At 58.3% G+C, this 227,058-nt stretch carries 207 protein-coding genes, 8 tRNA genes, 9 pseudogenes and 1 riboswitch (2 of these 225 running past the window's edge); of the genes and pseudogenes, 136 read left to right on the top strand and 88 right to left on the bottom strand.

Annotation, left to right across the window (positions count from 1 at the left end; translation table 11 throughout):
* Positions 1-26: the 3' end of a peptide deformylase gene (def, locus tag CXF97_RS02530; RefSeq protein WP_039758091.1), read on the top strand. Its footprint begins 514 nt before the window's first position; 26 of the gene's 540 nt are visible here — the last part of the coding sequence; its start codon lies off the left edge, out of view; the stop codon is at positions 24-26.
* An 81-nt stretch (positions 27-107) separates the two neighbouring features.
* On the opposite strand, the gene CXF97_RS02535 is transcribed toward def, so the two are convergent.
* The gene (locus CXF97_RS02535) at positions 108-515 is read right to left on the bottom strand and encodes a GNAT family N-acetyltransferase (RefSeq protein WP_101155839.1); all 408 of its coding nucleotides are present in this window, start codon (positions 513-515) and stop codon (positions 108-110) included.
* 829 nt (positions 516-1,344) lie between these two features.
* Between CXF97_RS02535 and CXF97_RS28685 the strand changes: the two are divergent.
* Both CXF97_RS28685 and CXF97_RS28690 read left to right on the top strand, forming a co-directional pair.
* Positions 1,345-2,010 (top strand): annotated as a pseudogene (locus CXF97_RS28685) (PAS domain-containing protein); the annotation flags it as partial.
* Positions 2,011-2,130: 120 nt separating this feature from the next.
* Positions 2,131-2,559: pseudogene (locus CXF97_RS28690) on the top strand (methyl-accepting chemotaxis protein); the annotation flags it as partial.
* 132 nt (positions 2,560-2,691) lie between these two features.
* Here the strand turns inward: CXF97_RS28690 and CXF97_RS02550 are convergent.
* Together CXF97_RS02550 and CXF97_RS02555 are read right to left on the bottom strand one after the other, a co-directional pair.
* Positions 2,692-4,116: an MFS transporter gene (locus CXF97_RS02550; RefSeq protein ID WP_101155843.1), complete on the bottom strand. Its 1,425-nt coding sequence runs from the start codon at positions 4,114-4,116 to the stop codon at positions 2,692-2,694.
* A gap of 125 nt (positions 4,117-4,241) precedes the next feature.
* The gene (locus CXF97_RS02555; RefSeq protein ID WP_076563910.1) at positions 4,242-4,682 is read right to left on the bottom strand and encodes a PACE efflux transporter; all 441 of its coding nucleotides are present in this window, start codon (positions 4,680-4,682) and stop codon (positions 4,242-4,244) included.
* Between the two features lie 121 nt (positions 4,683-4,803).
* On the opposite strand from CXF97_RS02555, the gene CXF97_RS02560 reads away from it, so the two are divergent.
* Positions 4,804-5,676 (top strand): LysR family transcriptional regulator, encoded by an 873-nt coding sequence (locus tag CXF97_RS02560; protein ID WP_101155845.1) that lies wholly within the window; start codon positions 4,804-4,806, stop codon positions 5,674-5,676.
* Positions 5,677-5,793: 117 nt separating this feature from the next.
* Here CXF97_RS02560 and CXF97_RS02570 read toward each other — a convergent pair whose 3' ends face one another.
* Positions 5,794-6,825: a LacI family DNA-binding transcriptional regulator gene (locus CXF97_RS02570; protein ID WP_101155847.1), complete on the bottom strand. Its 1,032-nt coding sequence runs from the start codon at positions 6,823-6,825 to the stop codon at positions 5,794-5,796.
* Positions 6,826-7,041: 216 nt separating this feature from the next.
* On the opposite strand from CXF97_RS02570, the gene CXF97_RS02575 reads away from it, so the two are divergent.
* Together CXF97_RS02575 and CXF97_RS02580 are read left to right on the top strand one after the other, a co-directional pair.
* A complete protein-coding gene (locus CXF97_RS02575) occupies positions 7,042-7,575 on the top strand; it encodes a gluconokinase (protein ID WP_101155849.1) in 534 nt (177 codons plus the stop codon).
* An 82-nt stretch (positions 7,576-7,657) separates the two neighbouring features.
* Positions 7,658-9,010 carry a GntP family permease gene (locus tag CXF97_RS02580; protein ID WP_101155851.1) on the top strand — a complete coding sequence of 451 codons (1,353 nt, stop codon included), beginning with the start codon at positions 7,658-7,660 and terminating at the stop codon, positions 9,008-9,010.
* Between the two features lie 186 nt (positions 9,011-9,196).
* On the opposite strand, the gene alaC is transcribed toward CXF97_RS02580, so the two are convergent.
* The gene (gene alaC, locus CXF97_RS02585) at positions 9,197-10,405 is read right to left on the bottom strand and encodes an alanine transaminase (RefSeq protein ID WP_053122962.1); all 1,209 of its coding nucleotides are present in this window, start codon (positions 10,403-10,405) and stop codon (positions 9,197-9,199) included.
* A 138-nt stretch (positions 10,406-10,543) separates the two neighbouring features.
* Here alaC and CXF97_RS02590 point away from each other — a divergent pair, with 138 nt between their 5' ends.
* The 3 genes from CXF97_RS02590 (at position 10,544) to CXF97_RS02600 (ending at position 12,338) form a co-directional block, all read left to right on the top strand.
* Positions 10,544-11,206 (top strand): LysE family translocator, encoded by a 663-nt coding sequence (locus CXF97_RS02590; protein WP_101155852.1) that lies wholly within the window; start codon positions 10,544-10,546, stop codon positions 11,204-11,206.
* Between the two features lie 69 nt (positions 11,207-11,275).
* Positions 11,276-11,761 (top strand): GyrI-like domain-containing protein, encoded by a 486-nt coding sequence (locus CXF97_RS02595; protein WP_101155853.1) that lies wholly within the window; start codon positions 11,276-11,278, stop codon positions 11,759-11,761.
* An 88-nt stretch (positions 11,762-11,849) separates the two neighbouring features.
* Complete coding sequence (locus CXF97_RS02600) at positions 11,850-12,338, top strand: GNAT family N-acetyltransferase (RefSeq protein WP_101155855.1); 489 nt, start codon at positions 11,850-11,852, stop codon at positions 12,336-12,338.
* Between the two features lie 143 nt (positions 12,339-12,481).
* Here the strand turns inward: CXF97_RS02600 and CXF97_RS02610 are convergent, their stop codons facing one another.
* The gene (locus CXF97_RS02610; protein WP_101155857.1) at positions 12,482-12,967 is read right to left on the bottom strand and encodes a GNAT family N-acetyltransferase; all 486 of its coding nucleotides are present in this window, start codon (positions 12,965-12,967) and stop codon (positions 12,482-12,484) included.
* A gap of 142 nt (positions 12,968-13,109) precedes the next feature.
* Here CXF97_RS02610 and CXF97_RS02615 point away from each other — a divergent pair, with 142 nt between their 5' ends.
* From CXF97_RS02615 to CXF97_RS02625, 3 genes are read left to right on the top strand one after another with little or no spacing between them, the layout of a single operon-like run.
* Positions 13,110-13,535, top strand: a complete 426-nt coding sequence (locus CXF97_RS02615) for a nuclear transport factor 2 family protein (protein ID WP_101155859.1) — start codon at positions 13,110-13,112, stop codon at positions 13,533-13,535.
* Positions 13,536-13,575: 40 nt separating this feature from the next.
* Positions 13,576-13,920, top strand: coding sequence for a YciI family protein (locus tag CXF97_RS02620; protein WP_101155861.1), 345 nt, complete (start codon positions 13,576-13,578; stop codon positions 13,918-13,920).
* Positions 13,913-15,142, top strand: coding sequence for an RNA polymerase sigma factor (locus CXF97_RS02625; protein ID WP_101155863.1), 1,230 nt, complete (start codon positions 13,913-13,915; stop codon positions 15,140-15,142). Before CXF97_RS02620 ends, CXF97_RS02625 begins: the two co-directional genes overlap by 8 nt.
* 85 nt (positions 15,143-15,227) lie before the next feature.
* Here CXF97_RS02625 and CXF97_RS02630 read toward each other — a convergent pair whose 3' ends face one another.
* The gene (locus CXF97_RS02630; RefSeq protein ID WP_101155865.1) at positions 15,228-16,082 is read right to left on the bottom strand and encodes a LysR family transcriptional regulator; all 855 of its coding nucleotides are present in this window, start codon (positions 16,080-16,082) and stop codon (positions 15,228-15,230) included.
* An 88-nt stretch (positions 16,083-16,170) separates the two neighbouring features.
* Here CXF97_RS02630 and CXF97_RS02635 point away from each other — a divergent pair, with 88 nt between their 5' ends.
* A complete protein-coding gene (locus tag CXF97_RS02635) occupies positions 16,171-16,608 on the top strand; it encodes a multidrug/biocide efflux PACE transporter (protein ID WP_101155867.1) in 438 nt (145 codons plus the stop codon).
* A 112-nt stretch (positions 16,609-16,720) separates the two neighbouring features.
* Here CXF97_RS02635 and CXF97_RS02640 read toward each other — a convergent pair whose 3' ends face one another.
* Positions 16,721-17,479 (bottom strand): SDR family NAD(P)-dependent oxidoreductase, encoded by a 759-nt coding sequence (locus CXF97_RS02640; protein ID WP_101155869.1) that lies wholly within the window; start codon positions 17,477-17,479, stop codon positions 16,721-16,723.
* 121 nt (positions 17,480-17,600) lie between these two features.
* Between CXF97_RS02640 and CXF97_RS02645 the strand changes: the two genes are divergently transcribed.
* Positions 17,601-18,497, top strand: coding sequence for a LysR family transcriptional regulator (locus CXF97_RS02645; RefSeq protein ID WP_101155871.1), 897 nt, complete (start codon positions 17,601-17,603; stop codon positions 18,495-18,497).
* Positions 18,498-18,624: 127 nt separating this feature from the next.
* Here CXF97_RS02645 and CXF97_RS27895 read toward each other — a convergent pair.
* Both CXF97_RS27895 and CXF97_RS02650 read right to left on the bottom strand, forming a co-directional pair.
* Positions 18,625-18,768: pseudogene (locus tag CXF97_RS27895) on the bottom strand (hypothetical protein); the annotation flags it as partial.
* A gap of 166 nt (positions 18,769-18,934) precedes the next feature.
* Entirely contained in the window at positions 18,935-19,957 is a 1,023-nt protein-coding gene (locus CXF97_RS02650) for a transporter (protein WP_101155873.1), read from the bottom strand.
* A gap of 856 nt (positions 19,958-20,813) precedes the next feature.
* Between CXF97_RS02650 and CXF97_RS28695 the strand changes: the two are divergent.
* A pseudogene (locus CXF97_RS28695) lies at positions 20,814-20,972 on the top strand (HAMP domain-containing protein); the annotation flags it as partial.
* Positions 20,973-21,089: 117 nt separating this feature from the next.
* The gene (locus CXF97_RS28700; protein WP_371918364.1) at positions 21,090-21,857 is read left to right on the top strand and encodes a methyl-accepting chemotaxis protein; all 768 of its coding nucleotides are present in this window, start codon (positions 21,090-21,092) and stop codon (positions 21,855-21,857) included.
* A gap of 105 nt (positions 21,858-21,962) precedes the next feature.
* Here CXF97_RS28700 and CXF97_RS02660 read toward each other — a convergent pair whose 3' ends face one another.
* The gene (locus CXF97_RS02660; RefSeq protein WP_039758030.1) at positions 21,963-22,268 is read right to left on the bottom strand and encodes a PepSY domain-containing protein; all 306 of its coding nucleotides are present in this window, start codon (positions 22,266-22,268) and stop codon (positions 21,963-21,965) included.
* Between the two features lie 156 nt (positions 22,269-22,424).
* Positions 22,425-23,552, bottom strand: a complete 1,128-nt coding sequence (locus CXF97_RS02665) for a glycerophosphodiester phosphodiesterase (RefSeq protein WP_101155877.1) — start codon at positions 23,550-23,552, stop codon at positions 22,425-22,427.
* A 220-nt stretch (positions 23,553-23,772) separates the two neighbouring features.
* On the opposite strand from CXF97_RS02665, the gene CXF97_RS02670 reads away from it, so the two are divergent.
* Positions 23,773-24,099, top strand: a complete 327-nt coding sequence (locus tag CXF97_RS02670) for a DUF2025 family protein (protein ID WP_101155878.1) — start codon at positions 23,773-23,775, stop codon at positions 24,097-24,099.
* A 126-nt stretch (positions 24,100-24,225) separates the two neighbouring features.
* Here the strand turns inward: CXF97_RS02670 and CXF97_RS02680 are convergent, their stop codons facing one another.
* Both CXF97_RS02680 and CXF97_RS02685 read right to left on the bottom strand, forming a co-directional pair.
* The gene (locus tag CXF97_RS02680; protein WP_101155881.1) at positions 24,226-24,531 is read right to left on the bottom strand and encodes an antibiotic biosynthesis monooxygenase; all 306 of its coding nucleotides are present in this window, start codon (positions 24,529-24,531) and stop codon (positions 24,226-24,228) included.
* A complete protein-coding gene (locus CXF97_RS02685) occupies positions 24,531-25,235 on the bottom strand; it encodes a CTP synthase (protein WP_101155883.1) in 705 nt (234 codons plus the stop codon). Before CXF97_RS02685 ends, CXF97_RS02680 begins: the two co-directional genes overlap by 1 nt.
* 15 nt (positions 25,236-25,250) lie before the next feature.
* Here CXF97_RS02685 and CXF97_RS02690 point away from each other — a divergent pair, with 15 nt between their 5' ends.
* A complete protein-coding gene (locus CXF97_RS02690) occupies positions 25,251-26,198 on the top strand; it encodes a LysR family transcriptional regulator (protein ID WP_101155885.1) in 948 nt (315 codons plus the stop codon).
* 55 nt (positions 26,199-26,253) lie between these two features.
* Here the strand turns inward: CXF97_RS02690 and CXF97_RS28635 are convergent, their stop codons facing one another.
* Both CXF97_RS28635 and CXF97_RS02700 read right to left on the bottom strand, forming a co-directional pair.
* Positions 26,254-27,573: a PAS domain-containing methyl-accepting chemotaxis protein gene (locus CXF97_RS28635; protein WP_101155887.1), complete on the bottom strand. Its 1,320-nt coding sequence runs from the start codon at positions 27,571-27,573 to the stop codon at positions 26,254-26,256.
* 243 nt (positions 27,574-27,816) lie between these two features.
* Positions 27,817-28,425, bottom strand: a complete 609-nt coding sequence (locus CXF97_RS02700; protein ID WP_101155889.1) for a TetR/AcrR family transcriptional regulator — start codon at positions 28,423-28,425, stop codon at positions 27,817-27,819.
* A 209-nt stretch (positions 28,426-28,634) separates the two neighbouring features.
* On the opposite strand from CXF97_RS02700, the gene CXF97_RS02705 reads away from it, so the two are divergent.
* The gene (locus CXF97_RS02705) at positions 28,635-29,690 is read left to right on the top strand and encodes an MBL fold metallo-hydrolase (protein WP_101155891.1); all 1,056 of its coding nucleotides are present in this window, start codon (positions 28,635-28,637) and stop codon (positions 29,688-29,690) included.
* Positions 29,691-29,728: 38 nt separating this feature from the next.
* Here CXF97_RS02705 and CXF97_RS02710 read toward each other — a convergent pair whose 3' ends face one another.
* The 3 genes from CXF97_RS02710 to CXF97_RS02720 form a co-directional block, all read right to left on the bottom strand.
* Positions 29,729-29,986 (bottom strand): helix-turn-helix domain-containing protein, encoded by a 258-nt coding sequence (locus CXF97_RS02710; protein WP_101155893.1) that lies wholly within the window; start codon positions 29,984-29,986, stop codon positions 29,729-29,731.
* Between the two features lie 12 nt (positions 29,987-29,998).
* Entirely contained in the window at positions 29,999-30,316 is a 318-nt protein-coding gene (locus CXF97_RS02715; protein ID WP_039758012.1) for a hypothetical protein, read from the bottom strand.
* A 93-nt stretch (positions 30,317-30,409) separates the two neighbouring features.
* On the bottom strand, positions 30,410-31,177 hold the full coding sequence (locus CXF97_RS02720; protein WP_101155895.1) for a helix-turn-helix domain-containing protein: 768 nt from the start codon (positions 31,175-31,177) through the stop codon (positions 30,410-30,412).
* 112 nt (positions 31,178-31,289) lie between these two features.
* Here CXF97_RS02720 and CXF97_RS02725 point away from each other — a divergent pair, with 112 nt between their 5' ends.
* From CXF97_RS02725 to CXF97_RS02735, 3 genes are all read left to right on the top strand, one after another.
* On the top strand, positions 31,290-32,105 hold the full coding sequence (locus CXF97_RS02725; protein WP_101155896.1) for a sulfite exporter TauE/SafE family protein: 816 nt from the start codon (positions 31,290-31,292) through the stop codon (positions 32,103-32,105).
* Entirely contained in the window at positions 32,093-33,343 is a 1,251-nt protein-coding gene (locus tag CXF97_RS02730) for a hypothetical protein (protein ID WP_256589670.1), read from the top strand. Before CXF97_RS02725 ends, CXF97_RS02730 begins: the two co-directional genes overlap by 13 nt.
* Before the next feature lie 125 nt (positions 33,344-33,468).
* The gene (locus CXF97_RS02735) at positions 33,469-34,659 is read left to right on the top strand and encodes a hypothetical protein (protein WP_101155898.1); all 1,191 of its coding nucleotides are present in this window, start codon (positions 33,469-33,471) and stop codon (positions 34,657-34,659) included.
* A gap of 3 nt (positions 34,660-34,662) precedes the next feature.
* Here the strand turns inward: CXF97_RS02735 and CXF97_RS02740 are convergent, their stop codons facing one another.
* The 7 genes from CXF97_RS02740 to CXF97_RS02770 form a co-directional block, all read right to left on the bottom strand.
* Positions 34,663-35,649, bottom strand: coding sequence for a hypothetical protein (locus CXF97_RS02740; protein ID WP_101155900.1), 987 nt, complete (start codon positions 35,647-35,649; stop codon positions 34,663-34,665).
* 250 nt (positions 35,650-35,899) lie between these two features.
* Positions 35,900-36,613, bottom strand: a complete 714-nt coding sequence (locus CXF97_RS02745; protein WP_101155902.1) for an HNH endonuclease — start codon at positions 36,611-36,613, stop codon at positions 35,900-35,902.
* 116 nt (positions 36,614-36,729) lie between these two features.
* A complete protein-coding gene (locus CXF97_RS02750; protein WP_101155904.1) occupies positions 36,730-37,311 on the bottom strand; it encodes a Bro-N domain-containing protein in 582 nt (193 codons plus the stop codon).
* 287 nt (positions 37,312-37,598) lie between these two features.
* On the bottom strand, positions 37,599-38,480 hold the full coding sequence (locus CXF97_RS02755; RefSeq protein WP_101155906.1) for a hypothetical protein: 882 nt from the start codon (positions 38,478-38,480) through the stop codon (positions 37,599-37,601).
* A 2-nt stretch (positions 38,481-38,482) separates the two neighbouring features.
* The gene (locus tag CXF97_RS02760; RefSeq protein WP_101155908.1) at positions 38,483-39,256 is read right to left on the bottom strand and encodes a BRO family protein; all 774 of its coding nucleotides are present in this window, start codon (positions 39,254-39,256) and stop codon (positions 38,483-38,485) included.
* 100 nt (positions 39,257-39,356) lie between these two features.
* Positions 39,357-40,607 carry a ribonucleotide-diphosphate reductase subunit beta gene (locus CXF97_RS02765; RefSeq protein WP_039757978.1) on the bottom strand — a complete coding sequence of 417 codons (1,251 nt, stop codon included), beginning with the start codon at positions 40,605-40,607 and terminating at the stop codon, positions 39,357-39,359.
* Positions 40,608-41,154: 547 nt separating this feature from the next.
* Positions 41,155-41,415 carry a DUF2790 domain-containing protein gene (locus CXF97_RS02770; protein WP_101155910.1) on the bottom strand — a complete coding sequence of 87 codons (261 nt, stop codon included), beginning with the start codon at positions 41,413-41,415 and terminating at the stop codon, positions 41,155-41,157.
* A 443-nt stretch (positions 41,416-41,858) separates the two neighbouring features.
* Between CXF97_RS02770 and acs the strand changes: the two genes are divergently transcribed.
* From acs to argR, 7 genes are all read left to right on the top strand, one after another.
* Positions 41,859-43,814, top strand: coding sequence for an acetate--CoA ligase (acs, locus tag CXF97_RS02775; protein WP_101155912.1), 1,956 nt, complete (start codon positions 41,859-41,861; stop codon positions 43,812-43,814).
* 731 nt (positions 43,815-44,545) lie between these two features.
* Positions 44,546-45,319 (top strand): ABC transporter substrate-binding protein, encoded by a 774-nt coding sequence (locus CXF97_RS02780; protein WP_101155914.1) that lies wholly within the window; start codon positions 44,546-44,548, stop codon positions 45,317-45,319.
* Between the two features lie 91 nt (positions 45,320-45,410).
* A complete protein-coding gene (locus CXF97_RS02785; protein WP_016773583.1) occupies positions 45,411-46,100 on the top strand; it encodes an ABC transporter permease in 690 nt (229 codons plus the stop codon).
* Positions 46,097-46,795: an ABC transporter permease gene (locus CXF97_RS02790; protein WP_101155916.1), complete on the top strand. Its 699-nt coding sequence runs from the start codon at positions 46,097-46,099 to the stop codon at positions 46,793-46,795. The genes CXF97_RS02785 and CXF97_RS02790 overlap by 4 nt, the downstream gene beginning before the upstream one ends.
* Position 46,796: 1 nt before the next feature.
* Complete coding sequence (locus CXF97_RS02795; protein WP_101155918.1) at positions 46,797-47,909, top strand: succinylglutamate desuccinylase/aspartoacylase family protein; 1,113 nt, start codon at positions 46,797-46,799, stop codon at positions 47,907-47,909.
* A gap of 27 nt (positions 47,910-47,936) precedes the next feature.
* Entirely contained in the window at positions 47,937-48,701 is a 765-nt protein-coding gene (locus tag CXF97_RS02800) for an ABC transporter ATP-binding protein (protein ID WP_047599668.1), read from the top strand.
* A 236-nt stretch (positions 48,702-48,937) separates the two neighbouring features.
* Positions 48,938-49,918, top strand: coding sequence for a transcriptional regulator ArgR (argR, locus tag CXF97_RS02810; RefSeq protein ID WP_101155920.1), 981 nt, complete (start codon positions 48,938-48,940; stop codon positions 49,916-49,918).
* 7 nt (positions 49,919-49,925) lie between these two features.
* Here argR and CXF97_RS02815 read toward each other — a convergent pair whose 3' ends face one another.
* Positions 49,926-57,710: a dermonecrotic toxin domain-containing protein gene (locus tag CXF97_RS02815; protein ID WP_101155922.1), complete on the bottom strand. Its 7,785-nt coding sequence runs from the start codon at positions 57,708-57,710 to the stop codon at positions 49,926-49,928.
* A gap of 304 nt (positions 57,711-58,014) precedes the next feature.
* Here CXF97_RS02815 and CXF97_RS02820 point away from each other — a divergent pair, with 304 nt between their 5' ends.
* The 7 genes from CXF97_RS02820 to astE all read left to right on the top strand — a co-directional run bounded on the left by CXF97_RS02820 (position 58,015) and on the right by astE (position 65,828).
* Positions 58,015-59,235, top strand: a complete 1,221-nt coding sequence (locus CXF97_RS02820) for an aspartate aminotransferase family protein (RefSeq protein ID WP_101155924.1) — start codon at positions 58,015-58,017, stop codon at positions 59,233-59,235.
* 223 nt (positions 59,236-59,458) lie between these two features.
* On the top strand, positions 59,459-60,478 hold the full coding sequence (aruF, locus tag CXF97_RS02825; RefSeq protein WP_059404897.1) for an arginine/ornithine succinyltransferase subunit alpha: 1,020 nt from the start codon (positions 59,459-59,461) through the stop codon (positions 60,476-60,478).
* A gap of 51 nt (positions 60,479-60,529) precedes the next feature.
* On the top strand, positions 60,530-61,555 hold the full coding sequence (astA, locus tag CXF97_RS02830) for an arginine N-succinyltransferase (protein ID WP_101155926.1): 1,026 nt from the start codon (positions 60,530-60,532) through the stop codon (positions 61,553-61,555).
* On the top strand, positions 61,552-63,021 hold the full coding sequence (gene astD / locus CXF97_RS02835; protein WP_178081142.1) for a succinylglutamate-semialdehyde dehydrogenase: 1,470 nt from the start codon (positions 61,552-61,554) through the stop codon (positions 63,019-63,021). Before astA ends, astD begins: the two co-directional genes overlap by 4 nt.
* A 92-nt stretch (positions 63,022-63,113) precedes the next feature.
* Entirely contained in the window at positions 63,114-64,460 is a 1,347-nt protein-coding gene (gene astB, locus CXF97_RS02840) for an N-succinylarginine dihydrolase (protein ID WP_101155930.1), read from the top strand.
* A gap of 57 nt (positions 64,461-64,517) precedes the next feature.
* A complete protein-coding gene (locus tag CXF97_RS02845; RefSeq protein ID WP_101155932.1) occupies positions 64,518-64,808 on the top strand; it encodes a topoisomerase II in 291 nt (96 codons plus the stop codon).
* Between the two features lie 12 nt (positions 64,809-64,820).
* A complete protein-coding gene (gene astE, locus CXF97_RS02850; protein ID WP_101155934.1) occupies positions 64,821-65,828 on the top strand; it encodes a succinylglutamate desuccinylase in 1,008 nt (335 codons plus the stop codon).
* A 134-nt stretch (positions 65,829-65,962) separates the two neighbouring features.
* Here astE and CXF97_RS02855 read toward each other — a convergent pair whose 3' ends face one another.
* Entirely contained in the window at positions 65,963-66,472 is a 510-nt protein-coding gene (locus CXF97_RS02855) for a 6,7-dimethyl-8-ribityllumazine synthase (protein ID WP_101155936.1), read from the bottom strand.
* A 103-nt stretch (positions 66,473-66,575) separates the two neighbouring features.
* Positions 66,576-66,747: riboswitch (FMN riboswitch) on the bottom strand.
* A gap of 302 nt (positions 66,748-67,049) precedes the next feature.
* Here CXF97_RS02855 and ltaE point away from each other — a divergent pair.
* The 7 genes from ltaE (at position 67,050) to CXF97_RS02890 (ending at position 73,010) form a co-directional block, all read left to right on the top strand.
* Entirely contained in the window at positions 67,050-68,054 is a 1,005-nt protein-coding gene (gene ltaE, locus CXF97_RS02860; RefSeq protein WP_101155938.1) for a low-specificity L-threonine aldolase, read from the top strand.
* Between the two features lie 146 nt (positions 68,055-68,200).
* Complete coding sequence (alaS, locus tag CXF97_RS02865; protein WP_101155940.1) at positions 68,201-70,816, top strand: alanine--tRNA ligase; 2,616 nt, start codon at positions 68,201-68,203, stop codon at positions 70,814-70,816.
* 90 nt (positions 70,817-70,906) lie between these two features.
* The gene (locus tag CXF97_RS02870; RefSeq protein ID WP_016773595.1) at positions 70,907-72,148 is read left to right on the top strand and encodes an aspartate kinase; all 1,242 of its coding nucleotides are present in this window, start codon (positions 70,907-70,909) and stop codon (positions 72,146-72,148) included.
* 187 nt (positions 72,149-72,335) lie between these two features.
* A complete protein-coding gene (gene csrA / locus CXF97_RS02875) occupies positions 72,336-72,524 on the top strand; it encodes a carbon storage regulator CsrA (protein WP_002554426.1) in 189 nt (62 codons plus the stop codon).
* 62 nt (positions 72,525-72,586) lie between these two features.
* Positions 72,587-72,677, top strand: a tRNA-Ser gene (locus tag CXF97_RS02880).
* 107 nt (positions 72,678-72,784) lie between these two features.
* Positions 72,785-72,861 (top strand) — tRNA-Arg (locus CXF97_RS02885).
* A 72-nt stretch (positions 72,862-72,933) separates the two neighbouring features.
* A tRNA-Arg gene (locus CXF97_RS02890) sits at positions 72,934-73,010 on the top strand.
* Between the two features lie 19 nt (positions 73,011-73,029).
* Here CXF97_RS02890 and CXF97_RS02895 read toward each other — a convergent pair.
* A complete protein-coding gene (locus tag CXF97_RS02895) occupies positions 73,030-73,542 on the bottom strand; it encodes a cell envelope protein SmpA (protein WP_101155942.1) in 513 nt (170 codons plus the stop codon).
* Positions 73,543-73,863: 321 nt separating this feature from the next.
* Between CXF97_RS02895 and mgtE the strand changes: the two genes are divergently transcribed.
* Positions 73,864-75,306, top strand: coding sequence for a magnesium transporter (mgtE, locus tag CXF97_RS02900; protein WP_016773597.1), 1,443 nt, complete (start codon positions 73,864-73,866; stop codon positions 75,304-75,306).
* Positions 75,307-75,421: 115 nt separating this feature from the next.
* On the opposite strand, the gene CXF97_RS02905 is transcribed toward mgtE, so the two are convergent.
* Positions 75,422-75,748, bottom strand: a complete 327-nt coding sequence (locus tag CXF97_RS02905) for an Arc family DNA-binding protein (protein ID WP_003178899.1) — start codon at positions 75,746-75,748, stop codon at positions 75,422-75,424.
* Between the two features lie 385 nt (positions 75,749-76,133).
* Between CXF97_RS02905 and phnN the strand changes: the two genes are divergently transcribed.
* Positions 76,134-76,703 (top strand): phosphonate metabolism protein/1,5-bisphosphokinase (PRPP-forming) PhnN, encoded by a 570-nt coding sequence (phnN, locus tag CXF97_RS02910; RefSeq protein ID WP_101155943.1) that lies wholly within the window; start codon positions 76,134-76,136, stop codon positions 76,701-76,703.
* Here the strand turns inward: phnN and CXF97_RS02915 are convergent.
* A complete protein-coding gene (locus CXF97_RS02915; RefSeq protein ID WP_101155945.1) occupies positions 76,678-76,857 on the bottom strand; it encodes a PA3371 family protein in 180 nt (59 codons plus the stop codon). The genes phnN and CXF97_RS02915 overlap by 26 nt on opposite strands.
* A gap of 20 nt (positions 76,858-76,877) precedes the next feature.
* Positions 76,878-77,111, bottom strand: coding sequence for a hypothetical protein (locus CXF97_RS02920; RefSeq protein ID WP_101155947.1), 234 nt, complete (start codon positions 77,109-77,111; stop codon positions 76,878-76,880).
* Positions 77,112-77,409: 298 nt separating this feature from the next.
* Between CXF97_RS02920 and CXF97_RS02925 the strand changes: the two genes are divergently transcribed.
* From CXF97_RS02925 to CXF97_RS02970, 11 genes and pseudogenes are all read left to right on the top strand, one after another.
* Positions 77,410-77,486: transfer RNA gene (locus CXF97_RS02925), tRNA-Arg, on the top strand.
* Positions 77,487-78,091: 605 nt separating this feature from the next.
* Positions 78,092-79,297 (top strand): nucleotidyltransferase, encoded by a 1,206-nt coding sequence (locus tag CXF97_RS02930; RefSeq protein WP_101155949.1) that lies wholly within the window; start codon positions 78,092-78,094, stop codon positions 79,295-79,297.
* Between the two features lie 80 nt (positions 79,298-79,377).
* Positions 79,378-81,012, top strand: coding sequence for a ThiF family adenylyltransferase (locus CXF97_RS02935; RefSeq protein ID WP_256589672.1), 1,635 nt, complete (start codon positions 79,378-79,380; stop codon positions 81,010-81,012).
* Positions 81,002-81,364, top strand: a complete 363-nt coding sequence (locus tag CXF97_RS02940; protein ID WP_256589673.1) for a Mov34/MPN/PAD-1 family protein — start codon at positions 81,002-81,004, stop codon at positions 81,362-81,364. Before CXF97_RS02935 ends, CXF97_RS02940 begins: the two co-directional genes overlap by 11 nt.
* 100 nt (positions 81,365-81,464) lie before the next feature.
* The gene (locus CXF97_RS02945) at positions 81,465-82,532 is read left to right on the top strand and encodes an SAVED domain-containing protein (RefSeq protein WP_101155953.1); all 1,068 of its coding nucleotides are present in this window, start codon (positions 81,465-81,467) and stop codon (positions 82,530-82,532) included.
* A gap of 121 nt (positions 82,533-82,653) precedes the next feature.
* Positions 82,654-83,085, top strand: a complete 432-nt coding sequence (locus CXF97_RS02950) for a hypothetical protein (RefSeq protein ID WP_060408902.1) — start codon at positions 82,654-82,656, stop codon at positions 83,083-83,085.
* Between the two features lie 117 nt (positions 83,086-83,202).
* Positions 83,203-83,679 (top strand): hypothetical protein, encoded by a 477-nt coding sequence (locus CXF97_RS02955; protein ID WP_371918365.1) that lies wholly within the window; start codon positions 83,203-83,205, stop codon positions 83,677-83,679.
* A gap of 216 nt (positions 83,680-83,895) precedes the next feature.
* On the top strand, positions 83,896-84,228 hold the full coding sequence (locus CXF97_RS02960) for a hypothetical protein (RefSeq protein ID WP_101155969.1): 333 nt from the start codon (positions 83,896-83,898) through the stop codon (positions 84,226-84,228).
* 344 nt (positions 84,229-84,572) lie between these two features.
* Complete coding sequence (locus CXF97_RS27900) at positions 84,573-85,070, top strand: hypothetical protein (RefSeq protein ID WP_157830852.1); 498 nt, start codon at positions 84,573-84,575, stop codon at positions 85,068-85,070.
* Positions 85,071-85,621: 551 nt separating this feature from the next.
* Entirely contained in the window at positions 85,622-85,774 is a 153-nt protein-coding gene (locus CXF97_RS28705; RefSeq protein ID WP_371918366.1) for a helix-turn-helix transcriptional regulator, read from the top strand.
* Positions 85,775-85,972: 198 nt separating this feature from the next.
* Positions 85,973-87,035: pseudogene (locus CXF97_RS02970) on the top strand (replication initiation protein); the annotation flags it as partial.
* Positions 87,036-88,246: 1,211 nt separating this feature from the next.
* On the opposite strand, the gene CXF97_RS02975 reads toward CXF97_RS02970, so the two are convergent.
* The 4 genes and pseudogenes from CXF97_RS02975 to CXF97_RS02990 form a co-directional block, all read right to left on the bottom strand.
* Positions 88,247-88,906, bottom strand: coding sequence for a TraX family protein (locus tag CXF97_RS02975; protein ID WP_371918360.1), 660 nt, complete (start codon positions 88,904-88,906; stop codon positions 88,247-88,249).
* 15 nt (positions 88,907-88,921) lie between these two features.
* Positions 88,922-89,689 (bottom strand): annotated as a pseudogene (locus tag CXF97_RS02980) (recombinase family protein); the annotation flags it as partial.
* Between the two features lie 31 nt (positions 89,690-89,720).
* Positions 89,721-92,750, bottom strand: coding sequence for a Tn3 family transposase (locus CXF97_RS02985; RefSeq protein WP_010465834.1), 3,030 nt, complete (start codon positions 92,748-92,750; stop codon positions 89,721-89,723).
* Positions 92,734-93,336, bottom strand: coding sequence for a recombinase family protein (locus tag CXF97_RS02990; RefSeq protein WP_010465829.1), 603 nt, complete (start codon positions 93,334-93,336; stop codon positions 92,734-92,736). Before CXF97_RS02990 ends, CXF97_RS02985 begins: the two co-directional genes overlap by 17 nt.
* Before the next feature lie 191 nt (positions 93,337-93,527).
* On the opposite strand from CXF97_RS02990, the gene CXF97_RS02995 reads away from it, so the two are divergent.
* Genes CXF97_RS02995 through CXF97_RS03035 form a run of 9 tightly spaced genes read left to right on the top strand, consistent with a single transcriptional unit; the run spans position 93,528 to position 97,880 of the window.
* Entirely contained in the window at positions 93,528-93,905 is a 378-nt protein-coding gene (locus CXF97_RS02995; protein WP_003151133.1) for a type II toxin-antitoxin system RelE/ParE family toxin, read from the top strand.
* Positions 93,886-94,221 (top strand): helix-turn-helix domain-containing protein, encoded by a 336-nt coding sequence (locus CXF97_RS03000; protein ID WP_001172026.1) that lies wholly within the window; start codon positions 93,886-93,888, stop codon positions 94,219-94,221. The genes CXF97_RS02995 and CXF97_RS03000 overlap by 20 nt, the downstream gene beginning before the upstream one ends.
* A 14-nt stretch (positions 94,222-94,235) precedes the next feature.
* On the top strand, positions 94,236-94,571 hold the full coding sequence (locus CXF97_RS03005) for a hypothetical protein (protein WP_000741275.1): 336 nt from the start codon (positions 94,236-94,238) through the stop codon (positions 94,569-94,571).
* A 23-nt stretch (positions 94,572-94,594) separates the two neighbouring features.
* The gene (locus tag CXF97_RS03010) at positions 94,595-94,921 is read left to right on the top strand and encodes a hypothetical protein (protein WP_000091614.1); all 327 of its coding nucleotides are present in this window, start codon (positions 94,595-94,597) and stop codon (positions 94,919-94,921) included.
* Entirely contained in the window at positions 94,918-95,289 is a 372-nt protein-coding gene (locus tag CXF97_RS03015) for a hypothetical protein (protein ID WP_023294894.1), read from the top strand. The genes CXF97_RS03010 and CXF97_RS03015 overlap by 4 nt, the downstream gene beginning before the upstream one ends.
* Positions 95,290-95,329: 40 nt before the next feature.
* Complete coding sequence (locus tag CXF97_RS03020) at positions 95,330-95,620, top strand: hypothetical protein (RefSeq protein ID WP_004423344.1); 291 nt, start codon at positions 95,330-95,332, stop codon at positions 95,618-95,620.
* Positions 95,617-95,961 carry an IS66 family insertion sequence element accessory protein TnpB gene (tnpB, locus tag CXF97_RS03025; protein WP_004423345.1) on the top strand — a complete coding sequence of 115 codons (345 nt, stop codon included), beginning with the start codon at positions 95,617-95,619 and terminating at the stop codon, positions 95,959-95,961. The genes CXF97_RS03020 and tnpB overlap by 4 nt, the downstream gene beginning before the upstream one ends.
* Positions 95,962-95,989: 28 nt before the next feature.
* The gene (locus CXF97_RS03030) at positions 95,990-97,621 is read left to right on the top strand and encodes an IS66 family transposase (protein ID WP_004423346.1); all 1,632 of its coding nucleotides are present in this window, start codon (positions 95,990-95,992) and stop codon (positions 97,619-97,621) included.
* Positions 97,611-97,880, top strand: a complete 270-nt coding sequence (locus tag CXF97_RS03035) for a hypothetical protein (protein WP_003458515.1) — start codon at positions 97,611-97,613, stop codon at positions 97,878-97,880. The genes CXF97_RS03030 and CXF97_RS03035 overlap by 11 nt, the downstream gene beginning before the upstream one ends.
* 185 nt (positions 97,881-98,065) lie before the next feature.
* Here CXF97_RS03035 and CXF97_RS03040 read toward each other — a convergent pair whose 3' ends face one another.
* Entirely contained in the window at positions 98,066-98,395 is a 330-nt protein-coding gene (locus CXF97_RS03040; RefSeq protein ID WP_032489165.1) for a four-helix bundle copper-binding protein, read from the bottom strand.
* Positions 98,396-98,587: 192 nt separating this feature from the next.
* Between CXF97_RS03040 and CXF97_RS03045 the strand changes: the two are divergent.
* Positions 98,588-98,674 (top strand): annotated as a pseudogene (locus tag CXF97_RS03045) (AAA family ATPase); the annotation flags it as partial.
* Positions 98,675-98,973: 299 nt separating this feature from the next.
* On the opposite strand, the pseudogene CXF97_RS03050 reads toward CXF97_RS03045, so the two are convergent.
* A pseudogene (locus CXF97_RS03050) lies at positions 98,974-99,129 on the bottom strand (recombinase family protein); the annotation flags it as partial.
* Between the two features lie 201 nt (positions 99,130-99,330).
* On the opposite strand from CXF97_RS03050, the gene CXF97_RS03055 reads away from it, so the two are divergent.
* From CXF97_RS03055 to CXF97_RS03065, 3 genes are read left to right on the top strand one after another with little or no spacing between them, the layout of a single operon-like run.
* Positions 99,331-99,570 carry a ribbon-helix-helix domain-containing protein gene (locus CXF97_RS03055; RefSeq protein ID WP_017335987.1) on the top strand — a complete coding sequence of 80 codons (240 nt, stop codon included), beginning with the start codon at positions 99,331-99,333 and terminating at the stop codon, positions 99,568-99,570.
* Positions 99,570-99,980, top strand: a complete 411-nt coding sequence (locus CXF97_RS03060) for a putative toxin-antitoxin system toxin component, PIN family (protein ID WP_017335986.1) — start codon at positions 99,570-99,572, stop codon at positions 99,978-99,980. Before CXF97_RS03055 ends, CXF97_RS03060 begins: the two co-directional genes overlap by 1 nt.
* A 3-nt stretch (positions 99,981-99,983) precedes the next feature.
* Positions 99,984-102,977 (top strand): Tn3 family transposase, encoded by a 2,994-nt coding sequence (locus tag CXF97_RS03065; protein WP_017335985.1) that lies wholly within the window; start codon positions 99,984-99,986, stop codon positions 102,975-102,977.
* Between the two features lie 102 nt (positions 102,978-103,079).
* On the opposite strand, the gene CXF97_RS03070 is transcribed toward CXF97_RS03065, so the two are convergent.
* The 4 genes from CXF97_RS03070 to chrA form a co-directional block, all read right to left on the bottom strand.
* Positions 103,080-103,931 (bottom strand): universal stress protein, encoded by an 852-nt coding sequence (locus CXF97_RS03070; protein WP_017735064.1) that lies wholly within the window; start codon positions 103,929-103,931, stop codon positions 103,080-103,082.
* Between the two features lie 11 nt (positions 103,932-103,942).
* A complete protein-coding gene (locus tag CXF97_RS03075) occupies positions 103,943-105,430 on the bottom strand; it encodes a SulP family inorganic anion transporter (RefSeq protein WP_017735063.1) in 1,488 nt (495 codons plus the stop codon).
* Positions 105,431-106,012: 582 nt separating this feature from the next.
* Positions 106,013-106,318 (bottom strand): PadR family transcriptional regulator, encoded by a 306-nt coding sequence (locus CXF97_RS03085; protein ID WP_017335982.1) that lies wholly within the window; start codon positions 106,316-106,318, stop codon positions 106,013-106,015.
* A 10-nt stretch (positions 106,319-106,328) separates the two neighbouring features.
* Positions 106,329-107,534, bottom strand: coding sequence for a chromate efflux transporter (gene chrA, locus CXF97_RS03090; RefSeq protein ID WP_017735062.1), 1,206 nt, complete (start codon positions 107,532-107,534; stop codon positions 106,329-106,331).
* An 824-nt stretch (positions 107,535-108,358) separates the two neighbouring features.
* Here chrA and CXF97_RS03100 point away from each other — a divergent pair.
* The 7 genes from CXF97_RS03100 (at position 108,359) to CXF97_RS03125 (ending at position 113,464) form a co-directional block, all read left to right on the top strand.
* The gene (locus CXF97_RS03100) at positions 108,359-109,045 is read left to right on the top strand and encodes an OmpA family protein (protein WP_101155977.1); all 687 of its coding nucleotides are present in this window, start codon (positions 108,359-108,361) and stop codon (positions 109,043-109,045) included.
* Entirely contained in the window at positions 109,045-109,344 is a 300-nt protein-coding gene (locus CXF97_RS03105; RefSeq protein WP_101155979.1) for a hypothetical protein, read from the top strand. Before CXF97_RS03100 ends, CXF97_RS03105 begins: the two co-directional genes overlap by 1 nt.
* Positions 109,331-109,522: a hypothetical protein gene (locus CXF97_RS27905; RefSeq protein WP_157830853.1), complete on the top strand. Its 192-nt coding sequence runs from the start codon at positions 109,331-109,333 to the stop codon at positions 109,520-109,522. The genes CXF97_RS03105 and CXF97_RS27905 overlap by 14 nt, the downstream gene beginning before the upstream one ends.
* Positions 109,523-109,763: 241 nt before the next feature.
* Entirely contained in the window at positions 109,764-110,189 is a 426-nt protein-coding gene (locus CXF97_RS03115) for a hypothetical protein (protein WP_090202137.1), read from the top strand.
* A gap of 235 nt (positions 110,190-110,424) precedes the next feature.
* The gene (locus tag CXF97_RS27910) at positions 110,425-110,592 is read left to right on the top strand and encodes a hypothetical protein (protein WP_157696365.1); all 168 of its coding nucleotides are present in this window, start codon (positions 110,425-110,427) and stop codon (positions 110,590-110,592) included.
* A 167-nt stretch (positions 110,593-110,759) separates the two neighbouring features.
* Positions 110,760-111,290 (top strand): hypothetical protein, encoded by a 531-nt coding sequence (locus CXF97_RS03120; RefSeq protein WP_090210894.1) that lies wholly within the window; start codon positions 110,760-110,762, stop codon positions 111,288-111,290.
* Positions 111,290-113,464 carry a hypothetical protein gene (locus CXF97_RS03125; protein WP_101155983.1) on the top strand — a complete coding sequence of 725 codons (2,175 nt, stop codon included), beginning with the start codon at positions 111,290-111,292 and terminating at the stop codon, positions 113,462-113,464. Before CXF97_RS03120 ends, CXF97_RS03125 begins: the two co-directional genes overlap by 1 nt.
* 255 nt (positions 113,465-113,719) lie before the next feature.
* Here CXF97_RS03125 and CXF97_RS03130 read toward each other — a convergent pair whose 3' ends face one another.
* On the bottom strand, positions 113,720-114,274 hold the full coding sequence (locus CXF97_RS03130) for a GNAT family N-acetyltransferase (RefSeq protein WP_101155985.1): 555 nt from the start codon (positions 114,272-114,274) through the stop codon (positions 113,720-113,722).
* Between the two features lie 96 nt (positions 114,275-114,370).
* Between CXF97_RS03130 and CXF97_RS03135 the strand changes: the two genes are divergently transcribed.
* Complete coding sequence (locus CXF97_RS03135) at positions 114,371-114,856, top strand: hypothetical protein (RefSeq protein ID WP_101155987.1); 486 nt, start codon at positions 114,371-114,373, stop codon at positions 114,854-114,856.
* 293 nt (positions 114,857-115,149) lie between these two features.
* Here CXF97_RS03135 and CXF97_RS03140 read toward each other — a convergent pair whose 3' ends face one another.
* From CXF97_RS03140 to CXF97_RS03170, 7 genes are all read right to left on the bottom strand, one after another.
* Positions 115,150-115,899 (bottom strand): hypothetical protein, encoded by a 750-nt coding sequence (locus CXF97_RS03140; protein WP_101155989.1) that lies wholly within the window; start codon positions 115,897-115,899, stop codon positions 115,150-115,152.
* On the bottom strand, positions 115,896-118,451 hold the full coding sequence (locus CXF97_RS28155; RefSeq protein WP_178081137.1) for a type IV secretory system conjugative DNA transfer family protein: 2,556 nt from the start codon (positions 118,449-118,451) through the stop codon (positions 115,896-115,898). Before CXF97_RS28155 ends, CXF97_RS03140 begins: the two co-directional genes overlap by 4 nt.
* Before the next feature lie 74 nt (positions 118,452-118,525).
* Positions 118,526-118,996, bottom strand: coding sequence for a hypothetical protein (locus CXF97_RS03150; RefSeq protein ID WP_101155991.1), 471 nt, complete (start codon positions 118,994-118,996; stop codon positions 118,526-118,528).
* Entirely contained in the window at positions 118,996-119,367 is a 372-nt protein-coding gene (locus CXF97_RS03155; RefSeq protein WP_101155993.1) for a hypothetical protein, read from the bottom strand. The genes CXF97_RS03150 and CXF97_RS03155 overlap by 1 nt, the downstream gene beginning before the upstream one ends.
* 28 nt (positions 119,368-119,395) lie before the next feature.
* Complete coding sequence (locus CXF97_RS03160) at positions 119,396-120,064, bottom strand: hypothetical protein (RefSeq protein ID WP_101155995.1); 669 nt, start codon at positions 120,062-120,064, stop codon at positions 119,396-119,398.
* Positions 120,057-120,893 (bottom strand): hypothetical protein, encoded by an 837-nt coding sequence (locus CXF97_RS03165; RefSeq protein ID WP_101155997.1) that lies wholly within the window; start codon positions 120,891-120,893, stop codon positions 120,057-120,059. Before CXF97_RS03165 ends, CXF97_RS03160 begins: the two co-directional genes overlap by 8 nt.
* Positions 120,894-120,911: 18 nt before the next feature.
* The gene (locus CXF97_RS03170; RefSeq protein WP_101155999.1) at positions 120,912-121,445 is read right to left on the bottom strand and encodes a hypothetical protein; all 534 of its coding nucleotides are present in this window, start codon (positions 121,443-121,445) and stop codon (positions 120,912-120,914) included.
* Positions 121,446-121,788: 343 nt separating this feature from the next.
* Between CXF97_RS03170 and CXF97_RS03175 the strand changes: the two genes are divergently transcribed.
* From CXF97_RS03175 to CXF97_RS03190, 4 genes are read left to right on the top strand one after another with little or no spacing between them, the layout of a single operon-like run.
* Complete coding sequence (locus CXF97_RS03175) at positions 121,789-122,223, top strand: hypothetical protein (protein ID WP_101156001.1); 435 nt, start codon at positions 121,789-121,791, stop codon at positions 122,221-122,223.
* On the top strand, positions 122,220-127,112 hold the full coding sequence (mobF, locus tag CXF97_RS03180) for a MobF family relaxase (protein ID WP_101156004.1): 4,893 nt from the start codon (positions 122,220-122,222) through the stop codon (positions 127,110-127,112). The genes CXF97_RS03175 and mobF overlap by 4 nt, the downstream gene beginning before the upstream one ends.
* Positions 127,112-127,549 (top strand): hypothetical protein, encoded by a 438-nt coding sequence (locus tag CXF97_RS03185; RefSeq protein ID WP_101156006.1) that lies wholly within the window; start codon positions 127,112-127,114, stop codon positions 127,547-127,549. The genes mobF and CXF97_RS03185 overlap by 1 nt, the downstream gene beginning before the upstream one ends.
* Positions 127,542-127,751 (top strand): hypothetical protein, encoded by a 210-nt coding sequence (locus CXF97_RS03190; RefSeq protein WP_101156008.1) that lies wholly within the window; start codon positions 127,542-127,544, stop codon positions 127,749-127,751. The genes CXF97_RS03185 and CXF97_RS03190 overlap by 8 nt, the downstream gene beginning before the upstream one ends.
* 228 nt (positions 127,752-127,979) lie before the next feature.
* Here the strand turns inward: CXF97_RS03190 and CXF97_RS27915 are convergent, their stop codons facing one another.
* From CXF97_RS27915 to CXF97_RS03205, 3 genes are all read right to left on the bottom strand, one after another.
* Positions 127,980-129,335 carry a hypothetical protein gene (locus CXF97_RS27915; protein WP_157830854.1) on the bottom strand — a complete coding sequence of 452 codons (1,356 nt, stop codon included), beginning with the start codon at positions 129,333-129,335 and terminating at the stop codon, positions 127,980-127,982.
* Positions 129,336-129,479: 144 nt separating this feature from the next.
* On the bottom strand, positions 129,480-129,734 hold the full coding sequence (locus tag CXF97_RS03200) for a bacteriocin immunity protein (protein WP_101156012.1): 255 nt from the start codon (positions 129,732-129,734) through the stop codon (positions 129,480-129,482).
* A gap of 10 nt (positions 129,735-129,744) precedes the next feature.
* A complete protein-coding gene (locus CXF97_RS03205) occupies positions 129,745-131,070 on the bottom strand; it encodes an S-type pyocin domain-containing protein (protein ID WP_101156014.1) in 1,326 nt (441 codons plus the stop codon).
* A gap of 414 nt (positions 131,071-131,484) precedes the next feature.
* Here CXF97_RS03205 and CXF97_RS03210 point away from each other — a divergent pair, with 414 nt between their 5' ends.
* From CXF97_RS03210 to CXF97_RS03230, 5 genes are all read left to right on the top strand, one after another.
* Positions 131,485-132,075, top strand: coding sequence for a hypothetical protein (locus tag CXF97_RS03210; protein WP_101156016.1), 591 nt, complete (start codon positions 131,485-131,487; stop codon positions 132,073-132,075).
* A gap of 197 nt (positions 132,076-132,272) precedes the next feature.
* On the top strand, positions 132,273-133,757 hold the full coding sequence (locus CXF97_RS03215; RefSeq protein WP_101156018.1) for a hypothetical protein: 1,485 nt from the start codon (positions 132,273-132,275) through the stop codon (positions 133,755-133,757).
* A gap of 52 nt (positions 133,758-133,809) precedes the next feature.
* Entirely contained in the window at positions 133,810-134,223 is a 414-nt protein-coding gene (locus tag CXF97_RS03220) for a hypothetical protein (RefSeq protein WP_101156020.1), read from the top strand.
* A gap of 15 nt (positions 134,224-134,238) precedes the next feature.
* On the top strand, positions 134,239-134,577 hold the full coding sequence (locus CXF97_RS27920) for a hypothetical protein (RefSeq protein ID WP_157830855.1): 339 nt from the start codon (positions 134,239-134,241) through the stop codon (positions 134,575-134,577).
* Positions 134,578-134,994: 417 nt separating this feature from the next.
* Positions 134,995-135,249 carry a DUF1652 domain-containing protein gene (locus CXF97_RS03230; RefSeq protein WP_101156024.1) on the top strand — a complete coding sequence of 85 codons (255 nt, stop codon included), beginning with the start codon at positions 134,995-134,997 and terminating at the stop codon, positions 135,247-135,249.
* Positions 135,250-135,339: 90 nt separating this feature from the next.
* Here the strand turns inward: CXF97_RS03230 and CXF97_RS03235 are convergent, their stop codons facing one another.
* The gene (locus CXF97_RS03235) at positions 135,340-135,756 is read right to left on the bottom strand and encodes a response regulator (RefSeq protein ID WP_101156412.1); all 417 of its coding nucleotides are present in this window, start codon (positions 135,754-135,756) and stop codon (positions 135,340-135,342) included.
* A gap of 462 nt (positions 135,757-136,218) precedes the next feature.
* Complete coding sequence (locus tag CXF97_RS03240) at positions 136,219-137,643, bottom strand: integrase family protein (protein ID WP_101156026.1); 1,425 nt, start codon at positions 137,641-137,643, stop codon at positions 136,219-136,221.
* Between the two features lie 334 nt (positions 137,644-137,977).
* Here CXF97_RS03240 and CXF97_RS03245 point away from each other — a divergent pair, with 334 nt between their 5' ends.
* Positions 137,978-138,517 (top strand): hypothetical protein, encoded by a 540-nt coding sequence (locus CXF97_RS03245; protein WP_101156414.1) that lies wholly within the window; start codon positions 137,978-137,980, stop codon positions 138,515-138,517.
* Between the two features lie 6 nt (positions 138,518-138,523).
* Here the strand turns inward: CXF97_RS03245 and CXF97_RS03250 are convergent, their stop codons facing one another.
* Positions 138,524-142,660 carry a CheR family methyltransferase gene (locus tag CXF97_RS03250; RefSeq protein ID WP_101156028.1) on the bottom strand — a complete coding sequence of 1,379 codons (4,137 nt, stop codon included), beginning with the start codon at positions 142,658-142,660 and terminating at the stop codon, positions 138,524-138,526.
* Between the two features lie 185 nt (positions 142,661-142,845).
* Positions 142,846-144,201 (bottom strand): lysozyme inhibitor LprI family protein, encoded by a 1,356-nt coding sequence (locus tag CXF97_RS03255; RefSeq protein ID WP_101156030.1) that lies wholly within the window; start codon positions 144,199-144,201, stop codon positions 142,846-142,848.
* Positions 144,202-144,418: 217 nt separating this feature from the next.
* Here CXF97_RS03255 and CXF97_RS03260 point away from each other — a divergent pair, with 217 nt between their 5' ends.
* The 4 genes from CXF97_RS03260 to CXF97_RS03275 all read left to right on the top strand — a co-directional run bounded on the left by CXF97_RS03260 (position 144,419) and on the right by CXF97_RS03275 (position 149,736).
* Positions 144,419-146,023, top strand: a complete 1,605-nt coding sequence (locus CXF97_RS03260) for a tetratricopeptide repeat-containing response regulator (protein ID WP_101156032.1) — start codon at positions 144,419-144,421, stop codon at positions 146,021-146,023.
* Positions 146,020-146,712 carry a sensor histidine kinase KdpD gene (locus tag CXF97_RS03265; protein WP_101156034.1) on the top strand — a complete coding sequence of 231 codons (693 nt, stop codon included), beginning with the start codon at positions 146,020-146,022 and terminating at the stop codon, positions 146,710-146,712. Before CXF97_RS03260 ends, CXF97_RS03265 begins: the two co-directional genes overlap by 4 nt.
* A gap of 327 nt (positions 146,713-147,039) precedes the next feature.
* Positions 147,040-148,281 carry a glutamine synthetase family protein gene (locus tag CXF97_RS03270; protein ID WP_178081143.1) on the top strand — a complete coding sequence of 414 codons (1,242 nt, stop codon included), beginning with the start codon at positions 147,040-147,042 and terminating at the stop codon, positions 148,279-148,281.
* A 69-nt stretch (positions 148,282-148,350) separates the two neighbouring features.
* The gene (locus tag CXF97_RS03275; protein ID WP_101156038.1) at positions 148,351-149,736 is read left to right on the top strand and encodes an MFS transporter; all 1,386 of its coding nucleotides are present in this window, start codon (positions 148,351-148,353) and stop codon (positions 149,734-149,736) included.
* A gap of 74 nt (positions 149,737-149,810) precedes the next feature.
* Here CXF97_RS03275 and CXF97_RS03280 read toward each other — a convergent pair whose 3' ends face one another.
* The 4 genes from CXF97_RS03280 to flgA form a co-directional block, all read right to left on the bottom strand.
* Positions 149,811-150,557 (bottom strand): flagellar brake protein, encoded by a 747-nt coding sequence (locus CXF97_RS03280; protein ID WP_101156040.1) that lies wholly within the window; start codon positions 150,555-150,557, stop codon positions 149,811-149,813.
* A 92-nt stretch (positions 150,558-150,649) separates the two neighbouring features.
* Entirely contained in the window at positions 150,650-151,117 is a 468-nt protein-coding gene (locus CXF97_RS03285; RefSeq protein WP_101156042.1) for a flagella synthesis protein FlgN, read from the bottom strand.
* 48 nt (positions 151,118-151,165) lie between these two features.
* A complete protein-coding gene (flgM, locus tag CXF97_RS03290) occupies positions 151,166-151,492 on the bottom strand; it encodes a flagellar biosynthesis anti-sigma factor FlgM (protein WP_101156044.1) in 327 nt (108 codons plus the stop codon).
* Positions 151,493-151,654: 162 nt separating this feature from the next.
* Positions 151,655-152,416, bottom strand: coding sequence for a flagellar basal body P-ring formation chaperone FlgA (gene flgA / locus CXF97_RS03295; protein WP_101156046.1), 762 nt, complete (start codon positions 152,414-152,416; stop codon positions 151,655-151,657).
* 82 nt (positions 152,417-152,498) lie between these two features.
* Between flgA and CXF97_RS03300 the strand changes: the two genes are divergently transcribed.
* The 6 genes from CXF97_RS03300 (at position 152,499) to flgE (ending at position 157,548) form a co-directional block, all read left to right on the top strand.
* Positions 152,499-153,431: a chemotaxis protein CheV gene (locus CXF97_RS03300; RefSeq protein WP_101156048.1), complete on the top strand. Its 933-nt coding sequence runs from the start codon at positions 152,499-152,501 to the stop codon at positions 153,429-153,431.
* A gap of 46 nt (positions 153,432-153,477) precedes the next feature.
* Positions 153,478-154,305, top strand: coding sequence for a protein-glutamate O-methyltransferase CheR (cheR, locus tag CXF97_RS03305; RefSeq protein WP_016773612.1), 828 nt, complete (start codon positions 153,478-153,480; stop codon positions 154,303-154,305).
* 275 nt (positions 154,306-154,580) lie between these two features.
* Positions 154,581-154,991 carry a flagellar basal body rod protein FlgB gene (gene flgB / locus CXF97_RS03310; RefSeq protein ID WP_101156050.1) on the top strand — a complete coding sequence of 137 codons (411 nt, stop codon included), beginning with the start codon at positions 154,581-154,583 and terminating at the stop codon, positions 154,989-154,991.
* A gap of 3 nt (positions 154,992-154,994) precedes the next feature.
* Positions 154,995-155,438 carry a flagellar basal body rod protein FlgC gene (gene flgC / locus CXF97_RS03315; protein WP_101156052.1) on the top strand — a complete coding sequence of 148 codons (444 nt, stop codon included), beginning with the start codon at positions 154,995-154,997 and terminating at the stop codon, positions 155,436-155,438.
* Between the two features lie 15 nt (positions 155,439-155,453).
* Positions 155,454-156,182, top strand: coding sequence for a flagellar hook assembly protein FlgD (gene flgD, locus CXF97_RS03320; RefSeq protein WP_101156054.1), 729 nt, complete (start codon positions 155,454-155,456; stop codon positions 156,180-156,182).
* Positions 156,183-156,213: 31 nt separating this feature from the next.
* A complete protein-coding gene (gene flgE, locus CXF97_RS03325; RefSeq protein ID WP_101156055.1) occupies positions 156,214-157,548 on the top strand; it encodes a flagellar hook protein FlgE in 1,335 nt (444 codons plus the stop codon).
* Positions 157,549-158,429: 881 nt separating this feature from the next.
* Here the strand turns inward: flgE and CXF97_RS03330 are convergent.
* Complete coding sequence (locus tag CXF97_RS03330; protein WP_101156057.1) at positions 158,430-161,324, bottom strand: ribonucleoside-diphosphate reductase subunit alpha; 2,895 nt, start codon at positions 161,322-161,324, stop codon at positions 158,430-158,432.
* An 850-nt stretch (positions 161,325-162,174) separates the two neighbouring features.
* On the opposite strand from CXF97_RS03330, the gene CXF97_RS03335 reads away from it, so the two are divergent.
* Both CXF97_RS03335 and CXF97_RS03340 read left to right on the top strand, forming a co-directional pair.
* The gene (locus CXF97_RS03335) at positions 162,175-162,897 is read left to right on the top strand and encodes a response regulator (RefSeq protein WP_101156059.1); all 723 of its coding nucleotides are present in this window, start codon (positions 162,175-162,177) and stop codon (positions 162,895-162,897) included.
* Positions 162,894-164,504 carry an ATP-binding protein gene (locus CXF97_RS03340; RefSeq protein WP_101156061.1) on the top strand — a complete coding sequence of 537 codons (1,611 nt, stop codon included), beginning with the start codon at positions 162,894-162,896 and terminating at the stop codon, positions 164,502-164,504. The genes CXF97_RS03335 and CXF97_RS03340 overlap by 4 nt, the downstream gene beginning before the upstream one ends.
* A 73-nt stretch (positions 164,505-164,577) precedes the next feature.
* Here the strand turns inward: CXF97_RS03340 and CXF97_RS03345 are convergent, their stop codons facing one another.
* Both CXF97_RS03345 and CXF97_RS03350 read right to left on the bottom strand, forming a co-directional pair.
* On the bottom strand, positions 164,578-165,303 hold the full coding sequence (locus CXF97_RS03345) for a 4'-phosphopantetheinyl transferase (protein WP_101156416.1): 726 nt from the start codon (positions 165,301-165,303) through the stop codon (positions 164,578-164,580).
* 83 nt (positions 165,304-165,386) lie between these two features.
* Positions 165,387-166,178: a dienelactone hydrolase family protein gene (locus CXF97_RS03350; RefSeq protein WP_101156063.1), complete on the bottom strand. Its 792-nt coding sequence runs from the start codon at positions 166,176-166,178 to the stop codon at positions 165,387-165,389.
* A 143-nt stretch (positions 166,179-166,321) separates the two neighbouring features.
* Here CXF97_RS03350 and CXF97_RS03355 point away from each other — a divergent pair, with 143 nt between their 5' ends.
* The 3 genes from CXF97_RS03355 (at position 166,322) to CXF97_RS03365 (ending at position 169,098) form a co-directional block, all read left to right on the top strand.
* Entirely contained in the window at positions 166,322-166,927 is a 606-nt protein-coding gene (locus CXF97_RS03355) for a hypothetical protein (RefSeq protein ID WP_101156065.1), read from the top strand.
* A 150-nt stretch (positions 166,928-167,077) separates the two neighbouring features.
* On the top strand, positions 167,078-167,755 hold the full coding sequence (locus tag CXF97_RS03360) for a response regulator (RefSeq protein WP_101156067.1): 678 nt from the start codon (positions 167,078-167,080) through the stop codon (positions 167,753-167,755).
* Entirely contained in the window at positions 167,752-169,098 is a 1,347-nt protein-coding gene (locus CXF97_RS03365; RefSeq protein ID WP_101156069.1) for an ATP-binding protein, read from the top strand. Before CXF97_RS03360 ends, CXF97_RS03365 begins: the two co-directional genes overlap by 4 nt.
* Positions 169,099-169,195: 97 nt before the next feature.
* Here CXF97_RS03365 and CXF97_RS03370 read toward each other — a convergent pair whose 3' ends face one another.
* Positions 169,196-170,194, bottom strand: coding sequence for an AraC family transcriptional regulator (locus CXF97_RS03370; RefSeq protein WP_101156071.1), 999 nt, complete (start codon positions 170,192-170,194; stop codon positions 169,196-169,198).
* Positions 170,195-170,540: 346 nt separating this feature from the next.
* On the opposite strand from CXF97_RS03370, the gene CXF97_RS03375 reads away from it, so the two are divergent.
* Together CXF97_RS03375 and CXF97_RS03380 are read left to right on the top strand one after the other, a co-directional pair.
* A complete protein-coding gene (locus CXF97_RS03375) occupies positions 170,541-171,875 on the top strand; it encodes a dicarboxylate/amino acid:cation symporter (RefSeq protein ID WP_101156073.1) in 1,335 nt (444 codons plus the stop codon).
* A gap of 144 nt (positions 171,876-172,019) precedes the next feature.
* Entirely contained in the window at positions 172,020-173,201 is a 1,182-nt protein-coding gene (locus CXF97_RS03380) for a CaiB/BaiF CoA-transferase family protein (protein ID WP_101156075.1), read from the top strand.
* A 107-nt stretch (positions 173,202-173,308) separates the two neighbouring features.
* On the opposite strand, the gene CXF97_RS03385 is transcribed toward CXF97_RS03380, so the two are convergent.
* Positions 173,309-173,803 carry a SprT family zinc-dependent metalloprotease gene (locus CXF97_RS03385; RefSeq protein ID WP_024013976.1) on the bottom strand — a complete coding sequence of 165 codons (495 nt, stop codon included), beginning with the start codon at positions 173,801-173,803 and terminating at the stop codon, positions 173,309-173,311.
* A 147-nt stretch (positions 173,804-173,950) separates the two neighbouring features.
* Positions 173,951-174,553 carry a Yip1 family protein gene (locus tag CXF97_RS03390; RefSeq protein WP_016773629.1) on the bottom strand — a complete coding sequence of 201 codons (603 nt, stop codon included), beginning with the start codon at positions 174,551-174,553 and terminating at the stop codon, positions 173,951-173,953.
* 279 nt (positions 174,554-174,832) lie between these two features.
* Here CXF97_RS03390 and ttcA point away from each other — a divergent pair, with 279 nt between their 5' ends.
* A complete protein-coding gene (gene ttcA, locus CXF97_RS03395) occupies positions 174,833-175,657 on the top strand; it encodes a tRNA 2-thiocytidine(32) synthetase TtcA (RefSeq protein WP_101156077.1) in 825 nt (274 codons plus the stop codon).
* Positions 175,658-175,790: 133 nt separating this feature from the next.
* Positions 175,791-176,465 carry a DNA-3-methyladenine glycosylase I gene (locus CXF97_RS03400; RefSeq protein WP_016773632.1) on the top strand — a complete coding sequence of 225 codons (675 nt, stop codon included), beginning with the start codon at positions 175,791-175,793 and terminating at the stop codon, positions 176,463-176,465.
* Between the two features lie 90 nt (positions 176,466-176,555).
* On the opposite strand, the gene CXF97_RS03405 is transcribed toward CXF97_RS03400, so the two are convergent.
* Genes CXF97_RS03405 through arsC form a run of 3 tightly spaced genes read right to left on the bottom strand, consistent with a single transcriptional unit; the run spans position 176,556 to position 177,927 of the window.
* Positions 176,556-176,981 (bottom strand): DUF2069 domain-containing protein, encoded by a 426-nt coding sequence (locus CXF97_RS03405; RefSeq protein ID WP_101156079.1) that lies wholly within the window; start codon positions 176,979-176,981, stop codon positions 176,556-176,558.
* Positions 176,981-177,577: an NAD(P)H:quinone oxidoreductase gene (gene wrbA, locus CXF97_RS03410; protein WP_101156081.1), complete on the bottom strand. Its 597-nt coding sequence runs from the start codon at positions 177,575-177,577 to the stop codon at positions 176,981-176,983. The genes CXF97_RS03405 and wrbA overlap by 1 nt, the downstream gene beginning before the upstream one ends.
* Positions 177,574-177,927, bottom strand: a complete 354-nt coding sequence (arsC, locus tag CXF97_RS03415; protein ID WP_101156083.1) for an arsenate reductase (glutaredoxin) — start codon at positions 177,925-177,927, stop codon at positions 177,574-177,576. The genes wrbA and arsC overlap by 4 nt, the downstream gene beginning before the upstream one ends.
* A gap of 113 nt (positions 177,928-178,040) precedes the next feature.
* On the opposite strand from arsC, the gene CXF97_RS03420 reads away from it, so the two are divergent.
* The gene (locus CXF97_RS03420; protein WP_101156085.1) at positions 178,041-178,508 is read left to right on the top strand and encodes a TlpA disulfide reductase family protein; all 468 of its coding nucleotides are present in this window, start codon (positions 178,041-178,043) and stop codon (positions 178,506-178,508) included.
* Between the two features lie 149 nt (positions 178,509-178,657).
* Here CXF97_RS03420 and CXF97_RS03425 read toward each other — a convergent pair whose 3' ends face one another.
* Together CXF97_RS03425 and CXF97_RS03430 are read right to left on the bottom strand one after the other, a co-directional pair.
* Positions 178,658-179,062, bottom strand: a complete 405-nt coding sequence (locus tag CXF97_RS03425) for an META domain-containing protein (protein ID WP_101156086.1) — start codon at positions 179,060-179,062, stop codon at positions 178,658-178,660.
* On the bottom strand, positions 179,062-179,496 hold the full coding sequence (locus tag CXF97_RS03430; RefSeq protein WP_101156088.1) for a hypothetical protein: 435 nt from the start codon (positions 179,494-179,496) through the stop codon (positions 179,062-179,064). The genes CXF97_RS03425 and CXF97_RS03430 overlap by 1 nt, the downstream gene beginning before the upstream one ends.
* Positions 179,497-179,630: 134 nt before the next feature.
* On the opposite strand from CXF97_RS03430, the gene CXF97_RS03435 reads away from it, so the two are divergent.
* Positions 179,631-180,089, top strand: a complete 459-nt coding sequence (locus CXF97_RS03435) for a hypothetical protein (RefSeq protein WP_101156090.1) — start codon at positions 179,631-179,633, stop codon at positions 180,087-180,089.
* A gap of 7 nt (positions 180,090-180,096) precedes the next feature.
* Here the strand turns inward: CXF97_RS03435 and CXF97_RS03440 are convergent, their stop codons facing one another.
* Both CXF97_RS03440 and CXF97_RS03445 read right to left on the bottom strand, forming a co-directional pair.
* The gene (locus tag CXF97_RS03440) at positions 180,097-181,086 is read right to left on the bottom strand and encodes a 2-hydroxyacid dehydrogenase (RefSeq protein ID WP_101156092.1); all 990 of its coding nucleotides are present in this window, start codon (positions 181,084-181,086) and stop codon (positions 180,097-180,099) included.
* Positions 181,087-181,167: 81 nt separating this feature from the next.
* Positions 181,168-183,921 (bottom strand): response regulator, encoded by a 2,754-nt coding sequence (locus CXF97_RS03445; protein WP_101156419.1) that lies wholly within the window; start codon positions 183,919-183,921, stop codon positions 181,168-181,170.
* Between the two features lie 206 nt (positions 183,922-184,127).
* Here CXF97_RS03445 and CXF97_RS03450 point away from each other — a divergent pair, with 206 nt between their 5' ends.
* From CXF97_RS03450 to CXF97_RS03480, 7 genes are all read left to right on the top strand, one after another.
* Entirely contained in the window at positions 184,128-184,850 is a 723-nt protein-coding gene (locus tag CXF97_RS03450) for a response regulator transcription factor (protein ID WP_101156094.1), read from the top strand.
* Positions 184,837-186,261: a sensor histidine kinase gene (locus tag CXF97_RS03455; RefSeq protein ID WP_101156096.1), complete on the top strand. Its 1,425-nt coding sequence runs from the start codon at positions 184,837-184,839 to the stop codon at positions 186,259-186,261. The genes CXF97_RS03450 and CXF97_RS03455 overlap by 14 nt, the downstream gene beginning before the upstream one ends.
* A 234-nt stretch (positions 186,262-186,495) precedes the next feature.
* A complete protein-coding gene (cysM, locus tag CXF97_RS03460; protein WP_041479583.1) occupies positions 186,496-187,398 on the top strand; it encodes a cysteine synthase CysM in 903 nt (300 codons plus the stop codon).
* Positions 187,398-188,774, top strand: a complete 1,377-nt coding sequence (gene rlmD, locus CXF97_RS03465) for a 23S rRNA (uracil(1939)-C(5))-methyltransferase RlmD (RefSeq protein WP_101156098.1) — start codon at positions 187,398-187,400, stop codon at positions 188,772-188,774. Before cysM ends, rlmD begins: the two co-directional genes overlap by 1 nt.
* Positions 188,775-188,875: 101 nt before the next feature.
* Entirely contained in the window at positions 188,876-191,119 is a 2,244-nt protein-coding gene (gene relA, locus CXF97_RS03470; protein ID WP_101156100.1) for a GTP diphosphokinase, read from the top strand.
* 109 nt (positions 191,120-191,228) lie between these two features.
* Positions 191,229-192,062, top strand: a complete 834-nt coding sequence (gene mazG, locus CXF97_RS03475) for a nucleoside triphosphate pyrophosphohydrolase (protein ID WP_101156102.1) — start codon at positions 191,229-191,231, stop codon at positions 192,060-192,062.
* A gap of 26 nt (positions 192,063-192,088) precedes the next feature.
* Positions 192,089-192,631, top strand: a complete 543-nt coding sequence (locus tag CXF97_RS03480; RefSeq protein ID WP_101156104.1) for a DUF2058 domain-containing protein — start codon at positions 192,089-192,091, stop codon at positions 192,629-192,631.
* A 68-nt stretch (positions 192,632-192,699) separates the two neighbouring features.
* Here CXF97_RS03480 and CXF97_RS03485 read toward each other — a convergent pair whose 3' ends face one another.
* The 6 genes from CXF97_RS03485 to CXF97_RS03510 form a co-directional block, all read right to left on the bottom strand.
* Positions 192,700-192,888: a hypothetical protein gene (locus CXF97_RS03485; protein ID WP_101156106.1), complete on the bottom strand. Its 189-nt coding sequence runs from the start codon at positions 192,886-192,888 to the stop codon at positions 192,700-192,702.
* A 404-nt stretch (positions 192,889-193,292) separates the two neighbouring features.
* Positions 193,293-194,513: a beta-ketoacyl-ACP synthase I gene (gene fabB / locus CXF97_RS03490; RefSeq protein WP_016773647.1), complete on the bottom strand. Its 1,221-nt coding sequence runs from the start codon at positions 194,511-194,513 to the stop codon at positions 193,293-193,295.
* An 11-nt stretch (positions 194,514-194,524) separates the two neighbouring features.
* Positions 194,525-195,040 (bottom strand): 3-hydroxyacyl-[acyl-carrier-protein] dehydratase FabA, encoded by a 516-nt coding sequence (fabA, locus tag CXF97_RS03495; RefSeq protein ID WP_024013962.1) that lies wholly within the window; start codon positions 195,038-195,040, stop codon positions 194,525-194,527.
* A gap of 247 nt (positions 195,041-195,287) precedes the next feature.
* Positions 195,288-197,192: an ATP-binding protein gene (locus CXF97_RS03500; RefSeq protein WP_101156108.1), complete on the bottom strand. Its 1,905-nt coding sequence runs from the start codon at positions 197,190-197,192 to the stop codon at positions 195,288-195,290.
* Positions 197,189-198,121, bottom strand: coding sequence for an ABC transporter substrate-binding protein (locus CXF97_RS03505; protein ID WP_101156110.1), 933 nt, complete (start codon positions 198,119-198,121; stop codon positions 197,189-197,191). The genes CXF97_RS03500 and CXF97_RS03505 overlap by 4 nt, the downstream gene beginning before the upstream one ends.
* 1 nt (position 198,122) lies before the next feature.
* On the bottom strand, positions 198,123-200,246 hold the full coding sequence (locus tag CXF97_RS03510; RefSeq protein ID WP_101156112.1) for a TonB-dependent siderophore receptor: 2,124 nt from the start codon (positions 200,244-200,246) through the stop codon (positions 198,123-198,125).
* Between the two features lie 197 nt (positions 200,247-200,443).
* Here CXF97_RS03510 and CXF97_RS03515 point away from each other — a divergent pair, with 197 nt between their 5' ends.
* The 10 genes from CXF97_RS03515 (at position 200,444) to pyrF (ending at position 209,336) form a co-directional block, all read left to right on the top strand.
* A complete protein-coding gene (locus tag CXF97_RS03515; protein WP_101156114.1) occupies positions 200,444-201,469 on the top strand; it encodes an NAD(P)H-dependent glycerol-3-phosphate dehydrogenase in 1,026 nt (341 codons plus the stop codon).
* A 30-nt stretch (positions 201,470-201,499) separates the two neighbouring features.
* Positions 201,500-201,847 (top strand): DUF4389 domain-containing protein, encoded by a 348-nt coding sequence (locus CXF97_RS03520; RefSeq protein ID WP_016773653.1) that lies wholly within the window; start codon positions 201,500-201,502, stop codon positions 201,845-201,847.
* The gene (gene sixA / locus CXF97_RS03525; protein ID WP_101156116.1) at positions 201,844-202,296 is read left to right on the top strand and encodes a phosphohistidine phosphatase SixA; all 453 of its coding nucleotides are present in this window, start codon (positions 201,844-201,846) and stop codon (positions 202,294-202,296) included. The genes CXF97_RS03520 and sixA overlap by 4 nt, the downstream gene beginning before the upstream one ends.
* A gap of 205 nt (positions 202,297-202,501) precedes the next feature.
* Entirely contained in the window at positions 202,502-204,157 is a 1,656-nt protein-coding gene (locus CXF97_RS03530) for an AMP-binding protein (protein ID WP_101156117.1), read from the top strand.
* A gap of 31 nt (positions 204,158-204,188) precedes the next feature.
* Positions 204,189-204,632: a hotdog fold thioesterase gene (locus tag CXF97_RS03535; protein ID WP_101156119.1), complete on the top strand. Its 444-nt coding sequence runs from the start codon at positions 204,189-204,191 to the stop codon at positions 204,630-204,632.
* 195 nt (positions 204,633-204,827) lie between these two features.
* Entirely contained in the window at positions 204,828-205,634 is an 807-nt protein-coding gene (locus tag CXF97_RS03540) for an alpha/beta fold hydrolase (RefSeq protein WP_101156121.1), read from the top strand.
* Positions 205,631-206,485 (top strand): alpha/beta hydrolase, encoded by an 855-nt coding sequence (locus tag CXF97_RS03545; protein WP_101156123.1) that lies wholly within the window; start codon positions 205,631-205,633, stop codon positions 206,483-206,485. Before CXF97_RS03540 ends, CXF97_RS03545 begins: the two co-directional genes overlap by 4 nt.
* 115 nt (positions 206,486-206,600) lie before the next feature.
* Positions 206,601-207,407, top strand: a complete 807-nt coding sequence (locus CXF97_RS03550) for a DUF4892 domain-containing protein (protein WP_101156125.1) — start codon at positions 206,601-206,603, stop codon at positions 207,405-207,407.
* Positions 207,408-207,476: 69 nt separating this feature from the next.
* Positions 207,477-208,517 carry an AI-2E family transporter gene (locus tag CXF97_RS03555; RefSeq protein WP_101156127.1) on the top strand — a complete coding sequence of 347 codons (1,041 nt, stop codon included), beginning with the start codon at positions 207,477-207,479 and terminating at the stop codon, positions 208,515-208,517.
* A gap of 120 nt (positions 208,518-208,637) precedes the next feature.
* Positions 208,638-209,336: an orotidine-5'-phosphate decarboxylase gene (gene pyrF, locus CXF97_RS03560; RefSeq protein ID WP_178081139.1), complete on the top strand. Its 699-nt coding sequence runs from the start codon at positions 208,638-208,640 to the stop codon at positions 209,334-209,336.
* A 75-nt stretch (positions 209,337-209,411) separates the two neighbouring features.
* On the opposite strand, the gene CXF97_RS03565 is transcribed toward pyrF, so the two are convergent.
* Positions 209,412-210,416, bottom strand: coding sequence for an NADP-dependent oxidoreductase (locus CXF97_RS03565; protein ID WP_101156131.1), 1,005 nt, complete (start codon positions 210,414-210,416; stop codon positions 209,412-209,414).
* A 238-nt stretch (positions 210,417-210,654) separates the two neighbouring features.
* On the opposite strand from CXF97_RS03565, the gene CXF97_RS03570 reads away from it, so the two are divergent.
* The 4 genes and pseudogenes from CXF97_RS03570 to CXF97_RS28715 all read left to right on the top strand — a co-directional run bounded on the left by CXF97_RS03570 (position 210,655) and on the right by CXF97_RS28715 (position 215,083).
* The gene (locus CXF97_RS03570; protein WP_101156133.1) at positions 210,655-211,416 is read left to right on the top strand and encodes an SDR family oxidoreductase; all 762 of its coding nucleotides are present in this window, start codon (positions 210,655-210,657) and stop codon (positions 211,414-211,416) included.
* A 190-nt stretch (positions 211,417-211,606) separates the two neighbouring features.
* Complete coding sequence (locus CXF97_RS03575) at positions 211,607-213,007, top strand: PLP-dependent aminotransferase family protein (protein WP_101156135.1); 1,401 nt, start codon at positions 211,607-211,609, stop codon at positions 213,005-213,007.
* A 990-nt stretch (positions 213,008-213,997) separates the two neighbouring features.
* Positions 213,998-214,219: pseudogene (locus CXF97_RS28710) on the top strand (HAMP domain-containing protein); the annotation flags it as partial.
* The gene (locus tag CXF97_RS28715; protein WP_371918367.1) at positions 214,220-215,083 is read left to right on the top strand and encodes a methyl-accepting chemotaxis protein; all 864 of its coding nucleotides are present in this window, start codon (positions 214,220-214,222) and stop codon (positions 215,081-215,083) included. It begins immediately after the preceding pseudogene.
* A 426-nt stretch (positions 215,084-215,509) separates the two neighbouring features.
* On the opposite strand, the gene CXF97_RS03590 is transcribed toward CXF97_RS28715, so the two are convergent.
* The gene (locus tag CXF97_RS03590) at positions 215,510-216,268 is read right to left on the bottom strand and encodes a hypothetical protein (protein WP_178081140.1); all 759 of its coding nucleotides are present in this window, start codon (positions 216,266-216,268) and stop codon (positions 215,510-215,512) included.
* Between the two features lie 383 nt (positions 216,269-216,651).
* Between CXF97_RS03590 and CXF97_RS03595 the strand changes: the two genes are divergently transcribed.
* The 4 genes from CXF97_RS03595 to CXF97_RS03610 all read left to right on the top strand — a co-directional run bounded on the left by CXF97_RS03595 (position 216,652) and on the right by CXF97_RS03610 (position 217,064).
* Positions 216,652-216,727: transfer RNA gene (locus CXF97_RS03595), tRNA-Glu, on the top strand.
* Between the two features lie 2 nt (positions 216,728-216,729).
* Positions 216,730-216,805 (top strand) — tRNA-Gly (locus tag CXF97_RS03600).
* A 104-nt stretch (positions 216,806-216,909) separates the two neighbouring features.
* Positions 216,910-216,985 (top strand) — tRNA-Glu (locus tag CXF97_RS03605).
* 3 nt (positions 216,986-216,988) lie between these two features.
* Positions 216,989-217,064: transfer RNA gene (locus tag CXF97_RS03610), tRNA-Gly, on the top strand.
* 136 nt (positions 217,065-217,200) lie between these two features.
* Here CXF97_RS03610 and CXF97_RS03615 read toward each other — a convergent pair.
* From CXF97_RS03615 to CXF97_RS03630, 4 genes are all read right to left on the bottom strand, one after another.
* Positions 217,201-218,940 carry a dipeptidase gene (locus CXF97_RS03615; protein ID WP_101156142.1) on the bottom strand — a complete coding sequence of 580 codons (1,740 nt, stop codon included), beginning with the start codon at positions 218,938-218,940 and terminating at the stop codon, positions 217,201-217,203.
* Between the two features lie 186 nt (positions 218,941-219,126).
* On the bottom strand, positions 219,127-219,765 hold the full coding sequence (locus CXF97_RS03620; protein WP_101156144.1) for a LysE family translocator: 639 nt from the start codon (positions 219,763-219,765) through the stop codon (positions 219,127-219,129).
* Position 219,766: 1 nt separating this feature from the next.
* A complete protein-coding gene (locus CXF97_RS03625; protein ID WP_101156146.1) occupies positions 219,767-220,537 on the bottom strand; it encodes a 2OG-Fe(II) oxygenase in 771 nt (256 codons plus the stop codon).
* Between the two features lie 87 nt (positions 220,538-220,624).
* On the bottom strand, positions 220,625-221,251 hold the full coding sequence (locus CXF97_RS03630) for a hypothetical protein (protein ID WP_101156149.1): 627 nt from the start codon (positions 221,249-221,251) through the stop codon (positions 220,625-220,627).
* An 88-nt stretch (positions 221,252-221,339) separates the two neighbouring features.
* On the opposite strand from CXF97_RS03630, the gene CXF97_RS03635 reads away from it, so the two are divergent.
* Positions 221,340-222,338, top strand: coding sequence for a LysR family transcriptional regulator (locus CXF97_RS03635; RefSeq protein WP_101156151.1), 999 nt, complete (start codon positions 221,340-221,342; stop codon positions 222,336-222,338).
* 470 nt (positions 222,339-222,808) lie between these two features.
* Here CXF97_RS03635 and CXF97_RS03640 read toward each other — a convergent pair whose 3' ends face one another.
* Together CXF97_RS03640 and CXF97_RS03645 are read right to left on the bottom strand one after the other, a co-directional pair.
* Complete coding sequence (locus CXF97_RS03640; RefSeq protein ID WP_101156153.1) at positions 222,809-223,216, bottom strand: PA2817 family protein; 408 nt, start codon at positions 223,214-223,216, stop codon at positions 222,809-222,811.
* 73 nt (positions 223,217-223,289) lie between these two features.
* Positions 223,290-225,737: an acyl-CoA dehydrogenase gene (locus tag CXF97_RS03645; RefSeq protein WP_101156155.1), complete on the bottom strand. Its 2,448-nt coding sequence runs from the start codon at positions 225,735-225,737 to the stop codon at positions 223,290-223,292.
* Between the two features lie 247 nt (positions 225,738-225,984).
* Here CXF97_RS03645 and CXF97_RS03650 point away from each other — a divergent pair, with 247 nt between their 5' ends.
* Entirely contained in the window at positions 225,985-226,644 is a 660-nt protein-coding gene (locus CXF97_RS03650) for a transglutaminase family protein (protein ID WP_101156157.1), read from the top strand.
* Positions 226,645-226,687: 43 nt separating this feature from the next.
* Positions 226,688-227,058, top strand: partial view of a glutathione S-transferase family protein gene (locus tag CXF97_RS03655; RefSeq protein ID WP_101156159.1) — the 5' portion only. Its footprint extends 253 nt past the window's final position; 371 of the gene's 624 nt are visible here — the first part of the coding sequence; it begins with the start codon at positions 226,688-226,690; the stop codon falls past the right edge of the window.

Genomic DNA, 227,058 nt, shown 5'->3' on the forward strand with positions numbered 1-227,058 from the left:
ATCTCGATCCCAACGCTGACGATTAACCAGAATCAAAAGATCGCAGCCTTCGGCAGCTCCTACAGGGATCGGTGTAGGAGCTGCCGAACGCTGCAATCTGTTGATCTTCAAACTAGCCCCATCGCAATCATCGGCTTGCTGCGCGCGTACCGGCTCAGCCGCTCCGCCATTGCCTGCGGCAGCGCCGGGTCGAAGCTGAAGCCGCGCCGCTCATAAAACCCGCGCAGCTCCGGGTGGCAGAACAGCCATACCGGCTCGTCGACATCCTTGAGCGCCGCCGCCATCAACTGCCCCGCAATGCCCTGTTCACGAAGTCCCGGATCAACCAACAACCCGGTCAGCCAATGCCCGCCCGATACCGGTCGCAGGCACAGCGCCGCCACGATCTCGCCGCGCCTGGCGACCCACAGCTGCGCCTCGCGCACGGTTTTCATCGAAGACTGATGGCTGCGGTAGAACTTGTTCATCAGCGGCCACAACGATTCGTCGAGCTGGCTGTAGAGGATGTCAGGCATGGGGTCGGGCTGTCGCTGCGAAAAGCGCCGATTATAAAAGAACGCGCGCCTCGGGATAGGTGTATACCTGAACTCACACCCCTGTGAGTGGAGTACCGGTCATGTCAAAAGGTATGGATTCAAAGAAAGCTGCGAAGAAAAAGCCGGCCAAGACCGCCATGGAAAAACGCGCGGAAAAGAAAACCAGGAAAGTCGACATCTTCGGCCATTGATCAAACCCGTCGGAAGCCCGTCTCTCGGGCTTCCCGCCTCTGTGGCGAAAACGTCCGTTTTCACCACATCGCCCTGCCGCGCTGAACCGTTTCTTGTGCAAAAAATGCCAGATACTGGCCGACTAGTGGCCTTGCGCCCGGCGTCGGGATGGCTATGCTTTGCAGGTAACTAACCATGTCGACCGTCATGCCAACAGGGCGGCGGAACAGGGTTGGTCCGTGATTCATGCTGCCAGAGTGCGCCGTCCAAGGCACCGACACTGAACCAACAAGGAGCGTCACCTAAATGGAAGTTCTTCTACGCGTTAGGGCTGGCCCGCATGCGGGCTATCAAGAAAAGGATGTCTTGATCAGAGCGTCGCTGCACGAACCCTCCGATTGATCATCATTTATCACCTGACAACTTCCTCCTTTGGAGGAAGGCGTGTGCCTGTTCTGTAGAACGTAGTGGTGGATCGTGAAAGACCTGAACTTTCATCCAATCAAAAGAACGCGCGGAAGGTGATACAACCATGTTCAACCTACATCACAAGGCTGACCTGCGGGAAATCGAGCGCTTCAGCTGTGCGCTGACCGAAGCCAACGCGAAGATAGAAGCGCTCAGCCGCTCGATGGCGATGATCGAGTTCACCCCGGAAGGGATCGTCCTCGACGCCAACGAGAACTTCTGCAAGACCCTGGGCTACAGCGCCGATGAGGTTCGCGGCAAGCACCATCGGATCTTCTGCGAAGAGAGCTTTTATCGCAGCGAGGACTACGCGAAGTTGTGGCGCGATCTGGCCCGTGGTGAACCGCTCAGCGGCACTTTCCTGCGCCTGAACAAGAGCGGCCGCGAAATCTGGCTTGAAGCCAGTTACATGCCGGTGTTCGGTCCGGACAAACAGGTCAGAAGTGTCATCAAGGTGGCGGCGGACATCACCGCGCGCATCAACAAGGAGCATGAAGAAGAAGCCATGCTGGCGGCGATCAGCCGGTCCATGGCGGTGATCGAGTTTACCCCCGAAGGCCATGTCATCCGCGCCAACGACAACTTTTTGCAGACCATGCAGTACTCGCACAATGAAATCGTCGGCCAGCACCACAGCCTGTTCTGTCACCGCGCCGAAGCCGAATCCGCGCAATACAAGGCGTTCTGGGCTTCGCTCAATCGCGGCGAATATCACTCGCACCGATTCGAACGCAAGAACAAGTCCGGGCAGATGGTTTATCTGGAGGCGTCGTACAATCCGCTGTTCGATGCCAAGGGCCGCTTGTACAAAGTGGTCAAGTTTGCCAGCGACATCACTCGGCAGATGACCACCCTGCAAAGCGCTGCGGAATCGGCCCACAGCACCTCGGTGCAAAACGACGCTTGCGCGCAGAAAGGCTCACAGGTGGTGCAGCAGACCGTGCAGATCATTCAGGATATTTCCCGCGACCTGAATGAAGCGGCGGTAAGTATCGATGCGGTAAGCAAACAGTCGGACATCATCGGCACCATCGTCCAGACGATTCGCGGGATTGCCGATCAGACCAATTTGCTGGCGCTCAACGCGGCGATTGAAGCCGCGCGGGCCGGTGAGCATGGACGCGGTTTTGCGGTTGTCGCCGATGAAGTGCGCAGCCTCGCTGCGCGAACCAGCCAGGCAACGCTGGAAATCGTCGACGTGGTGCGCAAAAACCACGACCTGTCGCTCAGCGCAGTGTCGAGCATGCAGTCGAGTCTGAGCCGTACCGGGTTGGGCGTGGAACTGGCGAACGAGGCGGGCGAGGTGATCCTCGAGATTCAGCAGGGCTCGCGGCATGTGGTGGATGCGATCAGCCAGTTTAATGAAACCCTGCAATTGAACTGAAATCTTCAGACCATACAAAACCCGTGGGAGCGGGCTTGCTCGCGAAAGCGGTGTGCCAGACCAGCAAAATGCCAGCTGACACGACGCCTTCGCGAGCAAGCCCGCTCCCACAGTTGAGTCCTGTGCTGGCCATCAGCGATGCGCAATATTCTCCAAGGCCAGATTACGCGTACGCGGGCCGAACCAGCCGATGGTCAGCATCACGATCAGCATGCTGCTGACGATGAACGCCAACACTCCCGGCGTGCCGAAGTTGTCGAGGAACATGCCGATCAACAGACTGCTGAACACTGTCGACAACCGACTGAACGAATAGCAGAACCCGACCGCGCGAGCGCGGATGTTGGTCGGGAACAGTTCGCTCTGGTAGGAGTGATAACTGAAGCTCAGCCAGGCGTTGCAGAAGGTGATCATCACGCCGCAGAAGATCAGCCCGAACGCGCTGGTCTGCAGGGCGAACAGGGTGCCGAAAGTCATCGCGCCGAGGGCCGAGCCGACGATCTGCCATTTGTTTTCGAAGCGGTTGGCGAACTTCACAAACAGCAACGGCCCGAGCGGGTAAGCGAGGGTGATGATGAACGCGTACATCAGACTGTGCGTGACGCTCACGCCTTGGCCCGAAAGCAGCGCCGGCAACCAGTTGCCGAAACCGAAGAAACCGATCGCCTGAAAGATATGAAAGACGATCAGCATCAACGCGCGGCGGCGGTAGGGCGGTTGCCAGATGTCGGCGAAGCGGCCTTTGCCTTCGACATCGACTGCCACCGGTTCCGGCGCATCCAGCGCTTGGCCGTGATCCTTGGCGCAGCGCGCTTCGAGGTTGTCGAGAATGCGGTTGGCCTCGTCGAAGCGGCCATGCTGTGCCAGCCAGCGCGGGGATTCCGGCAAGCGCTTGCGCAGCCACCAGATGAACAGCGCGAACACCGCGCTGGCCAACACCACCCAACGCCAGCCGGAAACACCAAACGGCGCTTGCGGCACCAGCCACCACGACATCAAGGCCACCGCCGGCACTGACAGGAACTGCACGAAAAACGCAAAGGCAAACGCCGAGCTGCGCATGCGCTTGGGCACCAGCTCCGAGAGGTAGGCATCGATCGTCACCAATTCGATACCCAGACCGATGCCGACCAGAAAACGCATGCCGATGATGCCCAGCGCCGAGGTCTGAATTCCCATCAGCACCGTGGCCAGCGTGTACCAGATAAGCGCGAAGGTGAAGATCGCCCGGCGACCGAAACGATCGGCCAACGGACTGAGCAGGCTGGCGCCGAGAAACAGGCCCAGGAAGGTCGCCGAAGCAAACGCTGCCTGATCGGAAAAGCCGAACACACCTTGCTTGCCAGCGGCGAAGAGACCGTCGCGAATCAGCCCCGGGCTGATGTAAGCGGTCTGAAACAGGTCGTAGAGCTCGAAAAAACCACCGATCGACAGCAGCGCCACCAGACGCCAGATCGTGGCTACCGCGGGCAGTCGATCGATGCGGGCGGAAATCCCGGCGGCGCGTACCGGGTCGATGCCGTCACTGTGCGCGGCGGCGGATGCGTGAGCAGTCATAAGCTGATCCATTTTTTATTGATGGAAAAGCTTAGCCTGCTATCGGAGTTCGAGGATTGTGAATGTCGGCTGTTTACTCGGGTGAACCGCTGATTTTTTGCAATATCTACTTACGAATTAGCGATTTATGCCGCAGCGGCAGAATCTGGCAGCGCCGAGTTCGGCAGGCCGAAGATCCGGTCGAACAGCCAGTTGAAGACGAAGGTGTAGCACGGGATAAAAATGATCAGCGCCAGATCCAGCAGAAACGCCTGCACCAGACTGATGTTCATCCACCACGCAATCAGCGGAATCAGAAACACGATCAGCGTCAGTTGAAAGCCGACCGCATGGGCGATGCGCCGTTTCACCGTACGGGTACGCGAGACCTGGCGACTTTCCCAGCGCTCGAACAATGAGGTGTAAATAAAATTCCAGGTCACGGCGATGCTGGTGATGATTACCGCCAATGGCCCTGTGCTGCCTGGCGATGTGCCCGACAGCAACGCCAGACCGAGCGCCGAGAAGGTCATGCCGATCACTTCGTAGAGCGACACGTAGACCAGTTTGCGTTTCACGCCTTGCATGCAGATTTGCCTCTTTCTTGCCAATTGTGACCAGCAGGGCTGGCGAAGGCGGCGAAAGATAGCTTCAATAGTCCTGACAGAAAAAGTCGGTAGCTTTCAGTTTTATTGATAGGTGGGAAACTTGAATTTCAACAGCGACAGCATCGAGTTGTTTCTGGCGGTGATCGAACGCGGTTCGTTTTCCGCCGCCGCTCGGCAATTGGGCAAGGTGCCGTCGGCGGTGAGCATGGGCATTGCCAACCTTGAGGCCGAACTCGGTTACCCGTTGTTCGACCGCAGTCATCGTGAGCCGCAACCCACGGCGATGGCACAGTCGCTGGTGCCCCACGCGCGATTGATCGCCGAACAGCTCAAGCAGCTGCGAGTGCACGCGGTGGAGTTATCGCTGGGCCTGGAAAGCAGGTTGTCGATTGGTGTGGTCGCGGACATTGATCGGCGGCGTTTGCTGGCAGCGATCAAGGTAATTGCCGAGCGCCATCCGTTGCTCGACATCGAAGTGCTGACCGCGCCTCAGGATGATGTGCTGGCGATGTTGCACGGTGGCCGGGTCAGCGTGTGTCTGGCGTTTGCGGGGTTAAGCGTGAATGCGCTGGAGCGGTTTCAGTTCGTCGGCAGCGAACGGATGATCGCCACGCTGGCGGCAGACAGTCCGTTGTTGCAGGGGCGGGATGTGTTTCTTGAAGACCTGGTGCAAGTGCGGCAGATCATCGTCGCCAGCCGCGACTTGCCGATCAGCGAAACGCGGCCGTTGGTGGCTGAATCTTACTGGCGCACGGACAATCTTGAGACGGCAATGGAAATGGTCGAAGCAGGACTGGGGTGGGGTAATTTTCCGCTATCGGTGGTGCAGCCGTGGCTGGACACGGGACGTTTGAAAAGGCTGAATTTTCGTAACATCGAAAATGGCCTGGTGCTGCCGGTGCATGCGGTGTGGCTCAAGAGCCAGCCCCTGAAGAAGGGCGCGCAGGCACTGGTGGACCTGCTCAGCCATTGAGCCCAACACAAAACCCTGTGGGAGCTGCCGAAGGCTGCGATCTTTTGATCTGGCTTTTGAAGATCAAGATCAAAAGATCGCAGCCTTCGGCAGCTCCTACAGGGGATTGCGTGAGTTTCAGGTGCTCTCGCGGATCTTGAGCTCAAAGCCCATATCTTCCACCGGTCGCGCTACTTTGTTGCCCGCCATCAATGTCAGCATCTGCTCCGCTGCGCGCCGGCCGATTGCTTCACGCGGAGTATTGATGCTGCTCAGGCGGGGAACCATGTGCTCGGACATCGGCAAGTCGTTGAAACCCAGAATCGCCACTTGCTCGGGAATCCTGATGCCGTTACGCAACGCTTCAAGCAGCGCGCCTTGGGCCAGGTCATCGTTGCCGAAGAAAATCGCATCAACATCCGGATGCGCTGCCAGCAGTTGCATAAACAACTCACCCCCCAAGCCCACCGAAGAGGCACGCGGTGTCAGCACTTCCAGATCCGGGTCGTAGCGGCCAGCCTTCTGCAATGCCTTGCGAAAACCCTCGCCACGCAGCAACGTGCGTTGATCCAGCTGCGCGCCGATGTAGGCCAGGCGCTTGCGCCCACGCGAGAGCAAATGCTGCGCCGCTGTTTCACCGGCGCTGAGCTGCGAGAAGCCCACGCAATTGACCCCGGCGGCGCTGTCCAGCTCCATCATGTACACGCAGGGAATGTTGCTGACCTCAATCATCCGCCGCGAACTTTCCGTGCGATCAAAACCGGTCAGCAGAAGCCCGCGCGGCTGATAGGCCATGTAATTGCGCAGCAGGTTTTCTTCTTCATCGCGCGAGTAGTGGAAGTTGCCGATCAGCACTTCGAAGCCCTTGGGCGTCAGCACCCGATGAATGGCTTCCAGCGTATCAATGAACAGCAGGTTGGACAGTGACGGCACCAGCACCACCACCGAATGGCTCTGCGCCGACGCCAGCGCGCGGGCAGCGGGATTGACCACATAGTTGAGCTCGAGCGCGGCTTTCTGCACTTTTTCCACCAGTTCGGTGGCGACTGTGCTCACCCCGCGCAAGGCGCGCGAGGCGGTGATCGGGCTGACGCCGGCCAGGCGGGCTACTTCGTTGAGGGTCGGACGGCCGGTGGTGCGGGTATTTTTATCGTTCTTGGGGGAGGTCATCGGGCGGCTTGCCAAACAAAAATCAAGGCACTAAGGTAGCGCTGTCCTGATGCAGCTGCAAATGCGTGAGCGCGATCCTGCCTGATCTGCGCGCTTTGGCGTTAGGAACAAACCTGCTGCAACCCAAAAAAACGACAAGAAGGCGTCGGCAACTTCTGCCTGTGCACTAGAGTCATAGCTAGCAAAGGTAGCGCTGTCTGCGCGCTGAGGTGTTATATGAGTCATCCCATCACCGCCCTGGTCATCATGGGCGTTGCCGGTTGCGGCAAGACGTGCGTCAGCCAGGCCCTGTGCCATTTGAGCGGCGCCACTGCCATTGAAGGCGATACTTTCCATCCGGCCGCGAACATCGAAAAGATGAGCGCGGGGATCCCCCTGAACGACGACGACCGCGCCGGCTGGCTCGACAGCCTGTGCGATGAACTGCGTCGCGTCGATGCCGACGGCCAGCGCCCGGTGTTGACCTGCTCCGCGCTTAAACACAGTTATCGCGAACGTCTGCGCAGTGCCTTGCCGGGCCTGGGCTTCGTGTTTCTTGAATTGACCCCGGAAGTCGCCGCCGAGCGTGTATCGCACCGCCCGGGCCACTTCATGCCGGCGACGTTGATCGAAAGCCAGTTCGCCACCCTCGAATCGCCCAAGGGCGAGCCGCTGACCCTGGCGCTCAACGCCTCGGTACACAGCGTTGAAGAGCTGGCACTGCAGGCTCACGTCTGGTGGCAGGCCAACGGTCTGAAACAGGCGGTATGAGTATGTTGAAAAAGACAGCGCTGTCCTCCCGACTTCTGTTCAACCCGCTTTAATAACAACAACAATCCAGGAGACACCTCCCATGTTTGGCATGTCCCACGAGACGTTCCTGCTGCTCGATGCAGTGGTCACGGTAATCGGCCTGATTATCCTGATCACCAAATTCAAGCTTCACCCGTTCATTGCACTGACCATCGCCGCCGCGTTCCTCGGCCTGACTTCCGGCATGCCGATCAACACCATCATCAAGGCGTTCCAGGACGGCTTCGGTGGCGTGCTCGGTTTCGTCGGCATCATCCTCGCCCTGGGCACCATGCTCGGCAAGATGATGGCCGAATCCGGCGGTGCCGATCAGATCGCCCAGACCCTGATCCGCGCCTTCGGCAAGGACAAAGTCCAGTGGGCAATGATGTTCGCCGCGTTCCTGGTGGGCATTCCGCTGTTCTTCGAAATCGGCTTCGTGCTGCTGATTCCGCTGGTGTTCATCGTCGCGCGCCGCACCGGTGTGTCGATCATCAAGATCGGTATCCCACTGTTGGCCGGTCTGTCTGCGGTGCATGGTCTGGTGCCACCGCACCCGGGCCCGCTGCTGGCCATCGGGGTATTCGGCGCTGACATCGGCAAGACGATTCTCTACGGTCTGATCGTTGCGCTGCCGACCGCCATCATTGCCGGTCCGATCTTCGGTACTTTCATTGCCAAACATATTCCCGGCCACCCGAATCAGGAACTGGTCGATCAACTGGCCCGCGAAAACGACTCGGCCAACCTGCCGAGCTTCAGCATCACCCTGGTCACCGTGCTGCTACCGGTGTTTCTGATGTTGCTGAAAACCTTCGCTGACGTGGCGCTGCCGGACGGCAATTTCTTCCGTATCTGGATGGACATGATCGGCCATCCGATCTCCGCGCTGCTGCTGGCATTGCTGCTGTCGCTGTACACCTTCGGCTACAAGCAGGGCATCGGTTCCAACCAGATGCTCAAATGGCTCGACGCCAGTCTGGCGCCGACCGCTGCGATCATTCTGATCATCGGCGCCGGCGGTGGCTTCAAGCAGATGCTGGTGACCAGCGGCGTGGGCGATGTGATCGGTCACATGGCGGTCAGCGCACAGATCTCGCCGATCCTGCTGGCGTGGCTGGTGGCTGCGGTGATCCGTATCGCAACCGGTTCGGCCACCGTGGCGACCATCACCGGCGCCGGCATTGTCGTGCCCGTGGTCGGGATGATTCCGGGCGTCAACCGTGAGCTGCTGGTACTCGCGACCGGCGCCGGTTCGCTGATCCTGTCGCACGTTAACGACGCCGGTTTCTGGCTGGTCAAGCAGTACTTCAACATGACCGTGGCCGAAACCTTCAAGACCTGGACCGCGATGGAAACCATCCTCTCGGTGGTCGGCCTGGGCTTTATCCTGCTGCTGTCGCTGTTCGTTTAAGCGGCAGTTTGCAGGCGCAAAAAAACCGCAGCGATGCGGTTTTTTTGTGGGCGCGGACTTCCTGCTTGATCGTTCCCACGCTCCGCGTGGGAATGTAGCCCGGGACGCTCCGCGTCCCAAAGCGGACGCAGAGCGTCCATTGAGGCATTCCCACGCAGAGCGTGGGAACGATCAGAGGCGTGTCAGTTATTTGGTAACCAAGCCATCCGCGCGGAACATCCCGCGAATCCCACGCACAGCCTGACGAATACGGTCCTGGTTCTCGATCAGGGCAAAGCGCACATGGTCGTCGCCATATTCGCCAAAACCCACGCCCGGCGAGACGCAGACTTTGGCCTCGGCCAGCAGTTTCTTGGCAAACTCCAGCGAGCCCAGATGCGCATACGCCTCTGGAATCTTCGCCCAGACGTACATCGAAGCCTTCGGATTCTCGACCATCCAGCCTAATTCATGCAGGCCTTTGACCAGCACGTTGCGGCGTTGGCGGTATTGCTCGGCGATGTCGCGCACGCACTGTTGATCACCTTCCAGCGCAGCAATTGCCGCCACTTGCAGCGGAGTGAACGTGCCGTAGTCGTGGTAGCTCTTGATCCGCGCCAGGGCGTTGACCAGTTCCGGGTTGCCGACCATGAAACCGATACGCCAGCCGGCCATGTTGTAGCTCTTGGACAGGGTGAAAAACTCCACCGCAATGTCCTTGGCCCCCGGCACCTGCATGATCGACGGCGCTTTCCAGCCGTCGTAGACGATGTCGGCGTAAGCCAGGTCGTGGATGACCAACACGTCGTACTGCTTGGCGAGCGCAATCACCCGTTCGAAGAAATCCAGCTCCACGCATTGCGCGGTCGGGTTCGACGGGAAGCCGAGGATCATCATTTTCGGCTTGGGGATCGAGCCGCGAATCGCCCGTTCCAGTTCGTCGAAGAAATCCACGCCCGGCACCAGCGGCACCGAACGCACCTGCGCGCCGGCAATCACCGCGCCGTAAATGTGAATCGGGTAGCTCGGGTTCGGCACCAGCACGGTGTCGCCCTGATCCAGGGTCGCCAGCATCAGATGCGCCAGGCCTTCCTTGGAACCGATGGTGACAATGGCTTCGCTTTCCGGGTCGATATCGACTTCGTAACGCTGCTTGTACCAGTTGGAAATCGCCCGACGCAGGCGTGGAATGCCTTTGGAAGTCGAGTAACCGTGAGTGTCTTCACGCTGAGCAACTTGCACGAGTTTTTCGACAATGTGCGGCGGCGTGGCGCCGTCGGGGTTGCCCATGCTCAGGTCGATGATGTCTTCACCACGGCGGCGAGCGGCCATTTTCAGCTCGGCGGTGATGTTGAAAACGTAAGGGGGGAGTCGATCTATGCGCGCAAAGCGGCGCGGCGAACCTTGTTCGGCCATTGTTGCCTCGGATAACGTAAGCGCCCGGAACCGTCCGAGCGACGCTGGTCACTGCGGTGACCTGTGGCGGAAGATAAGTGCAGTGATGGCATACTGTCCAGCACGGTTGTAAACATTTTTTTCAAGGAAAATCGCCCAATGGAATTCACCAGCGGCTTCTTGCTGAGCCTTTCGCTGTGCCTGGATATCGGCGTGGCCAACATCGCGATGATCACCCTGGCCATGCAGCGCGGCTACTTTCAGGGCTTTGCACTGGGCCTCGGCACCTGCGTCGGCGACCTGGTTTATGCGGTGCTGGCGCTGGCCGGGATGACCGTCCTGCTGCAATACGAAACCGTGCGCTGGGTGCTGTGGATTGGCGGTTCGGCGCTGTTGATCTATTTCGCGGCGAAGATGATTTACTCGGCGATTCATCACGAAGCGCTGCTGGAGGAGACGGCGCAAGTAGGGCAGAACTCCCATCGCAAGGAATTTTTTCGCGGTATTTTTCTCGCCATGTCGTCGCCCAGTGCGATTCTCTGGTTCGCTGCCGTCGGCGGCACGTTGATCGCCCGGTCCGGTGGCGGCGGGCCGTTGAGTTCGGCGCTGTTTCTCGGCGGTTTCCTTTGCGCCGGGCTGCTGTGGTCGGCCGGTTTGTGCTTCGCCGCCAGCCACGGTGGCAAGCTGCTGGGCGACAAACTGTTGCGCTATTCCTACCTGGCATCGGCGGCGATCTTCTGCTATTTCGCGGTATACGTGATCGTTTCCGGTTACAACGAATTCGTCGGCCCGGGCGCCGTCGAGCAGTTGCATTCGCTGTAAACGTGCGAAACGGTTCGGGCTTTCTATACTCCCAGCCGAACCCACTTTCCCGTTCTGAGGAGTCGCGTCATGGATGAACAAACACGCGTCGAAATAGCTGAACCTCGCTTCGAACATGGGCAGTTCCTGCTGATTGCCGGCTTCGGTGGACGATTCACCCAGGCAACCACCGAAGACATTCCCGCGTTGTGGGAAAAACTGATCCCGCACTTGGGGAAAATCCCGGCGCAAGTCAACGAAGTGACCTATGGCGTTTGCTGCAACGCGGACGGCGAGGGCGGTTTCGAATACATCGCCGGCGTGCAGATCGACAAGCTCGACGACCTGCCGGAGAAGTACCGTTGGGTTGAAATCCAGCCGCAAAAATATGCCGTGTTCGAGCACGAGGGGCCACTGACGCAACTGCCCGACACCTTCCAGTACATCTGGAATACCTGGCTGCCGCAGTCGGGCTATGAAGCGGCAGATGCCCCGGAATTCGAGCGCTACAGCGCGGACTTCAACCCCAGGCTCAACACCGGCACGCTGGAAATCTGGCTGCCGCTCAAGGCCTGAACAGCGTTCGAATCGAGGCGCAGCATGTCCGCCCCGGTGGTTCTGCTTTATGCTTGCGGGCCTCGTTTCCACAGATTTCAGAGCTGCCATGAACACCGTGATCCGCAACGTCAGCGCCGCCGACCTGGACCGCTGCTACGCCATCGAAACCGTCGCCTACGAAGGCGACGAAGCCGCCACCCGCGAAAAGATCGCCACGCGCATTGCCACCTGGCCGGACGGCTTCATCGTTGCCGAGGTAGACGGCGTAGTCGTCGGTTTCATCAATTCCGGCGCGGCGTTCGACGTGCAGATGTCCGACGAGGCCTTCAAGGAATTGATCGGTCATGACCCGAAAGGCCCGAACGTGGTGATCATGTCGGTGGTGGTGCACCCGGATTACCAAGGGCTGGGACTGGCCAAGCGCCTGCTCGGCGAATTCATCGAGCGCATGCGCGGAATGGACAAAGCGACGATTCATCTGATGTGCAAGGAACAGCACATCGCGCTGTATGCAGGCTTCGGTTTTGCCTACATCAAACCGTCCGAGTCCGACCACGGCGGCATGGCGTGGCACGAGATGATCCTGACCCTCTGAAGCCAACACCTATCACAACTGTAGGAGCTGCCGAAGGCTGCGATCTTTTGATCTTGATCTTCAAAAGCCAGATCAAAAGATCGCAGCCTGCGGCAGCTCCTACAGGGATCGTGGTGTGTAACGGATTCGGCATTTCACACGACTCAGAAAAACAGCCCCATGCGCCGCTCGTAACCGATCCGGCCCTTGTACGCTTCGCCGCTGTCGACGTAGCCATGCCTGGCATACAGCGCAATCGCCGCCTCGTTATCAGCGTCCACCGACAATTCCAGTCCCTTGATTTCCGGCCATGCTTCCCGCGCGACGGCGGGCAGTGCTTGCAGGCAAGCCTTGCCGTAACCCTTGCCCTGCGCGCGGCGATCGACCTGCAAAGCATGCAATGTGGCGCTGTGCTCGTCGGCCCAGGCGGGCAATACCGGCGGGCGTTTAAGCAGCAAAAACGCCACGGGCACGTCGTCCGTCAGCAGGGCGAAACCCTTGACGCCTGGGCCGGGCTTCGACAGCAGCGTGTGCAAGGCTCCGTGGATGTCGCCGGAAAATTTGACTTGCTCCGGGTGGATTTCAATCGCCGCGACTTGCTCACGCTGCAAAGGGCTGAGGCTGTCGTAAGGCACGAGTTGGGCTGACACGGGAATTTCCTTTTTCCTACAAGGATTGAAGCTCGGATTCTAGCGACATTGTTGTCGGTGAAATTTTTTTGTTTGGCCTGTCGATCTGCGCAAAGGGCAAACGACTAAGGGTGTCTTCACAACAAAAACCACGGAGAACACCATGAGCGCACAAAGCGAAATCCAGATCCTGATCAACACCTACCGCGAAGCGGTGATGGCAAAGGACGTCGAGAAAGTCATGGCCCTGTATGCCGATGACATCGTCTCGTTCGATGCGATCAAGGCCCTGCAATTCAAAGGCAAAGCGGCGTATCGCGCGCACTGGATCGAGTGCATGGAAATGTGCCCCGGGCCACACGTTTTCGAGTTTCACGAAGTCGCCATCGAAAGCGCTGACACCATTGCCTTCGCGCACTGGGTGGCCAATTGCGGCGGCACCAACGAGAAAGGCGAAACCCAGAGCTGCTGGATGCGCGTCACCGCCTGTTATCGGCAGATCGGCGGGGCGTGGAAGATTGCTCATGAACACTGGTCGGCACCGTTCGATCCGATGAGCGGCGCGACGCTGTTCGATGTGACCCCCTGATCTTCAGCCATAGTTGATCCGTTCGAATCAGGAGATCGCCATGAAATATCTATGCCTGGTCTACAGCGATGAGCGCCTGCTGCACACCTCGCCGGACAGCCCGGAGGATGCCGAATGCTGGGCGTACGCCGAGTCGATTCAGGGCAGCGGGCGGATGATCGCCGCCCAAGCGCTGGAGTCGGTGCAGACCGCAACCACCGTACGGATGCGCAACGGCAAGTTGTCGATCACCGACGGGCCTTTCGCTGAAACCAAGGAGCAACTGGCCGGCTTCTACCTGATCGATGCGAAGGATCTCAATGAAGCGATTCAGGTTGCCGGCCACATACCGGCAGCGCGGGTCGGCAGCGTTGAAGTGCGCCCGGTGCGGCAGTTGAATGTCTGAGGTCAGGGCGCGGGTCGAGCAGGTCTACCGCGAGGATTCGCGGCGGATTCTGGCAACGCTGATCCGCTTGCTCGGTGATTTCGACCTCGCCGAAGAAGCCTTGCACGAGGCGTTCTTCGTCGCGGTTGAACGCTGGCAACGCGACGGTGTGCCGGACAACCCGCGCACCTGGCTGGTCTCAACCGGAAGATTCAAAGCCATCGATGTGTTGCGCCGGCGCGCACGGTTCAAGGCTTCGCAACCGCTGCTGCTGGCGCAACTCGACGAACTGGAACAGGCCGACTGGAGCGGCGAGGACGTGGAAGACGATCGCTTGCGGCTGATTTTCACCTGCTGCCACCCGGCCCTGGCGGCAGATGCGCAAGTGTCGCTGACCTTGCGCGAAGTCTGCGACCTCACCACCGAGGAAATCGCCCGCGCTTTTCTGTCTGCACCGGCGGCAATTGCCCAGCGTATCGTGCGTGCCAAAGCGAAGATCCGCGACGCGAAAATCCCTTATCAAGTGCCAACGTTGAATGAATTACCCGAGCGCCTGGACAGTGTGCTGCGGGTGATTTATCTGGTGTTCAACGAAGGCTATTCGGCCTCGGTCGGCGCTGAGCTGACCCGCGAGGATCTGACTCGCGAAGCGATCCGCCTGGGGCGCTTATTGATGGAGTTGTTGCCGGAACCGGAGGTCATGGGGTTGCTGGCGCTGATGTTGCTGCACGAATCACGGCGCCCGGCGCGCACCTCGCCGAGCGGCGAACTGGTGTTGCTCGACAATCAGGATCGCTCGTTGTGGGACGCCGGGTTGATGGCTGAGGGAGGTGCGCTGGTAGAGCGCGCGCTGAGTACGCGGCGCTTCGGGCCGTATTGCCTGCAAGCGGCGATTGCAGCGGTGCATGCCGAAGCGCCGTCGGCGCCGGATACCGACTGGCAACAGATTGTCGGTCTGTATGACGTATTGCTGCGCGCGGTGCCGTCGCCGGTGATCGAGTTGAACCGGGCGGTGGCGGTGGCCAAGCGTGATGGAGCGCTGGCCGGGTTGTTGTTGATCGAAGGGATTCTGACGCGAGGCGAGTTGCCGGATTACCACTTGGTACATTCGGCGCGGGCGGAGTTCTGCCGGCAGTTGGGGCGTGTCGAGGAAGCACGTAGCGCTTATCTTCGCGCGCTGGAGCTGACGCGGCAGGCGCCGGAGCGGCGGTTTATCGAGGGGCGACTGAAGGAACTGGATTGATCTGAATTCTTTAACTGCAGGGCCGGCCTCTTCGCGAGCAAGCCCGCTCCCACAGGTGTGCACATTTCAATGTTGGCAGCACCGCTTATTCGAGCATCTTGCTGAGCAACCAGCTCCCCGCCGGCCCCGGCGGGTACAACCGCGACCACAAGGCATCGACAAATACCGGTTTCGGCCAGCCGCGCACATTCAGCTCGATCAGCAAATCATTGGCATAACGCTGCACCAGCCACCTGGGCAGCGGTGCCCAGCCGAAACCCTTTTCGGCCATTTCCAGCAACATCAGATAACTCGGCGCCGACCACACCCGGCCTTTGCCACGGCTGTCATATGGATTGACGATGGTCGCCAGACGCAGCTCGCGATGTTGCTCGAGTATCTGCTGATCGACATGTTCAAGTTTGGCCAACGGATGTTCGCGGCTGACGAACAGGGCGATCTCCGTGCGCTCGGCGACGGTCGAGGTCACCAGATCGGGCGGGTAGTTGTCCTGCATCTCCGCGAAGGCCAGATGCGCCCGGCCGCGCTGGACCAATTCGACCAGGTCGTCGCATTCGGCAATCAGACACTCCAGCTCTAGCTCCGGATAACGCTGCTCGAACCCCACCAGCGCTGCCTCGAAACGATAGGACTGATAGGTATCGGAAATCGCCACGGTCAGCTTTGGTTCCACGCCTTGCGCCAGTTGCCGTGCGCTCATCTCCAGGCGACTGGTGGCAGCCAGAATCGCCTCGGCTTTTTGCAGCATGACGTGGCCGGCGGGGGTGAGCGTGGGTTTGCGGCTGCTGCGATCGAACAGCTGCAAATCCAGATCGATTTCCAGGCTCGCCACCGCTGCGCTAATGGTCGACTGACTGCGTCCCAATTTGCGCGCCGCCGCTGAGAACGAGCCTTGCGTTGCCGCTTGAACAAACGCCAACAGCACTTCTTGCGAAGCCATGAACTATCGCCTTGATCGATGGTTATTGGTTATGAAGTATCGGGATTCACTTGGAAAATGGCAACCAACGTCAATAAGGAGTCAGGCAATGACTGCCCACAAGTCCATCACCGAACGCGTTTTCCAGGCTGTTGGTTTCGAATTTCTCGCGATCCTGATCTGCACGCCGTTGCTCGCGTGGATCATGCAAAAGCCGCTGCTCGATATGGGCGCGGTGACCGTATTGATCGCGATGCTGGCGCTGGGGTGGAACGTGGTGTTCAACCGTTTCTTCGACCGTGCATTGGCGCGGATGAATCTGGCGCACAACGCCTGGGTGCGAGTGGTGCATGCGTTGCTGTTCGAAGGTGGACTGATCGTGATGGGCGTACCGCTGATTGCCTGGTGGCTGTCAGTCAGCCTGTGGCAGGCGTTGTTGCTCGACATCGGCGTGCTGCTGTTTTTCCTGCCGTACACCTACATCTATCACTGGGGTTATGACGTACTGCGCGAGCGCTTCATGGCCCGCCGCACATGTGAAAGCTAACGCCGATCCGCCGTAGGAGTTGCCGAAGGCCGCGATCTTTTGATCTTGGTTTAAAAAATCAAAGTCAAAAGATCGCAGCCTTCGGCAGCTCCTACAGGTCCGGTATTTGCAATCAGAGAAACATGCCGCCGGACGCCTCGACCCGCTGGCCATTGATCCACTGCCCGCCCTCTGACAGCAGCAGCGCCAGTGCACCGCCAATATCATCCGGTTGCCCGACCCGACCCAGCGCGGTGTTGCTGGCGACCATCGCATTGACAGCACCGTTGTCGCGCACCGTGCCACCGCCAAAATCGGTTTCAATCGCACCCGGCGCCAGAATGTTCACGCCAATCTGCCGCGCGCCAAGCTCCTTCGCTTGATAGCGGGTCAGCACTTCCATTGCGCCTTTCATTGCCGCATAGGCGCCGTAGCCCGGCAGGCTGAAGCGGGTCAGGCCGCTGGAGATATTGACGATGCGCCCACCGTCATTGATCAGCGGCAGCAGTTGCTGAGTCAGGAAGAACGGCCCCTTCAATTGCACGTTCATCAGCAGATCGAACTGCTCCGCGGTGGTTTCGCTGAACAGCGCGTGCACGCCGATCCCGGCATTGTTGATGAGGAAATCAAAACGCTGCCGCTCGAAGGTGTGTTGCAGAGTCTGTGCAACCTGCGCGGCAAACGCGGCGAAGCTTTCGCTGTGGCCGACGTCCAGTTGCAGCATCGCCGCTTTCGCGCCGAGTGCCTGTAATTCGTTGGCCAGATTTTGCGCCTCGTCGGCGCGGCTGTTGTAGGTGCCGATGACGTCGATGCCTTGCGCGGCGAGGTGCAGGGCGGCGCTACGGCCCAGGCCACGACTGGCGCCAGTGATCAGTGCGATTTTGCGGTTCATGCTGACTTCCTCGATTGCATTGAGTGGGGATGGAAGAAGTTTATTTGTCCGCCCGGAGGTGATAAACACAGCAAAAGCGGAATCACTGATCGGCTCAGCCGAACAATCATCGGGGCTTGTCATGAACAAACTGGAACTGCTGCGAACGTTCGTCCGGGTCAGCGAACTGTCGAGTTTCACCCTCGCCGGGGAAAGCCTCGGCCTGCCGCGCTCCACCGTGTCCGAGCAGGTGCAAGCGCTCGAAGCCTTGCTTGGCACGCGCCTGTTGCAGCGCACCACGCGCAAGGTGCAGGCCACTCAGGACGGCCTGGTGCTGTATGAGCGCAGCAAGGATTTGCTCTCGCACATGGATGAAATCGAGGGGCTGTTTCGTCAGGACGAGGCGTCGCTGACCGGGCGCATCCGGGTCGACTTGCCGAATATTCTGGCGCGGCGGCTGATCATGCCGCGACTGCCGGAATTCATGGATCGCCACCCGCATCTGCAGATGGAAATCAGCAGCACCGACCGTCGTGTCGATCTGCTAAGCGAGGGTTTCGACTGTGTTTTACGCATCGGCGCGCAGCCGGATCAGTCGGTGGTTGCCCGCCATCTCGGCGACTTTCCGATGGTCAACTGCGCCAGCCCGGCTTACCTGGAGCGTTACGGCGTGCCGCAGTCGCTCGAGGATCTGGCGCAGCATCGGCTGGTGCATTACGTCGGCGTGCTGGGCTCGCGTTCGGAGGGGTTTGTCTACGAGGCGGGCGGCGAGGTGCGGCGCGTGGCGATGGCCGGCAGTGTCACGGTCAACAGCACCGATGCCTATGAAGCGGCGTGCCTGGGCGGTTTCGGCCTGACGCAGGTGCCGCGTACCGGCATGCAACCGCATCTGGAAAATGGCGAACTGCTGACTGTACTGGCGCAATACACCGCACCGCCGATGGCGATTTCGTTGTTGTATGCGCGACAACGGCATTTGCCGCTGCGGGTGCGAGTGTTTATGGATTGGCTCGGCGATGTGGTTCGCTCAACGCTCTGACTGACCCACACAAATCCAGATGTGAGAGCGGGCTTGCTCGCGAAGGCGATGTGTCAGGTGATACAGATGAGTCTGACAAACCGCCTTCGCGAGCAAGCCCGCTCCCACATTGGTTGCGCGTGTGTTTTCAGAAGATTTGGGTGAACAACCAATAGAGGCTGCCCGACAGCAGGATGGCCGCCGGCAGCGTCAACACCCAGGCCATCAGCAGATTACGGATGGTGCGCATCTGCAACCCGGCGCCGTTGGCCACCATGGTCCCGGCCACGCCCGGCAGGTCAGTGTTTGGCCTATTAGTCTGACCGTTGATCTGCAGAACAAGCTGACTGTGGGAGCGGGCTTGCTCGCGAAAGCGGTGTGTCAGTCAACGGTGTCTCACCTGACACAACGCCTTCGCGAGCAAGCCCGCTCCCGCAGGGATCCCGGTGCAGGTGAAATCAATAATCCCCACGTTTGCGAAACGCCCAGCGCCCGGCGATCACCGTGAACGTCGCCACCAGCGCGACCAGTACCCAAAAACCGTGCGGATCCTGCGACAGCGGCACACCGCCGACATTCATCCCGAAAAAACCGGCGATGATGTTGATCGGCAAGGCCAGCACCGTCACCACCGTCAGGGTGAACAGCGTGCGGTTGCTCTGTTCGTTGAGGTTGGCGGCGATTTCTTCCTGCAGCAGTTTGATCCGTTCGCCGAGGGCGGTGAGGTCGTTGATGATCAGCGCGAATTCCTCGGTGGATTTGCGCAGCTCTTTGACGTCCTCCTTCTGCAACCACGGCGGCGGGCGATTGAGCAGGCGCAGCAACGAACCCGGCTCCAGCGCCAGCAATCGTTGCAAACGCACCAGCACGCGACGGTTGCCGCCAAGCTCGGCGCGGTTGGTCGACAGGCGCGAGGAGAGCAATTGGTCCTCGACCTGATCGACGCTCAGGCTGGTCTTGCGCACGATCTGCGTCAGCACTTCACCCTGGTCGCGCAGCAGATGCACAAGCAGTTCCGAGGGCGAACGAAAGCACTCGCCGGCCTTCACCGACGAGCGCAACTTGTCCACCGAATGCAGCGGTTGCAGGCGTGCGCTGACGATCAATTTGCTGCGCACGCAAACCCACAATGTCGACACATCGGAAGAAACCATGCTGCTGAGGTTGAACACCACATCGTTGACCACCGCCAGCAGCGCCGAGTCGACATGCTCGATACGTGTCGAACGCGAGCCCTCATGCAACGCCTCGAAAAATTCGTCGGGCAATTGCAGATGACTTTTCATCCAGCGCTCGCACGCGGCATGGGCAAGGTTGAGATGCAGCCAGAGGAATTCGCCGCTGTCGCTGTCGTCCTGCAGACAACGCAAAGCCGTCGCCGAATCGATTTCCCGACCGGGCTCACCGGGCAGAAAGCGAAATCCGTAGAGCAAGCCAAACAGGTCCGGATCGCGATGGCTGATATCGAGGCTGTGGTTCATGACGGCTCGCTGGAGGAGGGTGTCTGTTGCGGGATTTTCAGGTTCACCCGAGCGGCATCATCGCAAGCTCACATGACCGTTTTATGACAACAAAATGACGTCAAATCAACGTGTTACCGGCTGTCGGAAGATTCTCAAGAACGGCTCTGGCGCGCCGATCTCAGGTGAGTTAGGTTGCGCGCCATTGGCCTCTGGCCATGGTGCGTCGACAGGGAAGTCCGGCCATTTTTCACGTCCGCTTTTGGGCGTGCCTCATCCCTGCTTCGAGTACCTTGCAATGCTGCAAAAATCCCTGAGAGCGCAAATTCTCGCCCTGCTGAGCGGCAGTCTGCTGGCGATGCTGTTGATCGCGCTGGCCTGCTTTCATTTCCTCTCCAACGGTGTGCAAAGCTACAGTCAACTGATCGCCGGCCCGTTGCACACTTCGCAACTGATCGATGAAGCCAACCTGCAGTTCAAAGTGCAGGTGCAGGAATGGAAAAACGTCCTGCTGCGTGGCAAGCAACCGGCGGATCTGGCGAAATACTGGAGCCAGTTCGAAGAGCGCCAGCGCGACGTGCAGACCATTCTCGGCGAACTGGCCGGCCAGAAAGGTATTGAGGCCAATCTCAAATCACGTATCGAACGCTTGCGCGAAGAGCATCGCCAGTTGGGCGTGGCCTACCAGAAGGGCCGTGACGCCTACGTCGCTACCGGAGGCGATCCGGGCGCCGGTGACGCCGCTGTCAAAGGCCTCGACCGCGCCACCAGCGAGCAGATGAGCGAACTGGTCGCCGAGTTGCGCAAGCAAGGCGATCAGCAGTCGAAGCTCATCAGTGCCAGCGCTGATCGCACCGTGTGGCTGGGGCTGCTGGTGATGCTTGCGTCAGGCTTGCTGATCGGTCTGCTGAGCCTGTGGCTGGTCAGCCGCAACCTGATCGAGCCGATCCGCAACCTCATTGATTACGTCACCCGCTTGAGCCGTGGCCAGTTGGCCGAGCGTGTAGTCAGCGAGCGTCGCGATGAGCTGGGCAACCTCGCTGCCGCAGCAAACACCCTGCGCGATTTTCTGGCGGACACCTTCGCGCGGTTGCAGCGCAGCGCCAGCAATCTGGACAGCGCCAGTGGCGAGCTCAATGCGATCGCCACGACCATGGCCGGCGGCACCAGCGAGCAATTCAATCGCACCGATCAGGTGGCTACGGCGATGAACGAAATGTCCGCCACGGCCCAGGAAGTCGCCCGGCACGCCGCTGATGCCGCGCGTGCTGCTGACGATGCCGATCAGTCGGCGCAGCAGGGCGAAAAGGTCATGCAAACCACCATTCATTCGATCACGCAGATGCGCGGTGAAATCGCCAACACCGCCACGGTGATCCGTCGACTGGAAACCGACAGCGGTCGTATCGGCAAGGTGCTGGAAGTCATTCGCGGCATCGCTGAACAGACCAACCTGCTGGCGCTCAACGCAGCCATTGAGGCGGCGCGGGCGGGTGAGGCAGGACGTGGTTTTGCCGTCGTCGCCGATGAGGTGCGCAACCTCGCTCAGCGCACGGCCGAGTCGATCATCGAGATCAACCAGATCATTCAGAACGTGCAGACCGGCGCCGTCGACGCCGCGCACGCGATCGAGAGCGGCCAGGCGCGCAGTGATGAAAGTGTCGAGCAGGTGACCCAGGCTGGCGCGATGCTGGAGCGCATCACTTTGGCCGTGGAGGCGATTCGCGACATGAACCGTCAGATCGCCACGGCGGCAGAAGAGCAGACTTCAGTGGCCGAGGATATCTCACGCAACCTGACTGAAATCACCGCGATTGCCAGCACCAACCTGGACAACGTGCAGCGCACCGAAAGTGCCAGTCAGAACCTGCATGGTTTGTCGGGGCAGTTGAATGAAGTGACGGCGCGGTTGAGTGCTTGATAGGGGAGGGCGTAACCGAGTCAAAGCGTCACACCTGCAATGATTTTTATCAGGCATAAAAAAGCCGCACGATCGTCAATCGTGCGGCACTTTAACAGCGGTCTATCAAGTGTCTTGCTTGTTGCTCAGCACTTTGCCGGTGGTGGCATCAAAGTCCACGTCGAACTCTTTGCCGTCAGCGGTTTTAAGTTCAACTTCGTACTCGTAACCGTTGAAGTGATTATCCAGGTCGGTGTCGGTGATCGTTGCGCCCGGGTGCAGTTTCAGTGCTTCGGCGTTCATCGATTCCAGCGACTTGATCTTGCCGTCCTTGACCAATTGCGGCACTTGGTCGATGCGAACATCAGCCTGAGCCAGGCCAGCGGTGAGGGTCAGGGCAGCGGCGGTAAACAGGGCAGTCAAAGTTTTCATCGGTTCATTCCTTGGCAGTGCGTTGAAGTGGTTGATCTGTGTAAGTGGGTTCAGATTAACCAGCGCAACTTAATTCACCCTTAAATCTCCACATCGCGAGAAAGTCCGTCTTCGTGGGAGCGAGCCTGCTCGCGAAGTGAGCAACTTATTAGCTGTTCAGAAACCGTTCTTCTTCAAAATCTCATCAACACTGCCAACAGCCGGACGCTTGTAGAATTTCAGCAGTTCACTGGCACGGTTGGTAAAGATGCCATCAACCCCCGCCGCCATGACCTTCTCGTAATCCACGGCCTCGTCGACCGTATACACGTGCACCAGCAAGCCCTGGTCGTGGGTGTACTGGTTCATCCACGGTTGCACGAGGTCGGAATAACTCTGGTCACCCCCGTGAGTCAGCTTCGCCGATGGACCAGTGCCGATCGCGCCCTGGGCCTTGGCGTAATCGACCCATTGCTTGAATTCCGCTTCCGACTTCGGCTCCTGCTTGCCGTAAAACACGTTTTTGTCTTTTTCGCCGGACGCTGCAAACGTCACGGTGGATTTAGGCTCGATGCTGCCTTCGCCGACCCACAACAGCAGGATCTTCGGCACTTGCGGCATTTCCTTTTCCAGCAATTGCAGGCTGTTTTTATCGAAGGTTTGCAGGATCACCTTGCCTTTGCCTTGACCGACGCCCAGCGCACTTTTCGCCAGTTTCGAACCGGCCGGGCTCAGCCAGCCGCGATCCTGCAGTTTTTCCTTGAGGTCATGTTCGATGCCGGGAAACAGCTGCGGCTCTTTGGTCTCGATGTACAGGCCCGGCTTGTGCTGCGGGTTGGCGCGGGCGATGTCGATGATTTCATCAAGGGTGAGAATTTTCAGCCCTGCGTAGGAGGGACGTGCGCGATCCGGGTATTGGGTGTTGAACCAGCTGCCGGCATCGAGGGTTTTCAGTTCGGCCATGGTGAACGCGGTGGCCGGGCTGTCCTTGCGCTCGGGGAATTTGCTGGCGACATCGGTGGTGCGTTGCAGGTTGTCGTCGTGCAGGACGAAGAGCACGCCGTCCTTGCTGCGCTGCAAATCCATTTCCAGGTAATCGGCGCCCAGGTCACGGGCCAGTTTGTAGGCCGCTGCGGTGGATTCGGGGGCATCGAACGATGCGCCACGGTGAGCAATTACCGCCGGATGCGGAATGCCATGGGCGGCGGCAATTGCCTTGGGCACCGGGTGGCTGTCGGCGTGCGCTTGACCGAGGCCGAACAGCAGACTCAGCAGCAGGGCGCTTCGGGTAAAAGTAGCAGGCATGGTCGAGTTCCTTTCGCAGGTCTTTTTCGAGACGTACCTTTTAACAACTGAAGCGCCGCAGGGCTATCGCCAGACCGACATAAACTGAGCAAAAAGGAAATTTCCTGCGCTTTTGTGGCGCTGTTTGCAGTACGCTTGCCCTCGGCAGACGCCCCGGCAGAGGGCGCACCGCTGCGTTGCCTTGCGTGTAGACCATCGATCATCTTTCGTGAGGTTTACCATGCGCATCACCTCCCAACTCATCTGCCAGGCCGCCGACAATCTGAAAGGTTTCGTCGGCCTGAATCGCAAGACCGGCCAATATATCGTGCGCTTCAGCGAGGATTCGTTCGGTATGGATGTGGCCGATGACGGCATCATTGCGGCCAGTGAATTCGTCTGGGCGACGGCGTCGGACACCACCATGACGCTCAGGCGCGAGTTGATTCAGTTGTTGCTCGATCAACACATCGACGACCGCATCAACATCACCGAACCGTTGCGGGTTTACATGAGCAAGGTTGAAGTGCCGGAGATTGTGGCGGTGCGGAGTCTGGTGCGCGGTTGATGTTTTGCAGTGGGGTTGCGGGCCTCTTCGCGAGCAGGCTCGCTCCCACAGGGATTTCGTGAACGCCACAGATCCAATGTGGGAGCGAGCCTGCTCGCGAAGGCGGCGTTGTGGGCGCCGCCAACCTCACTGGCCGAATACATACTCGCGCTCAACACGGCATACTCGGGTGTGAAACGCCGAATACCATTCAGAGCGCCCGCTTGCCTGAATCAACCGGTGCTCGGGATTATCTCTCCATGCGAGAATCGCCGCCTCGCTCTGCCAATACGACACGGTAATCCCGACACCGTCCGCGCCCCGAACTGATTCCACGTCAAGAAAGCCAGGCTGCTGACTTGCCAGCTCGGCCATGCGCTGCGCCGCTGCGGCGTAACCGTTGTCACCCTCGGTGCGGGTCGATGTGAAAATCACTGCGTAGCAAGTTGTCATCAGCTTGGCTCCCCGCAGGCTTCGATAAACGCGCGAACCAGCGGTGGCATTTTTCCTTTTAGTGCGGCGCGTTCCGGCTGGAACAGCGTGGCGACGAAAAACGGATGATTTTTCAGTTCGATAGCGCGCAGATCCCCCGCTGAATCATGGCCTACCGCTTGTAGCTGATCGCTCATCAAATGCTGTTCGAACTGCGGATTCACGCCGTAGCGGCAGCGATAGCCTTCTTCAATTTCAGACTTTTCGTACGCCTTGGCGATCAACGAGCCGGGCTGGAGGTGAATGACGTCGATGGCTTCAACCAGCGAGCAGCTCAGCGGCGTGAGTACAGTGCGTTCGGATTCTGGCGAGGTTTCCCCGTGCTCGGCGTCGGCCCATCCTAGAACATTGCGCGAATATTCCAGAACCGCATGCTGAAAACCGCCACAGGTGCCGAGGAAAGGTCGCCCTTGCTCGCGGGCAAAGCGGATTGCTCTTAGCGCACCGTCTTCACTTTTATAAGGGCTGGCGGGTACACACCAGAACCCATCGAATTGATTCAACGCAGTGTCGGTGCCGATCTCTTCAGTGGCCAGCCATTCGAACTGCACAGGACGTTGCAGATGGGGGGCGACAAGGCCGAGTGCAACCGGAATCGCTTGGTGGGCGGTGACTTGGGGGTCGTAATCGCCAACCAAGGCGATGCGAATGGCGCGATTTTCCATGGGATTTCCCTGCGCTTGCTGATGGATGGCAGTCACTATAGATTGGCGCTCACGCATTCAATATTGGCGTTTCCCCAAGTGATCAATGCAGCGGCGCACTATCGACTCGACTATCCCGATCTGGCGCTGATCCTGGCCTTGGTGCGCAGCGGCTCGCTGGCACGGGCGGCGCAGTTGCTTCAGGTCGATGTGTCGACGGTTTTCCGCGCCGTTCGCCGACTGGAGTCGGCGCTCGGTCAGCAACTGTTCGAAAAAAGCCGCACCGGTTACCTGCCAACCACACTGGCGCAGACCTTGACCGAGCAAGCCGAACGCGCGGAACAGGCGCTGGAAGCCGCGCGGATCGGCGTGGAGCGGGAGGGAGAAGTCGTGACCGGCACGGTGCGCCTGACCTGCACCGATTCGGTATTGCAGGGCTTGCTGTTGCCTGCGCTGGCGCAGTTCATGCCCAACTACCCGGCGCTGACGATCGAGCTGAGTACCTCCAACGATTTCGCCAACCTCAGTCGTCGCGACGCCGACATTGCCTTGCGCCTGACACGTGCACCGCCAGAGCACTTGGTGGGACGGCAGCTGGCGAAGGTTTCCTACCGTGTTTGCGTCAATGCGCGATATCTGCAGAATGTCGATGCTTCTGATCTAAGTGCGCTGACCTGGATTGCTCCGGACGAATTCCTGCCGGATCACCCCACCGTGGCCTGGCGCCGCCAACAGTTGCCCGGTGTAATCCCGGCTTATCGCTGCAACAGCATGCTTTCTGTGAAAGAACTGGTGCGGGCCGGCCTGGGTGTGGCAGCGTTGCCCGACTTTCTGATCAACGACGGTTTGCAGACCTTGGGCGAAGCATTGCCGGGGTGCGACACGGCGCTGTGGCTGCTGACCCGGCCCGATTGCCGGGCCTTGCGCTCGGTGGTGACGCTGTTCGATGAACTGGGCCGCGCATTGCGTTTGCCCCCGCACTGAATCTGCGCCGCCAGCCGCAGTGGTAATCCCACCGGGTAAAGCCAACCAATCCCCATCACCCCGGCACCCGCTCATTGGCAAACATGCTCACCGCATCCACGGCCTCACTGGCGCCATCGCGAATCTGCAAAATCACCGTGCCGGCCTGATTGGCCAGTTCCACGCCTTCGGCTGCGCGGTCGCGGGTGCCTTGCATGCTCTTGATCGCCTGCCGCGTCTCGCTCTGGATCAGACTGATCATGTTGGAAATCTCGGCGGTGGAGCCGCTGGTGCGCGCGGCCAGTTGCCGCACTTCATCGGCCACTACGGCAAAACCGCGACCCTGTTCACCGGCGCGTGCGGCTTCGATGGCGGCGTTGAGCGCGAGCAGATTGGTCTGATCGGCGATCGCGCGGATGGTGTTGACGATGGCCGTAATCTGCTCCGAGCGGTCGCCCAGTTGCGCGATCAGCGTGGAGGACTGGCTGATGTCCTCGGCAATTTCGCGCATTTCGCTGGCAGCCTGTTGAATCACTTGCGTACCTTGCTCGGCGACTTTTCGTGTCGCCACCGAGATGTGATAAGCGGTGCTGGCACTGCGCGCATCCTGATCGTGTTGTTCGACGCGAGCAGTGACGTCCGACGCGAACTTGACCACTTTATATAAACGCCCCGAGGCATCGTAGACCGGGTTGTAGTTGGCCTCCAGCCACACGGTCTGACCGCGTTTATCCACGCGCTCGAACTGACCGTGGAAAAACTCGCCCTGATTCAAGCGCCGCCAGAAATCCTGATAGGCACCGCTGTTGACCAGCGTCGGGGTGCAGAACAAACGGTGATGTTGGCCCTTGAGTTCCGCGAGGTTATAGCCCATGCGCGTGAGAAAATTCTGGTTGGCGGTAAGAATGTTGCCGTCGAGATCGAATTCGATCACCGCCATCGCCCGATCGATCGCCTGCAGCTTGGCGTTGGCTTCGTTCTCCTGTTGAACCTTGGTGGTGACATCCATCGCGTACTTGACCACTTTGATCACCCGCCCCGACGCATCCTTGATCGGGTTGTAGCTGGCTTCCAGCCATATCGGCTGGCCTTTGCTGTTGACCCGTTCAAAGGTGCCGGACTGGAACTGACCGTTTTTCAAGCGCGACCACAACTCAGTGTATTGGGCACTGCGACCGAATTCAGGTGTGCAGAAATGCCGGTGCGGCTGGCCAATCGCCTGGGCAGCCGTGTAACCCATGGTCTGGAGAAAATTGTCATTGGCTCGCAACACCACGCCATCAAGATCAAACTCGATCACCGCCATCGAACGGTTGATCGCTTCGAGCATTGCAGCTTGGTCAAAAACGGTGTGTTGCAGTCCTTCGAGGGCGGCTTTGTGGCGTTTAAAAAACATGCTTGCGATACTCGGGAGTGGGAAAAATCAAAAGGATTCAGTCCCTAATTCCTGCGCCGGCAGACCGAAATGCACTGGCGGCATTCGGCGGTGACTGCTCAATGCCAGCGTTCCGTTACTGGCAGATGGCTACTTATACAAAACTTCATAAAGTTGTACAAGAAAGGAATTTTTCGCGAGTTTGTATAACTTTTTGCGAAATTAGTTGTACACGTTTGAGCGCCTGCTCGGCTGAACAGGGAATCAGCCTTGATAGCGCGCCAAAAACATCTCCAGTGCCGACTCGGCAACCGCGTTCTGCGCGTCTGGATCAAGGGCCGCGCGGCCGAGCGAGATCTGCGGCCAGAACGCGAACGCCTTGAGCAAGCCTTGCACTTGATGCGCGGCAAACTCTGGATCCACCGGTTTGAGCCGTCCATCGGCTTGCGCCGCGCGTATCCAGACGGTCAATCCTTCCTCGCGCTCGCCCATGCGCTCGATCATGTTCTGCGCACGTTCGGGGGAATGAATAGTGGCGGCAATCGCTACCCGGGCGAGGGTAAGAAAATTCTCGTCGGCCATCATCTGCACCTTCTCTCGCAACATTTGCCGCAACTGCTCGCTCAGCGGTTGCTCGCGGTTATAGCTAACTGATGGCTCGGCAATGATCCGCGCCCATAACTGGTTGAGGATATCGGCGAACAGTTCTTCTTTGCTGGGGAAGTGGTTGTACACCGTACGCTTCGACACGCCGGCGGTGGCAGCGATCTTGTCCATGCTGGTGATTTCAAACCCATGGGCACGGAATTCGGCGATCGCTGCCTGGATGATGGCTTCGCGTTTGCGGTCGGTCAGGCGTCGGGGAGCGGTCATGGCAGGCTTCGGCAGAGAAGAGAGGAATTACACTTGGCAGTTTACTTGGCGTCGGCTTTGATGCAACCTAGAAACTACACCGCTCAGTGTAATGTTGCGTTAATCCTCGCACCTTACAAACCAGAGCGTTTGGCCCTTGCGTGCAGCTTGGCCATTTTCATTTCCCGTGGAATACCGTGCAGCACACGGTTTTTCGGAGTCGTTCAGTCATGGCCAATCCAGTCTCTCTCCCGGATAAAACTCCCAAGCCTGAAGCCTCTCGACAGGATCAAGGGCTGTTTCGCAATCATGCGCCGGTACAGCGCGAAGGCCTGCGCAAAATGCTGCGGATCATGTGGAACATGATTTTCCACAAACCGCGCGACACCCGTCCAACCGCTGCCATCCCTGTGCAGCCGCTTACTCGCGAAGATCTGGTCGCAGCGCCGAATCACAGCGTTTACCGCTTGGGGCACTCGACGCTGTTGCTGAAGATGCGCGACAAATTCTGGATTACTGACCCGGTCTTCGCCGAGCGCGCCTCGCCAGTACAGTGGGCGGGTCCGAAACGTTTCCATCAGCCACCGATCAGCATCGACGAACTGCCGCCGATCGAAGCGGTGATCCTCTCGCACAACCATTACGACCATCTCGACTACGAAGCGGTACTCAAACTCGCCGCCAAAACCACGTACTTCCTGACCCCGCTGGGCGTGGGCGACACCCTGATCAAGTGGGGCATCGACGCCAGCAAAGTGCGCCAGTATGACTGGTGGCAGGGCACCGAAATCGCCGGTATCCGCTTCGTTGCCACACCTTCGCAGCACTTTTCCGGTCGTGGCCTCTTCGACGGCAACAGCACCTTGTGGGCGTCATGGGTAATGATCGACGCCGGCACACGAATTTTCTTCAGCGGCGACAGCGGTTACTTCGACGGCTTCAAACGCATCGGCGAACAGTACGGCCCGTTCGACCTGACCCTGATGGAAACCGGCGCCTACAACGTCGAATGGCCCCATGTGCACATGCAACCGGAAGAAACCCTGCAAGCCCACATCGACCTCAAGGGCCGCTGGCTCTTCCCGATCCACAACGGCACCTTCGACCTGGCCATGCACGCCTGGCACGAACCTTTTGACCGCATCCTTGCGCTTGCATGGGAACGCAGTATTGCGATTACCACACCGCGGATGGGGGAGGCGTTCAACCTTGCGCATCCACAACGGGGGAGTGCGTGGTGGATGGCGGTTGAAGAGGAGGGGGAGGCGCTAGTGCAGAACGCCTGACGATTTCATCCGGTTCGCCTCGGTGCGAACCGGATGAATCAGATTCCTATTTCCTTCATTCGCCGGTGGTAATCCTCCATCGTAGCGACTGACAAATCCCTGAATTTTCCACGAAGTATCTGACTTAGTGTTTCCAAGGTGATGCCAGTAATTTGCGCCGCTTCGGATTCGTTCAGGTTGGCAGTCTTGATCAACGCGGCCATTTTCGTCGCATATCCCGATTTGATCAGCATTTCATCTGCACCCTGCAGTCCCAAATCTGCGTAGACGTTGCCCGTGCTTCTTTCGATGTTCATCCTTAGCGCTCCTTATTCGGCCATCGCAAAATCCCCACGCCCCACCGATTCCCCCGCCATACCCTGCGCCCTGACACTCCGCCCCGGTGCAAACCCCGGGAAGAACACCAACCCCTGCGCTTCAAACCGATAAGCCAGTGCCAACCTCGCGGCGTCCGCCACGTCCTGCTGCGCTTCGAACCGCTGGATATCTGCGACAGCCACCTCGGCCTCGCGCGACAGTTGTTCAACGCTCCAGCCCAGCATGGCGCGGGCCTGGACGCAGTGGGTCGGGGTGAACTGGAAGAGGGCAATGCGTTCGAGGACGTGATTCATCGCAAGAGAGGCCATGGTGTGCTCCGGGCTCAAAAGTGCTGATTGAAAATGTACTGTGTTTTTGTACAGTTGTTTTCGGCCGGGATCAAACGCATTTTTCGAATTTGCCTAATTCGCCGACTCCAACCAGACGGACGGTGCCTGTCCCAGTACTCGCCGAAACATCGTCGAAAACGCCGCCGGACTCTCATAGCCGAAGTCCAGAGCAATCCGCGTCACCGCTTCACCCGCCGCCAGCCGTGCCAGTGCCTGCACCACGCAGGCTTGCTGTCGCCACTGGCGAAAGCTGAGGCCGGTCTGCTGCCGAAACAATCTGTTAAAGGTGCGCAAGCTTATGTGTAACTGATCGGCCCAATCCTGCGGCGATTGGTGGGTATTGGGCATGTTCAGAAAGGTCTGACACAGACTGAGGAGCTTTCCTTCGGCGGGCATGGGAATGTGTAGGGGAAGGGGAGCGCTACGTGTCAGTTCGTGCAACAACAGGTTGATCAGCACACCGTCGCGTCCGGCCTGGTTGTACATCAGTGGCACATCCACCGCTTCCATCAGCAAATGCCGCAGCAGCGGCGACACGTTGAGCACTTGGCATTCCGGCCCCAATTCCACGTTGCCCGGTTCGATGTAGAGGCTGCGTGTGCTCACCCCGAGCATCAATACCTCGTGGGCCACACCCGGCGCAATCCACACCGCGCGCTGCGGCGGCACCACCCAATTACCATTCTGAGTGCTGACTTGCATCACGCCCGTGGCGCCGTAGAGCAATTGCCCACGTCGATGCGTATGAAACGGGAGTAGGTGGCCGTGGGAATAATCGGTACCGATGGCCACGACCGGGCGAGGCGTGTCATCGAGCTGATTGATCGAAATATTGCGCATCAGGTGCGTTCCAGCGGTTGGCGTAAACGCAAACATTATTGGCTGAACTGCTGAAGCCGGCCAGTGCATGCCGCTCTAATGTCGGGGGCTTTCCCCATCCCGGACGCCCGCCATGTTCTACCTCCTGCTTACACTGTTCGGCTGCCTCACCGGCATCAGCGCCGTGCTCTTCGGTTTCGGCGGCGGCTTCGTCATCGTGCCGCTGCTCTATCGCATGCTCACCGCCAGCCACGCAGCCGACGACCCCATCGCGCAATCGGCCATGCACATCGCCGTGGCCACCTCGACCTGCGTGATGATCGTCAACGCCCTGATCGCCACACGCAAACACGAACGCGCCGGCAATCTGCTCCGGGAATACCTTTGGCCATTGGGCGGGTTTATCGGTGCGGGCGCGGTCGTCGGCGCCATCGGCGCGATGTGGGTCAGCGGCGAAGTGATCCGCTACGCCTTCATCGTCTACCTGGGCGTGACCATCGTTGATTGCCTGCTGCGCCGCGGATTTCTGACACAGTCCCGAACCACAATCCCACGACGACTGACCTCGACAGAAACATCCGCTGGCGGTGGAGGAATCGGCGCCATCGCGACGTTCCTCGGCGTAGGAGGAAGCGTCATGACCGTGCCGCTGCTGCGCCGTTGCGGGCTGAGCATGTCGCAAGCGACGTCCATGGCCAATCCGTTGAGTGTGCCGGTGGCAGTGGCCGGGACGCTGACGTACATGGCGCTTGCCGGGTTTAGTCAGGCTGACTTGGGGGCGTGGTTTGTCGGGTATGTGGATCTGCTGGCGTTTGCGGTGCTGACGGTGGGGTCGCTCATCGGGATTCGATTGGCCGCGCCATGGATTGGGCGGATACCGGATCGGGTGCATGCGCGCGTGTACATCGGTTTACTTATGGTGGTGATGATCAGCATGTGCTTGAGCTGAGCGTGACGGCGCTCGATTCCAGCGCGCAAGCTCGCCATAATCCGCAGCTACTCTCGCGGGCAGTTGCTCGCTTGTTCAGGGATGAAGTGATGTGCCGAGGACTGTTACGTCTTTTTACCGTTTTTTGTCTAACGGGTTCTTTTGTCTCGACGGCAACTTGGGCCGAGACCGGCGCGCAGTTGTTCACCGGCACTTTGGGTAAATCGTCTATCGTCCTCGAAATAAATCCTCGTACCGGAGAGGGACGTTACTTTTACAAGAAGTACCGCAAGGATCTACCACTCGACGGTGCTCTGGACGGGGAAACGCTTGTGCTGGAAGAAGGCTCGCGGATGGACGACTCACGCCCGACCTTGCGTCTGCAGCCGACAACTGATGGTTGGTATGGCGAGTGGACGAGCACCACTGGGAAAAGCCTGAAGATCAAGTTACAGCCAGCCGTCATCCCCGATGTACCGGATGATGCCTTGCCCTTTTTCACCACACTTCACGACAAGTACCCTTATGAGTACCTGCGGCTGCAGGGCGTTACACTCAAAAAAGGCAACATCGACACCTTCATGGGCTACACGCTGCAGTGGTGGAGCGAGCCGAAGACAGGCACTTCTCTGTTCGAAGTGGTCTCGGGTTATTCCCCTGAAGAGCGTCGACGCATCAACCAACAATTGATGGCGCGTTTGTGGAGCGAGGTATTGTCGTCTTATGGATGTTCAGGCAGTTACGCGCAGTCGAGCCAACCACTGTGGATGTCGTCATCAGTGATGAGTGTTCTGATTTCATCAGATTACTTCTGCGGCGGTGCCTATCCGGATCAAAGCCAGGATGCGCTCAACTTCGACACCAAAACAGGCAGACTCCTGACCCTTGATGATGTTTTGTGGGTGGGGCAGGGCAAGCCATTGCATTTCCAACGAGAGGGCGACTTCGGCGGGGAGGCGTCCGGCTCGTCTGATTCCTGGTCTAACTACCGCAGTGAGGAACTGGCACCCTGGCTGGTCGCGCAGTTGCTGAAACTCTACCCCAGTGAAATGACCGTCACCCCCGAAGGCGAAAACGACTGCAACTACGACGAGAGTTATCCCTGGCAATTTCCCGGTTGGCACTTCACGGAACTGGGCATCAAGCTCGAGCCATCATTTCCCCACGTCGCGGCGGTCTGCGGATTCGTCGACTGGAGCGTTCTGCCGTACACAATCGTCAAACAACATCCGGGCGGGGTTGCACTGCAACTGCCTTGATGTCGCGTTTACTTTCATGCGCAGCCCCTCGATTCCCGACCACAACCCCGCCATAATCGCCGCGAATTTATCCGCGCCGGCCCTCAAATGCCGGCGCGACCTCTGACTCTTTCAAGGAACGATCAATGCTCAAGGGACTGATGCGCCTGGCGCCATGCGCTGCTGTGCTGTTCTCGCTGATTCCAAGTGTCCACGCCGATGATGGCCGACGCGTGTTCACCGGCACGTTGGGCAAAATGCCGATCGTCGTAGAGCTCAACATCACGCAGCAGGACGAAGTAACCGGTCGGTACTTCTACGAAAAATACCATCGTGATTTGCCGCTCAGTGGCGCGTTGCAGAACAGCACGCTGACGTTGACCGAGGGCAATAATCGCTATGGTGACGACAAGCCGCTGTCAACGTTGGAACTGGAAGAAACCGGCAGCGGCTGGCAGGGCGAATGGAAAAGTCCGCAGGGCAAGAAGCTGCCAGTGAAACTCATCGAGGCCAGACTTACCGCCCCCACCTCATCAACTTTGCCGTTCATTGCCGCTTTGCCCTACAGCGAGCCTTACGAGTATTTGCGCCTGCAGGGACTTAAACTGAAACCGGCGAAGAAAGAAAACTTCATGGGCTACGACCTGCAATGGTGGACAGAGCCTGAGACAAAGATTTCCCTGTTCAGCGTGGAGTCCGGATTGTCGAAAGATGATCAGCAACGGGTTAACCAGCAGTTGCTTGGACGCCTCTGGAATGAAGTCATCAGTTACCACGGCTGCCAGCTGCAGGGCGGCGAAAACGTCGACTTCATGCAACAGGCGCAACCGAAAATGATCTCGCCAGCCGTGGTCAGCCTGAACATCTCGACCAGCTATTACTGCGGCGGCGCGCATCCAGACTTCGGCGATTCACCGCTCAACATTGACGTCAAAACCGGCCACCCGCTGTCCCTCGAAGATGTGCTGTGGGTCGGTGAGGGCAAACCACTTTTACATGCCGAACGCGACAGCTTGGGCGACGAACCTCTGAGCAAGGACGAAAGTAACGCGCGCTATCAGTACGTAAGCAAAGAGTTGGTGCCGTGGGTGATCAAACAATTCACGGCACTGTACCCCACAGAAATGAAGACACCGACGGGAGATGACGACTGCAACTTCCAGGACGAAAGCATCTGGGGGACTTCGCCTTGGTACTTCACCGAGAAGGGCCTGTACCTCGGCGCGTACTTCGCTCGCGTGCAACGCTCTTGCGATAGACCTGACTGGTCGATCCTGCCGTACTCCCTGGTCAAACAACACCCTGGCGCCGTAAAACTGCAACTGCCCCAAGGCTAGCCATCACTCCAACCCCGGCGCTTCACGAATAATGAAGTGATCCAGGTTCTCGATATTGGCATTGAAGACCTCGAAAGGTTTTTCGGGGTTCTTCTTGCCGGGCACCTGCTTCAACTCCGGCGTCACCCCATAGAAGAAACAGAACAACGCCTTGTCGCTATCCACGGCGTGCTTGATCTCTTCCAGAAAGGCCTTGCGCTTGCGGTAGTTGTCGATCAGCTTTCTGTTCAGATAAACACTGACCGGGTACGGCTTTTTCTTGCTGTCTCCGGGCTTCTTGAACCAGACCTTGTCCTCGAAATCGATACGAAAACTGGCGCTGTGGAAGTCCTCGATCTTCTTGATCCGCCCCCAGTAAATCAGCCCCTTGTTGTCCGTCAGATACTCGATCTTCTTGAAGAACGAACTGTACGGCGCCGTATGCTCGCCAATCTTCAACGGCATGCGCTTGAGCAACTCCTTGTCGGCGAAGTTGGAAACAAAACACTCCACCGGATGCGCAAACACACTGGTCTTGTCCGGCGCCGACTCACGACTCGCTGACTCCTTACCACTGTCTGCCACCATCCGAACCGGATCATCGCGCAACACATCCGCCGCCCCCGCTGGCGTGACAGGCTTGCGTACATACTCACGCCGGGTCAGCAATAACTCCGATGGGAAATGCTCCTCACGCCCGTCATCCACCTCGCCATCCGCCGTCTCAACAACAGACGCCGACGCCTTCAAACTCACATACGGACAACCCGCCACATGCTGCGTCGTGGGCAGATTCTTGAAGTGCGGCGTGCGCACGTAATTCACATTCTTGGCATTGAATGTACCCAACTCATTGGAAGCCTCGAACGCCGCACGACAGGCATCGTTGGGGCACTGGAAGTGTTCCTTCGCCGAGTCAAACGCCACCGTTTCATCGAAATTGAGATCGCGAACATCATAGATCGACAACTTGTCGTCGAGGCTGAGGCAGTAGGCGAGATCGAATTTCATGGTGGGGCTCGGATCCTTGAGTTGGGGAGGGGTATTAATAGCGGGAGGCGGCGCGGGTTGCACTGATTGTTTTCAGGATGATGCAAATCCTGTGGGAGCCAGCCTGCTGGCGATTCTTGGCATCAACCAGAGTTCAATGCTCACACCGTCATTGCAGGCCACGCATCACCCTGTGGCGAGGGAGCTTGCTCCCGTTGGGCTGCGAAGCAGCCCCAAGAACAACAGATACGGTTAGTAAGACAAACCGCGATTACTCCTTTTCGAGTCTTCCAACGTTGTCATACAGCCAAGCAGTGAAAGCCTCTCTGTCGTCAGAATGGTGGCAGCGTCGATGACAGTTTGGGCATAGCGCTACGGTGTTGGTCTTGAAGTCCGTCCCGTTGTCCGACAAATGCTTAACGTGGTGAACCTCAAGGTAAGGTTCTCCATTCATTTCAAACGGACCTGATTGTCCACATCCCTCACAGACACCCTTGGCGTTGAACAGAATCCAATCTTTGACTTTGGATATGCGGGCGTAGGTTTTGGTTGTCCTGACGATTTGCTGAGGTATCTGCACACCCTCTGGCTCACTCACAAAATCACGTTGTTTCGCTTGTTGTACATTTCGAAGTGATGATTCTTCTTGCGTTGAAGGTGTACCGGAATCCAGCGTAATGAGGCCTTTAGATTCTAGGATTTTGATCAGACGCGCGGTAATCCCCGAACCGAGATTCACCTTTGGTTTGTAGCTAGAGATCGTTTTCAGCCCAAGATCTTCGAACAGAGCGGTAATGTTCTGCAGTCGATAGTCAATCGACTTGGTGTTTCGCCCGGCGAGTACGCCGTTCTGCAGACGCTTATGCTCCAAGGACTTATTAAATTTTTGTTCATTTGGGTAGCGAGTCTGAATATCGAGATAGCCATCAACCGAAGCTTCAAGCTCCTCATCCGTCCAGCCACTATTTTCTTTTTCCGTATCCATAAAATCGCCGAGGGTTGAAAACCCTCGGACGATACTGAGTGGCCATCACAGATGTCTACGAAAATTCCTACAAAAAATAGCGACGGATCTCGCGTGCATTCCTACAAGAGCATCGCTCAACCCATCGAATGCTTCGACGCCTGAAACGCCTGAGCGACCCTTCGCCACCAAGGCTTCGTCGCCATCGCTTTTCGTGGTGTCTGATCGCTCAACAGATAAGGCATGTCCCGCAGCCGAATCCAATTTTCGTTCTGCCAATGCAGCAGACTCAAAGACATCTCCGGCCAATCCAACAAACTCAACATCGGCCGATCTGAATGCCCCGAGTGTTCTGCATCGCGTAAGGCCGGCACTACCTGATGAGTCAGCCACTCACGCAGCAACCGATTGCCCGGAACGTAGTGATAAACCAGCAGCGCATAGACGCCGGATTCACTGAGCATCAATAGCTTTTCGGGTTGCCGGAAATACTCAATCGACAGGACGCGACGTTGATCCTTGTCTAGCTTGTTGACCATGCGTTCGCTGAGATGCACACCCATCAAACGACCGATGTCGCGGGCGCAAAACCATGGCTGGTTTTCAACCAAAAGGCCGTGCAGATAGAGGCCGTGGCGTTTAAAAGTCGCGGGAATGATTGGTTCAGCAAGGTCGTCCTCCGAGGTAGCGGGAGGCAGCAGCCATTTTTTTGCAAACATATCCTTACCTCTACGTTTAAGTTAAAAGAGCCGTAACCCAACGTAGAGGAATTAAGAATATCCCAACAAGCATTATTGTTTACGCATTAAAACATATATATTCTTGATGGAATATAGATCGTAATGTGTAAATAAGTCAGCTTCTACGTTGGGTGTTTCTTAGGCACCTATGTGTACCTTAGGTGCGATAGGTTTTCGCGTCAATAAGGTTGTGTGCTTTTTTATGTGGGAATTGTCTGTAAATCTAGGCGATGTATTGATATCGCCTAGATTATTTTCGGTTTGGTTTATTTTTTTAGAGACAAAAGAAGTGCGCCTGCGGTGCCCTGGGGAATAAGGCCTTGCGCTATTTTTTTCTGTAAATATGCAGGGAATTTTTGAGGTAAATATATCTTTTCTAGCCAGATTCTGAAATCGCCCAGAGCGCTCAGTGGATATATATTTGCTTCGGTTTTTGCTGCTGATTGAGGGAAGTAGTCTGGGTATTCATGAGGGAATTTTTTTCTCTCACCATGGACTGCTTCGAGATTTTCTGAAGCCCAGTGTCTGGCCCACATCTGCCCAACACTGATGTCTGGAACAGTATGTGTGTCAATGATCAGTCCTGACTCAATTGCAGATACAACGATGTCTGCAATTTCTCTGAAAACACTAAAGAAACCTGCAGGCAGTTTGTTTAGTAAGATTCTGTCGTGGTAGTGGCGCCATGAGTCTAGTTTAAGTGACTCGGGCGAGAATCCAACTCCTTCGTAGATAAAGGCCCGCAGGGTTCTGCGGGCTAGCAGCCTAAAGTTTCTTTGCGCTATCTGGTTGTCGGTATTATCTGAGTCAAATGCGTAATATTCTAGGATTGCCATGCAGACTGTGTCTGGGTAGGCGCTGATTTTTTGGCCGTTTTGCTCTGTTTTAATAACTATTCGTTCAGTTGTGAAATTTTGCTGAATCAATAGCTGTTTAATTCTTTTTCCTCTGGGCTTGAATACTTCATCGTGCCAATTGTTAGCTAAATCACTGATCGTTTTAGGGTTTACTCCGCAGAGCCTAGCTAAGCCTCTTTCGGTGAGATAAGGGGTAGTGTCGTTCAAAACGCCCATTTGTATCCCGTCGATCTCCGCGAAAGAAGCCGAGGGCAATTCTAGCGGTAGTTCTGACTGCATTAGCTCGCTCATCATCAGCTCCGAATAAGTTTTATGGCTTCATTTATTAGTAATGGAGGGTACAGATAATCCATGTGAGATTCTGGGTTTTTCTTCTTGTTATAAGTTATGCCCTGTTCCAAGCACAGTTTTGCGCACATGGCTCTCAGATGTTGCAGGTCAATAATTATAGAGCTGTCCGAGCAGTAGTTTTGCACATCTATAAGGTCGGAGTTATCACTTGGAAGCGTAATTGTCTCGATTTTCTGATTTATTTCTTCGAGTTGTCGCTCGGTTTCTTCAAAGCGTAAACGGGTTTCGTTGGCGAGTTTTTCTCGCTCTTCGATTTCTTTTATAAGTAGATTGGTATGCTGTGCGAGGGTTTGGGCTAGAGACATTATCTCTGAGCCGCCCTGTTTAACTGGTACGGGGTATGTTCCGTACTTTCTTACTGCCGGTATTACTTCGTGAAATATCCATCTTTGGAATGATTTACTGGCTGGAGTGCTGTCGCGAGAGATTATTCGGTATAAACCGGGTTCTGTAATAAAAACCTCTGTTCTCGGTTGCGCAGATAAATCGTCGATAACTGGGGAGTGTTTGTATTCGTCGCTGTCCAGTACATCGCGTTGAGCTTTTACTAACTGTCCTAGACCAGTTTTACCTTGTTCGTTTATAGCTGTATTTGTTTTTGCTAGAGTCAAAACAACATCTTCTAACGAGATGTATAAGTTTTCATCGATGTAGAAGCTTCTGATTTTCGAGGTGCCATGAATAGCGTGATAATCCAGCAGTATTGGCGTATGCATTTTAATTTCCTATAAAAAAGCCCCGCACTTGCGGGGCTTTAATTTATTCAGCTAAGCATCCTTTAGGCTTTTTCTGTTATAGCATGGCTCAACGCCATCATCAATCCCAGCTCAACGCACCACCAGTCTGATACTCAATAACCCGCGTCTCAAAGAAATTCTTCTCTTTCTTCAAGTCCATAATCTCGCTCATCCAAGGGAACGGGTTAGTCGTCCCTGGGTATTCCTCTTTCAAACCGATCTGCGACAACCGACGGTTAGCGATGAACTTGAGGTAGTCCTCCATCATCGCCGCATTCATCCCCAACACCCCGCGAGGCATGGTATCCCGCGCGTATTCGATCTCCAGCTGCGTGCCCTGCAGGATCATCTGGGTCGCTTCTTCTTTCATCTCAGCATCCCACAAGTGTGGGTTTTCGATTTTGATCTGGTTGATCACGTCGATGCCGAAGTTCAGGTGCATGGATTCGTCGCGCAGGATGTACTGGAACTGCTCGGCGACGCCGGTCATTTTGTTGCGGCGGCCCATGGAGAGGATTTGGGTGAAGCCGCAGTAGAAGAAGATGCCTTCCAGAACGCAGTAGTAGGCGATCAGGTTGCGCAGCAACTCTTTGTCGGTGTCCGGGGTGCCGGTTTCGAACTTTGGATCGGAGATCGAGCGGGTGTACTTCAGGCCCCAGGCTGCTTTTTTCGCGACCGATGGGATCTCGTGGTACATGTTGAAGATTTCGCCTTCATCCATGGCCAGCGATTCGATGCAGTACTGGTAGGCGTGGGTGTGGATCGCTTCTTCGAAAGCCTGGCGCAGGATGTACTGGCGGCATTCCGGGTTGGTGATCAGGCGGTACACGGCCAGGACCAGGTTGTTGGCAACCAGGGAGTCGGCGGTGGAGAAGAAGCCGAGGTTGCGCATGACGATGCGGCGCTCGTCGTCGGTCAGGCCTTCCGGGTTTTTCCAGAGGGCGATGTCGGCGGTCATGTTGACTTCTTGCGGCATCCAGTGGTTTGCGCAACCGTCCAGATACTTCTGCCAGGCCCAGTCGTACTTGAATGGCACGAGTTGGTTGAGGTCGGCGCGGCAGTTGATCATGCGCTTTTCGTCAACGGCGACACGGGCGGAGGCGCCTTCGAGTTCGGCGAGGCCTTCGGCGACGTCGAGGGAGTTCAGTGCAGCCTTGGCGCGGGCCACGGCGGCCGAGTCGTCGGCGGTGACGGCGCGGGCTTCCAGCGCCGCGGCGCCGCCGGCGTTGTCGAGGCGGTCCATGTTGGCTTCGCTTGCGTGGCCGGCGTTGGCGCCTTTCACGGTTGCGACTTCACTGTCTTCTTTATCGAATTCGTCCCAGCTCAGCATGACGTGTCGTCTCCTGCGTGAGGGCTTGTGCCCGTGTGAAACCTGATGGTTTGGTTTTTCACACGGCCAAAGCCGCGTTGGATGTCGTTTTTTGCAGCGCTGCACGCAGGCAAATAAACAGAAATTTTGACGGGTTCCGAGAGCCTCTGATGGGCGCAATCAGCGTCGGGCACTGTTGCGGGGCTTCAGAATGGCTTTTGCTCCCTGTAAGGGAATATTGCTGACCCGTATGGGGCGGCATTATAGGGAAATTTTTACCGGCGTGGTGCGGCGAATCGGCTCATGGCGAGGCCGAGGAAGGGGTGGATTTCGATCCGACCGAGGGATTACAGGGCTTTGCGCGGAGTCGACCCCTGCAGATTTTTTTTCGTTAAATTTTTGGCAGATGATTTTCTGTTTAAAAAATAGCCAGAAAAGCGCGTTTTTCACTATATCTAGTGTTTTGCAAGCGTTTTTCGCGGCTCCAGACACAACTGAGCCCGACCGAAGCCGGGCTGGAATCGACCCTCGATGTAGCACTGAGCGATCCGATTCGGTGCAGTCTGATTCAGTTGGTGCAGCCGTTGCCCATGATGCTGTAGCGCAGGATGTGGCGTTGGCCCTTGGAGTCGTCGTATTCCATTTTCGCCGGTACGACTTCGCAGACATTCGGAACTTCGCTCATCGATACAACTTTGGCGATGTCCAGGTGTGTGGAGTAAGTGTATTCCTCGATGACCGGTTGTTGCTGTGCGACATCAGTCGGGCCCTCGTTTGCCATGGCGGTTGCGCACAGACTGCTGAGGGCCAGAACCAATAAAGCTTTCATTTCTAATTCACCTTTTTGAGGTCGAGTGGGGTCACGCAACCTTTTTAGGGTTGCGTGTGGAGCTTGAGTATTTGATGCGTTACTTGGAGAGCTGGATTAACGGCCTTCGTGGGGGCTGTCACGTTGTTAATCGCGGTTGCCTTGTTGGCGAGGTGAATTTTAGGGCGGTGGAACCGGGGTAAACAGAGCGGGTTTTGATAAACACTTTTGGCATATTTGGTAACAATCCCCCAAACACCCCATTCCCTGTAGGAGCTGCCGAAGGCTGCGATCTTTTGACTTTGATCTTGAAAACAGATCAAAAGATCGCAGCCTTCGGCAGCTCCTACAGGGGCGCGCGTGCAGGGGGGAGGGTTGTTACTACCATCGTCGAATGGTTCTATGGGCCCCACCCGGCTACAACGGGGTCATACAAAAACAACTATTACACCGAGGTAGGAAAGATGAGTGCGGCTTCTCTGTATCCCGTTCGTCCCGAGGTTCTGGCAAACACGCTGACTGACGAGGCGACCTACAAAGCCATGTATCAGCAGTCGGTGGTCAACCCTGACGGCTTCTGGCGCGAGCAAGCCCAGCGTCTCGACTGGATCAAGCCTTTCACCACGGTGAAACAGACCTCGTTCGACGATCACCATGTCGACATCAAGTGGTTTGCCGACGGCACCCTGAACGTTTCCTACAACTGCCTCGACCGTCATCTGGCCGAGCGCGGTGATCAAGTCGCAATCATCTGGGAAGGCGACGATCCTTCCGAAAGCCGCAACATCACCTACCGCGAACTGCACGAGCAAGTGTGCAAACTGGCCAACGCATTGCGCGGCCAGGACGTGCACCGTGGCGACGTGGTGACCATTTACATGCCGATGATTCCCGAAGCCGTGGTCGCCATGCTGGCTTGCACCCGGATCGGCGCGATTCACTCGGTGGTGTTCGGTGGTTTCTCGCCGGAAGCGCTGGCCGGTCGCATCATCGACTGCAAATCGAAAGTGGTGATCACCGCTGACGAAGGCATCCGTGCCGGCAAGAAGATTTCCCTCAAGGCCAACGTCGACGACGCCCTGACCAATCCGGAAACCAGCAGCATCCAGAAAGTCATCGTCTGCAAGCGCACCGGTGGCGATATCAAGTGGAACCAGCATCGCGACATCTGGTACGAAGACCTGATGAAGGTCGCCGGCACCGTTTGCGCGCCGAAAGAGATGGGTGCCGAAGAAGCGCTGTTCATCCTTTATACCTCCGGCTCGACCGGCAAGCCGAAGGGCGTGCAGCACACCACCGGCGGTTATCTGCTGTATGCGGCGATGACCCACGAGCGTGTGTTCGATTACCGTCCGGGCGAAATCTACTGGTGCACCGCCGACGTCGGCTGGGTCACTGGCCACAGTTACATCGTCTACGGCCCGCTGGCCAACGGCGCGACCACCGTGCTGTTCGAAGGTGTGCCGAACTACCCGGACATTACCCGGGTGGCGAAGATCATCGACAAGCACAAGGTCAACATCCTCTACACCGCGCCGACCGCGATCCGCGCGATGATGGCTTCGGGTCAGGCCGCCGTTGAGGGCGCCGATGGCAGCAGTCTGCGCCTGCTCGGTTCGGTCGGTGAGCCGATCAACCCGGAAGCCTGGGACTGGTACTACAAGAACGTCGGCAAGTCGCGTTGCCCGATCGTCGATACCTGGTGGCAGACCGAAACCGGCGGCAACATGATGAGCCCGCTGCCAGGCGCCCACGCGCTGAAGCCAGGCTCGGCGGCGCGTCCGTTCTTTGGCGTGGTGCCGGCGTTGGTCGACAACCTTGGCAACATCATCGAGGGCGAGGCCGAGGGCAATCTGGTGATTCTCGATTCGTGGCCAGGCCAGGCCCGCACGCTGTACGGCGATCACGATCGTTTCGTCGATACCTACTTCAAGACTTTCCGTGGCATGTACTTCACCGGTGACGGCGCGCGTCGCGATGCCGACGGTTACTACTGGATCACCGGGCGCGTGGACGACGTGCTCAACGTTTCCGGCCACCGCATGGGCACGGCCGAGATCGAAAGCGCGATGGTCGCGCATCCAAAGGTGGCCGAAGCTGCAGTGGTCGGTGTGCCGCATGACATCAAGGGGCAGGGCATTTATGTCTATGTCACGTTGAAAAATGGCGAGGAGCCGACCGAGCAGTTGCGTCTGGAGCTGAAGAACTGGGTGCGCAAGGAGATCGGCCCGATTGCTTCGCCGGACGTGATCCAGTGGGCGCCGGGGCTGCCGAAGACTCGTTCGGGCAAGATCATGCGCCGCATTCTGCGCAAGATTGCCACGGCGGAATACGACGGGCTGGGGGATATCTCGACTCTGGCGGATCCAGGTGTGGTGCAGCATTTGATTGATACGCACAAGACGATGAATGTGGCTTAAGTCGCAGGTCTGAAAAGAACAAAGCCCCGTTCGGTGTATGCCGGGCGGGGCTTTTTTTGTCTGTGGGTTTTTTGGTGGTTTTTGCCGACCCCTTCGCGAGCAAGCCCGCTCCCAAAGGGAATGCATGATCGTTCCCACGCTCCGCGTGGGAATGCCTCCACCGACGCTCTGCGTCGGCTCTTTGGACGCAGAGCGTCCCTTGCTGCATTCCCACGCAGAGCGTGGGAATGATCAGCTGGCCAACCAATAATTATCGACCTGCGCCGCAGGACTCTTCCTTCTGTTACCCGCCACAACCCAATGTGTAACCGCCCGCGCCAATCCGGGGCGAAGGGAAACGCTACGCCCCGTATTAGAGCCTTAAAAGCTCCGCTGAAAAATAAGACGCAACGCTGCGCTTGCCGGATTAGAAGGGTTTGCGAATAATGGGCCCGCAACTTGCAATGTGTATCGGTTCTCTGCCTTTCGCTCTTGCATGAATTTGCAGGGCTGTCAATGAGCTCGAACCGCTTTCTCGGTGCATCTGTAATTAGTTGTCGCATTGAGGAAATATCGGCTTCGGGCCTCTCGTTAGAATGCCGATCACTCGCTCATCGTGGCTTACGTTGAAATCGCCTGCGGTTTCAACGGGAAATTTCCCGCCGATGCGCAACCGATTTCCGATTCACCCATTCGCATATTGGGCTGTCGCTCACTCTGCCGTTTTTGCCCTTTACCGATGGAGTCCCAAGATGAAGAAACTTGTGCTGCTTGGCGCCATGGCACTGTCCGTGCTGTCGCTGAATGCCGTCGCTGACGAAAAACCTGTGAAGATCGGCATCGAAGCGGCTTATCCTCCATTCGCCTCGAAAGCTCCGGACGGCAGCATCGTCGGTTTCGACTACGACATTGGCAACGCGCTGTGCGAAGAAATGAAGGTCAAGTGCGTGTGGGTCGAGCAAGAGTTCGACGGCCTGATCCCGGCACTGAAAGTGCGCAAGATCGACGCCATCCTGTCGTCGATGTCGATCACCGAAGATCGCAAGAAGTCGGTCGACTTCACCAACAAGTACTACAACACCCCGGCGCGTCTGGTCATGAAGGCCGGCACTCAGGTCAGCGAAGGTCTGGCTGAGCTCAAGGGCAAGAACATCGGCGTACAGCGTGGCTCGATCCACGAGCGTTTCGCCCGCGAAGTTCTGGCTCCACTGGGCGCCGAGATCAAGCCGTACGGTTCGCAGAACGAAATCTACCTCGACGTGGCTGCCGGTCGCCTCGACGGTACCGTGGCTGATGCCACCCTGCTCGATGACGGTTTCCTGAAAACCGACGCTGGCAAAGGCTTCGCATTCGTTGGCCCGGCCTTCACCGACGTCAAATACTTCGGCGACGGCGTCGGTATCGCGGTGCGCAAGGGCGATGCCCTGAAAGACAAGATCAACACTGCCATCGCGGCCATCCGCGAAAACGGCAAATACAAAGCAATCCAGGACAAGTACTTCGCCTTCGACATCTACGGCAAGTAAGACGTCTCTGCGACAAGTCCGAAATGGCGCAAGCAACAGAATCTCTGCGGTTTGCGCCATTTTTTCATCCCAACTTTCGAGGACCTGAATCATGTTGAAAGGCTACGGGGCTGTCATCCTCGATGGCGCATGGCTGACGCTTCAGCTCGCCTTGTCGTCCATGGCTCTGGCCATCGTTCTCGGGCTGATCGGTGTCGCGTTGCGCCTGTCGCCGGTGCGCTGGCTGGCGTGGCTGGGCGACCTGTATTCAACAGTGATCCGCGGCATTCCCGACCTGGTGCTGATCCTGCTGATCTTCTACGGCGGCCAGGATCTGCTCAACCGCGTGGCGCCGATGCTCGGCTATGACGACTACATCGACCTGAACCCGCTGGCCGCCGGTATCGGCACCCTCGGTTTCATCTTCGGTGCGTACCTTTCGGAGACTTTTCGGGGTGCGTTCATGGCGATCCCCAAAGGCCAGGCCGAAGCGGGTATGGCGTACGGCATGAGCAGTTTTCAGGTGTTTTTCCGGGTGATGGTGCCGCAGATGATTCGTCTGGCGATTCCCGGCTTCACCAACAACTGGCTGGTGCTGACCAAGGCCACCGCGCTGATTTCCGTGGTCGGTCTGCAAGACATGATGTTCAAGGCCAAGCAGGCGGCGGATGCCACGCGCGAGCCTTTTACCTTCTTCCTCGCAGTGGCGGCGATGTATCTGGTGATCACCAGTGTTTCGTTGCTGGCATTGCGTCACCTTGAGAAGCGCTACTCGGTAGGCGTAAGGGCGGCTGATCTATGATCTTCGACTACAACGTCATTTGGGAGGCGCTGCCGCTGTACTTCGGCGGCCTGCTGACCACCCTCAAACTGCTCGCGCTGTCGCTGTTCTTCGGCTTGCTCGCGGCGTTGCCGCTGGGGCTGATGCGCGTCTCGAAAAACCCGATCGTCAACGGCGCGGCGTGGCTGTACACCTACGTGATTCGTGGCACGCCGATGCTGGTTCAACTGTTCCTGATCTACTACGGTCTGGCCCAGTTCGAGGCGGTGCGCGAAAGCTTCCTGTGGCCGTGGCTGTCGAGCGCAACGTTCTGTGCGTGCCTGGCGTTTGCGGTCAACACCAGTGCCTACACCGCAGAAATCATCGCCGGCAGCCTCAAGGCCACGCCGAACGGGGAGATCGAAGCGGCCAAGGCCATGGGCATGTCGCGCTTCAAACTGTACAAGCGCATTCTGCTGCCGTCGGCCCTGCGCCGCGCGCTGCCGCAGTACAGCAACGAAGTGATCATGATGCTGCAGACCACCAGTCTGGCGTCGATCGTGACCCTGATCGACATCACCGGCGCAGCGCGTACGGTCAACGCGCAGTTCTACCTGCCGTTCGAGGCGTACATCACCGCTGGCGTGTTCTACCTGTGCCTGACCTTCATTCTGGTCAAGCTGTTCAAACTGGCTGAGCGTCGCTGGTTGAGCTACCTCGCGCCACGGAAGCACTGATATGCAACGCATCGATCACGTATTGCCCTGGAGCCACCTGGGCAGCGAGCGCAAGGTTTCGGTTTTCCGTTTTGGCGAAGGCGAGCGCAAGGCCTACATTCAGGCCAGCCTGCACGCCGATGAATTGCCGGGCATGCGCACCGCCTGGGAGCTGAAAAAGCGCCTCGGCGCACTTGAAGCCCGTGGCTTGCTCAACGGTGTGATCGAACTGGTGCCGGTGGCCAATCCGCTGGGGCTGGGGCAATTGCTGCAAGGCAATTTCCAGGGCCGTTTCGAGGCCGGCAGCGGCAAGAATTTCAACCGTGACTTCGTCGAGCTCAGCGCGCCGGTCGCGGCGGCGCTGGGTGACAAGCTCGGTGATGATCCGCATGCCAATGTGCGGCTGATCCGTCAGGCGATGGCCGATCACCTGGCCGCTTTGCCTGAGGCGAGCAGCCAGCTGCAAGGCATGCAGCGCGTATTACTCAGCCATGCCTGCACTGCCGACGTGGTGCTCGATTTGCATTGCGACGCCGAAGCCGCGCTGCACATGTACGCGCTGCCGCAGCACTGGCCGCAGTGGCGTTCGCTGTCGGCGCACCTGAACGTCAAGGTTGGTTTGCTCGCCGAAGATTCCGGTGGCAGCTCGTTCGACGAGGCGTGCTCGTTGCCGTGGCTGCGTCTGTCGAGGCAGTTCCCTGATGCGCAGATTCCGTTGGCTTGTCTGGCGACCACCATCGAACTGGGCGGGCAGGCTGATACCGGTCGCGCGCAAGCAGAGGCTTACGCTGAAGGTATTCTGGCGTTCCTCGCCGAGCAGGGCCTGATCACTGGCGAGTGGCCGAACCCGGCGTTCGAACCGTGCGAAGGCATGCCCTTCGAAGGCACCGAATTGTTGTTCGCACCGCATCCCGGTGTGGTGAGTTTTTCCCGCAAGCCCGGCGAGTGGGTCGAGGCGGGCGACGAGATTTTTCAAGTGATTGATCCTCTGTCCGATCGGGTCAGCACGGTATGTGCTGGTACCTCCGGGGTGCTGTTTGCCATTGAACGGCTGCGTTATGCCCAACCCGGTTTCTGGCTGGCCAAGGTGGCGGGGCGCGAAGCGCTGCGTCACGGGCGCTTGCTCAACGACTGACTGACTGTTTTTGTGAGAACCGACCGCATGTACAAACTTGAAGTCCAAGACCTGCATAAACGCTATGGCAGTCACGAAGTGCTCAAGGGCGTGTCCCTGAAAGCCGCCGCCGGCGATGTGATCAGCATCATCGGCTCCAGTGGCTCCGGCAAAAGTACTTTCCTGCGCTGCATCAACCTGCTCGAGCAGCCGCATGCCGGCAAGATCCTGCTCAACAACGAAGAGCTGAAACTGGTCGCCAACAAGGACGGCGCGCTGAAAGCCGCTGATCCGAAGCAGCTGCAGCGCATGCGTTCGCGCCTGTCGATGGTGTTCCAGCATTTCAACCTGTGGTCGCACATGACCGCGCTGGAAAACATCATGGAAGCGCCGGTGCATGTGCTTGGTGTGCCCAAGGCCGAAGCCCGCGAGAAAGCCGAGCACTACCTGAACAAGGTTGGCGTGGCCCATCGCAAAGACGCGTTCCCGGGGCACATGTCCGGTGGCGAGCAGCAGCGTGTGGCGATTGCCCGTGCGCTGGCGATGGAACCGGAAGTGATGCTGTTCGACGAGCCAACCTCGGCCCTTGACCCGGAGCTGGTCGGCGACGTGCTGAAAGTCATGCAGGCGCTGGCGCAGGAAGGCCGCACCATGGTTGTGGTGACTCACGAAATGGGTTTCGCCCGTGAAGTGTCGAATCAGTTGGTGTTCCTGCATAAAGGCGTCGTCGAAGAAAGCGGCAACCCGCGCGAAGTGCTGGTCAACCCGCAGTCCGAGCGCTTGCAGCAGTTCCTGTCCGGCAGCCTGAAATAAATCAGGGCTGCCGTTGTGCACCAGATTAGGTCATGCTTTGCGACCTGAGAATTGGCCCGAATCTCCTGTGGGAGCGGGCTTGCTCGCGAAGGCGGTGTGTCAGTCAACATTATTGCTGTCTGAACCACCGCGTTCGCGAGCAAGCCCGCTCCCACAATGGATCTGCGACATTTTCGATTAGGGGCTAGCATTGGCCCATGCCTTCATCACCGTTGTTCGTTTCGGATTGCCCGCCCATGACTGCCCATCGAATTGGTTTCCTGATTTGGCCCAGCACTAAAGCGTTGACGCTGGCGCTGGCGGAGGAGGCCTTGCGTGTTGCGCAGCGCGTGCACCCGGACGTGGTTTACGAACTGACGTTCTTGCAGGCCGAGCCGCCAGTCGAAGGTGCCTGGCAATTGCCCGGCGAGCCCTGGGCCGGCAAGCTTGAAAACTTCCAGAAACTGTTCCTGCTCGCTGACGAGCCGCCAATCACCCTGGCCCCTGCACTGAGCAGTGCGCTCAAGCAAGTGGTGCGTGCCGGTTGCGTAATCGGTGGTCTCTCGGCCGGTGTTTATCCATTGGCCCAGCTCGGTTTGCTCGACGGTTATCGCGCCGCCGTGCACTGGCGCTGGCAGGACGATTTCGCCGAGCGCTTCCCGAAAGTCATTGCCACCAGCCATCTGTTCGACTGGGATCGCGATCGCCTGACGGCGTGCGGTGGCATGTCGGTCCTCGATCTGCTGCTGGCAGTACTGGCCCGGGATCACGGCGCCGAATTGGCCGGTGCGGTTTCCGAAGAGCTGGTGGTCGAGCGTATCCGCGAGGGCGGTGAGCGTCAGCGTATTCCCTTGCAGAATCGCCTCGGCTCCAGTCACCCGAAGCTCACCCAGGCGGTGCTGCTGATGGAAGCCAACATCGAAGAACCACTGACCACCGACGAAATCGCCCAACACGTGTGCGTATCCCGCCGGCAGCTGGAGCGAATCTTCAAGCAATACCTCAACCGCGTGCCGAGCCAGTACTATCTGGAATTGCGCCTGAACAAGGCCCGGCAGATGTTGATGCAGACCAGCAAGTCGATCATTCAGATCGGCCTGTCCTGTGGCTTCTCCTCGGGGCCACATTTCTCCAGTGCCTATCGCAACTTCTTCGGTGCCACGCCGCGGGAAGATCGCAACCAGCGGCGCAGCAGCAGCCCGTTCGAATTATCGTCGGTGCCGCCCGAGAGGGGCTGAAGGCGGCTCAGCGATTGCCGGTTGGTGGTAGCTCCTCTCCATCGGAAAAGTCCGAATCCACAAAGTCGTCAAGTTCGTGCATGAAGGGGGTGCCCGGTAGTCGCGCCCTGATATTGTGCTCGCCCAGCGCCGTGTTGTAGCTGTCCAGGCGCTGCTGACTTTCCGGGGTCAACGGATTTGCGCTGAAATCGTACTCGGTCATCATGAGGTCGGGACGGGAAGGAAATCCTGCAGGCAATCGCTTGATTCTGTTGTTCGACAGGTCTGCCTTTCTCAACCGGGTGAGCCTGAACAAGCCCGCAGGCGATCTGGTCAGGCCGGTGCTGCGCAGGTTCAGCACCTGAAGTTCGGGAAAATGCATCATATCCGGGACTGACCAGAGTCGGTTGTTATGACTCAGATCCAAAGCGCCGAGGTTTTTCAGGGCTGCGAACGCTTCTGCGGTTTGCGGCGTAATGATGAGTTCGCAGCCTGACAGATTCAGGCTCGAGAGTGATTCAAGGCGAAAGATTGCCGGCGGAACTCGGCGTAACGGGTAATCCCGCATATCCAGCACCCTTAGCCGGGGAAACAACCCCAACACAGCGTCCACTGGCCGGGGCGTGTCTGCCGTGCTGGTCAGCCGCAGCTGGTCGATATAGTCGAAGCGCCCGTTCATTGGCGGCAGTTCGCCGGTGAAGGACAAGTCGCAAACGAAGTTGCCGTCCAGGGCATTGACCGGGTAGTGGCGCAAGCGTTGTTCCAGATTGTCCTTGAAGCGCCGGCGCTGCGTGACTTGCCCGCGTTGTGGCTCATTGTCCGGCACACCGTGGGTAAGCGGATCTTCGGGCGCCGTATTCACCCAGGTTTCAAGCGTGTTAAGCAGCGTGCTGAGCTCGGTTTGCCGACGCAGCAACTCGGTGCGACCGTCAGTCAAGGTCCCGGGCAGGCGGTAAATCAGGTTATTGGCATCGAAACCGCTCAATCGGGGATACAGTGTTTGGGCCAGATCAATGTCGGTCTGTTCGACCCAGACGCCAAAATTGTCGCCTTTCACCAGATAGCATGCCTTGATCTGTTCGCGCGAAGTCGCCGACAGCGGATTCGAGCCCACATCCACCCCACGGTTGGCATACGCCGCCAGTGGCTCGGGCAATGCGATGATGTTGTTGTCGCTCAGCAGCGCCGTTTGCAGGTGCGGGAGTTGGTCCAGCCCGGCGGGTACACGATCTATCCCTGTGCGGATGAGGTCGATGAATGTCAGATTCACCAGCCTTGAGGTATCGGGCGTCTGGCCCAGCGGATTATTGAAAAGATCCAGCGACGTCAGGCGGCTCAGTGTCGACAAGGTGGCTTGTCCAGCCGCATCGAGGGTGATGTTGCACCGGCTCATCATCAGCGTTTCGAGCGACGGCATGCGTGCCAGGGCTTGCGGGATTCGGCCCAGTGCAAAACCAGGCAATTCCAGGCCTTCCAGCCCGGTGAAGCATTCGAGAAAGCCATCGGGAACAGTCAAGTGTGGATTGCCTTGAATTTCCAGGTGGGTTATCTGGCTGAAGTCCGCGGTCAGCTTCGGCAGCTCACCGGCAAACGCGGCGTTGGCTTTGAAAATCTCCACGCGCAGATCCGGCACATCGATGCGACTGCCGCGCCAGAGTCCTTCGAGTTTTTCCTTGAACTGTGACCGTGCATCAAGCTGTGCGGCTCGCTGCTCGGCATTCCACAGTTGACCTGACGTCGGATCGTGACTCGGTACGCGCTCTTGCCACGCCGCGAGGTCGCTGAGCAGTCGAGTCATTTCGGCTTCCCAGCTCATCAGTTGCGCCGTACCTGCCTGCAACGTACCGGGAAGGCGATAGATCATGTCGCTGGCCATGTAGTCGGTCAGGTGCGGGAACACTCTGCGTGCCATCGCTACATCGTTCGCGGCGGGCATGATTCCGAAGTTGCGATTATGTTGGGCATAGTAGGTCTTGATGCGCTCACGAGCCGCCACAGACAGCGGATTGCTGACCAGACGCACGCCTTCTGCACGATTGGGATCAAGGCTGAAGAACGCATCCGGCAACTGGGTGATGCGGTTGTCGTTGAGGTGCACCGTCTGCAGAACCGGGTGTTCTACCATGCCGTCGGGCACGGCCGTCAGACCGCTATTGAGCAGAAAGACATCCTGCAATGCTGGCAAGGTCTGTAGATCGGGAGCCACGGTCAACGGGTTATGACTCAGATCCAGACGCGTAAGCGAGCGCAGAGACTTGAGCACATCGACTCCCGCTGACGTGCCGGTTATGCCGCAGCTGTTCAGGCGTAGCTTCTTGAGGTTGCGCAGGCTGCCGACGAAGGCGGGTATTTCATTGAGCGCGAAATCCTTCATTTGCAACGTCTGGAGTTCGGGAAACAACGTCACGAACGTCCCGATGCCATCGATCGCTGCGTTGCCGGTCAGCTTCAGGCTGGAGACATGACTGAAGTCGACGGTCAGGCGAGGCAACTGACCAACGAACTGCAGGTCTGCGGTAAAGGACAGGCTGCGCTGGCCGGTCTCGCTGGAGGTCTGCCGCCAGAATGTTTCCAGGTCTTGCTTGAACGCCGATCGTGCCGAGCGCTGTCGCGCGCGCTCGTTGTCGGTAAACACACGGCCTGTGGCCGGGTTTGTGGCCGGAGTTTGCGATACCCAGCGGTCGAGATCGAGCTGCATCTGCGCCAGCTCCGCTTGCCAGCGCAGCAGTTGCGCGCGGCCGGCGGCCAGGTTCCCCGGCAGATCGTAGAGCAGGTCGCTGGCCTCCTGCTGGTCCAGCTCCGGGAACAATTGCCTGGCCAGGTCGACGTCCTGATCCGCAGCCCTTACGTCAAAATCCTGCTGATGAGTGCGGAAGTAGGTTTTGATTTTTTCCCGTGTCGCGGTCGAGAGCGGGTTGTCGGAAAAATACAGGCCGTCACTGCGTTCTGCTGGCAGATCGAATATCGCGTCGGGCAGGTGCGTCAGGCGATTGCCTGTCAATACCGCGGTTCGCAGCTCGGGATGGCTGGCCAGTCCTTGCGGAGCAACGGAGAGGTCGCTGTACGACAGGTCGAGGAATGTGAGCGCAGGAAACAGGTTCAGATCGGGGAAAGTCCCCAGTGGATTGCCACTCAGATTCAGCGTCTGCAGCGTATTGAGTGAAACCAGTTCTGCCTGGTATTCGGGCGTCATGACCAAGCCGCAATTTTTCAGCTTCAGGTCGGTCAACTGGAGCAAATTCCTCCCGGGAAGGGAGCCGGTAGTCAGATCAAAGCCATTGAGGCTGAGCGAGACCAGGTTCGGGAAGGAATCCACAAAGGGCAAGCTTGCCGAAATATTGGCATTGCCGGTCAGCTTGAGTCGCAAGACATGCTCGAAGTTGGCGCTGAGAACCGGCATGTCACCGCTGAACTCAGCCGTCGCTTCAAATTCGCCACTACGGGTGAATTGATCCCGGCTGCGCCAGAAGCGCTCCAGTTGCTGCGCGAAGGCGCGCCGGGCATTGAGTTCACGCGTCTGTTCAGCGTGAGGCAGACGTTCACCCGTCTCGGGGTGAGACTTGGCCGCCTGATTGATCCATTGGCTGAGTTCCAGGTTCAACTGTTTGACTTCGGTTTCCCAGAGGGTCAATTGCGCGCGGCCCTCAGCCAGGGTTCCGGGCAAGCGGTACAGCATGGCGGTGGCCTGCTCCTCGTCCAGAGCCGGGAACAATCTGATGGTGCGCTGCAGGTCTGCACGCTCCGGGCGGATGCCGAAATGCCTGCCGGTAGAGCCATGGAAGCGTTTCACGCGTTCGCGTGCGGCGGGCGTCAGCGGATTGTCGGCGAAGGTGAAACCATCACTCAGCGAGGGCGGCAAGCCGAAGAACGGCTCGGGCACGGCGGTCATGCGATTGCCGTCGAACTGGCCGGAAATAAGTCGCGGATGATTGAGCAGGTCGTCCGGCAGGCTGTGGATGCCGGTGTTGGACAAGTTGACGTAGCGCAGCGAAGGCATCGTGTGCAGATCGGGCGGTAAACCCAAGGCGTTGCCCTGCAGGTCGAGAATCGTCAGCTGTGGCATGGATGCCAACACCGATTGCGTGGTGGTCGTCAGGCTGAGTCCGCATTTGCGCATTCGCAGCTCGCGCAGCGATGACAGTGAGGTCAGTACCTGTGGCAGCGCCGGCAATTTCAGGTTGCGTGCATCAAGCATCTGCAATTGTGGAAAGTGCTGAAGAAAACCTTCCAGAGAGCCCGGCGTGGCGGTGCCATCCAGAGCCAGCGCGGTGATATGGCTGAGGTCGGCCGACAGCGTCGGCAAGTCGCCGATGATCGGATGTACAAGCCGCAGGGCGTGCCCGGTGGCCATGCCGTATTGATTGATCGCGGTCGGGTATTCGCGGCGCCAGCCCTTGAGGATTTCTTCTCTGAGCAAACGGCGGTTCTGGATTTCGGCGCGCTTTTGCAGCGCAGTCAGCGCCGCGCCGGTATCGGGATGTCTGGCGGGCGGGTCGTTGGCCCAGATGTGCAGATCGTTTTGCAATTGCAGGTAATCGTTTTGCAGTCGCTGAATCTCCACGTGCGGGCCGGATGGACTGGCACGCAGGTTTTCCGCCAGAACGCGGACTTGCTGTTCGGTCATCCTCGGATAAAGCGCGCGGATATCCTGCTCGTGAGAGCGCGCAGGGTTGTTCAGGCTTTCAACGCGATCGATCCGAGGATAACCGTCGACGCCCAACAGCCTTAACGTGTCCAGAACGGGTGGCTGAATGGGCGTTTCGTGCAATACCGCTCGCAACGCTTCGCGCTCCAGCGTGCGTTCGCGGACGGCGGCCTTCAGCGTCTGGCCCTGGCCAATGCCGATGTTGAGGCTGGCGCGCTCACTGTCGGGCAAGGCGTACAGCAAGCTGGAGTAGAAATCGCTGAGCGAGTGCAGCGCCTGGCCGCGATCATCGAAGGCTTGATAGCGATGATCATCGCTCCTTACCAGGACCTTTTTTTCGGCGGCATCTTCGCGGCCAATGCTATCGAGGACCGGCCCTTCGTAGCGCCCGTCGCGGATTTCGATCTGTACATCGCCGCGCCAGCCCGGCAGCCGTTCGAGGCTGTGCAGCGCCAGCGAGTCGGAGTCGGGATTATTCACTGAGCCAAGTTCAAGCCCTTCATAGGCACGGGACACGCGCACTTCCTGGCTGGCCAGTTGCATCAAGTCCTGCTGGCGCGGTGGCAGTTGCCCCTCGTTAATTTGCACAAGTTCGTTGCCAGTGGCGGTTTCGAGCAGTTCGCGGGTGACGCTCGCGGGCAGGTCGGGATTGTGAACCTTGAGTTGTTGCGCCAGCGGATCGTCGATGTGCTGCAACGCTTGATAGCGAGATTCGAACAGCGCATTTCGGTGGGTCTTCGCGAGGCCGACCAATTGCTTGCGCAGGGTCTGGGTGCGGATCTCAAGTGGTGGCCTGGCGGTGAAGGGTTCGGCGAGCAGCGCCTTGATTTGCGTGTCGTCGAGAATGGAAAGCAGCGTCTTGAGCAGGTCGCCGCCGATCAACTGGTCCTGGCGCAGCTCGGTCAAGGGCAGGCTTGCGTCTGCGCTCGACTGCCAGAGCAGCTCACCGTTGCGATCGATCAGGCGCAGGCGCTGGTTGCTCGGCCAGCGGCCCCGCTCGCTGAGCAATTGCAATTGCGTAACCTGATCGGCGCGCAAAAAATCTTCATCGACATCGCTGTCTAGCTGATCGATAAAGCGCTGCAACTGCTGATCAATCTTGAAACGCTGGATGCTGTCGGCCAGTAGCGGTGGGATTTTCTCCTGATTGACGTGCATCTTGCGCACCGCGTCTTCGCTGCTGCCGCTCACCTGAAGAAGGGTTTCGCGCTCGGCCGGGGTAAAGGTTTCTACCGCAGGGCCGATGCGCCGCAGTGCGGTTTCGCCGTCCCACTCCATCGGTTGTTCGAGCTCGGTGTGCCAGGCGCCGTTGCCGTTGTGCCGCACCACCGGCCGGTACGCATCGGGACGGGTCGGGTGTTCGATACGGTACTGGCCGGGCACCTCATGTTCCTTGACCGAGAAGTGCGCTTCTTCGAGGGGTAACAGCTGCTTGTCCTGATGCAGATGCAGGCCCCGTTCATTGGGTTGTGAATCCGCGGGTGGCCTGGCGGGATGTTGATAGCGCTCCAAATCGGGCTCCCAGTAGCGGGTTGCGCCGTTGGCCAGTTTCACCGGTTTGAAGCGGTCGATAAACGCCACCACGTCCCTGGGCAAGACATTGCGAAACTCGGCCGATGCGATCGCCCCGCCCACGGCAAACATGCCCAGCTGAATCATCGATTCAACGGTGCCCATCAAATGCCCGAACGCTTCGGTGTTACGGCCCTGGCCCCATTCGACGATGCCCTCGAACACTTCGTCGAGCATCTGATAAGCCATGTACGCCATCATCGCTTCGCCCAGCACTGGCACAAACGGCGCGACGATCAGCGCGGCGGTCTGGGCAATGGTGGAAATGATCTCGACCACTGAATCCCAGAATGCCCAGCGCGCCTTTTGATCGACGACGGCCGTGGGCACGGCAATGCTTCGCGCGTCGTTGAACACCTTGTTCAGTTTTGCCTGATGCAGGTGCTGCCAGATGTCGTCATGGAAGGGCACCAGCGCCGTCTGCAGATCGGGCCGCTCCACCGGCGCTTCGCGCCACGCCGGCAGGGAACTGCCGGGTTCGTGCGGGTGCCACTTGATTTCGCTGAGGCGGCTGTTGAGGGTGCTGAAGAAGAACCCGCGTTGCTCGTGACTGACGAAACGGCTGAAGAAACGCTGATAGTCCTTTGAGCGCAGCTGGCGCGTCAGTTCAACGATCATCTCCAGTGGCGAGGTGTATTCCTTGAACGGATGTTCGGGGTCATCCGGGACATACGCAACGACCCGCGCATTGTTTTGTGAGAGGTACAGGTCCGGGGCGAACACGACGATGCCGGTCAGCGGCGCGCAAAGCATGCTCACGTCATGACAGAGCAAGGGCGCGCCGTTTACATAGAGGCCTTTCATGCCATCGAGCAAGGCCTCGACCAGGCGCACAGCACTCTCCGAGACATCGCGGTTCATTCGCGCCCACTGCAGGGCCGCTTTCATAGCGGTTTTCTCGCTGGCGTCGAGTTTGTTGCGCAACACCGTGGCGACCATCGGATCCGAATAACCGAGGTTGTCTTCCAGGCTGGCTTTGTATTTCGCGCCGATGTCCAGCCGCCGGCACAGCTGGGTGAAGGCGGGGATGCTCAATCGGGCTTTGATCGCGGGCAGGGTTTCGAATTGCCCGGTCAGCGTCGGCGCCGTGGTGAATGTCGATTCAGCTTCGAACGCGTTGTCTTGGGTTTCCCGATCTTCGAAGTTATGCAGCGCCGCCTCCAGCAGTGAAACGCTCCAGACCCGTGCGCCGGTCTTGATCGGGAACAGCGGGGTGGTCGCCGGGATGTACAGGCGCACGAAGGTGTTTCTGACATCCAGGTCCAGATCGAAAGAGCTTTTCAGCTCGGCCTTGAGCAAGGGCTCGGCGAAGGCGGCGGCGTCCTGCAGATGTTCCAGACTTTTATCGACCTGGCTCTGTGCATCGATATGCGCGCCAGCGAGGGTTTTCATCAGCGCGTGCTGTTCGGCGGGTGCCGACTTGAGCGCTCGGGGCAACAGCGGGACGCTGTTCTTCAGCGCTTCACGTCGGGTGACTGAGGTGTTGCCCAACCACTGAGGGATCGCCACTTTGAGCGGTTGATAATGTTCAGCCGCATGTTGCGCGTTGTTTGTGTCAGCAGCGGTGACGGATGGGTGTGCTTGCGACAAATGCATGGCCATTCCTTGGCGTCGGTAAGAACCCCCAGCAAACCAGCAGGACGCGCCCTTCGTGCGGTACATATTTATGCCTCTGGCGCGAGGCTGACTTGCTATCCTGCGCGGCCTGCCGCAAATCGGCCGCGCCCGGTAAACTGCGCCTTTGCGACGCTATATGTCGCATTGCCGTAAACCCGGGAAAATCCGGGGTTTGCGCTATAAGAAGTTGTCGCTTGGCGACAAGGCCGGGCACCAAACTGTCCTTACAATCCCCCCAATCGCTCGCCAGTTTCCGGCGAGTGTTCCTTTTCAGGAGACTCCGATGTCCGTTGAGCACGCTGCGGTACAACGCGCCGATTTCGACCAGGTAATGGTTCCCAACTACGCGCCTGCCGCTTTCATTCCGGTGCGTGGCGCCGGTTCCCGGGTCTGGGATCAGGCCGGCCGTGAGCTGATCGACTTCGCCGGCGGGATTGCCGTCAACGTATTGGGCCACGCGCATCCGGCGCTGGTCGGTGCGTTGACCGAACAGGCGAACAAGCTGTGGCACGTGTCCAACGTGTTCACCAACGAACCGGCGCTGCGCCTGGCGCACAAGCTGATCGACGCCACGTTTGCCGAGCGCGTGTTCTTCTGCAACTCCGGCGCCGAAGCCAACGAGGCCGCGTTCAAGCTGGCCCGTCGCGTCGCGTTCGACCGCTTCGGCAGCGAGAAATACGAAATCATCGCCGCGCTGAACAGCTTCCATGGCCGTACCCTGTTCACCGTCAACGTCGGTGGCCAGTCGAAGTACTCCGACGGTTTCGGCCCGAAAATCACCGGCATCACCCACGTTCCATATAACGATCTGGCGGCGCTGAAAGCGGCGGTGTCCGACAAGACCTGCGCGGTCGTGCTCGAGCCGATCCAGGGCGAGGGCGGCGTGCTGCCGGCCGAACTGGCTTACCTGCAAGGCGCCCGTGAATTGTGCGACGCGCACAACGCGCTGCTGGTGTTCGACGAAGTGCAGACCGGCATGGGCCGTAGCGGCAAGCTGTTCGCCTACCAGCATTACGGTGTGACCCCGGACATCCTCACCAGCGCCAAGAGCCTGGGCGGCGGTTTCCCGATCGCGGCGATGATGACCACCGAAGCGCTGGCCAAACATCTGGTCGTCGGCACCCACGGCACCACCTACGGCGGTAACCCGCTGGCCTGCGCCGTCGCCGAAGCGGTGATCGACGTGGTCAACACCCCTGAGGTGTTGAACGGCGTGAACGCCAAGCACGACAAGTTCAAGACCCGCCTGCAACAGATCGGCGAGAAATACGGCCTGTTCACTCAGGTACGCGGTCTCGGTCTACTGATCGGTTGCGTGCTGAGCGATGCCTGGAAAGGCAAGGCCAAGGACATCTTCAACGCCGCCGAACAGGAAGGCCTGATGATTCTCCAGGCTGGCCCGGACGTGATCCGTTTCGCCCCGAGCCTGGTGGTTGAAGACGCCGATATCGATGCCGGTCTGGACCGCTTCGAACGTGCCGCGGCGAAGTTGACGCAAGCCTGATGAACCTTTCGGCGCCTGGAGATTTCAGGCGTCGATCAAATTTGCAAAGCCGGGCTGGATCAAATGTGAGAGCGGGCTTGCTCGCGAAAGCGGTGGGTCAGACAGCGAAAATGTCGACTGATACAACGCTTTCGCGAGCAAGCCCGCTCCCACACTGAGCGCTGTTCAAACAGTCAGAGCCCGGTTTTTTTCTGTGATTTTTATGAGAGAAAGGAGTGACACCATGCTGGTGATGCGCCCCGCGCAAATGGCTGATCTGGGCGAGGTACAGCGTCTGGCTGCGGACAGCCCGATTGGTGTCACTTCCTTGCCGGATGACGTGGAACGTCTGAGCGACAAGATCGCCGCGAGCGAAGCGTCGTTCGCCGCCGAAGTGAGCTTCAACGGTGAAGAAAGCTATTTCTTCGTCCTCGAAGATTCCGCCACCGGCAAACTGGTCGGCTGCTCGGCCATCGTCGCTTCCGCCGGTTACTCTGAGCCGTTCTACAGCTTCCGTAACGAGACCTTCGTTCACGCTTCCCGCGAGCTGAAGATCCACAACAAGATCCACGTGCTTTCGCAGTGCCACGACCTGACCGGCAACAGCCTGCTGACCAGCTTCTACGTGCAGCGCGAGCTGGTCGGATCGCCCTGGGCCGAGCTCAATTCCCGTGGTCGCCTGCTGTTCGTGGCCAGCCACCCGGAGCGTTTCGCCGATTCGGTGGTGACCGAGATCGTCGGTTACAGCGATGAAAACGGTGACTCGCCGTTCTGGGATGCGATCGGGCGCAACTTCTTCGACCTCAACTACGCCGAAGCCGAGCGCCTGTGCGGGCTGAAAAGCCGCACCTTTCTCGCCGAGCTGATGCCGCATTACCCGATCTATGTGCCGCTGCTGCCCGACTCCGCGCAAGAAGCGATGGGCCAGGTGCACCCACGGGCGCAGATCACCTTCGACATCCTGATGCGCGAAGGCTTCGAGACCGATCACTACATCGACATCTTCGACGGCGGCCCGACCCTGCATGCACGCGTGTCGGGGATCCGTTCGATCGCCCAGAGCCGCGTGGTGCCGGTGAAGATCGGTGAGCCGGTCAAAGGCGCCGGGCGTCAGTATCTGGTGGCCAACGCGCAGTTGCAGGATTACCGCGCGGTGTTGCTCGAGCTGGATTACGCGCCGGGCAAACCGGTGACGCTGGATCTGGAAGCGGCCGAAGCCTTGGGCGTCGGTGAAGGTGCCAGCGTGCGCCTGGTGGCGGTTTAACGCCTTAGCGAGTTTCACGGGTGGCGCGAGCGACCCGTTTGAGGAGATAGCATGATTGTTCGTCCCGTACGCAGCAGCGATTTATCCGCGCTGATCGACCTGGCCCGCAGCACCGGCACCGGCCTCACCACCTTGCCGGCCAACGAAGAACGTCTGGCCCATCGGGTCGGCTGGGCCGAGAAGACTTTTCGCGGCGAAGCCGGGCGTGGCGATGCGGACTACCTGTTCGTGCTCGAAGACGACGACGGCCGTGTGGTGGGGATTTCCGCCATCGCTGGCGCGGTCGGTCTGCGTGAGCCGTGGTACAACTTCCGCGTCGGCCTGACCGTTAGCGCCTCGCAAGAGCTGAATATCTACCGCGAAATTCCCACGCTGTTTCTGGCCAACGACCTGACCGGCAACTCGGAGCTGTGCTCGCTGTTCCTGCACGCCGATTACCGCAACGGTCTCAACGGCCGGATGCTGTCCAAGGCGCGCATGCTGTTCATCGCCGAGTTTCCGGAGCTGTTCGGTAACAAGATCATCGCCGAGATGCGTGGCGTGTCCGATGACGCCGGGCGCTCGCCGTTCTGGGAAAGCCTCGGCCGGCATTTCTTCAAGATGGAATTCAGCCAGGCCGATTACCTGACCGGCGTCGGCAACAAGGCGTTCATCGCCGAACTGATGCCGAAATTCCCGCTGTACACCTGCTTCCTTTCGCCGGATGCGCGCAATGTCATCGGCCAGGTTCACCCGGACACCGAGCCGGCACTGGCGATGCTCAAGAGCGAAGGTTTCAGTTATCAGGGTTACGTCGATATCTTCGACGCCGGCCCGGCCATCGAATGCGAAACCGGCAAGATCCGCGCGGTGCGTGACAGCGAAGCCCTCGTGCTGGCGGTCGGCACGCCGGGCGATGACGCCACGCCGTTCATCATCCACAACCGCAAGCGCGAAGATTGCCGCATCACCGCGGCGCCTGCGCGTCTGGCCGCCGGCACGCTGGTGGTCGATCCGCAGACCGCCAAACGTCTTCAACTCAGCGCCGGCGATCAGGTTCGCGCCGTGGCGCTGTCCGCTGCACGGGAGTCGAAATAATGAATTCGCTATACATCGCAGGTGAGTGGCTGGCCGGTCAGGGCGAAGCCTTCCAATCGCTGAACCCGGTGACCCAGCAAGTGCTGTGGGCGGGGGAGGGCGCTACTGCTGCGCAGGTCGAATCGGCGGTGCAGGCTGCTCGCCAGGCATTTCCTGAATGGGCACGTCGTACCCTCGATGAGCGTATCAGCGTGCTCGAAGCCTTTGCGGCGGCGCTGAAAAATCATGCTGACGAACTGGCCCGCACCATCGGCGAGGAAACCGGCAAGCCGCTGTGGGAAGCCTCGACCGAAGTCACCAGCATGGTCAACAAGATTGCCATCTCGGTACAAAGCTATCGCGAGCGGACCGGCGAGAAGAGCGGCCCGCTGGGCGACGCCACCGCCGTATTGCGCCACAAGCCGCACGGCGTGGTCGCGGTGTTTGGCCCTTACAACTTCCCCGGTCACCTGCCCAACGGTCATATCGTTCCGGCGTTGCTGGCCGGTAACACCGTGCTGTTCAAACCCAGCGAGCTGACGCCGAAAGTCGCCGAGCTGACGGTCAAGTGCTGGATCGAAGCCGGCCTGCCGGCGGGCGTGCTGAACCTGCTGCAAGGCGCACGGGAAACCGGCATCGCCCTGGCATCGAACCCGGGGATCGACGGTCTGTTCTTCACCGGTTCGAGCCGCACCGGCAACCATCTGCACCAGCAATTCGCCGGTCGTCCGGACAAGATTCTTGCGCTGGAGATGGGCGGCAACAACCCGCTGGTGGTCGATCAGGTCGCTGATCTGGACGCGGCGGTGTACACGATCATTCAGTCGGCGTTCATTTCCGCCGGCCAGCGCTGCACCTGCGCCCGCCGTCTGCTGGTGCCGCAAGGCGCGTGGGGCGACAGCCTGCTCAAGCGTCTGGTGGAAGTCAGCGCGACCATCGAAGTCGGCGCGTTCGATCAACAACCTGCCCCGTTCATGGGCTCGGTGGTTTCCCTTGGCGCGGCAAAAGCGCTGATGGATGCACAGGAACATCTGCTGACCAACGGCGCAGTGTCGCTGCTGGAAATGACTCAGCCACAGGCCCAGTCGGCGCTGCTGACTCCGGGCATTGTCGATGTGACGGCGGTGGCCGAGCGTCCGGACGAAGAACTGTTCGGGCCGCTGCTGCAAGTGATCCGCTACACCGATTTCGCTGCGGCGATCACTGAGGCCAACAACACCGCTTATGGGCTGGCCGCCGGTTTGCTCTCGGATTCCGAAGCGCGTTATCAGCAGTTCTGGCTGGAAAGCCGCGCCGGCATCGTCAACTGGAACAAGCAGCTGACCGGCGCCGCGAGCAGCGCGCCGTTCGGCGGCGTCGGCGCCTCGGGCAACCACCGCGCCAGCGCCTACTACGCAGCGGATTATTGCGCGTACCCGGTGGCGTCGCTGGAAACTCCGAGCCTGGTGTTGCCTGCCGCCCTGACACCCGGCGTGAAAATGGCGTGATGCCCATTCGCGAGCAGGTCGAATCGTCGCACCTCGGTCGCAAAGAATAGTTACTGAAGCCTATAACAACAGATTCTCGTGGAGCCTCGCTGATGAAATCCTATGAAGTCAATTTTGACGGTCTAGTGGGGCCGACCCATAACTACGGCGGTCTGTCCTACGGCAACGTCGCCTCGCAGAGCAACAGTCAGCAATCCTCCAACCCGAAGGAAGCGGCGCTGCAAGGTCTGGCAAAGATGAAAGCGCTGATGGACATGGGCTTTCAGCAAGGCGTGCTGGCTCCGCAGGAACGTCCCGACGTGGCCGCGCTGCGCCGTCTGGGCTTCAGCGGCACGGACGCGCAAGTGATCGAGCGCGCCGCCAAAGAGGCGATGCCGCTGCTGGTCGCCAGTTGCTCGGCGTCGAGCATGTGGGTAGCCAACGCCGCCACGGTCAGCCCGAGTGCCGACACCGCTGACGGCCGCGTGCATTTCACTGCTGCCAACCTCAACTGCAAATACCACCGCAGCATCGAACACCCGACCACCAGCCGCGTGCTCGGCGCGATGTTCGCCAATCAACAGCACTTCGCCCATCACGCGGCATTGCCGGCAGTGGCGCAGTTCGGCGACGAAGGCGCGGCCAACCACACACGTTTCTGCCGTGAGTATGGCGAGGCGGGCGTCGAGTTTTTCGTGTTCGGCCGCAGCGCATTCGACAATCGTTTCCCGGCGCCGCAGAAATACCCGGCGCGCCAGACCCTCGAAGCCTCGCAAGCCGTGGCCCGCCTGCACGGTCTGCGTGAAGACGGCGTTGTCTATGCCCAGCAGAATCCCAATGTGATCGATCAGGGCGTGTTTCATAACGACGTGATCGCCGTGGGCAACGGTGAAGTGCTGTTCTATCACGAGGACGCGTTCCTTGAGACCGACAAGATGCTCGCCGAACTGCAAGGCAAACTGGCCAAGGTCGGCGGCCACTTCCAGTCCGTTTGCGTGCCGCGTTCGGCGGTCAGCGTCGACGACGCGGTGCGTTCCTACCTGTTCAACAGCCAGTTGCTGTCGCGTGCCGATGGCTCGATGCTGCTGATCGTGCCGCAGGAATGCCAGGCCAACGAGCGTGTCTGGGCTTATCTGCAAAGCCTGACCAGTTCCGGCGCAATGATCCGCGAAGTGAAGGTCTTCGACCTCAAGCAAAGCATGCAGAATGGCGGCGGTCCGGCGTGCCTGCGTCTGCGCGTGGCGCTGAATGAAACCGAACTGGCGGCCGTCAATCCAGGGGTTATCATGACGGCTCCGTTGTACGGTTCGTTGACCGCATGGGTTGAAAAGCACTACCGCGACCGTCTGAGCGAAACCGATCTGGCGGATCCGCAGTTGCTGCTTGAATGCCGGACGGCACTGGATGAACTGACGCAAATCCTTAAACTGGGCGCGGTTTATCCCTTCCAGATCAATTGATCGCCGGCGCGCTGCCTGAATGTGGCGCGCGGCGTGTCACCCCAAGAGAGTAAAAACATGAGCGATTCCCTGCAGCTGATCCTTGAAGACACCGACGGCACGCAATTGCAAACCTCGTGCACCCGCGTTGCGGTCATTTGGCAAGGCAAGGAGCTGTGGATCCAGCAGGACGGCCGTGGCCAGTTGCTGATCGGCGTGGACGTCGAGGAAGGTGACGAAGAGTACGCCAACCTGCTGCTGCGCCCATTGGCGACTAATCTGGTAAGTCTGCAACTGGAAATGGAACCGGCTGACCTCGGCGCTGACGAGGATCACGTACACGGCCCGGATTGCAACCACGACCATTAAGGAAACCGCTCTATGCTCGCCCTCGGCAAACTGCTTGAACTGACCCTCGCCGGCCGCGAACCGGCGGAGAAGACTCAACTGACTGTCGAAGGCGTGCGCATGCGCTGGTTGAGCGAAGGGGCGCTGGAAGTCCGGCCCCCGCAAGCGCGCGACAATGGCCTGGACCTGCTGCTGTCGGCGGGCATCCATGGCAACGAAACCGCACCGATCGAGTTGCTCGATCGGCTGCTGCACGACATCGCTCGCGGCGACTTGAAGCCGCGCGCACGCATTCTGTTCCTGTTCGGTAATCCCGAGGCGATGCGCAAAGGCGAGCGCTTCATCGAGCAGGACGTCAACCGGCTGTTCAACGGCCGGCATGAACAAAGCAGTGGCAGCGAAGCGTTGCGCGCCTGTGAGCTGGAGCGTCTGGCGGCGACTTTCTTCAGCAAACCCGAGCGCCAGCGTTTGCACTACGACCTGCACACGGCGATTCGCGGTTCGAAGATCGAACAGTTCGCCTTGTACCCGTGGAAGGAGGGGCGCCAGCATTCCCGTCGTGAACTGGCGCGCCTGCGCGCCGCCGGCATGGAAGCGGTGCTGTTGCAGAACAAACCGTCGATCGTGTTCAGCGCGTACACCTACGACAAGCTCGATGCCGAGGCTTTCACCCTGGAACTGGGGAAGGCGCGACCGTTCGGGCAGAACGACGGCGTTAACGTTTCACTGCTGGAAACCCGTCTGAAGCAGATCATCGAAGGCACTGAGCCGGAGACGGAAGAGGGACTGGACGGCTTGCAGCTGTTCAGCGTGGCGCGGGAAATCATCAAGCACAGCGATGCGTTCCACCTGAACCTGCCGGCGGACATCGAAAACTTTTCCGAGCTCGAACCGGGTTATGTGCTGGCCGAAGACTTGGCCAATACCCGTTGGGTGATCGAAGAGCAGGGCGCACGAATCATCTTCCCCAACCCAAAAGTGAAGAACGGCCTGCGCGCCGGCATCCTGATCGTCCCGGCTACTGACGAAAACCTCGCCTGAGTTCATTACATCCCATGTGATCGTTCCCACGCTCCGCGTGGGAATGCAGCCCGGGACGCTCCGCGTCCCAACAGCGGACGCAGAGCGCCCATTGAGGCATTCCCACGCAGAGCGTGGGAACGATCATGTAAGAATCAGACCGCTACAGCCTGCGGCTCGGTGCGGCGCAATGCCCGAATCTTCTGCAACGTATCGGCGCAAGTCCGCGCCGCTTCCTGACCCTTGTGCACAAAGTGTTCGAAGAAAAATTTCTGATGCTCTTCACCCGAATGGAAGTGATGCGGGGTCAGCGACACCGAGAACACCGGCACTTCGGTTTCCAGTTGCACCTGCATCAGGCCACTGACCACCGATTGCGCAACGAACTCGTGACGGTAGATGCCGCCGTCGACCACCAGGGCGGCGGCAACGATGCCGGCGTAGCGGCCGGACTTGGCCAGCAGCTTGGCGTGCAGCGGCATTTCAAAGGCGCCGCCGACTTCAAAGAAATCGATGTCCGATTCCTGATAACCCTGCACCAGCATTTCGGCGATGAAGCCTTTACGGCTCTGGTCGACGATTTCCTTGTGCCAGCAGGCCTGGATGAACGCGACGCGCCCGCCCTGTGGGTGTTTGCTTTTGCTGTCGATAGCGGTGGGTTGCATGTTCTGACTCCTGTTTGTGTGAAAAACAGGGCGTTATGAATCGAAAGGGATGCAAGGGTACGAGCGCACGCACGAATGCACGCGGACGGCCCTTTGGCTTCAATCCCGTTCTCTCTTCATCCGGACTATGACCGTCGGCCCCGGAATCACACCGGGTCTGCTGACCTTGCCGACGCACCCGACTCAAGTCGTGTGCAGCGCCAAGCGCTCGCGGGCTATGCGCATTGCGCGCAATTACCGCCGGTGGGGAATTGCACCCCGCCCTGAGAACGTTTTCGCCGCCCATTCTCGGGCGGCGCAGCGTTTTTAACACAGATTTTGAGCGCTTGCATACTCAATGCCGGCCGACCGAAATACAGGATCTGTGGGAGCGGGCTTGCTCGCGAAAGCGATTTAACCGTCAACGCACATGTTGGCTGGCAGTCCGCCTTCGCGAGCAAGCCCGCTCCCACATGCATTGCACTTTCCTGAAGAGTAACGGGGCCTTTTCTCATTAAAGGCTTGAATAATCCGGCTCATGACCGCAGTAATTGACCTTCGTAAAGGGATTTCCCCCTGCTGACCAGAGGCCAGGTTCATGAGCGTTATCGATCTTCGCAGCGACACCGTCACCCAACCGACTCCCGCCATGCTCGATGCGATGACCGCAGCGGACACCGGGGACGATGTGTACGGCGAGGATCCGACGGTCAATCACCTTGAGGCCGAACTGGCCAAACGCCTGGGTTTTGCCGCCGCGCTGTTCGTGCCTACCGGAACCATGAGCAACCTGCTCGGCTTGATGGCGCATTGCGAGCGTGGCGACGAGTACATCGTCGGTCAGCAGGCGCACACCTATAAGTACGAAGGCGGTGGTGCGGCGGTGCTCGGTTCGATTCAGCCGCAGCCGCTGGAAGTGCAGGCTGACGGTTCGCTCGATCTGGAGCAGGTCGCGGCGGCGATCAAGCCTGACGACTTTCACTTCGCCCGCACGCGCCTGCTGGCGCTGGAAAACACCATGCAAGGCAAGGTGCTGCCGCTGGAGTATCTGGCCCGGGCGCGACGCTTCACTCAGCAGCACGGCCTGCAATTGCACCTGGACGGCGCGCGCCTATATAACGCGGCGGTCAGACTCGGCGTTGATGCGCGGGAAATTACTCAGCATTTCGATTCGGTGTCGGTGTGCCTGTCCAAAGGTCTTGGCGCGCCGGTGGGCTCGGTGCTGTGCGGTTCCGAGCAACTGATCGGCAAAGCGCGGCGTTTGCGCAAAATGGTTGGCGGCGGCATGCGTCAGGCCGGGTTGCTGGCCGCGGCTGGCCTGTACGCGCTGGATCATCATGTTGAACGGCTGGCGGATGACCATGCCAACGCCCATTTGCTCGCCGAGGGTTTGCGTGAGGCCGGTTTCGTCGTGGAACCGGTGCAAACCAACATGGTTTATGTGCAAATGGGCGACAAGGCAGAAGCGCTCAAGGCCTTTGCCGGCGAACGGGGGATCAAGCTCAGCGCCGCTGCGCGCTTGCGCATGGTCACGCACATGGACGTCAGCCGCGCGCAAATCGAGCAAGTGATCGCGACATTCGTCGAGTTTTCACGCCAGTGACCGCGTTAGCCGTCCAATTGACCGTTTCTATCGTATAAACACGCTGTACCCCGCGCGCAGGGCCGATATAATGCGGCCCTTTGCCGTCGCTTCGTCTCACGACGTTTCGAACAGGCCTTTGGCCGCAGCCTCCGTGGAAGAACCTAATGAAAAGCGCAGAAATCCGTGAAGCCTTCCTTCGCTTCTTCGAAGAGCAAGGCCACACCCGTGTAGCCTCCAGCTCTTTGATTCCGGGCAACGACCCAACCCTGCTGTTCACCAACGCGGGGATGAACCAGTTCAAGGACTGCTTCCTGGGCCAGGAAAAACGTGCGTACACCCGTGCCACCAGCAGCCAGAAATGCGTGCGCGCCGGCGGCAAGAACAGTGACCTGGAAAACGTCGGTTATACCGCCCGTCACCACACGTTCTTCGAAATGCTCGGTAACTTCAGCTTCGGCGATTATTTCAAGCACGACGCGATCACCTTCGCCTGGACCTTCCTCACCGGCGTGCTCAAGCTGCCAAAGGAAAAGCTCTGGGTCACCGTCTACGCCACCGACGACGAAGCGTATGACATCTGGACACAGAAAATCGGTGTGCCGGCCGAGCGCATGATTCGCATCGGCGACAACAAAGGCGCGCCGTACGCATCCGACAACTTCTGGACCATGGGCGACACCGGCCCGTGCGGCCCGTGCACCGAGATTTTCTACGATCACGGCGAGCACATCTGGGGCGGCCCGCCGGGTTCGCCGGAAGAAGATGGTGACCGTTACATCGAGATCTGGAATAACGTCTTCATGCAGTTCAACCGCACCGCCGATGGCGTGTTGCATCCGTTGCCAGCGCCGTCGGTGGACACCGGCATGGGCCTGGAGCGGATCAGTGCGGTGATGCAGCACGTCAATTCCAACTACGACATCGACCTGTTCAAGAACCTGCTGAAGGCTTCGGCCGAAGCGATCGGCTGCGAAAACGGCGATCAGTCGTCGCTCAAAGTCGTGTCCGACCACATTCGTTCCTGCGGTTTCCTGATCGCTGACGGCGTGCTGCCGTCCAACGAAGGTCGCGGTTACGTGCTGCGCCGGATCATCCGTCGCGCCTGCCGTCACGGCAACAAGCTCGGCGCCACCGGCAGTTTCTTCTACAAGATCGTCGCGGCGCTGGTTGCCGAGATGGGCGAAGCGTTCCCGGAACTGAAGAAGCAGCAGAGCAACATTGAGCGCGTGCTCAAGGCCGAAGAAGAGCAGTTCTCCAAGACTCTGGAGCACGGCCTGAAGATTCTCGAGCAGGATCTGGCCGAGCTCAAAGGCACAGTGGTGCCGGGCGACGTAGTGTTCAAACTCTACGACACCTACGGTTTCCCGATGGACCTGACCGCCGACATCGCCCGCGAACGCGGCCTGACCGTCGACGAAGCCGGCTTCGAACGCGAGATGGAAGCGCAGCGTGTCCGCGCGCGTTCGGCCAGCTCGTTCGGTCTGGACTACAACACCTTGGTCAAGGTTGACGTGGCCACCGAGTTCACCGGTTACGCCGCCACCAGCGGCTCGGCAAAAATCGTCGCGATCTATAAGGACGGTCAGTCGGTCGACGTATTGAGCGAAGGTCAGGAAGGCGTGATCGTGCTCAACCAGACGCCGTTCTACGCTGAGTCCGGTGGCCAGATCGGTGACTGCGGTTTCATTCAGGCCGGCAACAGCCGCTTCGACGTGCGTGACACCACCAAGACCGGCGGCGCATTCCTGCACCACGGTGTGCTGGCCTCGGGCAGCCTGACCATTGGCGCGCCAGTGGATACCCACGTCGACGCCGAAGTGCGTCACGCCACCGCGCTGAACCACTCGGCCACTCACTTGCTCCACGCTGCGTTGCGTCAGGTACTGGGCGAACACGTGCAGCAGAAGGGCTCGTTGGTCGACAGTCAGCGCCTGCGTTTCGACTTCAGCCACTTCGAAGCGATCAAGCCAGAACAGATCAAGCAGCTGGAAGACATTGTCAACGCCGAGATTCGCAAGAACTCCGCCGTTGAAACCGAAGAAACCGACATCGAAACCGCGAAGAACAAAGGCGCCATGGCGCTGTTCGGCGAGAAGTATGGCGACAGCGTGCGCGTGCTGAGCATGGGCGACTTCTCGGTCGAACTGTGCGGCGGTATCCACGCCAACCGTACCGGCGACATCGGCCTGCTGAAAATCATCAGCGAAGGTGGTGTGGCATCGGGCGTGCGTCGTATCGAGGCAGTCACCGGTGCTGCGGCGCTGGCCTACTTGAACGCGGCGGAAGAACAACTCAAGGAAGCGGCCAGCCTGGTCAAGGGCAGCCGCGACAACCTGATCGACAAGCTCTCGGCGGTACTGGAGCGCAACCGTCTGCTGGAGAAACAACTCGAGCAGTTACAAGCCAAGGCTGCCAGCGCTGCGGGCGACGATCTGTCGGCCTCGGCGGTGGACGTCAAGGATGTGAAGGTGTTGGCCGCCCGTCTGGATGGTCAGGACGGCAAGGCGCTGCTGGCGCTGGTCGATCAGCTGAAAAACAAACTCGGCCGCGCAGTGATCCTGCTCGGCGGTGTCCATGAGGAAAAGGTCGTACTGGTTGCAGGCGTGACCAAGGACCTGACTGGCCAACTCAAAGCCGGTGATTTGATGAAACAGGCCGCTGCGGCAGTGGGCGGGAAGGGCGGTGGTCGTCCAGACATGGCGCAGGGCGGCGGTGTCGACGCCGCTGCGCTGGATGGCGCACTGGCGCTGACCGTTCCATTCGTCGAGCAGGCTTTATAAGACGGCTCGCCGGGCACGCAGTCTAGTGGCGGGCCCGGCGACTGTTCGAAAGATTATTGGGCGCCCTTCATGGGCAGAGGCGGCTTTGAAATGGCTTTGATCGTACAGAAATTTGGAGGCACCTCGGTCGGCACTGTCGAGAGAATCGAGCAGGTCGCCGACAAGGTTAAGAAATTCCGCGATGCCGGCGATGACCTGGTGGTTGTGCTGTCTGCAATGAGCGGCGAAACCAACCGTCTGATCGATCTGGCCAAGCAAATCAGTGGCGAGGCGCAACCGGTTCCGCGCGAGCTGGACGTGATCGTTTCCACCGGTGAGCAGGTAACGATTGCCCTGTTGGCCATGGCGCTGATCAAGCGCGGTGTGCCGGCGGTGTCGTACACCGGTAATCAGGTGCGGATCCTGACCGACAGTGCGCACAACAAAGCGCGTATCTTGCAGATTGATGACCAGAAGATTCGCGGTGATCTGAAGGCAGGTCGCGTGGTGGTTGTCGCCGGTTTCCAGGGCGTCGACGAGCACGGCAATATCACCACCCTCGGGCGTGGCGGTTCCGACACTACCGGCGTGGCACTGGCAGCAGCCTTGAAGGCGGATGAGTGCCAGATCTACACCGACGTCGACGGTGTCTACACCACCGACCCGCGTGTGGTGCCGGTCGCTCAGCGCCTGGACAAGATCACCTTCGAAGAGATGCTGGAAATGGCCAGCCTCGGTTCCAAGGTGCTGCAGATCCGTGCGGTGGAATTCGCCGGCAAGTACAACGTTCCGCTGCGCGTACTGCACAGCTTCAAGGAGGGTCCGGGCACCCTCATTACTATTGATGAAGAGGAAACCATGGAACAGCCGATCATTTCCGGCATCGCTTTCAATCGCGATGAAGCCAAGCTGACCATCCGTGGCGTGCCAGACACCCCGGGTGTGGCGTTCAAGATTCTCGGCCCGATCAGCGCCGCGAACATCGAAGTCGACATGATCGTGCAGAACGTCGCGCACGATAACACCACCGACTTCACCTTCACCGTGCACCGCAACGACTACCAGGCCGCACAGACCGTGCTGGAAAACACTGCTCGCGAGATCGGTGCCCGCGAAGTCGTTGGCGACACCAAGATTGCCAAGGTCTCGATCGTCGGCGTCGGCATGCGTTCCCACGCAGGCGTGGCGAGCCGCATGTTCGAATCCCTGGCCAAGGAAAGCATCAACATCCAGATGATCTCGACCTCGGAAATCAAGGTTTCCGTAGTGATCGAAGAGAAGTACCTGGAACTGGCCGTGCGCGCGCTGCACACGGCTTTCGAACTGGATGCTCCGGCCCGTCAGGGCGAGTAATCCGATTCTGTAAAGGGCGCGGTCTTACCGCGCCCTTTATTTTTGAATGGCGTGAGCCCCGGAACTGTTCTTTTGCTCGCGCTGGTCAATACTCAGGCATGTAGGACTACGATCGCTGCGGTCGTAGGTCGGGTGCCTTTTTTTTGCAGACTGTTGTCCCTGAAATGAATGGCGTAAGGAGAAAGGTATGCTGATTTTGACTCGTCGGTGCGCGGAAAGCCTGATTATCGGTGACGGCGAAATCACCGTGACCGTGCTCGGCGTCAAAGGAAACCAGGTGCGTATCGGCGTCAACGCTCCGAAAGAGGTTGCGGTGCACCGTGAGGAAATTTACCTGCGTATAAAGAAAGAGAAGGACGAAGAACCAAGCCATTAATTTTTATCGATTTTTATGTTTGCAAACGGGGAAGAAGCTGGTTAATATACGCCCCGTGTTGCGGAGAGCTGGCCGAGTGGCCGAAGGCGCTCCCCTGCTAAGGGAGTACACCTCAAAAGGGTGTCGGGGGTTCGAATCCCCCGTTCTCCGCCATTATTTGCTTAGTACGTTGTAATCTGGCTTCTTCTGTAAGTTGTTGAAATTACTAGAAAAAGTGTTTGACATAGAGATTAGACGGCCTATAATGCGCGGCAACAAATGCACTCGTAGCTCAGCTGGATAGAGTACTCGGCTACGAACCGAGCGGTCACAGGTTCGAATCCTGTCGAGTGCACCATTTAAGAGTTATTTGCTGTAAGGTGAGTAACTCGGTTTCAGCCAGTTGTGGTCTGGTTTAAAAACACAAAATGCACTCGTAGCTCAGCTGGATAGAGTACTCGGCTACGAACCGAGCGGTCACAGGTTCGAATCCTGTCGAGTGCACCATATACCAAGAAGCCCGCGTTTAACGCGGGCTTTTTGCTGTCCGGGATTTGTCTTTTCCCTTCACGCAGCCTCTTTCATCAAAATCAATTTGAGCACTGCGGCCTCGCTTGAGGTCGTAACGATAGCTCGTGGTCGACGTGCGCGTGTTGATCTTGTCTGGCTTGCCCAGTGCGCTTTCGACGTCCCGCTGGCTCATGCCGGCAACGACGCGCCGGTTGATGATTGCCTCACGCCGCTGCCTGCTGTCGATCAGGTTTCCACATTTGTGTTCGGCACCGCCCACGATGCCCGGTTCGCGTCCACGGTCTTTCATGCCGGTCACAGTTTCGTGATCGAATTCCGGCATGATCGCGACCCAGCCTGGGGAGTAGGGGTGAACCTCCTGAATCGAGAGTTGCTCGCCAGTTGCGCAGCTCATCGACGTGAAGGTGATGCGGCCGTCAGAGGCTTGGCAACGATGAAGTGTAGCGGCGTTGGACGGCGTGGCGTGGAGCAGGGCGGTCAGTAGAAAAAACGCTGGTTTTACGGGCATTCGATGTCCTCCGTGACGATCTACGTCCAAGAGTAGTCGCTGCTTTTTGCATCGCTGGTGTGTTTTCTTTTCAAGATGAGTCGTCGCATTTGCACGGATCAGGAAGGCGCTCAGGTTTGTTTCGCAAGCGCTTGTTTCAGCCGTGATTTTTTCAACGTTTTAAACCGTCAGGCGTGTATCATTGCGCCCGTCAGCCCCGCCGGGGCTTATGGAAAACCTCCATGGACTTACCCAGTAGTTGTTCAGTAGCCCGTTTCACCAATCATGAATTGACTGATTGATACTTCCGGCGTGCCCCGCTGCTGGGAGTGGAGTTCGCCTATGTCCGAAATCGAAGTAAAGAAAACCCAGGAAAGCCTGCAGGATCGCCTGGCTCAGGTCGTTGAGCTGCTGCAGCGCCAGCGTGTCGTTGAAGACCTGACTCATCGCCAGGAAGGTCCGCACCACGACCGTGTGGAAAACCTGGTTCACCGGCAAAACCTCGTCGAGCTGCAACGCAAGCTCGATGATCTGCACTCCGCCGACGTAGCCTATATTCTTGAAGCCTTGCCGCTGGACGATCGTCTGACGCTCTGGCAACTGGTCAAGGCCGATCGCGACGGCGATATTCTTCTCGAAGTATCCGATTCTGTCCGTGAAACGCTGATCGCCGACATGGACGATCACGAGCTCCTGGCTGCGGCCAAGGACATGGATGCTGACGAGCTCGCTGACCTTGCCTCCGAACTGCCGCGAGACGTCGTCCATGAACTCATGGAGAGTCTGGATAACCAGCAACGCGAACGCGTGCGTTCGGCTCTGTCCTACGACGAGGATCAGGTCGGTGCGCTGATGGACTTCGAGATGGTGACCATCCGTGAGGATGTCAGCCTGGAAGTGGTTCTGCGTTATCTGCGTCGCCTCAAAGAACTTCCCGGTCATACCGACAAATTGTTCGTTGTCGATTACGACGGCGTACTCAAAGGCGTACTGCCGATCAAGCGTCTGCTGGTCAACGATCCGGAGAAGCAGGTCGCCGAGGTGATGGCCAGCGATCCGGTCAGTTTCCACCCGGACGAAGACGCCTACGACGCCGCTCAGGCATTCGAGCGTTACGACTTGATCTCCGCGCCGGTGGTCGACAAGAACGGCAAGCTGATCGGCCGTCTGACCATCGACGAAATGGTCGACCTGATCCGTGAGGAAAGCGAAAGCGAAGTCCTCAACATGGCCGGTTTGCGTGAAGAAGAAGATATTTTCGCTTCAGTGTGGAAATCCCTGCGCAACCGTTGGGCCTGGCTGGCGGTGAACCTGATCACTGCATTTGTTGCTTCGCGGGTGATCGGTCTGTTCGAAGGCTCGATCGAGAAATTGGTGGCATTGGCAGCATTGATGCCGATCGTCGCGGGTATCGGTGGCAACTCCGGTAACCAGACTATCACCATGATCGTCCGTGCCATGGCGCTGGATCAGGTCAGCACCGGCAATACGTCACGATTGATGCGCAAAGAGCTGGCGGTGGGATTGATCAACGGTCTGGTTTGGGGCGGGGTGATCGGTGTGGTCGCGTACATGCTCTACGGCAGTTGGTCGCTCGGCGTGGTGATGACGGCGGCGATGACGCTCAATCTGTTGCTGGCGGCGTTGATGGGCGTGTTGATCCCGATGACGCTGGCGAAGATGGGTCGCGATCCGGCGATGGGTGCCAGCGTGATGATCACAGCGATGACAGACAGCGGTGGCTTCTTCATCTTCCTCGGGTTGGCGACAATTTTCCTGCTTTAACCTCATGCAATCCAAAGGCCCGTCAAAGGACGGGCTTTTTTTGCGCCTGCGATATGTTGAAAACGAGGCAAAAAAAAGCCAGCAATCATGCTGGCTTCAATGTGTTCGGTATGACTCAGGACGCGTCTGCGGCCATCTCTGCGTCGTGAGCGATCAGCGACACCAGGGCGTTCTGCTGACGATGCGACAGCTGACGGAAGCGTTGCAACAGCTCGCGCTCGTGCAGCGACAGCTCCGGGCTGTCCAGGCGCATGCTCAGCTCTTCGCCCAGTGCGCCTTCCTGAATGAGACTCTGCTCAAGGCGCGCAATGATCTCGGAGTTCATGCTGCGATGATGATTGCGAGCCACCTCGGCAATGCGTTCACGCATTCCGTCTGGCAGACGTACGACAAACTTGTCAGCCGTACGGCTGGAATAAATTGCCTGTTTCAATGGGCGCATATATTTAACCGGTTAGTTCAGGGGAGCGGTTCTCGGGATTGGCCGCAGGATGTGTGGTAGGACAAGCATCCGGACCAATTGGTTCAACCTGAATTGTTAAGAGGCCGGCATCATGCCTCAAATTTGCCAGATCATTGGCGTCAATTCTGTGACAAATATTGAGCTGGATAAAGGCTTAATGCCAGCACCAGTTGTCAGAAATGCGGACTGGTTGGAAATCTTTCCCAGCCGTATCGCTGCCCGCTGTCGAATGCATATCCGTTAATGTCCGAAGACCTCGGAACGTGCATGCTATGCGGCTCGCTATTTTTGATCCCTATGCGTACAGAATAGTGGCAATTTGCCGATTTACTAGAGGCAGGACCCGTCGGAGGGCGTTTACAGGATGGATGGCAAACTTTTTTACCTGATGGGGCCGTCCGGTTCGGGCAAGGACAGCCTGATCGAAGCGTCGCGTGAGCCATTGCGCGCGTTGAACTGTGAAGTGATGCGTCGGGTGATTACTCGATCAGCAGAGTCCGTCGGTGAAGACGCTATCGGCGTCACGCCTGAAGAGTTCGCGCGGCAGCAACAGGCCGGCGCTTTTTCCCTGGCTTGGCAAGCCAACGACCTTTCTTACGGCATTCCAGGGGAAATGGATGAATGGCTGCAAGCCGGTAGGCATGTGCTGGTAAACGGCTCCCGAGCTAACCTGCGCCAGGCGATGGAGCGATATCCGGATCTGGTACCAGTGCTGCTGACCGTCAATGACGAGGTGCTGCGTCAGCGCTTGCTCGGACGCGGTCGGGAAACCCCTGATCAGATCGATGCAAGGCTGGCGCGCAATGCATTGTTCAAAGATCGAAGATCCAGCGACAGCCCCGTCCATCAGATCGACAATTCCGGCGACCTGGCTGCCGCTGTCTGCGCATTACTGAAGCTTATTCAGCTCAGCGTAGAACCGGATCGAATTTGATCTTGCGCCCGGCAATCAGCGCGAGCACAAACAGCACCGCAAACACGCCACAGCCAACCAGAGGCAAGGTGACTTGCGTCTCCTCGAACAACGCCAGATGGGTAATGCCACTGAGTAAAGCCAGGATCAGAAATCCTGCCGCCGATTTGGACATGTTGTACTCCTGAAAATATTTCAAAAAACCAGACGTTCGGTGGTTGGCGCCGCAGCTTGCCCAGGCTCGCTCACCATGTGCGTAGAGGCGTCGCTGCGATCACTCAACACTGCCCACTGCGGCGCTTTCTGCACCTGCAGGTAATGCGGCATGCGCTGCGCTACTGGCTGCTCAACGTCAGCCTTGGGAAAAAAATGTGATCCGAGCAAGAAAGCCAGAGCCGCTGCGTTTGCAAGCAAGAGGGTGCTGTTCATGGCACGACGCTCCAAATTGTTCTTTTTGATAGAACAGGCGTAGCAGCCGCCGTGCCAACAGTGTAGCGGGTGATAAGTCCTTTAAAAACAAGGGTTTGGTAAGGTTTTTCGAACGACGCTGATTGCAATCTGCAATGACTGCATTTTCGCGCAGTGCAAATTGCCCGGTAAAAGTTCCCGCAATCTTCCAAGACGCTTGCCTACACTTAAAAAGCCCTACGGACGACATGACAAACCAGGGGCTGGCCGTTAACATGCACGCCGTCTGTCGCACCGCGTGCAGGCTGCGTCAATCAGTGTCTCAGTAGCTCAATTGGATAGAGCATCCCCCTCCTAAGGGGAAGGTTGGCAGTTCGAACCTGCCCTGGGACACCACTATAATCAAAGGGTTGGCGCATTTTTTTTCTGGCTCCCTGATTTTTGTTTCTGATTGGTCCCCACTTTAGTCCCCACTTCTCGATGTGTTCAGAGTTGAGCTATCAGCTTTCCAGTAAAATTGAGCTCATCAACCAATTTCCGAAGCTGATGTCTTGCTCTTCCTCCCTAGCTGTGAAATCGCATCCCCATTGACAAGCCATTTGCACCGCAACTGATCCCCGATTGCATTGGATTTGACCCACATGCTTCGTAAGTATGATCAATGCCGTCTGTGTATGGGGGTAGCCTGAAATCGGCCAGACGCGGGCAGTTGCAGTAGGTTGAAAGCAGCCGCTTCGCCAATTTTCGGGCTATCCACCTTCCGAACTCCAGCATTAAGGGTTTATAGAGCGGCCCATTTCAGGGGCACCGGCGGACTTCGCAATAGAGAGCCCACGTAGCAAAGCAGCTAAGGTTGCTGGCGTTGGTACCTCAGCATTCTTGGGCTCATTCAATCCTTAAGCCTGACTTTCGTTAAGCTGGACAACTATGCATCATCGCGCTTCTAATCGATGATGGCATTTTAATTGTAGAACACTGACCAAGCCAGGAAGGATAGGAAGATGCCGACGAAAACCGCCGAAGATTTTCTCGCCGCGTTAGCGGACGAGCTTGCAATCAGTGAATCACGATACGAGCAGGCGCGCCGTAGTTATGCGTCACTCGGTGACTGGCTCCACCGTTCGGAGTCCACCGTCGTCAAGTACGATCCGCAGGTTTACGTGCAGGGGTCCTTTCGACTGGGTACGGCGATTCGTCCTTTGAATGATGAGGAGGAGTACGACGTCGATTCTGTCTGTTTGCTTCGCACCCTCGGAACGAAGGATCTTACTCAGAGCGAACTGAAAGCGTTGGTTGGCGACGAGATAAAAGCTTACCGTAATGCTCAGAGCATGATTAAGCCCGTTCGCGAAGGGCGCCGCTGCTGGGTACTGGATTATGCGGATGGTGCTCAGTTCCATATGGACATCGTTCCGTCTGTCCCCAACGCAGCCCGCCAGCGTCTGTTGCTTGAAGCTCGTGGATTAGACTTGAAATGGTCTGAGACAGCGATGGTTATCACCGACATCGAGTCGTCTGTATATGAGGTGCTCTCGGATGATTGGCAGCGCTCGAATCCGAAAGGATATGCCGAGTGGTTCAGGCAGCGGATGGGCGAACAATTCGAACGTCGTAGGCGGGCGCTGGCGGAGTCGATCAAAGCTAGCGTAGAGGATATTCCGGACTACAGAATTAGGACGCCTCTCCAGTCTGCCATCATGATCTTGAAGCGCCACCGTGACGGTATGTTTGAAGGGCGGTATGACGAGCGCCCCATTTCGATCATCATCACCACGCTTGCCGCTCATGCTTACAACGGTGAAGAAAAGATCGCCGATGCTCTCTACTCGATCCTTTCGCGAATGGACCAGTTCGTTGAGCATGATGGACACCATTGCATCATTCGTAACCCTTCCGACCCTCTCGAAAACTTTGCAGATAAGTGGCCTCAGCATCCTGAGCGGGAAGCAGCGTTCTTTGAGTGGCTGCGGCAGGCCCGCCAAGACTTCGAAACACTTGCGGGCCAGGTCGAAAGGCGTCGCTTGATCGAAAGCATCCAGCCCCGGATGGGAGCCGTGGCTGAAAGAGCTGCCATGCGTCTCGAACCACCTCCCGGAACCATGCTACATCCCGCCACAGCCGCGGCCGTAGTGGGTGCTGCAGCAGCTAGCGCTCCGGTATTTCCGAACACTCGACGGGAGCCAACTTCGCCTAGGGGGTTTGCTTGATTTGGTGGGCGGAGGAGCCCGGCCGTGCGCAGTCCGAGCGTGCCGCAGTGTCGGACTTGGCAGATCAGAACCCTTGGCTCATGACTGTAACATGGCGTCTTGCGGCTGACTTGCAGATCGCTGCTGACTTCGATCTGCAAGTGGGGGAGCGGATCATTCCGCTGACACTCACCTACCCTGAATTTTTTCCAGATACACCCCCTTCGGTTGTTCCGCGGGATGGAGTTCGATTGTCGGGACATCAATACGGTGCCGCCGGTGAGCTCTGTTTGCAGTACCGTCCCGACAATTGGATGCCAGAAGTCACGGGCGCCATGATGATTGAAAGTGCTTATCGCTTGCTGTCATCCGAACAGTTAACCGGTGAACCTGCACTATCAGAGCACCGAACCCTTCCGGCTCAGCGAGCAAGAAACGCAGTGTTTCGCTTCCTCTACTCGCGGAACGCATGGGCCGGCTTGTTGATGGTCGAAGAGGGGCATGTGGTAGAGGCTGAAGTTCAGGAGCACTCTTACGCCGGCGTTTATGCGGCCCAGCTTGCACGTATCGGTTCTGCGGACGCTTCTCTCTGGAGCGAACCGAAGAGGCGCGGTTACGGGGCAAGCTCGTTAGCGGGTAAGGTGGTCCGTTTGCCTGATGGCGGGTCAGTCGGATGTCGGACGCTTGATGATCTGGTGGTGCTCCTTAAACGCCATGGCTTTGAATCTTTGGTCGCCGAGCTAATGCAAGCGCCTGGGTTCATGATGGTAATTATCTTTGATGGCGCTAGCATATTGGTCTCAATGGTCTTCGGCGACGTTGGATCCCGGAAGCTCATCAACTACGACCAAGTCTTTGCTGAGCTGGATGGCGTTCGCCTCGATCCTGAGTACGTTCGGCTCAAAGCCGCGAAAGTCGCAGTTGTCGGCTGTGGTTCCGTCGGATCTAAAGTCGCTGTGCACCTTGCCCGATCAGGAGTCGGACGGTTTGTACTCGTAGATGCAGATGTGCTTGCTTCGGGCAACTTGGTTCGAAACGAACTCGACTGGCGGGCGGTTGGTATGCATAAGTCAAAAGCCTTGGCAGCCCGGCTTCAGGAAGTCAGCACTGATTGCGAAGTTCTCAGTCGCACTACAGTCTTGGGGGGGCAGGAAAGTGGTGAGGCAACTTCTGCGACGATGGAGTACATCGCAGACTGTGATTTGATTATTGATGCCAGCGCCGATCCGGGGGTCTTCAATCTATGCGCGTCCATTGCACGTAGGGCGAAGAAACAGATGTGCTGGGCGCAAGTATTCGGTGGCGGCGCTGGTGGCATTATTGTTCGCCTACGACCAGGGATAGATCCGACTCCTCTCGCAGCCCGGCAACGGCTCGAAGCCTGGTATTCGAATCAGGGGGTCGAGTGGCCTGAGGACGGCGCCTCACAGCCTTACTCGGAGGTTGGCGGTGCAGGGGTGCCTTTGATAGCTGATGACGCAGATGTTTCTGTTGTTGCAGCACATTTGTCTCGTTTCGCCATTGATCTTCTTGCCCGCCCCGACTCGACGATTTTCCCTTATTCCGCCTACCTCATCGGAATGGCTGAGAGATGGATATTCTCCGCGCCCTTCGACGTACGACCAATCGACCTCGGTGCAAGCGATGGGTGGGACACAGAACAGCAGGCAGGTGATCCCGAGGCTCTCAAGCAATTGCTAGCCGACCTGCTGCCCGGAGCAGGCGATGCGGGTTGAGATCTCGGAACCCGTCAAGGACAAGTTGCGTAGGGCGCTCAGAGCCGCTGGTAGCCGGGAAATCGGTGGGGTACTCATGGGCGAGCAGATCGCGCCAGGTCATTTTCGGGTCGTCGATTTGTCGATTGATAGCGAGACTGGCGGACGGGCTCATTTTGTACGTAGCTCAGAGGCCCATGCCGACGCTCTAAGCGCTTTCTTTCGCGAGACGGGACATCAATATGATCGATTTAACTACTTGGGAGAGTGGCACTCCCATCCTCGGTTTTCGGTGACGCCGAGCACTCAGGACATTACCTCAATGATCGATCTGGTTGAGGGGGAACGGGAATCGAGTTCGCTGTGTTGCTGATCGTCAGGTTGCACTGGTGGCGCAGGATTTCCTGCTCCTGCTCTCTGTTTTGCCGGAGCACTAACCCTTCGTCAGTCGATATATTGGAGTAATAAAGTTGATGAGCTATTTCATGCGGTCATTAATTGATTGGATCTTTCGGCGACGGTCAGTGGGTGTAACACTAGTAAGAGTTGGGGTGCCTGTCTTAGCTGTTGTTCTTGTAGGACTGACAGTCGGTGTAACGATACCCACATCACAGGGGGCCTTTATATTCAGCTGGGACTCGGCTGGCAGTACTGGCGCGTTAAGTTGGGGGGTGTTCGTTATCGCGAGCCTTATCGTCCTATTGGGAGCAGTGCTGATCATTCGCGACATCCGTCAGGAGAGTCGCAAGAAAACCATCGTCGTTGAGGCGAGAGGGTTGCGAGATTGGCAGGGGCAGCCATTGGCATCGGCAGTTCCTTCCTCAATACCGGGACGGCGCGAACAGGTGATAGTTGATCTAAGGCAAGGGATAGTAGATGGTCAAATCGCCAGCCCCGATGCGGCACTACGCCGCCTTGCTAGTCTGCCCGATGATATCGCTCGACGTTGTGATGGGTTGGACAGGTCGGATATCTCCTTCGTGCTCGGAGGGCTCGCTCCGGTACCATTTCTTTTTCTACTCGGCGTGATTGTCGACGATGAATCCCGAACGTTCATCATGGATTGGGATCGGACCCAGCATGCGTGGCGCGCGCTTGCTGATGAAGATGATGGCAATCGTTTCATTGTTACAGGGCTGGATGCTGCCAACTCGGCTGTGAAGCGAGTGGCGCTTTGCGTGTCTGCTTCATACGATGTCTTTGAGGCTGATGTACGTATTGTTGAAACTGGCGTTCCGATCATCAGATTGGAGCTGGAAGGGCGTAACACCAGTTCGCACTGGTCCGAGACGAAGCAGCAGCAGCTCGCGCAGCAGTTCATAAATACTGTGATGTCTCTGGCTCAACAAGGTGTCACCGAAATCTCCCTATTTCTGGCGGCACCCGCGAGTCTCACGCTGCGATTGGGTACGCTCTACGACAAACGTAATCTTCCTCTTATCGAAGTTAACCAATATGAGCAGAGCGATCCCAAACGATTTCCTTGGGCGGTTCGGATGCCGGTGGCAGGATTGCCCTATGCTGAGTTGACGCGACGATAGTTTCAAGGGGCGAATACCGGTAGTGATGGCGTAAGCGGCTCTTCGTGGATGGACTCTGCGCAATTCAAATGACTTAAAACAGGAGTGGTATCGTTGACAGGAAAGAAATGCGGAATGCCCCATGATTAATGAATTGGCAGAAGTGCTCCGCCGCGCTAGGTCCTTGGCTGGCAATGATTTTACGGGCGTGGGTGTGATTGTCTGCGATCCGGACACTGAGCTCCCCACTTTTCCGCTTAGACTAGAAGTCTCCATACCGAAGAGAAAGGATGTAGCCATAACTTTGGCCGAACTCTCTAGAGCTGGAAGTGATCTCCACGATGGCTTCCATGTACTCACGCCAGAACTAGATCTAGTGGCGCTCTCACAGTACTTCTCCCCGCCAATAGTAGAGGCAGCTGTCGTCAACAGAAAACGGAATTTTGGTGGGCGTTACATTGCTGCTTTATTCGGTTCCACACTACCAGGCGTTCATTTGTGCGGGATTTCGACTGAATCGGTAGGAGTCGTGATTTTTAGGCATGGGTATGAAGTTTTTTTTGAGAGTGATTAAATGTTTCTAATGATATATCCGTTAAGAGTGATCGGATTTGTTGCCATATTTTACTGCCTTTGTGTTTCGGGGGTCTACTGGCTGCTAAGCACATTCTGCCCGGATTATGCGGCCAATATGTTAACTATAGCTTTGCGCGGAGGGAGTCTTCTGAATCTGATGTTGCTGGGGTTCTTTTACTGGGGTTGGAGAAAAATATGGGCACGCTTTCCTATTCTGAATACTTGGCTTTTCCCTGATCTCAATGGCGTGTGGGAAATGAAGATTCACTACCGCAATAACGGTAAAAGTGGATTGGTTTGCGCTAGCGCTGTGATCAAGCAGACTTGGCTGAGTATGAGCATGGAAGTACTATCAGAAGAATCAGAATCACAGACTCTAGCTATCGTGCCCAAGAAGGATCCTGAATCAGGGCGCGCTCAGTTCTTCTATTTCTATCGTGTGGTACCAAAGAAAACCGATGTTGAGGCGCGAGAACCCTATGAAGGTTCCGCCAATCTGAAACTCTCCGCTTTAGGAGTTACTCAATTGGCTGGAAACTATTACACCAGTGCTGCAACTGATGGGCATTTTGAGTTGGAAAGACCTATTTGAAATCAGGAATCTCAGTACCTGGCTAAGCGTAGCTAAAAATATGGTTTGGCCGCTTCTGGTCGACAGCTACCCGCCACGATAGACAGCAGATGGCCAGACGCAGACGCTCGCCGATATCTGGTGGCCTCCTCTTCCAGGTCTGACTTAGGGGCACAAAGAGGCCGGCCATGCTGATAGAATCGGTCAAGTTATACATAACGCCCTGATGAGAATGGTATGAATACAGAATTGACGGAAGAAGAGATGCGCCGGGCGCTATTCGGTGGTTCTGAGTCCCCTGCGCCGGCTATTAACTCGCACGTACAAAACACGGTCTCGGATGTCGTGATCGTGCAACCGGTGAAGGCTGCGAAGATAAAGAAAGTCCCAATAGGCTTTACGCCCAGGCTGAGAGTCACGCTGCGGGTTGGAAATGAATTTGAAGGTAAGATGCACGAGATGGTACATGAGGCCGATACTCTAAGTTCCCTAATGGCAGAGCAAGAAGCTACTAAAGCGGCAAGAAAAAAGTTCAGATTTGTGGAAGTGGTGTCGGTCAAGTCGATGTAAGTGGGCACTCCCGAGTGGTTCGTGTCGATTGAGGCTCAAACATCAGGGGACGGTAGTCGTATCGCGGGCGGCTTAACCCCATCACCTTTTCCAAAATCTCAATGCTTAACTGGTCGTCAGTCCCAAGCCCCATATCTGACGGTGGCGACAGGCAGAAATCGATTCCTCGTGGCCGTTCAGGAGGACCTTCATGATGTCACTTAAAGCTACGAGCTTTTGGTAGCCTGCAGTGAGATAACGGAATGGCTCCCATTGTGGCTTTGGGAAGGTAAGGGGCTCGCTCCATTTTAAGGATTAGCTGATGTTTCCATACGTTTAAAATGTATTCGCATAGAGTCATAAATGTGCCAAGCATTGATGAAATAGTAACTGAGGCAAAAAAGATTAGACGAGCATTGGAGCTGTGCGATAGAAAAACAACTCCATTGATAACCATCGACTTTCCGATCATGAGTTGCAAGTTGGCTTCCTTGGTGTTTTCTTATCATGTCTTAAAGAAGTGGCCGTCGATCACAGTGCATGGCGTGTATGGAGTGGCGAGCGATCACAGCGGTAATAATACGATATCTCACTATTGGATTGAGGTTCAGGGTGTGTCAGTAGATATAACAGCAGATCAATATAATTTTATTGAAGATGATTATCTAAATTCTGAGATAATTTACTGCAGACCTTTTAGTTCTGTTTCTATTGGGTGTATTGGTGGTTTGCCTAACTATAATATATTCAAGATTTGTGGAAGAGATACTTATGTCGATGGCTTTCCTGAGTTGGGAGAAGATTTTTTGGAAGAGCTTCATTACTGCTATGAAGCATTAGGGGGGGCGGCTCTGTACACATGAAGTAAGCTCGAATTTATTCAATGTTTTCTGATGACGACCATCAGCGGCCAGTGAGCCAATTCAGGTATCTGCCTGTTGCATCAGGCAGAAGGGCTTGATCGGACAACCTTGCTTGTTCAATTCAATCAGCGCGGTACCTGCTGCAACGTCTTGATATCAGGCTCCCATGCTGCGACCGGCAGCAGGCTTTCTTGAGGGAGAGCGCCGCCACAACCTTGTTGGATTACGTCTCGGGCAAGTCGAGTAGGCCGAGGATCAGGTACAACTCGCGCCTCATCGCCTGTCGGCAATGGCCAATACGCGTGATACTCAAATTAACTTCCCATCTGTATTATTTAGATCGATTGAGTATATTAGATTTACTTTTAATTCTATTTATTAATTTTGTGTTCGGATAACTAGCTGTAGCTCTGCATAAATGTATGCAAATGCAATTCCGATAGCAAAATAACCAGAAAATCAGTGAGTTAGAGTTAATTTTAGACGGATTGACGTGTCAGCTCGTGTCGCGAATGATCAGCGTCACAGGCTTCGACAACGAGACATATGCGATGCAAATTCAAACTACTGAGCAGGTTTGCGAAATCTTTAAGATTTCACGTTCAACGCTTTATCGGTTATCGAAGAACGATCCCACCTTTCCACAGCCGTTGCATTTCGGTCGCGCAATTCGCTGGAACCTCGCAGACATTTGTGAGTTTTAGGCGCAGCAACGACACGCCTCGCAAAAACGGGCATAAAAAAAGCCCGCGCGAGGCGGGCCTTTCCTTAATTACGTTCAGCAGCTGATTTCTTGGCGGAAACCTGCGGAACGCAATCGGTGAACACAGTATGTATATGCCTTTGCAGATCTGCAAGCATCAATTCTGCGTGCGTGTTCACCGCCGATCAGGCGGTGGTCGATGGCGGCAATAGCTTATTGTTTTGGCATATCTTCACTTAGCGATACACCTCCATCCCGATTCTTTGAGCCAGGCGGTGTGTTCAATCGAGTGTTGACAGAGGCCCCGTATCTGGCTCGCTGTAGCGATAACAAAACCGCCGCGCGAGTTCGCCCCCGCGAGCACGCCATTCGCTATCCATACATGCAGATCAATCGTCCAGGGATGGTGTCTTGGCTGATCTTCGACCTCGATCACATTAATTCACTTGCCTGGGACGACGAAGGTCTGCCGCCGCCGAACCTGATCGTGCGGAACAGGAATAATGGACATTCACACCTTTTCTACGCCATTCCCCCGGTCTGCACGACTGAGAACGCCCGAGACAAGCCGATTCAGTACATGAAGGCGGTCTACACCGCCTTTGCCCTGCGCTTAAAGGCCGATACCGATTACAACAGCGGCCCAGTCGCCAAGACTCCAGGGCATCCGTGGTGGTCGACCTTAGAGTTGCATAACCACGTCTACGAGCTAGGCGAACTGGCCGATTATGTGGAGCTGGAGGTTTCGCCCTGGAAGACGGGGCCACAGCTGGAAGACCTCCCGCACTCCAGACACTGCATCCTGTTTGAACAGCTTCGCTATTTCGCTTACAGCATCGTGAACCAGGAGCGCGAGCGCGGGACGCTTGCCACGTTGACACGGCGACTGGAAGCCTTCGCTCACAACCATAACAAGTTCGCTAGGAATGGCTTTACCCAGGACTTAATGCTGTCCTCAGTAAGAGCGACGGTCAGATCCGTCGCACGTTGGACGTGGACGCACTACGAGGGCAGCGCCAGATGTTGCCGGGGGGCGATGGAACTCGACAAGTCGTTACCACTAAACGAGCGTCAGAGCCTCGCAGCCAGGCGCACCCACGAATTGCGGCATAAGGCTACCGAATCGAAGATCCGAGCGGCGTGCAGAGGACTCCAGGAGCGCGGTGAAAAGCTGACTCAAGCCTCGATAGCCAGCTTTGCAGGTCTCTCTCGGCAGACGGTGGCCAACTATGGCCACGTCCTGGATGAAGTCTCGCGGCCGCAGATCATAGCCGTCCTGGGCGCGGCTAAATCCCCTTGCATGCAATCACAAATCGTCGCTGGCACCAGCGATCGAGGAAGCGAATGCAATCATTCCGCGGCCCCTACCAGCGCGACCTTGGATGTTAATTATGGTGCACATCAGGTAACCGCCCCTTTGACGTGGGCTTTGAAAAGCAACTCGCGGGAAGTGGGGGTAGACAAGGAGGCCGGGGGCTCTGCCCCTCTCGACCCCGGCAGAGCTGCGCCCTGCACCACAGGTCAGAAACAATCCAGACGACACCAAACAGTGGATTATAGATTGTGCAAACACTCAAGCGCCGAGACAACAGCTATGAACCCGAAATGCCCCCTAGAAGGGAAAGAAGTGAGTTCGAGTATCGGCGTGCAGCCTGGAGACTATGAAGGGAAGCCAACAGAATTTGGATAAAATCGTACGCTAAGCGTGCGGCCTGTCAGGTCGAGACGCTGTGTGAGCCGACTAGGCCAGCGACTCTGGCCTATGAGTTGAAGTTCGTGGCTGCGAGCTTTGAACAAGGCAAGGGCCATTATTCAGCGTGAAGCATGATGAACAAAAATGATCAATGGGCCTTTTGGACGCTTGTAGATCCTTGCATAATTAACTTGCGACTTAGTCGTGTACCATAGGGTGGTTACAGGGATCCGAAAGGATCGCACCCCGTTACTGCGAAAGCAGTTCGCCTAGCGCGACGCAAGAACGACCTGCCCCGTCGAACGTACGCAATCGATGGCTGAGAATCCCTCCTAGAGAGGGATTCGCCGTTTCTGGCCCCCGATTTTCCTCTCATAACGTTTTGGGCCGATTCCGGACTTCTTTCGGACACTGACCCTTTGGCTTTTTCTGGGAATCGGCCGCGACCTTGAAAATGCTGACCCCTTCTTTTTGATTGGCATTCCCTCAAGGCTTCAAGCTCTATGGACTCAACCTGACAGGCCGCACGCTTAGCGTACGATTTTTTCGTATTCGCTATCGGCCCATAGGAGTGCTTATCGTCGGGGTATCTGCGTGCCTGGCGAGGCGGCATGCCCAATCTTTGATCAAGCGCCTGAGGCGCTTGAGAGGCCCCGGAAGGGAAGGAAGTGAGTTCAAGCATCGACACGCATCCTGGAGGCTGTGAAGTGTCAGGCGAAGGGCGAAGAGATACCGCGCGATCTAGTGAAGCCTCAACGTCCAAGCGCTTGCTAGGTGGCATCAGAACGATATTGATAGGGAGCTGAGAAGTAGTAAATGGATCGGATAAACTGGGTAGAGCCATCCTTTAACGGAGCGTAACGGTGGCACCTGGACCTGCAGCAGAGTCAGTCCGAGCACTGGTGCCAATGCGGCTGCGATGATAACCGCATGATCCATCGTGGGCAGATCAGGCAACAGCAAAATCGAGCTGCCGACATTTGCGATAGCGGCGAGGAGAGCGGATAGGGACCAACTTACGATTTTAATCTCTAGCTTCCGTGCCTGAAGCGCGATTACTAGTGCAGTAGGTAACAACACTCCAGTTAGGCCGTAGCTCAGTATAGGACGGAGCGCGACTGTGGTCATCAGGGCTAGGACCCCGCATAAGATCAGTCCGGGAGTTCGATGATGCATCGCCTGAGCGATAACTAGCCCAAGTGCTATGACGAACAGAATGTTTAAATGCCCATTATCGAAATATCTCGAATACGGCCATTGGCTCAGGATGGCGAATAGTAATATCCCACTCAGATATTTCAATCCGATTGGACGACTGATTGGCTGCCGGACAACATTTGCCGCAATTGCGAGACAGAATAAGGGGTATGCAAGTCGACCGATAATCCGCATCGAGGACAGATTTTCCTGGATTTGGGGTTTGGGGAGCAATGGAACCAAAAACCAACATAAGCCCTACCACCTCCGCTCAGAGCCCTCTTCCCAGGCATCTGCCTCGATAAAGCAATTACGCATCTCGGCCTCTTGGCTGATCTCGGTCAGCAGATCATGTACCGTCTTATCCAGTGCCTCATCGTTGCGATAGGGAATGCTCAGCGCGTAGTTGCCCGACTCAAGCAGCTTCATGCCGTAAGGTTCCAGGCAGTAACGCTCGATATTCTCCAGTGCCCGTTTTTTACCACGCACGAACTTGCTGTTGTTCTCGACGGCCAGGCGCAATATGACCGTCGCGATCCGTTCGGCATTGTCCACTGCCGGTGGGACCGTGATGTTGAGATGCTGGGTGATTTTTGCGGGTACGCCGATCGTTATGCCGCGATGCCGGAGGTAGCGGTAAAGCGTGCTTTTGGAAATGTGCAGTTTCTTGCCAATGGCGCTCACACTTAACCGACCCTCTCGGTACAGCGTTTCTGCGGCCATAGCGGTCGCTTCCGCCTGAGCGGGCAGCCCCTTCGGGCGGCCACCGACTCGACCACGTGACCGTGCAGCGGACAAGCCTGCCTGTGTGCGCTCACGAATCAACTCACGTTCGAACTCTGCCAATGAAGCGAACAGGTTGAACACAAAGCGGCCTTGCGCGTGGGTGGTATCGATGGGGTCATTCAGACTTTGCAGGCCAACGTTACGAGCGGCCAATTCACCGACCAGTTCGACCAGGTGCTTGAGCGAGCGCCCTAGACGATCCAGCTTCCAAATCACCACAGCATCACCGGCCCGTACATGGGGTTGTACGCCGGAATCCCAGAAATTTCCGTCAGCCCAGCTCCAGTCCCGCCACGAGCGCATCCAGGTCGATGAACTTGCCGTCAGTCTGGAAGGTGTAATGCCCGTTCAGCAGGATGTGCCGCCAGGCCGCTGGCGACATCTGCGTGATCAACGCCAGCGCCTTGGCATTGCCAGCTGCCTCGTACTTCGTCAGCAGCAGGGACAGGATCGCCGAGTTGTAGAAGATGATCGCGTTGCCGATCAGCCTGGCGCACTGGTTGCTGATCTCGATTTCGATGTCGGTGCGGCCGGTCAATTCCTTCTTCCCACCGACTTGGGCGATGGTCGAGCGTAGCTGGTGATAGGACTCAATGCGGTTCTGCGAGCGGTGAACATTACGCTCCAGTTGCGGGTCGCGCAGGTAGCGCAGTGTGTAGATACTGCGGATGAGCTTGTCGAACTCGAAGATTGCGCGCCGCGTCGGGTTCGGCGCCGTATAGGTGCACAGCTTGCGGATCAGCGTGCCCTGCGTCATTTCCTTCAGGCCCAGTGTGGCGACGATTCGGTCGATGTTCGCCTTCTCACCGACGATGAGTTGCCGGTCGATCTGGCCAGCCGGCCGGATCAGGCATTTCTCGTACAATGCCAGATCATCGGCGCAATACAGCTCCTGCAACTGGTCGTCGAGGTCGGTGAAGCGCGGCTCGAAACGAAGTCCGAACCAGTGCAGGATGGCGAAGTTGGCCTTGTTGATGCTGTGCATGTCGCCGGTGATCGCGCTCGGCACGATGTCCGACGTGTTGCGGTACCAGATGTCGAACACGTGGTGAGCCTCGTACTCGTGTGCGCCTATCAGGTAGCCGTTCAACGGCACGTGATTGCACAGCAGCGTGTAGGCGACGACGCCCTTGCCGCGGCCGAAATATTTGCGCGAGTAGCGCGCCTTCACAGTTGGTCGCTCGACGCCGAATTTCTGCCCATCAACGGCACCGTACAACGAATCGAGGTCGAACGAGTAATGCGGGAAGATCGGCAGTGCGGCGATGGCGTTGCTGATGCAATCGTTGGCCACATGTAGCGTCGCCTGGCGCAGGTACTGCTGGTAGGTACTCTCCAGGACGTGGTACGGGATGTCGCTGGTACGTGCCATAACCTGGTTGCCGTGGTTCATGGCTTGGGCAATGATCACCGCCATCAGACTGTCGGCGTCGGCTACCTTCTTCGCATAGCGTGGCTGCAATGGTGTCAGCGCCGACAGGAACTGGCACTGGCCGTTGACGAAGCGAAACACGTCGGCGACATCGCAGTATGGCAGTTGCTCGTAGAGAGCTTGCTCGCGCGCCTTCTGGTTCTCCCCCTTGGGCTTGCGCCAGGTCAGTCTCTGCGTGTCCTTGTCGTATTCCAGGTGCGTCAGCTTGCCCTGTTTCAGCTCGCGATTGAACGCCACCCATTGCGCACGCAACTCGGCCGCCAGTGCATCGAGCTGGGCACTGACCGGCTGCCGCAGGAAGGGGATGTCCATCTGCGCGAGCACGGCGGCTTTCTCGTCCATCGAAACCAACTCGTCGGACAAATGCCGGTGCTGCAAGCTGTCGTCAATGTAGAGCTCGCCCGCCTGGAAGCGTTTCCTGACCTGACGGTAAAGCCAGAATTCGTAACGATCGGCATGCAGGCCTGTCGGCGTGCCTTCGGCATCGAACATCAGCAGGTACGGACGCAAGCGTTTCGGCAGCGTTGCCGCCGGACATTCGTCGAGTGGCCGTTGTGATAGGCGCTGCTGCTTGGCGAACACGCTCTTGGCCCAAGTCAGCGCCGCGAGCCATGGGTTATCGGGGGCCGTGCCGGCGAAGTCGAGCGCGACGTACAGCGGCCGTAGATGGCGTCGAATGCGTTCGGCCAGGCCGTCCACCGCCTGCCAGTGCAGCGCCAGTTTGTTCAGTGGCTTGACGCTCATGCGCTGCGCCGTGTTTTGCAGCAATTCCCTGGACATGATTTTGTAGGCGCGTTGGCGCACCTCGCCGAACGGCGTCGGATCGGCCACGCTGTCGTCCACGTACAGCGACAGCAGGCGGCCAACCTGCGGCGTTTCCTGATGGCGTCGCAGCTGTTCGGCGACAAAGGACTGTTTCGCACCCGTGCGGCTCTCGTCCTCAAGTTTTTTCATGTGGAAGGCCATCGCGTCGACCAGGTTGTCGGTGAGCTGCCGGTAACGTACCCAGGCATAGCACAGCAGGTAGAGCCGGGTCTGCTCCGCCTTCAGGTGGCGCAGGTCATGGACGGTATAGAAGTTCGCCAGGCTCGCGTAGTACAGCAGGTTCTGCTGCGAGATGCCGAGCTTGGGCAGCAGCGCCTTGGCGATCCCGTGCAAGGACTTCAGCGTGGCGCGCTTCTCGCGCTCCCCTGCCATCTGACGCCAGCCGAAATCTTTAGCGTCCTGCTTGAGCGCTGCCAGTTGAGACAGGGTGTCGTCACGCACCAGGAGCTGGCCCAGCGCAGCTTTGGCCGATTCGTCCAACACTTCTGCCAGCAAGCCGCCCAAGCGCCTGCGTTCGGTGGACAGGGCTTCACTGACCAGCTCTTGTAAGGTGGTGTGGCCGGGCCGGATGATTTTGTGCTCGCTGAGCCAAACGATCAGTTCGGCGGCCACGAATCCTGGCATTACGTCGCGCCGCACGATCTGTTCAGCCTGCTGTGCCAGTTGCGGCAGGAAGCTAGCCGCCCACGACCGGTAGCCGAACAGTTCGGCGATCTGACCCCTCTGGCTGTAGTGCTCATGCTTGGTGATCGCCTTGCGTTCGAACGCTTCGCCGTGGAAATAGCGACTCAGCACGAAGGCGCAATCGTCCTCGACCTCATGCCAATCGAAGCGGAAGAAAGCATGCTTGGCCTTGAAGTAGCCGATCTGCAAGACGCAATAGACTTGGGCCTGCAGGCTAGGCCGGCTGCTGGCGAACGCCAGTTCAGATTCGGCCAACGCCAGGTATTCCAGCCGCTGAGCATCGTCGAAGTCCGGTAGGCGGTACAAGGCTTCCTGCTCTGCGTCAGAAAAGACGGTGAGTAGCTTATTCTTGTTGCTCATCGACCGTCCTTCCCGCACCACGCCAACCTGCTCGCGTCAATGTTTCGATCAACGTAGTGCGCTTGACATTGAAGTTGCGGCACACCGCCGCCTTAGACATGCCGCCATCGAGCGCGGCGACGATGGCGTCCAGCTTCTCACCAGTGATCGCCTGCGGCCGGCCGCCGATCCGGCCGCGTTTGCGTGCGGCGGCCAAGCCCGCGACGACGCGCTCCTGAATCAAGGCGCGCTCGTACTGCGCGAGCGCACCGAACACCTGGAACAGGAATTCGCCCGAGGGCGTCGTAGTGTCCAGGTTCTCTGTCAGCGAGCGGAACGCCACCCGCTTGTCCTTGAGCGAAGTCACAATGGCGAGCAGGTGCGACAGCGAGCGACCGAGCCGGTCGAGTTTCCACACCACCAGCACATCGCCGGCTCGAACGAACTCAAGCGCCCGCGCCAAGCCGGCACGGTCATCCTTCGCGCCAGAGGCACGATCCTCAAACAGGTGACGCGGATCGACGCCGGCGGCGAGCAGCGCGTCGCGCTGCAAGTCCGTGCTCTGGCGGTCGGAGTCCGACGACACGCGCATGTAGCCAACCAACATAGGCGGATAACCATCAAAAACAGGTTTCCGCATAATAGTGAATAGCGATAGAGTTTTCCGTACATTTTTGAGGGGGTGTTGCACAGGTAGCACAGCGGCGGCTGACAGCCTGTCGCAAAACAAATGTTTTACGACACCTCCTTGAGGTTGCCGCGTTTACATCATTACCTGAACAGGTATAAAATTCCGTCATGACAAACAAAGAAAAACCGCTCGAATGGATCGCGAGCAGCCACAAGGATTTGATGGCGTTGCCGTCCGACGTGCGTCGCCGTTTCGGTTACGCGCTCTCGTTGGCGCAGATAGGCGATCAGGATGACGCAGCAAAGGTGCTCAAGGGGTTCGGTGGTGCCGGCGTGCTGGAGGTCGTCGAAGACGATGCCGGCGGCACCTATCGAGCGGTATACACGGTCAAGTTTGCGGAAGCGGTGTTCGTCCTGCACTGCTTCCAGAAGAAGAGCAAGAGCGGAATCGCCACGCCAAAGGCCGACATGGACATCATCCGCGCTCGGCTGAAGGTGGCCGAGGTATTGGCACAGGAGCTACGAAATGCAAAAACGAATCATTGAAGGCGTCGAGGTTCAGCGCAGCTCGGGCAACGTCTTTGCCGACCTTGGACTGCCTGACGCTGAAAAGCTCAAGATCAAGACCGGCCTGGTGGTCGAGATCAGGAGGGCCATGCGCGCCCTTGGGCTGACTCAACAAGCGGCGGCCAAACGCATGGGCATCCCGCAACCGAAGGTGTCGGGCATGATGCGCGGCGACTTCACCAATCTATCCGAACGCAAGCTGATGGATTGTCTGAATCGCCTCGGCTACGACATCGAAATCAAGGTACGGCCAGCAGCCGAGCCGATCGGGCATCTAACGCTCGCAACCGCTTAATCGGAGCTCTCCTGATGGCAGCCCGCATCACCGACGACGAATGGGACGAACTGACTCCCGAGAATTTCGATACCACGGCACTGCTGCGTGCAGTCGATGCCGTGGACGTGCTGCGCGGCGATTTGAATGACAGCGCAGACGGCGCACCTCCGCAACTGCGCACCGACCTGTTGAAGCTGCATCAACTGGCAATGGCCGCGTTCAACGAGGGATCACGCAGCCGAGTGGCTGAGCTATTTGATCTCGCCGTGGATCTTCAGGATCAGGTTGATCATCTGATGACCTCGCTGGAACAAGTGCAAGAAACCCTGTCCCGGTTGACGGCGCTCTACCCAGAAAGCCTGTCCTGAATGTTCTTGGAGACAACCACATCATGAGCCGCAGCCGCCGCAAAACGCCCATCGTTGGGCACACGACCTGCCGTAGCGAGCGCGAGGACAAGAAACTCTGGCATCAGCGCTGGCGAACCCACGAGCGCACCGCGCTGGCCAGCGCGTCGCCGGAAGCTCTATGCGCCCATCTGCCTCTACTGGAAAACCAGGTCAGCAACGTCTGGTCGATGGGTAAGGATGGCCGCTCCTACTGGCCCATCAAGCGCCAGGCCGCCACGGCGGATCGCATTGCCAACCACAAGGGACGCAATCCGCAAGAGCGCGCCTCCCTGAAAAAGCGTCTGCTGCGCAAGTGGATGAGCAAATGAACCTGTCCACCATCGAGGCGCTGGCTATCGCTTGGGCGCGAATCGCTGAAGAAGCAGAACTCCCAGCCGGCTACGAGGGCACGGCGACGCCAGAGGCGCATCGGGCCTGCGAGGTGATCCAGGAGCGGATTCGAGAGCACGTCGTCGCCACCAATGACATGCGGCTGTTCGGCCTGCTGCACCTGCTTGGGCAGGCGTCGCTGCGCATGGAGCAAGCGCTGTGGCCGGAAGAATATGCGCGGATGACCCGCGAGGTCGAGGAAGCTCTCCGAGAGGCCGACGACCCCAACGCCAAGTCGTACACCCACGAAGAAGTCATGCGGGCGATGCAGGAACTCATCGACCAAGCGCGAGACAAGCCATGTTGATCGGCTGACGGAAATTTCTGGGTTTCCGGCTTACAACCCCATGAGAAAACACCGCACCGCAGAACAGTGGCAAGTCCTAATCGGTCAGCAGCGTGACAGCGGCCTGTCGGCCACGCAGTTCTGCAAGGAGCACAAACTCGGTTATGCCAGCTTCTGTAGTTGGCGCAAGCGCCTGTTGAGTCAGCCGGTCGGTGAGGCTGCGGATTCTGGTTATGCCAGCTTCCTGGATCTGTCATCGCTGATGGATGACTCGGCCTCTCCCGGAAGCGGCTGGAATATCGTGCTGAGCCTGGGTAATGGTGTTGAGCTAAGGCTGAGCCAGATCAGATGATCGGTCTGGATAGCCAGGCCCGGATCTGGCTGTGCACCGAGCCCACGGATATGCGCAAATCCTTCCGGGGGCTGAGCGCTCTGGTCCGCAATCAACTCAAGCAAGATCCGCTCAGCGGGCAGTATTTTGTCTTCGTTAACCGTCGCAAGACCCAAATGAAGATGTTGTATTTCACGCCCACGGGCTACTGCCTGTGGGCCAAGCGACTGGAGCAGGGGCAGTTCCGGGTACGGCCGTCTTCTTCGGGACAGCGCCCCTTAAACCTGACTGATCTCCAGTTGCTGATTGACGGTATCGAGGTGCAAAAGTACCGTCAGTTCAAGCGTTTTCGGGGCACGTAGCGGGTTGTGTTCCGGTATAATATCGGCCATGAATTCAATGGCTTCCGCGTCCTATTCCAACGCCCCTTCCTACTCGGTACTGGCCGAGGAGAATGCCCTGTTGCGTGAGCAGCTACAGGTCATGCAGCGGCAGTTGGACTGGTTCAAGAAGCAGCTGTTCGGCCCCAAGTCCGAGAAGCAGGTGTATGACCTCCCGGAGCAGGGCGGCCTGTTCCAATCGAATGATGCGGCTAGCCCGGAGAAGCCTCTCGATGCGGAGAAACGCCCGGTTCGGGCTTATCAGCGAGGCACCGGAAAGAAACAGCGGGACGACGACTGCCTGAACGATACGGGTCTGCGTTTTACAGCGGACGTGCCAGTGGAAGTTGTTGAACACCTGCCGCCGGAGCTAAGCGGCCCCGACGCCGACCAGTACGACATCCTTGGCACCAAAACGACCTATCGGCTGGCCCAGCGGACGTCCAGTTACGTGGTGTTGCAAGTGGAACGCCCCGTATTTCGGCGCAAGGGCAGCGACAAGCCCGTGACCACGCCGGCCCCGTCCAACGTACTGGACAACAGCCTGGCCGACGTCAGCTTGTTGGCGGGTCTGATGGTCGACAAGTTCCAGTTTCACCTACCGCTGTATCGCCAACACCAACGCATCCAGCAAGCGGGTATTACCCTCAGCCGCAGCACCCTCACCAATCTGATCAAGCGATCTATTGATCTGCTGCGGCCGATCGTGGATGCCCAGACCGACAATGTTCTGCGCAGCCGGGTGTTGGCGATGGATGAGACGCCGATTAAAGCTGGCCACCAGGGTCGGGCAGGCCCACAAAAAGGCAAGATGAAATCCGGCTGGTTCTGGCCGTTATACGGCGATGCCGATGAAGTGGTGTTCACTTACTCGAACAGTCGAGGCCGAGCCCATATCGAGCAGGTACTGAACGAACAGTTCAGCGGAACTCTGATCAGTGACGGCTATGCTGCTTATGCCCGCTATGCCGCCGCACAGCAGAACATCATCCACGCGCAGTGCTGGGTGCACAGTCGTCGTTACTTCATTGAGGCGCAGAAGGACCACCCGATAACTGCCACCGAAGCCCTTCAGCAGATTGCCAAGCTATACACCAACGAAGAAGAGATCCGCGTCCAGCAACTGACCGGCGAAAAGAAACGCCAGTACCGGCTGCTCCACTCAAAGCCGGTGGTCAGCGACTTCTTCCAATGGTGCCGGGATCAACTGGCACAGGGCGGTCTGCTGCCCAGTGATTTATTGACCAAAGCACTGAACTACGTGCTCAGCCGTGAAGCCAGCCTGACCGTCTTCCTGGAAGACCCAGACGTCCAGCCAGACACCAACCACCTGGAACGGGCCCTGCGCCCCATTCCCATGGGACGCAAGAACTGGCTGTTCTGCTGGACTGAACTCGGCGCGGAACACGTGGGCATCATCCAGAGCCTGATCACTACGTGCAAACTGCACGACATCAACCCGTACACCTATCTGGTGGACGTGCTGCAGCGCATCAGTCAGCACCCGGCCAGCAAGGTCGCTGACCTGACGCCTCGGCTCTGGAAGACCCGGTTCGCCGATAATCCGTTACGCTCGCTGATCGATCCGCGCCATTCTGATCGACAGACCGCACAGCCAAAGGGCACCCTCCATGCGCATTGAAGACATGAGCATCGATCAGCTATTGGAGCTGAACCGAATGATCTGCCGGCGCATTGATGAACTGCAAGATCAAGAAAACCTGCAGGCGCTGAGTCGGCTGCACGTGGGGCTGAAGGTGACCTTCGAAAGCCGAACTGGCTTGACTATGGGGATCGTCACCAAGATCAACCGCAAGAGCGTGATCGTCCTGGCCGAGAACGGCACGAAACAGTACAAGGTCTCACCGGAATTGCTAAGGCCCCTTCGGGACGTAAAGTAAGTCCAGTACGTCGTGGAATGAACGCTTACGGTTTGGGTGAGCTCGGCCAGCGGATATCTAGGCCTTTTCTGCTAGCAAGTCAGCTGGCTTAGCTTCAACTGCACATGCTGGGATATAAGGTCATTCCGGCGAAGCTGCTCTGGCAACGAGATGACGAGCTTTGCCAGAGCAGCAAGTCGCGAATGTTACGCAGCCATGCGCTCGCATTCTTCAGCGCACTTCATGCACGCTTTGGCACACTCTTGGCAGTGATCCACTTGATGTTTCGCGCATTCCTCTCCGCATGCACGGCAGATCTTGGCGCAAAGGGCACAAAATTCTTTAGCGTAATCACTTTCGCGACTCATCAGTATGGCGGCCAACCTACAAATGTCCGCGCAGTCGCGGTCAAGCTCGATGCAGCGTGCCATCATTTTTACGTCATCCTCACGCAGGCAAGCAGAGGCGCACGTTTCGCACACAAGGGCGCAGTTCGAACAAGCTTGGATACAGGAAGCGAACATTGAGTTTGTCATTGCGTTCTCCAGGGTTCGATAGTTGTATGTCGTCGGTGCCTACTGACCGATACGGCTCATCAGCCTGTTAGCAGACACTGAATTATGACACGCTCCTACCGAGCCCGTTTCGAAAAACTTCATTACAATGTTGTAAGGTAAATCCAACCGCACCGGGGCTCTGCGGGCGCAGTTGGTGGCGATGTGGCAGTCAGTAGCTTGGCGGCCCAGGCCAAGATCAAATCACGGGAGCGAAAGCGTAAGGGCAGCCAGGAACCGGAGGACGATGAGCCGTTCTGATTTCATGGCGACGACGGCCTGCTACATGGCTGCGTGTGGCAGGTCTTAAACAACTGAACTGGGCTAGCGAAGGAGTGGGGGCAACAGCAGCTGCGCTGGTAGACTTATCCACAGTTGCTGGTAACAAAATCAGCAATCCGCCCTGGGTCAAATTTCAATCGGCAGGGTCAATTTTCCATCAGCGCCAACATACACCCACGAAGAAGTCATGCGGGCGATGCAGGAACTCATCGACCAAGCGCGAGACAAGCCATGTTGATCGGCTGACGGAAATTTCTGGGTTTCCGGCTTACAACCCCTACATGAACCAATAATTTGTCCAGTTCCGGACGTGCGCTTTTTGAGCCGCTGGCAACGTCTTGATAGATCCGCTCGCACCCTGCCTTTGTCAGAGCATCGATCTGGAGGTCGGCGTTCTGATCCCGAGTACTCACCCGCGCATAGCCAATTTTCATCAAAAGTACCGTTTACTCAACAGAGAAATTGAAAATAGAACCTTGATTAACGATACCAGTATTTAAAACCATAATATGGGCTAACTCGGAGCTGGGCAGGTCTTCCGTTAAAGTTCTATAAAACGAGGGTTTTATCGAACCGTTGCGGCGCAGTGAGGATCGAGTGTATAAACACATAAACACCTAACATTGGAAAAAGTCATGAATACCACTCGCTGGAACGTCGCCGTCTCCACCGACACCGACCAATCGCTTCGCATGTTTCTGGCCAGCCAAGGCGGTGGCCGTAAGGGCGACCTGTCGCGCTTCATCGAAGAAGCGGTGCGGGCACACATCCTGGAGCTGAGCGCCGAACAGGCCAAGGTTTCCAATGCCCATCTGAGTGAGGCCGAACTGACCGAAGCGGTTGAAGAAGCGCTCGACTGGGCGCGTAAGCGCTGATGCGGGTTGTATTGGATACCAACATTCTGTTCAGTGCGCTGATCTCACCGCATGGGTCTCCTGATGCGATCTATCGGGCCTGGCGTTCAGCTCGCTTCGAGGTGGTGACTTCACGGGCACAGCTCGACGAAATTCGTCGCGCCAGTCGTTACCCCAAGCTTCAGGCCATCCTTCAGCCTGCCAAAGTGGGGGCCATGATCAATAACCTGCAACGCGCCGTGGTATTGGAGCGGTTGACCATTGAGGTTGAAGCCGATGATCCGGATGACTCTTTTCTGCTGGCCATGGCTTTGGCGGGCAATGCGGACTACCTAGTAACCGGTGATCGACGCGCAGGCCTCTTGCAGCGCGGACATATCGAACGCACGCGGATTGTCACCCCCGCCGTGTTCTGCGCCGAGGTACTGTGATCGATGCCGGTTGGTTTTCTGACTCAGGAGCAACGCGACGGCTTTGGTCGCTACATCGATGCGCCCAGCCGTGATGAACTGGAGCGCTACTTCCACCTGAGCGATGAAGACCGTGAAGCCGTCCAGGTACTACGGGGCAACCATAACCGCTTGGGCTATGCCGTTCTGCTGACTACCGTTCGCTTCGTCGGTGTTTTGCCGGACAAACCCACGGCTGTGCCGGTGGAAGTCCTGCTTGTGCTTTGTCGGCAATTGGCAATCGCCGACCCTGACTGTCTTGTACGTTATAGCGATCATCGTCGCTGGATACATGCGGCCGATATTCAAGAGCGCTATGGCTATCGCCACTTTACTGACCCAGGCATCGGCTTTCGTTTGAGCCGATGGCTGTATGCCCTTTGCTGGACTGGTACTGATCGTCCTGGCGTGCTGTTCGAACGAGCTACCTCATGGCTGCTCACACAGAAAGTCCTATTGCCCGGAATTTCCCAGTTAGAGCGCTTCATTGCCCAACTGCGTAGCCGGGTTGAAGAACGCCTCTGGTACACCTTGGGCCGCAGCGTGACCGAGGAGCAAAGACAGCACCTACAAGACTTGCTTCTGGTGGCCGAAGGCAACCGTAGTTCCCGACTGGATCAACTACGCTCCGGCCCGGTGATGGTCAGTGGCCCTGCACTGGTTCGGGCGCTGCGTCGGCTGGATGATGTACGCGGGTTGGGTATCGCCTTACCGGCAGCTGCGCATATCCCTCCCAGCCGCATTGCCGCCCTGGCTCGCTTTGCCAACACCGCGAAGGTCACGGCCATCAATCGACTGCCGGCGTCGCGCCGGTTGGCGACGTTGGTGGCATTCGCGGTTTCCTTGGAAGCCAGTGCGCACGACGATGCTCTGGAAGTTCTGGAAGCGCTACTGCGTGATATCTTCAACAACGCAGAGAAGGCTGACAAGAAGGCTCGGTTGCGTAGTCTAAAAGACCTGGATCGCTCGGCGGCAATGCTCGCCGCTGCGTGCAAGGTCGTGCTGGATAGCTCGATCAGCGATGACAATGTCCGTGCCCGGCTGTTCAACGACCTGCCACGTGTCACGCTGGAGAAAGCCCTGGAAGAGGTCAATGCGTTGATCCGTCCGGCCAACGATGTGTTTTACCTCGCTCTGGAGGAGCGCTACCGCAGCGTGCGCCGTTTCCTTCCTGACTTATTGAAACATATTCGCTTCGGCTTCAGCCCGGCGGGTAAGGGTGTGGCGGCTAGTTTGGACTGGTTGCAACTGAACTTGCCTCGCAGGAAGCCGGAGGATGACGTGCCGCAGGAGATCGTGGCCAAGGCTTGGCAGAACCACATCACTCGCGAAGATGGCTCCCTCGACATGGGCGCCTATGTCTTCTGCACGCTTGATGCACTACGCACGGCCCTACGCCGCCGCGATGTCTTTGTTGCACCCAGTTGGCGCTATGCCGACCCGCGTATCGGTCTGCTCGATGGTGCAGAATGGCTGTCGGCGCGACCGATCATCTGTCGCTCACTGGGCCTGACTGTGGACGCCAAAACCACCTTGGACGCCTTGTCTGCCGAGCTGGATGCGACTTGGTACGCAGTCGCCGCTCGCCTGCCCGACAATCCTGCGATCCAGTTGAGTGAGAATACAGAGGGCAAAACCGAGCTGTCCCTCGGAGCGCTGGAGAAGCTGGAAGAGCCCAACTCGTTGCTGCAACTGCGTGCAGCCGTGGCCGACTTGATGCCGCGTGTCGATTTGCCGGAAATCCTGTTAGAAATCGCCGCTCGTACCGGCTTCACTGAAGCCTTCACCCATGTGTCCGAACGCAATGCGCGGGCCGACAACTTGGTGACGAGTTTGTGCGCAGTGCTCTTGGGAGGAGCCTGTAACACCGGCCTGGAGCCCTTGACTCGCAACGACAACCAAGCGCTGCGCCGTGACCGGCTGTCCTGGGTGAGCCAGAACTATCTCCGTGACGATACCCTGTCGGCAGCCAATGCCATTTTGGTGGCTGCGCAGAGTCAACTGGAGCTGGCTCAGGTCTGGGGCGGCGGCGAGGTGGCCTCCGCCGATGGCATGCGTTTTGTCGTACCTGTGCGTACCGTACATGCCGGCCCTAACCCGAAGTATTTCGGTACCGGCCGGGGCGTCACCTGGTACAACCTGATCTCCGACCAGTTTTCCGGTCTTAACGCCATTACGGTGCCCGGCACCCTGCGCGACAGCCTAGTATTGCTCGCGGTTGTGCTGGAACAACAGACCGAATTGCAGCCCACACAAATCATGACCGATACCGGTGCTTACAGCGATGTGGTGTTCGGGTTATTCCGTCTGCTCGGTTATCACTTCTGCCCGCGCCTGGCTGATGTCGGCGGTACCCGCTTCTGGCGCACCCGCCCGGACGCGGATTACGGCAAGCTCAACGGACTTGCTCGCCAGTCAGTCAAGCTCGACCTGATCGCCGAGCACTGGGATGACCTGTTGCGTTTGGCTGGCTCACTCAAACTTGGCCGAGTGCCGGCGACAGGCATCATGCGCACCCTACAAACGGGAGATCGTCCGACCCGTCTGGCCCAGGCGTTGGCAGAGTTCGGACGGATCGAGAAAACCCTGCATACGTTGACCTACATTGATGATGAGTCCAAGCGCCGCGCCACCCTGACCCAACTGAATCGCGGCGAAGGCCGACACAGCCTGGCTCGCGCCGTGTTCCATGGCAAACGAGGCGAGCTTCGCCAGCGCTACCGAGAAGGCCAGGAGGATCAACTCGGTGCCCTGGGCCTGGTGGTAAATATCATTGTGCTATGGAATACCCTCTACATGACGGCTGCCGTGGAGCGGTTAAAGCAGCACGGCTACCCGGTACAGGACGAAGACCTGGCTCGTTTGTCGCCGCTGATCTTCGAGCACATCAATATGTTGGGACGGTACTCCTTCGCGGTACCAGAAGAGGTCGCCCGAGGTGAGCTACGGCCACTGCGTAATCCAGACGACGATATTTAGGTGCGCAGGTCGAACTCAGTGGGCTATGTTGTCAGATAGCTTAGATGGGATTGACCACAGCATTTCTCAATAAGTAGAAACACTGTGGCTTAGAGAGTTATCTCAGCGCAGCAGCAATACAGGCATGGTGGCTGTTCGAAGCATCGTCGTAGTCGTGCTTCCTACCAAAAACTGCCTGATGCGTGAATGCCCATAGGCACCCATGACCAGCAGATCAATGCCGTGCTCTGTCTGATAATCGTGCAGAGCCGACTCCACCTCACCTTGTCTGATTTCAGCTTGGACTAGGAAGCCAGCCGAGAGAAGCATGCTTTGTGCTTTTCCCAGTGCCTCGTGATTGCTCACCGAATCTGCACCGACCGTAACAAGATGAATGGGCAAGTCTTTGCAAAGCGAACTGGCGGCAAACATTTGGATGGTTTTGTAGGCTGTGGAGCTGCCGTCAAATGCGAGCATCACCTTTTCGGGCTTTTTATAGCTGTTGGCTGTGATCAGGATAGGCCGGTGAATTGTTCGCACTACAGCTTCTATCTGGCTGCCAAGGCTGTGCGCGTTGCGTGAGTTGTCTTCACCCACTCTTCCTATCACCAACAGTCGAATATCCTCCTGAAGGTCGCTCAGACTTTCTACCAAGTGTCCGTGGCGCTGCTTCAGCTCAGGAAACGCAGCGCCGGAAATGACCGTTCGCTCCCTGGCCTTTTCCAGCATGTGTTGGCCCTGTTCCAGAGCGAGTCTGGCGCGTTGGGCATCCAATGTAGCCAGCTCCTCCAGCAGATGCTCTCGACTGCCGAGACCAATATTTCCACTTAGGTCAGCTGCTGCTGGGTATTTCTCTTCATCCAATACGTGAAGCAAGGTAAGAGGCGCGTTGAGTCGCTGCGACGCCCATGCTGCGTAGTCGCAGACCGCCAATGAGGATTGTGAGTTATCAATACATGCCATTACGTGGGTCATTGTCGATCTCCTTAGTGGCTCATGAGCTTGTCGATGGCGCCAGGTTTGTCATGCACGCCAAAGCGGTCAACGATTGTGGCGCTGGCCTCATTTAGACCCAGCACTTCAACCTCGGCGCCCTCGCGACGGAACTTGATTACCACTTTATCCAGCGCGGCGACGGCGGTGATATCCCAGAAATGCGCCTGTGTCAGATCGATGGTGACCTTGTTGAGCGCTTCCTTGAAGTCAAAAACTTCGGTGAACTTGTCTGCCGAGCTGAAGAACACCTGGCCTACCACGCGGTAAGTCCGATGCGACTCCGTCTCTTCAAGACTGCTCTTGATATCGAGGTAATGTCCGACCTTGTTCGCAAAGAACAACGAAGCCAGCAGTACGCCGACCAACACGCCGTAAGCCAGATTATGCGTTGCCACGACCACCACAACGGTCGCGACCATGACGAGGTTGGTCGACAGTGGGTGCTCTTTCAGATTGCGCAAGGAATCCCAGCTAAAGGTGCCGATGGATACCATGATCATCACAGCAACCAATGCAGCCATCGGGATCTTGGAGAGCCATTCGCCGAGGAAAACGACCATCAGCAGCAAGAAAATGCCCGCGCACAATGTGGAGAGACGGGTACGTCCACCGGATTTCACGTTGATGATCGACTGGCCGATCATGGCGCAGCCTGCCATACCGCCGAGCATCCCGGCAGCGATGTTGGCAATGCCTTGACCCTTGCATTCACGGTTTTTGTTGCTGGTGGTATCGGTCAAATCGTCGACGATGGTCGCGGTCATCATGGACTCAAGCAGACCTACTACGGCCAAGGCGGCTGAGTACGGGAAGATGATGCGCAGAGTTTCAACGTTCAGCGGGACTTCAGGCCACAGGAAAATCGGCAGCGTGTCCGGCAGTTCGCCCATGTCACCCACAGTGCGGATATCCAGACCGAGGTAAATAGCAATGGCCGTCAGGGCCAGGATGCACACCAGCGGCGAGGGAATCAGCTTGCCGATCTTCGGTACATACGGAAACAGATAGATTATTCCGAGGCCCACTACGGTCATGGCGTAAACGTGCCAGGTCACGTTGGTCAATTCAGGTAACTGCGCCATGAAAATCAGAATCGCCAATGCATTCACAAAGCCTGTGACTACCGAGCGCGAAACAAAGCGCATCAGAGAGCCCAGTTTCAGGTATCCAGCGAGGATTTGAAGCGCCCCGCAGAGCAAGGTGGCTGCCAGCAAATACTGAAGCCCGTGATCTTTTACCAGGGTGACCATCAGCAGTGCCATCGCACCGGTAGCTGCCGAGATCATGCCGGGTCGACCGCCGACGAAGGCGATGACAGCACAGATACAGAAGGAGGCGTAGAGACCGACCTTGGGGTCGACGCCGGCAATGATAGAGAAAGCAATGGCCTCCGGGATCAGCGCGAGCGCGACCACGATCCCCGCGAGCACGTCTCCACGGACGTTGGAAAACCACGTTTGTTTGAGCGATTGCAGCATCAGAATATCCAAGGCAATGCACCACACGCACACCAGGCAGATGGCGAGCGCGTCGATACGAATTCAAGTTGTGAGGATTATTTGGCTGTGTGCCTTGGGTGTAAAAACCGGGCATACAGCAGTACGCGACCGCGAGCGAAACTAGCGGAAGCGAGATGTTGCGAGGGGGCGTAGCGCTAAGGCGGCGTAGGCTGCCAGTAGATCGTTTGGAGTACAGTCATGCTGGTGTTCCTGTAGCTCAAGAGGTATGGCTGAGCGATAAAGTATACAGTGAAGATATCGTCAAATGCGACCTGCTGCCTCGTTTGGGTCAGTTCTTCCAGCCGTGCTGATCTCCCTAGGGCAAGTCTTTCTAGATTAAACCGCGACGAACTCCGCTGTCAGGCAGTGTACACATGGTGGAGAGATCAATTCAGATCCTCCTGGGGTCGATAGAGAAATCGGAAAAAATCGTACGCTAAGCATTCGGCCTGTCAGGTTGAGGCCATAGAGATTGACGCCTTGGCGTCAGAAAATGCAGAAAGCGGCCCTAGTCTGACGCGGTGCCAGTGAACCGCCTGACGCCGAGTTGAAGCCGTAAACTCAGCAACCTTCGATCAACTCGCCGAACAGTTCCTTAACCTTTGCACGTGCCTCGACCAGCGCAACTTGGCCTTGCTCAGTGATCTCATAGACACGCCGTTCACGTCGCCCGGTGCGTTCGTGGCGTGAGGTCAAATAGCCCTTCTTTTCCAGCCCGTGCAGCATTGGGTATACCGTCCCGGCGCTCAGCTCGTAGCCGTGTCGTTGCAGTTCTTCGATGATTCCCAGTCCGAAGACGGGCTTCTCGGCTGCATGGTGAAGTATGTGCAGGCGGATCAACCCGCCGTACAGGTCTTTATCTGTCATTTTTCGTGCCTCACAGCGCGATACTCAACAGCCAACCCGCTGCACCGCTGCCGACGACAACTAGCCACGGCGGGAGCTTCCAGAACATCAGTGCGACAAGGGCGACCAGGGCCAAGACAAAGTCTTGCGGCTGAAATATGGCGCTAGTCCATACAGGGTGATAGAACGCGGCCAGCAGCAGGCCAACCACCGCCGCATTGACCCCAGCCAGCGCGGCTTGCATGCCTGTATTGCGACGCAGGCGCTCCCAAAATGGCATGGCTCCCACAACCAGCAGAAAAGAGGGTGCGAAGATAGCCAGTAGGCACACAATACCGCCGACCCAGCCAGAGGGAGCGGTGCTCATCGAAGCACCAAGGAACGCGGCGAATGTGAACAATGGGCCGGGCACCGCTTGAGCCGCCCCGTACCCCGCGAGGAAGGATTCATTACTGACCCAGCCGGAGGACACCACTTCGGCTTGCAGCAGCGGCAACACAACGTGGCCACCACCGAACACTAGTGACCCCACACGATAGAAGGCGTCCACTACCACCATCGTTGGACTTGGCAGCAATTTTGCCAAGATCGGTAGGCCAATCAGCAGGGCAAAAAATAACGATAGCCAAAGTGCGCCGGCCCGGTGACTGACCGTGATAGGTAGTGGGTCGTGCTCAACAGTATGTGCTGGCTTGAACAATAGTCGGCCTATGATGCCTGCGGCAGCAATCACACCAACCTGCCCCCACGCGGACGGTACGAGCAGGACAGCACAGGCGGCAATCGCCATTATTGTGACTCTCAGCCCATCCGTACACAGGTTGCGCGCCATGCCCCATACCGCTTGGGCGACTACGGCAACGGCCACCACTTTTAGGCCATGCAACGCGCCCGGCGAAACGGAATCCCCATAGTTGGAAATGCCCAGCGCGAACAGGATTAAAGCTACGGCCGAAGGCAGCGTAAAGCCTGTCCAAGCAGCCAGCGCCCCGCTATATCCAGCCCGTGATAGCCCCAACGCTATGCCGACCTGGCTGCTTGCTGGGCCTGGAAGAAATTGGCACAGCGCCACTAAATCAGCATAGCTGCGTTCAGACAACCAGCGCCGTCGTGTGACGAACTCGTCACGGAAATAGCCTAAGTGCACGATGGGGCCGCCGAAGGAGGTCAATCCAAGGCGTAGAAAAATAAGAAAAACCGACCATGGGCTGCGGTCATCGGTGGAGGTATTAGTCATGCGTTGGCCTACCTGATTTTCCACAGATTAATCCATAATAATCGAACTTCGATAACGAAATTCGATTTTATAGCTGCCCAAAACGACTGGAGTACCGTGCAATTCGTACTGGGTGTCGCAATGCAAGTAATCGATGTTGTGCTAGCCGCTGGTTTTGTCTGCTAGCACAGTTCATTAGCAAAACACGCTTGGCCTTAGCGTACGATTTTTTCCGTTTTCTCTATTGCCCCCCTCCTGGTCACTCCGAATGCAAATAACTGGTCAAGAATGCAGCCGGCTGGTCAATAACGGCGCCAATGGGTGGTCAAGTTGCGCAATGGTTTTATCGAGTCGGATGCCTGGGAAGAGGGCTCTGAACGGAGCTAGTCGGGCTTACGTTGGTTTTTGGTTCCATTGCTCCCCAAACCCCGATTTCATTTGGTAGCACGAACCAGGTGTGATCGATGATCATCGTAAATAGTGCGATCCACTTAATTAGATCGAGCGAGCTGTCTCTTTCGAAAGTATTCATCGTTAGTCTGCAGCGGCTATTTGTTGTCGTTAATTATATATGGCTTTTGGTCTTGTGATATATATTTATTATGAGGATGCTGTTAGCTTGCTGCTTGTATGTGCGGTAGTGCTGGTAGATAATTATGCCTAGGAAGTAAGTAGCAGTTAATGGTTGTGTACCGAACTACCCCCGAGCAGCGATAGGGGTAGGGAGGCAAAAACTAAAATAGCCCGGTCGGGTGCTCGCTGTTATTCGTATATATCCGGTTGACTCTATCAACTGGCTCGGACGCACTTTCTCCATTCTACGACTAACAATTAGAGGCCTCGACATGCAAAAAGTTATTACCTCCGTGCTGGTTACCAGCATTCTCCTCTCTCTCACTGGCTGCGCTGGTACTGGGTTGCAGGATCAGGATGGATCCCGCAACCAGACCCTGACCTGGGGCTCCATCGGCACTATCGCAGGAGCCGCCGCAGGTGCGCTGATCAATAAAGACAACCGCGGCAAGGGCGCACTCATCGGCGCGGGTGTCGGTGGCCTGGCCGGCGCTGGTTACGGCGTCTATGCCGACCGCCAAGAAGCGGAACTGCGTAAAGCCACTGCTGGTACCGGCATCGACGTACAGCGCCACGGCGATGACATCAAGCTGGTGATGCCTGGTGCGATCACGTTCGCTAATGGCTCGACCGAACTGTCTCCTGCTGCCCAATTTAACCTGGACAAGCTGTCTGGTTCCTTCAAGCAGTACGGAGAAAACAACATTGAGGTGACTGGCCACACCGATAGCATTGGTAGCAACTCCAACAACATTGAGCTGAGCCAGAAGCGCGCTATCAGCGTCGGCAAACACCTAATCGCCCAAGGCATCGATAAAACTCGCATCCAGATCTACGGTGCTGGCCCGTCCCAGCCGATCGCAAGCAACGGCACGGAGGAGGGCAGGGCACAAAACCGCCGGGTCGAGATCCGCCTGAAGGCACCGATCCAGCCCGTGGCCATGGATAAGGCTCAGTAATGAGCCTGCGCCTGGCTTCACCGCCAAGCCTGGATGTCGCCCTGCTCCTGATGCAGGGCGAGCACCTGGAAGCGGTCGCACTGTTGGTTGAGTCCGGTGCTGTTGACCTGATGGAGCTTGAGGAACTGAAGATCAAAATTGGCGTATATGCCGAGATTGGTTCCAGCACGAGGATCCGGCTTGCTCCAGGTACACGCGAAAAACTGCATCACGGCTCTGTTGAGGTTAAACAGATGATCCAGGCTTGGCGCGAAGCGCAGCAGGACCTGGTGCGGGAGATAAACGATGAACGCACTTAGTATTTTCTGGCCCGGATTCACGACCGCTCGCCGGATCGCTCGCAGTCCAGCGCGCTTTCTGGTCGCCGGCCTGGAGGCCTGTGTCGACTGTGGTCGTGATGTTTCGATCCCTGGTTTCCGCTGGCTCGCTGCTCTCGTGATGTTTGCTCTGGTTTCCGCTGGCTCGCTGCTCTCGTGATGTTTGCTCTGGTGTTCGGTTGCGGCGCTGCAGCGATGACCTGGCCGTTTGCGATCGCCGGCCTGACGTACGCCGCTCACACCGGTCAAACGACATCTGGATCTGCTGTCCTGGGCATGCTGTACGTGACTGCAGCCGCTTACTTGCCCTTGCTCACTCCTCAGCTGATCGAGCAATGAGCCCGCTGATACACAAATCATGCGATCCGGTTGAAAATTGCGAAGTAAAGAGGACTGAAATCATGAAAATCAAAATCGCCATACTAGTGCTGGCTCTGGTCGCCCTGGTTGGGTGTGGCGAACAGAAGTTGAATCAGGTCATGCCGAAAGCTGCGACTACTGACGCAGTTTACAGTGCGAAAGCCTCGCAATATCTGGAGGATGCACTCGGCACACCCAAGGCAAAAAAAATCGAACTGACCTTCTGGAATGAGAAAAGCAATCCAGACACCGGCTATTTATCCTTGGTCGTCGATGGCGTCGAAAAAGTCCGTCCCATTGACAACTACGGTGGCGTCAATCGCCGAACAGCAAGCACTGATGGATTTAAGTTTGTCTTTGAGAATGGCACTTGGCGGGCATATGTAGCTGAGAAGGATATTGAGACCCATGGTGAGCATCCCCAGGAGTTCTATAACGAGATGACCGGAATACTTCGCCGGTACTGATCAAACTTCGCAAATTACCCCCTCAATGAGGGGGTTTTTTGTGGGTGGGATATTAATAATCAAGCCATAGTTTGTAGCTATCAGTTTGAGGGTTGTGGGCGCTAAATTCTTCTTCGTGTTTGATTATTATGTGCTGACGGAATTGCAAAAATATTTGCCTGATTAGAAATATGCAATTGGAAGGTTTTGGTGCCGGCTCTTAAAATTTAGCATTAGAAATTCGAAAGGAAAGAGTATGAGCATTACAGCGGATAAACTTAACCGCGCTTTGGCTGCTCTCCGTGAGATCCAAGTCAAGGCGGGCGAATTACCTGAAATCTGTGAGCACGACGCTCACGTAATAGCGGCCCTGGCTGGGACTGTAGAAATAATCTTAGGTGAGGAGATTAAAAATGCTGCTTAAAGAGGCCTCAGTGATAATTCCACGGGCGATTGGGATTGGCTTAATTATCTACTTTGGCCTTGTTGTTCCAGGGCGTGAAGCGACACCAATACCTCACCCAAATACATTCGCTGACATCCAGGTTTCGCCGGTTCCAGTTCCACCAGTTTATACCAGGGAGGCTGATCATGAGTAAGCTCAAAACAGTCGCAGGTTATTTGACCGGCTACAGCCAGACGAAGAATGCTGCGCGCGAGCTGAAATACTCAGTTAGCTTGCCGATCTACTTTATTAAAGGGGGTTACCGCTGGTTCAAGGCTATTCGTGACCAGGCGAAAACTGATCGTGAACTGGCGGAAACTGATGATCGCCTGCTCTGGGATAAAATGTGCACAGATTGCACAATTACTAATGATTCATTGCGGCGTGCCTATAAGTCACTTTTATTCGTGAACGCGATTCTTGTTCTCGGCATAGCTGGGGTGCTCGGCAATTTGGTTGCAAGTTGGGACCGAGGTAGTCTGGTGATTTTTGCAAATTTGGCCTTTCTGAACATGGTGTGCATGATGCTTTTCCAAAATGCATATCGCGTGAACATGGCCTATTCGCAAAGCGCTCCACCAGTAATTAAATTTATGAGGGATGTTATCCGTAATCCGAGTTTGCTGGTCGGTAAAAAATTGCCGGCTGATTATCAAGTTCGGATGAGGGCCAAGTGATGAACAGTTTTTCACAGCTAGTTTTGTCCTGGATGTTTGGGCGTTGGATATTTCACTCGTCAGAAGTTACTGATTTCGTTGCCCAAGACGTAACACCACTGACAATTTTTGCGTCCGCATTCGCAACACTTGGCCTCGCGATGTTCGGCGCGCTGGCGGCCTGGGCCATGTTTCTTGGCATCTTCAGATTAAAGAACAATGGTAATTTTTTCGGTGCGAAGGACGGCAATGATGCCTTCTTTTATCCGCTGAGGGTTGTTATTGCACTTTCTTTGATTTCCCCGGTTATCACTGTTTCGAGCGCAGGAGGGACATCAGTGTCACTGACTCCAGGGCATTCGCTTGTTGCCGGTCTGGCAAAGTCGGCCGCTGAGTATGGCGATACTATGCAACACGATGCGTTCGAACTGATGCATCGCCATAACTTATTTAAAGATCCTAAGTATCAAGTTGAGGTGGATGCCAAAGTTGCTCTGGATATGCTCAACTCTTGGAAAGTATCGGCGACACAATTAGCTGCTCTCAAAGTTTTCAAGGATCCAAATGACAAACTCATTGATCTGACAGGGCGTGCACTGGCGGAAGAAGCACTGAAGGTCAGGTGGAATCAAGTTCATGGCGATAAATATCCAGCTTCCGGTAGTGCTGCTGCGGGTGTATATATCGCTAACGCGGGGCGATCTCTGCAAATACCCCTGATACCACCAAGCGACGATCTCGCTCGCGCCGTTGCGATGGGGGTGCAAGGGCTAATCGAGCCGGATGCAGTGGACGGAACAGTTGGGCGTGAGCTAGAAACTGAAGGCTGGTTTTGCAAAGCGGGTTGGCTATCGTCTATGACATGCTCTGCCGAATACGCACAAGTCAAAAGGAATAACTCAGCATCGATTGAAGCGGGCATTACAGCAGCGCAGCGACAGATCTGGATTGGTTTAGTCGAACACGCTGTTGGGCAGGCAATCGCTCTACGAGACGGCTCGGCAAGTTCTGCCGAGGCAAAGCGGTTTTTCGAGGAGAGCATTAACTGGACATCTCAAACAGCAGATTGGTACAAGAAAACTGTAGAAAGCGCGATTGCCACGACTATAGCCACCGATCAAGCGGCTCGCAGCGAGGCTTATTTCGATGAAGTGAAAAGCTGGGGTTGGATGCTTGGTGGTACTTTCGTGTTACGCGCAGCGAGCGACTTCTCGCGTGCGTCGAGTTACGCAGAGGGCGCGACAGCACAGATGATGCCAAAGTCCACGCTTTCGGCTATGACTCCGGGCGACTCGCTTTCAAAACTAGTCGAAAGTGAAGCTCTTGCTCAAATTCAACCAGGCAACACCGGTGCTGAAAAGTCGCTGCTGACCAGAGTTTTTTCGCTCGATATCCTCAAGCTTACGACCGGACCGAGCAACCAAAATATTCACAACATTGCAGCATGGGGCCGCTCGCTTGTTGGCACGGGCATTGGCTTTTTTGCGGGTGGGACGATAGCCCAATATATTCCAGGTTTGAGCTCAATCACTGATGGGACGCTGCCAAAAGCAATCGGCGGAGTAATGATTATCTCCGGCGGGTTGCTCGGCTACGTGATGCCTCTACTGTTTGCGATTTATGGACTGATGGGAGCAATCAGCTGGCTCGTCGCAGTGGCGACGACGTTTTTTGGAGTGACGCTCTGGTCCGCTGGTATGGCCGCGCCGAAAGGCGAAGAGCACACCTCGCAATTGTCGGCGAAAGGGTGGAACGCCTTCATCTTCATCTTCCTTTATCCTGCATTGGCCGTGGGTGGTCTGGCAGCAGCGATCGTTATCAGCGCTGTCGGTCTGGCCATGGTCCAGGCGATGGCCATGGGGCTTTGGGGGATGTTTGATCCGGGGGTCGCCGATGTCGGCCGTCCGCTGGAAAGCCTCGGCGGTATCCTTATCGGCGGCTTGCTGATGGTTGTTGTGATCATCCTTCTGAGCTGGAACGTAGTCGTTACCTCTGCTCAGTTGATCACCAGTTTCCCCCGTAGCGTGCTGAACATGATTAGCCTGTCTGAACCTGGCTTGAATCCGTACGAGAACAGCATGCAAGGGATCATGGGTGGCCTTTCGATGAGCACCCGGCAGATGCTGACCGGATCTATCAGCAGGGCGATCACCCCATTCCGACCGCCACAGCCCCCGCAGGGCGGCGGTGCTTAATACCGCACTTTATATGTCGGCGAGTCTACCGGTCTGGAAGCTCGCCGATCGTATATGCGCGTGGTGCTGAACCTTGGTTGGCGATATCGGCCTCATGCTCCAAAGCATTGGTCGCGTCGGTTGCGCGGGTTGTCGATATTGGCGAACCATTCGACTGCGGCCGGCACCTCAGCCAGGGTCTGAAACTGCGCTGCCGTCAGACGACGGTCTGCTGGGGCTGGCAATAGCTCGCCAGAGCCGGATGGGTGATGTCCTTCATTTTATGCCGGGCCCTGCAGGCCGACCCGCAGCGTGCTCACTCGCAACCCATTCCCAATACTTACGGATTGAACGGTCTACCTCAGACTCCGGTACCAGGTGTTGCCAGCGCTCGGATTCTTCGTCCATCTGAGTCTGAGATCCCAACTGAGGGCCGATTTCAGCACCTGCAGCTTTGAACCTGGCCCGAGCTTTGTCCCAGAACCCGTACGATAGCTCGTACTCGTAGAGGGGAATGATTGGCACCTGGTGCGTTTGCCAGAGGTGCCATAGCAGTGCCAGTCCGTTGCCCTGACGATGATGCTCGGGTGCTATCTCGATCTTGTTGATATACACCCGGTCCTTGAGCACGTTGAGGCTGTAGTCAACATGGCCGATGCGGACACCGTCCCGCTCAGCGACGATAAACGATCCCGTCCCTGGAAACGGAAACTGGAGCCTCTGGGTGTCGTTGGAATGGTCGATACGGATCGACAGTGACGACAGACTGGTTGTCAGGCTGTTTGAAGCGCGCCGCTGGAAAAAATCGCGCATTGGGTCAAAAAGCGACATACGGCCTACCTGTCTAAAAAGTTCGCGTATTTTATCGGTAATTTTCAAACCTGCTGGGAATTGAGGCGAGGAGGGTAGGTCGGTAGCATCCAAGTCATGAAACCTCACCTGAATGATCTGCTCCTCGATCACATCATTAACTCCGTTCCCGTCCTGCAGATCGGGCGTGATCGTATGGCCTACTATCCAGGGGCTGCGTTCGCCGGCCTGGCCTGCAACGCCTACCCGCAATCCTGGAGAGCCAAGGCATCGAAAGAACCCAGTGGTTCACTTTGGTTCGCGATCCACCTTGATGCGATCGGAATTTACTGGGAAGTTGACTATGTTGCATGGGCGAAAGGCTGCGCTTTCGTCTCTACCCCCGAGCATCGATTCTATTGGGCGCACGGCAAACCCGGGCTGGCTGAGAGGGTGCTGCGCTCCTTGTATCTGGACTGGATGCTTCAAGGTGCTCTTGCGGCTGAGTACGGGCCTGATTATTTACCAGGGTTAGCCGGCGACCCAGTGCTCCTGGACGAGTACAGCGAGTACCAGGAGCAAATGGTCCAGCTACTGAGCAGATTCGCAATCGAGGCGCGATAGGTTGAGCAAGCATTGACGACAACCGCGAATATCCTTAGATTGAATCCAGTAGCCGAGGGAAACGAGGGCGAAAGCCTCCACCCGCGGACAAATGAAAGTGATTAACGAAGAAACCACCTCACGGTGGTTTTTTCGTTTCTGGCGCCGAATTTACCAGCAATCCTTCAAAGCCTCCCCCTGGTGCGCAAGGACATGTCCCGCCCCGGCGCTCACCGGTTTCCCTTCTCGGCCCGCGCAGCGGGCATAAAGATCCCGGCCGAGGCCGGGATCCTTTAAGGCGCGAGCCGACAAGACTACCAATCCAGGACCTGGACCTTGCCAGGCACGCCCGTGGGCGCCGCGCGAGGCTTTGCCGCCGGCGCGGGTGCCGAAGTTTCCAGCGGCATGAGCGGCTCGGGTGCTGCCGGCGCGGCCGGCATAGGGCGAGAAGCAGCCGGCTGCGCCGGGGACACGGGAGCTTTCAGCTCAAGGGCCTCATTGACGTAGCGCAGGTATTCAGCGCCGGCCTGGACTTTCGCCCGTTCAGCCTGGTAATGCTCATCGAGCTTAGGGCTGGTCCCGGTAGCGATCCAGCTTTCGCGATCGAGATCAATGAAGGCCTCGAACGCGACGGGATCAATGCCCTGGAGCGGCTTGTACGGTGCTGGATGCCGGCGCAGCATTTCGGCAACGGCGGGATCCTTGTCTTTGTCCGCCAGCAGCCGCTGGAAACGCTCCTGCAGCGCATCACGCTCGGTACTGATCTGAGTCTGCATGGTCGTCAGGCGCTTCTGCAGTCCGGCAACTTTAGCCGCAGCGGTACGCTTTTCCCCGGCCAGGCGTTCCGCCTCGGATTTCTCCGCAGCCGCTACGCGAGCCGCTTCTTCGCGGATCCCCTGGGTAACGTGGCCCGCGCCGGCGGCAACGGCGATGCAGAGCGCAGCGACGCCGATCGCTTTCAGGAAGCGCCCCGCCTTGTCGTTTAGGGGCTCGCCGGTGATAACAGCGCTGACCTGGAGCAGTTCGCCATGCTGGGCGAGGAGATGTGCGGAAGAGTTTTTCATGCTGCTACCTCCTCAGCGGCCTGTTCAATTTGCTGCTCGGTCGGGAATGTGAACATCGGATTGAGACGGATCTGGGCGCGGCGGATGGTGCCGCAACGATTCACCGCAGCCAGGGCCGTGAATTTTTTCATCGTCAGCGACCGGATTTCATCCGGCGACACGAGCGGGATCTCGCCAATTTTTACGCTGCCAGCCGGCCGCTCCCGACGAATTGCGGCAGGCAGCTGCTGCCATGCCTGTTCAGCGCCCAACTTCTTCGCCAATTCAGAGACAGTGCTGATTGCCTGGCCGACATGACTATACGAGCGCCCCACTTTGATCATCTCGTCTGATGTCTGCGCTTTGGCAGCCAAAGTTCCGGTGGAGTAACCGCCAGCATTGGCCCCATACAGATTTGCGGTGGCCACCGGGTCCGTGGTGTTGGCCGCGACTTCGGAGAAAACGACGCGAGGCGCAGCGCCAAGGCGCTGAGATACATAATCGAGGGTCATCTCAGAGCCGACTTGCATGCTCACCACAGAACGGAATTGATCCAGGAGCATGATCGTGGCCTGCTCGTCCTGCAGTGCAACCTGCAGACCATCGAGGCCCTGAGTGGAGTACAACGCGCACAGACCGAGAGAGCGAGCCTTCGGAAGGATGGCAAGCTCTTCATGCGAAACCAGATCCTGCGCCTCGTCGACGACCAGCAGCACGGGCACCTGGCCTTCTGCTGTCCAACCATCGCCGCGGCGTTTGATCGCCGAGTAAAAGCGACGCTTGGCCAGGGCGGAAATGGCAACGCCAGTCTGGGTATCAGGCAGAGCCAGGCCAAGCATTGCTCCGTACAGGCAATCCTCGATCTCGATGCCTTCAACAGTGTCAGCCCATGCACCGAGCTCCTGGTCATTGATCAGTGTGCCGAGCCAAGTCTCCAAGTTGAGTTCAATTGATGAGCGCGTTTCATTGGCTTTTTCCATATGCCGCGTCATGAAGGCACTGTATGCACGGTGAAGATGGCCTGGCAGAAGATCGAAGCAATTGCTGTTTTCCTCGATGATTTGCTTAGCGCGAGCGCGGCTGCCCGATTCAAAAGTCAACTTGTAGATGGATCCGAGCGTCCAGGGCCACTCGCCCGGCTCGATGGCATTCATCATCGCCAACACCTTAGCCGCGCTGCGCAATAATTCCCGAGCGAACTGCTCCCACTCGTTCCCGCAGACATCGCCGGCATTGCCTTTATCAGAAGAGAAAAGTTTGAACAGGGTTTCGGCTACTTCATCCGGCAGCAGCCCTTGAATGGGGTTGAATGCGGCATTTTCAGGACTGATTACCTGGAAGCCAGGCAGGCCTAGCAACTCGGTTGGCAGTTGACCTTTACCATCCAGAACAAGCAAACCGCCCGCTTTTGCAGCCTGCCACTGCCAGACAACTGGACGAATGACAGCCGCAGTTTTACCCGTGCCTGTTTGGCCCAGTACGAGCAAATGCGTAGAAAGGTCTCCCACCGACAGACCGAAAGGAATGCCAGCTTGAGCAGGGCTATACGGATCCCGCCGTTCAGCAAAAAGATCAGTTGCAGTGCCCAGGTTGATGAGCGAAGACTTTTCGCCCATTGCTCGTTCGATCTGTTCATTCAATGCGCGATCGAAGTCCGCGAATTTACTTTTACCTTCCTGCTCGATCAGCTTGGGATACGCGCTCACCGCGAGCGCCTCACGGGCGGCGGCTGCACGGGTTTTCGAGATTGATGCCAGATCGAAAATGCAGAGGAATGACCATACCGCCGCAGCACCCGCGGCGACCGGCGCGATGAACCAACTCAACGAGTCGGCGGCAACGAACAGGCCGGCCAGCAGAATGGCGATACCGGCGACAGCCATAGGGATCGACTCATCAACCAGCGCTTTGCGCAGGTACGACACAGAAAGGTCGTCAGGGACAATCTGGCCATCCACGGGATTGCCGTCGCGGTCATATGTCCACGCCCGATAAGAACCCACCAAGTCGGCCGGCGCTTGAGGTGGCGTCACTCGCAGCAGCACGCGAGCACCGAAGTCCTTCACATCCTGGATTTCATCGTCAGTCAGCAGCACACCGGCCGGGACCATCAAGCGCCAGGCCGAAGGCGTCAGACCGAGCGAGCAACGGAACAGGTAACCACCGGCTACGGCAATACACAGACCGGCAGCAGCGGAACCCCATTGCCATGCCAGACTAGATCCGGTGCGACCCAGCAGGTATGCGGTAGCAGATACCAGCACGAGCGCCCCGACACTGAGCGCAAAATTCCGGGCGCGCAGGCGCTTCTGGAGTCGAGCGCCCGCATGGAGTGCGGCGCGAGAGTAGAAAGCGCGGCGCGTAAGTGACGCACGATCCGATGGGAGGGCCTCGATCACATCGTCATGCAGGATCTGACCGACGGGCCAGCCGCGAGTATCCGCGCTGAGTTGTGGGCCAAGCGCAGCGCGAATGGCCTGAGTACGGCGCTCGCGCCAGGCGCGTTTGGCTGCCTCGGGATCTGTGATCCAGAGAAGCAAGCTTGCCATGTACTTCTGGAATTGCGTTAACATACAAATTCTTCCTTTCGTGGGTTTTCCTGCCGCGAAACGGCTCACTTGAGTTGCCGCTCAAGTGAGCCAACCTTTCACTCGCTCGGTGTGATAAGACGCCGAGGCTTTCCAAGCTTTACGGTTTCTTCTTCGATCAAGGCCACCACCACCGCGTGTTTTACGCGACGCTGAAAATGCTCCAGCTGGGGCATACGGCCTGTCACCGTCACCTGCAGTACGTCTGAACTGACTGCGTCATAGAGTGCGTGGGGACTTGGAAATAGGCGCAAGCTGGCCAGGTCAGGTTTCTGGTTCAGCTCAACTGCACGAATCAGGGCACGGTTTTCCACCTCCAGGATCGCTACCCGGTACTCAGCGGCCACGAGGCCGGCATGCATAGCTGCCTGAGCGGGATCGCGCAGATCATTGATCGAGTCGCGCGCCTCTTGAGCCTCGACTTTCTTGGCTAATTCCGGCATGCATTCTTCGATCGGACACGCCGCTGCGTTACCAACAAAAGCGGCAATCATTGCAGCCGCCACAAACGCCAGTTTTTTGCTATCCATCACATCGATCTCCCTTGCTTCGCTTCTTCCTGGGTTTGTTCGTTCCCTTGGTGCATTTGCTTTTCCTGAGAGTTGACCTCGTTCATCTGCACCAACATGCGCTCACTACGCTCGCGCAAGTGAGTCGCTTCGGACTTACCCTTATCGTCCTTGTCATGCTCTGCTTGGCGTTGTTGGTGCTGTTTCTGGATCGCATCCATGTGCGGATCACGGGCCAACTTGTCGAGGCCATCCATATCGACGCCCACAACTGCTTTGAATTGCTCGCGCTCTTCGCGCTTGGCTTTGATCCAGGCCTCGGCGTCGTAGCCGAGAATCCGCGCCTGTTTCTTACGGCCGCGGAAATCTTCATCATCGCTATGGGTAGCCATGCGATTTCTCTCCTTCATGTGGTGCGCGTTAGCGCTGTTGGTAGTGTTGGGAGGGGGTCTTGAGGTACTGCTCAGCCGCCGGCACAAGTGTGGTCAGAGATACAACGACACCGATAACCAGGCCGGCGCATAGGTCGAGCAATCGGGCCTTGCCGGCGCGATTGCTCGCGGCGGCAAAGTCGGCCGAGATCAAGCGAAGTGCGTTGTCTTTGTCCTGCTCGAAGTACTTCATTCGTTGGACCAGCACGGCGTTCTTTTCTCTCTCTGCTTCGAATTTGCCTTTCAGCTGATTCCTCTCGGCAAACAGATTTGCCGAGCTCTCACCTACATTGGCCATGGCAAGGTTGATCTTCATGCTCAACTCATCGATCGCGATCTGAGCCGCTTCGTCTTGCACATGGCGTTTGGCGTCAACGATCGAGTCAGCCAGTACCTGCGCGATCGACTCACGCAAGGCCGCCCTGAACTGCATGTCATCTGCCGACCGCAGCAGGCGGTCAGGCAAGGCCCCCAGTTGTTCGCTCAACAGGGAGGCGCTGGCAAGATGGCCAGCAACACCGTCCAGCCTATCGATGAGTTTCACAGACTCTTCCAGGATGCCTGGATAATCGCGATTGCCGCGCAGAAGAACGTGGAGTCGCGTCACTTCATCAACGAGCTCATCAATCGAGCGGATTGCGCCGCCGATGTCACTCATGGCGGCCACCCAGCGAATAGAGCAGGTACGGCGCGATCAACTGCTGTGAGGTAAACGATTTGCCGACCCCGCCCTTGGTCGAAACGACCATCATGCGCAGGCGATCGCGTTGACCGAGGATCTGATCGAGGCGCTTGAACACCACATTGATCATTTCACGCACGGTTTTCGAGCCGGTCACGGCACGCATCAGGCGGGTATTGAGCTTGGCGCGGTCGAGGTCACCAGCCTGCTCGGCCTCGATGATGATGCTGCGCAGGCGATCAGCGATCGCTTCGCGCTCTTCGGAGATCTCCCACTGAGTCAGACCGATGCGCCGACTACGGCCATAGCGTTCGATTCGAGGCATGACAAGGAGCTCGGTGCCGGTCTGCTCAGCCAAATCGAACACTTCGGCAAACGCTTCGCGTAGCGCGAGATCCGTGGTGTCCTGGGTGCGACTGGTGATGTCGTTGAGCAGGATGGCAATCGGGGTTTGCTTATCGAATTCGCGGATCAGCTTGATGGTTTTGAAGGCGTTATCAACATCCTGGCCTTCGTCGCGTACGGGAATCAGAGTCAGGTCGAAGTGCCGCAGTAGCATCTGCTCACCGATGGCCATGATGGTCTTGCTCGCTGTCTCATTGCCACCGATGTCCAGAACGAAGCTGTCCAACCCGCTGCCGTAGATCAGGTGTTCAATTGACGCGCCAGGGTCACTACCAACTGGGAGTTGCAGCGGGCGGATTCGCGATGCAGTGAGCCACGACGAATCGAGGTTCAGATCGTCCATTTCCACCAGGTGAGCAACTGCTGCTGCTTTTGCCATTTTCTCTTCCTTCTTGCTCATGGGTTTTCCCGTTGATTTCTAGAGAAACTTTCGAGGGGTTGCCGCCCGCTCTAAGTCAAGATTTCCTGCAGTTGAACCGCATTCTTCGTTAATGCTCGGTGCTTCTGCTGGTCGCTTATCGAAGGCTTCAGGGGTGTTCTTGCTGATGACTTCAGGGTGTAACTCACGCCCAAAATCAGGATCAGCTCCGGTCGTTCGTACGTTCGCCAGAAACTCTCGGTACTCGCGAGCCAGGAATTTTTGGATGAACTTGCGCAAGCTGTTGTAGCTAACAACGATTCCTGCCCTTTCCAGCATTTCCTGCTGTTGCGTGATCGGTGTTCCTAAGCGCGTTGCTTCGCGGAGGATTTCGATCCTCGGCAGCAAAGCTTTCGTGACGCTTCCCCTTACGTTCTTCTGGCCACTGCCAGATTCAGCGGCGGCCTTCATACGCTCCAGCTCGGCTTTCAATGCCGCCGTTTTGCGATCGGCCTCTTCCTGCTGCATCCGCATCCACTCCAGCTGGTCCTGCTCATCACGGGCGCGTTCGGCGTCTGTGCGTCGGTCAAACATGGCATTCACCTATGGTCGCTGCGTTTGTTTAAAACTGCTTGCTAACTCTACCAAAGGTTCGGCTTCTAGTTGGCGGTTTGTTGCAAACAAGCTGCAAAGGTAGGCCGCTTGTGGCTCATATTAGTTGTAAACTAATGCGAGTCAAGCAAAACTTGCTTAAAGTGATGCGAGATGCTTGTATATATACAGCTTTCGTTAACACATCTGCACCCTTCGGGTGCTTCGCGTCGGCCCGGATCCCGCGCAGTTCGCGGACTCCAAGCCGTAAAGCCAACAAAGCAAAAGCAAGGTACGCCGGCTAAAGTCGTCTACCTGAGAAGCGTTCTCAGAAGGGAAAAGGAAAATGGCGCGGAAAAAGGCTGGGGCAAAGACCTCGACCCAGTACCTGAATGAAGTTGCAGCGGTGCGCTTGGAGCGCCTTTCGGCACGCTTGGACGTTGCTCAAGGCCGCGTACTCGATGCCCTCATGTCCCAGCGTACAGACGAAGAGATCGCGGGCTTCCTAGAGGCGCAGCGCTTCTGCGCCGAGCCGTCTCGTCCGGTACCTGTTCTGCTCGATGGCCCGGTTGTGGCTTCGATTGCAGGCGCAATTACCCAATCCGTTTCTTCCCTTCTGGGCTCTGCTCTTCCTGATCTGCTGTTGCAGGTTCTCGCAAGCCAGGCCGAGCGCCGGCCTGAACTGCTCGCCGGCACCATCGAGCCGATGCTCAATCGACTCGTGCCGATGGTTATGGATCGCCTCATTGCCGAGCAGACAGGCATGGAGATTGAGCGATGAGTCACTACGGGATGAGCAACCAGAAGACCACGGCCGGTAATTTTGCGGCCAAGGCTTCCTACTTCGAAAAGAAGCTGAAGGAGCTCCAGGCCTTACGTGAGAAGCGCATTGATCTCGGCGCAGAGCGTTGCGTGACAGATGAGGTCATGGCTGCCGAACTGGCGAAAGTTGACGCCGAGATCGCCGCTATCGTCAGTCAGGTGGAGGGCGACCAGGGCACAGGGCGAGAGGACTACTACCACAAGTCCGGCAACGACACTTTGGCATCGGGTATTGCAGGCCCGTTGGCCAACAAGCTGGGCCTCGGTGAGCATCCCCAGGACGGTGATTACCTAGCTCTTTTCCGTGGAATCAACCCACGCACCGGAGAGGCGTTCCTTGATGAGAAGCGCCAAAAGGCCATCGACAAGGCTATTCAGGAAGCTGAATCGAAGAAGGCAAACCCGTCCTCGAAAAAGCAGCTCGACGCCGGCGACCTGGAGCGACTGGAGAAGGACGGGCAAGAAAAATCGGCAAAGGATCCTGTTCTCGGCTTCAGCTCGTGTGTGAGCCTGCAGAAGTCCATCAGCATCTACTGGGCACAGGCCGACGACCAAACCCGTCGCGTGATCCAGGAATGCGTGATGGGGGCTGTGAACGATGCGATCGAGCGCGAGCACCGTACTGGCCGGATTCGCGGACGTGAAGGCGCTCAGGGCGCAGAATCTGTAACCGGCGAGTGCGTCACTTTGACATATGCCCATTGCACAGCACGTCGCGCCCCCGGCCAGAACTTCCCTGATCCTCAGCTTCACGTACACCTGGAACGGCCGAATTTCGTTCGCACCGTCGACGGCAAGTTCCTGACCCTCGATGCGGGATGGCTGTACAAGAGCCAGAAGGAGTTTGGTGCAGTCGTCGACGTGGCCTTTTATCAGCGTCTCCGGGCACGCCTCCCCGAGTTGGCTTCTGCGATGGTCGTTGATTGGAGCGGGCATGGCCTGCGTCTCAACGATGCTTCAGTTTCGAAGGAAGTCGTCGCCGAGTTTTCCAAGCGCAGCGAGCAGATCCAGGCAGAGAAGAAGACTATGGCCACCTCTGGCCAAGCTGCAGCTCAGGCTATCGCCGTCCGAAGCCGCGATGCGAAGGACATCGAGCTAGGCGACAGCCTGGATGGTCATTGGCGCGAAGCGATTCCCACTGTCGAGCTGAAGGCATCAACCGCCAAAGATCTCCAGGCACCGAGTCTCGCTGAGCTGCAGCGCATGGTGTTCCGCGGATCCACCGTGATCGATGAATTCGCGATCGATTCCGCGGCCGCGCACCTGACCATTGGCAAAGGTGGCCTTGAAGAAATCGAAGCAACCAAGTCGGAGATTTACAAACAACTCGGCCTCATCGAAATTCCCCAGCAGCCGGACGAAAACGGCCGCATGTCGCCGAAGCGTTACACGACGAAGGAACTCTTCACCCTTGAAGCCGACTGCGTTAAGGCGGTGCATGCTGGTCTCGATGATCCGAGTTGGAATGTTGATCATGCCTTTGTTGACCAGGTGATTGACGACTATGAGAAGGAAAAACAGGCGACCCAGAAGCCAGGCGAAAAGCCTTTTCGGCTCACTCAGGAGCAGCGCCAAGCTGCCTACGATCTGACTGGGCCAGGTCAGTACACATTCTTTAAGGGGGCCGCTGGCGTTGGTAAGTCTTCCACTCTGGCGCCGACCTTCCGCGTATACGCCGAAGTTTTCAAGGCGCAGGGGCGCCGTGTAATTGGCGTTGCGCCTGCAAACAAGCAGGCAACGGAGCTGGCTAAGTCGACCGGTATTCAGGCCCAGACTGTCCATTCACTACTGATCAAGCACCAGAACACGCTTGCCGCGCAGCAGGCTGGGCAGCGTTTCAAACAGCAGGATCGCATCGGACGCGGCGATATCGTCGTGTGCGACGAAGCCGGCATGCTGGACACCTACCAGATGCATAACCTGGTGGTGGCTTGTCACCAGGCAGGCGCCCGCCTGATCTGCGTTGGTGATAGAAACCAGCATGACGCAGTGGAGACCGCCGCATTGTTCGGCCTTCTGCACGACGCTGTTGGGGATCGCTGCGCCAAGATCGAAACGATCGCCCGCCAAGTCGACCAGTTCAGGCCTACTGCTCAGGCCCTTTATGAAGGCAAGGTGAGCGATGCGATCCGCCACATGCAGCGCGATGATCAGCTCAAGGTTTTCGCTGACGGCGTGAACGAAGCGGACGAGTTGGTTGGCGATGTTTTCGCTGACATGAAAGCTGGTCTGCCAGGGAAGGATAGCGTTGTCCGTGAGTTGGACTGGTCCCAGATTCTTGTCCTCACTGATACGAACGAACAGGTACGGGCGCTCAACGACAAAATTCGTGATGCCCGATTCGCTCGTGGTGAATTGAGTGCTGTAGGTAGCGTAAGCATCGAAACCGAGGTGCTGCCCGGCGAGCGATTCACGATCCAGGTTGCGATTGGTGACCGCCTGCTTTTGCGCAAAACGGCCAAGGACTCTCAGAACGAACCGATCTACAACGGGGACCTTGGCACCGTGCTGGGTATCGAGCGAGTCACCCGCGAAGTCGACGGTGAGCGGATCGAGGACATTCTGTTCACGATCACCCGGGACGATGGGAGGACGGTCAAGATCAATGCCAGTGAATACGAGTCGCTGCAGCACGGCTATGCGATGACCGGCCACAAAGCGCAGGGCATGACTGTTATGCAGTCTTACTACCTGCCGTCATCCTACGCTTCTCTGCAGGCTTGGTATGTCGCCTATACCCGCGGAATCCACGGGTGCAAAACGTACCTGAGTGAAGCCAACTGGCTCCCATTCAAGAAGTCGACGGCGGAATTCGTCTACAAAGAGAACGCTCTCGACCTGATGCCTCAGGCTCGCGAAGCTATTCGCGCATCCGTCCATACAGGCCAGCCGTTCAGGCTGACCCCTCAGAAACTTTCCGTCCTCGATCGTCTCCAGGGGGCCTCCCCACTTTTCCAGTTCCCCGGCCAGGCGAAGGAACAGCCCCAAGAACAACCCCGCCAGTCCGTCACCGTCCTGCCGCCCGTAGAGGTTGAGATCGAGCACGCCAAGGCCTTCGGCGCTGAAATCGTCGACCTTCGCATCGACGAACAGACCTGGCCGGCTGATGCCCGCCGCGTTGCCGTTGTAGCTGCAGAAAACCCCGCTCCAGGTGCAGAAGTTGCGCGATGGACAAACCCCGGCTCATCCGCTCCCCCAGAGCAGCGCCGCGACCTTTGCGAAACGCTCCAGGGAATGAAGACCGCCTTATTCACCACGAAGCTGAAACTGATCAAGCCTGAGCCTCAGGAGGCCCGCTATGTCCGAATTGATCCTGTCCGACCTGCCACCCTTGCCGGCCTCGGCCGATACCCCCGTGTTGATGGACGACCTGTCGCCGCCGCCGATGGAGTATCCCGACCCGAATCCCGAGCCGGCGCCGCAGGCCAGCGAGTCGCCGGCAGCCTCGGCCAATTTGACCGCGCCGCCGGCGCCGGTGACGCAGCAAACGAAGAAGCCTTCTCCCGCCCGCTCGGCAACATTAAACGCCCTGCAGGGCGAGCACCCTCAGACTATCTGCGTACGTTGTCCACATGCGATCTGGCAGCAGGTCCCGGAAGGGGACGTGAGGGTGTATTGCCCGATAACACACTCGCTGATCGACAGCCTCTTGGTCGAGTGCGACGGCAGGTTCCTGGTACTGCTTTAGCACGCTCGATGAAATACGACAAAGCATCAGACGCCCGCGAAGTCGCCGCGATGAAACGCGACGTCGACCTGACCAACTACGCTGTTCACCTGGGCATGGAGTACGACAAGAAGGCATCGTACAAAGGACATGCTGTTTTCCGCCACGGCTCAGGGAAATACGACATTTACCAGGCCGCTGATGACAATTGGGTCTGGCATGACCGCCATTCGGGCAAGAGCGGTGACATCTTCAAACTCTATCAGGAAGCCAGTGGCGGCACCTTCATCCAGGCCAAGGACGATGTTCGTGCGTTTCAGGGGGGCGTTCTGCCTTCGCTGGGTAAATCAGCGGAAGAGCAGGCCCGTATTGATCGGGCACGCGAAGAGTCGCGACAGAGGAAGGAGCGCGAGCGCCTAGAGACAATCGCAACCAGCACGGAAAACCACTACCGCACTTTCGGTTTCATGTCTCGCCGTGATAGCTATCTGAGCCAAGAGCGAGGTATCTCGTCCGAAGTGTTGGCCGAAACGCGCTGGCGTACGAGCCGGCATGGCTCCGCCGTGTTTCCTCACATTGATGCTAATGCCAAGTTCTGCGGCTATGAGTACCGCGGCGCTCAGGTTATCAATGGCGAACGACGTGAGTTCAAGGGTTTTACGACAGAAACTGAAAAAGGTGTCTACCTCGCCAACCCGAAATGCGCGAACCCCACCGAAATCCGCTTCAGCGAGGGCGGTGTCGACACCCTGAGCACCTACCAGTTGGCTAGCCCAGAAGAGCGGCAGCGGATCCTGTTCATCGGCACTACTGGCGAACCTGGTCCAAACACTGAGGCGGCAATCATCGCCCTGGCCGAGCGCTATAAAATCCAGCGCTTTTCGCTTGCTTATGATCGCGACCAAGGCGGCGATAGCCTTACGGTGAAGCGTCATGCTCGACTCATCAGCCAGTTCGCTGGTGCGCAGATCGAGGATGTTCGCGAGCGTGTTGGTCTGCAGCTTGGCGAAGATCCCAACGAAGCCCTGAAGCGTATCGAAGCGATGAGCGCCCAGCGAGAAGTGCAGAATTCTGAAACCGTTGCTCTGGCAGAACCGACAACAAGGCCGGTTGCCCAGCCAGAAACCCAACCTTCGTATGCCGAAGATGAAGCAACTTATAGCTACAGGAGATCGATCTAATGTCTCGGGACCATGAAAAATTCCTTTGTCAGATCCAAGCTCTTGGCAAGCAGATGCGTGCTTTAGAGATCTCCAATCTCGCGGTCCAACTTGAACAGCTTCGCGCTTCGCTTACCAACGAAAACGCAGGTCCTTTCGTACTCATGTTAGCTATCGCTCAGCAGGTGTTGCCGATTAAAGAGGCGTACGTCGTTCCCGATCCGCTATCCGATGAGAAATGCTGGGAGGGAAGTGGTGGTTGGCACCTGGTGCTATTTTCGGAAAACGCCCCTGATGAGATCGGCTTACTCAATCTTCGTAATCGCCTTTTCGACGACGGCCCTCGCTCGATAGCCAGTCGATTCGAAGTATTCAGCTACATCAAACATGCTGGGTATCTAGGACAGGCGATGGCCGTCGGCATCCAGATCCCTCTTTTGGAGTTACATCATGACTAAACGCTTGAGCTTCAGCCTAGACCTGAACGCAAATGACCTTGATGCGCTACAGACCGTGCTGGCAAACCCGAGGGCCGTCGCGACGGCTGTTGCACCGAATGATCCGTGGGAGCATGCGCGGATTGTTGATGTGTTGGTGGAAATGGCTGGGACTGTTGCCGTTGCGCTGAAGCCAACAATGGATTGCGAATCGCCAGGTTAAATCACTCCACGCCCTCATGGTTGGGCTATGTCGCGGAAACGTATTTGGGGTGACTTACCTATGCACCGTGCATAGCTCGCCATTTGTGCGGATTGCAGCAGTCAAAGCGGATTTCAGCAGTAGCAGATAGCAAGCGCGCAATCTGCATAGCCTCGCCATGCCATATCAATTCAAAAAACACACCCGATACATGGCTGAGGCTAGCGCACAGGCTTCGTATTAAGCTAATTAACTTAGGCTAAAAGTACTGATGATTTCGCAATCACGACATGTCAGGTAGATACTAATATCTTTCATCTTCAGAGAGTGCTCCAGCGAACCGCATTCTGGGCAGAAAAGATTGTTTTCTCGTTTGGTTGTTTCGTCGCGCGGTAGACGGTGGCTTAGTACATCTCTCCAATATTTACCTGGTGCGATCTTGAACGCCGCGTCTGCTTCACCGAGATAAAAGTCGAAGAATATTTTACTAATTACTGAGCGGGGAGCGTTTCTATCTCTCGAAAACCCGAATACTTCGCGTTTTTTTATAGCGTGCGCCTCTGCAAGGGATAGCATTTTCCCGGGAATAGTATTGGCTGCATGTCTATGGCTAACGTGTTTTTTTTTGTGAAATAGATGGGCGTTGTCAACGGCGTTGGAGGCTAACGTGTAGAGTTGTGATGTGGAATGGGTTTCGAGAAGCTGCATGATAATCGCAGGAGTTTTTGTTTCGGCACCAAAGCTCACATCTAGGATGTTTGCTTTAAGATGTAGGTATTGAATCACCTCCTCCTGAGGTATTTGGAATAGCATTTCTTTTATCTGTGGAGACCAACTGCTTGATATGTTTTCATTAAGGTCTTTGTTTATTGCGCTGTACAGCGCTGTGAGTGTTGAGCGCTTCTGACCGTCTAATGTTACGTTTGATAACCATTGCACATTGAATACGTCAGGGTCTTTGTTTCTGAGTGAGTTTGGTGGTGAGTTAGGGTCGATGATAATTGCTTTGCATTTGCACAGTGATGCTAGTAATTGTTCTGTAAAATTTGCTGTTGGGCTCAGCAGGTAATTTCTATGGCTTTGTGTGATAGGGATTATGTAGTCGAAGCTCTCCGGGGTTTGGCAGCGAAGTAGGCTTATTAGCGTAAGCTTGTGTTTGAAATTTAGGTCTGTATAAGGTATTGGTGTTACTAGTTCGGGGTTGAATTTGTCTTTTATTGTTTTTTGAAACTCGATTTCCCTGCGTGCTTCAGCCTCCTTTCGTTTTAATTGGCATGGTTTGCAATTACAGTGTTTTTTGAATCGCCCAGACTGCGGATCTTCAAAGTGACCGCAGTCTAAGCATTTTATTATATTTTCTTCGGAGGCCCGTTGAGTCTTATTTTTGCGTTTGCTTGACATGGCGCAGTGGCAATAAGGACAAGGCTTTTCGTTTAGTATCAGAGGGGGGAATAGATATATAAGTTGTTTGGCTGTACTAGGAATTCGGAATTCAGCCTGAAGTACGGATATTTTTTCACCAGCAAGATAGCGCGTGTATAGCGTTTCAATCTCTTCCGGATCAAGATGAGCTATTTCTGGCGCTAGGGGCGGAAGGTTTCTCATAAAAGTCCAAATAATATGATTTTAACGAAGACTGGTCGCGGATCCGTATAGCCCGATCCGGTTTCCCTTAGCGTTGCCCAAAAGCTTCTGGCCACGCTCAGATTTTCAGCGCGGAAAAGGGTCGGAAACTCTAGGCTTATGTCATTAGCCTTTAAATCCTGGCAAACCTTGAGATGAGCGCCATTCTTTCACTACTCGCGTAACGTCTTCCGCCGTCCCCGCTGAGCCGTTTTCAGGGTAGTAGATTAAGTCAGTGCCGTCCGGATGCTCTGTAATCTTGCAGAATCGTTCCAAAAGATCATCAAGCACGTCATCAGAGACTGTCTTGTTGGCTACTAATAGCTCTTCCATGTAACCGATGAATTCGGCCTCGGTAAAGTCAGTGATACTGTTCTTCATTTTTTATCTGTCATCCATTTCGGTGAATATCAATGTGTCGTTTCGGCGTGACAACGCTCAGATTGTCCACATCGTAAACGTTTCCGCCCTGAGCCACTTCATCAAGGTGATGCAGCTCGAACGACCCACGTTTCCCGGCTCTGTCTCGATAACGTGCCTTCGGAGCATATCCTTGCTGCATCCGGTCAACGTTATTGTCTGTGAATTGCCCTTTGAGTACAGGGCTTTTGGACACTGCCGTCCACAAGGCCCTCCTGAAACTATCGAAGCTGCCGTAGCTTTCACCTCGTAGTTGATCGGCAATCTCCGTTGGAATAGGTGAACCGAATCCTGTGTTAGCCCCAGCAAGCCATATGCCGGTTATGTCTTGACCTTGGCCTGTCACCGTTCCGGGATCGAGCCGGACATTCATCACAATGTACAGCGGTTGCACACCCGAATCAGCCGGGAACACGAGGATGAAGTCCTTGTATTGAGGCGGGTAGATCGGATTGACGATTATGTTGTCGGCTTGCTCGGTCGGCGGGTAAATCCAAATTTGCGGGGCTTGTGGTGCGCCCTCCAATGGCGGAATACCGGAAGTGCTGGAAGGATCAACCGCGGGTGTCCATATCAACGTGACGCCATCACCAAAGTCGGCCACTTGCTGAGAGCCCTGAATCTTGAACTGGACTACAGGAATCATTTCCCAGTCGCGACGCTTCTGGGTGTTGTAGCCGTAACCTTTTAGGGTGCCGTCAGCTTGTTCCTCTACATGCAGTCGAACTCGGGTACGGCCTTCCTTGAGAGATTTGAGTTGGTCTTCTGTGTACAGGCTGCTATCGCCCAGACTCGATGGCCAAAGTAGTGCGACCACTCCCGCCAAGGCGCCAGCAGCAACCCCAGTGGTAACTACGCCCGCAGTAGCAGTACTCGTACCTGCGCTAACGCCTGCAACAGCAGCCCCAGTGGTGCAGAGACCACCACAGGATGCGCCAGCAGATGCAATAGCAGTTCCACCCAGTAGGAGGGTGCCGAGTGCAGTGGGTAACGTGTTACCGCTTATTTGCTTGAGTTGAATTTTTCCGGCTGCATCAATTTCACGACCGCCCAACAGGGAAAAGTTTCCATACTCCTTAATGGGGTCTGTGGGTATCGATCCACCAGGACTGACGTAGTTGATGGTTCCGTTAGGCAGCTTGCAAGGTTTGGTAAACGTGCAGCCTGCAGCGTTAGTATTTGCCTGAGCTTTGCTCGGTTGGGCTTTGTACTGTGCCCAGTATTGGGCGTGAAGATCGACAGGCTCAGCTTCCGGCTCTCGGTAACCTTTGGGTGGGTTAGGTACATAACCGCTCATGCAGCATCCTTGTTCGTCCTTGGAAAATCCCAGCCTGAGGCAGGGGAACAGTAACCTTACGCAGAAAAGCGGGTACAAGCTTTAGGGCTCTTCCTAAAAACAGTGATGCTTTCGCCTGTTCCATGCTGCTGCCAGAGTACGAATGGTAACCGCTCTAGTACGAGCGTTTGAATGGTGGCATTCTGCAATACGTGCAGTCAGCAACTCCCGTTAGGACGGCCGCTTTTGGTCGATAGCCTTCGGTCGGGGCATCTACTCCTTTTTTCGAGATTCGCAAGGTTCTTGATCGTATGGGCAAAGCGAAATCAAGTATCGAGATGGATCCGAGGCTGCAGTGGCTCGGTCAGATGGCTCTTCGCGATGAATAAAAGATGAGTAATTTTTTCCAAGATCCTGTGTTCAGAAGGAAACTGCATGCGTTCAGTTGTTGGTTGTAGTGTCGTGCTGGCTTTGGCCACGCTCGCTGGTTGTGCTAACTGGGGGGGCGCCGATAAAGGGCCTGTTGTCGTCGACTATTACGCTGGGACGACCGATCTTTCTGGCTATCCCGGTATGGGGATTGGGGCAGGCAATGTGCTTTACGGCAATGCCGGCGCCGCAGACGGTTATCGATATCAGCCTCTTGAAGTACGGCAATGCAATGCGCAGAAATCCGCGTGTGCGTTGGGCATTGTGAACCTTGTCAGTCAGATCCAGATACTTTCGGTCGGCGATACAGTTGCGAAGCTTCGGGTCGACCTTAATTACCAGGTTGGTGCTGAGGGGCGCCGGGAGTGGCCAGAGAACACCTATGTTGAAAAGCTTTCCGTACCTGAGATCATCAACGATAAGGGCACGGTTTCGCGAACTGCTGAGGTTCCCTACGGCGAAGTTCGGCACATTGAACTGCCTTATGGGGTGAGCCTTACACTATGTGTCTCTCCGCCGGGTGTATCGAACATGAATACCAGGCCATGCGCAGGGCAGCTGAAAGTGAAGGATACAGCCGGCGTTCCGGTGTTTTAACTGACGAAAACAGCCCCGACATGTCGGGGCCGAGCCAATAGATGAGCGTGCATTTTCGCGTCCGCGAAATCGAGGGAACGAAGGTATGGGTAAATAGCCGACCAACGGATGCTCTGATCAGTCTGCAAAGCGAGGTGCGCTGAGATATACCCACGCATCAACCTTCTAGTTAATGATCTAAATAGCAAGGAGTGAAAATGCAACAGATCAACCAGGAACGATTAAAGCAAGAAATTGGGGCTGGTTTTAAGCCGCTCGCTCTAGACGTTGGGTTATCAGCTCTTCCATATGATGAGCTAGGCGATCGTGACTTTGAGAATTTAATTTATTGTCTTGTGAATTCGGAGATAACGCTAGGCGAGTATGGGGCTTTTGATAATGTCATCTTAATGCAGGGCGTCGGTGAGAGAGGGCGAGACTGCGTTTTGTACACATCTCAAAAAGTTTCAGGAACAATTCAATGTAAAAAAATGAAAGCAAGGCTTTCTCGCCCAGCGCTAATCAAAGAACTCGTTAAGTTTCTGTTGTTCACTATTCTTGATAAAGATTTGATGCCGAGTGACGCCTGCTTTGAATATCACTGTTACGCATCTGGCGGTTTCAGCGAGCCAGCTCTTAAATTGGCGTCATCATTTACAAGCGAAATAGAACTTGAGATATCTGACGGGCGCCTAGCTGAATATTTAAAACAAGTATCCGACGACTTTGAGTCTTTCAGTGATTTTAGAAATACTCCTCCATTCGATTTAATCAATCAAGCCCTTCGAAAAATTGTTTTCAAAACATTCGATGGGACATCTATCAATGCAAGGCTGGCCCAAAAAAGCAGCGTGCTTTCTTCATTTTTTCAAGTCCATTTAGTAGTCGAGCATGAGGCTGTAAAAAGCTATTTTAGACAGGAGTTCGAAAGCGCTGGGTTAAATTTTCTAACTGATGAAAATTTGAAATCCCTCCACTCTCGCCTTATGTCCACAACAAAAGACTCTAGGGTGGCACTCGGCTCTGTTGATCTTTATGGCTACAATATGGAATTTCTTAAGTACCTAAAGAATGATGGGTTCTCTGAACTCATCAAAAAAACAACTGATTTGCGAACCTTTTTAGATGCCGGTCTGACTAAATATCTGGCGGACAAAATAGGCCGAATGGTGTACAGCGAAATTACCGTTCCGTTTGTATTTGAAGAGGTAGTTCTTCCTTTCACCACAAGCGTGGTAATGCAATACTTACTGCGCCTAGCTCTACCGAAAATATCTGAAGGAGCAATCCCCGAGAAAGCATTTCTCAAGATGTATCCGACAGCTAAAAATAGTCCTGAGGAGGTTTTAAAAATAGTCGCAGAAGATAGTCTCTTGAGCCAAAGAATGGTAGCGAGAGGCGACTACAGTCGCTTTCCTGACCCAGATCCTGATCGAGAGAAGCGTCTATGGTTATTCGAGTCTTTGAGGGCAGGTTGCAGTGTGGAAGACCTTGAGGCGAGGTTTTGGAAGGACATGGAGAAAATTAGGCGAGTAGTCAGCTCAATTTCTTCAGAAATTGCGGAAGAATTTAGCGGAACAAGAACTGTAATAATCAAAGATTCAGCTTTCCTGTCTGATCCGATTGAAATGAAGCGGGTTATTGAGAACATGAAAATATTGAATGAAATTCCAGGCTCAGAGTCCTCTACTGCAAAATCGTAACGATCAAACTGATCTTCAAAAAAGATGGAATCATTCAGTGATAGGAACGCTAATGAGTAACGATCCACAACACATTGAGCTATTGCGAATGGTCGACAACCTGTTAGCAGCGGTGGAGTCGTTAAATGGCTGTTTCGAAGATCATGAGGCTGCAATCGTGGATGGCCGTTTAGCCGCCGCCCGCGCAGTACTGTGCACTTCATCGAATGAAGCTCGCGCCGTAATCGAGCGTCAACGCGCTGGCAGTGAAGTCCGAGAGTCGACGAAGCGCAGTAAACCTTCACAAGCGGAGATGCTACAAACCGCAATTGAAGCCCTCGACTGGCAGGCAGCTAAGCAAATTGCAAGTGGTGATGCTGAAGGAGCGATTCAGTCAGCCGAGAATGCAAGATTGCTGCGCCAGGAGGCTGGCGAGAGAAGCGTTATTGATCGCAGGAATGCGATGAAATTGGTTAGCACCGACTAGTTAAGGAGAGGTTCTATGGATCTTGAGACATGCCTTCGTCAGCTCGTCGACGCAGGTGTAGGTTTTACGGTGAAACATATCAGCCCAAGCGGTGAAGTGACGGCTGAAATTGAGGCTGCGGACGTAGTGCGTTACTGCGAAGATCCCGACGCATTTTGGGGGGCTCGCTATGGAGTGACCCCGCGCCAGTACCGGCTTTGGCATGACAGTAAATATGCGGTCGCTTGCTCCGGTTATACTGTTCGTGACGAACCCTGCAAGGCGATTGTGACCGGTGGATCGCTCGTAGATACGCCTTGCAAATGGGTAGCCCTGCAAGGTCACTATTGTCATGTTCATGAGAATGGGCGTTAGTGACTCTCGACCTGCCTCCTTTCTTCATGCAACAAAGGCACCATTGCATGAGCGTAGGTGCCGCTGATCTCGCGGCAAAACAGCGAGTGCGCGAACTGATGGCGTGTGACTACGCAGAGACCGGACTGTGTTCGTTATGCTGTGAAATTGCACTCCGCTAGACACCTGTTTGTATTCGAGCAGACCAGTAATTTGCGTTCGATCTGACCACCGAATGCATCGGATTGATCAGCACGCTTCGTAGCCATGACCGGCAGAGAACTGCCCATAGGTGCTGGTGGTGACAGGCAGAAATCGACCCGTAGCGGTCATTGGGGAGAGATGCAACGAAATTTGATTTCAGCCTCCCGCATTGAAGATCAGTAGCTAAAATTAATACGCTAGATCCCACTCTCCTGACCCTATGGACGCCAAGTCATGATATCCACACTTGAGCTTCGCCACGTTATTGAATGTGGATTCCAGCCTCTCTCTTGCACCTGCTCAGTCAATCCGGATGGATCATTGATGATCAAGGTGTTCGATCCGACTTCTGGACGGGTCGATCTCCTGGTCACTGCGGTCACGACCAGCGAATTGACGTCAAGCCGAGCCATTGCAAATTTGATTGGTGAGCTTCGCTCTGAAATGGCAGCGCACCAAGCGACGGGCACGGTGGTGTTAGCGAGATAGCGATCTGGATCATAAAAATGGCGCTGCCGAAGAGATCGATAATTAGCGCTGATGCAGTGTAAAAGAATTCAGGAAGGGACAGCACCAGGCCTATTTTTGAGCTTTCTGGATAGGGAAACCCGGCTGGAGCAGGGATGCTATCGCAACAATCAGATCATCCAGAGACCAGGGCTTGTGTAAGTAGATGGTAGAAGGCGGGACTGATGCAGGATCTATCAGATACCCTGAGGTCAGAATCGCCGCAATGGAAGGCCATTTTCCTCTCACCATTTCAATGAATTCTGTACCTTGAATTTGTCCAGGGACACCATGATCGGCAATCACTAGCCTGCATTCGCCATGCGACTGCAAAAGATAGGTCAACGCATCATCAGCGGTTTCAAATGCTGATGCCTTAGCGCCTACCTCCTCGACGATATCTACCATCAGTTCACGGAGCGTCGGATCGTCTTCGACAACGATGATTTCGCCCCGAATCGGTAACAGGCCTTCCCAGTTAACGTACACTTTTTCACCTTCTAAGAAACAAAAGACGTCCACACCTCCCAAACCAGCTCCAGTGTAACCAAAGTTGCAGGATTAGCCTCCAGCCGAAGGACGGTTGCGATCTGTCCTGCCGAGAAGGTTATAGCAGCCGGCTATCCGGCGCTCAATGAAGCAGCAATCGACTTCATTTCTGCCCTTCACCAGCGACTGCAATTGGCCGGTTGCCGTCCTTCGTGACATGCAAAAAAAGGCCAGCATATGTAAATACGCGGTGGTGGCTGCGATCGACTAATACGCAAATCTAGCGATGTCTAGCAAAATTCGCTAGACATCGCGCCTGTCCACCGACCGCTTTTGGCCCATTTCTGCCTGTCGCCACCGTCAGCTTTGGGTTGTGGATTGCGGCCCTTCGTGGCAGGCAGCAATTGGCCACTCTCTGTCGGTCGTCACTACGGCACCTGTTGGTCAAGTCGAATCACAGCGTCAGCTTTTTGTGATCTCCTGAGGCCGCTTTCGGCTGAGCAAAATAACCTTGCCTTGGTCCCACTCTTTCTCCGCATACAAACAGTCTAGGTATCTACCCCATAACTCCAGAGCAGCCTTTTTCTCTGGTAGATAGCTGTATCGATCGTAGTGAATCGATTGAACATCGTTGCGTCCGTGAGATAAAAGCCAGCTACGGATTTCCTTCGTAATTCCAAGTGCAGCCATCAGCGTTTCAGCACTTACCCGAACGTTCGCATAACTGAAATATCGCGTTTTACCGGACCCACTCAAAGCTTTTCCAGCATCACTGAATCGCTTGCCCGCTGTATCCGGACGAATACAACGCCGGCCAATACAAAACGGGCCAGGCCCGATTTTGCTCTCAAACAAAGGCGTCAGAATTTGCTTAATTCTGGCGGTCAGGGGTAACAGGTGATCCCATGCTTGAGTCTTTTGCCCTTTGCCGTCGGTAAGGTGCAGAAGGTCATCGGACGTATCCTCCCAGGTCACACGGAGCAGTTGCTCCATTCGTTGGCCGCCCAAGTAGATTAAACCTTTGCAGATCGCCATCTCTCGGGGAGGCAGGGTATCCAAGTGACGTAAAAGCTCACCCAACTCTTCTGGCGTCAGGGATTCAGTCTGACCGCCGCGTGTATTAGCAAGGGTAGGGACCTTTGTAGCTGGATTGACCCCGATGTCGAAAACTTTCGAATCACTTACATCTCGATCCAAGGAGAGGTGTGCCTTGCTGCCATAGCTGAATGCAGCCTTTAGATATCGGTGGACGCTGGCGGCTGTTGATCGCATGTCAGTATTGGCCGTTTTCGCTTTGTTCCCGATACCACGACCTTTAGGCTTGCGTGCGAGTAGCGCGCTCATTACTAAATGAATGTCTTCGCCGGTGATGGACTTTGCTGGACGCGTCATCAGATCAGGGTGGTGCTGGATTACGTGAGTCTGAAATAGGCGCTCGACTTCTTTCGCCTTGACCTTGCCGCGAGCGGTCAGATCTTTGACGTATGCATTTAGCAGTTCTTCGAAGCTACCTTGTCGGGTCGCAAGCTGCTGCGCGAGCACTACGGCCTGTCGTTGTGTTTTCTCTGCGGCGGCTCTGGCCGCCAAGTACACCTTAACGTCGCCGTGCTCGGAAGCAATCAATGCCATCTCTGCCGCTTTGTCGCGTAGCTCAGACAGCGCCAGTCCCGGCGCTCTGGCGCTCAAGCGATACTGGCCCAGAGAGATCATCGTGTCCTTTGAGTTGAGCCGGTAGCGGAAGTAGGCGCTGATCGCACCATTTTGGCTACGCTTGAACAAAAGGCTACCCCGGGAACGGCCAGGCAAACTTTCCGTCAACTTGGATGCTGGCGGCATACCCTTGAGCTTTTGATCGTTCACACTTTTGTCAGCAGTGTTGATAGCCAATTCTAGTCCCCACTTCGGTCCCCACTTCTCATGATGCAGAACGCTACAAGGAGAAACCTCAAGACACAAGCAGAATAGGTAGGCCTTTTAAAAACAGAGATTTGGGATGTTTCAGGAAGCGACCGGAATCAAGCTGACTCACCAAAGCATATGCCTCCTAAGGGGAAGGTTGCAGGTTCGAACCCCGCCTGGGACACCACTTCTTCAACACCGAAAGCCCCGTCGCATTTACCGTGCGACGGGGCTTTTTGCGTTTAACGTCAGCCGACGAATTGTTGTGGCGATCCGCCGGATCTGTGCCTTAATTTCCGACTCCCAAGGGAGGACAGCCATGGTGCGACGTCGGGGTGCCCAGTACTGGTTTTGGACCAACAGCCGTTTAGCGTTGCACAGCCATGAAGAGGTGTTGAGCGACGGCTTGCAGATCGAGGTGCAGGCGCGGATCAACACAAGCGGCGTGACACAGGTGTTCGTCGGGGTTTATCTGCCGGACGGGCGGGCGGTCAGTGAAGAGTTTCACGATCATGAAACCCAGGAGTCCTGCGAGCTGGCCTTGAAGTGGGGCACCCGGCGGGCGCGGGAGATCGTTGTCGACTATCAGGGCTTCACCGCGCCGCACCGTGTGCAATGCGTTTTAAGTACGGTGGCGACTGACCCTCTGGCGCTGGCCCTGCGCCGGATGGACATGAGCGAAACCGAGCGGCTCAAGCTCAGGGCTGCCGACGCCTGGTCGGAATACCTGGAAGCCAAAGCCGTCGTGCTTGAGTTGATGCGCCGCACGCGCGTCGATCCCGGCCTCTGGGCCGAGAGCAAGGCGCGTTTGCAGCAGGCGATCGATCGCCGGGTCTGCGTGCAGCGCGCTTATCTGTGCTGAGTGCTGTTATAGCAACTCCGAGCGGCGCAGCGCCTCGATGGTTTCAATCAGATCGTCGTACGCCACGGGTTTGCCCAAGTGCTGATCGAAGCCGGCTTCACGGGACTTCTGCATATCGCTCTGAGTGCCATAACCGGTGAGCGCGATCGCCGGTACGTTTTTCACCAGCGGCAACTTACGCAGTGCAGCCATCAGTTCATAACCGCTCATGACCGGCATGCCAAGGTCGGAAATGATCAGATCGAAGCGCGTTCCCTCGGCAGCTTTCAGGGCGGCCACGGGGTGGTCGAACGCGGTCACCTCGGCATCTTCCATTTCCAGCAGCATCTTCAAGGTCTCGAGCACTTGCGGCGAGTCATCAACCAGCAGAATGCTCAAGCCCACCAGCTTGCCCGACTCCGGTTCTGCCGGCGGCTGCTCAGCGGTTTCTACGGTTTCGGTTGCCAGCGGCAGGCATACGGTGAACGTGCATCCGGCGCCCAGCCCCGGTGAGGCGACCCGTACCGTGCCGTGTTGCGCCTCGGTCAGTTGCCGTACCAGCGACAAGCCAATGCCGAGCCCTTCGCGTTGATGATTGGTGTGCTGCTTTTCCGCCTGGCCGAACAGGTCGAACACGTGTTCGAGGTTTTCTGCGGCAATGCCGACGCCGTTGTCCTTGACGTTGAGTTGAGCCATTTGCCCGCTCTTGCTGGCAATCAATTCGATGCGCCCGGTCGGTGGGGTGAATTTCAGCGCGTTGTTCACCAGATTCCAGATGATTTGCTCAACACGGGTAGGATCGGCATGGATGAACAGCGACTCTTCCGGCAGTTGCAGGTCGATGTGCGTTGCATGCTGCTCATTCAGCACAACCGTGTGGATGTCACGCAGTACGGTGCTGAGGTCGACTCGCGTCAATTGCAGCTTGAGCTTGCCGGTGCGTACGCGAGCCACGTCGAGCAAATCGTCGATAATCCGCGCTTGGCTGTTCACAGCATCGCAAATGGTGTTGACGGCTTTGGTCGCCGGGCCAGCAGTGCGGATCATCGGCAGGCGGCGAAGCAGTTCGGCATTGAGCTGAATCAGGTTCAACGGATGCTTGAGTTCGTGGGACATGACTGCAAAGAATTCGTCGCGCAGCGATACCGTGTTGCGTGTCTGGGCCAGTTCCTGGCTTTGCTCGTCCTGCGTGCGTTTATGCCCGGTCAGGTCGCGAGCGATCTTCACATAACCCTGCAGATGATCGCCGCTGAGCAACGTGACTTCGCCGCTGCAGAAAAACCGGCTGCCATCCTTGCGAACGTGCCAGCGCTCGTCCTGGGCGCGCCCGTGCAGACGAGCCGTCGCCAGTTCGTTTTCGGCCATACCGGCGTTGCGGTCTTCGCCGGTAAAAATGAAATCGTAGAACTGCCCCTCGGCCTCGCTCTTCGGGTGACCGAAGATCAGTTCGGCACCCTTGTTCCAACTGGTGATCACACCCATTTCATCGAGAATGATGATTGCGTAATCGCGGGTGCTTTCGGCGACCAGACGCATGCGTTCTTCGCCCAGGCGCAGCTCTTCCTCGGCTTCGCGGCGCTTGCTGATGTCGATGAAGGTCAGCACCGTGCCGTCGATATGGTCTTCGCTGGAGCGGTAAGGCAATAGACGGGCGATGTACCAGCGATTATCGGTGCTGTTGACCTCGCGTTCGATCATGTTCAACGATTCGAACACCTGCGCAGCGTCCTCGGCCATTGCCGGGTAATTCAAGCGATGAGTGATATCAAGCAGCGAACGGCCGGTGTCTACCGGCAGCATGCTGAAGATGTCCGTGGCACGAGGCGTGAACCACTTTATGCGCATGCTGCGATCAACGAATACCGTAGCAATGTCAGTGGAAGCGATCAGATTGGTCAGATAATCGTTGATCTTGTCGGTTTCTTCGACTTTGGTCTTCAGTTCGTAATTGACCGTCAACAGCTCTTCATTGATTGACTGCAACTCTTCCTTGCTGGTCTCCAGCTCTTCGGTGGCCGAGCGCAGTTCTTCGTTGATCGCCTGCATCTCCTCATTGGAAGCCTTGAGCTCTTCGCTGGAGATTTCCGACTGTTCGATGGTGTCCTGCAAATGCAATTTGGTGCGTTGCAGCTCACGTTCGAGGTTGGAGAGCACCTGGCTTTCAGTCTGCAGCACCGTGGTCAGCGCCTGCTCGTGCGCATCGATCTCCGTTTCATCGAAGGTCACCAGCACACACTCGCTGTCGAAGTCGTCGTCCTTGTACGGCTGCGCAATCAGCGTGATGCGGAACTGGCGCTCCTCACGCTTGAGCACCACTTCTCGCGAGCATACGGTGACATTGCTCTGCTGCACCTGGAACAGCGTGGTGCGAATTTCCAGGCGCAGCTCCGGCAGGATCAGCGTCAACAAGTTGCGTGACAGCTCGCCGCCGACATGCCGCAGGAAACGCCCGGCGGCTTCGCTCATGTGCAGGATATCGGCATTGGTGTCGACGATGATGCTCGGCGGGGCGAAGCGTTCTATGGCGCGGCGGTGGATATCGGCAAACGACAGCTTGACGGGCTCGATGGCCTTCGACGGCGGTCGGGAAACGCTGGTGCGCATGTAGCCGCCGCGTGGCATGGTCGGTGTTCTGCGGCTGTTCGGGGTACCGGTCTTGGCACGGAAGATGCGGTTGCGCTTGTCTACTGGCGCGAACAGTTCATGGCAGGCATCGGCACTTTCCGAGGTGCCGAGAAACAGGAAGCCGCCCGGTCGCAGGGCAAAGTGGAACATCTGCAGGATTTCCCGCTGCACCTCGCGATCCAGGTAAATCAGCAGATTGCGGCAAACGATCAGGTCGATCTGCGAGAACGGCGGATCGGACAACAGGCTGTGCTTGGCGAACAGCACTTTCTCGCGGATCTCCTTGCGGATCCGGTAGTGGACATCGTCTTTGACGAAATAATGCCGCAGGCGCGTTGGCGGTACGTCGGTGACAATGGCTTGCGGATAGGTGCCGGCGCGGCCGGTGGTGATCGCCCGTTCGTCGATATCGGTGGCGAACACTTGCAGGTTGGCCTTGCTGCTTTGTACCTGCATCTGATCATCGAGCAGGATCGCCAGGCTGTAGGCTTCCTCGCCGGTCGAGCAGCCGGCCGACCAGACGCGCAGTTCTTCTTTTTCCGACGAGTCGGCAACCGATTGCACCAGTTGCGGCAGCACATCGCGCTCAAGGGCTTCGAAGGCTTCGCGGTCACGGAAGAAGTTGGTCACGCCGATCAGCATATCGCCGAGCAGGGCCTTGGCTTCTTCCGGGGTATTTTGCAGGTAGTCGTAGTAGGCGCTGAGGTCAGACTGGCTGGTGACCTGCATGCGCCGCTCGATGCGGCGCAACACGGTGGCGCGCTTGTAGTGTTTGAAGTCGTGGCCGGTGCTGCTGCGCAGGTACAGCAGGATTTCATGCAGGCGTTGTTCGGCGATTGCCGCCTCGTGTTCGTTGGCAGGCTTCAAGGCTTTCAGGCTCGGATCATTGGCGCTGGGCAGTTTGATGTTCTGAGAGTTGCGCCAGAGCTCCATCAGCTTCTGCGGCATCTCAACCACTGGCACAACCAGATCGACCATGCGCGTCTCGATGGCGGCGCGCGGCATGCCGTCGAACTCGGCGTCTTCCGGCACTTGCACCAGCGTCACGCCGCCCTGTTCCTTGATTCGCGACAAGCCCACCGCACCATCGGAACCGGTGCCTGACAACACCACGCAGAACGCCCGTTCACGGTGCACATCGGCCAGATCGCGAAAGAACAGGTCGATGGCCGTGTGGCGCGCCTGCGGAGAACCGGCCGTGCTGACCCGCAGATAGCCGTCGTTCATCGACAGCGAATGCGCTGGCGAGATCACGTACACGCAATTCTTTTCGATCGGCACCGGCTGCGTCACTTGCAGCACCGGCATGCGCGTCGACTCCTGAATGATCTTGTCGGCGATGCTCTGATGATCGGGCGACAGGTGCAGAATGATCACAAAGGCCATGCCGGTGTCCTTGGGCATGTGCTCGAAAAACAGCTTGATCGCTTTCAGGCCGCCCGCCGAGGCGCCGATGCCCACCACCGGAAAATTCAGGTGGCTGGGTGTCACATCCTTGCTCTCGGGCGCAGAGGGCGAGGCAGGGGTTTTCGAGGTCATGGCATTGGCCTTTTTTTGTGGCGGTACAAGCGTATCGCAGACGTCCGGGGGCGCAGGTAATTGAGCAGAATAAACCTCATTTGCAGATCTGCCTTCATTTTTGCAAGACAAACGCCTTGTCTGAGCGTGTGACATCCCTGAAGCGGCAAGCGTGCCGATTATTTTGCCGGTGTGATGATCGGTGGTCAGCCGCCGTCGATTTCGACGTTGCCAAGTCCTGCGCTGACGTCGGTGAGATGCCGACGACCGTAGACTTCGTAGGCAGTCCCGCTTGCCTCTTCACCCGGCTTGCGCACCGCCAATTGGGCGAATAACCCAGTCTTTTCGCTGTAGCTGCCGAACCAGTCAATCAGCGCACCGATGTAGCATTCCCCGCCGATCATCACCGGCAGATCGGTGATCTTCTCGATGGCGTAGTGCGTCGGGCCGTAGCTGTAGTAATCGTCGTCTCCGGTACCCGTGGGAGGAATTGGGCAAAGGGGCGCGTTATTGGTTGAGTCGGGGGCGGCTTTCATCGCTTGAGTGACGGCGTGGTCGAGTGCCGCGTGCAAATCCGCTTCGAGCTTATACGTGCTGGTGCCGTCCTCTTTGTTTTGAGTCGCAGGCACTTGCAGTGTGTAAGCGTAACGCGCGGTCACGGTTGGTACTTGAAGGTTGACCTTCAGCGGATTGAGCAGATACAGATTATCGACACCGTAGGCGCTGTTTCGATAGGCGGCATAAATTCTGTCGTGGAGTTTGATCCAACTGATCGCCTGATTGGCGCCACGGTCGTTGGTATGGAACAGCGAACTTTCCCGCTCGACAGATCTTCTGACAAACCGCGCGCCCGTCCGGCGCCAGGTTTCCACGTAGGTGAACAGGCCGGTGCCGCCTGCGTAGGTCTGAACGATAAGGTCGCGCTGGCCGTCATTGTCCAGATCCAGCAGTGCGTAGGTCGTCGGTCCTGTTTCGGCGGCGCCTTCGATGTTCGAGGCGTTCAATGCTTGCCACTCATCCTCGCTCACGCCTTTGGGGCGCGACGTGGGGAAGTTGGTTTGCTCGCCGTAACTGTCATCGACTGGATCGCCTGCGAACGATGTCTCAGAAGAGTCCAAAGCCCGTGCGTCCAAGGCACGCTCCAGCGCAAATTCCGGGTGGCTTTTGCTCTCGGTCCGAATGCTTTCCTGCAGATCGTTCATTGCCTGAAGATCAACGGCATCCGGTTGCCACGCCACGGCTTGCGTCCACTGTGCCTGCAATGCTTGCAGGCGCTGGCGATAGCTGCCATCCAGGCAAGCGACATCATCTGCGCAGGCATTGCGGGTTTTCAGCCAGGCGCGCTGGGTGCGCTTGAGTTCAGGTTGCGCCGCTGTGGCAGTTGTCATCACCTGGCGGTACAGCCCACCCATCTGCGCGTCCAGCTCATACAGTGGTTTATTCGCGCAAATCGTGATTTCGGCAGCGCTTGTGGCTTTTGTGCAATCCATCGCTGCCGCTGTCGCTTGCTGGATAAAGGCCAGCAAACCCGCTGACAGGATGTAGCGTCCCTTGATGTACACGATTCAGTCCCTATGGAAATCCTTGAGCAGGCGCGCAGAGTAATACTCCAGGCAACATTCTTGAAGCACCACCCTCAGGCCCCGGCACTTTTGGCCGATAACCCGAACGGTGAGTTCAGACTCGCGCGAAATCGCTTGATGGCGCATGGCCTCCAGCTATCATTTGCGCGCCTGAAATCGCCTCGGTTCGTTTTCTTCAATTGCCTGGAAATCTTCGATGTCGTCGTATCACCAAAAAAGCTTTCTGATCGTCGATGATTTTTCGGATTTCCGCAGTTCCGTGCGTTCGATGTTGCGTGAGCTTGGCGTCAAGGATGTCGATACCGCCGACACCGGCGAGCAGGCGCTGAAGATGTGTTCGCAGAAGTCCTACGATTTCATCCTGCAGGATTTCCATCTCGGCGATGGCAAGAAGAACGGCCAACAAGTGCTAGAAGACCTGATGTCGGAAAAACTCATCAGCCACGAAGCCGTCTTCGTCATGGTCACTGCCGAGACCAGCCAGGCCATGGTGCTCAGTGCACTTGAGCACGAGCCGGATGCGTACCTGACCAAGCCGTTCAACCGTTCCGGGCTGGCCCAACGCCTTGAGCGTCTGGAGCAACGCAAGACTTTGCTCAAACCGATTCTGCAGGCCCTCGATCGCGGTAAGCCGGTCGAGGTGCTCAACGCCTGTATTGCCCTGTGCAAACAGGACATCCGCTACTCGCCACTGTGCCTGCGTTACCGCGCCGACGCCCTGCGCGACATGAACCAGAACGAAGCGCTGGAGCGACTCTACGACGGCATCATTGCCGACCGCCCATTGCCATGGGCCTTCGCTGGATTGGGGAAGTTGCTGTTCAAACGCGGGCAGGTCTCGCAGGCCAAAGAAGTTTATGAAAAAGCCCTGAAAGTCTTCCCGATGATGCCGGCGCTGTATGACGGCATGGCCGATGTGCTGGTGGCCGAAGGCGACAGCAAAGGCGCGCAGCGGGTGCTCGAAGAAGCGATTCGCCTGTCGCCATTGGCGGTACGCCGCCAAGCGCTGCTGGGCAAACTGGCGATGGCCAACGAAGATTTCGAAACCGCTTCGCGCGCCTACCGTCAGGCCGTGTCGCAAGGGGCCCAGTCGCGCTTCAAAGACCCGGAAAGCAATCTCGGCCTGGCGCATGCGCTGATCAGCAAGGGCAGCGATCGCGGCCTCGACACGCGCACGCGGCTGGAAATCAACACCACCCTCAGCGCCGTGGCCAAAGAGAACCCGAGCGACCCCGGCCTGCAAATCCGTGCGCGACTGATGAAAGCCACCAGCCTGTTGCTCAACGACGCCGAAACCGCTGACAAACTCACCGAACAAGCACTGATGCGCCTCGATGGCATGGAGCAATTCATGAGTCCTGAGGCCGCGTTGCTGGTGGCCAAACAGTTGCAGATGCTCGGTCAGGCCGAGGCGGGCACTTCGATGCTCAAGAGTTGCGCGGAGATCTACGGTGATGACCCGGCGGTGATGAAAGACATTGCCAAGCTCACCGACGATCCGACCATTCTCAGCTCGAGCAACGCTGCGGCCGATCTCAACCGCCAGGGCGTGCGCGTATACAAGACCGGTAACCTGGTCGAGGCCCGCGAGGTATTTCGCAAGGCGCTCAAGCTGCAACCGAAAAACATCAGTATTGCGCTGAACCTGGCCCAGTCGCTGCTGCACGGCACCGACACCAGTGTGCCGTCGGCGGAGCTGGAAGAATGTCGGGCCTGCCTGAAAATGGTCGGCCTGATGCCCGACACCGACGCGCGGTTTGCGCGTTATCAGAAGCTGAAAAGCAAGGCGTTTGGCGAATGAAGCAAGTTGATCCGGCGCTGGATTTTTCCACGGTGATTGCCTCCACCGTGCATGACATGAAGAATTCCCTGGCCATGCTGATGCAGGCGCACAGCCAATGGCTGGCGCGTTTGCCCAAAGAGCTGCGCGAAGGTTTAGAGCAGGGCGTGATCGATTTCGAGTTTGCTCACCTCAACGGCATGCTGGTGCAACTGCTGGGGCTGTACAAACTCGGCGTCAATCAGCTGCCGCTGCAGCCGGCCTATCACGAACTCGACGATTTCATCGAGGCGCAACTGGCCGCGCATCAGGAGGTGTTCGCCAGCCGCGGCATCATCGCCACTTATGAAGTCGACCCGTTGAGCCCGCTGGGTTTCTTCGATCGCGAGCTGATCGCTTCGGTGCTTGGCAACTGCATCAACAATGCGATCCGTTACGCCCGCGAGTCGCTGCTGATTACCGTCAGCGACGAAGCCGGGCAACTGGTGCTGAGCATCAATGACGACGGCGTCGGTTATCCGCGCGAGATGCTCGAGCGCCAGGCCGATTACGTGCAGGGCATCAACCACGGCAGCGGCAGCACCGGCCTGGGTCTGTATTTCGCCAATCGCATCGCTGCGCTGCATCAGCGCAACGGCGTGGAAGGGCGCACCGAAATCAGCAATGGCGGGCCGTTGGGTGGCGGGGTGTTCAGCCTCTACTTGCCCTGAGGACTGGTGTAGGAGCTGACAAGTGCAACGAGGCTGCGATCTTTTGATCTTGAAAAATCAAAGTCAAAAGATCGCAGCCTCGTTGCACTCGTCAGCTCCTACGCAGCTCCTACGGCTCCTGCACATGATCGGGATTTTTGTGGGCGCTGCTTGATATTCCGAACAGGCGAAGCCTATTTTGTCCGGGTCGCCGTTCGCGGCTCGCACAACAACAAGGATTGCGTCATGACAACCGATGGCCAGGGTTCACTCGCGCAGCGATTGACCGGCATTGATGAGATTGAATGTGTCACCCCGGATCTGAACGGTGTGCCACGGGGCAAGGTGATGACCGCTGAGGGTTTCCTCGAAGGGCGGCGTTTGCAGTTGGCGCGCGGTGTGCTGCTGCAATGCATCATGGGCGGTTATCCGCCGGCGCGTTTTTACGGCAGCGATGACGGCGATCTGGCGCTGGTCGCCGACCCTGCGCAGATTCATCGTCTGCCCTGGAGCGACGAGCCGCGCGCCATGGCAATTTGCGACGCCGACGAACTGAGCGGGGAGAGCTCCAGCCTCTCGACCCGTGGCCAGCTCAAGGCGGTTATCGCCCGTTATGCCGCGCACGGGCTGGCGCCGGTAGTGGCGACCGAGCTGGAGTTTTTTGTCTTCGCACCGAACACCGATCCGACTCAGCCGTTCCGTCCGCCGGTTGGTCTCGACGGCCGTCGCGAGGATGGTCAGTCGGCGTTCAGCGTCAGTTCCAATAACGGTCTGCGGCCATTCTTCAGCGAAGTGTATAAATGCATGGCCGCTCTCGGCCTGCCGCGCGACACCTTCATGCACGAAATGGGCGTCAGCCAGTTCGAGATCAATCTGCTGCACGGCGATCCGCTGCTGCTGGCCGACCAGACGTTCCTGTTCAAGCACCTGCTCAAAGAAGTCGCGCTCAAGCATGGCCTGACCGTGGTGTGCATGGCCAAACCGTTGGCGCACACGCCGGGCAGTTCGATGCATATTCATCAAAGCATCGTCGAAATCGGCAGCGGCAGGAATGTCTTCACTGACGCCAATGGTGAGCCGACCGCCATGTTCCGCCACTTCATCGGCGGGCAACAGGCAGGCCTCGCCGATTTCACCGCACTATTCGCACCCAACGTGAACTCCTATCAGCGCCTGTGTCATCCGTACGCGTCGCCGAACAATGCCTGTTGGTCCCACGACAATCGCGCCGCCGGCTTGCGTATTCCCGCCAGTTCGCCGGCCGCACGTCGGGTCGAAAACCGCTTGCCGGGCGCCGACGCCAATCCTTATCTGGCCATCGCCGCCAGTCTGGCGGCGGGTTTGCACGGCATCGAGCAGGAGTTGGAGCCGAGCGCAGCGATCCAGGGCGAATTTGCGGTGCCCGATAATCTGGCGTTGCCGTGTACCTTGCACGCCGCGCTTGAACGTCTGAAACGTAGCCAGTTGGCGAGGGAACTGTTCGGATCGGAGTTCATCGAAGGCTACATCGCTTCGAAGACCATGGAGTTGACCAGCTTCTTTGATGAAATCACTCCCTGGGAGCGCCGTGTGCTGGCCGCCCAGGCCTGACGTTTTGCTGCCATCGGGCGGTCGTTCTGACTGCCCGGTATTCACTGCAAGGAGCCGCTCGGAACGCCGATGCGCCAAATCTGGAAATCCTTTCGAGCGCTGTATTTCGCCTCGCTGATGATGTTGATCGGCTCAGGCCTTCTCTCTACTTATCTGGCTTTGCGTCTGGCTGCCGACAATGTCGACGGGCTGTGGGTCGGTGCGCTGATGGCGGCCAACTATTTCGGTCTGGTGCTGGGCGGCAAGATCGGCCATCGCCTGATCGCCCGGGTCGGGCATATCCGTGCGTACTCGGCGTGTGCCGGGATCGTCGGCGCAGCGGTGCTCGGCCATGGCCTGGTGGATTGGCTGCCGGCGTGGCTGGTGCTGCGGACAATCGTCGGTCTGGGCATGATGTGCCAGTACATGGTTATCGAGAGCTGGCTCAACGAGCAGGCCGACGCCAATCAACGCGGGCTGGTGTTCAGCGGCTACATGATCGCTTCGTATCTGGGCCTGGTGCTGGGCCAGCTGATTCTGGTCATGCACCCCGGCCTCGGGCTGGAACTGCTGATGCTGGTGGCGCTGTGCTTTGCCCTGTGTCTTGTGCCGGTGACGTTGACCCGACGGATTCACCCAGCGCCACTGCATCCGGCGCCGATGGAGCCGCGCTTCTTCATCAAACGTGTGCCGCAATCGCTGAGCACGGTGCTCGGTGCCGGTCTGATCATCGGTTCGTTTTATGGTCTGGCGCCGCTGTATGCCTCGCAGCAGGGGCTGTCGACCGAGCAGGTCGGTCTGTTCATGGGTAGCTGCATTTTTGCCGGTCTGCTGGTGCAGTGGCCGTTGGGCTGGTTGTCCGACCGTTATGACCGCGCGCTGCTGATTCGCTGCTTTGCCGGGTTTCTGGCGGTGGCGGCGTTGCCGTTGGCGATCATGCCGCAGGTGCCGCTGGAGGTGCTGTTTGTTGTCGGCTTTTTCTGTTCGCTGGTGCAGTTCTGTCTGTATCCGCTGGCGGTGGCGTTCTCTAATGACCACGTCGAAGGTGATCGGCGCGTATCGCTGACCGCCATGTTGCTGGTGACTTATGGTGTTGGCGCGAGCATCGGGCCGCTGCTCGCGGGTGTGCTGATGAAGTTTCTCGGCAGTCAGAGCCTGTACGCGTTCTTCAGTTTCTTTGCGTTGGTGCTGGTCTGGCGGATTCGCCCGAAAGCGGTCACCAACCTGCACCAGGTCGACGACGCACCGCTGCATCACGTGGCGATGCCGGACAGCATGTCGAGCTCGCCGCTGGTAGCGGCGCTTGACCCGCGTGTCGATGAGCAGGTGGTGCAGGAGCAGATGGTGCAGGACCCGGCGCCAACAAATCCTGAGCCGGAACCCGAACCCGTCGCCCAGCCGGAAGCAGTGGCCGAATCCGATCTGGACAGCGTCGATGACAAACCTGCGCCGGATATCAGCGGCGGCAGGCCCTGAAGTTCACGTAAAAGATTGGCGCATAAAAAAGGGCAGTCCTGTGAAGGGCTGCCCTTTTTATTGGTCGCTGCGAATCAGAGGTCGTCTTTGTCGAAACGCCGTGCTTCACGCTGCAACTGATAAACAAAACGCTCGACGTTGCGCGCAGCCTGACCACTGATGTTGTGGAAGCGCAGACCCGCGAAGGTGATGTTGAGTTTTTCTTCGAAGTGCAAATAGCGCAGCTCGACCGACGTTGGCTGGTTGCCGAACAGCGGCGGAGCGATCAGGCGATCGTAGACCTGGCCCAGTTGCAGGCGATCTGTGATATCGCCTTCAAAACGGAATTTGCACCCGGTGGCGGAGATATCCAGCAGCTTGCCGTGCAGAGGGACCTTGAGCTTTTCCCCGCCCAATTCAACGCTGACCAGATCGGTGAGTTTCAGCGCGGCGCGGAAGGCATTGCGGCGCTGGTGGTAGACCACTTCGCTCGGCAGGTCGCCGGTGTAGAAGCGGTCGCCCTCGGATTCTTCGATGTTCAGCGTGCCGTTGCATTCCCAGGCAATGCGTACGCCGTCATGAAAGCCTTCGACCTTGAACGGTTCGCCAGCCTGCAGGAAACGCTCGCCATCGCGCGGAATCATTTCGTCGAGTGCAATGGTTGCGGTTTCACGGTCGACCTTGATCAGGTAACTCTGAAAACGCTGGCTGCGTTCATGGAAGGTAATGATCAGCGGATCATGGCTGTCTTGCAGCTGGCGCAGGTTGCTGGAGATTTCCAGGGGCGTGGTGAGCACCTTCGGAGGCTGCGGAGCATCATCCGCGCTTAGGGTGTTGGACACGGTTCTTCAATCTCCAGACAAAATAAGACTACAACTGGCCAGTATTTTGCCAGCATGTTGCGCAGGTGGATAGTGCAGGGCCACCGAATGGCTCATGCCTGGCTGAGCGTACGCGGCTTGACCGGTTTGGCGAAGGTCCCGCTGGCGTCGTACAGCGCTGGCGGCTCACCGCCGGTGAGGATCTTCAGCTGATTGGCCGTGGTCGCCTGCTGGATCTGGATCGACTGGCCGTTCTTGACGTTGGCGGCCTGGCACTGCGCAATCAGCGCGGTCAGTGCATCGCCCTGAGCCAGCAACTGCTCGCCAATACTCGATTGGCTGGCCAGTTGCTCAAGCCCGCTGCGATCGGTCGGCAGGTTGAGGCTGGCGAGGATTTCGCTGCGCTTGCGGCCATGCTGCTCGAGCAGAATGATCAACGCTTGCTTGGTCGCCAGAATGTCTTCCAGCAGCGGCATGTCACGACCATGCAAAGCGAGGGATTCGGTTTGCAATAACTCCAGCAATTGTTGCGCTGGAGCAAAGTCGTCGTTGATCAGTTGCAATAAGTTAGTGTCGTGCATGGCTGGCCTTGGGGTTTAAGCGTCCAAAAGCCTGGCGCCGGCAAAAGCCTAGCGCTGGGCTTCGAAGTTGAGCAGTTTGCTGGCTACACGGTTGCTGTCGACTTTATAGCTGCCATCGGCAATCGCGGCTTTCAACTCGGCCACGCGGGCTTTGTCGACAGCAGGCTGATCGCGCAGCTTGTCAGTGACCTTCTGCAACTGTTGAGCCTCATTGCTGAGGTGTACCGACTCCCCGCTTTTGGCGGCATTGGCCTGTTCGGCCTGGGTATTCAGCGGCGCGGAGGGGCTGTTTTCAGCGCTTTCCTTGGCGTTGCTGGTACGTGTGCTGCCGGTTAGTGACGAGGAACTGTTCAATCGGTTGAAATCGATAACCATGATAAAAAACCTCTGGGAATTTGGACGCTTGCCATGTTTTCGGCTATCCCCTGAAAAACTTTAGGCCCAATCAACCATAAGCTTGCATGCGCCGTTGCGAGACCTGCTGCGGCACAGTTTAGGGAAGCGACGGGATCGGCGCCAGTTTTCTCCGCGAGGCTTTTACATGGCCACTTCGACCTGTCCCGGCGCAATCACCTGCGCCTTGATAACTCTTTGAGAATTAAGGTTTTTTACTCGAATCTGTTCTTTCATGCCGCCATTGGAGAGTGCTTCCCCCGGCATGCGTACGGCGAGGGTGCCGCTACGCGCAGTGATCACCACCTGGTCGCCCTTACGCACGACTTCGGCCTGCTCCAGATGCACCAGCGTGATGACCTGATCGGCTACCGTTGGTCGGGTCAATTTTTGCCCGATCGCTTCGTCGACCGAGGTCAGGAAACCCTGATTGATCGTGCTGACGTCGCGCTCACGCAGGGTCACATCCTGCGGCTGGATAATGCCGGCGCGTTTCAGCGGGCGAGTGGTGGTCACGATCTCGCGAAACAGGCGGACTTGAGCGGGCACGAACACCGTCCATGGCGAGCTGCCTTCGCAGCGGACCTTCACCGTAACGCGGCCCAATGGTCGCGCCGGGCTCTCGAGGGTGGCTGTCAATTCCTTGTCGCACATGGGCATGCGCATGCGCGGGTCGAGCTGGTTGACTTCGATTTCGTAGCGGCCTTCGGTTTGACTGGAAGCCAAATAGTCTTCTACGGTGAATTCAAGAAAGCCCTGAGTCACGCCGATAAGCATATCAGGCAAGGTAACCGCATCTGCATTGGCAGGACTGCCAGCAAGCAAGCAGCAAACGGCGGACACCGCGCAAAGCCCTTTGCGAAGGGAGGATGTCAGGCGTCGGGAAAATGTCGTTTGAGCGTTCATACGAGTTAAAAAGCAAGCGCCGTGCCGTTTAGCAATGAATGTGCGTCGCAACAACACTTGGCGTTGGTGTAGGAGTCTGGGCATGGCTGGTGTAATGGATTCGGTGAACCAGCGCACGCAACTGGTAGGGCAGAATCGCCTCGAGCTGCTGTTGTTCCGTCTCGACGGGCCGCAGCTCTACGGGATCAACGTGTTCAAGGTACGGGAAGTGTTGCAATGCCCGTCACTGACATTGATGCCCAAGTCCAGTCCTGTCGTGTGCGGGGTGGCGAATATACGGGGAGCGACCATTCCGATCCTGGATCTGGCAATGGCAACGGGCTCCGGTGCGTTGAAAGACAAGAAAAACCCGTTCGTGATCATCACGGAGTACAACACCAAGACCCAGGGTTTCCTGGTCCGCTCGGTGGAGCGCATCGTCAACATGAACTGGGAAGAGATCCATCCGCCGCCCAAGGGTACCGGTCGCGATCACTACCTGACCGCGGTGACTCGGGTCGACAACCAGCTGGTCGAAATCATCGACGTCGAGAAGGTGCTGGCCGAAGTGGCACCGACGCCGGAAGCGATCTCGGTGGGCGTGGTCGATGTCGAAACGCAGACCAAGGCGTTGTCGCTGCGGGTGCTGACGGTCGATGACTCGTCGGTGGCGCGCAAGCAGGTCACGCGTTGTCTGCAGACCATCGGTGTCGAGGTGGTGGCGCTGAACGACGGCAAGCAGGCGCTGGATTACCTGCGCAAGCTGGTCGACGAGGGCAAGAAGCCGGAAGAAGAGTTCCTGATGATGATTTCCGACATCGAGATGCCGGAGATGGACGGGTACACCCTGACGGCGGAAATCCGCGGCGACGCACGCATGCAAAAGCTCCATATCATCCTGCATACTTCGTTGTCGGGGGTATTCAATCAGGCGATGGTGAAGAAAGTCGGCGCTGATGACTTTCTGGCCAAATTCCGTCCTGATGACCTCGCATCCCGGGTAGTCGACCGGATCAAAGCAGCAGATATCAGCTAGGGGCCTTCTGCTCCTGGTGTTCAACACGATTTAAGAGGCGGCACCATTGTCTACGGGTAATTTGGATTTCGAACAGTTCCGGGTCTTCCTGGAAAAGGCCTGTGGCATTTTGCTCGGTGAAAACAAGCAGTATCTGGTCTCCAGCCGTCTCAACAAACTGATGGAGCAGCAAGGCATCAAGTCGCTGGGTGAGCTGGTGCAGCGCATCCAGACCCAGCCGCGCAGCGGTTTGCGCGAGCAGGTGGTCGATGCCATGACGACCAACGAAACCCTGTGGTTTCGCGACACCTATCCGTTTGAAGTCTTGAAGAACAAGGTACTGCCGGAAGCGATCAAGGCCAGTCCCAACCAGCGTTTGCGCATCTGGTCGGCGGCCTGCTCGTCGGGGCAGGAACCCTATTCGCTGTCGATGTCGATCGACGAGTTCGAGCGCAGCAACCTTGGTCAGTTGAAGATGGGCGTGCAAATCGTTGCCACCGATCTGTCGGGCCTGATGCTCAACAACTGCAAGACCGGCGAGTACGACAGCCTGGCGATCGGTCGCGGCCTGTCGCCGGAACGCCTGCAACGCTATTTCGACCCGAAAGGGCCGGGTCGCTGGGTGGTCAAGGCGCCGATCAAGAGCCGGGTGGAGTTCCGCTCGTTCAACCTGCTCGACAGCTACGCAGCGCTGGGCAAGTTCGACATCGTGTTCTGCCGCAACGTGCTGATCTACTTCTCTGCCGAAGTGAAGAAGGACATCCTGTTGCGCATTCACAGCACGTTGAAGCCGGGCGGGTATCTGTTCCTCGGTGCTTCCGAAGCGCTGAACGGTTTGCCGGATCATTACCAGATGGTTCAGTGCAGCCCGGGGATTATCTACAAGGCGAAATAACCGGTTCGCGGCAATACAAAAAACGGGAGGCCCTCAAAGGCCTCCCGTTTTTTTTGCCTGACACCGCACCCCGAGCCTTCGGCAGCTCCTACAGGTTCGGTGTTGGCAGGCGACAGCGGCAGAAAAGCGGCATACGGCGGAAACCGGTTGCCGCTTTTCTGGCATTGCCGCTTTGCCTGTTTGGCGCAAAGCCCCGGAATACGGGACTTTGCCCATTTGGCACGGCGCTTGCTAAAGCTCAGTTACGAAAAACCGGTCACCTGAAGGTTCCCGACATGAGCATCAGCTTCGACAAAGCGCTGGGCATTCACGAAAAGGCATTGGGCTTCCGCGCCCAGCGTGCCGAAGTGCTGGCCAACAACATCGCCAACGCCGACACCCCGAACTACAAGGCGCGGGATCTGGAATTCTCCAAAGTGCTCGAAGCACAGACCGAGAAGACCAGGACCGGCGGCCACTTTGCCCTGAACATGACCAACAGCCGTCACATCGAAGCTGAAGGGCTGGGCAATGGCGACGAGTCGCTGATGTATCGCACGCCGATGCAGCCTTCGATCGACCAGAACACCGTTGACGCTCAACTGGAACAGTCGAACTACGCGGAAAACGCCGTCGGCTTCCAGGCCAGCTTCACCTTGCTCAACAGCAAATTCAAAGGGCTGGTGTCAGCCCTGCGCGGAGAATAATCCATGTCCCTGTCCAGCGTTTTCAACATTGCCGGCAGCGGCATGAGCGCGCAGACCACGCGTCTGAATACCGTCGCCTCGAACATCGCCAACGCCGAAACCGTTTCCTCGAGCATCGACCAGACCTACCGCGCCCGCCACCCGGTGTTTGCCACCATGTTCCAGGGCGGCCAGGCCGGCGGCAGCAACTCGCTGTTCCAGAACCAGGACGCGGCCGGTCAGGGTGTTCAGGTGTTGGGCGTGGTCGAGGATGACAGCAACCTCGAAGCGCGCTACGAGCCGAACCATCCGGCCGCCGACGCCAAGGGCTACGTCTACTACCCGAACGTCAACGTGGTGGAAGAAATGGCTGACATGATTTCCGCGAGCCGCTCGTTCCAGACCAACGCCGAAATGATGAACACCGCCAAAAACATGATGCAGAAGGTACTGACCCTCGGTCAGTAATAAGGGGCGACTGCCATGAGCGTTACGGATACCACCAGCAGCCTGAGCATGAACGACATCCTGGCCAACTCGTCGAAGAAGGCCAGCGGCACCACCTCCGGCGGCATCGCTTCGGCGACCGACAGTGCCACCGGCGGCCAGGCGTTGGGCAAGGATGCTTTCCTGCAATTGCTGGTCACCCAGCTGAAAAACCAGAACCCGCTCGACCCGCAGGACAACAGCGCTTTCGTCGCGCAGTTGGCGCAGTTCAGCAGCCTGGAAGGCATCACCACGCTGAACTCCACGGTCAGTGGCCTTGCCGGCAACTACAACTCGTCGCAGGCGCTGCAAGCGTCGTCGCTGGTTGGTCGCAACGTGATCGTGCAGACCAATACCGCCCAGCTCGACGACCCGAGCAAAGGCCTGACCGGTTCGGTCACCGTGCCTTCGACGATTGCCGCCGGCACCGTGACCATTACCGACAAGGACGGCAAAGCCGTGCGCACCATCGACCTGGGCAGCCGCGCTGCCGGCGATGCCAGTTTCACCTGGGACGGCAAGGACACCGCCGGCACCGTGGTTCCGGTCGGCACTTACACGTTCAAGGCCAACGCACCGATCAACGGCACCGCGACTGACCTGGCGACCTACCTGCCAGCGACCGTCAACAGCGTGACGATCAGCCAGACCGGTGGCGAGCTGATGCTCAACCTGGCCGGCAAGGGCACCGTTGCCCTGTCCAAAGTACAAACCATTGGTATATAGAGCCGACTAACCCGGCACGAAGGAGTGGAACATGTCTTTTAACATCGGCCTTAGCGGTCTCTATGCCGCCAACAAACAACTCGACGTGACCGGCAACAACATCGCCAACGTCGCCACCGCCGGTTTCAAATCCTCGCGCGCAGAATTCGAAGACGTGTATTCGTCGACTCGTCTGGGCAGCGGCAGCAAAGTCATCGGCAACGGCGTGCGCCTGGCCAACGTTTCCCAGCAGTTCACCCAGGGTGACATCAACAACACTGGCAACGTGCTGGACATGGGCATCAACGGTTCCGGCTTCTTCACCATGAGCAACAACGGCTCGATCTCGTACACCCGTGCCGGTACCTTCAAGGTCGACAACGCCGGTTACATCACCAACACCAACTACACCTCGCGTCTGCAGGGTTACGGTGTGGATGCCAACGGCAAAATCCTCAACGGTGTGTTGACTGACCTTAAGATCGACACGTCGAACCTGGCGCCGAAGTCGTCCTCTTCGGTGACCTCGAGCATCAACTTGAATTCGTCGGCGCCAGTGATCGTCGACACCGGTACCGGCGCCGTCAAGTTCGATCCGTCGAAGCCTGAGACTTATACCAAGTCGTTCAGCACACCGATCTATGACACTCAGGGCAACTCCCACGTCATGGACCAGTACATGGTCAAGAGTGGCGAAAACACCTGGAAGGTTTACACCCTGGTTGATGGCCGTAATCCGGACGCTACCGGCAGCAACCCGGTGACCACTGCGCCGGTTGCTTCGACGCTGTCGTTTGACAGTTCCGGCAAGCTGGTTCAGGTAAGCACGCCTGACCCGGCGGATCCCGCCAACCCGATCATCAGCAGCGATCTGAAACTGACCAACTGGGTGCCGGGCACAGTGACCGATGGCGATTTCACGCCTAACGGCGCGGCAGCCAACCCGAATGGCGTGACCATTTCGATGGCCAAGACCACTCAGTACAACGCGGATACTTCGCGGACAATTCCGACTCAGGATGGTTACGCCACTGGCCAGATCACCAACCTGACCATCGACGGCACCGGTACCCTTTTCGCGAACTTCAGCAACAACCAGAGCAAGGCGATCGGTCAGGTTGCGCTGGCCAGTTTTACCAACGAACAGGGTCTGCAGGCTGTTGGCGGTACCAGTTGGAAAGAGACTTTCGCTTCGGGTATTCCGGGTTACGACGCGCCGAAGACCGGTACGTTGGGTGAGGTGGTGTCCAACTCGCTGGAAGAATCGAACGTTAACCTGACCAACGAGCTGGTTGATCTGATCAAGGGTCAGAGCAATTATCAGGCGAACGCCAAGACCATTTCGACGCAAAGCACGATTATGCAGACCATTATTCAGATGACCTGATTCGGGTTTCTGACTGGTTTTTTTGGGCCCCTCGGTTTTGAGGGGCTTTTTTTTGGGGCCGTGGCGGCCTTTGGGCCGACCAGGTTCTTGGGGTTTTGGGGGAATATCCGTTTTGTGCGGTGCTGCGGCTGGCGGTTTCGCCTGACGGCGACTTACTTTTTTACAAGCGCCAAAAAAAGTAAGCAAAAAACGCTAGCTCCTACGTTCGGCCCTCGCAGGCTCGGGTCCCTTCGCTGCGGGATCGATCCGGGCGCAGCGGCTACGGTTTGCTTCGCTGCACCTACTTGCGCTGTGTCTGGCTGCGCCAGACGGTCGCTGCGCTCCCACGCCCGGATCAATCCCTCCACTCAGCCTTCCGACGTCGCCGGTGGATCAAGATCAAAAGCCTTACTCGAGCTTGCGCTCATTGTTGAGTGGGGCGGCTTCGCCGCGGGCAGCTGCGCTGCTTTGCTTTTGCTTTTGCTTTTGTGGGAGCGAGCCTGCTCGCGATAGCGGTCTGGCGGCCAACCAATTTCACCCAGATACCCACGATCCAACTGTAGGAGCCGCCGAAGGCTCGGGCCGCGATCGGACGATCTTTTGATCTGGCTCTTGATCTGGCTTTTGCTTTGCTTCAGCTCTTGATCTTTCGCCCCTTCGGCGGGCTTCGTTACGGGATCGATCCGGGCGTGGTAGCGCAGCGACCGTACGACCAGGTCTCTGAAAAGGTGACTCGCTGTAAGAGCGAAACCATAAGAAGCCGTTACCGCAGCAACGGATATTCACCCAAACCCAAGCCCAAACCCCAAAAAAACAAAACCCCCGACAAACCAGAAGTCTGTCGGGGGGTTTCTTTTTTCTCGAGATATCAGGCGTCTCGCAACGCCTGATCTCAGCTCAGCTTATTGGCAAGCTTCGCAATCCGGCTCGTCAATCGCGCAGGCCTTTGGCACGGGTGCCGGACCTGCCGGAGCGGCCAGGACCGAATCGTCGCCGTGGTTGCCGCCGCTGGAAACAGCGTTCAGCTTACCGGTGTTGATGGTCGACTTCTCGGTGCTGGTCGCGGCCAGGGCACGGAGGTAGTAGGTGGTTTTCAGACCACGGTACCAGGCCATGCGGTAGGTCACGTCGAGCTTCTTGCCCGATGCGCCGGCGATGTACAGGTTCAGCGACTGGGCCTGGTCGATCCACTTCTGACGACGGCTGGCGGCGTCAACGATCCACTTGGTGTCCACTTCGAACGCGGTCGCGTAGAGCTCTTTGAGTTCCTGCGGGATACGCTCGATCTGCTGCACCGAGCCGTCGTAGTACTTCAGGTCGTTGATCATGACCGAGTCCCACAGACCGCGAGCCTTCAGGTCGCGAACCAGGTACGGGTTGATCACGGTGAATTCGCCCGACAGGTTCGATTTCACGTACAGGTTCTGGTAGGTCGGTTCGATCGACTGCGAAACGCCAGTGATGTTGGCGATGGTCGCGGTCGGTGCGATGGCCATGATGTTCGAGTTACGGATGCCTTTCTGCACACGGGCGCGAACCGGTGCCCAGTCGAGGGTTTCCTTCAGGTCGACGTCAATGTACTTCTCGCCACGCTGTTCGATCAGGATCTGTTGCGAATCCAGCGGCAGGATGCCTTTGGACCACAGCGAACCGTTGAACGTCTCGTAGGCGCCGCGCTCGTCGGCCAGGTCGCAGGAAGCCTGGATCGCGTAGTAGCTGACCGCTTCCATCGACTTGTCGGCGAACTCGACGGCAGCGTCGGAGCCGTAGGCGATGTGCTGCAGGTACAAGGCGTCCTGGAAGCCCATGATGCCCAGACCGACCGGACGGTGGCGGAAGTTGGAGTTCTTCGCTTGCGGCACCGAGTAGTAGTTGATGTCGATCACGTTGTCGAGCATGCGCACGGCGGTGTTGACGGTGCGTTGCAGCTTGGCGGTATCGAGCTTGCCGTCAACGATGTGGTTCGGCAGGTTGATCGAGCCCAGGTTGCAAACGGCGATTTCGTCCTTGTTGGTGTTCAAGGTGATCTCGGTGCACAGGTTCGAGCTGTGGACCACGCCGACGTGCTGCTGCGGGCTGCGCAGGTTGCACGGGTCCTTGAAGGTCAACCATGGGTGGCCGGTTTCGAACAGCATGGACAGCATCTTGCGCCACAGGTCTTTGGCCTGGATGGTCTTGAACAGCTTGACCTTGCCCGGGTACTCGGTCAGCGCTTCGTAGTACTCGTAACGCTCTTCGAAGGCTTTACCGGTCAGGTCGTGCAGGTCCGGTACTTCGGATGGCGAGAACAGGGTCCACTTGCCGTCATCGAAGACACGCTTCATGAACAGGTCAGGGATCCAGTTGGCGGTGTTCATGTCGTGGGTACGACGACGATCGTCACCGGTGTTCTTGCGCAGCTCGATGAACTCTTCGATGTCCATGTGCCAGGTTTCCAGGTAGGCACACACAGCGCCTTTGCGCTTGCCACCCTGGTTCACGGCCACGGCGGTGTCGTTCACCACTTTGAGGAACGGCACGACGCCTTGCGACTTGCCGTTGGTGCCCTTGATGTAAGAACCCAGCGCACGAACCGGCGTCCAGTCGTTGCCCAGGCCGCCGGCAAATTTCGACAGCATGGCGTTGTCGTGGATCGCGTGATAGATGCCCGACAGGTCATCCGGCACGGTGGTCAGGTAGCAGCTCGACAGCTGTGGACGCAGGGTACCGGCGTTGAACAGGGTCGGGGTCGAAGCCATGTAGTCGAACGAGGACAGCAGGTTGTAGAACTCGATCGCACGGTCTTCTTTCTGCTTCTCTTCGATCGCAAGGCCCATGGCCACGCGCATGAAGAAGATCTGCGGCAGTTCGAAGCGCACGCCATCCTTATGGATGAAGTAACGGTCGTACAGGGTTTGCAGGCCCAGGTAGGTAAATTGCTGATCACGCTCGTGGTTGATCGCCTTGCCCAGTTTTTCCAGGTCGAAGGTGGCCAGCACAGGGTTCAGCAGTTCGAACTCGATACCTTTGGCGATATAGGCCGGCAATGCCTTGGCGTACAGATCGGCCATTTCGTGATGGGTAGCGCTTTCGGCGACTTCGAGGAAGTTCAGGCCTTCGGCACGCAGGGTGTCCATCAGCAAACGGGCGGTGACGAACGAGTAGTTCGGCTCGCGCTCGACCAGCGTACGGGCGGTCATTACCAGGGCGGTGTTGACGTCGGTCAGGGCCACGCCGTCGTACAGGTTCTTCAGGGTTTCGCGCTGGATCAGGTCACCGTCGACTTCTTCCAGACCTTCGCAGGCCTCGGTGACGATGGTGTTCAGGCGGCCCATGTCCAGCGGCGCGAGGCTGCCGTCGGCGCGGGTGATGCGGATCGACGGGTGCGCGTTGACGGCTGCTTCGGCAGGAGCGTGCGCTGCGCGCTCTTTCGAACGGCCGTCACGGTAGATCACGTAGTCACGCGCGACTTTCTGCTCGCCGGCACGCATCAGGGCCAGTTCGACCTGGTCCTGGATCTCTTCGATGTGGATGGTGCCGCCCGATGGCATGCGACGCTTGAAGGTCGCGGTGACCTGCTCGGTCAGGCGCGCAACGGTGTCATGGATTCGCGACGAAGCGGCAGCGGTGCCGCCCTCAACTGCGAGGAACGCTTTGGTGATAGCGACGGTGATCTTGTCGTCAGTGTAAGGAACGACAGTGCCATTACGCTTGATCACGCGCAGCTGGCCAGGCGCGGTGGCTGCCAGATCCGAATTCGAATCGGCGGCCTGCGGCAAGGTGCCCTGCGGGTTCTCGCGAGTTGTGTCGGTTTGCATGGGGGGTGGTCTCCACATTCTCTATGTTTGTTTGGCACCGTCATGGTGCTCACCGTTCTGTACCGAAGCACTGCAACCGACGGGCGTCGGCATTACAAACTTCGGAACAGTAGGAAAAAGGCTGCAACGCCGCATCCTTGCCGAAGTTTTGGTCGCAAGCACAAGCTCGCTACCGGATTCCTTCGCGGGTGACAGTCATGACTGCAACACCCATACCGTTTTGTCCGTTTCGGACCAAATAAAACGGTGCCATCCGCCAGTGCGGTTTGGGCTTGAAAAAACTCGCTTGTTCAACCGGAAACCCGCCATAAAGCGCTTGAGTTTCAGGTCTGAAATGTGGTTGGGCGTTTTAGCCGAAAACCCTATATGTAGGGTCTGCGTTTTCGCCGTGCTACAAGATAATGCGTTTCAGGGGAGGATTGCAACGTACTACCTGTGGATAAGCCTGTGCGTAATTTGTGTAAGAAACAGGGAAAACGCGTGTAGGCCGCGAACCTGCTGAGCCAGACCGTTTGTCACTGTTTTTTCGCCCGGAAAAACGCTTCAGCGGTTTTTTAAGGGCGCGAACCCTACCACAGAATTTCGTCTTGTCCGAACGCATTTACCGACTTGTTTTCCGGGTGAGCGGCGTTTATACAATCGCTGGCTGCAGGGGCATATTTATCCTCCCGAAACATGACAGATGATCGGGAGAATCCGTGCAGGAGCTGCCGAAGGGCTGCCATCTTTTGATTGTGATTTTTCAAGATCAAAAGATCGCAGCCTCGTTTCACTCGTCAGCTCCTGCAGGGGCCGCGTTCATTCAGCGAAACCTTTACATATCAATAAAAACAGCAAGCAGAGGTCACCGGTGGAGCAACAAAACTGGCAGGTATTGATCGTCGAGGATGACCAGCGACTCGCCGAGCTCACCCGCGATTATCTGCAAGCCAATGGTCTGCGTGTGGAGATCGAAGGCAACGGTGCGCTGGCAGCGGCGCGGATCATCAGGGAGCAACCGGATCTGGTGATCCTCGACCTGATGTTGCCCGGCGAAGATGGCCTGAGCATTTGCCGCAAGGTGCGCAGCCAGTACGACGGGCCGATCCTGATGCTCACCGCGCGTACCGACGACGCCGACCAGATTCACGGCCTCGACCTCGGTGCCGACGACTACGTGTGCAAACCGGTACGCCCGCGCTTGTTGCTCGCGCGGATTCAGGCGTTGCTGCGACGCAGTGACACACCGGAACCGGTCGCGGAAAAATCCCGGCGGTTGCAATTCGGTCCGCTGGTGGTCGACAACGCGTTACGCGAAGCCTGGCTGAGCGACAACGGCATCGAGCTGACCAGCGCCGAGTTCGACCTGCTCTGGCTGCTGGTGTCCAACGCGGGGCGGATTCTCTCGCGCGAAGAGATCTTCACCGCATTGCGCGGCATCGGCTATGACGGCCAGGACCGCTCGATCGACGTGCGCATCTCACGCATCCGTCCGAAAATCGGCGACGACCCCGATCATCCGCGTCTGATCAAGACCATTCGCAGCAAAGGCTACCTGTTCGTCCCTGAAGCCTGCGCAGACCTGGCGCTGTGAATTCGATCTTCCTGCGCATCTACGGCGGCATGTGCGCCGCGCTGATTCTGGTGGCGGTGCTCGGCGTGCTGGCGTTGAACCTGCTCAATCAGGTGCGCAGCGAGCAATACCGCGAACGCCTGGCGCATGGCACTTTCTCGCTGATGGCCGACAACCTGCAGCCGATGAACCAGACCGAGCGCCATCGTTCGCTGTTGGTGTGGGAGCGGCTGCTCGGTATTCCGCTGACGCTGAAGAAGTTCTCTGAAACCGACCTCGATCTGGCCCAGCGCACCCGTGTGCTGCGCGGTCAGGCGCTGGTCGAACAGACTGGGCCACACGCGGCCAAGGTCTATCGGCTGATCAGCGAAAAAGAACAGATGATGCTCGTCGGTGAGGTGCAGCAGATCAGCGAGCAACTGGCTCGGGCAACTATTTACCTGCTCGCCGATGAACTGGTGCGGGTGCCGGTCGGCGAACAGCCCAAACGTCTGGCGCAGATAAAGCAGGAGAAAGGCTTCGGCTTCGACTTGCGTCTGGTTACGGTGAATGACGCCGACATGGACGAGGATCAGAGTCGCCGCGTGGCCGAAGGTGACACGGTGATGGCGTTGGGCAAGGGCGGCGATTCGATTCGCGTATTTGCCGGCATGGTCGGCACGCCGTGGGTGTTGGAAATCGGGCCGCTGTATCAGATGAATCCATACCCGCCGGAATGGCTGGTGCTGATTGCCGCGCTGGGTCTGACCCTGATCGGTCTCATCGTTTATCTGTTGGTGCGTCAGCTTGAGCGGCGTTTGCGCGGCCTCGAAGCGGCCGCTACGCGCATCGCCAAGGGCAGTCTGGAAACTCGTGTGCCGGCGCGCGGCGCCGACTCGGTCGGGCGTTTGGCGGCCGCATTCAATGGCATGGCCGAGCACTTGCAGCAACTGCTGGCCATCCAGCGCGAACTGGTACGGGCGGTGTCCCATGAACTGCGTACGCCAGTGGCGCGGCTGCGCTTCGGTCTGGAGATGATCGGCACGGCGACCACCCCGCAGGCGTTGGAAAAATACCGCGAAGGCATGGATCACGACATTGAAGACCTCGATAAGCTCGTCGACGAAATGCTCACCTACGCACGACTGGAGCAGGGCTCGCCAGCGCTGACTTTTCAACGGATAGACCTGGATGCGCTGGTCAATCAGGTAATCGAAGAATTGGCGCCGCTACGCGCCCAGGTCACGGTGCAGCGCGGTTTGTGTCTGTCATCGGCCGACAACGACGGCGCCTGGGTCGAGGCCGAGCCGCGCTATCTGCATCGGGCGTTGCAGAATCTGGTGGGCAACGCGATGCGTCATGCGCATTCCCGGGTGACCGTCAGTTATCAGGTCGGCCAGTTGCGCTGTCGGATCGACGTCGAGGATGACGGGCCGGGAGTGCCTGAGGTGGCGTGGGAGCGGATTTTTACGCCGTTCCTGCGCCTCGACGACAGCCGCACGCGCGCCTCGGGCGGGCACGGTTTGGGGCTGTCGATTGTGCGGCGGATCATCCACTGGCATGACGGCCGGGCGATCATTGGCAAGAGCAAAAGCCTGGGCGGGGCGTGTTTCAGCCTGAGTTGGCCGAGGAATCAGGAGCGCCGCTGAGTCAAGGTGGTCGTGATGCTGCCTTCGCGAGCAAGCTCGCTCGCGAAGAGGGCATGGCAGGCAGTGCAAATCCTCAGGCCTGAATGCTGACCAGACTCAACAACTGCCCATCCTGCACGCCGAACTGCGCTTCCAGCTCCGAACCATTGCGCCATTCGCTGGATAAATCCGTCAACAACCGCAGTTTCACCCGACCTGCCTCAGTCCACTCCAGCACCTCGGCATGCTCGAAATAAAAGCGCTGCTGCACGATCGGGTACAGCGCCTTGAACAGACTCTCTTTGACTGAAAAGGTCAAAGTCACCAGCAATGCCAGTTGATCCTGCGAACCTGCCGCCATGCGCTGCAGTTCCGCCGGCGTGAGAATTTCCCCGGACAGACGTTCGGCGCGCTCGTGGCTCAACAGGTTTTCCAGATCCATGCCCAAGCCGCGCCAATGCTGTTTGCTGGCGACAATTGCTGCGGCGCGGCCGGTGCTGTGGGTGATCGAGCCGCAGACATGCGCCGGCCACACTGGCGCGCGGTCTTCGCCGATCGGCGGGATGAAGCTGACGCCTTCGAGTTGTTGCAGCGCGGCACGGGCGCAGACGCGCCCGGCGAGAAACTCGGCCTGACGCTTGGCCACCGAGCGCTGGATGCTCGGCGGCGCCGGCACAGCGCTGCGCTGGAAGTCATCGGCAAGCAACTGCGCCGGATCGAAGTGGGTGCTGAGCAGGACGGTATCGGCCAATACCGTTGGCAATGGCCAGTGGCTCTCGAGCGCGGTGCAGCAGGCGGGCAGGGCGGGGATGGTATGCATGGCGGGCATTTTGCCGATTAGTCGGGGCGAGGTCGAGATGATCGTTCCCACGCCGAGCGTGGGAACGATCAGGTCAGGCGTAGTCAGCTGAAGATTTTCTGAAAGAACGCTTTCATGTCCGCCCATGACTTCTCGTCCGCTGCCTTGTTGTAGCCAATGTCCGGCCCACCGTGTTCGCCATGGCTCAAACGATCGGCATCGGGATTGCTGAAACCATGCTTGGCGCCATCCAGACTGACGAACGCGTAGTCCGCCCCGGCCTTGTCCATTTCCGCCTTGAACGCTGTGACGTTGTCCTGAGTGACCATGCTGTCCAGCGCGCCATGTTCGACCAGGATTTTCGCCTTGACGCTGCCCGGCGTCGCCGGAGTCTTGGTCGCCAGCGCGCCGTGGAAACTCACCACACCGGCCAGCGGCACACCTTGACGCGCCGCATTCAAGACCACGCCGCCACCGAAGCAATAACCGATGGCGGCAATTTTGTTCGGGTCGGTCTGCGCCTGTTTCTTCAACAGATCAAGCCCGGCGGCAAACCGCTTGCTCGCCGCATCGGCATCCCTGGTTGCTGTCTGCATGAAAGCCATGGCGTCTTTGGGATGCTCGGTGTTTTTGCCTTCGCCATACATGTCGATGGCCAGCGCGCTGTAACCGAGCCCGGCAAGATCGCGCGCGCGGCGCTTGGCGTAATCGTTCAGCCCCCACCATTCGTGAACTACGACGATGCCGGGGCGTTGGCCTTTGATCGCGTCGTCATAGGCGTAGTAGCCGATCAGCTTGCTGCCGTCGGCGCTTTGATAACGGATTTCTTCAGTCTTGATCGCAGCCTGGGTGAAGCTGCTGACCGCCAGCAAAGCAAGGGCGAGGAACAGGCGCATGGTCGGGTCTCCTGATGGGAAGTGGTCAGAACAGCCTAGTCGATCTGGTTCAGGTCAGGTTCAGAGACGGTTCAGGGGCCGTACAGGGGCGGCTGAGTAATCTTGCGTCATATCCAAACAGCACCGCGAAAGAGGAAATACCCATGACTCGTTTGAACAAAATGCTGCTGGCTTTGACCGTAATGAGCGCCAGCATCGCGGCTCACGCCGACACGACTTCAAACTTCGCCGGCCTGAGCTTCGGCCAGACCAGCGACAAGATCAAAAAGTCTCACGCGTTGAATGACAACCTCGACCACCCCAACGCCACCGGGGCCATCGACGGCAACAACACGTACGGCATGCGCTTGGGTCAGCAAAACAGCCAGGGCCGCTACTACGCCACTTATGACAACGTTTCCGGCTCGCACAATGGCGTTAAACTGCGCCAGGAAAATCTGCTCGGCAGCTATGACCTGTTCTACCCGGTAGGCGGCAGCACCAAGTTGTTCGGGGGTGCCACGGCCGGCCTGACCAAGCTGACGCAGGAGTCGCCAGGTTTCAGCCGTGACAAAGACATCGGTTACGCCATCGGTGGCCAGGTCGGTGTGTTGCAGCAAGTTTCGCAGAACACCTCGGTGGAACTCGGTTACCGTTACCTGCGCAGCAATGCCAGCACCGAAATGAAGGAGAGCGGCGGCAGCAAACAGGGCTCGCTGGGCTTGACCAGCAGCGCGCAGACCTATCTGTCGGCCAACTATTATTTCTAAGGAGAGATTCATCCTGAAACCCTGTGGGGGCGAGCTTGCTCGCGAAAGCGATGTTTCATTCAACATCATCGTTGACTGAATGACCGCATTCGCGAGCAAGCTCGCTCCCACAGGAGGATGGGTAGATTTTCGAGTGAATTGGAGGGATTTATGAAACTGTTGGTCGTCGAAGATGAGGCCCTGTTGCGTCATCACCTGCGAACCCGCCTGACGGAAAGCGGACACGTGGTCGAGTCCGTGGCCAACGCCGAGGAGGCGCTGTACCAGACCGGACAGTACAACTTCGATCTGGCGGTGATCGATCTCGGCCTGCCGGGCATGGGCGGCCTAGACCTGATCCGCCAGTTGCGCTCGGGGGGCAAGACCTTCCCGATTCTGATCCTCACCGCGCGGGGCAACTGGCAAGACAAGGTCGAAGGGCTCGCCGCCGGCGCCGATGATTACGTGGTCAAACCGTTCCAGTTCGAAGAACTCGACGCACGCCTGAATGCCTTGCTGCGCCGCTCCAGCGGTTTCACCCAGTCGACCATTGTTGCCGGGCCGTTGCTGCTCGACCTCAATCGCAAACAGGCCAGCCTCGATGAACAACCGCTGGCGCTGACCGCTTACGAATACCGCATCCTTGAATACCTCATGCGCCATCATCAGCAAGTGGTGCCCAAGGATCGCTTGATGGAGCAGCTCTATCCGGATGACGACGAGCGTGATCCGAATGTCATCGAAGTGCTGGTCGGCCGTCTGCGCCGTAAACTCGAAGGCCCGGCCGGGTTCAAACCGATCGACACCGTGCGCGGCCTTGGCTACCTGTTCAATGAGCGCTGCAATTGATCCGTTCCCTTCGTGTTCGTTTGATGCTCGCCGCCACCACGTTGGCGGTGTTGTTCATGCTCGCCTTGCTGCCGGCGATGCAGGGCGCCTTCAGCCTTGCCTTGCAGGACTCGATCGAACAACGCCTGGCCTCCGACGTCACCACGTTGATCTCCGCCGCACGGGTGGAAAACGGTCGCCTGATGATGCCAACGCAACTGCCGGATGAGCGCTTCAATCTTGCCGACTTCCGTTTGCTTGGCTATATCTACGACCGCAATGGCAAGTTGGTGTGGCGTTCGAGAGCCACTGACGAAGAACAGATCAACTACACACCGCGTTACGACGGTCTCGGCAATGAATTCGCGCGGATCCGTGAGGCCAACGGTCAGGAATTCTTCGTCTACGACGTCGAGGTCAAACTGCTCGGCGGCAAAAGTGCGGCGTTCAGCATCGTCGCTCTGCAACCGGTACGTGAATACGAAACCACCCTCGAAGGCCTGCGCGAAAATCTCTATCTGGGCTTCGGCGCGGCATTGCTCGTATTACTGGCGTTGCTATGGATCGGTCTGACCTGGGGCCTCAAGGCTTTGCGCCGATTGAGCCAGGAACTCGATGAAATCGAAGGCGGCACCCGCGAAAGCCTCACGGAAAAACACCCGCGCGAACTGCTGCGGTTGACCGGCTCGCTCAACCGCCTGCTGCTCAGCGAACGGCAGCAGCGCAGCCGCTACAGCGACTCCCTCGACGACCTCGCACACAGCCTGAAAACCCCGTTGGCGGTACTGCAAGGCGTCAGCGAAGACATGGCCCAGCGTCCGGAAGACCGTGATCAGGCCTGGGTCCTGCAGAGCCAGATCGAACGCATGAGCCAGCAGATCAGCTATCAACTGCAGCGGGCCAGCCTGCGCAAAAGTGGCCTGGTCCGCCATCAGGTGCGCTTGCAACCGGTGCTCAAAAGCCTGTGCGACACGCTGGACAAGGTCTATCGCGATAAGCATGTGCGCGTGACCTTTGATCTGCCTGAGCATTGCTACGTGCCGATCGAGCAGGGCGCCTTGCTGGAAATGCTCGGCAACTTGCTGGAGAACGCCTATCGCCTGTGTCTGGGCGAGGTGCGTGTCAGCGTGCGCGAGTCCCTGGTCGGGATCGAGTTATGCGTCGAGGACGATGGGCCAGGTGTGCCACTGGACCAACGTGCGCGGATTCTCGAGCGCGGCGAACGTCTGGATGCCCAGCATCCAGGGCAGGGAATCGGACTGGCGGTGGTCAAGGACATCATCGAAAGCTACAACGCCCGTCTGGCCCTGGGCGATTCGCCGATGGGCGGGGCGGTGTTCAGGATTCATTTTCCTGCGGCTTGAATGTTGACAGTGCCGGCCTCTTCGCGGGCAAGCCCGCTCCCACGCTTGAAATGCAATCCTCCTGTGGGAGCGAGCCTGCTCGCAAAGGCGTCTTGCTTCAAAACTCCTGCGCCCGATAAGCCCCCGGTGTCAGCCCCGTCCATTTCTTGAATGCCCGATGAAACGCCGACGGCTCGGAAAACCCGAGCTGCTCGGCGATCTGCTGCAACGACAGATCCGCGCGCCCCAGATGATAGATGGCGATATCCCGCCGCAGTTGATCCTTTAGCTCTTGAAAACTCGTACCTTCCTCTCGCAAGTGCCGGCGCAACGTTTGCGGGCTGATGTGCAGATGCGTGGCGACGGCTTCCAGATCCGGCCAATGCGCAGCGTCGCGGCTGAGCAAACGACGCAGGCGGCTGCTCAGGCTGTCGCCGTCGTCCGGGCGCGAGAGCAGGTCGGCGGGGGAGCGTTCGAGGAAATGCTTGAGCGTGCGTTCGTCCTGCAACAGCGGCATCGCCAGATAGCGACGGTGAAACAGCAGGCTGCTTTGCTCGGCATCAAAGGTCAGCGGGCACGGAAACAGCAGGTCGTATTCGCTGCCATGATCGGGGCGCGGGTAGCTGAAGGTTGCCTGCTCCAGGCGAATCCTCTGGCCTATCAACCAACTGCCGAGGCGGTGCCAGATCACCAGCAGACTTTCGCTGAGAAAGTGATCCGGATCCCACCACTGCGCGTCATCCAGGCTCAACCGCACCCATTCGTCTTCGCGGCGCAGGGACAGGCGCGGGGCGTCGGGGAACAGGCTGTAAAACAACAAACCGCGTTGCAGGGCCTTCTCCAGATTGCGGCAGTGAATCGAGGCGTGACACATCATGGCAAAGCTGCCCGGCTTGCTCGGTGCGTTACCGAAACCCAGGTATTCATCGTCCAGCGCCGCCCACAACCCCTGAATCAGGCGGGTGAACTGCTCCGGGGCGATGCGTGCGCGGGGCTCCTCGAGCAACTCCGGGCTGATCCCCAGTTGCTGCAACAGTCCTGAACAATCCAGGCCGCGACGGCGCGCACCGCCAAGGGCGGCACGGGCGAAATGGCTGGCGATGGTGCGTTCGCGCATAAGCGGCAATCCTTGTTCAAGCACCGATCGTAACGACGGGCCGGCGACGCAACAAGGCGGATTTCCGCCAAATTGCAGGACGCCGAACGCTCAGTTGGCGGAAATCCGCCATGCCTCAAGTCACTGATTGGTGACAGGAAATCCCGCAGGCCCTGATATCAAAAGGCTTGCTGCCATTCGCACCAATCTGGCACGACGTTTGCGATAGAGGTGACAGAAGCGTGCATTTTTCCCCGCCGGGGAAATGCCGTTCCAACAACAAATCCCTCCAGTGCAGGAGGGTTCGCAATTAAGGTTCTGCGCTCGACAGATGGATGTTGCCGCTGGACGCTTGAGGAAACCTGCAATGACGACTCGTCAGCCACTGTATAAATCCCTGTATTTCCAGGTGATCGTTGCCATCGCCATCGGCATTCTGCTCGGTCACTTCTACCCGCAGACCGGTGTGGCCCTCAAGCCACTGGGTGACGGCTTCATCAAGCTGATCAAAATGGTCATCGCCCCGATCATCTTCTGTACTGTTGTCAGCGGTATCGCCGGCATGCAGAACATGAAGTCGGTAGGCAAGACCGGCGGCTACGCGCTGCTGTACTTCGAAATCGTTTCCACCATTGCCCTGCTGATCGGTCTGGTTGTTGTCAACGTTGTGCAACCGGGCGCCGGCATGCACATCGATGTCACCACCCTCGACGCCTCGAAAATCGCCACCTACGTGACGGCCAGTAAAGACCAGAGCATCGTCGGCTTCCTCCTTAATGTGATCCCGAACACCATCGTCGGCGCGTTCGCCACCGGTGACATCCTGCAAGTGTTGATGTTCTCGGTGATCTTCGGCTACGCCCTGCATCGCCTGGGTTCGTACGGTCGTCCGCTGCTGGACATGATCGATCGCTTCGCTCACGTGATGTTCAACATCATCAACATGATCATGAAACTGGCGCCGCTGGGTGCGTTCGGTGCCATGGCGTTCACCATCGGTGCCTACGGTGTCGGCTCGCTGGTGCAGTTGGGCCAGTTGATGATCTGCTTCTACATCACCTGCGTCCTGTTCGTCGTGCTGGTGCTGGGAGCGATCTGCCGTGCTCACGGTTTCAGCGTGTTCAAGCTGGTGCGCTACATCCGTGAAGAGCTGTTGATTGTACTGGGCACGTCCTCATCGGAATCGGCACTGCCACGCATGCTGATCAAGATGGAGCGTCTGGGCGCGAAGAAATCGGTAGTGGGTCTGGTGATCCCGACCGGTTACTCGTTCAACCTTGACGGTACTTCGATCTACCTGACCATGGCCGCCGTGTTCATCGCCCAGGCGACCGACACGCACATGGACATCACTCACCAGATCACCCTGCTGCTGGTACTGCTGCTGTCCTCCAAAGGCGCAGCCGGTGTGACCGGTTCGGGCTTCATCGTGCTGGCCGCCACCCTGTCGGCGGTCGGTCACCTGCCAGTGGCCGGTCTGGCGCTGATCCTCGGTATCGACCGCTTCATGTCCGAAGCCCGCGCGCTGACCAACCTGGTCGGTAACGCTGTGGCGACCATCGTCGTGGCCAAATGGGTCAAGGAGCTGGACACCGACCAACTGCAAGCCGAACTGGCTTCTGGCGGGCGCGGTATCTCCGACGAGCGTGAAGAAGACGACCTGGGTGTGGCTGAAGGCCCCACCCCGAGCAGCGTGAAGTAAGCATCGCTTGAACGAAAAACCCGCTTCGGCGGGTTTTTTCTTGCCCGGAATTTGAGCGCAACGGTCACACCTGCTGACATTTGCGGTGATTGCCGCATCGACGATGCCTGCCTAGGCTGAGTGCATCGCCCAAGGAGTTCGTCCATGTCCGCACCGCTGGCCTCACTGAAAATTCTCGATTTCTCGACTTTGCTGCCGGGGCCGTTCGCCTCGTTGCTGCTGGCGGACATGGGCGCTGAGGTGCTGCGCATCGAATCGCCAACGCGCATGGACCTGCTGCGGGTGCTGCCCCCGCACGATGGCGGGGTATCGGCCAGCCACGCCTACCTGAACCGCAACAAGCGCAGTCTGGCGCTGGACTTGAAACAGCCCGAAGCGCTGGAAATCATCAAGCGACTGCTGGGCGATTACGACATCGTTCTGGAGCAATTTCGTCCCGGCGTGATGGAGCGTCTGGGCTTGGGTTATGAGGCATTGAAGGCGATCAATCCGCGGCTGATCTACGTATCGATCAGCGGTTACGGCCAGACCGGGCCGTACAAGGAGCGCGCCGGACATGACATCAATTATCTGGCCCTGGCGGGGCTGGCCAGCTACACCGGCCGCGCCGACAGCGGGCCGTTGCCGCTGGGCATGCAGGTGGCGGACGTGGCTGGCGGTTCGCTGCACGGGGTCATCGGCTTGCTGGCGGCGGTGATTGCCCGCCAGCAGAGCGGGCAAGGCACGCATCTGGATGTGAGCATGACCGATTGTGCGTTCAGCCTTAACGCCATGGCCGGCGCGGGATATCTGGCCTGTGGCGAGGAACCGGGCCGGGAAGACCAGATGCTCAATGGCGGCAGCTTCTACGATTATTACCGCACGCGGGATGGGCGCTGGATGTCGGTGGGCAGTCTGGAGCCGGCATTTATGCAGCAACTGTGCGCGGCACTGGGCCGGCCGGAGTTGGCAGCACAAGGGTTATCGCCCAAGCCGGATCAGCAACAGGCGCTGAAAGAGGCGTTGCAGGTCGAGTTCGAGCGGCATGATTTTGCTGAACTGTGCGAGCTATTCGCCGGGGTCGATGCGTGTGTCGAGCCGGTGTTGAGTGTGGGTGAGGCAGTGCGCCATCCGCAGTTGCAGGCGCGGGCGCTGGTGACTCAGGTGCCGCGTGCCGATGGCTCGACGCAGGCGCAGATCACGTGTCCGCTGAAATTCTCTGAGGCGTTGCCGGAGCCGAGGCATGTCGGCGCGGGGTTAGGGCAGCATACGGATGAAGTGTTGGGGGAGTTGGGATTGAGTGCTGAGCGGATCGTCGAGTTGCGTTCGGCCAAGGTAATCCTTTAGTGCCTGAGCCGCCGCCTTCGCGAGCAGGCTCGCTCCCACATTGAAATGCATTCCCCTGTGGAAGCGAGCCTGCTCGCGAAGGGGCCAGCCGATGCTCTACAAAACTGTCATTCCACCCGCATCTCGCCACTGAACACCAGCGTACTGCGGCAACGCCGGCACAGATACCGCCGCCCTTGCCGCACCAGGCCATGGCGCTGGGCGGTAAACGGGAAATCACTGTCGGGGCACGGGCATTTGTAGATATAGCGGGTCACGCTGCGCCGCTTGATCTCATAGGTGTGGCAGCGGTCCGGCGGTAGCTCGTAAACGCCGCGCATGATCAGTTGCCACTCTTCGCCATGGGGCTGAATACGGTCGCCGAACAGTTGATGAGCGATCAGGTGCGCGACTTCGTGGGCCACGGTCTGCTTGAGGAAGTGTTCGGTGTTTTCCCGATACAGCTGGGGGTTGAAACGCAGCAGGTTCTCGTGCAAATGCGCAACACCGGCTTTCTGCCCGCGCAGCTTGAGGCTGACCACGGGGCGTTTGAAGGAACGTTTGAAAAAGGATTCAGCGAGTTGATAACAATCTTCGACGCGGGTATTGAGTTGCTCGGGCATGCTTGATGGATCTCCAGAGACGCCGAGTATGCCGCAACCCCGGGCGCTTGCGAATCGCCGACCTGCCGAATGGTCATTGCCCCAATAAGAAGGCCGCCTTGCGGCGGCCTGTATCGGCAGATGTCGTTTATCCGGGGAGGAAACCGGTCAGTTGGTATAGACCGGGCCGACACCCAGGCCCCAGACGATCACGGTGAACGCCATGATCGCCACGAGCACCACCAGGCCCACCGCGAGCACCGAGCTCGAAAACAGAAAACCTTCATCCGATGGAATGTTCATGAACGTTGGCAGGCCCACATACAGCAGATACACCGTGTAGCAGATAGCCGCCGTGCCGACGATCATCCCCAGCCACATGTGCGGATACAAAGCGGCCAGGCCGCCGACGAACAACGGTGTCGCCGTGTAAGTGGCGAACGCCACACAACGGGCCAGGCTCGGATTGGCGTCGTAGGTGCGCGCCATCCAGTGCACGAAAGCGCCCATCACCGCGACCCCGCCGAGCATTGCCAGGTACGACATGATGGTCATCCACAAGGCGCTTTCGAACGTGAGCATCACCGGCGCGCGGTTGCCGATGACCCAGCCGACCTGGGTCGTGCCGATGAACGCCGAGACCGCAGGGATCGCCGCCAGAATCAACGTGTGCGTCAGGTACATGTGGCTGATGCTTTCCTCTTGGTCGCCACGGATCTCCTTCCATTCCTGATCGGGGTGGGTAAACAGTCCCACTACGTGATGGATCATGCCATTCACTCCTCTTGTCATTGCCATCGCCCCCCAACGGAGCGCCTACGGGCCAAGGCGGCCGAGCAAATACAGGTCTTCAGATGTGTGCGACCTTATGTCGCAGTATAGAAAGGAGTCCAGCGCACCGGTATGTCGGGCTTAGAGCAAATCGCGCTGTAAACATGAGGGATAATCGCCATTCCCTCTGTTGGAGGTGCCGCAGAATGCATGTTGAAGGAGGTGACTCTCGGGATGCTAAAATGCCGGCCTTTCGTCACACCTCACGGATTTCGCGTCATGGGCACTCTTACGGTCAACCAGAACAAACTGCAAAAGCGCCTGCGCCGCCTGGCCGGCGAAGCGGTCGCCGATTTCAACATGATCGAAGACGGCGACAAGGTCATGGTCTGCCTGTCCGGGGGCAAGGACAGCTACACCATGCTCGACGTGCTGCTCCACCTGCAGAAGGTTGCACCGATCAAGTTCGATATCGTCGCGGTGAACATGGACCAGAAGCAGCCGGGCTTTCCCGAGCACGTGCTGCCGGCCTACCTCAAAGAGCTGGGCGTCGAGTACCACATCGTCGAGAAAGACACCTACTCGGTGGTCAAGGAACTGGTGCCGGAAGGCAAGACCACCTGCTCGCTGTGCTCACGCCTGCGTCGCGGCACGCTGTACACCTTTGCCGATGAAATCGGCGCGACAAAAATGGCCCTCGGTCATCATCGCGACGATATCGTCGAAACGTTTTTCCTCAACATGTTCTTCAACGGCACCCTGAAAGCGATGCCACCAAAACTGCGCGCCGACGATGGCCGCAATGTGGTCATCCGCCCGCTGGCGTACTGCAACGAGAAGGACATCCAAGCTTACTCGGACCTCAAGCAGTTCCCGATCATCCCGTGCAACCTCTGCGGCTCGCAGGAAAACCTGCAGCGCCAGGTGGTCAAGGAAATGCTCCAGGACTGGGATCGCAAAACCCCGGGCCGCACCGAATCGATCTTCCGCAGCCTGCAGAACGTAGTGCCGTCGCAACTGGCCGACCGCAATCTGTTCGACTTCACCAGCCTGAAGATCGACGAGACCGCGGCTTCGCGTTTCGTCAATGTCGTCAATCTGTAACCACATTCCAGGTGGGAGCGGGCTTGCTCGCGAAGACGGTGTATCAGCCGATAGATAATTCGACTGACACTCAGCCTTCGCGAGCACGCCCGCTCCCACACTGGTTTCTTTGTTTCATTCAATAGGAGAGGGCATGCGCGATTACAAGTGGCTGCATGAATACTGTCTGAACCGTTTCGGTTCGGCGGCTGAACTGGAAGCCCATCTGCCCGTCCCCAAGACCCCCGCACAACTGCGCAAGATCCGCGACGACCGTTACCTCTCGACCATGGCCCTGCGGGTGTTTCGTGCCGGGCTCAAGCACAGCCTGGTCGACGCCAAGTGGCCCGCCTTCGAAGAAGTGTTCTTCAAGTTCGATCCGGAAAAAGTCGTGCTGATGAGCGCCGAGCACCTTGAGCGCCTGATGCAGGACGCGCGGATCATCCGCCACCTCGGCAAGCTGAAAAGCGTGCCGCGCAATGCGCAGTTCATTCTTGATGTGGAAAAGGACAAGGGCAGCTTCGGCGCGCTGATCGCCGACTGGCCGGTGACCGATATCGTCGGCCTGTGGACCTACCTGAAAAAGCACGGCCACCAACTCGGCGGGCTGTCGGCGCCACGGTTTTTGCGCATGGTCGGCAAGGACACGTTCGTGCCGAGCTACGACGTGGTGGCGGCGCTGAATGCGCAGAAGATCGTCGACAAAGTGCCGACCAGCCAGCGTGATCTGGCGACGGTGCAAAACGCCTTCAACCAGTGGCATGAACAAAGTGGCGGACGGCCAATGAGCCAGATCTCGATGATGCTCGCCTATACCGTCAATCATTAACAGCGTATCGCCCCATTCGCGAGCAAGCCCGCTTCCACATTCTGGAATGCGTTCCCGTGTGGGAGCGGGCTTGCTCGCGAAGGCGCCAGTTCAGGCGACGGAGACGTCTCCCTCACCCGCCAGCTTGCGATTGAGCTGATAGCGCCAGCGCACATACAGCAGCGCCGAGCAGAACACCGCCAGGCTCGCGGCCATTTCCAGCAGGCCGAACAACTGTCGGTTGGGGTCGTACGCCGCCAGTGCACCTTTGATGAAATACAGATTCACCACAAAACACATCCATGAATGGCCACGGGCACTGCCCATGATCATCGCCGGGGCGAGGATCAGCCACGGGATCAGCTCGACCAGCAGAATCACCCACGGCCGCGCGCCATGCAGATCGGCGAACAGCAGGTAGTAAGCGGCCAGCAAGCCGGCGAGGGCGAAAAAGCTCAGCAGGCTGAGCACGCGCATCGCCTTGACCCGTGGCTCAAGCCACGCCACCGAGGGCAGGACTTTCGGCTTCTTCGCCATCAGCCCACCAGTTTCTGCGCGGTTTTCGCCAGGCGCAGACCGAGTGCGCGACACAGCGCCACTTCGTGCTGGTCGAGACCGTTCTTGCCATCGGCACCGGCGTGATGGCTGGCGCCATAAGGCGTGCCGCCACCTGCGGTTTCGAGCAGTGCCGATTCGCTGTAAGGCAGGCCGGTGATGAGCATGCCGTGATGCAACAGCGGCAACATCATCGACAACAGCGTGGTTTCCTGACCGCCGTGCAGGCTGGCGGTAGAGGTGAACACGCCGGCCGGTTTACCCACCAGCGCGCCGGTCAGCCAGAGGTTGCTGGTGCCATCGAGGAAGTACTTGAGCGGCGCGGCCATGTTGCCGAAACGGGTCGGACTGCCCAACGCGAGGCCGGCGCAGTTTTTCAGATCATCGAGGCTGGCGTAGAGCGCGCCTTCAGCGGGAATCTCCGCAGCCACCGCTTCGCATTCAGTGGAAATCGCCGGCACCGTGCGCAGACGCGCTTCCATTCCGGCCTGCTCGATGCCACGGGCGATCTGCCGGGCCATCTCGTTGGTGGAACCGCTGCGGCTGTAATAAAGAACCAGAATGTACGGCGTGCTCATGGCAACAACTCCAGCACGTTTTCCGGTGGACGACCGATGACGGCCCTGTCGCCGACTTCAAGAATCGGCCGCTCCAGCAATTTCGGGTGCGCGGCGATGGCGTCTATCAATTGCTGCTCGCTGAGGCTGGCGTCCGCCAGGTTCAGGGTTTTGTATTCCTCTTCACCGGTGCGCAGCAGCTGCCGCGCGCTGATCCCGAGCTTGCCGAGCAGGGCCTTGATCTGCGCGGCATTGAGCGGTGTTTCCAGGTAGCGCACGACATTCGGACTCAAGCCGCGGGCTTCGAGCAGTTCCAGCGCGCCGCGGGATTTCGAGCAGCGCGGATTGTGATAAAGCGTCAGATCGGTCATGGCGGGTCGCTTCTGGCGTAAAGTGGCGGCTATTCTAACTGTGCGGCGCGCAATCCAGAACCGTCAGAGGCGATGGGTCGCAGGCGCTTTCGAATTTTCACAAGGAACACGACATGACACGGCGATTGGCAGCGGGATTGACGATTCTCGGGGCGTTGATGCTGGGGGGCTGCGGCAATGACTACGGGATCGACCAGAACGGCCAGAAGGTTGCGTCCGAGCGTCTGGACAAACAATGGGTGGTGCTTAATTACTGGGCCGAATGGTGCGGCCCGTGCCGCACGGAGATTCCCGAGCTGAATCAGCTGGCTGATCAACTCAAGAGCAAGAATGTCGGGGTGTTCGGGGTCAATTTCGACAATGTGCAGGGCGCAGAACTGAAAGAAGCCAGCGAAAAGCTTGGCATCAAATTCACCGTGCTGGCGCAGGATCCGGCTGAGCTGTTCGACCTGCCGCGCAGTGAAGCGCTGCCGGTGACATTCATCATCGATGACAAGGGCAAAGTGCGTGAGCAATTGCTCGGCGAGCAGACGGCGGCGGGGGTGATGGCCAAACTCGAGGCGCTGCAGGCGACCAAATAGGCTGTCGTTGGGCAGGATCGTTCCCACGCTCTGCGTGGGAATGCCGCCCGGGACGCTCCGCGTCCCTGTGACGCAGAGCGTCACTTGGTGCAGTCCCACTCAGGAGCGTGGGAACGATCGTTACAGCGATCGCGATCAGCTAATGAGGCTCAACCCTCTTCGAGCCACCAGCGCAACGGTTTGCCTTCAGCCGGCCAGAAGCGTATCTGCTCGATGGGCGAAATGTCCCAGCGCTCCACCTTCTCCAGCGCCTGCAGGAATCGCTGTTCCTGCTCCATCAACGCCGGGGCGCAAAGCTTGCGGGTCTTGCCGATCTTGCCGAAGGTCAGCTTGTCGCCGTCCTGCGTGTAGGGCGCAAACCAATGGTTGCAGCCGCCATTGCCGTAGGCGCGGCCGTCGTCGCCGAGGGTCACGGTCAGATGGCTGTAATCCATCAGTGGTCGCTCGCCGATCCATTCCAGAATGTAGCTGCGGTTGTGCTGCAGTTGCACCGGCTCAGCAGCGCAACCGGCCAGGCCGGCACCGATCAGTGCGGTCAGGGCGAGGCGTTTCATTACGCAGGCTCCTGGCATTTCGGGCACAGGTGTTTGTCGCCAACGGCTTTCCAGCCCAGCTCGGCGATGCGTGCGGTGGCGGCGGGTTTTTCTGCGGTTTTGCCAAGTTTGGCATCCACGGCAAATTCAAAACTCAGCGCTTTGGCGCAGCTGTCGCAATTGACTTGCCAGGTGTGAATGGCCAGTTCGCCGAACACCGGGCCTGTGGTCATCGCGGTCCATTGACCTGGGGGATTGATCAAGTGGCGGACCGTGTCGACGGTCAGGCGCATGGACAAATCCTTGCTGCCTTTGAGCGTCACCAACAGGGCATCGCCGATGCGGATCGAGCCACCGTTGCCGGTCACCTGATAGCGGCCCGGAACCAGGGCGCGGCATTCGGTGAGGGTGTGTTGCGGGTTCATCAGGGTGTAGCGGAAATCGTGTTCGACCATGGATCCTCCAAATATGCGCGACATGCTAGCACGGGCTCGATTGCACAATGATGCGCGCGTGCGACCTTCGATCCGGTTCAAATGGGCCGGCAGTCATGGCAAACTGCCGGCCCCCGAATCTGAAGGAACGGAACATGGCGCTGATCGAATGTTATGAATGCAAGCGGAGCATCAGTTCCGAAGCGCTGGCGTGCATTCACTGCGGCGCCCCGATGGCCGAACACGTCGCCATGCAGGCGCAGCCAGCTGCGGCAGCGGCGCAGACCTCGACGATCTCCTTCGGCAGCCTGCCACGCAACAAGGCAGTGCCCGAAGCGGTTGCGGCGCCAGTGGCCGAGCCGTTACCGAAAGTGATGCCGGCAGCGGCAGGGCGTCGCCGTCGTCAGCAGGCTGCAGAACAGGCCCGCGAGGAGCAGCAACCGCTGAACGCAGATGGCAGCCGCCCGGTGGAAGGCTGGCTGAAAATCATGGTGTTTCTGTTACCGGCGTTTTTCGTCTGGTTCCTGCTGCGCCGCGGCCACTCCAGCAAACAACGCCTGCTCGGTTTCGGCTGGCTGGGTTTGCTGATCCTGGCGTCTTCGCTGCCCAAGTAAAGGCAGTTCAGCCCTCGACCTGGTTCTGCGGCGTACCCGCCGCCCATGTCGCGATGTTATGCAGCGTGGTCGCGGCAATCGCGCCCAGCGCCTCGCGGGTCAGAAACGCCTGATGCGCAGTGATGATCACGTTGGGAAACGTCAGCAGACGCGCCAGCACATCGTCCTGCAGCGGCAGGTCGGAGCGGTCCTCGAAAAACAGCTGCGCCTCTTCTTCATAAACGTCCAGCCCCAGATACCCGAGTTGACCATCCTTCAGCGCGTCGATCAGCGCCGGCGTGTCGACCAGACCACCGCGCCCGGTATTGATCAGCATCGCCCCCGCCCGCATGTGCGCCAGTGACTGGCGATTGATCAGGTGTTTGCTCTGCTCGTTGAGCGGGCAATGCAGGCTGATGATCCGCGACTGCGCGAGCAATTCCGGCAGGCTCAGATAGCGCGCGCCCAACGCCAGCACCTCGGGATTAGGATACGGGTCGTAGGCCAGCAGCTCACAGCCGAAGCCGTGCATGATTTTCGCGAACGTTGCGCCGATCTGCCCGGTGCCGACGATGCCGACGGTCTTGCCGACCAGATCGAAACCGGTCAGGCCATGCAGGCTGAAATCGCCTTCACGGGTGCGGTTGTAGGCGCGATGCAAACGGCGATTGAGGGCGAGAATCAGCGCCACCGCATGTTCGGCAACGGCGTGCGGCGAGTAGGCGGGCACACGCACCACCGCCAGGCCGAGGCGTTTCGCTGCGGGCAAGTCGACATGGTTGTAGCCCGCCGAGCGCAGCGCAATCAGCCGCGTGCCGCCAGCCGCGAGGCGCTCCAGCACCGGGGCGCTGAGGTCGTCATTGATAAAGGCGCAGACCACTTCGTACCGTTCGGCCAACGCCGCCGTATCGAGGCTGAGCCGAGCGGCTTGAAAGTGCAATTCAAGCCCGGCCGGGCAGTCGGCGGCGAGGAAGCTGTCGCGGTCGTAGGTCTGGCTGCTGAAGATGATCGTGCGCATGAATCCTCCTGGGACATCGACGCGGGCCGCAAAGGCCCGCGACAACTGTAGCGCTTTGCGCGCGCCGTACCCTGCCGTAGATCAGGCGTTGATGCGCGCCTGCGCTGCGAGCCGATTGATCGAACGCTCCAGTTCATCCAGCGCGACAGCAGCTTTCGGGTCGTCCTGCTTGAGCAGGGTTTCGCTGCGCTGGCAGGCCGCACGCAGTTGCGGCACCCCGCAGTAACGGGTTGCGCCGTGCAAGCGGTGCACGCGTTCGAGCAGGGCATTCAGGTCGTGGCTCTCACGCGCAGCGCGGATCGCTTCGCGATCAGCCTCCAGCGAGGCCAGCAGCATGGCGAGCATGTCCGCCGCCAGATCCGCCTTGCCCGCCGCCAGACGCAAGCCTTCTTCGTGATCGAGCACCGGCAGTTCCTGCTGACTCGCCGCGCTGTCGCCGCTGCGCTCCGGCGCCTGATTGCGCAGAGCCAGCCCGGTCCACTTCAACACCACCTGCGCCAGTTGCCGCTCGCTGATCGGTTTGGTCAGGTAATCGTCCATGCCGCTTTGCAGCAGTGCGCGTTTTTCGTTGGCCATGGCGTGGGCGGTGAGGGCGACGATCGGCAGCGGTGTGCAGTGCCGTTCGCTTTCCCACTGGCGAATGGTTTCGGTGGTCTGGCGACCGTCCATGCCCGGCATCTGCACGTCCATCAACACCAGATCGAAAGATTCGGTTTGCACGGCTTTGACCGCCGCGTAACCACTTTCTACCGCGAGCACTCGGGCACCCATGTCTTCGAGCAGGGTCTGCACCAGCAACAGATTGGCCGGGTTGTCGTCGACACACAGCACGCGCGGCGCACGGCTGGACAGCGGCTCGCCCGGTTCGCTGCGCGGCTGGCGCGGATTGACCAGATCAGCCAGCGCCCGGCGCAACTTGCGCGTACACGCCGGTTTGGCTTGAAGCTGGCTGTGCGGGTTGGGCACCGACAGATGAAACAGCGTCTGTTCGGTGGTCGGGCACAGCACCAGCACTTTGCAGCCCAGATGTTCAAGATCCCAGATGTGCTGGTTCAGGCGTTCCGGAAGCATGTCGTTGCTGGTGATGCCGATCACCGCCAGATCGATCGCCTGATCGGTCTGATGTGCGCCGGTGACGCCATTGCTCAGGCTTTCAAGGGTATTGAACGGTGTAACTTCCAGCCCGCAGTCTTCCAACTGATGTTGCAATGCCTGGCGCGCCAGTTCGTGATTTTCCAGTACCGCCACGCGGCGCCCAAGCAGCGGCGCGGCGGGCAAGTCTTCGGCATCGTCGCGAGTCTTCGGCAGACTCAGGCTGATCCAGAATTCCGAGCCTTCGCCCGGGGTACTGTCGACGCCGATCTCGCCGCCCATCTGCTCAATCAGACGCTTGGAAATCACCAGCCCCAGACCCGTGCCGCCGGGCTGGCGTGACAGCGAATTGTCGGCCTGACTGAAGGCCTGGAACAGCGCGCGCACATCCTGGCTCGACAAACCGATGCCGGTGTCCTGAATACTGATGCGCAGTTGCACGCTGTCTTCGTGTTCGTCTTCGAGCATCGCCCGGGCAACGATGGTGCCTTCGCGGGTGAACTTGATCGCATTGCTGACCAGGTTGGTGAGGATCTGTTTGAGGCGCAGCGGATCGCCAACCAGCGACAGCGGCGTGTCGCGATAGACCAGGCTGACCAGCTCGAGCTGCTTGGCGTGCGCCGCCGGGGCGAGAATGGTCAGGGTGTCCTGCAGCAGGTCGCGCAGGTTGAACGGAATATGGTCGAGCACCAGTTTGCCGGCCTCGATTTTCGAGAAGTCGAGAATCTCGTTGATGATCCCCAGCAGGCTGTCGGCAGACTTTTCGATAGTGCCCAGATAGTCGAGCTGGCGCGGGGTCAGTTCGCTTTTCTGCAGTAGATGAGTGAAACCGAGAATGCCGTTGAGCGGCGTGCGGATCTCGTGGCTCATGTTGGCGAGGAATTCGGATTTGATCCGGCTGGCTTCCAACGCCTCTTTGCGCGCCAGATCCAGTTCGATGTTCTGGATCTCGATGGTTTCCAGATTCTGCCGGACGTCTTCGGTGGCTTGATCGACGCTGTGCTGCAACTCTTCGCGGGCGTTCTGCAGGGTGCCGGCCATGCGGTTGATGCCCGAGGCCAGTTCGTCCAGCTCCTGGCTGCCGAGGGGCGGCAAGCGCGTTTCCAGATGTCCATCCTTGAGCTGCGCGACGGCTTGTTTGATCTGGCTCAACGGGCGGTTGATGGTGCGGCCCATGCGCAGCGCGAGGAGGGCGGCGCCGGCAAGGCCAGCGGCGATCAGCAGCAGGCTGGCGAACAGGCTGCGATAACCGCGCAGCAGCATGCCGTTGTGCGACAGCTCGAGTTCGACCCAGCCGAGCAACCGTTCGGATTCCTCGGGAATGATTTCACCGGCGAGGTTGCGGTGCTTGCCGAACACCGGCATCAGGTAGCGCGTTGCGTCATTGCCGCTGCGTCGTTGCAACAGCGCGCTGTCGCCGCTTGGCGCCTGATTGAGCATGGTCGGCCCGGCGTGGGCCAGCGGCGAACGGTCCGGAGCTAGGAAGGTCACCGCGCGCACGTCGGGTTGTTCAAGGGATTGGGTGGCGACCCGTTCGAGCAGCTCGGCATCGCCGTGGCCCATTGCCGGCGCCACCAGCGGCGCCAGTTGCTCGGCGATCATTTCGCCGCGCTGCAACAATTGGCTCTGCAGGTCGGTCTGCTGTGTCCAGGTGAAATAGCCACCCAGCACCAGCGCCATCAGGCTGGTCGGCAACAAGGTCAGCAACAGCACGCGACCTTTGATTCCCAGTTTCTTGAGCACGCCTTTCTCCCGCATCCCGCTGATCTGTTGACTCATGCGTGCATCCGGCACGCGACATGGGCGCAGTGTAGCGATTTGCAGGCGGGCAATCTTGCGGAAAATGCAGTGCCGCTCATGCACGCGTTCGTCCGAGGGGCGAAGCTTGTGTTGCCCGCTGTCGGACAATCTTGAATAATCCGCCAACTGAGAATTACTTGCAGATACTCATGACTCCTGTTTCCGCTGGCCAGCCACGCATCCTTTCCATTGAAGACGATCCGGTTCTCGGCGCTTATGTGCACGAGCATCTGGGCCGCAGCGGTTTTCAGGTGACCTGGTGCCAGAACGGCCAGGAAGGCCTGAACATTGCCCGGCGCCAGCCTTTCGACGTGGTGCTGATGGACATTCTGCTGCCGGGGCTCGATGGCCTGAAGCTGTTGACGCAACTGCGCCAGAGCCACTCGACGCCGGTGTTGCTGATGTCGGCACTGGGCGCCGAGGCCGATCGCATCAGCGGTTTCCGCCTCGGTGCCGATGACTATTTGCCCAAGCCGTTCAGCATGGCCGAGTTGCACGTGCGCATCGAAGCGATCCTGCGTCGGGTGGCGCTTGATCAGCGCCCACCTGCGGTTACCGCTGCGGTGGTCAGCGGCAGCTTGCGTTTCGATGACGAACACTGCGACGTGTTCGTGCGCGAGCAAGCGGCCGGTCTGACCCGCAGCGAATTCCGTCTGCTGGAAACCCTGCACCGCAACCACGAAGAAGTGCTGAGCAAAGCCTTCCTTTATCAGCACGTCCTGCAACGCGGCTTTGCGGCGCACGACCGCAGCCTCGACATGCACATCAGCCAGATCCGCCGCAAACTCAAAGCCATCGGTTACACCGAATGCGAAGTGCGCACGGTGTGGGGCAAGGGCTATGTCTTGAGCGCCGCTGATGAAGCTGTCTGAGCTGCCGGGGCGGCATTCGCTGTTCTGGAAACTGGCCTGCCTGCTGGTGGCGTTCTGTCTGCTGATGATCTGGCTGAGCTGGTCGTGGGGCCGTTACATGGAGGAGCGCAACCAGTTTCTCTCCAGCGAAGCGCGCAGCACTCTCAACCGATATGCCGCACAGGCCGAACAGGCGTGGCAGCGTGGCGGGCGCAACGGTGTCGATGACTGGTTGCAGAGCATGCAATTACGCGAGGCCAGTTGGGTCGGGGTGATCGGCGCTGATCTGCAATCGCTGAGCAGCCAGCCGCTGAACGCTGCGCAGGTGCAACACCTGACTTTCCTGCGCGGCCTCGACTGGCCGATCCACAAGAAGGGCCGGCCGTGGCTGCGGGTACCCTTTCCCCATGACCCGACCGCCGGCATCCTCGTCATCGAGTTGCCCGAGCGCTTTGTCCCGGGCAAGTACCGAGTGTTCTGGCGCGTGATCACCAACGGCGTCATTCCCGGGCTGTTCACCCTGTTGCTTTGCGTCGGCCTGTATCGCCTGCTGGTGGTGCCGCTGAACAACCTGCGCGAACAGGCCAATGCCTGGCGTGCCGATCAATTGAATGTGCGCCTGTCGAGCGGTATCACCCAGCGCCCGGATGAACTCGGTGAGCTGGCGCGGGCCTTCGACTCTATGTCCGAGCGCCTGCAAACCACAGTCGCCTTGCAGCAGCAGTTATTGCGTGACTTGTCCCACGAACTGCGCACGCCGCTGAGCCGCCTGCGCGTGGCCAGCGAAAGCGAACAGAGCCTGGCGCCATTGCGCGAGCGCATCGGCCGCGAAGTCGATGGCATGCAACGGCTGGTCGAAGACACCCTGCAACTGGCCTGGCTCGACACCGACCGCTCGCCGTTGCCGGATGAAGCGATCCAGATTCAGGCGCTGTGGGAAATGCTCACCGACAACGCCTGTTATGAAAGCGGCTGGCCGAGTCTGCAACTGCAATGCTCGGTCGAAGCATCGTGCTGGGTGCGCGGCAACCTCAATGCCTTGGCGCAAGCGCTGGAAAACATCCTGCGCAACGCCATTCGTCACTCGCCCGAGGGCGGGATTGTGCGGCTCGATGCACGGCGCGATGGCGAGTATTGGCATTTGTGGCTGGAGGATGAGGGCGGCGGCGTGGCTGACGAAGATCTGCAGCGGATCTTTTCGCCGTTCATTCGATTGGACGGGTCAAGGCCCGGTGATGGTGGCTTTGGCCTGGGGTTGAGCATTGCGCGCAACGCGGTGCAACGTCAGGGCGGGTTGCTCTGGGCGGAGAATGCCGGGGCGGGGTTGCGGTTGAATTTGCGCTTGTTGGCGGATGATGGTGTTGCCCATGCGGACGCCTTCGCGAGCAGGCTTGCTCCCACAATGGAGCTCGGTTCGCCGCAGGCTGTGTGATCTACCGTTAATAGTGTCATCACTGCTGACACTAAATCCTGTGGGAGCGAGCCTGCTCGCGAATTCCAAGCAGCACCACGAGAACTGAGTGTTGCGCAAATAAAAGTCGCACCACTGGCGCGACTTTTATTCGCTTATTCCCATAAACCATAAGCACCGCACTTTGCGTGATATGGCCTGCGCGGGTTTGCCGGTATGATAGGCGCCCCCGCACGTCTGGATTGCGAATACGCCATGACCCTGCAGTACCCAACCATCGCCGATTGCGTCGGCAACACGCCGCTGGTGCGTTTGCAGCGCCTGCCCGGCGCCACCAGCAACACCCTTTTGCTCAAGCTCGAAGGGAACAACCCGGCGGGTTCGGTCAAGGACCGGCCGGCGCTGTCGATGATTACCCGCGCCGAGCTGCGCGGGCAGATCAATCCCGGCGATACGCTGATCGAGGCGACCTCGGGCAACACCGGTATCGCTCTGGCGATGGCCGCCGCGATCAAGGGTTACAAGATGATCCTGATCATGCCGGACAACTCCAGCGCCGAGCGCAAGGCGGCAATGACCGCTTACGGTGCCGAGCTGATTCTGGTCACTCAGGAAGAGGGCATGGAAGGCGCCCGCGATCTGGCCCAGCGCATGGAAGCCGAAGGCCGTGGCAAGGTGCTCGATCAGTTCGCCAATGGCGACAACCCGGAAGCGCACTACACCACCACCGGTCCGGAAATCTGGCGCCAGACCCAGGGCAGCATCACCCATTTCGTCAGTTCGATGGGCACTACCGGCACCATCATGGGCGTGTCGCGCTACCTCAAAGAGCAGAGCGACAGCGTGCAGATCGTCGGTCTGCAACCGATGGAAGGCTCGGCCATTCCCGGCATCCGCCGCTGGCCGCAGGAATACCTGCCGAAGATCTATCAGGCCGACCGCGTCGACCGCATCGTCGACATGGCGCAAAGCGAGGCCGAAGACGTCACCCGTCGCCTGGCCCGCGAAGAAGGCATCTTTTGCGGCGTGTCCTCGGGCGGTGCGGTGGCAGCGATGCTGCGCCTGTCCCGAGAAGTTGAAAACGCGGTGATCGTCGCGATCATCTGCGACCGTGGCGACCGTTATCTGTCGACCGGCATTTTCGACGCGCCGAACTGATGGCCAAACACGAGAAAGGCCTGCGCTTCCAGCCCGCCGGCGGCAGCAAGGCAGCGCAAATTCCGACCGGTAAAAAGCAGCGCTTGAGCATCGAGCGTCTGGCCAATGACGGTCGCGGTATCGCGTTCTTCGAAGGCAAAACCTGGTTCGTCCTCGGTGCCCTTGCCGGTGAGGAGGTCGAAGCGCGGGTGCTTGGCGCCCACGGCAAAGTGGTCGAAGCGCGTACCGAACGGGTATTCACTGCCAGCGAGCTGCGTCGTCCGGCTGCGTGCGCGCACTTCGGCCGTTGTGGCGGTTGCAGCGTTCAGCACTTGCCCCACGCCGAACAGCTCGCCCTCAAACAGCGCATGCTCGCCGAGCAATTGTCGCGGGTAGCCGGTGTCGAACCTGAAGCGTGGGCAGCGCCGCTGACCGGTCCGGAATTCGGCTACCGTCGTCGCGCGCGCATCGCCGTGCGCTGGGACATGAAAGCGAAACAACTTGAAGTCGGTTTTCGCGCCGCCGGCAGTCAGGACATCGTCGCGATCAGCGAATGCCCGGTGCTGGTACAGCCCTTGCAACCGATCATGAGCCGTTTGCCGCAGATGCTGCGGCGCCTGAGCAAGCCGCAGGCGCTGGGCCATGTCGAGTTGTTCAGCGGTTCGTCACTGGCGGTATTGCTGCGGCACATGGCGCCGTTGTCCGAAGCGGACCTGGCGATACTCAAGGATTTTTGCCAGTTCCATGAGGCGCAGTTGTGGCTGCATGGCGAAGGTGAACCGCAACCGGTCGAGGCCGGTCAGAGCCTCGGTTATCGCCTGGAACAGTGGGGTCTCGAGCTGGCTTATCGGCCGGGAGACTTCGTTCAGGTCAACGCCGGGGTCAACGAAACGATGATCGCGCAGGCGCTGGACTGGCTGAAGCCGAGGGCGGATGAACGCGTGCTTGATCTGTTTTGCGGGCTGGGAAACTTCGCGCTACCGCTGGCCAAAAGCGTGGGCGAAGTGGTGGCGGTGGAGGGTGTGCAGACGATGGTCGAGCGGGCCGCTGCCAACGCCATCAGCAACAATTTGCATAACACAAAGTTTTTTCAAGCCGATTTATCCCAGCCTTTGACCGATGCCCAGTGGATCGGAAACGGCTTTTCTGCGGTACTCTTGGACCCACCGCGTGACGGTGCTTTCGAGGTGGTGCGCAAGCTCGCGACCCTGGGTGCCAAGCGGTTGGTGTATGTGTCGTGCAACCCGGCCACGCTGGCGCGCGACACGCAGGAATTGATCAAGCAGGGCTACCGGTTAAAACGTGCCGGGATTCTCGATATGTTTCCTCAGACGGCACATGTCGAGGCCATGGCGTTATTTGAAGCGAGCCAGGACGGCTCGTCTGAATCCGTCTGATCTGTCCGCGCAGCGCTCGCCTGAGCCCCGCGAGCGCGAACGGACACTGAGGATCAGCGATTTGACGCATTGAATCTGCGTCGTAGGGAAGGTAAAGCAGCATGGTACAGGTGAGAGCACACCAGCCGATCAATACCGACGGCAGTATCAATCTCGAGGCCTGGCTCGATCACGCGGTCAGTGTCGATCTGGCACTGGATCGCGAGGCCTTGAAAGAAGCCTGCGAGTTCGCTCGCGAGGCCGAACAACAGTCCAACGCAAAGAAGAATCTGTGGGCCGAAGGCTCCGGAAGTTTCAGCACCGGGCTGGAAATCGCCGAGATCCTCGCCGACCTCAAGCTCGATCAGGATTCACTGGTCGCCGCCGTTTTGTATCGCGGCGTGCGCGAGGGCCAGATCGAACTGGCGGCAGTCGGCCAGCGCTTCGGCCCGGTGGTGGCCAAGCTGATCGACGGCGTGCAGCGCATGGCGGCGATCAGCGCCAGCCTCAGCCCGCGCCAGTCAATGGTCATGGGCACGCAAGGGCAGGTCGAGAACCTGCGCAAGATGCTCGTTGCCATGGTCGACGACGTCCGCGTCGCGCTGATCAAACTCGCCGAACGCACCTGCGCCATCCGTGCGGTGAAAACCGCCGACGATGAAAAGCGCAACCGCGTCGCCCGCGAAGTCTTCGACATCTATGCGCCGCTGGCGCATCGCCTCGGCATCGGCCATATCAAATGGGAGCTGGAGGACTTGTCCTTCCGCTATCTCGAACCCGATCAATACAAGCAGATCGCCAAGTTGCTCCACGAGCGGCGGCTGGATCGCGAGCGCTTCATCAGCGACGTGATGACCCAGCTCAAGGACGAACTGCAGGCTACCGGCGTCGATGCCGACATCAGCGGCCGGGCCAAACACATCTATTCGATCTGGCGCAAAATGCAGCGCAAGGGTCTGGAATTCAGCCAGATCTACGACGTGCGCGCCGTGCGTGTGCTGGTACCCGAAATGCGCGATTGCTACACCGCGCTCGGCATCGTCCATACCCTGTGGCGGCACATCCCGAAAGAATTCGACGACTACATCGCCAACCCGAAAGAGAACGGCTACCGCTCGCTGCACACGGCGGTGATCGGCCCGGAAGGCAAGGTCCTCGAGGTGCAGATCCGCACCCATTCGATGCACGAAGAAGCCGAACTCGGCGTCTGTGCGCACTGGCGTTACAAGGGTACCGACGTCAAATCCGGCTCGAACCATTACGAAGAGAAAATCTCCTGGCTGCGTCAGGTCCTCGAATGGCACGAAGAACTCGGTGACATCGGCGGTCTGGCTGAGCAGTTGCGCGTCGACATCGAGCCCGATCGGGTTTACATCTTCACGCCCGACGGTCACGCCATCGATTTGCCGAAAGGCGCGACGCCGCTGGATTTCGCTTATCGGGTACACACCGAAATCGGCCACAACTGCCGAGGCGCGAAGATCAACGGCCGTATCGTGCCGCTGAACTACAGCCTGCAAACTGGCGAACAGGTCGAAATCATCACCAGCAAGCAGGGCACGCCAAGCCGCGACTGGCTGAACCCCAACCTCGGTTACGTGACCACCTCGCGAGCACGGGCGAAGATCGTGCACTGGTTCAAGTTGCAGGCTCGCGATCAGAACGTTGCGGCCGGTAAAACCCTGATCGAGCGCGAACTCAATCGCCTCGGCCTGCCGGCGGTGGATTTCGACAAGCTGGCCGAAAAGGCCAACATGAAAACCGCCGAAGACATGTTCGCCGCCCTCGGTGCCGGCGACCTGCGTCAGGCGCATCTGGTCAACCTCGCACAGCAACTGGTCGAGCCGGAGCGCGGCAACGAGCAGTTGGAACTGATCCCGCGCAAAGCTACCGGCTATAAACCGGGCAAGCGCGGCGATATCCAGATCCAGGGCGTCGGCAACCTGATGACGCAGATGGCCGGCTGCTGCCAGCCACTGCCGGGCGATGCGATCGTTGGTTACATCACCCAGGGCCGTGGCGTGAGCATCCACCGTCAGGACTGCGCCTCGGTGCTGCAACTGGGCGGGCGCGAGCCGGAGCGGATCATTCAGGTCAGTTGGGGGCCGGTGCCGGTGCTCACCTATCCGGTGGACATCATCATCCGCGCCTACGACCGTTCCGGGCTGCTGCGTGACGTCTCGCAGGTGCTGCTCAACGAACGCATCAACGTGCTGGCGGTGAACACCCGCTCGAACAAGGAAGACAACACCGCGCTCATGTCGCTGACCATCGAGATTCCCGGTCTGGATGCGCTCGGGCGGCTGCTGGGGCGGATTTCGCAATTGCCGAACATCATCGAAACGCGGCGTAACCGAACTCCGTGATGCGATCTCCTGTAGGAGCTGCCGAAGGCTGCGATCTTTTGACTTTGGTTTTTCAAGATCAAAAGATCGCAGCCTTCGGCAGCTCCTACAGGGGTATATAGAGGCCTTTATGTATTCACTCGAAGACCTGCTCCACCTGATGTCCCGCCTGCGCGATCCGCAGTTCGGTTGCCCATGGGACATCAAGCAAACCTACGCGACCATCGTTGCGCACACTCTCGAAGAAGCCTATGAAGTGGCGGATGCTATCGAGCGTGGCGATCTTGATCATTTGCAGGGCGAGTTGGGCGATCTGTTGTTTCAGGTGGTGTATTACAGCCAGTTGGCCAAGGAAGAGGGGCGGTTCGAATTTGCCGGGGTGATCGACAGCATCACGCGCAAACTGATCCGCCGCCATCCGCACGTCTTCCCCACCGGCGATCTCTACGCGCCGCTCGACGTGCCGCGCTTGAGCGAAGAACAGGTCAAGCAGCGCTGGGAAGAGATCAAGGCCGAAGAGCGCGCCGAGAAAGCCTCGGCGCCCGAGCAGTTGTCCTTGCTCGACGACGTGCCGGCCACGTTGCCGGCACTGTCGCGCTCAGCCAAGTTGCAAAAACGCGCCGGGCAGGTCGGTTTCGACTGGCCGGACGCTTTGCCGGTGCTCGACAAGGTGCGCGAAGAGCTCGATGAAGTGCTCGAAGCCATGTCGGAAAACGATCCGGTAGCGGTGGCCGACGAGATCGGCGATCTGCTGTTTTCCGTGGTCAATCTGGCCCGGCATCTGAAGGTCGATCCGGAAACCGCCCTGCGCGGCGCCAACGGCAAGTTTGAGAGACGTTTCCGTTTTATCGAACAGGCATTGCGCGACACCCACCGTCCCATGGAAGATTGCACCCTCGAAGAATTGGACGCCCTGTGGGGCGAAGCCAAACGCCAGGAAAAGAATGAGCCCAGCTGCGGCTGAGCCGTTGCCCAAGTGAGTAAGCATTGATGAGCCTTTCCCTTCGCGACCAGTTGCTTAAAGCAGGCCTGGTCAACCAAAAGCAGGCCAAACAGGTCAGCAAAGACAAGCAAAAGCAGCAGCGTCTCGCCCACAAAGGCCAGGCCGAGCTGGACGATTCGCAGCAGCGCGCCGCCCAGGAAGCCATGGCCGAGAAGGTCAAGCGCGACCAGGAGCTGAACCGCCAGCAGCAGGAGAAAGCCGAGGCCAAGGCCCGTGCCGCGCAGGTCAAGCAGTTGATCGAAGTCTCGCGTCTGCCCAAGCTGACCACCGAGGACTACTACAACTTTGTCGACGACAAGAAGGTCAAACGTATCTCGGTCAACACGCTGATGCGCAACAAGCTCAGCAGCGGTTCGCTGGCGATCGTCCAGCACAATGGCGGCTATGAAGTGATTCCCCGTGAAGCGGCGCTGAAGATCCAGGAACGCGACCCGCAGCGTATCGTCCAGCTCAACGTGCAGACCGAAGAGGTCAACGCCGAGGACGATCCGTACGCGGCGTACCAGATCCCTGACGATCTGATGTGGTAAATCCAAGGCTGTAACAACGACGAACCCCGCTCATGGCGGGGTTTGTCGTTTTCAATGCTGTGGTTGCCTCAGGCGGACTTCAGCTCTCGTTGCTGTTCCTGCACTTCCAGTTCGGCCTTGTAGTTGTGCGCATCTGTTTCGTTGTGGAACATGCCGACCAGCAAGTCTTGTTGATGCACATCCCAGATACGGATGCCGGCGGCCAGGCCTTCGTGGGACATGTGTGAATCGTCGCGTTCAGTTACTTTTACAGTCATCTGCTAGCTCCAAATCTCAGGTTATCTGCACCAAGGCGTGTGCAGGACTCTGTTATAGGTTTTGTTAGCCAGCTAAGTAAACCGCCGATTGGCGCAGGGTGTTGTTGCGGTTTTCGCAACAGTGCTGCAGGCCGCGTAAACCGCGACATTCGGTCGCAGGGCGTTTGGTTTCATGACAAACGTTTCATCTTCAGACACCCCGAATTGATCGTTCCCATGCTCCGCGTGGGAATGCCTCAAGGGACGCTCCGCGTCCAGTGACGCGGAGCGTCACGGGCTGCATTCCCACGCAGAGCGTGGGAATGATCAGTACAGGGATCAACGGTGTTCTGGCTATTTTCTTCAGACAAAAAAACGCCCCGAACCAGTCGGGGCGTTTTCATGTGTGGCTCAGCAGCGGGGAATTACTTGCCTTCCCAGCGCTTCAGCACCAGCGTGGCGTTGGTGCCGCCGAAGCCGAAGCTGTTGCTCATCACGGTGTTGATGGTGGCGTTCTCGCGGGTCTTGGTCAGCACCGGCAGATCGGCCACTTCCGGATCGAGCTCGTCGATGTTGGCGGAGCCGGCGATGAAGTTGCCTTCCATCATCAGCATGCAGTAGATCGCTTCGTGCACGCCGGCGGCGCCCAGGGAGTGACCGGACAGGCTCTTGGTCGAGCTGATCGCCGGAGCCTTGTCGCCAAACACTTCACGCACGCCTTTCATTTCCGCGACGTCGCCGACCGGAGTCGAAGTGCCGTGGGTGTTCAGGTAGTCGATCGGGGTGTCGACGGTGGACAGCGCCTGCTGCATGCAGCGGATCGCGCCTTCGCCGCTCGGGGCAACCATGTCGTAGCCGTCGGACGTTGCGCCATAGCCAACGATCTCGGCGTAGATCTTCGCGCCGCGGGCCAAAGCATGTTCCAGCTCTTCGACGACAACCATGCCGCCGCCGCCAGCGATGACGAAACCGTCGCGGTCCTTGTCGTAGGCGCGGGAAGCTTGTTCCGGAGTGTCATTGCGCTTGCTGGACAGGGCGCCCATCGCGTCGAACAGGAACGACTGGCTCCAGTGCTCTTCTTCACCGCCACCGGCGAAGACGATGTCCTGTTTGCCCATCTGGATCTGTTCCATGGCGGTACCAATGCAGTGAGCACTGGTGGCGCAGGCAGAAGCGATCGAATAGTTCAGGCCCTTGATCTTGAACGGCGTGGCCAGGCAGGCGGAAACGGTGCTGCTCATGGTCCGCGTGACGCGGTACGGGCCGACGCGCTTCACGCCTTTCTCGCGCAGGATGTCCAGCGCTTCCATCTGGTTCAAGGTCGATGCGCCACCGGAACCGGCGATCAGGCCGGTGCGCGGGTTGGACACCTGCTCTTCGGTCAGGCCGGAGTCAGTGATGGCGTCTTTCATGGCCAGGTAGGCGTAAGCCGCTGCATGGCCGACGAAGCGATAGATCTTGCGATCGATCAGTTCTTCAAGGTTGAGGTCGATGGAGCCGGAAACCTGGCTACGCAGACCCATTTCAGCATATTCCGGGTTGAACCGGATGCCAGGGCGGCTTGCACGCAGGTTAGCGGAGACGGTCTCTTTGTCATTGCCCAGGCACGAAACGATGCCCAGACCAGTGATAACGACGCGGCGCATGCGAATAACCCTTAGAAGTTGTCAGTGGAGGTGAACACGCCGACGCGCAGGCCTTCGGCGGTGTAGATTTCGCGTCCGTCGACGCTGACCGAACCATCGGCGATGGCCATGTTCAGCTTGCCCTTGAGGACGCGTTTGATATGAATGTTGTAAGTGACTTTCTTGGCGGTCGGCAGCACCTGACCGAAGAATTTCACCTCGCCCGAACCCAGCGCACGACCGCGGCCCGGCAGGCCTTGCCAGCCCAGGAAAAAACCGACCAGTTGCCACATGGCATCCAGACCCAGGCAGCCCGGCATCACCGGATCGCCTTCGAAATGGCAGGCGAAGAACCACAGGTCAGGGTTGATATCCAGCTCGGCGACCAATTCACCTTTGCCGTACTTGCCGCCTTCTTCGCTGATATGGGTGATGCGATCCACCATCAGCATGTTCGGGGCGGGCAGTTGCGCGTTACCTGGGCCGAACAGCTCACCGCGACTGCAGCGCAGCAGGTCTTCCCGAGTAAAGGCGTTTTGTTTGGTCATGCGAGCTCCTCAATAATCCCATGCGGCAGGTGGGGCAGATCTTCCCGACCGTTCAAAGCGTTCATGCCTCGAACCGGCAGCCTACTCATAGACTATTGCGTTGTGGTGAAAGTCACAGCACCAAGGACATGAATGTACACTTGTGCACTGAAATTTTTAATCAAGCCCCTTTTGGGGCTCGTTCGGGTGCCTAAGACTGCCGCACTTTCGCTTTTCACGCCAGTCGCAGATGGTCGAAAGGCCCACACTACGACACCCAGCGCTGCAAAATCTGCTGCAGGTCATTGCGTTTGAACGGCTTGGCCAGGTAATCGTTCATACCCGCTGCCAGACAGGTTTCGCGATCGCCCTGCAAGGCATTGGCGGTGAGCGCAATGATCGGCACATCGCGGCGTCCGGGCAGGTCGCGAATCTGCCGCGTGGCCTCGTAGCCGTCGATGATCGGCAGCCGGCAATCCATCAGAATTACTTCGAATTCACCGCCCTGGGCACAGCGCACCGCTTGCGCACCATCGGTCGCCACACTCACGGCAAAACCGAGGCTGCGCAGCATCGCTTCAATCACGGTCTGGTTGACCGGATTGTCTTCGACCAGCAATACATGCCGTCCTTCGCCCTGGCCACTGCCGTTCAGCGCACGCGGCGCGACCAGCGGTGGCATTGCCTGCTTATATAGCGCCAGTGGAATTTCCAGCGTAAATACCGAGCCGCGACCTTCTTCGCTCTGCGCGCGCAACGTGCCGCCCATGCGTTCGGCCAGCGTCCGCGCGATCGGCAGACCCAGACCGGTGCCACCATAGCGGCGGGAGATCGAGCTGTCGGCCTGCTGGAAGGCATTGAACATCAGCTCCAGACTTTGCGAGGAAATGCCGATACCGCTGTCCCGCACCGAGCAGGTGAACCACAGCAGTTCATGATCCAGCGACTGCCATTGCGCCTCGATGCTGACCCGGCCCTGCTCAGTGAACTTCAAGGCATTGCCAACCAGATTGACCAGAATTTGCCGGATCCGCGTCGGATCACCCTGGACCTGCAAACCGCGCATGTCGTCGGGGATGCGCAGACTCAGCGCCAGGCCACGCTGCGCCGCGCTGTGCTGGAAAGACTGCGCGCAGGCGCCGATCAGCTCGGCGAGGTTGAACGGAATGTGCTCAAGCTCCAGCTCCGAACGCTCGATCCGCGAAAAGTCGAGAATGTCATTGATGACCTTGAGCAAGTGCTCGGTCGACTCTGAAGCGAGTGCTGCATATTCGATCTGCTCATCGGTCATCTCGGTGGTTTCGAGTAACTGCAGCATGCCCAGGACGCCGTTCATGGGCGTGCGCAGTTCATGACTCATCATCGCCAGGAAATCCGATTTGGCGTTGTTGGCTTTTTCTGCCTCTTCGCGGGTCTGGATCAGTTGCGCCATCGCCTGTTGCTGTTCGCGACTGGCCTGTTCGAGCGCGTGAGCGAGGTTGTTGATGTGCTGCGACAGCGCGCCCAGTTCGGTGTCATCGACAATCGGCAGCGGCGTCTTGTAGTCGCCTTCCTGAATGGCCTTGACCGCGTCGCCGATGTCGCGGATCGGTTGCGACAGACTGCCGGCCAGGCGCCGCGCCACGACGAACGTGAAGAGCAGAGCAAACAGCGCGAGGATTGCGGCCTTGAACAGGATTTCCTGCTGGCGCTGACTGAAAGCGTCATTGGACAACCCGACGATCACCCGTCCCAGATAATCCTCGCCCGCGGCGCCGTTGCTGACTTTGCCGTCCTGGAAAAAATCATTGTGCAAGGCGATACGCTGCAAACGCACCGGCGCCTGGAACACTTCGACCTGATGCGGGCGGCTGTGGCTATCGGCCGGTTGTTCGACGTACACCAGAATCCGGTTGGCGCTGTCCTGCACTTCGAGAAAGCGCACATTGGGGGTGGCCAGTGTCGCCTTGAGCAGGCTTTCCAGCACTTCGTTGTTGCCGGAAATCACCCCGTATTCCGTGGCGGGGGCGAGTTGGTTGGCGATCAACTGACCGGTGTGGTTCAGCTCCTGACGCAAATCCTGGATACGCACGAAGGTAAAGAAACTGATCAACAGCAGTGTCAGCAACAGCGCCGGCCCGAGGCTGATCAGTTGTGTGCGGGTGTTGATGTCCCAACGGCGACGGAAATTCATGGGCGGCGCTCTCCTTCGGCCAAGGCAGTGGCGACAGATGCTTCATTCAGCGGTTCGATGCCCAGTGAACGAGCCACCTGCGCATTACTTGAAACTTTGAAACGCGCGGGATAAAGCGTTCGCGGCCATGCACTGGTCGGCTGGTCGAGCAAATGGTCGAGGATCGCCAGCCAGTCACTCTGGTCGCTGTAGGTGCTGGCGAGGCTGCCCGCGCGAACGAATGCAATGGTCGGGCCGATCAGCGCAACCTGCCGCGCGTAGCTGCTGAGCAAGAGGTTTTTCGCCGTTTGCGAGTTGTACAGATCGGGATCGTCGAGGCCGAGCAATACGTCGCTGTTTTTCAGCACAGCGTGTAACGGACGGCTGTCGTGAGTGTTGTCCCAGCGCTGGCTGACAATCTCCAGATTCAAGGGCCGCGCAGCCACGCGTAATTCGTTGAGAAGGAATTCGCCGTGCTCATCGAACAGGACGCCGACGCGCCGGGCCTGCGGCAAGATTCGCCGGATCAATTGCAATTGCCGGCCCAGCGGCGGATCGCTCCAGAGCAGACTCAAGCGCGCCGGCTGGGCATCGGCGAAACGCTGGCGCGCCTGCAAGCGGCTGATGCGCAGCACCAGCGTCGAGGGGCCTTGCGAGTCCTGCAGGCGCCAGTCGAGACTCGGCAGATCGAGCAGGATCAGGCGCAGGCTGGTCGGCAGTTTGCCAGGTGCGGGCAGGCTGGCCAGCGGCTGAAAGCGCACGTTGTCGGTCGGGCGCAATTCACTCAATGCTTGAACAAAAGCCTGCACGCCGGGGCTTTCCTCGGCACCGGTCAACAGAATATCGGCCGCCTGCACCGCGACGCCGTGCAGCCACGCGGTCAAAAACAGGCAGAGCCCGGCCAGCCAGTGGCCAAGGGTTGGCGTCTTCCGTGACGGGCCGTTGCGCATCCTAGAACTCCAGCTCGGCACTGAAATACATCACTCGGCGTTCGTCGTAATTGTTGTCGACGAAGGTGTTCGGCTGATGGTCGAGGCGCTGTTGCAGCACGCCTGCCAATTGCAACTGAGCTTTGCCGATGGGGATGCGTTTGGCGATGCGCGTGTCGACGCGTTCGAAGCGATAGCCATTGAGCGCGTTGTCGCCGTAATAGAAGAGGGCGCTGTTCCAGCCATGCCCCCAGTTGCGCAGCCATCCGGCCGAGCCGCTGTTGCGTGAGGTGAATTGCTGATCCAGCGGATTGCTCGCCTCGGCATCGACGAAGGCATAAGTGAAGCGCAAACGGTCGGCGCTGCTGAGGCGCCAGTCAAGTTGCGTTTCAGTGCCGCGAAAGCGCGAGCGGTTGGCGTTGCTGGCGATGTATTGGTTGTTGCGCAGCGGCTCGCTGATCATTCCGGTGATTTCGTCGTAGAACAGCTTTACGTCCACCGCCAGACCGAGTTCGGCGAAGTAGCCGTTGTAGCCCAACTCGCGCGAACGCATGTGCTCCTGATCGAGATCGCCGGGGCCACGGGTCTTGACGAAATAACGCGCCGACGACTGGCCGTAGGCCGAGGGCCGCAGGTTGCTGACTTGATAGCTCCAGTTGACGTTGTTCTCGAACATGTCCGGCGAGCGGATCGCCTCCGAGTACACCGCACGCAGGCCGTGACGCGGGTTGATCAGGTAGTTGACTGCGAAGCGCGGGGTCAGCGAACTGCCGATCAATTGCGTGTCTTCGAACATCGCACCGCCCTGCACCAGCCAGTGCTCGGTAGCGCGCCATTCAAGTTGGCCGAACGCGCGCCAAGTGGTGTCGTCGAGGGTGCCGTTGAAGTAGGTCTGCGAATCGGCGCGGTCGTAACGGTAGTTCAGGCCGCTGACCAGACGCAGGTCGTCGGACAGGCTGAGGGTGTCCTGCAATTCGAGGTCGTAGCGCGACTCGCGGGCGCTCTGGTCGATATCGCCGCACAAGGTCTGGCTGGCGCCGTTACGCCATTGCTCGAGCACCTGATTGGCCAGCGCCATTTGCTGTGGCGTGCCGGGCGCCGCGCCGGGCCCGGTGAACTGGTTGATGTTGCGCGCCAGCCGCTCGGTGTAATTCGGGTCGAGCTGCCACAGCTGCGTCAGCTCAGGGCTGAACGACACCTCGGCATCGCAGGCGCGCCAGACTTGCTGGCGATCCCAGTGCTGTGCCGAGCCTTGTACATAAAGGCTGTGTTCGGGGTTGATATCGAGATTCCAGCGCACCGAACCGGCGTAATCCTTGGCTACCACGTCGGAATTGTTCCCTGCGTCGGTAATCCCCGAGAATACTGGGCGGTAGGTGTAAGGCCGCTGATTGCTGCCGTCCTTGGCGTTAAGCTGCCAGTCGAGACTCTGCCCTTCGTCGAGGTTGTGGCTGACTGCCAGACTCAGACGATTCAAGCGCCGACTGTCGCGATAATCGGCGCCGTTGCGGTCGCTGTCGAAACCGTCGTCTTCCTGGCCGGATAGCGACAGGCGCAAATCACCGCCATCCCAACCGGTGCCCTGGCTGGCATAAAAGTCGTTGATGCCACGCTGGCCTCGGGTGATTTTCAAGCGCGTGCCGTGGCTGTCGGCCGGGTGACGAGTGATGATGTTGATCACCGCCATCAGCGCGTTGGCACCGTAACTGACGGTGTTCGGGCCACGGAATACCTCGACCCGGTCGATATCTTCCATGGCCACTGGAATATCGCTCCAGTCCACTGTGGCCAGACCTGCGCGGTACACCGAGCGGCCATCGATCAACACTTGCATGCGTCGTGCTTCGCTGGCGTTGGTGCCGTGGTAATTCACGGCTGGCTGATTGCCGTTGATGTTGCCGACCATCATCCCCGGCACCAGCCGCAACAGTTCGTTGAAGTCGCGAACACCGCTGGCGCTGATCAATTCACTGTCGAGGACGGTCATGCTCCCGGGCACTTCCGCCGGCGTCTGTTTCAGGCGCGTGGCCGTAAGCACTTGCGGCAACGTCTGGCTGTCGACGAACAGGTCGTCCGCCACCACCAGCGGGCTGAACAGCAGCGCCAGTAGCAGGGGCGAGCGCGGGGGAGAAGAGCCAGAAAGCACGACGCAGCCTGTAGAGAGAGGAGTTGGCGCGCATGTTAACCGAGGGCCGACACTTTTCCAGTGACGTTGCAGGCATTTTCATTGATTTTATTGGTCTTCTTCTTACAACTGACGGTAATTGTTGCTGGGGCTGGCCGCCACCGGGGGGGGCCGTATAATGCCTGCCATCGCCACTGGTATGGATTAACGGATTGCATATGACTGAACAGCGCCCGATTGCGGTCCTGGGAGGCGGAAGTTTTGGTACCGCCGTGGCCAATCTGCTGGCCGAGAACGGCCATCAAGTCCTTCAGTGGATGCGTGACCCCGAGCAGGCCGAGGCCATCCGGGTCAATCGCGAAAACCCGCGTTACCTCAAAGGCATCAAGATTCTGCCAGGCGTGACCGCGGTCACCGACCTGCAAGCGGCCCTCGAGGCCTGCGATCTGTGCTTTGTCGCGCTGCCATCCAGCGCCTTGCGCACGGTGCTCGCCGCCCACGCCGAGCGCTTGAGCGGCAAGATGCTGGTCAGCCTGACCAAAGGCATCGAAGCGCAGACCTTCAAATTGATGAGTCAGATCCTTGAAGAGATCGCCCCGCAGGCACGGATCGGCGTGTTATCCGGGCCGAATCTGGCTCGGGAAATTGCCGAGCATGCACTGACCGCCACGGTCGTCGCCAGCGAAGACGAAGCACTGTGCAAAGCGGTGCAAGCCGCACTGCACGGTCGCACTTTTCGCGTTTACGCCAGCGCCGACCGTTTCGGTGTCGAGCTGGGCGGGGCGTTGAAAAACGTGTACGCGATCATCGCCGGCATGGCCGTAGCGCTGGAGATGGGCGAAAACACCAAGAGCATGCTGATCACTCGCGCCTTGGCCGAGATGACCCGCTTTGCGGTGAATCAAGGTGCCAATCCGATGACCTTCCTGGGCCTGGCCGGCGTTGGCGATCTCATCGTCACGTGCTCATCGCCCAAGAGCCGCAACTATCAGGTCGGTTTTGCCCTCGGCCAAGGCTTGAGCCTCGACGAAGCGGTGTCGCGTCTGGGCGAGGTCGCTGAAGGGGTCAACACGCTGAAAGTACTCAAGGCCAAGTCCCAGGAAGTCGGCGTGTACATGCCGCTGGTCGCCGGGCTGCACGCGATCCTGTTCGAAGGCCGCACGCTGGAGCAGGTGATCGGTCTACTGATGCGGGCCGAGCCGAAAACCGACGTCGACTTTATTTCCACCAGCGGTTTCAACTGATTCAGCTGTTACACGGACAGGAAGCAAGCCATGAACGATCCGAAAAGCGAAACCCAGTACGAATCCATCCTCCTGCGGGTGTTGTGGATGATCGTTTATCTGCTGGTCTGGCAAGTCGCGCAGTTCATCCTCGGCGCGGTGGTGTTGGTGCAACTGATTTACCGTCTGATCTACGGCGCACCGAGCGCCAGCCTGATGAATTTTGGCGACAGCCTGAGCCAGTTTCTTGCGCAGATCGGCCGCTTCGGCACGTTCCACAGTGACCAGAAGCCCTGGCCGTTTGCTGATTGGCCGGCGCCGCGCACCCCGGAAGGTGAGGCGCCACACACCGTCGCCCCGGCCGCGCATCCGGTGCGCGATGAGGAGCCCAAGCTATGAAACTCTGGGTATTGCGTCATGGTGAGGCGGTGCCTCACGGCTCTAAAATCGATTCCGAGCGCGAGCTGACCGAGCATGGCCGTAAAGAAGTTCTCAGCAGCGCCGCGCATCTGATGGGCCAGCCGCTGACAGCGATTTACGCCAGTCCTTATGTGCGCGCGCAGCAAACCGCGCAGATCGTGCGCGAGGCGTTGGGTTTCGAGCCTGAGATCCGCACGGTCGAGTGGTTGACGCCGGAGAGTGATCCGGACAAGGTCGCCGAGCAATTGGTCGCGGTGAGCAATGTGCTGCTGGTCAGCCACAACCCATTGGTGGGTAACCTGCTCAGCTATCTGCAGCATGGCGCCGGACACCCGCCGGAACGGGTAAGCACAGCGGGGCTGGCGGAGCTTGAGCACAGTGAACTGCTGATTGGCTCGATGAAGCTCAATAGCCTGAAACACCCTTAACGCCATATCGCTGTGGGAGCGGGCTTGCTCGCGAATGCGGTGTGTCATTCACAGTTGATGTGTCTGATCCACCGCATTCGCGAGCAAGCCCGCTCCCACATTGGATCTGCGCAAACCTCACGAAATTATTTGTTTGAAATTTCCAACCAAGCACTTGCTTGGTTGACTACGCTTGCTCCAGACCAAAAAAACAGGAGCGAGTCGCATGTCTGCCGCCTTCCGTTTGCCGCTGGACGTGTTCTACGAACGGGAAGCCCGGCACCCGCGCCAGCGCTTTCTGGTGCAGCCGATCGGCGGCGGGCAGGTCGAGGCGCTGAGCTGGGCGGATGTCGGCCATCAGGCACGCTGCGCCGCCCATTGGCTACGGGCGAGGGAGTTGCCGGCCGGCAGCCACATCGCCCTGATCTCGAAAAACTGCGCGCACTGGATCATCGCCGATCTGGCGATCTGGATGGCCGGGCATGTGTCCGTGCCGCTGTATCCCAACCTCACCGCCGAATCCGTGGCGCAAGTGCTGACTCATTCCGAAAGTGCGCTGGCGTTCATCGGCAAACTCGATGACTGGGCGGGCATGTCGCAAGGTGTGCCGGCAGGTCTGCCGACCATCAGCCTGCCGCTGCACCCGCCGGGCGAATTTGATTTCAGTTGGGCGGACCTGCAGCGCTGTTCGCCGATCCAGGACGATCCGCGTCCGGCCGCCGAGCAACTGGCGACGATCATCTACACCTCCGGCACCACTGGCCTGCCCAAAGGCGTGATGCACAGTTTCGCCAATCTCGGCTTCGCCACCAGCCGTGGAACGCAGTTGTTCGGACTCAACGAGAACGATCGGCTGCTGTCGTATCTGCCGCTGTGCCATGTCGCCGAGCGCATGTTTGTCGAGCTGGCGTCGATTTATACCGGGCAGACAGTGTTCTTCGCCGAAAGCCTCGACACCTTCATCACCGACCTGCAGCGCGCGCGGCCGACCGCGATGTTCGGCGTGCCGCGTATCTGGACCAAATTCCAGATGGGCGTGTACAGCAAGATCCCGGCACAGCGCCTGGATTTCCTCCTCGGGCTGCCCTTCATCGGCAAGCGGGTCGGGCACAAAGTGCTGGCCGGGCTTGGACTGGATGCCTTGCGCGTGGCGTTGTCCGGTGCCGCGCCAGTGCCGCAGACCCTGCTTGCCTGGTATCAGAAACTCGGCCTCGATGTGCTGGAGGTGTACGGCATGACCGAGGGCTGCGGCTATTCGCATATCTGCCTGCCGGGGCGATACAAGCAAGGCTGGATTGGCCAGCCGTGCCCGGAAGTCGAGGTGCGCATCGCTGAGACCGGCGAAGTGCAGGTGCGCAGCCAGGCCAACATGCTCGGCTATTTCAAGGAACCGCAGAAGACCGCCGAGACGTTGACCGCAGACGGCTTTCTGCGCACGGGCGACAAGGGCGAGCAGGACAGCGAAGGGCGCCTGCGCCTGACCGGGCGGCTGAAGGAAATCTTCAAGACCAGCAAAGGCAAATATGTCGCCCCGGCGCCGATTGAAAACCGCCTGGCCGTGCATTCGCGCATCGAACAGGTGTGCGTGGTCGGCGATGGCCTGAGTGCACCGCTGGGGTTGTGTGTGCTGTCGATGGTCAATCAGCAGGAGCCACGGGCGAGCCTGCACGCGAGCCTGGAAAAACTTCTGGAAGAGGTCAACGCAGCCCTCGACAAACACGAACGCTTGCGCCGGCTGGTGGTGGTCAAGGACAACTGGGCGGTGGACAACGGCTTCCTCACGCCGACCCTGAAAATCAAGCGCAACGTCATCGAAGACCGCTACGGCGCTCGCTTCGAAGAATGGAGCGCGCGCAGTGAGGCGGTGCTGTGGCAGGATTGAGCGTCGATTACAACAACAAAGGAAGTCTGCGATGAGCTTGTGGCGTACTACTCCCGACATCGAACAGTTGAACGCAATTCAGAAGAACACCATTGGCGAAGTGCTGGATATTCGCTTCGAAGCCTTCGACGAACAGTCGCTGACGGCGAGCATGGTCATCGACCATCGCACCCACCAGCCTTACGGTCTATTGCATGGCGGCGCGTCGGTGGTGCTGGCGGAGACCGTTGGTTCAATGGCCAGTTACCTGTGCATCGATGCGAGCAAATTCTATTGCGTCGGCCTGGAAATCAACGCCAACCACCTGCGCGGCTTGCGTAGCGGGCGGGTGACGGCGGTGGCCAGCCCGATTCATATAGGCCGCACCACGCATGTCTGGGACATCCGCCTGACCAGCGATGAAGGCAAGGCCAGTTGCGTGTCGCGCCTGACCATGGCGGTAGTGCCGCTGGGGGAGCAGCCGCCTGTGCGCTGACCGGTTGCAGATCAAAAATATCGCAGCCTTCGGCAGCTCCACATCAAAATGCGTGTACCTGCCGCAGCTGTCTAAGGTTGCGATCTTTTGCTTGTGAAGCGTCTCCACCACCATTTCTGGCAGTTATGGTCATTGCTGCGGCGCCGGGTCTTGCGGACAATCAACGCCACGTTCCCGCCCAGTGGATTTACCCGAATGTCGCAACCGATCTTTTTCGCCCACGCCAACGGCTTCCCCTCGGGAACCTATGGCAAGTTGTTCGCGGCGCTGGCGCCGGAGTATCGGGTCGCGCATCTGGAGCAGCACGCCCATGACCCGCGTTTTCCGGCGGACGACAATTGGTACAACCTCGTCGATGAACTGATCCATCACCTTGAGCAGCAGGAGCAGCCGGTGTGGGGCGTCGGCCATTCTTTTGGCGGCCTGCTGCATTTGCACGCGGCGTTGCGTTGTCCCGAGTTGTATCGCGGCGTGGTCATGCTCGACTCGCCAGTGCTGACCCGCACCGATCAGTGGGTGATTCGCGCGGCCAAGCGCTTTGGTTTCATCGACCGGCTGACCCCGGCCGGGCGCACCCTCGGGCGCCGTGAGGAATTTGCCGATCTCGACAGCGCGCGCAATTACTTTTCCGGCAAGACCCTGTTTCGCGGCTTCGATCCGGAATGCTTCGATGCCTACCTGCAACATGGTTTGCATCAGGTCGACGACAAGCTGCGCCTGCGTTTCGACCCAGCCACTGAAATCAGCATCTATCGCGGCGTGCCGCACACCAGTCCGGGGCGCACCCGCCAGTTGCAGGTCCCGCTGGCCATGGTGCGCGGGCACAAAAGCCGCGTGGTCATGCGTCATCACACACGTTTCGTCTCGCGGCTGCCGCAAGGCGAGGCGTTGAGCATGCCCGGCGGACACATGTTCCCGCTGGAGCGCCCGCAGGATACGGCGCGGCTGCTCAAGAGCCTGTTCATGCGCTGGGAACAGCGCCAGAACAAGGATTGCGCATGAGCCCGACCTGCGAAGAAGTGCGGCTGAACCTGCCGCACATCGAGTTGGCCGCGCATCTTTTTGGCCCCGAGGACGGCTTGCCGGTGATCGCGTTGCACGGCTGGCTCGACAACGCCAACAGCTTTGCCCGGCTTGCACCCAAGCTCAACGGCTTGCGCATTGTTGCCCTGGACATGGCCGGCCACGGTCATTCCGGGCATCGGCCGAACGGCGCCGGTTATGCCCTCTGGGACTACGCTCATGACGTGCTGCAAGTCGCCGAACAACTTGGCTGGAAACGTTTCGGCCTGCTCGGACATTCGATGGGCGCGATCGTCTCCATGGTGCTGGCCGGTTCGCTGCCCGAGCGCATCAGTCATCTGGCGCTCATCGATGGAGTAATTCCTCCGACAGACAAAGGCGAAAACGCTGCCGAGCGCATGGGCATGGCTCTGCAGGCGCAGCTGGATCTGCGGGAAAAGCGCAAACCGGTTTACAGCACCCTCGACCGTGCCATCGAAGCACGGATGAAGAGGCTGGTGGCAGTCAGTCGCGAGGCCGCTGAACTGTTGGGCCAGCGCGGTTTGATGCCGGTGCCCGGCGGTTATACCTGGCGTACCGACAATCGCCTGACCTTGCCATCGCCGCTGCGCCTGACTGAAGAGCAGGCGATGGCGTTTGCCTCGCGCGTCAGTTGCCCGGCCCATCTGGTGGTCGCGGCGGATGGCATGTTGGCCAAACATCCTGCGCTGTTGGAGCGTTTGCCCTTCAGCCAGGAACAGTTGCCGGGCGGGCATCATCTGCACCTGAATGACGAGGCTGGCGCAGGTCTTGTAGCAGACTGTTTCAATCGCTTCTTCGCCATGCCTTGACTTGCTGCGGGCAACTGTCGAGGCTGGGCGGGTTGAAATGGGAGACAAACTCGATGGATTTCTATACCGCTGCGACCCCGACCCGCCCAGCCATGACCGTCCGGTGAGGCTGACTATGCGGTCACTCAGTCTCTTCGCGCTGTGCTGCTTCAGCTCCTTATCGTTTGCTGCCGATGTACCGGGCAGCCATGACCTGCAAATCGTGCCGCGTCTGGCCGATGCGCAAATCGTCGACTATCGCCCGGTCGCCGAGCTGGAACGCATCTATCCGCTGGGCGCGATCCGCAAGATCAGCGGCCAATTGCGTTTCGACGGGCAGGTCACCGCCCGCGGCCAGACCACCTCGGTGACCTATGAGTTGCCGCCGGAACATTCCGCCACCGAAGCCTTCACCGCCGCCCGCGAAGCCTTGCAAAAGCAGGACGCCGAATTGCTGTTCTGGTGTCAGGCCCGTGACTGCGGCGAAAGCAGCCTGTGGGCCAACGAGGTGTTTGGCAACGCCAAGTTGTACGGTTCCGATGAGCAGCAGGCCTATCTGTTGCTCAGGCTGGCCGCGCCAAAGGACAACACTCTGGTGGCGCTTTACAGCATCACTCGCGGTAATCGCAAAGCCTATCTGCATGTCGAGCAATTCGAAGCGACTGCGCCATTGGGCGAGTTACTCCCGACCTCGGCGACCCTGCTGCGCCAGTTGAAAAGCACCGGCGAGCTGGATTTCCCGAAACTGGCGGATGAGCCGGATGCCACCTGGCTGCGCCTGATTTCCCGTGGCCTTAATCTCGACACAACCTTGCGGGTCACGGTTTCCGGGCCCAGGGCCGAAGCCTGGCGCCAGGCGCTGATCAGTCAGGGCGTGCGGGCAGCGCGGATGGAAACGGGCAGTCTCGAAGGCCCGGGCCTGCGCATTGATCTGTTGCGATAAGCTGTGCCGGGCGGGCACGAACACAGTGCTCGCCTACTCTTTCGCTGACTGACTTTGCCGGGACTTTCCATGCTCAATAACGATCGCCTGCTGGTGCAGATTCTGCTGCTGGTGTTGTTTGGTGCCAGCCTGTGGGTAATGGCGCCGTTCTGGTCGGCGCTGTTCTGGGGCGCGGTGCTGGCGTTCGCCAGCTGGCCGCTCATGCGTCTTCTGACCCGCTGGCTCAATGGCCGCGAATCGCTGGCCGCTTTGATCCTGACACTGGGCTGGATGTTGCTGGTGGCGGCGCCATTGGTGTGGTTGGGTCTCAACCTCGCCGATCATGTGCGCGATGCCACGGCCTTCATCAAGGACGTACAAGTCGACGGTTTGCCGGAAGCGCCCACCTGGCTTGGCAGCGTGCCTTTGGTTGGTGAGCGTCTGGTGGCGATGTGGGACAGCATCGATCAGCAGGGCGCGGCGTTGATGGTCTCGATCAAGCCTTATCTGGGGCAGGTCGGTAACTGGCTGCTGGCGCGCAGTGCGCAGATCGGCGGCGGGATTCTAGAACTGACGCTGAGCCTGGTCTTCGTGTTCTTTTTCTACCGTGACGGGCCGCGACTGGCCGCGTTCGTGCACAGTCTGCTGGAGCGCCTGATCGGCGATCGTGCCGGCTATTACATCGAGCTCGTGGCCGGAACTGTTCAACGTGTGGTCAACGGCGTCATTGGTACCGCGGCAGCGCAGGCGTTGCTGGCGTTGATCGGCTTCTTGATTGCCGGGGTGCCGGGGGCGCTGGTGTTGGGAATCGTCACGTTCCTGCTCAGTCTGATTCCGATGGGGCCACCGCTGGTGTGGGTGCCGGCCACGGCCTGGCTGGCGTGGAAGGGCGAGTACGGGATGGCGGTGTTTCTCGGGATCTGGGGGACGTTCATCATCAGCGGCGTCGACAACGTGCTCAAGCCTTATCTGATCAGCCGTGGCGGGAATCTGCCGTTGGTGATTGTGTTGCTTGGGGTGTTTGGCGGGTTGATTGCGTTTGGCTTTATCGGGTTGTTCATTGGGCCGACGTTGTTGGCGGTGGCTTATAGTTTGCTGACGGATTGGAGCAAGAGTCAGGCTCGGGCCTAGCGGCATTGTTTGAGTTGTGCAAGCAGATCCGTTGCTGCGGTTATGGCGGCGATGGCGTCCTGGCGGTCAACCAACTCTGCTACAATGCGCGCCGTTTTCGACCAGCCTGAGAGCCCATTCATGTCCGCCTGCCAGACTCCTATCATCGTCGCCCTGGATTTCCCTACCCGTGACGCCGCATTGAAGCTGGCCGACCAGTTGGACCCGAAGCTGTGCCGGGTCAAAGTGGGCAAGGAACTGTTCACCAGTTGCGCCGCGGAAATCGTCGGCACCCTGCGTGACAAGGGTTTTGAAGTTTTTCTGGATCTGAAATTCCACGACATTCCCAACACCACCGCAATGGCCGTGAAAGCCGCTGCCGAAATGGGCGTGTGGATGGTCAACGTGCACTGCTCCGGTGGCCTGCGCATGATGGCCGCCTGCCGTGAAGAGCTGGACAAGCGCAGTGGTCCGCAACCGTTGCTGATCGGCGTGACCGTGCTGACCAGCATGGAGCGCGCGGACCTGGCGGGTATCGGTCTGGATATCGAGCCGCAGGAACAAGTGCTGCGTCTGGCGGCACTGGCCGAGAAGGCCGGGATGGACGGTCTGGTGTGTTCGGCGCTGGAAGCATCGGCGCTGAAAGCCGCGCACCCGTCGCTGCAACTGGTGACCCCGGGGATTCGCCCGGCGGGCAGCGCGCAGGACGATCAACGCCGCATTCTGACCCCGCGCCAGGCGCTGGATGCCGGTTCCGATTATCTGGTGATCGGCCGCCCGATCAGCCAGGCGGCAGATCCGGCGCAGGCGTTGGCCGCGGTTGTAGCCGAAATCGCCTGAAAGATCGCAGCGTTCCGCAGCTTCTACAGCGTTATGCGAACAGCTGTAGGCGCTGCGGAACGCTGCGATCCTGCCTTAAACCTTCAACACCAACTTGCCAAAGTTCTCGCCGTTGAACAGTTTCATCAGGGTTTCCGGAAACGTCTCCAGCCCTTCGACTACATCTTCCTTGCTTGTAAGCTGCCCATTGGCCATCCAGCCAGCCATCTCCTGCGCGGCGCTGGCGAATTGCGCGGCGTAGTCCATTACCACGAAACCTTCCATGCGTGCACGGTTGACCAGCAGTGACAGGTAGTTGGCCGGACCTTTGACTGCCTCTTTGTTGTTGTACTGGCTGATCGCGCCGCAGATGACCACTCGCGCCTTCATGTTCAAGCGGCTCAGCACCGCGTCGAGAATGTCGCCGCCGACGTTGTCGAAGTACACGTCCACGCCTTTCGGGCATTCGCGCTTGAGGCCGGCGACAACGTCTTCAGCCTTGTAATCGATGGCGCCGTCAAAGCCCAACTCATCGATGAGGAATTTGCACTTGTCGGCGCCACCGGCAATGCCGACGACGCGGCAGCCTTTGATCTTGGCGATCTGCCCGGCGACGCTGCCCACCGCACCTGCCGCGCCGGACAGCACCACGGTGTCACCGGCTTTCGGTGCGCCGACATCGAGCAGGGCGAAATAGGCGGTCATGCCGGTCATGCCCAGTGCAGACAGGTAACGCGGCAATGGTGCGAGTTTCGGGTCGACCTTGTAGAAACCGCGCGGCTCGCCGAGGAAATAATCCTGCACACCGAGGGCACCGTTGACGTAATCGCCCACGGCAAACCCGGGATTGTTCGAGGCGATGACTTTCCCCACGCCCAGTGCGCGCATGACTTCACCGATCCCGACCGGCGGGATGTAGGACTTGCCTTCGTTCATCCAGCCACGCATGGCCGGATCGAGGGACAAGTATTCGTTCTTCACCAGAATCTGTCCCGACTGTGGTTCGCCGACCGGTACTTCCTGGTAAGTGAAGGTCTCGCGGGTTGCGGCGCCTACCGGGCGTTTGGCGAGCAGGAACTGGCGATTGGTCTGGTTGGTCATGACAGGCACTCGAACGGAATGAAGCCTTGTTGATAGCCCTTCAGGGCCGATGCCGCAAGGTTGGCTGATGCGGCGAATGCAGCTCGATCCAGTGCAGTGATGGTCGTTGGTGGGGTTACATCACCGCCATGCATGGACAAGTAAACAGCGATTGGATAGTGCTGACACGCTGCCACCGCAGCTGGCTATGCTGCAACGCCAATATCCCCCCAGCTTGTTTGCCTTCGAGGACACACCCATGAGCATGACGTTTTTCGGTCAGGTGGCTGTAATCACGGGAGCCGCACACGGCATCGGCCGTGCAACTGCCCTCGCGTTTGCCGCTGAAGGCCTGAAAGTGGTAGTGGCTGACCTGGATGCGGCAGGTGGCGAAGGCACAGTGGCGCTGATTCGTACAGCTGGAGGCGAAGCGTCCTTCGTACGCTGTGACGTAACGCTGGAAAGCGATGTAAAAAATCTGATGGACGAGGTGATCAATACCTACGGTCGTCTTGACTATGCCTTCAACAACGCCGGGATTGAAATCGAGAAGGGCAAACTCGCCGACGGTTCGCTGGACGAATTCGACGCGATCATGGGCGTCAACGTCAAAGGCGTCTGGCTGTGCATGAAGTATCAGCTGCCGTTGCTGCTGGCACAGGGCGGTGGAGCGATCGTCAATACGGCATCGGTAGCCGGGTTGGGCGCGGCACCGAAAATGAGTATCTATGCGGCGTCGAAACACGCGGTAATCGGCCTGACCAAATCGGCGGCGATCGAATACGCGAAGAAGAAAATCCGCGTCAACGCGGTGTGCCCGGCAGTGATCGATACGGACATGTTCCGCCGTGCCTATGAAGCCGATCCGAAGAAGGGCGAATTCGCCAACGCCATGCACCCGGTCGGGCGCATCGGCAAGGTCGAAGAAATCGCCAGTGCCGTGTTGTATCTGTGCAGCGACGGTGCAGCATTTACCACGGGACATTCGCTGGCGGTGGATGGCGGCGTGACCGCGTTCTGACCGTTGCTGTTATACAAAGAACCCGCCTGCGTGCGGTTTTTTTGTGCCTCGCTGTTTGTCCCCGTGAAGACCGTTCAACAATGTGTATCAAATAGTTAGAACTGGTGCATTTGGCGGCGTTGTCGCACAGCCTCGGCGGCGCGGCTGTGATTTACTGCTGCCAGCAAAACGGACAGGAGTTTGCGAGCTCATGGAACTGAGAATTGACCGACAGGCAATGGTGCCGGTCGTGCAGCAGATTGTCGACGGAATGACTGACTGGATCGTACAAAGCGGTATCCCTCCGGCCACGCGATTGCCCTCCGTTCGGCAAATCGCACGGGGTAATCTGCTCAGCCAGTCGTGCGTCGTCGAAGCCTGCGAACGCCTGGTTTCGCAAGGTGTGTTGACTTCACGTCAGGGGGCCGGATTCATCGTCGCGGCCTCGCCGACGTTGCTCGAAGCAGACTCGGAATCGCCAGTATTCGAGGGGCGCCATGCATGGCGTGATGAGGTGAGCGACTCAAGGGGGCGCTTGATTTTGGGGCAGGGTGGCTTGCCGCCGAGCTGGCGTGAGCCCGACGACCTGACTTACGCGTTACGCGAGGTGGCGCGCACCGACATGGCCAGTCTGTTCAACTACAGCTCGCCGCTGGGCCTGCCAGCGTTGCGCGAGCAAATTGCCAAGCGCCTCAAGCTGATGAGTATCGATGCCTGCAGTACCCGCCTCATGAGCACCAGTGGTGCCAGTCATGCGCTGGATCTGATCGTGCGCACCTTGTTCAGGGCGGGCGATTGCGTGGTGGTGGAAACGCCCGGATATGCACCGTTGTTTGACCTGTTGCGCCTGCACGGCGTACGCATGCTCGAAGTGCGGCGCACACCGAGCGGGCCGGACATCGACATGCTCGAATCGCTGCTGCGTCAGTTTCGTCCAAGCGCCTTGTTCATCGGCAGCCATCACCACAATCCCACTGGCAGTTGTCTCACGCCCGCCGTGGCCCAGCGCATCGTGCAGTTGAGCAAGACCTACGACCTGCACGTGATCGAAGATGATGTCTACGCTGATTTGCACACCGGCAGCGGCACGCGGCTGGCGGCGCTGGACCATGAGGGCCGGGTCATCTACGTAGGCAGTTTTTCCAAGACACTGAGCAGTTCGTTGCGGGTCGGTTTCGTCCTGGCTGACAGCCAACTGCTGACACGTCTGGCCGAGGTCAAGATGGTCACCGGCCTCGGCTGTTCCAGATTGGCCGAGGCGGTGCTGGCCAGGCTGATGGCGACTGGCGCGTACCGCAAACTGGTGCAGCGTCAGCGCCAACGCTTGAATGCTGATCGCGCGGCGGCCTTGCAGGCTCTGGAAGATGCCGAGTGGGAAGTGTTCGGCAAGCCGGTTGGCGGGCTGTTCATCTGGGCGCGCGCCCGGTTGGGCGATCAGGCATCGGTACGCAGGCAGGCGCAGCGTTGCGGGCTGGAGTTGTCGGCAGCGGATGCATTCAGTCCCAGCGGTGAGTCCGGTGACTGGCAGCGCATCAATGTGGCCTGTGCCTGTGACCCACGTGCCCGGCAGTTTTTTCGCAATACGTGCGTGGATCGACCTTCAGCATTCTGAAAACGACGCGGGCGTAGCTTTTTGCCATTATTCCGATGCCTGAGACTTGTGCTGGTTCGAGCCCGTTGCGAATCTCCATCCACAGACTTTGGCAGGGGGCTACGCGCAATGATTTCGGCCGTGCAGGGACGTTTTGCCAACCTCGGTATGGCGAAAAAACTGGGTATCGGATTTGTGCTGGTCTTGTTGCTGACTGCATTGGTTGCGGCGATCGGCGTCTGGTCCCTGCAAGCCATCAGTCTGCGTTTCGAGGGTTTGAAGCAGATGTCCGCGCTCAACAGCGGCCTGCTGAAGGTGCGCCTACTCGAGCAAGAATACGCCCTGCGCGGCAACCCGAAAACAGCCGATGCCTTGCGTAAAGGCGTTGATGAACTGGTCGTGCTCGCCGGGCAGCTCAAGGCGCAAGCGCCGGTCAATGGGCCGGTGATGAGCGATGTCGAGCAAGCGCTGGGCGCATATCGCAAGGCGTTCGATGAGTTCGTCTCGCTGAGCCAGGCCAAGGATCTCGCCCTGGAAATGGCGAGTTGGTCGGTGTCCAGCGTGGCCAATAACCTCGACGTGTTGCAGGCCGGGCTCGCGGATGATGGCGCCTATACGTTGAAAGACACCGAGGGCAAGGACGGCGCCCAGTTCATCGAGCAGGCGAATCAGGTCAGTCAGGTCGCGCGGCTGATGCTGCAGGCGATGAACGAAGCGCGGGTGCGCCTGGATCAGAGCCGCAAGGGAGATGCCGACAATGCCGGTCAGGGCAACATCGAGCAGGCCGCACAGGCACAGGAGCAGGCCGAAGCGCTTAAAACCACGGTCAAGGACGAGGGCTATCTGACCGTGCTCAATGAAGTGTCGGGGCACATCGCCGGGTTCAACGAAAAACTCGCCGAATACACCGGCCTGCTGGCTCAGGAAAAAACCGTCTACGACCAACTGCATGAGCGTGCCGCGCAGGTAGTGGATCGAGTGAATCAGGCTTACGTCGCCGAAGACGCTTCGATGCAGGCCGAGCTGAAAAAGAATTCGCTGTTGATCATTGGCTCTTCGGCGCTGGCGCTGTTGGTCGGATTACTCGCCGCATGGGTGATCACGCGCCTGATCGTGGCGCCGTTGCGCAGCGTGATTCGTGTGGCGCAGCAGATTGCCGCGGGTGATCTGACGGCGAAGGTCGAGGTGACGCGCCGCGATGAAATGGGTCAGTTGATGCTGGCGATGCAGCAAATGGCTGTCGGCCTTGGCACGATTGTCAGTGGCTTGCAGGCCGGGATCGAGCGCTTGGCCGGTTCCGCGCAATCTTTGTCGGCGGTGACCGAGCAGACCAACCTGGAGGTCAACAGTCAGAAGGAAGAAACCGAGCAGGTCGCCACCGCGATGAACCAGATGACCGCCACCGTGCATGATGTTGCGCGCAATGCCGAAGAGGCGGCGCTGGCGGCGCAGACGGCGGATGACAAGGTCGAGAGCGGTCAGCAGGTGGTACGCCAGAGCATGGCGCGGATCGAGCAGTTGGCGGATTCGGCGACCTCGGCCAGTTCCAGCATCGAGAGCCTCAGCGCCGAGATTCAGAATATCGGCACGGTGCTGGAAGTGATCAAGAGCGTGGCCGAGCAGACCAATCTGTTGGCGCTGAACGCGGCAATCGAAGCGGCGCGGGCCGGGGAGCAGGGGAGGGGATTTGCGGTGGTGGCCGATGAGGTGCGTGCGCTGGCGCGGCGTACCCAGCAATCGACCGAGGAAATCGAGCGTCTGGTCAGCGCCTTGCGGGCGGCGGCGCAGTCGTCGGTGCAGCAGATCCGCAGCAGTGGCGAACTGGTAAAACTGGCGGTCAGCGATGCGTTGCAGACCGAGAGTGCGCTGGGGAGCATTGCGGCGGCGGTGTCGTTGATTCAGCAGATGAATCAGCAGATTGCGGCGGCGGCCGAGCAACAGAGTTCGGTGGCGGAGGAGATCAATCGCAGTGTGACGCAGATTCGCGCGAGTGCGGATCATTCTTCGCTGGCGATGCGCGGGAATGCGGCTTCGAGTGTTGAGCTGGCGCAGTTGGGCGGGGAGTTGCGCTCGATGGTTGGGCATTTTCGGCTTTGAGCCTTGGGGCGGTTCCGCTCTTACAGCGGGTCACTTTTTCAAACGCCGGAATGCCGGCCCAGCAAAAAGTAACCAACAGGCTGCGCCCTGACGTTCGGCCCGCTCGCTGGGGCTCGGGGTTCCTTCGCTCCGGGACTGATCCGGGCGCAGCGGCTCCGGTTTGCTTCGCTGCATCTCCTTGCGCTGTGTACGACTGCGTCGTACGGTCGCTCAATCCCTCCACTAAGCCTGCCGAGGGCGCCAGGATCAAAAGCGGTCCTCGAGCTAACGCTCATCGTGTGTAGGAGCTGCCGAAGGCTGCGATCTTTTGCTTTTGCTTTTCTGTGCGAGCCTGCTCGCAAAAGCGGTCTTCAATTCACATCCTCTTCCAAGTCGCCCACAAAAAAGCCACCAATAAAGGTGGCTTCTCTCCCCGGCATTCGCGCCTCAGTCGTAAATAACTTTCTTCTTCCAGTCCGCATCCGCTTCGACATCCTTCAAACCGGCGGTCAATTGGTTTTCGTCCCCTTCAACCGGGGCAATCTTGTCCATGACCTGGGCATTGGCTCGGGCGAGCAGTTTTTCCAGATACTGCAATTGCTCCGCGTACATCTGTGGGTCCTGCTGTTTGCGCAGATATTGCACGCCACGTTCGAAGGCGAGGCGGGCCTGGCCGGGCTGGTTTTGTTGCAGGGACTGTTGGCCGAGGTTGTTGAAGAACTCGATGTGCAGCAGCACAAGGATGTGGCGCACTTCGCGGATCCACTGCTTGGCTTCGTTCGGTGGCAGGAAGCCGTCGTGCGCGGCGCGAGTGATCTGGCCGTGCAGGGCTTCGAGGAGGAAGCGCACATCTTTGGCCTTGGCTTCGGTCAGGATTGGCGCGGGCGGGTTGTTCACCGGGATCGATTCGCCTTGGGCGACCAAGGCGCTGAGTTCGGTGATGCGGGCCTTGGTGGTTGCGCTGGTCTTTTCCAGATTGAGCAGACGCTGGCACACGTTGAGTTCCAGGCGTGTCAGCAGTAGCTTGAGTGCCGGAGTCATGAACTGGCCGGGGAAGGTTTCGGTCAGTTCGCCGCAGCGGCGCAGGCGGTCGTTGAGTTCGACTTTGGTGCGGGCCTTCTCCAGTTTGTTGTTTTCCACCACATGGTTCATGTAGCCAATGGCGATCAGAATTGCGATCCCGGCTACGACTAGCAGGGTGATCATGAGTGGTGTCACCGGTAAGACCTCTTTATAGGGTTCGCATGCGAGTGTAGTGGCTGGGCATTTAGGCGCCTAGCGCCGCTCGACGGGTTTGATCGGCTGCTGCAATCTGTATCGGCCGCCAGCTGTATAGATGAATGCTGGCGCTTGATGTGCAGATTGCCATCACTGTGCGGTGACTATAACGTCTTGGCGAGTGGCGGAATATAGGCGTCAGGTTTCGGACGACGGAAAAGACCTGCCCGACGCTTAATCGAGGTCGAAGTCATTGATTTAAATAAATTTATATCAGGGGGTTGACGACCTCTCAATCCATCCATAGAATGCGCGCCACTTGCAGCGTAAAGCACACAGCGAAACGCGGCAGGGAGTGAATGTTGTAGTGTGTCCCCTTCGTCTAGTGGCCTAGGACACCGCCCTTTCACGGCGGTAACAGGGGTTCGAGTCCCCTAGGGGACGCCAATGCGGGAATAGCTCAGTTGGTAGAGCACGACCTTGCCAAGGTCGGGGTCGCGAGTTCGAGTCTCGTTTCCCGCTCCAATTTTAAACAGCAGTGCTTTCGGGCGGTGCTGAGTGAAACCAGAACCAAGTCTTCGGATGCGGATCTGGACACCGAAACACATACCATGTGTTCCGGGTAGCGTGTCCCCTTCGTCTAGTGGCCTAGGACACCGCCCTTTCACGGCGGTAACAGGGGTTCGAGTCCCCTAGGGGACGCCATTTGCGGGAATAGCTCAGTTGGTAGAGCACGACCTTGCCAAGGTCGGGGTCGCGAGTTCGAGTCTCGTTTCCCGCTCCAATTTCACAAAAACGCCGATCAGCGATGATCGGCGTTTTTGTTTGTGCGCGTTTTATAGGGGCGATAAAAAAGAACCTTTTCACAGGTCCTTTTTTATCTCGAGCCCGGTCATCGGTGACCAAACTCAGGCGCTGCATTACAGTTTCGGCAGTTGCCCGACACGCCCCATCATTTCCGTGACGATCTGCAGATCCAGCAGGAACTGCTCGACGGTCTTGAATTCGCCGTCGGTATGGCCGGTGTATTTGGCCTCAGGCCGCGCCAGGCCGAATTGCACGCCGTTCGGCAATTCGTGAACCGAAGTCGCACCAGCGGATGTACCGAATTCAGACTTCATGCCGAGGTTTTCGCTGGCCACGGCGAGCAGCGCCTTGACCCACTCACCCTCGGGATTGCGATACATCGGTTCGGCCACCGAATAGTCGAATGCCACCGCAATGTGAGTCGTTTTGCTCCATGCATCCAGTTTCTCAGCGATCTCAGCTTTGAGCTTTTCCGGCGACTTGCCCTTCGGAACCCGCAAGTTCACTGCCAGTTTGAAGGCTTTGTCGTCCTCACCGACATAGGTCAGCGAGGTGGTCAGTGGTCCCATGAACGAGTCGGAGAAGCCCACGCCAAGTTTTTTGCCGAGATAATCCAGGCCCCAGTTGTCATCGGCATAACGCGCGGCATCGGTGAACTGGTTGTGCTTGAGCGCGACTTTGCCGTCCAGGCTGTTGATGAAGCTCAGCATCCGCGCAACCGGGTTGACGCCGGACTCTGGTTCGGAAGAGTGCGCAGAAACCCCGGTGACCGTGAGTTTCACGTCTGTGCCATCAACCTTTGCCGCAACTTCAAAGTCGCCGCCGTTGGCTTTGGCGTAGGCGTCGCCGGCTTTTTGCAAACTGGCGGCGAGCTCGGCAGGCTTGTCGGTTGTCAGCGTGACCACCGAAGCCGATGGAATCTGGTTGGTCGCTTTGCCGCCGGTCATCGAAATGATTTCTGCACCGTTGCCCTCGGCTTTGCGTTTGGCGAAGTTGGCCATGACGGTGCCGTAGCCTTTTTCAGCAATTACCACTGGATAACCGCCGTCCAGCGCCATGTTGTAGTTCGGCGTCGGGTTGCGTTCGAAGTAATAAGGAATGGCATCGCCGCTGGTTTCTTCGGTGGTGTCGACCAGCAACTTGAAGTTTCGCGCCAATGGCAGCTTCTCGTCTTTGATCACTTTCATGGCGTACAGGGCGACGACGATGGCGTTCTTGTCATCCTCGGTGCCGCGCCCGTACATCCGATCGCCAATCAGCGTGACCTTGAACGGGTCGAGCTTGGTGCCGTCTTTCAATACCCAGTTTTCCGGAGTTACTGGCACCACATCGGCGTGTGCATGAATGCCAACGACTTCGTCGCCTTTGCCGTCCAGAGAGATTTCGTAGACGCGGTTATCGACATTGCGGAATTTCAAACCGAAGGATTCAGCAAGTTTCTGAATCTCGCCGGCGATTTTGATGAATTCCGGATTGTCGTGTTGTTCAACGCCATCCTTGCGGAAGGTCGGGATTTCGACGAGCTGACGCAGGGTTTCCAGTGCAGACTTGCCATATTTCACGCGGGTGTAAATGCCCAGCAGACGGTGAATTTCGTTCTGCTGTTCATCGTTCAAGGCCTTGTTGTCGAGGAAGGCGTTGATGGACGGGGTAAGGTTATCTGCATTGGCCACGTCGCTTTTTGCCAGGCTACCGAGGAAGCTGCGGAAATCCGTCAAGCTCTTGCCATCGAAGGATTTCAGGATCGCCGCGCTTTGCTCGGCAGTGATGTTGGCTTGTGCGGCGGTCGTAAACGAGGTGAGGCTGGCCATGACGAGCGTGGCAGCGGCCAGTTTTTTCAGGGAAAAGACCATGGAACAGGCATTCCTTTGCTAGAGATTGGGAAAATATGTCTGACGCTTGCGGCAGAAACATTTTGCAACCTACCACCATGAGCAGGTGAAGAGGGAGTCACAAACTTGATCTGTCGCACAGAAATGCAAAAGAGGCGCACAAATGAAAAAGTCCCGGCAGCTGATGCCGGGACTTTTTTGTGTGAGTTACATCGACAGCATCAGGCGTCCGGCAAACAGAATCAGGATCACGCCCATGCTGCGTTCGAACCAGTGTCCGAGGCGCATGAACAGCAGGCGCACTTTGTTGCTGGAAAAAAACACCGCGACAATAACGAACCACAGCGCATTGACGAAGCACATCCACAATCCATACAACGCCTGGATCTGCAGCGGTGTGCTGGCGCTGATGATCGTGGTGAAAATCGCCAGGAAAAACAGCGTGGCCTTGGGGTTGGTCGCATTGGTCAGAAAACCGGTGCCGAACGCCTTGAACAACGACTGCTCGATCAGCGGCTCTTCAGCGTTTTTCTCGCTATTGACGCTGCTCTTCGGTTTGCTGCGAATCAGGCTGACGCCCAGATAAAGGATGTATGCACCGCCGACAACCTTAGCCACAGTCAGCAGCCAAGGCGTGGTATGCATCAGGGCGCCGACGCCCAGCAGGGTGTACAGCACATGTACGGAAATGCCCGCGCCGATGCCCAGCGCGGTGCAGATTCCGACGAGGCGGCCGAAGCGCACACTCTGACGGATGGTCACGGCGAAGTCCGGGCCGGGTGCGACCACGGCGAGGAAGTGGATGGTGGCCAATGCGAGAAATTCGCCGAGATAATTGGAAAGCATGTCAGCTCCAGAACGTCAGGGGGGAAGCATTGCCGCGATAACCGACAAAGAACGACAGGCTCAAACGCGGGTCTGCTACGCCCGGAGTGACCGAGTGCATACGGCGCGAATTGAACATGATGAAATCGCCCGGCTGCGGCCGCACTTCAAGCACCGGCGGCCCCAGCAGCGACGGCTCGATGCCATAACTGTCGCCGCGCATTTCGTCGAATTGATCCGGGGTGATGTGGTCATTCCACATCTGCAAGGCGCCACCCTCGGTGGGCATGTTCAGGTAGACGTTGCAGGCAAATTGCGCCTCGAGGCTGCGCGCCTGAAAACTGTCCGGGGCGTCCTTGGCGAAGATGTCGTGGTGGGCGAGAAAGCACACGCCGGGCTTGACCACTCGCGACAAGCCGACATACATCTTGCGCCCGTAGAGGTTTTCCAGATGGGCGCCAGCGGGCCAGGATTCGTCGAGGATGCAGCGCAAGGTGTCGATCGGTGAGGAGTAGGGCGCGCAGCGCTGGCGTAATTCATCGATATTGCGGGCGGCGCGTTCGAAGTAATCCTCGATCAGCAGCGGCTGATTTTCCGCCTCGTAAAAGGCCATGCCGATGCGGCCGATACTCGGCGCGTTGATGTAGCCTTCAAAACCTGGAGCAAGAATCTTGTCTCCGATCTCGATCGCCAGCGGCTCGGGCAAAAAGCGTTTGACGCGGATGGCGAGGACTTCTTCGTTGGCCAGTTTTTTTATGCACGTCTCATCGAGACGCTCGACGTCTAGCATCATTTTTTAGGTCCATCTATCGATAGTCAACGGAACCGGCGAATGCGGTTCCCGGCTGTGGACGCTGCGCGATGGCAGCGTCCGAAATGCTCAACCCACGCTGTAGTGGACGGACAGCGTGCCTTTCTTCTGCGAAAGCGACGCGATCGTGACTGTGCCTAAATCCTTCAGGCTGCGTACATGGGTGCCACCGCAGCCATAGGCCGGCAGTTCACCAAAACTGATTTCCCGCGCGCCCTCGCGCAGTGAAGTCAGGCGCGGCAGATCGTGTTCGATCCACCGCTCGATACCGGTTTGTACGGTTGGCGCATCGACTTCTTCAGCGCCATCGCCCGGCTTGAATTGCACCCGACCTTCGTCCGGCCAGTGGTGCGCCTTGATCGGCACCCAGCCCATGGCTTGAATGAAATGACCGATCAGATGCCCAGCAGAATGCATGCGGGTATTGAAGCGGCGGCGCTCTTCATCGACACGGATGACGGTCATGCCAAGCGCTACCGGGCGGTCGACGAAATGAACAATACGCTCTGGTTCCTGCACCACGCGCGACACCCGGCTTTCACCGATCCAGCCGGTGTCGCAGGGCTGGCCGCCGCCCTGCGGGTGAAACAGGGTAGCGCGCAGCACTACGGCGAATTCGTTCTCGCAGGGTGTGCAGTCGAGGACTTCGACATTCGCCTTGAGATCATCACTGTGAAAAAACAGGCGAAGCGTCATATTCCATGCCCTGATGAAGTTCTGTTTTTATTATATGAATCGTGCAATAACGTGATAATCCATTCGAACATCAAAGGACTTGTGCGTTGTGAGCATCAATCTTCCGCTGCCGCTGCTGGGTGAAATGGCGATTTTCGTCAAGGTTGTCGAGACCGGCAGCTTCTCTGAAGCAGCCCGGCAGATGGGGTCGTCACCCTCGGCGATCAGCCGCAGCATTTCGCGTCTGGAGAAAGCCTTGGCCACACGCTTGCTGCAACGCACCACGCGCAAATTGCGCTTGAGCGATGGTGGTGAAGAGGTGTTCAAGCGTTGCCAGGAAATGGTCAGTGCGGCCAGGTCGGTGATGGAAATCAGTGGTCAGTTCACCCACGAAGCGGAGGGGCTGGTGCGGGTCAGCGTGCCGAAAGCGGTGGGGCGCTTTGTGATTCATCCGCACATGCCGGAGTTTCTTCGCCGCTATCCCAAGGTTGATGTCGAGTTGTTGCTGGAGGATCGTCAGGTCGATTTGATCGATGATCATGTCGATCTCGCGATTCGCATCACCGATCGTCCGCCGGCCGGTCTGGTCGGCCGGCAGTTGCTGACGATCGATCATATGCTCTGCGCGACGCCGCAATATCTGGCCGAACATGGCACGCCGACACATCCTCACGATTTGCTCAATCACAGTTGTATTTATCTGGGTGAAACGCCGAGCGATGCGCGCTGGAAATTCAAGCAGGGCAGCAAGGCGGTGACCGTCGGTGTGCGCGGGCGATATGCCGCCAATCACACCGGTGTGCGGCTAGGGGCGGTGTTGCAGCACATCGGAATAGGCAGCCTGCCGTATTTCACCGCGCGTTATGCGTTGGAGCAGCAGCTGATTGTGCAGGTGCTGCCGGAGTGGACGTTTCTTGCTTCCTATCATGGTGGGTTGTGGTTGCTGCATTCGCCGACGCGCTATCTGCCGCCGAAGTTGCGGGTGTTTATTGATTATCTGGTGGAGTGTTTGCAGAAGGAACCGACGTTGGGTCGGCCCGGGAAGTCGGTGGGCGGGAGCAATGTGGCTGTAGCGTATGAGCTGCCGGAGAGTGAGGGGTTGCTTTGAGGTTGTTTTAGGGGCTTGGCGGCCTTGGGGCGGACCAGGTTCTTGGGGTTTTGGGTGAATATCCGTTGCTGCGGTAACGGCTGTTTCGGGTTTCGCCCTTACGGCGACTTACTTTTTTACAAACGCCCGGAATGCCGGCCCAGTAAAAAAGTCAGCAAAAAACGCTAGCTCCTACGTTCGGCCCGCTCGCTGGGGCTCGGGGTACCTTCGCTCCGGGACTGATCCGGGCGCAGCGGCTACGGTTTGCTGCGCTGCACCTCCTTGCGCTGTGTCTGGCTGCGCCAGACGGTCGCTGCGCTCCCACGCCCGGATCAATCCCGCCACTCAGCCTTCCGACATCGCTGGCACGGCAAGATCAAAAGCGGTACTCGAGCTAACGCTCATTGTGTTGAGTGGTGAGGGGCTTTTGATTTTCAAAAAAAGGCCCGCATGGAATCACCAGTGCGGGCCTTTTGATTACCTGTCGGATATCAGTGCTTGCTGTCCTGCACGGACATGGCCAGCAGTTGTTTTTCCTGGTTCCAGTCGAACGGTTCATCGTTCTGTTCGGCTTCGTAGCGGCGTTCTTCGAGGGCCTGGTACAGGTCGATTTCTTCGTCAGAGAGGTAGTGCAGGCAGTCGCCGGCGAAGAACCACAGCAGATCGCGTGGAATCAGGTGGGCGATTTGCGGGTAGCGGCTGATGACTTGGGTGAGGATGTCCTGGCCCAGGTATTGGCTTTCGATAGGGTCGATCGGCAGGGAAGCCAGCAGTTCATCGAAGCGCTCGAGGAACAGGGCATGGCTTTCTTCGGGCACTTGTTCGGCCTCACCTACGGCGACCAGGATACTGCGCAGGTGGTCGAGCAACACGAGATGATCGGCAACGACGTTGGACACGAGATAAGTCCTCAAGAGCAAAACGGGCGCGGGAGTATAAAGCTCTCGCGCCGTTTTTTCACAAAAACCGGGATCAGCGGACTTTGCCCGCTGCCTGGGTCAGTTCCTCTTTGTCGAAATCATCGACGTCGATCACCTTGCGGCGGGCGGCCTCGGCGTCGCGCAGACTTTGCGCTTCGACCGCTTGCAGCACGCCGGCTTCCAGTGCGGCATCGATAGCGTGTTCACCGGCTGCTGGCTTGACCTGGCCGCTTTTCAGTGCGGTGTGCAATTTTTTGTGCAGCGGTTGCGCAGCGTCGAGCAGGTCGCTGGCGTGTTGCAGCGCGCCCACTGCATCATCTGCTGACTGCGGGCGATAGCAGCCGGCGAGCAGTTCCTCCAATGCCGGATCGCCTTTGGCGCGACCGATGACCGCAGCAACTTCGGCGCCGAGTTTGTCCGATGGGCCTTTGTGCCGGCGCCCGAACGGGAAGACGATGACCCGCAGCAGGCAGCCGAACACCCGGTTCGGAAAGTTGCTCAGCAACTCATCCAGTGCGCGCTCCGATTGGCCAAGGCTTTCTTCCATGGCCCAGCGAAACAGCGGCTCCATGTAGGCCGGCGAATCCAGATCGTGATAACGCTTGAGCGCGGCGGAGGCCAGATACAGGTTGCTCAGCACATCGCCGAGGCGTGCCGACAGGCGTTCGCGGCGTTTCAGTTCGCCGCCCAGTAGCATCATGCTCAAGTCGGCGAGCATGGCGAAGGCAGCGGCCTGACGGTTGAGCGCCCGGAAGTAGCCCTGACTGATCTTGTCGCCCGGCGCATGTTCAAAGTGACCAAACCCGAGGTTCAGTACCAGTGTGCTGGCCGCGTTGCTGACGGCAAAACCGATGTGCTTGAGCAGCAGGCCATCGAATTCCTTAAGTGCCTGTTCCTTGTCTTCGCGACCTGCCAGGGCCATTTCCTTGAGTACAAACGGATGGCAGCGGATTGCGCCCTGACCGAAGATCATCAGGTTGCGCGAAAGAATGTTCGCGCCTTCGACGGTGATGAAGATCGGCGCGCCGTTCCAGCTGCGGCCCAGGTAGTTGTTCGGCCCCATGATGATCGCTTTGCCGCCGTGCACATCCATGGCGTGGCTGATGCATTCGCGGCCGCGTTCGGTGAGGTGGTATTTGAGGATCGCCGACAGCACCGAAGGCTTTTCCCCGAGATCCACCGCGTTAGCGGTGAGCATGCGTGCGGCGTCCATCATCCACGCGTTGCCGCCAATGCGCGCCATGGCTTCCTGAATACCTTCGAACGCGGACAGCGGAACATTGAATTGCTCGCGAATCTGCGCGTACTGGCCGGTGACTAGGCTAGTGAACTTGGCCGCGCCGGTGCCCACCGCTGGCAGCGAGATCGAACGCCCCACGGACAGGCAGTTCATCAGCATCATCCAGCCCTTGCCGAGCATTTCCTGACCACCGATGAGGTAGTCCAGCGGAATGAACACGTCCTTGCCGGAGTTCGGACCATTCATGAACGCAGCGCCCAGCGGCAGGTGGCGCCGGCCGATTTCCACGCCGGCGGTATCGGTCGGAATCAGCGCCAGACTGATACCGAGGTCTTCCTCTTCACCGAGCAGATGATCCGGATCGTAGGCCTTGAATGCCAGACCGAGCAGGGTGGCGACCGGGCCGAGGGTGATGTAGCGCTTTTCCCAGTTCAGACGCAGGCCGATGACTTCTTCACCTTCCCACTGGCCTTTGCAGATGATCCCGGTGTCAGGCATCGCGCCGGCGTCGGAGCCGGCGAGCGGACCGGTGAGGGCGAAACACGGAATATCGTCGCCACGGGCCAGGCGCGGCAGGTAGTGATTGCGTTGCTCGTCGGTGCCGTAATGCAAAAGCAGTTCGGCCGGGCCGAGGGAGTTGGGGACCATCACGGTCGATGCGAGGTCGCCGCTGCGCGTCGCCAGTTTCATTGCCACTTGCGAGTGAGCGTAGGCGGAGAAGCCTTTGCCGCCGTATTCCTTGGGGATGATCAAGGCGAAAAAGCCGTGTTCCTTGATGTGCGTCCAAGCCTCGGGCGGCAGGTCCATTGACTGACCGATCTGCCAGTCGCTGACCATCGCGCAGAGTTCTTCGGTCGGGCCATCGATGAACGCCTGTTCTTCTTCGCTCAACTGCACTTTGGGATAGGACAGCAGTTTGTCCCAGTCCGGACGCCCGCTGAACAGCTCGCCGTCCCACCACACGGTGCCGGCATCGATCGCGTCGCGTTCGGTCTGCGACATCGGCGGCAGGGTTTTCTGGAACCAGTTGAAGAGCGGCGCGGTGAAATGTTTGCGGCGCAGGTCAGGCAGCAGCAATGGTGCGGCGACCACCGCCAGCAAGACCCAGAAAATGAACAGCAGCCAGCCCGGCGCGTGACTGAAAATCCCCATCGCCACCAGGTAGGCAGCGACCACGCCCAACGCAGGCAGCGGGGCGATGCGTCGATGGGCGAGGTACGCCACCCCGACGATCAAAACCAGTATCCACAACAACAGCATATTCAGTCCTCCGTGAACCAAGGCAAATCGACCCTCCAGAGCTTAGACGGCATCTGTAAATACGGGTGGTCAGAGCATGGTGATTGAAATCGTGGGAAACCCCGGATGGTTTTCGTAGGTTCGGTGGGCAACACGTGTGGGAAATCGTTCGTTGCTGCGCAGCTTTGCATTCAGGTTTGGCCGAAACGTCGTTATCTCTGTGCTCACGCTGTCGCTAGACTCGTGGCTTACCCAGGAGATTGCCGTCATGCACGAGTATCTGAGCCCCGGCCGCTTCATCGATAGTGACCACCCGGCAGTGGTGGAGTTCGCCGAGCGGCATCGCGGCGCGAGTAATGATCCGCGTGATCAGGCGATCAGTCTTTATTACGCCGTGCGCGAGGCGGTGCGCTACAACCCCTATACGTTCAGTCGCGATCCGCAAACCTTGCGCGGCAGTTATGCACTCGCCGCAGGGCAGAGTTACTGCGTGCCGAAAGCCACGCTTCTCGCCGGTTGTGCGCGGCATTGCGGAATTGCGGCGCGTATCGGTCTGGCCGACGTGCGCAATCACCTGTCGACGCCGCGTCTGCTCGAGTTACTGAAAAGCGACGTGTTCGCCATGCATGGCTACACCGAGTTGTTTCTCGACGGCCGTTGGGTCAAGGCGACGCCGGCGTTCAATCAGCAACTGTGCGAGTTGTTCAACGTCGCCGCGCTCGAGTTCGATGGGGTCAACGACAGCGTTTTCCACCCCTTCAACCGTGACGGCGCGCAGTTGATGGAGTATCTGATCGATCACGGCCAGTTCACCGATGTGCCGGAAGCTTTCTTCTTCGAGCACCTGCAAAAGTGCTATCCGCATCTGTTCAGCGAGCAATTGCCGGTGCTGCTGGGCGATATGCAGACCGATTTGAGTCGCACCTGATCCGGCGTATGCTGGCCGTCCACTCACTTGTAAAGAGGCGGTCATGCTGAAGATCTGGGGACGGAAAAATTCATCGAACGTCAGAAAGCCCCTGTGGGCGGCCGAAGAGCTGGGCCTTGCTTACGAGGCTATCGATGCCGGCGGCGCGTTCGGTGTGGTCGATACGCCCGAGTACCGTGCGATGAACCCGAACGGCCGGGTGCCGGTGATCGAGGATGACGGTTTCGTGCTGTGGGAATCCAACGCCATCGTTCGCTATCTGCTGGCCAAACACGCGCCGGAAAGCGCCTGGTACCCGGCGGATGCGCAAGCCCGCGCCGCGGCGGACAAGTGGATGGACTGGACCACTTCCAGTTTCGCCGGGCCGTTTCGCACGGTGTTCTGGGGTGTGCTACGCACCCCTGCCGAGAAGCA

It is taken from the genome of Pseudomonas sp. Choline-02u-1, from assembly GCF_002836515.1.
In the GTDB taxonomy this organism is placed as follows: domain Bacteria; phylum Pseudomonadota; class Gammaproteobacteria; order Pseudomonadales; family Pseudomonadaceae; genus Aquipseudomonas.

Coding starts and splice junctions, on each gene's coding strand:
- CXF97_RS02755 (WP_101155906.1), bottom strand. CDS start 38,480: ATGAGCGAGCTAATGCAGTCAGAACTACCGCTAGAATTGCCCTCGGCT.
- CXF97_RS02600 (WP_101155855.1), top strand. CDS start 11,850: ATGAACACCGTGATCCGCAACGTCAGCGCCGCCGACCTGGACCGCTGC.
- relA (WP_101156100.1), top strand. CDS start 188,876: ATGGTACAGGTGAGAGCACACCAGCCGATCAATACCGACGGCAGTATC.
- CXF97_RS02955 (WP_371918365.1), top strand. CDS start 83,203: ATGTTAACTATAGCTTTGCGCGGAGGGAGTCTTCTGAATCTGATGTTG.
- CXF97_RS02595 (WP_101155853.1), top strand. CDS start 11,276: ATGGATGAACAAACACGCGTCGAAATAGCTGAACCTCGCTTCGAACAT.
- alaS (WP_101155940.1), top strand. CDS start 68,201: ATGAAAAGCGCAGAAATCCGTGAAGCCTTCCTTCGCTTCTTCGAAGAG.
- CXF97_RS02555 (WP_076563910.1), bottom strand. CDS start 4,682: ATGCAAGGCGTGAAACGCAAACTGGTCTACGTGTCGCTCTACGAAGTG.
- CXF97_RS02550 (WP_101155843.1), bottom strand. CDS start 4,116: ATGACTGCTCACGCATCCGCCGCCGCGCACAGTGACGGCATCGACCCG.
- CXF97_RS02665 (WP_101155877.1), bottom strand. CDS start 23,552: ATGCCTGCTACTTTTACCCGAAGCGCCCTGCTGCTGAGTCTGCTGTTC.
- CXF97_RS27910 (WP_157696365.1), top strand. CDS start 110,425: ATGAGCATTACAGCGGATAAACTTAACCGCGCTTTGGCTGCTCTCCGT.
- CXF97_RS02640 (WP_101155869.1), bottom strand. CDS start 17,479: ATGAACCGCAAAATCGCACTGATCACTGGCGCCAGTCGTGGCCTGGGC.
- CXF97_RS03010 (WP_000091614.1), top strand. CDS start 94,595: ATGAGCCGCAGCCGCCGCAAAACGCCCATCGTTGGGCACACGACCTGC.
- astB (WP_101155930.1), top strand. CDS start 63,114: ATGAAATCCTATGAAGTCAATTTTGACGGTCTAGTGGGGCCGACCCAT.
- CXF97_RS02725 (WP_101155896.1), top strand. CDS start 31,290: ATGTTCTACCTCCTGCTTACACTGTTCGGCTGCCTCACCGGCATCAGC.
- CXF97_RS02815 (WP_101155922.1), bottom strand. CDS start 57,710: ATGCATTTGTCGCAAGCACACCCATCCGTCACCGCTGCTGACACAAAC.
- mazG (WP_101156102.1), top strand. CDS start 191,229: ATGTATTCACTCGAAGACCTGCTCCACCTGATGTCCCGCCTGCGCGAT.
- fabB (WP_016773647.1), bottom strand. CDS start 194,513: ATGCGCCGCGTCGTTATCACTGGTCTGGGCATCGTTTCGTGCCTGGGC.
- CXF97_RS03250 (WP_101156028.1), bottom strand. CDS start 142,660: ATGACCTCGAAAACCCCTGCCTCGCCCTCTGCGCCCGAGAGCAAGGAT.
- CXF97_RS02575 (WP_101155849.1), top strand. CDS start 7,042: ATGAGTCATCCCATCACCGCCCTGGTCATCATGGGCGTTGCCGGTTGC.
- CXF97_RS03450 (WP_101156094.1), top strand. CDS start 184,128: ATGACTCCTGTTTCCGCTGGCCAGCCACGCATCCTTTCCATTGAAGAC.
- cysM (WP_041479583.1), top strand. CDS start 186,496: ATGACCCTGCAGTACCCAACCATCGCCGATTGCGTCGGCAACACGCCG.
- CXF97_RS03515 (WP_101156114.1), top strand. CDS start 200,444: ATGACTGAACAGCGCCCGATTGCGGTCCTGGGAGGCGGAAGTTTTGGT.
- CXF97_RS02920 (WP_101155947.1), bottom strand. CDS start 77,111: ATGAACAGCACCCTCTTGCTTGCAAACGCAGCGGCTCTGGCTTTCTTG.
- CXF97_RS28155 (WP_178081137.1), bottom strand. CDS start 118,451: ATGTTAACGCAATTCCAGAAGTACATGGCAAGCTTGCTTCTCTGGATC.
- CXF97_RS02625 (WP_101155863.1), top strand. CDS start 13,913: ATGTCTGAGGTCAGGGCGCGGGTCGAGCAGGTCTACCGCGAGGATTCG.
- CXF97_RS03155 (WP_101155993.1), bottom strand. CDS start 119,367: ATGGCTACCCATAGCGATGATGAAGATTTCCGCGGCCGTAAGAAACAG.
- CXF97_RS02905 (WP_003178899.1), bottom strand. CDS start 75,748: ATGCGCCCATTGAAACAGGCAATTTATTCCAGCCGTACGGCTGACAAG.
- CXF97_RS03130 (WP_101155985.1), bottom strand. CDS start 114,274: ATGTCGCTTTTTGACCCAATGCGCGATTTTTTCCAGCGGCGCGCTTCA.
- CXF97_RS03270 (WP_178081143.1), top strand. CDS start 147,040: ATGACCGCTGAGGGTTTCCTCGAAGGGCGGCGTTTGCAGTTGGCGCGC.
- CXF97_RS02750 (WP_101155904.1), bottom strand. CDS start 37,311: ATGTTTGCAAAAAAATGGCTGCTGCCTCCCGCTACCTCGGAGGACGAC.
- CXF97_RS03100 (WP_101155977.1), top strand. CDS start 108,359: ATGCAAAAAGTTATTACCTCCGTGCTGGTTACCAGCATTCTCCTCTCT.
- pyrF (WP_178081139.1), top strand. CDS start 208,638: ATGTCCGCCTGCCAGACTCCTATCATCGTCGCCCTGGATTTCCCTACC.
- CXF97_RS03625 (WP_101156146.1), bottom strand. CDS start 220,537: ATGATGCTAGACGTCGAGCGTCTCGATGAGACGTGCATAAAAAAACTG.
- CXF97_RS03170 (WP_101155999.1), bottom strand. CDS start 121,445: ATGTTTGACCGACGCACAGACGCCGAACGCGCCCGTGATGAGCAGGAC.
- CXF97_RS03120 (WP_090210894.1), top strand. CDS start 110,760: ATGAGTAAGCTCAAAACAGTCGCAGGTTATTTGACCGGCTACAGCCAG.
- CXF97_RS03055 (WP_017335987.1), top strand. CDS start 99,331: ATGAATACCACTCGCTGGAACGTCGCCGTCTCCACCGACACCGACCAA.
- CXF97_RS03185 (WP_101156006.1), top strand. CDS start 127,112: ATGTCTCGGGACCATGAAAAATTCCTTTGTCAGATCCAAGCTCTTGGC.
- CXF97_RS03570 (WP_101156133.1), top strand. CDS start 210,655: ATGAGCATGACGTTTTTCGGTCAGGTGGCTGTAATCACGGGAGCCGCA.
- CXF97_RS03630 (WP_101156149.1), bottom strand. CDS start 221,251: ATGACGCTTCGCCTGTTTTTTCACAGTGATGATCTCAAGGCGAATGTC.
- CXF97_RS03485 (WP_101156106.1), bottom strand. CDS start 192,888: ATGACTGTAAAAGTAACTGAACGCGACGATTCACACATGTCCCACGAA.
- rlmD (WP_101156098.1), top strand. CDS start 187,398: ATGGCCAAACACGAGAAAGGCCTGCGCTTCCAGCCCGCCGGCGGCAGC.
- astE (WP_101155934.1), top strand. CDS start 64,821: ATGCTCGCCCTCGGCAAACTGCTTGAACTGACCCTCGCCGGCCGCGAA.
- ltaE (WP_101155938.1), top strand. CDS start 67,050: ATGAGCGTTATCGATCTTCGCAGCGACACCGTCACCCAACCGACTCCC.
- CXF97_RS03520 (WP_016773653.1), top strand. CDS start 201,500: ATGAACGATCCGAAAAGCGAAACCCAGTACGAATCCATCCTCCTGCGG.
- mobF (WP_101156004.1), top strand. CDS start 122,220: ATGAGTCACTACGGGATGAGCAACCAGAAGACCACGGCCGGTAATTTT.
- CXF97_RS03020 (WP_004423344.1), top strand. CDS start 95,330: ATGAGAAAACACCGCACCGCAGAACAGTGGCAAGTCCTAATCGGTCAG.
- CXF97_RS02800 (WP_047599668.1), top strand. CDS start 47,937: ATGTACAAACTTGAAGTCCAAGACCTGCATAAACGCTATGGCAGTCAC.
- CXF97_RS02845 (WP_101155932.1), top strand. CDS start 64,518: ATGAGCGATTCCCTGCAGCTGATCCTTGAAGACACCGACGGCACGCAA.
- flgD (WP_101156054.1), top strand. CDS start 155,454: ATGAGCGTTACGGATACCACCAGCAGCCTGAGCATGAACGACATCCTG.
- CXF97_RS02630 (WP_101155865.1), bottom strand. CDS start 16,082: ATGGCTTCGCAAGAAGTGCTGTTGGCGTTTGTTCAAGCGGCAACGCAA.
- CXF97_RS03275 (WP_101156038.1), top strand. CDS start 148,351: ATGCGCCAAATCTGGAAATCCTTTCGAGCGCTGTATTTCGCCTCGCTG.
- CXF97_RS03135 (WP_101155987.1), top strand. CDS start 114,371: ATGAAACCTCACCTGAATGATCTGCTCCTCGATCACATCATTAACTCC.
- CXF97_RS03115 (WP_090202137.1), top strand. CDS start 109,764: ATGAAAATCAAAATCGCCATACTAGTGCTGGCTCTGGTCGCCCTGGTT.
- arsC (WP_101156083.1), bottom strand. CDS start 177,927: ATGACCGATCTGACGCTTTATCACAATCCGCGCTGCTCGAAATCCCGC.
- CXF97_RS03150 (WP_101155991.1), bottom strand. CDS start 118,996: ATGGATAGCAAAAAACTGGCGTTTGTGGCGGCTGCAATGATTGCCGCT.
- CXF97_RS02660 (WP_039758030.1), bottom strand. CDS start 22,268: ATGAAAACTTTGACTGCCCTGTTTACCGCCGCTGCCCTGACCCTCACC.
- CXF97_RS03285 (WP_101156042.1), bottom strand. CDS start 151,117: ATGCACGACACTAACTTATTGCAACTGATCAACGACGACTTTGCTCCA.
- CXF97_RS03345 (WP_101156416.1), bottom strand. CDS start 165,303: ATGCATACCATCCCCGCCCTGCCCGCCTGCTGCACCGCGCTCGAGAGC.
- CXF97_RS02995 (WP_003151133.1), top strand. CDS start 93,528: ATGACAAACAAAGAAAAACCGCTCGAATGGATCGCGAGCAGCCACAAG.
- CXF97_RS03645 (WP_101156155.1), bottom strand. CDS start 225,737: ATGCTGTTGTTGTGGATACTGGTTTTGATCGTCGGGGTGGCGTACCTC.
- CXF97_RS03565 (WP_101156131.1), bottom strand. CDS start 210,416: ATGACCAACCAGACCAATCGCCAGTTCCTGCTCGCCAAACGCCCGGTA.
- CXF97_RS03265 (WP_101156034.1), top strand. CDS start 146,020: ATGAAGCAAGTTGATCCGGCGCTGGATTTTTCCACGGTGATTGCCTCC.
- CXF97_RS02820 (WP_101155924.1), top strand. CDS start 58,015: ATGTCCGTTGAGCACGCTGCGGTACAACGCGCCGATTTCGACCAGGTA.
- CXF97_RS03085 (WP_017335982.1), bottom strand. CDS start 106,318: ATGACAGATAAAGACCTGTACGGCGGGTTGATCCGCCTGCACATACTT.
- CXF97_RS03530 (WP_101156117.1), top strand. CDS start 202,502: ATGTCTGCCGCCTTCCGTTTGCCGCTGGACGTGTTCTACGAACGGGAA.
- CXF97_RS03480 (WP_101156104.1), top strand. CDS start 192,089: ATGAGCCTTTCCCTTCGCGACCAGTTGCTTAAAGCAGGCCTGGTCAAC.
- acs (WP_101155912.1), top strand. CDS start 41,859: ATGAGTGCGGCTTCTCTGTATCCCGTTCGTCCCGAGGTTCTGGCAAAC.
- CXF97_RS03555 (WP_101156127.1), top strand. CDS start 207,477: ATGCTCAATAACGATCGCCTGCTGGTGCAGATTCTGCTGCTGGTGTTG.
- chrA (WP_017735062.1), bottom strand. CDS start 107,534: ATGACTAATACCTCCACCGATGACCGCAGCCCATGGTCGGTTTTTCTT.
- CXF97_RS02985 (WP_010465834.1), bottom strand. CDS start 92,750: ATGAGCAACAAGAATAAGCTACTCACCGTCTTTTCTGACGCAGAGCAG.
- astA (WP_101155926.1), top strand. CDS start 60,530: ATGATTGTTCGTCCCGTACGCAGCAGCGATTTATCCGCGCTGATCGAC.
- aruF (WP_059404897.1), top strand. CDS start 59,459: ATGCTGGTGATGCGCCCCGCGCAAATGGCTGATCTGGGCGAGGTACAG.
- CXF97_RS03360 (WP_101156067.1), top strand. CDS start 167,078: ATGAAACTGTTGGTCGTCGAAGATGAGGCCCTGTTGCGTCATCACCTG.
- CXF97_RS03220 (WP_101156020.1), top strand. CDS start 133,810: ATGAGTAACGATCCACAACACATTGAGCTATTGCGAATGGTCGACAAC.
- CXF97_RS02950 (WP_060408902.1), top strand. CDS start 82,654: ATGATTAATGAATTGGCAGAAGTGCTCCGCCGCGCTAGGTCCTTGGCT.
- CXF97_RS03125 (WP_101155983.1), top strand. CDS start 111,290: ATGAACAGTTTTTCACAGCTAGTTTTGTCCTGGATGTTTGGGCGTTGG.
- CXF97_RS02930 (WP_101155949.1), top strand. CDS start 78,092: ATGCCGACGAAAACCGCCGAAGATTTTCTCGCCGCGTTAGCGGACGAG.
- CXF97_RS03065 (WP_017335985.1), top strand. CDS start 99,984: ATGCCGGTTGGTTTTCTGACTCAGGAGCAACGCGACGGCTTTGGTCGC.
- CXF97_RS03370 (WP_101156071.1), bottom strand. CDS start 170,194: ATGCGCGAACGCACCATCGCCAGCCATTTCGCCCGTGCCGCCCTTGGC.
- CXF97_RS03070 (WP_017735064.1), bottom strand. CDS start 103,931: ATGACCCACGTAATGGCATGTATTGATAACTCACAATCCTCATTGGCG.
- CXF97_RS28715 (WP_371918367.1), top strand. CDS start 214,220: ATGGCTGTCGGCCTTGGCACGATTGTCAGTGGCTTGCAGGCCGGGATC.
- flgA (WP_101156046.1), bottom strand. CDS start 152,416: ATGAACGCTCAAACGACATTTTCCCGACGCCTGACATCCTCCCTTCGC.
- csrA (WP_002554426.1), top strand. CDS start 72,336: ATGCTGATTTTGACTCGTCGGTGCGCGGAAAGCCTGATTATCGGTGAC.
- CXF97_RS28635 (WP_101155887.1), bottom strand. CDS start 27,573: ATGTTTTTTAAACGCCACAAAGCCGCCCTCGAAGGACTGCAACACACC.
- CXF97_RS02685 (WP_101155883.1), bottom strand. CDS start 25,235: ATGGAAAATCGCGCCATTCGCATCGCCTTGGTTGGCGATTACGACCCC.
- CXF97_RS03385 (WP_024013976.1), bottom strand. CDS start 173,803: ATGCCCGAGCAACTCAATACCCGCGTCGAAGATTGTTATCAACTCGCT.
- CXF97_RS03260 (WP_101156032.1), top strand. CDS start 144,419: ATGTCGTCGTATCACCAAAAAAGCTTTCTGATCGTCGATGATTTTTCG.
- CXF97_RS02790 (WP_101155916.1), top strand. CDS start 46,097: ATGATCTTCGACTACAACGTCATTTGGGAGGCGCTGCCGCTGTACTTC.
- argR (WP_101155920.1), top strand. CDS start 48,938: ATGACTGCCCATCGAATTGGTTTCCTGATTTGGCCCAGCACTAAAGCG.
- CXF97_RS02745 (WP_101155902.1), bottom strand. CDS start 36,613: ATGGATACGGAAAAAGAAAATAGTGGCTGGACGGATGAGGAGCTTGAA.
- CXF97_RS02935 (WP_256589672.1), top strand. CDS start 79,378: ATGACTGTAACATGGCGTCTTGCGGCTGACTTGCAGATCGCTGCTGAC.
- CXF97_RS02635 (WP_101155867.1), top strand. CDS start 16,171: ATGACTGCCCACAAGTCCATCACCGAACGCGTTTTCCAGGCTGTTGGT.
- CXF97_RS02720 (WP_101155895.1), bottom strand. CDS start 31,177: ATGCGCAATATTTCGATCAATCAGCTCGATGACACGCCTCGCCCGGTC.
- CXF97_RS03300 (WP_101156048.1), top strand. CDS start 152,499: ATGGCTGGTGTAATGGATTCGGTGAACCAGCGCACGCAACTGGTAGGG.
- phnN (WP_101155943.1), top strand. CDS start 76,134: ATGGATGGCAAACTTTTTTACCTGATGGGGCCGTCCGGTTCGGGCAAG.
- CXF97_RS03620 (WP_101156144.1), bottom strand. CDS start 219,765: ATGCTTTCCAATTATCTCGGCGAATTTCTCGCATTGGCCACCATCCAC.
- CXF97_RS27905 (WP_157830853.1), top strand. CDS start 109,331: ATGAACGCACTTAGTATTTTCTGGCCCGGATTCACGACCGCTCGCCGG.
- CXF97_RS02590 (WP_101155852.1), top strand. CDS start 10,544: ATGGAATTCACCAGCGGCTTCTTGCTGAGCCTTTCGCTGTGCCTGGAT.
- CXF97_RS02990 (WP_010465829.1), bottom strand. CDS start 93,336: ATGTTGGTTGGCTACATGCGCGTGTCGTCGGACTCCGACCGCCAGAGC.
- CXF97_RS03200 (WP_101156012.1), bottom strand. CDS start 129,734: ATGAAGAACAGTATCACTGACTTTACCGAGGCCGAATTCATCGGTTAC.
- CXF97_RS03355 (WP_101156065.1), top strand. CDS start 166,322: ATGACTCGTTTGAACAAAATGCTGCTGGCTTTGACCGTAATGAGCGCC.
- mgtE (WP_016773597.1), top strand. CDS start 73,864: ATGTCCGAAATCGAAGTAAAGAAAACCCAGGAAAGCCTGCAGGATCGC.
- CXF97_RS02770 (WP_101155910.1), bottom strand. CDS start 41,415: ATGAAAGCTTTATTGGTTCTGGCCCTCAGCAGTCTGTGCGCAACCGCC.
- CXF97_RS03535 (WP_101156119.1), top strand. CDS start 204,189: ATGAGCTTGTGGCGTACTACTCCCGACATCGAACAGTTGAACGCAATT.
- CXF97_RS02855 (WP_101155936.1), bottom strand. CDS start 66,472: ATGCAACCCACCGCTATCGACAGCAAAAGCAAACACCCACAGGGCGGG.
- CXF97_RS03140 (WP_101155989.1), bottom strand. CDS start 115,899: ATGAAAAACTCTTCCGCACATCTCCTCGCCCAGCATGGCGAACTGCTC.
- wrbA (WP_101156081.1), bottom strand. CDS start 177,577: ATGAGCACGCCGTACATTCTGGTTCTTTATTACAGCCGCAGCGGTTCC.
- flgC (WP_101156052.1), top strand. CDS start 154,995: ATGTCCCTGTCCAGCGTTTTCAACATTGCCGGCAGCGGCATGAGCGCG.
- CXF97_RS03405 (WP_101156079.1), bottom strand. CDS start 176,981: ATGGCGAAGAAGCCGAAAGTCCTGCCCTCGGTGGCGTGGCTTGAGCCA.
- ttcA (WP_101156077.1), top strand. CDS start 174,833: ATGGGCACTCTTACGGTCAACCAGAACAAACTGCAAAAGCGCCTGCGC.
- CXF97_RS27920 (WP_157830855.1), top strand. CDS start 134,239: ATGGATCTTGAGACATGCCTTCGTCAGCTCGTCGACGCAGGTGTAGGT.
- CXF97_RS03590 (WP_178081140.1), bottom strand. CDS start 216,268: ATGATCACCCTGCTAGTCGTAGCCGGGATCGCAATTCTGATCGCCATT.
- CXF97_RS03380 (WP_101156075.1), top strand. CDS start 172,020: ATGTCCGCACCGCTGGCCTCACTGAAAATTCTCGATTTCTCGACTTTG.
- CXF97_RS02650 (WP_101155873.1), bottom strand. CDS start 19,957: ATGAACCACAGCCTCGATATCAGCCATCGCGATCCGGACCTGTTTGGC.
- CXF97_RS03330 (WP_101156057.1), bottom strand. CDS start 161,324: ATGCAAACCGACACAACTCGCGAGAACCCGCAGGGCACCTTGCCGCAG.
- CXF97_RS28700 (WP_371918364.1), top strand. CDS start 21,090: ATGGCCGGCGGCACCAGCGAGCAATTCAATCGCACCGATCAGGTGGCT.
- CXF97_RS02760 (WP_101155908.1), bottom strand. CDS start 39,256: ATGCATACGCCAATACTGCTGGATTATCACGCTATTCATGGCACCTCG.
- CXF97_RS02780 (WP_101155914.1), top strand. CDS start 44,546: ATGAAGAAACTTGTGCTGCTTGGCGCCATGGCACTGTCCGTGCTGTCG.
- CXF97_RS02570 (WP_101155847.1), bottom strand. CDS start 6,825: ATGACCTCCCCCAAGAACGATAAAAATACCCGCACCACCGGCCGTCCG.
- CXF97_RS02680 (WP_101155881.1), bottom strand. CDS start 24,531: ATGACAACTTGCTACGCAGTGATTTTCACATCGACCCGCACCGAGGGT.
- CXF97_RS03575 (WP_101156135.1), top strand. CDS start 211,607: ATGGAACTGAGAATTGACCGACAGGCAATGGTGCCGGTCGTGCAGCAG.
- CXF97_RS03435 (WP_101156090.1), top strand. CDS start 179,631: ATGGCGCTGATCGAATGTTATGAATGCAAGCGGAGCATCAGTTCCGAA.
- CXF97_RS03060 (WP_017335986.1), top strand. CDS start 99,570: ATGCGGGTTGTATTGGATACCAACATTCTGTTCAGTGCGCTGATCTCA.
- CXF97_RS03160 (WP_101155995.1), bottom strand. CDS start 120,064: ATGAGTGACATCGGCGGCGCAATCCGCTCGATTGATGAGCTCGTTGAT.
- CXF97_RS03030 (WP_004423346.1), top strand. CDS start 95,990: ATGAATTCAATGGCTTCCGCGTCCTATTCCAACGCCCCTTCCTACTCG.
- CXF97_RS02705 (WP_101155891.1), top strand. CDS start 28,635: ATGGCCAATCCAGTCTCTCTCCCGGATAAAACTCCCAAGCCTGAAGCC.
- CXF97_RS03005 (WP_000741275.1), top strand. CDS start 94,236: ATGGCAGCCCGCATCACCGACGACGAATGGGACGAACTGACTCCCGAG.
- CXF97_RS03500 (WP_101156108.1), bottom strand. CDS start 197,192: ATGAATTTCCGTCGCCGTTGGGACATCAACACCCGCACACAACTGATC.
- CXF97_RS03175 (WP_101156001.1), top strand. CDS start 121,789: ATGGCGCGGAAAAAGGCTGGGGCAAAGACCTCGACCCAGTACCTGAAT.
- CXF97_RS27915 (WP_157830854.1), bottom strand. CDS start 129,335: ATGAGAAACCTTCCGCCCCTAGCGCCAGAAATAGCTCATCTTGATCCG.
- CXF97_RS03215 (WP_101156018.1), top strand. CDS start 132,273: ATGCAACAGATCAACCAGGAACGATTAAAGCAAGAAATTGGGGCTGGT.
- CXF97_RS02615 (WP_101155859.1), top strand. CDS start 13,110: ATGAGCGCACAAAGCGAAATCCAGATCCTGATCAACACCTACCGCGAA.
- CXF97_RS03075 (WP_017735063.1), bottom strand. CDS start 105,430: ATGCTGCAATCGCTCAAACAAACGTGGTTTTCCAACGTCCGTGGAGAC.
- CXF97_RS02670 (WP_101155878.1), top strand. CDS start 23,773: ATGCGCATCACCTCCCAACTCATCTGCCAGGCCGCCGACAATCTGAAA.
- CXF97_RS02785 (WP_016773583.1), top strand. CDS start 45,411: ATGTTGAAAGGCTACGGGGCTGTCATCCTCGATGGCGCATGGCTGACG.
- CXF97_RS02580 (WP_101155851.1), top strand. CDS start 7,658: ATGTTTGGCATGTCCCACGAGACGTTCCTGCTGCTCGATGCAGTGGTC.
- CXF97_RS03015 (WP_023294894.1), top strand. CDS start 94,918: ATGAACCTGTCCACCATCGAGGCGCTGGCTATCGCTTGGGCGCGAATC.
- CXF97_RS03040 (WP_032489165.1), bottom strand. CDS start 98,395: ATGACAAACTCAATGTTCGCTTCCTGTATCCAAGCTTGTTCGAACTGC.
- CXF97_RS03425 (WP_101156086.1), bottom strand. CDS start 179,062: ATGAAACGCCTCGCCCTGACCGCACTGATCGGTGCCGGCCTGGCCGGT.
- fabA (WP_024013962.1), bottom strand. CDS start 195,040: ATGACCAAACAAAACGCCTTTACTCGGGAAGACCTGCTGCGCTGCAGT.
- CXF97_RS02960 (WP_101155969.1), top strand. CDS start 83,896: ATGAATACAGAATTGACGGAAGAAGAGATGCGCCGGGCGCTATTCGGT.
- CXF97_RS03400 (WP_016773632.1), top strand. CDS start 175,791: ATGCGCGATTACAAGTGGCTGCATGAATACTGTCTGAACCGTTTCGGT.
- CXF97_RS03615 (WP_101156142.1), bottom strand. CDS start 218,940: ATGGTCTTTTCCCTGAAAAAACTGGCCGCTGCCACGCTCGTCATGGCC.
- CXF97_RS02895 (WP_101155942.1), bottom strand. CDS start 73,542: ATGCCCGTAAAACCAGCGTTTTTTCTACTGACCGCCCTGCTCCACGCC.
- CXF97_RS03505 (WP_101156110.1), bottom strand. CDS start 198,121: ATGCGCAACGGCCCGTCACGGAAGACGCCAACCCTTGGCCACTGGCTG.
- CXF97_RS03550 (WP_101156125.1), top strand. CDS start 206,601: ATGCGGTCACTCAGTCTCTTCGCGCTGTGCTGCTTCAGCTCCTTATCG.
- flgB (WP_101156050.1), top strand. CDS start 154,581: ATGAGCATCAGCTTCGACAAAGCGCTGGGCATTCACGAAAAGGCATTG.
- CXF97_RS03390 (WP_016773629.1), bottom strand. CDS start 174,553: ATGATCCATCACGTAGTGGGACTGTTTACCCACCCCGATCAGGAATGG.
- CXF97_RS02735 (WP_101155898.1), top strand. CDS start 33,469: ATGCTCAAGGGACTGATGCGCCTGGCGCCATGCGCTGCTGTGCTGTTC.
- CXF97_RS03350 (WP_101156063.1), bottom strand. CDS start 166,178: ATGCGCCTGTTCCTCGCCCTTGCTTTGCTGGCGGTCAGCAGCTTCACC.
- CXF97_RS03000 (WP_001172026.1), top strand. CDS start 93,886: ATGCAAAAACGAATCATTGAAGGCGTCGAGGTTCAGCGCAGCTCGGGC.
- CXF97_RS03455 (WP_101156096.1), top strand. CDS start 184,837: ATGAAGCTGTCTGAGCTGCCGGGGCGGCATTCGCTGTTCTGGAAACTG.
- CXF97_RS03105 (WP_101155979.1), top strand. CDS start 109,045: ATGAGCCTGCGCCTGGCTTCACCGCCAAGCCTGGATGTCGCCCTGCTC.
- CXF97_RS02535 (WP_101155839.1), bottom strand. CDS start 515: ATGCCTGACATCCTCTACAGCCAGCTCGACGAATCGTTGTGGCCGCTG.
- CXF97_RS02740 (WP_101155900.1), bottom strand. CDS start 35,649: ATGAAATTCGATCTCGCCTACTGCCTCAGCCTCGACGACAAGTTGTCG.
- CXF97_RS03540 (WP_101156121.1), top strand. CDS start 204,828: ATGTCGCAACCGATCTTTTTCGCCCACGCCAACGGCTTCCCCTCGGGA.
- CXF97_RS02645 (WP_101155871.1), top strand. CDS start 17,601: ATGAACAAACTGGAACTGCTGCGAACGTTCGTCCGGGTCAGCGAACTG.
- CXF97_RS02765 (WP_039757978.1), bottom strand. CDS start 40,607: ATGCTGAGCTGGGACGAATTCGATAAAGAAGACAGTGAAGTCGCAACC.
- CXF97_RS02795 (WP_101155918.1), top strand. CDS start 46,797: ATGCAACGCATCGATCACGTATTGCCCTGGAGCCACCTGGGCAGCGAG.
- CXF97_RS03205 (WP_101156014.1), bottom strand. CDS start 131,070: ATGAGCGGTTATGTACCTAACCCACCCAAAGGTTACCGAGAGCCGGAA.
- flgM (WP_101156044.1), bottom strand. CDS start 151,492: ATGGTTATCGATTTCAACCGATTGAACAGTTCCTCGTCACTAACCGGC.
- CXF97_RS02715 (WP_039758012.1), bottom strand. CDS start 30,316: ATGGCCTCTCTTGCGATGAATCACGTCCTCGAACGCATTGCCCTCTTC.
- CXF97_RS03420 (WP_101156085.1), top strand. CDS start 178,041: ATGACACGGCGATTGGCAGCGGGATTGACGATTCTCGGGGCGTTGATG.
- CXF97_RS02700 (WP_101155889.1), bottom strand. CDS start 28,425: ATGACCGCTCCCCGACGCCTGACCGACCGCAAACGCGAAGCCATCATC.
- CXF97_RS03190 (WP_101156008.1), top strand. CDS start 127,542: ATGACTAAACGCTTGAGCTTCAGCCTAGACCTGAACGCAAATGACCTT.
- CXF97_RS03035 (WP_003458515.1), top strand. CDS start 97,611: ATGCGCATTGAAGACATGAGCATCGATCAGCTATTGGAGCTGAACCGA.
- CXF97_RS03375 (WP_101156073.1), top strand. CDS start 170,541: ATGACGACTCGTCAGCCACTGTATAAATCCCTGTATTTCCAGGTGATC.
- CXF97_RS03165 (WP_101155997.1), bottom strand. CDS start 120,893: ATGAGCAAGAAGGAAGAGAAAATGGCAAAAGCAGCAGCAGTTGCTCAC.
- CXF97_RS02940 (WP_256589673.1), top strand. CDS start 81,002: ATGCGGGTTGAGATCTCGGAACCCGTCAAGGACAAGTTGCGTAGGGCG.
- CXF97_RS02620 (WP_101155861.1), top strand. CDS start 13,576: ATGAAATATCTATGCCTGGTCTACAGCGATGAGCGCCTGCTGCACACC.
- CXF97_RS28705 (WP_371918366.1), top strand. CDS start 85,622: ATGCAAATTCAAACTACTGAGCAGGTTTGCGAAATCTTTAAGATTTCA.
- CXF97_RS03440 (WP_101156092.1), bottom strand. CDS start 181,086: ATGCGCACGATCATCTTCAGCAGCCAGACCTACGACCGCGACAGCTTC.
- flgE (WP_101156055.1), top strand. CDS start 156,214: ATGTCTTTTAACATCGGCCTTAGCGGTCTCTATGCCGCCAACAAACAA.
- CXF97_RS03210 (WP_101156016.1), top strand. CDS start 131,485: ATGCGTTCAGTTGTTGGTTGTAGTGTCGTGCTGGCTTTGGCCACGCTC.
- CXF97_RS02710 (WP_101155893.1), bottom strand. CDS start 29,986: ATGAACATCGAAAGAAGCACGGGCAACGTCTACGCAGATTTGGGACTG.
- CXF97_RS03545 (WP_101156123.1), top strand. CDS start 205,631: ATGAGCCCGACCTGCGAAGAAGTGCGGCTGAACCTGCCGCACATCGAG.
- tnpB (WP_004423345.1), top strand. CDS start 95,617: ATGATCGGTCTGGATAGCCAGGCCCGGATCTGGCTGTGCACCGAGCCC.
- CXF97_RS02870 (WP_016773595.1), top strand. CDS start 70,907: ATGGCTTTGATCGTACAGAAATTTGGAGGCACCTCGGTCGGCACTGTC.
- CXF97_RS03430 (WP_101156088.1), bottom strand. CDS start 179,496: ATGGTCGAACACGATTTCCGCTACACCCTGATGAACCCGCAACACACC.
- CXF97_RS03230 (WP_101156024.1), top strand. CDS start 134,995: ATGATATCCACACTTGAGCTTCGCCACGTTATTGAATGTGGATTCCAG.
- CXF97_RS02915 (WP_101155945.1), bottom strand. CDS start 76,857: ATGTCCAAATCGGCGGCAGGATTTCTGATCCTGGCTTTACTCAGTGGC.
- alaC (WP_053122962.1), bottom strand. CDS start 10,405: ATGGCCGAACAAGGTTCGCCGCGCCGCTTTGCGCGCATAGATCGACTC.
- CXF97_RS02945 (WP_101155953.1), top strand. CDS start 81,465: ATGAGCTATTTCATGCGGTCATTAATTGATTGGATCTTTCGGCGACGG.
- CXF97_RS03650 (WP_101156157.1), top strand. CDS start 225,985: ATGCACGAGTATCTGAGCCCCGGCCGCTTCATCGATAGTGACCACCCG.
- sixA (WP_101156116.1), top strand. CDS start 201,844: ATGAAACTCTGGGTATTGCGTCATGGTGAGGCGGTGCCTCACGGCTCT.